Below are 230,686 nucleotides of genomic sequence, written 5' to 3'. Positions count from 1 at the left end.
AAATAAAATACACGCAAAAAGCCATCGACCTGAAAAAACTGGTGCAGGATAGCTTATGGAATGATAGCGCCTCTTTTTTTGAAGTACTTAAGCCCGATGGCCATTTTGCCAATGCCCGGGAGGAACTGGGCTTTATTCCCTGGTATTTTAGCCTGCCCGATGATAAAGCAGTTTATGCCAAACAATGGGATCAGTTAATCAATGATAAAGGTTTCAACGCGCCTTGGGGCATTACCACGGCCGAGCGCGGGCACCCGCTGTTCCGTACCCATGGTACGGGGCATAGTTGTGAATGGGATGGCGCGGTATGGCCTTTTGCTACTACGCAAACCCTGAAAGGACTGGCTAACCTGCTTACCGCTTATCAAAATAAAGGCAGCATGACGCCGGGCATTTTTTATAATGAACTGCATAAATACGCCCTTTCGCATGTCAAACGTGGCCAACCTTACCTTGGCGAATACCAGGACGAAAAGACCGGCTACTGGCTTAAAGGAGATAACCCGCGAAGTAGCTATTACAACCACTCCGGTTTTTGTGATCTGGTGATCAATGATCTTGTTGGCCTGAAACCGCGTGAAGATAATATGTTGGAAATCTTCCCGCTTATCCGTGAAAACCAGTGGAAATGGTTTGCATTGGATAACGTACTTTATCACGGGCATACCATCAGTGTGGTATGGGATAAAACCGGGACGAAGTATCACAAAGGCAAAGGTTTTATCGTTTACGCAGATGGTAAGTTAATATCCCGGAGTGCGCAATTGAAACGTATCCTGGTTAAGCTTCCGGATTAATCTTGACTTATTTTTTCTCGTTTATTGGTTTGCTGACTTTAATGATGATAATATCGTATAGTAGATAGAGAAAATATCAGATGAAATTGCAGCCTTGCACTGATATTTTTGAATACTATACAACCAATTAAGTTCAAAACCCTGGGTATCATTTAAGATACTAAAGCCTTCATTCAAATCAACGAAAGAGGCTTTGGTAAGCCTGCTTTAATACGAATGAAAATGAAGATGTCTAATCGTTACCTGCTGCTGTTATTCACGCTGATCTTTTGTTTTTATTCAACCTCAGACGCTCAAAATCAATCAAAAAAAGTCATCATTGTTACTTTACCTCAGCATCATGCAAGGATAAGTTACGGTATACAAAAGCTAACGCTGGCCCTGCAACACGCCGGGTACTCGGTAACTGAGCAATCCTATAAAGGCGTACTTCCGTCTGGTAACACTATATTTGTTGGTTTGCTTACGGATGCCCCGGTTAAGAAACTGGCTGGTGATGCAAGTAATCGTCCCGGAAAAGAGGGGTTTATTATAAGTAACATCGGCCTTAAAAATGAACTGCTGATAGCGGGCGCTGATAATTCAGGCGTGCTCTACGGCTGTCTTGAACTGGCGGATAGGATCGCCTTAAATAAAAAACTTCCGGTAAATATCAACCTGCATGATCAGCCTGAAATGGTTTTGCGGGGTACTTGTATCGGTGTACAGAAACCTGCTTTACTTCCCGGTCGCGGCACTTATGAGTACCCTTACACCCCTCAAAATTTTCCATGGTTTTACGATAAGGCTTTATGGATCCGTTACCTGGATTCATTGGCGCATAACCGCATGAACTCCCTGTATTTATGGAACGGGCATCCCTTTGCTTCGTTGGTGCGGGTAAAAGAATATCCTTACGCTGTTGAAGTTGATGATGCTACTTTTAAGAAAAATGAAGAGATCTACAGTTTTTTGGCCGATGAAGCTGATAAGCGTGGCATCTGGCTTATTCAAGGATTTTATAATATCATTGTATCCAAACCCTTCGCCGAAAAAAATAACCTGAAAACGCAGGACAGGAACCGGCACATTGTACCCATCATTGCCGATTATACCCGCAAATCCATCGCAGCCTTTGTTCAGAAATATCCGCATGTGGGTTTATTGGTTACACTGGGCGAGGCCATGGAAGGCGTTGGCCAGGATGACATTGACTGGTTTACGCAAACCATTATTCCGGGTGTCAAAGATGGGTTAAAAGCTTTGGGCCGCACTGATGAACCGCCGATTGTACTCCGGGCACATGATACAGATGCCCCTGCCGTGATGAAATATGCCAAACCGCTTTATTCAAATTTATATACCGAAGCAAAGTATAACGGCGAGGCCTTGACCACTTATGAACCGCATGGCCCATGGGCCGATCTGCACCGCACGCTCAGCAGTATAGGTACTGTACAGATAGAAAATGTGCATATCATGGCCAACCTGGAGCCTTTCCGCTATGGCTCGGCCGATTTTATCCAGAAATGTGTACAGGCCATGCATCAGGTTTATGGTGCTAATGCCCTGCACCTATACCCGCAGGCATCATACTGGGATTGGCCATACACGGCTGATAATACCGGCGGCGAGCGCTTATTGCAGTTAGACAGGGACTGGATCTGGTATAAAGCATGGTCGCGTTATGCCTGGGATAGCAAACGGGACAGGGCTGGCGAAATAAGCTATTGGGCAAAGCAACTGGCGGATAAATACGGGTGCGATGAGGCACATGGCGAAGCTATCTTAAAAGCTTATGGGCAATCCGGCAATATCTCACCCGAGTTATTGCGCCGTTTTGGTATTACCGATGGCAACCGCCAAACCATGACTTTGGGTATGCTGATGAGCCAGCTGGTTAATCCCGAAAAATACGGCTTGTTTTCGCTGCTGTATAATTCAGAGGGCCCTGTTGGTGAAATGATGAGCGAGTACGCCGAGAGAGAATGGAAGCATCAGCCGCACACCGGCGAAACACCGGTTAAAGTTATCGACAGTGTAATACTACAAGGAAAAAAAGCGGTGGAGGCCATCAATGAAGCATCTGCAAAGGTAACTAAAGATAAAGCGGAGTTTGACCGCTTAAAAAACGACATGTATTGCTATAACGCCATGGCCAATAACTATGCCTATAAGGCAAAGGCGGCTTTGTGGGTATTGCGATATAAATATTCGGATAATGTTGCAGACCTGGAAAAGGCTTTGCCCGAACTGCAAACCAGTCTGGATTATTATAAGCAGTTGGTAAAACTAACCGAAAATACTTACCTGTACGCCAACAGCATGCAAACCAAACAACGTAAAATTCCGGTTGGGGGTAATGATGCCAAAATGAAAACCTGGGCCGAGCTTTTGCCGGTTTATCAAAAAGAACTGGATAATTTTAAACGCAATATAGATTCGCTGAAATCGCCTCAAACACAGCAAAAGCAAAAAGAGGTTATGGTTTTGAAAGATGCGCCTGTGAAGTTTGAAAATAGTAGCTATCAGGTCAACGCCGGTGAGATGGTATTTGCCGATACATCAGCAGCAATCAAAAATATCGCGAAAGAACTGGTGGGCTTAAAAGGTGTAAAGTTATCTAAGGCAGATCAGCAAAAGAATGGTACAACCATCAGTTTTAAAAATGATAAGCCGGTAAAAGTATTGGTTGGCTTTTTCAACAGCAAAATGCCTCAATACCTGCCTGAACCACAACTGGAAACAGATGCCAGCGCGAACGATTATGGTCAGGCCGATATTAAGATTGCCAATGCTATTCAAATTGATGGCTTGCCACCTGTAAATATTCATACTTATACCTTTAAAGCTGGTTCAAATACACTTACCTTGGGTAAAGGTGCCGCGTTGGTTTTAGGTATTGTTGAGGCAGATGCTAATGTGCCGGTGTACGATGCCGGCTTGAGCAACGAAGGTAATATCAAAGATTTACGCTGGCTTTTTAACTGATGTTTATGAATAGCAGGAAGAGTTTTTGTATCGCGATATTGATGTTTGGAGTTGTACAGGCTTTTGCCCAGCAGCCCCTTAAGCTTTGGTATAAACAGCCCGCCCAAAAATGGACGGATGCCTTACCCATAGGCAATGGCCGCATTGGTGGCATGATTTACGGAGGCGTTACCGAAGATCAAATCCAATACAATGAACAAAGCTTGTGGACAGGCGGCCCGCGCGACTATAGCCGTAAAGGTGCCGTAAAATATTTGGAACCTATCCGTAAGCTCCTTGTCGAAGGTAAGCAAGCCGAAGCAGAGGCCATGGCCCAACAACATTTTATGGGTACGAAGAGCGATGAAGCTACTTATGCGGTTGATTCGGCAAAATGGTTTAAGATGATAGGTTCGTACCATTTGCCGCAAGACGAGCTATTTCATGATGATAATCTTAAAACTATCAATTTGCCGACAGAACAAGGATGGGAAGTCTCGCCAGGGTTTGAAGGAGTTGATGGCGCGGTTTGGTTCATCAAACATTTTAATGTTCCGGCTGATTGGAAAGGGAAGAACTTGGTGATCAGTTTAGGCAGGATACGTGATATCGACCGCACCTGGCTTAATGGGGATTACATCGGTACAACTTCGGGTAACGCCTACCGGAAATACATTATCCCGGCAAATAAAATACATATCGGTGAGAATAGGCTTGCTGTACAGGTAATCAACTTTTACGATAAAGGTGGCTTTACCAGCAATGCTAAAACTTTATCGGTGTATCCTGAGGGAAGTGAAAACGATGTTATTAGTATTGCCGGGCAATGGAGATATTTTATACAGGATGATAATCCACCCGCTTATTCCCGCTACAACGCCGATTATCAGCCCTTTGCCGATTTGTACCTGCAATTTCCGAAACAGGAGGCTACGGATTACATGCGCGACCTTGATATTACCAATGCTACCGCCCATGTGAGTTATAAAGCAGATGGTGTTACTTACAGTCGCGAGTATTTCAGCAGTGCGCCTGATCAGGTGATGGCGGTACATTTAACTGCCGATAAACCGGGCAAAATTACGCTGAAGGCGTTATTGAGTAGTTTGCACAAAAACTATGTTACCCGTAAAATTGATGATCATACGCTGGCGCTGTCTTTAAAGGTAAAAGCCGGCGTTTTGCGTGGTGTAAGCTACTTGTATGTACAGGCAGCGGGTGGCAAGGTTGTGGTAAGTCCGAAGAATATATCGATTACAGGAGCTAACGAAGCTACAGTTTACCTTACTGCGGCAACCAATTTTAAAAACTATCATAATGTTTCAGGTAATCCGGAGGCTATCTGCAAAGCTCAAATAGCGGCAATAACGCTAAAGAGTTATACAGCTATCAGAGCTGCTCATATCAAAGATTATCAAAAGTATTTCAATACGTTTTCTATCGATTTAGGTAAAGGTGAGAACGCGGAACTGCCAACAGATGAAAGGATCCAGAAATTTAGTCAGTCCGCCGATCCCTCATTTATCAGCCTGTACACACAATATGGCAGGTATTTGCTGATTTCATCATCAAGGCCTGGCGGTGGTCCTGCAAACTTGCAGGGCTTGTGGAATAACCTGCTTACACCGCCCTGGGGTAGCAAGTTTACCACCAATATCAACCTTCAAATGAATTACTGGCCTGCCGAGGTGCTTAACTTATCAGCTTGTAGTCAGCCCTTTTTTAGTATCGTTGATGACCTTTCAAAAACGGGTCATGAAACGGCGGCTGAACACTATGGCGCGCCAGGTTGGGTATTGCACCATAATACCGATTTATGGCGAGGGACGGCTCCTGTTAATGCTTCCAACCATGGTATCTGGGTTAGCGGAGCGGCATGGCTTTGCCACCAGTTATGGGAGCATTATTTATACACCGGCGATAAGGATTTTCTGAAAAAACGGGCATATCCCGAAATGAAAGGTGCTGCCGAGTTTTTTGTGCACTTTTTGGTTAAAGATCCTAAAACCGGATATCTCATCAGCACGCCATCTAACTCGCCGGAGCATGGCGGTTTGGTTGCAGGGCCAACTATGGATCATCAGATCATTCGCGAGCTGTTTAAAAACTGCATCGAAGCAGCCAAAGTACTGAATAACGATAAGGCTTTTGCTGATACACTCAAGTTAAAATACGGGCAGATAGCGCCAAACAAAATTGGCAAATCCGGACAACTGCAGGAATGGCTGGAAGATAAAGATGATACCACGGATACTCATCGCCACGTTTCGCATATGTGGGGCGTTTATCCCGGAACGGACATCACTTTTAAAACTCCTGAACTGTTGAATGCCGCCGAAAAATCTATGAAATACCGTGGCGATGAAGGTACCGGCTGGAGCATTGCCTGGAAGGTAAATATCTGGGCGCGGATGCACCAGGGTGATCATGCTTATCTCATGCTAACCAAACTACTGTCGCCTGCCGATGTAAGCTCGGGTAAAGAGAAAGGTGGCGTTTATCATAACCTGTTCGATGCACATCCACCATTTCAGATTGATGGAAATTTTGGCGGCTCCGCAGGTTTAGCCGAAATGCTCTTACAAAGTCAGGGCGATGCTATAGAATTGTTGCCAGCCTTACCAACTGCTTTGCCACAGGGCAGCATTAAAGGTATTTGTGCAAGGGGCGGCTTTGTGCTGGATTTTGAATGGCAAAACGGCCGCTTGAAAAATCTGCAGGTACTTTCAAAATTGGGCAAAACCTGTCGCTTAAATTATGCAGGAAAAACAGTTGATATCGAAACTCAAAAAGGTAAAAGCTATCGCTTCGATGCTGATCTGAAACAATTGTAAAAGATGGGCGAAGCGCAAAAATATCACAGCGGGATCGCAGGAAAAGAACAATGTGTTTTGGCACTGTGTGATTGCCCTTTTGACAGAGTAGTAGCCTATAAAGCTATAGAGGAGTTTAAAGCGCGTTGGGTTGCGCGATTCTCTCCCCTGGGAGGGTGTAGGGAGGGGTTTCGGCGAGATGTCTTGTCGTCGGAAAGGCGCATAAACCCCTTCCTGCCAACACGCAATCCCAATGCGCCCCTCCCAGGGGAGGGAATTGTCAATTCATGGGCTATTACCCGTGAAAGAAATGGGGGGATATGTTTCCCATTTTTTAAAGTGATCGCCTCATTGCTGTTTTTACTCCTTTTTTCCAGTAGTTACCTTTTTGCACAGCGTAATGATATCTCATTAAATATCAACTGGAAAAGCATCGCCGATGATAACAATCCAAAAGCTAATGCCGGTTTTGAAAAAGCCGGTTTTATTGATGCCCAATGGCAAACGGTAAACGTACCTCATAACTGGGACACTTACGGAGGCTATCGCCGGCTGAAGCATGGCAACAGGCACGGCACCGCGTGGTACCGTAAAATATTCACGCTTGAAAAAAAGCAAAATGATAAGCGTTATTTCCTCTGGTTTGAGGGCGTTGGATCGTACGCTACTATTTGGCTCAACGGAAAACAGATTGGGTACCACGCCGGCGGACGTACGTCGTTTACCATTGACGTAACAGATGCTATCAAAGCAGGTAAACAAAACCTGTTATGCGTTAGGGCCGATCATCCTTCGTTTATTAAAGACTTGCCCTGGGTTTGCGGCGCCTGTTCAGATGATCCGGGTTTTTCGGAGGGTTCGCAACCAATGGGTATTTTCAGGCCGGTACATTTGATGGTTACTAACGCCGTAAGGATTGAACCTTTTGGTGTACATATCTGGAATGATACCACTGTTCGCGAAAAATCGGCTACACTCAACCTCGAAACTGAAGTTAAAAACTACAACGGCAAGCCATCTGTAATAACCGTAATAAACAGTCTGGTTGATGCCGGTGGCAAAACTATCGCGCAAGCAAAAACAAACAAAATATTAAAAGCCGGTGAAGTTAACACGGTAAGTCAACAATTTGCAGATCTTAAAAATGTGCAGCTATGGTCGTTGGAGAAACCTTACCTGTATCATGTAACAACAGAGGTTTTGGCCGATGGAAAATTGATCGACAGGGTGCAAACACCTTATGGTATCCGGTGGATTAGCTGGCCCATTGGCAGGAATAATAACGACAATCGTTTTTATCTCAACGGAAAACCTGTTTTTATCAATGGCATTGCCGAGTATGAACACCTGATGGGAAAAAGCCATGCTTTTGAAGCCCAGGAGATCAAAGCCCGGGTAATGCAGGTAAAGGCCGCCGGTTTCAATGCTTTCAGGGATGCGCATCAGCCTCATAACCTCGCTTATCAGCAGTATTGGGATAAACTGGGCATTTTATGGTGGCCGCAGTATTCGGCGCATATCTGGTATGATTCACCGGAATTCAGGGCCAATTATAAAGCTTTACTGGTTGATTGGGTTAAGGAACGGCGTAACAGCCCCTCAGTTATATTATGGGGCTTACAAAACGAAAGTAAATTACCTGCCGATTTTGCCCGGGAATGCAGCTCCATCATTCGTAAGCTCGATCCTACGGCTTCATCGCAACGTAAAATAACAACCTGTAACGGCGGCGAGGGTACTGATTGGGATGTGCCCCAAAACTGGACGGGCACCTACGGCGGTAACCCGCTTACTTATGGCGATGACCTGAAAAAACAAATATTAGTAGGTGAGTACGGCGCATGGCGAAGCCTCGGTTTACATACCGAAGGGCGTTTTGATGCAAACGGCCCGCTAAGTGAAGACCGCATGACCCAGTTGATGGAAACTAAAGTCCGCCTGGCCGAGTCTGTAAAAGATCAGGTGGCAGGACATTTTCAATGGTTGCTGTATTCGCATGAAAACCCCGGAAGAACGCAAGGTGGCGAAGGTCAGCGTGAATTGGACAGGGTAGGCCCTGTTAATTATAAAGGCCTGTTTACGCCATGGGGCCAGCCAACCGATGCTTTTTATATGTACAGGGCCAATTATGCACCAAAAGATAAGGAGCCGATGGTTTATATTGTATCGCACACCTGGCCAAACCGCTGGCTGGCTCCGGGCAAAAAGGATAGCATAATCGTTTATTCCAACTGCGATGAGGTTGAGCTTTTTAATGATGTCAATCATGAATCTTTAGGCCGAAGAAAACGACAGGGCGTCGGCACACATTTTCAGTGGGATGGCGCGGATATTAAATATAATGTGCTGGATGCTGTGGGATATGTTAATGGTAAGCAGGTAACGCACGATGAGTTGATCCTGAATCACCTGCCACCGGCACCTCATCTACCTAAAGAGAATCCAGTTATCCTGAAGCCCGAAGCCGGTTACAACTATTTATACCGCCTCAATTGCGGCGGACCGGATTATACCGATACCTATGGCAATACCTGGATAGCCGATAAGCATCAGGATAATAAACAACAACCCGGCTCTACATCGTGGACCGATGATTACCCCGGTATGCCTGCATTTTTTGCCAGTCAGCAACGCACTTTTAACAGGATCGGCAATACCACCGATGAGGCTTTGTTCCGGACATTCAGGTATGGTTTGGCTAAACTGAAATTCAACTTCCCGGTGCCGGACGGTGATTATCGCATCGAACTATATTTTACTGAACCCTGGTACGGTACAGGTGGCGGGATAGACTGTTCAGGCTGGCGTTTGTTTGATATAGCCCTGAATAATAAAACGGTGATCCGCAATCTGGACATCTGGAAGGAAGCCGGGTATGATCAAGCGCTTAAGAAAAATATCACCGCACATGTCACCGGCGGGATGCTAACCATATCTTTTCCAAACGTAGCAGCTGGTGAAGCTATCATATCAGGCATTGCTATAAGTACTTTAAATAAAGCGGCCAAGCCAAATCAGTCGGGCAAAGGAATAATCAGCCAATTAAAAGGCAATAACAAATGGGTAATAAAAAGCTGGATGGATATCGGCCAAAAGCAATATACCGATGTCGGGGTAACTTTTAATGATCTCCCCCCCATATTTTACGGTGCCGATTGGATAAGTACAGCAAATTCGGTTCAAGGGCAAACAGGCTCGTTTACTTTAAATGCTGATGCTGACGTATATGTTGCCATGGACAAGTCAGCATCGGACAGGACAGATTGGGTTGCCGATTATGAAAATACCGGTTTATTTGTAAAAAATGATGCCGATGGGCGGCATCATTTGTCCGTTTACAGGAAGCGTTTTAAAAAGGCTGATTTAGTAACCTTGGGCGAAAATAAAGGCAGGTTCATGTTCACCGTAGTGGTACTGCCCGTTACTTCGCTGCAACCGGCTACTGATCTTCGTAAAACCGTAAGCTATAAGGCGGAGACGGCTGAAATAAAAGGAGAGGGCTTAAAAGCCGATACCCTGAACGGAAAGAAAGTAATTAAGTTTAGCAGTGTGGCAGGCGGCAGTGTGGCATTCGTGTTAACACCGGGTGTTGCCGATCTGTACGCCCTGCGCATAAAATATTATAACCTGAGCAATCAAACTTTTACGGCAAAAATGCAATTACTGGCCGCCGATGGTACGGTGATGAAGGAGGAAGAACTGAGTTTTAAACCGGTCGCCAAAAATAAATCTGGCACGGTTACAACCAATACAGGCACAAGCATCAACGCGGGTAATTATAAACTGGTAATCAAGGGCATTAATGCCGATGGTTTAGCTGTTTCGGGTATCGAAATGCAATAAAATATCAACATGAAAAAAAGTATCTGCCTGTTGTTTTTGTTACTGCCCTTCGGCGCTTTTGCTCAAAGTCTGAAAGTGTTAAACCTGCAATGCGAGTATAAAACCAATCCGCTGGGTATCGAATCGCTTAAGCCAAAGTTGAGCTGGCAAATACAAAGCGATGCCCGCAATGTAATGCAAACCAGTTACCGGGTTTTGGTTGCCGATGAAGCTGCTAAACTGGCAAACAATAATGCTGATGTATGGGATTCGGGCAAGGTGACATCCGGAGCGTCGTTACAGGTTTCGTGTAATGGAAAGCCGATGCAGGCTGCAAAAACTTATTACTGGAAGGTAATGATTTGGGATAACCATGGCAAAGCATCGGCATGGAGCAATATCGCCAGCTGGCAAATGGGGCTGCTCACAAAAGCCGACTGGCATGGTGCCGAGTGGGTAGCTTACGATAAACTGCCTGATTCATCGGCCATTGTTCCCTTTTATCATGGTAAAGGTCCCAAAAAGCTGGGTGCTGCTAATGATATTTTGCCTTTAATGCGTAAAGGATTTAATGTTGATGGTAAGCTAAAAAAAGCCACGCTTTATTTATGCGGTTTGGGGCATTTTGAGTTGAGCCTGAATGGAAAAAAAGTGGGAGATCATTTTCTTGATCCCGGTTGGACTAAGTATGACAAACAAGCCTTGTATGTGCCTTTTGATGTAACTAATCAGCTTATTTCCGGTAAAAATACCGTTGGCGTAACGCTTGGCAATGGGTTTTACTATATCCCGCGCGACAGGCGTTACCGAAAGCTCACCGGTGCTTTCGGATATCCTGAAATGATTTGCCGTTTGATATTAGAATATAACAATGGCCGGGTAGATAATGTAGTTAGTGATGGTTCATGGAAAACAGCCCCTTCGCCGGTTACTTTCAGCAGTATTTACGGTGGTGAAGATTATAATGCCAATCTTGAACAACCGGGATGGGACACCAACAACTTTGATGATTCCAAATGGCGCGGCGTGATTAAGGTAGATGGCATACCTGAGCTAAACGCGCAAACGGCCGAGCCTTTGAAAATTATGCAGGAGCTGAAACCGCAAAGTAAAAAGCAACTCGCTAATGGCGCATGGATCTATGATCTCGGTCAAAATTTTTCAGGGATTCCTGAGATCAGCGTTCAGGGCAAGAAAGGGGATACCGTACGCATTATCCCCGCCGAATTGGTGAATGAGGATGGTAGCGCCAATCAGAAGGCATCCGGCAGTCCGCATTATTATAGCTACGTATTGAAGGGTAACGGCGTTGAAACCTGGCATCCCCTGTTTACTTATTATGGTTTCAGGTATTTGCAGGTGCAGGGCGCGGTTCCTGTAAATGAGCGCAATACATCGCAGCAGCCCGTAGTTGTCGATATCAAAGGACTGCACACCCGTAACTCCGCAGCAACAGTAGGAAATTTCGCCTGCTCAAACGAGCTATTTAACAAAACTTTTAAACTGATTGACTGGGCCATGAAAAGCAATATGGCCAGCATATTTACCGATTGCCCTCACCGCGAAAAACTGGGCTGGCTGGAAGAAGCGCATCTGGTTGGCAGTTCCCTGCATTACAATTATGATATAGTTGGGTTGGCGCGTAAGTGTATCAACGATATGCGTATTTCCCAAACCGAGGATGGGCTGATCCCCGAGATCTCGCCCGAATATGTAAAGTTTGATGAGCCTTTCCGCGATTCGCCCGAGTGGGGGAGTAACGCGGTGATCCTGCCCTGGTATGTTTACCAATGGTATGGCGATAAAGAGGTGCTTACGCAAAATTATGATATGATCAAACGATACCTGGTCTATCTCGATAAAAAATCAAAAAATCATTTATTGTACCAGGGCCTTGGCGATTGGTATGATCTGGGCCCAAACCCTCCCGGTGTTTCGCAATTAACGCCGCAGGGCATTACGGCAACCTCGCTTTATTATTACGACCTGGATATAGCCGCCAAAATAGCTACCCTGCTTGGCAAAAACGATGATGCCATATCATACAAAAAGTTGGCTGCTGAAGTAAAGCAAGCCTATAATAAAACATTTTTTAACGCTGAAACAAAGCAATATGGTACCGGCAGTCAGGCGGCTAATGCTATGTCTGTTTATGCCGGTTTGGTTGAGCCACAGTATAAAAAAGCTGTGGTGAACAATATCGTAAAAGATATCCGCGACCGTGGTAACGCACTTACCGCAGGCGATATAGGTTATCGGTACTTGTTGCGTGTGTTGGATGATGAAGGCCTTTCAGATGTGATATATAATATGAACAGTCGTGCCGATGTGCCGGGTTATGGTTATCAGCTGGCTCATGGGGCTACCGCTTTGACAGAATCATGGGCGGCGCTGCCTTCAGTATCTAATAATCACTTTATGTTGGGGCACCTTATGGAATGGTTTTACAGCGGTCTTGCAGGAATCCGCCCGGCAGATGATGCCATCGCGTTTAATAAAATTGAGATCAGGCCGGAAACGGTGGGTAATGTAACGTGGGCTAAGGCCAATTACCAATCGCCCTATGGCAATATTTCAAGCACTTGGGCGAAGGGGCAGGGCCAGTTTAAACTGGAAGTGAGCATTCCTGCAAATACAACTGCAAGCATCTTTTTGCCCGTAAAAAATAACGCAACTATTATGGTAAACGGGCAAAATATCAAAACCCGCCATGATATCAAATTTATAGGTTATCACGACGGGAAGGCTGAAGTGAAGGCGGGTTCAGGCAACTATACATTCATCGCCAAATAAAATATATAAAAGCTAAAGGCCAAACGCATAAAGCTGAAACAGGGAAATCGCTTTTAAACAGGAGGCACCTACGGAGCCAATACATATCTGTTGGTTTTGCTATAAACATGTTACTCCTACGGAGTTATAATTATATACTTTTTTAAACTCCGGAGGAGTAACATGTTTGTAGAAATGAAAATCGAAGAGGATTGGCTCCGTAGGTGCCTTCTGTCTACTACAGATTTTAAAAGCGATTTCTCTGAAATCTAATGAATTGATTATCAGTTTGGGGTGATGGTTGTATGTGAAATTAATTAATAGACTTTATGTAAAACACAATATGAAACACATTTTCAAATCATCTGCATTCTTTGTTTGTGCTTTTTTAATGCAGAAGGCACAAGCCCAGGATGTACCCGAAAAGGTGATGAAAGACATTTATGAGCAGGTAAAAACGCCCTATAAATATGGCCTGGTGATAGCGCCGGAAGATAATAGTCAAAAGGCCGATTGCCCTACCGTTTTTCGCCAGGGCGATAGTTGGTACATGAGCTATATCATTTTCAATGGCAGGGGTTATGAAACCTGGCTGGCTGATAGTAAGGACCTGCTGCACTGGAAAACCCGCGGCCGCATCCTGTCGTTTTCGGACGATACCACCAAATGGGATAATAACCAAAAGGCTGGTTATGTAGGTCTGCAGGATTATAAATGGGGCGGCTCGTACAAATTGCAGCAGTACAATGGTAAGTACTGGCTATCGTATTTCGGTGGGCAAAGCAAGGGGTACGAGAAAGGTTTGTTGTCCATAAGTGTAGCTTCTACCGAGCAAGATCCGGGTACGGTACATGAGTGGCAGGGCTTAGACCATCCTGTATTATCGAGCATTGATAAAGATGTAAGCTGGTGGGATAACCATACGCAATACAAACAAACTGTGATCTGGGATAAAAAGAAGCTGACAGGTCACCCATTCATTATGTATTACAATGCCAATGGCGACAGCGTAAATAAAAAACGTGGTGCCGAGCGGATTGGCATGGCTGTATCAGACGATATGCTGCACTGGAAACGTTTTGGCAAAGACCCTGTATTGAATCATGGCGACGGTATCACGGGTGATCCATATATCCAGCAAATAGGAAATGTGTATGTAATGTTCTATTTCGGAGCTTTTTGGAAAACCGGTGACTCGGGCGTATTTAACCGCTTTGCCTGCTCGTACGACCTGGTGCACTGGACAGACTGGACAGGGGAGAAGCTCATCCAATCGTCCGAACCTTATGATAATATGTTTGCCCATAAATCATGTGTGGTGAAGTATAAAGGTGTGGTTTATCACTTTTATTGCGCCGTAAACAAAGCGGATCAGCGAGGCATAGCCGTTGCTGTGTCAAAAGATCTGGGTAAAAGCGAACTCAACTTTGTTGCACCGCCTGTTAAGAAAAGCAAATCGAAATAAATGAGGCTGCCTTATCTATATACGCTGTATTTGGTACTTTTCGCGGCCGGTTTTGCATCTGCCCAAAACGTACGCAAAACAACAAGTTTTAACGCAGGGTGGAAGTTCTTTTTGGGTAACGACTCCACTGCTAACGCGATAAAATATGATGATAGCCGCTGGCGAAAACTTGACCTTCCGCATGATTGGAGCATCGAGGGTAAATTCGATAGTAAAAATCCCACCACGCAGGCCGAAGGCGGATTACCTGCCGGTATTGGCTGGTATCGTAAAAATTTTCTCATCCCGGCATCATCAAAAGCTAAAACTATTTTGATTGATTTTGACGGTGTTTTTCATAACAGCGAAGTTTGGATCAATGGCCATTATTTAGGTAAACGACCTAACGGTTATATCTCATTCAGGTATGATTTAACGCCTTACCTCCAATTCGGCACACAACAAAATGTTATTGCGGTAAGGGTTGATAATAGTGATCAGCCTAATTCGCGCTGGTACACCGGTTCGGGTATTTACAGGAATGTATGGCTAATAACCGTTAACAAGATTCACCTGCCGCAATGGTCGTCGTTTATAACTACGCCACAGGTTAATCCTCAAAAGGCGGAGATCAATATTCGCACGGTTTTGCCGGGTTCCATTAACTCAAAGTATAAGCTTAAAGCCTCGATTTTAGATGATCAAGCTAAGGTTGTTGGATCTGTCATAATACCAATAACAGATACCGTAATTCAGCAAAATATTAGGGTAAGCAATCCTCAGCTATGGTCGGTAAAACGTCCTTACCTGTACAAGGTAAAATTGCAGTTGATAGCTGGCGATAAAGTGATTGATGATTATACCACTACCACAGGCATCAGGTATTTTAACTTTGATGCTGACAAAGGTTTCAGCTTAAATGGTGAGCCAATGAAGATTCTTGGTGTTTGTCTGCATCATGATCAGGGGGCTTTGGGCACGGCTGTTAATACACGTGCTATAGAGCGGCAATTGCAGCTCTTAAAAGAAATGGGTTGCAATGCTATCCGTACCTCACACAATCCGCCTGCACCCGAATTGCTCGACCTGTGCGATAAAATGGGCTTCCTGGTGATGGATGAATCTTTTGATATGTGGAAGAAGAAAAAGAGTAAGCATGATTATCATGAGGACTGGGATGAATGGCATGTAAAGGATTTGCAAGACCAGGTTTTGCGGGACCGTAACCACCCCTCCGTTTTTGCCTGGAGTATTGGTAATGAAATCAGGGAACAGTTTGATAGTACCGGCGTGAGCATAGGCCGCGAGCTGGTTAAAATTGTAAAGCAGTTGGATAATACCAGGCCGGTTACATCGGCCTTGAGTGATGCCGACCCTAAAAAGAATTTTATTTATCAGTCGGGCGCGCTTGATCTGGTTGGCTTAAACTACCACCAGGAAGTATATGCTGATTTTCAGAAAAACTATCCCGGGCAAAAGTTTATCGGCACCGAAAATATGTCGGCCCTGGCAACAAGGGGGCATTATGATATGCCCTCGGATAGTATCAGGCGCTGGCCAAAAGATGGTAAAACTCCTTTGAAAGATGGTAATGCGGATTTTACGGTATCATCTTACGATAATGTTTCGGCCTATTGGGGTTCAACGCACGAGGAAACCTGGAAGATCATCAAAAAACATGATTTCCTCTCCGGCTTTTTTGTGTGGACAGGTTTTGATTACATTGGCGAGCCCACCCCATACCTATGGCCTGCCCGCAGCTCATATTTTGGCATTGTTGATCTGGCTGGTTTCCCAAAAGATGTCTATTACATGTACCAAAGCGAGTGGACAACCAAGCCTGTTTTACACCTGTTACCGCATTGGAACTGGAAACCCGGACAGACGATAGATGTTTGGGCCTATTATAACAATGCCGACGAAGTAGAAGCATTTTTAAACGGCAAGTCGATAGGTGTGAGGAAGAAAACCGGCGATGACCTGCATGTGATGTGGCGCGTTAAATATGAGCCGGGAGTATTAAAAGCCGTATCGCGACGCAATGGCGAGGTGGTTATGACCACGCAGGTAGTTACAGCAGGCGAGCCCTATAAAATACAGCTTAAGGCAGACAGGGATAAGATTAACGCCGATAGTAAAGACCTGTCATATATAACAGTATCCGTTCTGGATAAAAATAATGTGCCCGTGCCCGATGCTAATCAACTGGTAAAGTTTAAAGTAACGGGGCAAGGGATTTTGAAAGGAGTGGATAATGGTTCACAAACAGATCTGGATCCGTTTGTATCTGATCAGCACCATTTGTTTAACGGCTTGGGATTGGCAATTATTCAATCTAAATCTGTCGCTGGTAAGATTACTGTTAGTGCTAATGCCGATGGGTTACAGCCGGCCAGATTAGTTATTCAAGCCAAGCGTTAAGCAGTTATTTATTCATTGCCGTTAACGAAAAAAGGGCAGGATTGTGTGATTCCCCTCTTGAGAGGGGCGGAGGGGTGTGTTTCTGCATTGATAGGTACATAGCAGAAACACACCCCTGCTACCACACGTTCCTACGCGCCCCCTCTCAAGAGGGGAATTTTTAAAACTTCCAGTCAGCCGAGGGTACTTATTTATTTCCGTTGCTGATAATATCCTACAATAGCAGGAGAAAATATTACAGTAAAGCTTAACTGTGGGTTGTTAAATTTGTTATACAATTTTAAACCACAATACTAATTTTTACCGTACTACCCGATTAACGCATGAAAGTGTTGCCCGTGTTAGATTTCGTGATTATAGGTATTTACCTTATAGCTATGGTACTGGTTGGTTTTTATTTTTCGCGTAAAAATAAAAATGCTGAGCAGTTCACCGTCGCTTCAGGTTTAATACCTGGCTGGGCTATCGGTTTATCCATTTATGCCACTTTTTTAAGCAGTAACACCTTTTTAGGCGTACCGGGCAAGGCTTACGGAGGCAACTGGAATGCTTTTGTATTTAGCTTGTCTATGCCTTTTGCAGCATGGATAGCGGTTAAGTATTTTATACCATTTTATCGTAACACCGGCAATATTTCGGCCTATACACATTTCGAAAAACGCTTTGGTCCCTGGGCAAGGGTTTACGCGGTTATATGTTTTTTGCTTACGCAGATAGCCCGCATGGGGTCGGTATTTTTTGGTATAGCATTGAGCCTGCAGGCGCTTACAGGGCTCTCCATGAAAACGATCATGGTTGTTATGGGCATCTCCATCATCTTGTATACCGTATCAGGTGGGATTAAAGCCGTGATCTGGACGGAGGTGGTACAAGCTATCATTAAAACTTTAGGGGCTTTGCTGATCATTTACCTGGTGGTAAGCAGCATTCCAGGCGGCTTTGATAAGATCGTAGAAATTGGCAAAGCCGATCATAAATTTAGTCTTGGCAGTTTTTCGCTTAACCTCACCGAGCCGACATTTTGGGTGATCCTGTTCTATGGCTTCTTCATCAATCTCAACAACTTCGGGATGGATCAAAATTATATTCAGCGTTATCATGCGGCAACATCTACCAAGCAGGCGGCCAAATCGGTTTGGCTTTGCGTTGGTATTTATGTACCTGCGTCTTTCCTGTTTTTTGTAATAGGCTCATGCTTATATGCTTACTACAGTCAGCACCCGGATCTGATCCTTAGCCTTAAACACCAGGTAGCCATTGAGCGCCTGCCTGCAACGGCTTCGGCAAATGAGGTTTCGGCATTTATGAGCAAACTTACGCCTGCTGATTATGGTGATAAGATCATGCCGCATTTTATGGTTACCAAAATCCCCGCCGGATTGGTTGGCGTTATTGTTGCCGCTATTTTATCGGCAGCTATGAGCACCATCAGTTCGGGCATGAACGCGTCAGCTACTGTTTTTACTATCGATATCTACAAAAGATATTTTAAGCCACAGCTGAATGATAAAAATACGCTGAACGCCCTGCACATAGGCACCGTGCTATTTGGGTTTGCGGGTATGGCGGCCGGGATAGCCATGATAGGGGTAAAGAGTATCCTTGATTTGTGGTGGCAGCTTTCGGGCATTTTTGCCGCGGGTATGCTGGGTTTGTTTTTACTGGGCATTATCAGCAGGCAAACCCGTAACCATGAAGCCATTATCGCCAGTGTTATTGGTGTTTTGGTAATCCTTTGGCTTACTTTTCCATCGCTCATTCCGGAACAATATGCCGCTCTTCGCAGTACGCTTAATACCAACATGATCATTGTTGCGGGCACCCTCGCTATCTTTTTAACAGGAATATTTTTGACCAAAACCAGGCAGTTAACAGTTTAATCATCATCAAATGGAACAATCAAAAAAGGGTTTTATCCCGGTAATGCTAACGCCTTTTAAAGATAACGGCGCGGTTGATTATATAGCTCTGACTCGCCTTACCGAAATGTATTTGCGCGCGGGTGCTGCCGGTGTGTTTGCCAATTGCCTCTCAAGCGAAATGTTTGAACTGAGCGGGGAAGAGCGGTTGGCCATTATCAGGCACGTGGTTGAAACTGTTGATGGCGCTGTGCCCGTAGTTGCCACTGGTACCTTTGGCGGCCCGGTTGAAAAGCAAGCCGATTTTGTGAAAAGAGTTTATGATACAGGCACTTCGGCCGTAATTGTCATTACAAGTTTACTGGCCGATGCGAATGAACCCGATGCAGTATTTAATGACCGCGTATTTGATCTGTTTGATCAAACCAAAAATATTCCTTTAGGTTTCTATGAATGCCCGGTGCCTTACAAAAGGTTATTATCGGCGGAGCAGCTTCATCATTTCGCGGCGACCGGCAGGATAATATATCATAAGGATACCTGCCTGAACCTGGATACGGTAAAACAGAAACTGGAGGCAAGCAAAATTAACCCGGCCTTTGGTTTGTATGATGCTTACATGGTTCATGCTGTTGAATCGCTGAAAGCCGGTTCGGCGGGATTGTCATGTATTCAGGGGAATTTCTTCCCGGAGCTTATTGTTTGGTTATGTGATCATTACGCCGATGCATCGCGCCGGCACGAGGTTGCCATGGTGCAGGAGTTTTTAACCGAAAACATGGATGTAATGCACAATGTTTACCCGGTTATTGCAAAATATTATCTTACCAAACGCGGTCTGAAAATATCAACTATCACCCGGCGCGATGTTGGTTATTTTTCACCCGCTATCCGCAATAAGATCGAAGATCTGCATAGCAATTATACAATGTTGCAAAGCGAGATAGGTATATATTAGTCTTAAGTTGAAAATAAGGGCTGTTTAAAAAAGATATTCATTGCCGTTGGTTTTAACCAACGGTAAAAAAATAGAAAAATCTTGGCTTTAGCCCAATTGAACAAGCGGATTTTGGCTGAAGCCCTCTTATTGCTGCTTAATTATTCCGTTGGTTAAAACCAACGGCAATGAAGTTTTTTAACCTACAAATAGCATTCCCCTCATTAACAGCTTCTTCTTACTTAATATTTCGGACTAACGGCTTAATACTTAAGTCAATCAAGCGGAAACTGCCTGCTTTTGCCCTTTGATATAACGGCGTTTATACTCAAGTGGTGTCATCCCGGTAACCCTTTTAAAATGCCGGTAAAAGTTGGAGATATTGTTGTAACCGCATTCAAAACACAAAACCTCGGTAGGTAGCTTGTCCTCAATCAAAAAGCGGCAGGCATGACTGATCCTGATCTCAGTTAAAAAATCAAAATAAGTTTTCTTGGTCATCAGCTTAAAATAACGACAGAACGAGGTAACACTAAGGTTGCCGATGGCCGCTATTTTCTCCAGGCTGATCTCCTGCTTATAATTGGCCAGTGTGTAGGAACAAACCTTATTGAGGCGGATGGTATCCGATTCGTTTGATTGGTGAAAGTCGCTGTGGGATAGTGTTATCGGTTCAAATTCTTCATTTTCGGCAAGCACTTTCAATATCGATAACAGGATAATGATCCTGTCGAGATTGGTTGCTTCAACAGCCTGGCGCATCAGTTTGGCCAGTTCGGTTTTTGCTTCGCCCTTGATTACCATACCGCTTTTAGCTTTTTCAAAAAGCTTGGGCAGCATGTATGCTTCGGGTAAATTTAACAAGTAACGGCCAAGGCAGTCGGGTAAAAAATGAATCACGATCACCTCAACATTCAATCCCGAATCGGGCAAAAAATATTCGTCCTTGCAGCGCCAGCAGTGCGGCAGGGCCTCACCAAGTAAAGTAATTTCGCCTGGCGAAAAATTGCTGATATTATCACCGATAAACCTAACCCCTTCGCCCTTTATTACGTAGTGCAATTCAAGCTCAGGATGATAATGCCAGATACCCCTGAAGGTGGGCAAAATATCATGCCTGATACTGAATGAATTTTGCGGTTTTACCGCAACCTTGAGAAAATGGGGCTTCATTTTGTAAAAATCAATAAAGGTTAGCAGATCGGCAGGCGATTAGGTATGCGCCGCTTCGGTTTATATTTTTAAAAGTAGCAATTTTTAATTAAACCCTATTTGCAGCAATGTAATTTTCTTTTGACAAAAATTTAGCTTTATAGGAAAAATGGGTTATGGTAAGATTGTATAATAAATAGATAAATACAAATAGGAAACGCACAGCCTAACACGTGATATTTGTTAAAGCAACTTGTAAATCAGGCTGCAGGATACCAGGAAATATAAACCAATAAAATTAATTATACTTTTTATCAGGCTTTTAGAACTGACAAGATTTTAATATTTAATTAATTGTGATATAAACAATTAATTGCATTGAAAAACGGCAGTATTCTATAAAATTTTGAGAGGCTTTTATAATAAGCTGTATAATAATTTAACCAATTAAAACAACCATGAAGCACTTTAAATACATAGCCATATTGTTATTATCAGCTGCATACAATGCCGCTTTTGCGCAGTCAACTGCCGATAACAACTACATTAAGGTAATAACCGAGCGCTCAAACAAAATTGTCACCGGAGCAGGCATTACAGATTCTGTAAAATTTAAGAAAGTGCGTGATATTGTGGTTGCACAATACAACGATTTAAACACAGTTTACGAAGCCCGCAAAACCAAGGTAAACGATATTAAAGCGCAAATGCCCGATGACAAAAACGGTGCTAATGCCAAAATAGCCCTTATAGATACTGATGTGGTAAAACAGGTTAAAGTTTTGCACACAGCATACATCAGTAAGCTAAATAATGTGTTAACCGCCGACGAGCTTGATAAGATAAAGGACGGCATGACCTACCGTATTTACCCAATCACCTACACTGCTTATCAGGACGAAATCCCGAACCTTACTGAAGAGCAAAAAAGTAAGATAAAAGGCTGGCTGCTGGAAGCAAGGGAAAACGCTATCGACGCCGAATCATCAGAGAAAAAACATGCCTGGTTTGGCAAGTTTAAGGGCCGCATTAATAATTACTTATCGGCACAAGGCTATGATATGAAAAAGGAGGGTGAAGAATGGCAAAAGCGTATCAAGGAGCGGCAGGCTACGAAGCAGTAATTTTTGAACTAACCTAAATATCCCCGGTATCATGATATAAGCTTTAGCCGGGCCAACCAATTATACCAATTAATTAACCTGATCATGAAAATTAAATTATCAAGTTTATGAGAAAACTTTTCCTCTTACTTTCGGTGTTGCTGTGCTTAGGCAGCGCGCTAAAAGCCCAGGATCGTAACATAACGGGTACCGTTACGGACGAGAAAGGTGCTCCGCTGCCAGGGGTTGCCGTACAGGTAAAAGGCAGCAACACAGGTACATTAACCAATGCCGATGGTAAGTATTCACTTAAGGCTACCAACCTACAGGCCATTGTTGTTGGGGTTAAATTTCTGGGCTACAACTACCAGGAAAAAGCACTGAAGATTGGCGAAATGAATGCCGACTTTAAAATGTTGCCATCACAAAACGCCCTCGAAGAGGTGGTTGTAGTTGGTTACGGTACCCAGAAAAAGGTTCACTTAACAGGCGCGGTTGCCGCGGTTGATATGAAGACCATTCAGGATATCCCTACTACTAACCTTGCGGCAGCATTGCGCGGAACCAACGCGGCGGTTAGCGTTACCGGTGGTATAGCAAGGCCGGGCCAAAGCGGTACCATCACTATCCGTAACCCGGTTTTCCTGGCCAAGAATGGTGGTAGCACAACCCCGCTTTATATTATTGACGGAGTACAACGTACCGAAAGCGATTTTAACCTGCTTGATCAGAGTGAGGTTGAAAACATTTCGATATTGAAAGATGCAGCTGCAGCTATCTACGGTATTTTGGGCGCGAATGGTGTTATCGTGGTAACTACCAAACGCGGTCAGGCAGGTGCGCCTAAAGTGAGCTTCAGTTCATCAGTAGGTGTTGCTGATGCAATTCAGTTACCTAAAATGATGTCAGGCGTTCAGATGGCTACTTATCTGAATGATATTGAGCAAACACGATATAACCACACCATTACCCCCGAAGGTTACATCAACGGCGATTTAAGCAATAAAGACTTAAAATATTATACGCCTGACGAGCTCGAGTATTTTAAAAACAATAACCAAAATTTCCTTGAGCAGGCGTTTAAGCCGGCCGTAACCACCAGGAACGCGCTTAGTATAACCGGCGGTAATGATAAGGTTACTTATTTTGCGGGTGCCAATTACGTAAATCAAAACTCAAACTTTAAAGGTGTAAATACCAACCGTTTTGGCTTTAGGGCAAGTGTTGATGCTAAAGTGGCCAAAGGTTTAAAACTATCGTTATCATTGAGTGAGGATCTTGCCAAAAGCAAAATATACTGGTACAAACTGGCAAGCACCAGCGAAAGCCCTGATAACGACTTTCTGTCGCTTAACCAGGCACCACCATGGCAAAAATATTTTATCGACGGGCATCCTGTATACTTAGGAACCAGCAATAACGATAACCTTAACTTTTTTGCTGTTCAAAATTCAAACAACTACACAGGTAACAATAATACTGTATTTAATGGTTTAGCCAATTTGAGTTACGAAATTCCGGGCATTAACGGGTTAACCGCCAATGTAAGCTATAACCGTAACATCAATAACGCTTTTAACAAGCAATATGGCTCAACATTTTATTACAACCAGTACTCTGGCGAAGGCGATAACAACCATATTCCGGGAGGAACTGTGGTAGGTGTAAAAGCCATCAAAAATGGTGATAAGGTTCGTCTTACACCATCGTTGGCCGATAATTACCAGTTTAACGCTAACCTGACATACCACAAACGTTTTGGCGCGCATGAAATTACCGCCCTCGCGTTGTATGAGCAGTATGAATCATATAGCGAAGGTGTTGCAGCGGAGGCCGACGGTGTAATTGTAGGAGGAAAAGATAATCAGACCTTCACCATCGGCGATCAGTCGTCAAACCAGGCTACCTTAGTGAAAGAGTATGGCCGTAAAGCGGTTGCAGGCAGGATAAATTATGCTTATGCTGATAAATACCTGGTTGAACTGGCCATGAGGGCCGATGCTAACACCAACTTTGCACCGGGCCACCAGTGGGGTTATTTCCCTTCGGCTTCGGCGGGTTGGGTAATCTCGAAGGAGAACTTCTTTAAATCAGTAAGCTTTGTTGATCTGTTGAAATTCAGAGGTTCGGTAGGTTTGTTAGGTTCTGATAATACGCCTTCATTCCTGTATGCGGTTAACTACCAGTTTGGTACAGGTAACAAGGGCGGTGCTGTTTTCGGCGGTAATGGCGATAGGGGACTGGGCGCGTTGTTAAACATCGCTATCCCTAACGTTAACCTAACCTGGGACCACGACTTGAAAACCAACTACGGTTTAGACGCTGCCTTCCTGAATAACCGTTTATCAGTTTCGGCCGATTATTTCTGGGAGCACCGTTATGATATGTTAGCTTCATTGAATACTTCGGTTCCGGTAACTATTGGTGCTGCGCCATCTGCCGAAAACTATGGTATCATCAATACTTTTGGTTATGAGATCTCGGTAAGCTGGAAAGATAAAATAGGATCAAACTTTAGCTACAACTTCAGTCCGTTCTTTTCATGGAGCGATAATAAATACATCAAATATGATATCGCTGCCGCGCAAGTTGGAACCATCCAGGATCTGACGGGCAAATCTGGCGACCCAGGTACATTGGGTTACAAATCCTTAGGTATCATCCGTACACAGGCCGATGCCGACGCGATCATTGCTGAAAGGGCTGCCGCTGCCGGTGGCGCGCAAAACGTAAAGATCTTCGGTTTCACTCCGACCCCCGGTATGATCAACTATGTTGATAAAAACGGCGATGGTATCATCAAGCAGAATGATATTAACGATCAGTTTTATTTAGGTCATAAAGCCAACAACCACTATAATCTTGGTTTAAACTTAGGTGGTTCATATAAAACACTAAGCCTTAATGTGGTAATGGGAATGAGCTGGGGCGGTACGCAATCAATTGAGAGCGCGGCCATTAAACAGGGTACGGCCAACCAAAACAGGCCGGTATTCTGGGCCGATCACTGGACCCCGACTAACACAAACGCAAGATATCCGGATCCATACTATTCAGATGATGTGAGTGCTACAAGTGATTTCTGGTTTGTTAGTCCGTTCACCTGGAATATTTCCAGCGCTAACTTAAGCTATACCCTGCCTGCCGGTTTAACCAAAAGGCTTGGCATGTCAAGCATAAGGGCATACGTGGTAGCAACAAACCCTATCAACTTTGTAAACCCTTTCCCTGATCATTACCGTGATATTTCATCACCATTTGGGGCATATCCTAACTTACGTACAGTATCTTTTGGTTTAAACTTAGGCTTCTAAACTTTGAAAGACATGAAATTATTTAAAACCATATTTGCAGCTTTGATCGTATCAGCCCTGTTTACAAACTGTAAAAAGGTGCTTGATAAGGAGGATCTTACCCATAGTACTCCCGGTCAGGTGTTTAATGACTCAACAGTAGCCATACTAAACATAAATTACCTTTACACTGCTAATCAGCCCGGCTGGTTTGGCGATACCGGCGGCGCCCTTGGCGGTGGCGGCGATAAATGCGACGAATTTTACAGCGATAACGCATATGTAAAAGGTACCGTTACTACCGAAACCGTTGGTGATATCGGTACATCTGTAAACATCAGCAATAACTACGGCCGTATCCGTAACATCAACCAAACCCTTCAGGACCTTGATGCCAGTACTTTACCGGCATCAACCAAAAACAGGTATAAAGCGCAGGCTTATTTCTGGAGGGCTTTCAGGTATTTTGATTTGGTAAGGTTATACGGTGGTGTTCCGCTGGTATTAAAACCGTTAGATGCTATCGGTCAGGATGCTAAAAACGCGGCCTTATTGCCTCGTAACAAAACTTCGGAATGCTTTAAACAAATTGTAAGCGACTTAGACAGCTGTATCAAATACCTGCCCGCCAAATGGAGCGGAAGCGACTACGGCAGGATCTCATCGGCTGCAGCCGCGGCTTTCAAAGGCAGGGTATTGTTAACTTATGCAAGTCCTCAGTTTAATGCCAATAATGATGCAGCCCGCTGGCAAACAGCTGCTGACGCCAATGATAAGGCCATTCAGATACTTAATGCCAATAACTATGGCTTAAACCCATCATATGATAACATGTGGTTTACCGAAAGCAGCAGCAATCCGGAGGCGGTTTTGGTTACAGGCTATAACACATCAACAACCGATCAAAATCAAAATAACAATACGTACGACAATGCAACCCGTCCGGCTTATTTGGGTACCAAAGGTGGTTCAAACCAGCCAACCTGGGATATTGTAAAATCATACCCGATGCTTGATGGTAAAGCCCCTGGCGCGTCAACCAAATATGCTTATGATGATTCAAAGTTTTTTGATAACCGCGACCCAAGGTTTAACAAAACCATTGCTTACAACGGTTGTAACTGGCCTATAAACGGTAATACCTCATATCGCCTGTGGACTTACTTTTACTACAATAAGGCGGATGGCTCGGGTGTTAAAACTACCGAACCTACATCGGCAACCGGCTCAGGTTTTTACCTGCGTAAAGCTATCGATCCCAACATCAGCGTATCTAACGCGCAATATGTGGGTACCGATTGGATGGAGATCCGTTATGCCGAAGTGCTGCTAAACCAGGCCGAATGTGCTGCCGCGTTGGGTAACGTAACTACCGGTTATACCAATATTATAGCTATCAGGAAACGTGCGGGGATTGAAGCTGGCGCCGATAGTCAATATGGCTTAGACGCGGGCATGAGTCCTGACCAGATGATCACCGCTATCATGAACGAGCGCAAGATCGAGTTCGCTTTTGAAGGTAAACGTTACTGGGACCTTCGTCGCCGTAAATTGCTTGAAAGCACCTTGAACGGTACCAAAAGAACAGGTTTGACGGTTACGTTGAACAATAACGCGAGTGCTAAGGATTACATCACCGGTACACGTGATGCTTCGGCAGCTGCATCTTTAGATGCCCTGTACAGCACATCGTTCACGGTTAAAACCAAAGCTTTAGATTCATACAACATCGCGGTTCAGGCAGGTGATTACTTTTTCGGGATCCCTTCGGCAGCATTGTTAAACAATATCAATTTACAACAAAACAACACCTGGGGTGGGCCATTTGATCCGCTTCAATAATAAAATTAACAGAACGATGGGTGCCTGCTAATCACTCAGCAAAAAGAATATTATCGATATAAATATGAAAAAACACACAGCTTTATTTTTAGTAGCAGCGGCATTGGGTTTAGCTAAACCGGCTTTTGCCCAGTACCCTGAAGTGCCGGAGAAGGTTAAAGCAGAGAGTGAAGCTTTGATGAAAGAGGCTACCCGTCGTTCAGATTCAGCATGGGCGGTTGCACTGCCCATTATAAAAGCCGATCAAAGAAAAGGCAAGGTATATGTACCATGGGCGGCGCGTCCAACTGATTTACCTCAGGCTAAGATCCCGGCTTTCCCGGGTGCCGAAGGTGGAGGTAAATTCACTTTTGGTGGTCGCGGTGGTAAGGTATATGTAGTTACAAGCCTGGAAGATAATGGCCCTGGTACCCTGCGCGAAGCCTGCGAAAAAGGAGGTGCCCGCATCGTGGTATTTAACGTTGCCGGTATCATCCGCATCAAAACGCCAATTATTGTGAGGGCGCCATATATCACCATTGAAGGACAAACGGCCCCGGGCGACGGTGTTTGTATTGCAGGCGAATCATTCTGGGTAAATACACATGATGTGGTTATCCGCTATATGCGTTTCCGTCGCGGCGAAACTAATGTTGGCCGCAGGGATGATGCTTTGGGTGGCAACCCGGTTGGTAATATCATTGCCGATCACGTATCTGCAAGCTGGGGACTTGACGAAAACTTCTCGATGTATCGTCACATGTTTGACCCTGGTGACGGCTCAAAAGAAGAGAAATTGGGTACCGTGAATATCACCATCCAAAACTGTATCTATTCAGAATCACTGGATTACTGGAACCACGCTTTCGGCTCAACAACCGGTGGCGAAAACAGCTCATTGATGCGTAACCTTTGGGCCGATAATACTGGTCGTAACCCATCTGTGGGTTGGAATGGTGTTTACAACTTTGTAAACAACGTGGTATTTAACTGGCACCACCGTTCAATGGATGGCGGCGATTATACTACCAACTACAACGTTATCAATAACTATTTTAAACCGGGTCCGGTTACACCAAAAGATGAGCCGGTAGGTCACCGCATCCTGAAACCAGAATCAGGCAGGAGCAAGTTGAAAGAAAAAGTATTCGGCAGGGTTTACGCTTCGGGCAATATCATGGAAGGCTATCCAGAAGTAACCAAGGATGCCTGGAATGGCGGTATCCAGGTTGAAGGTGCCGGTGGTAAAGAATTACCTGATGCAGGAGAGTATAAAGATTACATGAAATCGGATATTCCGTTCCCGATGCCTTCAATGACTATTTTATCGGCACAGGATGCATTCAAATTTGTTGTGGCAAATGCCGGCGCAACCCTACCAAAACGCGACCCCGTTGATGTGCGCATCACCGAGCAGGTACGTACCGGCAAGATAACTTACAAGGAAATGGAAACCGATACTGCTTACCAGTTTAAAGTGCGTAAATTACCTAAAGACTCGTACAAGCTGGGTATCATCACTGCGCCATGGCAGGTTGGCGGTTATCCAGAATATAAAGGCACGCCTTACAAAGATTCGGATCATGATGGTTTGCCAGATGATTGGGAAACCGCTCATGGCCTGAACCCTAAAGATGGTAAAGACTCGGCCCTGCCTGCAAAAAATGGCGGTGGTTATACCAATATCGAAGTATATTTAAATACAGTAGCTGCTAAAGGCGAAAAGAAATTGGCTTCGTTAAAGTAAAGAGATTAGAAAGCCTTGAAGTCATTTGCGCCGTTTATAAAAATCATTGCCGTTGGTTTTAACCAACGGAATAATAAATGGAAACAAAGGGCTTTAGCCCAAATGCCAATGCATAATTGGGCTGAAGCCTGGATTTTTTAGCTTCTATAACCGTTGGTTAAAACCAACGGCAATGAAAAAAAATACATTTTAAACAACTGCTATAATGCGGGGATTGAGGTTTACAAGGATTTATATTTGGGTTGGTTTAATGACTGGGGGGATGCTTATGCATTCCCCCTTATTTGCACAGGATAAGAAAAAAGCCCCTAAACCACAGCCGCCCGTTGCTGCCGATAAAAACGGTAAGCTAACTTACGCGGTTGCACCAAACGGCGACCGTATTCCTGATTACTCATATTGCGGGTACATGGCTTCTGAAAAGCCCATCCCTTTGGTGCCTGTAAAAGTTGTAGTACCTGTAAAAGCAGGTGACGCTTCACTGAGGATCCAGGCTGCGTTAGATTATGTTGCAGGTTTACCTGCCGATAAAGACGGATTTCGTGGGGCGGTTCTGCTCAACAAAGGCACTTACCAGGTTAATGGTAGCCTTAAAATAAATGCATCAGGCGTTGTTTTGCGTGGAAGTGGGATGGGAGCTAACGGTACCGTACTATTCGCTGCCGGAACGGATAGGGAAACTTTTATCCACGTCAGCGGTAAAAATGACCGGAAAACATCCAAAGAAATTAAAATTACTGATGCTTACGTACCGGTAAACGCCAATACGGTGCATATTGCGGATGGCGCGGATCTTAAAACCGGCGATCCGGTTTTAATTCACCGCCCAAGTACACAGGTCTGGATCAGTACCATCAAAACCGATCATTTTGGCGGCGACTTAACCGCCTTAGCCTGGAAACCCGGCGAACGTGATATTTACTGGGACCGTAAAGTAACATCAATAGATGGTAATAAAATAACCCTTGATGCGCCATTAACAACAGCTTTAGATACCAGTTACGGAGGGGGCTTAATATCAGCCTACCAATGGCCCGGCAGAATAGTGCAGGTAGGTATCGAAAACTTAAAACTACAGTCTGCATACAACACCGCTAATACTAAAGACGAAGCTCACCGCTGGATGGCTATCACTATGGAAAACGTAAGTGATGCCTGGGTGCGGCAGGTAACCTTTGAACATTTTGCAGGTTCGGCGGTATTTGTTGGTACTACCGGAAACCGCGTTACAGTTGAGGATTGTAAATCGCTCGCGCCAGTTTCAGAAATAGGCGGACAGCGACGAAACACCTTTCTGACTATGGGCGGGCAAAACCTGTTTCAGCGTTTATATTCTGAGCAGGGATTTCATGATTTTGCTACCGGGTATTGCGCGCCGGGGCCAAACGCTTTTGTGCAATGTATGTCGGTAGGTTCGTTTGGTTTCAGCGGAGGTATTGATAGCTGGGCTTCGGGCGTATTGTTTGATATAGCCAATATTGATGGGCAGCCGCTAAGCTATATGAACCGCGGACAGGACGGACAAGGTGCCGGATGGAGCGCTGCCAACAGCCTGTTCTGGAATTGTACCGCAGCCCGTGTTGATTGCTATCAGCCGCCAACTGCTCAAAACTGGGCTTTTGGTACATGGGCGCAATTTGCAGGCGATGGCTATTGGAGCACACCAAACAGCACTATAAATCCACGCAGCTTTTACTACACCCAATTGGCTAACAGGCTTAACAAAGATGTAAGCAAACAAGCCGATATCCTTTACCCGGCCACCGAGCCATCAAGCAGCCCAACCGTTGAGCAGGCGGCAGAGTTAATGGCCGCTGCACGTAAACCCGCAGTAACTATCAGCACCTGGATAGATCAATCGCCAAAAAGAAATTTGATCAGCGTATCATCTGCAAATGCTAAAACTATTGATGAAATAGGATATAAAAATGCTGCAACTGCGGCATTAGCGCCTAAAATCGCTGTTACCAATGGTTGGCTAACCCGTGGTAATGTTGTGTTAACAGGCAGGCATTTTGAAACCCCATGGTGGAGCGGCACGGTTCATCCTGACTATACCGAAAAGGAAGCCAAACCAGCTATTACCCGTTGGGTACCTGGCCAAACCGGAACCGGTTTAACGGACGATTTGAACTCAGTTACCGATTGGATGAAGAAAGATAATATCGTGGTTTTTGAGCATAATTACGGTTTATGGTATGATCGCCGTCGTGATGATCACGAGCGCATCCGCCGGATGGATGGCGATGTTTGGGCACCATTTTATGAGTTGCCTTTTGCCCGCAGCGGTAAAGAACTGGCCTACGATGGCTTAAGCAAATACGACCTTACTAAATACAATACCTGGTACTGGAACCGCCTTAAACAATTTGCCGATTTGGCCGATCAGAAAGGTTTGGTACTGGTTCATCAAAACTACTTTCAGCATAATATCATTGAGGCAGGGGCGCACTATACTGATTTTCCTTGGCGTACGGCCAATAACATCAATGGCAGTGGTTTTCCCGAACCCGTACCTTATGCAGGTGACAAGCGCCAGTTTATGGCCGAGCAGTTTTATGATGAAAACGATCCTTCGCGGCGTAAGCTTCATATCGCTTACATCAACAAATGCATGGATAACTTCGCCGGAAATACCGGTGTAATCCAACAAATAGGGGCAGAGTTTACCGGTCCGCTGCATTTTATGAAGTTTTGGGTAGAGACCATTAAACAATGGGAAATCACGCATAAAAAGAAACAGATCATCGGTCTGAGCGCTACCAAAGATGTTCAGGATGCCATTCTTGCCAACCCGGTGACGGCTTCGGTTATCAACGTGATCGATATCCGTTACTGGTATTACCAGGCCAATGGAACGGCTTACCAACCTGAAGGTGGTCAAAGCCTTGCGCCACGCCAGCAGGCCCGCATTTTGAAACCAAAGGCAACATCATTTGAGCAGGTTTACCGCGCAGTTCATGAGTATCGCACCAAATACCCTGATAAAGCGGTATTGTTTTCTGCCGATGATTATGACCGTTTCGGTTGGGCAGTATTCATAGCCGGTGGCTCATTGCCTGTGCTGCCTGCCAATACCAATAAAACTTTCCTGGCCGATGCAAGCAGTATGAAACCTGCAGAATTGCCGGGTTCGCCTAAAGATCAATGGGGATTGGCCTCATTAAAAGGGTATATCGTTTACAGTAATGGTGGTAATGCTATCCACCTTGATTTATCGGCTGGTACCACTTATAAAGCACAATGGATTGACCCAGGAACCGGTGAACTTTTACCCGGTAATGAAACTATAAAAGGTGCCGGGAATACAGAAATTAAAGCGCAGGGTAATGAGGCAGCTATTTTGTGGCTAAGCAAGAATTGAATGATTAAAAAATATAAATAAAAAACGGAGGGCTCGCGCGATTCCCCTCTCGAGAGGGGCGAAGGGGTGTGTTTAACAAAGCGATAATAAATGCGTGCGAAACACACCCCTGCCAATGCTCAACCCAACGCGCCCCCTCTCAAGAGGGGAACTTATAAATGTTACTATACTATGCTTAAAAAATCTACCATACTAATTGCCATCGCCTGTTTGCTTTTTGCTTTCAAAAGCAATGAGGAAATGCCGCGTTTAAGCATATCCACCAATCACCGCTATTTCATGGCCGGGGATAAGCCGTTTTTTTGGCTGGGTGATACAGGCTGGTTGTTATTCTCCAAACTGAAAAGAGAAGAAGCAGAACAGTATCTTGATACTCGCTCAAAACAGGGCTTTAACGTGATACAGGTGATGGTATTGCACAGCATTAAAGAAACCAATGCCTACGGGGATTCTGCGCTAAGTAATAAAAACATTGCTCAACCAAAAACAACTCCCGGCAATAACTTTGGTAAAGGAAACGAGTATGATTACTGGGATCATATCGACTGGATCATCACCAAAGCTGCAGAAAAAGGATTATACGTTGCCTTGGTTCCTGTTTGGGGATCGGTTGTGAAGGAAGGCCATATTGGTGCTGATAAAGCAAAGATCTATGCCGAATTTTTGGCCAAAAGATATCGTGACCGGCCGAATGTGATCTGGATGAATGGTGGCGATATTGCCGGTTCCGATTCATTAAAAACCTGGAATGCGATAGGTAATACGCTGCATGATCTGGATAGAACGCACCTGGTAACCTATCACCCGCGAGGCCGCACGCAATCATCAAAATGGTTTCATAACGAGAATTGGTTAGATTTCAATTGCTTCCAATCCGGCCATCGCACCTATGCGCAGGACACCTCCAAAAAAGATTTAAAATATGGCGAAGACAATTGGCGCTATGTGCAAACGGATTACAATCTATCGCCTGCAAAACCAACGCTTGATGCCGAACCATCCTACGAAAAAATTCCTTACGGATTACATGATATTAAGCTACCCCGATGGATTGCTGCCGATGTAAGGCGTTATGGCTACTGGTCGGTTTTTGCAGGAGCTTGCGGATATACTTATGGCGATAATGATGTGATGCAAATGCACAAGCCAACCGATAAAGGCACTGCGTATGGTTCAAAAGGCTACTGGTATAATTCGGTTAATGATCCGGGAGCTAAGCAGATGGTTTACCTGAAAAAACTGATGCTGTCGCACCCGTATTTTGATCGTGTGCCCGATCAATCAATAATAGCGGGTAACAATGGCGAAAAATATAACAGGCTGATCGCCACCCGTGGTAAAAATTATGCTTTTGTGTATACCTACACCGGTCGTGAGATCAATATCAATACCGATAAACTGGAGGGGGCAAAATTAAAAGCATCATGGTTTAACCCGCGCAACGGGCAAACTACGGCTATTGGCACTTTCGCGAAAGCTAAAACAATCAAATTTAAGCCGCCCGGTAAAGTATCAAACGGAAACGACTGGGTGCTTATCATAGACGCGATATAAAGTGAAAAGGATTATTAAACATATCACCTTATTGTTGGCCATTGCGTTGATGTTTTCATGCAAGGCCAGTAAAAGCGTGTACCTGTTTACGTCGTTTCATGAGCCTGCTAATGAAGGTTTACGTTTTTTATACAGTAATGATGCTTACCACTGGAACGCCATCGATCATATTTTCATTAAACCGGAAGTTGGCGATGCCAAAATCATGCGCGACCCATCCATAGCTCAGGGCCCCGATGGGGTTTATCACCTGGTATGGACAACCGGTTGGAAAAACGACAAAGGTATTGGTTATGCCAGTTCAAAAGACCTGATCCATTGGTCGGCAGAAGAGCATATTGAGGTAATGGCCAACGAGCCTACCGCAGTGAATGCCTGGGCTCCGGAGTTGTTTTATGATGAGGAGAATAAGTATTTTATTATCGTATGGGCTTCAACTGTACCGTTCCGTTTTCCGAAAGGGCAGGAGGATGAAAATAACAATCACCGACTTTACTATACCACAACCAAAGATTTTAAAACCTTCAGTCCCTCAAAGCTTTTCCTTGATCCGGGTTTTAGTGTGATTGATGCCGAGATTGTAAAGCGGGCAAAAAACGATTACGCGCTGGTGATGAAGGATAATACAAGGCCTAATCGCAATATCCTGGTGGCATTCGGCAATAATCCCCTGGGGCCATATAGCAATTACACGCCAAGGTTTACCGAGCCCTACAGCGAAGGCCCGAGCATGACCAAAGCAGGCGATAACTGGCTGATCTATTACGATTCGTACCGGTTAAAAAGATATGGCGCTATGCGCACAACCGACTTTAAAACTTTTACCGACCTGGCCGACAGCGTAAGCGTACCGGCAGGACACAAGCACGGTACCATTTTTAAAGTTACCAAAAAACAGCTTGCGCAGCTTTTACAAGCCGCCGGGCAAACCAAAGCAGCTAAACATGAATAAGTTCATCAGCATATTGTTTTTTATATCGATGGCCCGGATAGCCCATGCACAGGATACCGTGCATTATAGTGGCAATACGGTTGCCAATGTTGATTATCATCACGGGCAGTTAACCCCGGTGATAGGTGTGCACAGTAAGCAGATCTTCAGGGCCAACCGCGAACACCCGGAGCTGGCCGATGGTTTTGGTTTTACCTATAACCATGCGCCCATGCTGGCCTACTGGAACAGTACTTTTTATGTAGAGTACCTGAGCGACAAGGTAGGCGAAAGCGTGCCTCCGGGCCAAACCCTGCTCATGACCTCAAAAGATGGCGAAACCTGGTCGAAACCTACGGTGGTTTTTCCTCAATATAAAATACCTGATGGTACCACCAAAGAAGGGCATCCCGGCGTGGCTAAAGACCTGTATTCGGTAATGCACCAGCGTATGGGCTTTTACACTTCTAAGTCAAAACGCTTGCTGGTACTGGGTTTTTATGGCATTTGTTTAGATGGTCATGATGACCCTAACGATGGTTTAGGTATTGGCCGTGTGGTGCGTGAGGTTTTACCTAACGGCAAATTTGGGCCGATATATTTTATTCACTACAACCCTAAATGGAACGAAAAGAATACCTCATATCCTTTTTACAAAACCAGTAAGGACAAAGGTTTTGTACAGGCCTGTGACGAGTTGATGGCCAACCCGTTAATGATGATGCAATGGGTTGAGGAAACCGACAGGAAAGACCCCTTGATTCCGCTGCATAAGGATTATAAGGCATTTAACTTCTACCACCTGCCCGATGGCCGCGTTGTCGGTCTATGGAAATACGCGCTTACCGCCATCAGCACAGATAACGGCAAAACATGGCCTGCTAATGCTGCCCGTGCGCCACGTTTTGTAACTGCCAATGCCAAAATCTGGGGACAACGCACATCCGACGGCAAATACGCTACGGTTTACAATCCCTCGGAGTTCCGCTGGCCGCTGGCTTTGTCCGTTAGTAAGGATGGATTAGATTATACTAATCTACTACTGGTTAACGGCGAGATAACTACCATGCGTTATGGCGGTGCTTATAAATCATACGGGCCACAATATACACGTGGCATTGAAGAAGGAAACGGAACGCCGCCGGATGGTAAGCTTTGGGTGACCTACAGCATGAACAAGGAGGATATTTGGGTATCATCCATCCCGGTGCCGGTCACCGAAAAAGCGGATACGCACGCCAACGAGGTTTTTAACGAATTGCCTGCCGGTAAGGAGTTGGAGAAATGGAACACATACAGCCCACAGTGGGCGCCAGCAAGTATCGACAAGTCGCCTGATGGTAAACGCGCGTTAACCCTAAAAGACAGCGACCCATTTGATTTTGCCAAAGCAGAACGTGTTGTGCCTGTTTCTAAAAAATTAATGACCGATTTCACCATCACTGCAGGGCAAAACAATATAGGTATGCTGGATATAGAATTTCAGGATGAAAAAGGTACAGCGGCTATCAGGCTTACGCTTGATTCGGCGGGACAGTTCAGGACCAAGGCCGGGTACCGCAACAAAAACTTCATGAAATATGAAGCCGGTACGCAATATCACGTAGTCATCAGGCTCAATACGGATACCCGCTTTTACACGGTGAATGTAAACGGCAAGGATGTGCTTACCGGCCTGTTTTTCGCGCCGGTGCTAAGTGTAAACCGGGTAGTTTTCCGTACCGGGGATATCCGTAGGTTTCCGGATGCCGATACACCTACCGATCAGGATTTCGACCGGCCAAACGCCGGTGAAGCAGCGAAGCAAGCTGTTTTCTACATCAAATCATTTAAAACAAGTAATTACTAATGATGCCGCGCCTGATAAAATATTGTTGGTTAACGGTCTGCCTGCTAAGTTCCGGGGTTGCCGGGGCGGAGGTAGTTTTGCCCAAAGTATTGGGCAACAATATGGTATTGCAGCGCAATGCACCTGTACCTGTTTGGGGCACCGCGTCGCCCGGCGAAAAGGTAACGGTAAAGTTCAATAAGCAAACCAAAACAACTCCAGCTGATGCAGCGGGCAAATGGATGGTAAAGCTTGACGCGATGCCGGCATCTGCTAAACCCGCAACACTGACCATATCTGGTACAAATATCATTCAACTGCAAAATATACTGGTGGGTGAGGTGTGGCTTTGCTCCGGCCAATCAAACATGCAGTACGAAATGCGCAAGAACAGCAAGGTGAAAAAGCCGGATACCAGCACCGCAAACTCACCGGTTGACGAACTGGACCACGCGCATAACCCGCAGATCAGGATTTTCCTGGTTACCCAGAAAAATTTGTTAAAGCCCGATTCAACCCATTCTGGATGGAGCGTAGCCGAAGATTCGGCTTTGCGGGCATTTTCGGCGGCGGGGTATTTCTTCGCCAAAAACTTACAGCATGATCTGAATGTACCGGTAGGTATTATTTCATCGGCGGTAAGCGGTAGTAGGATCGAGCCCTGGGTATCGCAGGAAGGTTTTGATGCTATTCCTTATTTCAAGGCCAACAATATTAAAATTGATGGCGATCCGGGTAAGTTTTATGCCAAAATGATTGAACCTGTCGCGCCCTTTGCGCTTAAAGGTTTTTTATGGTACCAGGGCGAAAGCGCCTGCTTTTTAGGTGAAACCATCAGCTACACCTACAAGATGGAGGCGCTGATCAATAACTGGCGCAAGCTCTGGGGCGATAAAACATTGCCGTTTTACTATGTACAGATAGCACCGTATTACTATACCCAGGGAAAAGGCCCCGTAACCTATACGCCATTTACCGAGCCCGAATTTCGTGAGGCACAAACCGCTGCGCTGCAGGTTCCGCATACAGGCATGATCATCACTACCGATTTAAACGATGATCTTAAAAATATTCACCCGCCATTTAAATGGGAAATAGGCAGGAGGCTTGAACTGCAGGCCCTGGCCAATACCTACAAGCAACGGGTGATTTTTTCGGGCCCGGTATATAAAAGCATGAAGATAAGCGGCGATAAGATCATCCTTGAGTTTGATCATGTGGGCGCTGGCTTGGTAAGCCACGATGGTAAACCTCTTACTGATTTCACCATTGCCGGTGCTGACGGGAATTTTGTCGCGGCCACAGCCACTATAAAAGGAAATACGGTTGAAGTATCGGCCGCATCGGTTGCCAAACCTGTAGTCGTGCGCTTTGCCTGGTCAGAAACCGCACAGCCCAATTTTTATAACAAAGATGGTTTGCCTGCTGCGCCATTCCGCACAGATAACCCGCTGAAATTTACTTTAACTGCTAACTGAATATACTAATGAGATCTGCCTGCTTTAAAATATGGATTGCCTTACTGTTTGTTATCAACTGGTCGGTAAGCCTTGCCCAGGAAACACAAAAGGTATTCCTGTCCGGCACTGGGAGCGACCATACCGTAAACTGGCAGTTTTACTGTACCGCGGGCAACAATTCTGGCAAATGGACAACCATTCCGGTGCCATCAAACTGGGAGTTTCAGGGTTTTGGTAAGTACAATTATGGGCTTGCAAAAGATAGTTTAAAGGGCAGGGAGCAAGGGTTATATAAATACGAGTTTAGTGTGCCTGCATCATGGCAGGGTAAGACTATCAATATTGTTTTTGATGGCTCCATGACCGATACCGAAGTGAAGCTGAACGGCAAATCGGCAGGGGCGATTCACCAGGGATCATTTTATCGCTTTAAATACGAGGTAAGCGCTTTGCTCAATTACGGAAAATCAAATCTGCTGGAGGTAACAGTATCCAAGCACTCTGCCAATGCATCAGTAAACGCCGCCGAACGCAAAGGTGATTTCTGGATCTTCGGCGGAATTTTCAGACCGGTATTTTTGGAGGCGGCACCTAAATCACACATCAGCTATTATGCCGTTGATGCAAAAGCCAATGGTAATTTAAAAGCACAGCTGAAACTGGCATCTGTAAAAATCGGCACGGTAACCGGGCAGGTGTATACGTTAGCAGGGCAGAAGTTTGGCGCTCCTTTTTCTGTAAAAGTTAACGCGGGTGATACCGTTGTCAATATCAGTACGCATGTTGCTTCCCCCCAAATATGGTCGCCGGAGTTTCCTAACCTGTATAATGTGGTGTTTACGCTGAATGAAAATGGCAAGCCTGTTCACGCCGTAAAACAACGTATCGGCTTCCGTACGGTTGAGTTGAGGGAACATGATGGCATTTATGTAAATAATGTCAAGATCAAATTTAAAGGGGTAAACCGCCATTCGTTCTGGCCAACTACAGGCAGGGCCTTAAGTAAAAAAGTAAGTATCGAAGATGTTCAGCTCATGAAAGATATGAACATGAACGCGGTGCGTATGTCGCATTACCCGCCCGATGATCATTTTCTGGACGTGTGCGATTCATTAGGCCTTTTTGTATTGGATGAGCTCACCGGCTGGCACCATGCCTATGATGATGTGGTAGGATCGAAATTGACCAAAGAACTAATCGAGAAAGATATTAATCATCCCTCCATCGTGATATGGGATAACGGCAACGAAGGTGGATTTAACTTTAGCCTCGATCATTGGTTTGATGAACTGGATATTCAAAAACGCCCGCTCATCCATCCCTGGGGGATTTTTCACGGAACAAATACGCAGCATTATATCAACTATGACTACGGTACCAATACGGGCATAAACGGGCATGACGTATTTTTCCCGACCGAGTTTTTACACGGCCTATATGATGGCGGCGGCGGTGCCGGACTGGATGATTTCTGGAAACAGATGTGGCATACCCCAATTTCGGCCGGCGGTTTTATCTGGGATTTTGCCGATGAAGCCGTAGTCCGTACAGATAAAAACGGCGAGTTAGATAGCGACGGAGATCATGGTCCCGACGGTATAGTAGGCCCTTACCACGAAAAAGAAGGTAGCTATTACGCTATTAAGGAAATCTGGAGCCCTGTTTACCTCGAGCCCCGCGAAATAACTCCCGCGTTTAACGGTATGCTTCGTTTAGAGAATAGGTACGCCTATACCAACCTCAAGCAATGCAAATTCAGCTATAAGCTGGCAACGCTTAACGGTTCCGGATCAACAAGCAAAACCGGTACTATCGCATCGCCAGATGTTGCGCCCGGTCAGTATGGAAATTTGCAGTTGCAATTACCTAAAGAATGGCAAAATTATAATGTGCTGTATATATCGGCTTTTGATATAAACAAGCACGAGCTGTTTACCTGGAGTTTCCCGGTAAGCAACCATGATCAAATCACTAACCGCATCATTACCAAAACAGGTGGAAGTAAAGCTGTAATTACCGAAACGGACTCGCTGTATAAAGTAAAAACCGGCAACGGGATCGAACTGGCGTTTAACCGTAATTCGGGCATATTGGTTAGTGTAAAAAATGCTAAAGGTGATATTCCTTTTAACAACGGCCCTGTTTTGGTTGAAGGACAGGATCAAACAGGTTTTGAAAAACTCAGCTATCATTACGAAGCAGACAACCTGGTAGTTGAAGCGGTATTCCCGCCTAAAAAATCAGAGCCATTACTGAAATGGATTATCTACCCATCGGGCTGGGTGCAGCTTGATCTTAAATACTGGCCAATTGGCGAGGATGCTACGCTAATGGGTGTTAATTTCTCCTTCCCCGAAAAAGAGATCAAATGCATTACTTACATGGGCGATGGCCCTTACCGCGTATGGAAAAACCGCATGAAGGGTACTTCGCTGGGCGTATGGGATAAAACCTACAACAATACCATAACAGGGCAGGGCAAGGTTGTTTATCCTGAGTTTAAAGGCTATTACTCCAACCTGTACTGGATGAAACTGGAAACCACGGGGCAACCTGTAACTATTGTATGCAATAGTCGCGATGTTTTTATGCGTCTGTTCACGCCGGCAAACCCTGCAAAGGTTTACAATACAGCTCCGGCTTTTCCATCGGGTGATATCTCGTTTATGCATGGTATCACGCCAATAGGCACCAAATCGCAAAAGCCTGAAAAGCTAGGCCCGGGCGGACAAAAGAACCAATATTTTAATTACGACAGGAATATAGAAGACGCGCTTTCGCTGAACCTGTATTTCGACTTTTCGGGGAAATAAACGATGAAACGGTTGCTCGTACATATCAGTTTGGCTGTAGTGGTTATGTTAACCTGCCTGGGCAATTGCTATGCGGATGCTCACATCGGTTTGCAAAACTTGAAATGCGAAATGCTGAACACCCCTTTAGGCATCGGCACCAATAAACCACGGTTAAGCTGGCAGATCACCAGCGATGCGCGGAACACCAACCAGGTTGCCTATCAAATTTTGATTGCCTCTACCCCTGAAAAGCTAACAGCCGGGCAGGGCGATCTGTGGGATTCGCGTAAAATAAATTCGGCTGAATCCATCATGATCAGCTACGCGGGCAAGCCCCTCGTGAGTCGTGCAGTATGTTACTGGAAAGTAAGGGTTTGGACAAACAACGGTGCAAGCACCTGGAGCCAACCCGCTAAATGGAGCGTTGGACTTTTAAATCCTGCCGACTGGAAAGCCAGATGGATAGGCTGCGATCGTGGATTTGCCTGGGATAGTGTTTCTAAGTTTTCGCGCCTTTCGGCCCGGTATTATCGCCGCGGGTTTAGTTTAAACAAAGCTATCAAACGCGCCACGGCTTATGTTGTTGGCTTAGGGCATTACGAGCTATATGTAAACGGGCAAATCATCGGCGACCAGGTTTTGGCCGAAGCGCCTACCGACTATACCCAATCGGTTAAGTATAATACTTTTGATGTTACAGGTTATCTGAAACAGGGCGATAATGCCATAGGAACGGTATTGGGTAACGGCAGGTATTTTACCATGCGGCCAAAATACAAGCCTAAAAAGATCAAGGAATTTGGTTTCCCCAAAATGCTGTTGCAATTGGAGGTAGAATATACCGACGGAACAAAGCAAACCATCATAAGTGACAGCAGCTGGCATTTTACAGCCGATGGCCCTATCCGCACCAATAACGAATATGATGGCGAGGAATATGATGCTACCAAAGAATTTCCGGGATGGAACAATGCAGATTTTGACGACAGCCAATGGCTCAAAGCCGAACTGGTGCAGGCCCCCGGTGGAAAGCTCGACGCGCAGATGAACGAGCCGATCAGGGTGATGGATACGGTTAAACCTGTTAGCATCAATCAGCTTAAAAAAGATGTGTGGATCCTGGATATGGGACAGAACATGGCAGGCTGGTTGCAGATGCGTGTAAAAGGAAACCGCAGCAATAAAGTAACACTCCGTTATGCAGAAACCCTGCAGCCCAACAATGAACTTTACGTAGCTAACCTTCGCGATGCCAAAGTAACTGATGTTTATACGCTTAAAGGCGGGGCAGAAGAAACCTGGCACCCGGTATTTGTGTACCACGGTTTCAGGTATGTGGAAATCAGCGGCTATCCCGGTAAACCTGAATTAGCCGATTTTGAAGGGCAGGTGGTTTACGATGCCTTGCCAACCATCGGTCGTTTTGAAACCTCTAACGCCATCGTCAATAAGATCTATCATAATGCTTATTGGGGGATCCTGAGCAATTACAAAGGTATGCCTGTAGACTGCCCGCAACGTAACGAACGGATGCCATGGCTTGGCGATAGGGCGGTAGGTTCGCTTGGCGAAAGTTTTGTGTTTGCCAATGGCAATTTCTACGCCAAATGGCTGGATGATATAGCACAATCACAAACCCCTGAGGGCGCTATCCCGGATGTTGCGCCCGCTTATTGGAATTACTACAGCGATAACATGACCTGGCCCGGCACTTATATCCTGCTGGCCGATATGCTTTACCGTCAGTTTGCCGATAAAGGCCCCATTGAAAAGCATTATGCCTCCATGAAAAAATGGATGGATTATATGCGGGTGAAGTACATGAAAAATAACATCGTCACCAAAGATAAATATGGTGATTGGTGCGTACCACCCGAATCTCTGGAGCTGATTCACGCCAAAGATTCGTCATTGAATACGGATGGACAACTGATTGCTACAGCCTATTATTATCACTTGTCAGGGCTGATGGAAAAGTTCGCGACAATGCTACACAAGCCTGCTGATGTACAGTTTTTTGCTGCCATGAAGCAAGCAGTAGCTAAAGCTTTTAATGATAAATATTTTGATGAAACCACATCGAAATACAGCAACAATACGGTTACCGCCAACCTGTTACCATTGTATTTCGGGATCACGCCACCTGTCAATAAACAGGCTGTATTCAAAAATATAGTAGCTAAGATCAACGAGGCACATGATCATATCAGTACCGGCGTAATTGGTACTCAATGGCTCATGCGCGGGCTTACGGAGTTTGGCCGCCCCGATCTGGCCTGGAAAATTGCATCTAATACCACCTACCCAAGTTGGGGCTACATGACCGAAAGGGGCGCTACAACCATCTGGGAATTATGGAACGGCGATACAGCTAACCCGGCTATGAATTCGCGTAATCACATTATGCTGTTGGGCGATCTGATTACCTGGTTTTATCAGGACATAGCCGGGATAAAAACGGTTAATGCCGGCTTTAAACAACTGATTATGCAACCGGCAATTATCAAAGGACTGGATAGTGTTAACGCTTCGTACCAAACCGCCTATGGCCTTGTAAAAAGCAGTTATACCAATACTAAAAGCAGTTTTAACTGGCATGTTACCGTACCGCCAAATAGTTCGGCGTTGGTTTATGTGCCTACCAAAAATATGAACGAAGTAACCGAAAACGGGAAGAAGATATCGACCATAAAAGATATTAAACCTGTAAAAATGGAGAATGGGCGAGCGGTACTCAGCGTTGGATCTGGCGATTATGATTTTGAAGTAAAATATTAAAGCAACATTGATATGAAAAAATTAAACATGGCGGGTGCTATGCTAATAGCCTTATTAGCGCTGTCGGGTACGTTGAAAGCCCAGGAGCAGCAGGCAACCAAATCAGCTCCATCCCCCGAAGCGCAGGCCAAAGCCGATGCCGAAGTGGACAAGAAAGCTACAGATTGGGTTGCCTCGTTATCGCTTACCGATACCGCAAAGGCTACCCGCGTAAAAAATGTAATAGCAACGCATCTCAAAACAATTCGCGAGTGGAACAATACGCATTCGTATGAATCTGTTCCGGCAGGTATTGATCCGGCTACGGGTAAAACTTTGAGCACCATGGACAGGCAGATCATCATTAATTCGTCGCTGCCAAAATCGGTACATGAAAACCTGATGACCGGTTTGCATAACGACCTGACCGAAGAGCAGGTTGAAACCGTGCTTGATAAATACACCATTGGTAAAGTGGCTTTTACGCTGGCCGGTTATAAATCTATCATTCCCGATCTGACACCAGTTGAAGAGGCTGCAATCCTCGCTAACCTGAAGCAAGCCCGTGAACAGGCTGTCGATTTTAAGAATATCAAGCAGGTATCGGCCATTTTCGAGATCTACAAAACCAAAAACGAACAATACCTCAACAGCAACGGCCGTAACTGGCACATACTATACGGCGATTATACCAAAGCAATCATAGCAAAAAAGGCTGCTGATAAAGCTGCAAAGGATAAGGCCGCCACTCAAAAATAATTGTATGATGTTAAGAAAGATCTTGTTCGCCGGTGCTATAAGCTGCTTATTCATGTTCAACGCCTTTGCCCAAAATCCCTGGCGTAAGGGCATTGTGAAGGATGAATTTATATACGATAAAGCACCATATCCCGAATGCCACGCGGCAACCATAGCCGAAACCCCTTCGGGCCTTGTGGCCTCATGGTTTGGCGGCACCAAGGAGCGTAACCCCGATGTATGTATCTGGGTAAGCCGTTTTGTTGGCGGTAAATGGACTGAGAGTATCAACGTAGCCAACGGCATCCAGAATGATACTTTACGCTACGCCTGCTGGAACCCGGTATTGTACCAGGTGCCCAAAGGCGAATTACAGCTTTATTATAAAATGGGCCCAAGCCCGGCAAAGTGGAAAGGCTTTGTAAAAACATCAAAAGATGGCGGCATCACATGGTCGGAGCAAAAGGCTTTACCCGATGGAATTTTAGGCCCTATTAAAAACAAGCCGGTATTGCTTAAAAACGGTACGCTGTTGAGTCCGGTGAGTACCGAAGGTAAAGCCTGGCAGGTTCATTTTGAAGCCACCAAAGATTTTGGTAAAAACTGGACAATGATAGGCCCTATCAGTGATGGCAAAGATCTGAAAGCCATACAGCCCAGTATTTTAACTTACAAAGACGGCAGCCTGCAGGCGCTTTGCAGGAGCCAGAACCGGGCGATATTAAGCACCTGGTCTAAAGATGGCGGGCAAACATGGTCGCCTTTGGAGAAGACAAATCTGCCAAATAACAACTCCGGCACCGATGCTGTGACCTTGAAAGATGGTCGGCAACTATTGGTTTACAATCATGTTTTGCCGCCCGGCAATCTGGCAAAAGGTGCCCGAACACCGTTAAATGTGGCAGTTTCTAAAGATGGTATTACGTGGTATGCGGCACTGATCCTTGAGGATTCGCCTATCAGCCAGTATTCCTATCCATCGGTTATCCAAACTTCGGATGGAATGGTGCATGTGGTTTACACCTGGCGCCGGCAAAAGATAAAGCATGTGATTATTGATCCGGCAAAGTTGGAATTGAAGGAAATAAAGGATGGTATTTGGCCTAAGGTGGAGGGTTATACGCCGCCGGTACCGGTTGGGGAGACTAAGGATTTGTAAGGAGGAAATAGACCCTGATGGGCAAAAAAGCGTCATGCCGAACTTGTTTCGGCACCTCACAGGACAGGTAGTCGATTTGCTTAGCATAGTGACTTGGCGAGTGGGGTGCTGAAACGAGTCCAGCATGACCTTGATTTTGCAAATGTAGAGACGCATCACATGCGTCTCCTTCAGGACAAGCAACTGTTGAATAACAACCCACGGGAGACGCATGTGATGCGTCTCTACAAAAAATAAACCATGAAAAAACTGATCTATATACTGGTAACCTGCTTTACAGCAATGAGCTTTGCCGCCCATGCGCAGCAAACTACCGATGCCATGTACAGGAAAACGTTGAAGGAGGTGCTTGATGAAGTGCAGGACAAATACCATGTAAAGATCAAATACACTGCCGCCCAGGTTGATGGTAAATGGGTTAACTACGCGCAATGGCGTTTCAGGCCCAATGTGGATACCACACTGGCCAATATCCTCACCCCGCTCGATCTGAAAGTGAATAAAGAGGCTCCCGGCAGGTATAAGCTCAAAGAATATGAATACTTCCGCTGGGCGATAAGCGACGGCTGGAAAGAGCTTGACAGGATAGCCGCCCAATACCACGACCGTGATACCTGGGAACAGCGGAAGGCCATGCTGAAGCCGGAGCTTTACAAAGCTTTAGAACTATCGCCTTTGCCTGCCAAACCTGCGTCAAAACCGATCATTACCCCAAAAAGAACTTTTGATGGGTATACCGTTGAAAATATCGCCATTGAAATACTACCCGGTTTGTACATCAATGGTTCGTTGTACAAACCGCTGAAAATTAAAGGCAGGATACCTGTGATACTTAGCCCGGACGGACACTGGGAGCATCAGCGTTATCGTGCCGATTGCCAGATCCGTTGCGCGTCGCTGGCGCGGATGGGGGCGATGGCCTACAGTTATGATCTTTTTGCCTGGGGCGAATCCTTGCTGCAATTTAAAGACGAAGATCATCGCCGTAGCCTGGCACAAACCATCCAGGCACTTGGCGCTATCAGGATCCTGGATTACGTGCTTTCACTTAAAGAAACCGACCCGGAACGGGTAGGCATCAGTGGCGGCTCGGGTGGCGGAAGCCATACCGTTTTAATGACTGCCCTGGATGACCGGATCAAATTGAGCGCCCCGGTCGTGTCGGTATCATCTTATTTTTATGGGGGATGCCCTTGCGAAAGCGGTATGCCTATCCACCAATGCGGCAACGGAACAGACAACGTAGAACTGGCCGCTATGGCAGCGCCCCGGCCTCAGTTGCTGATCTCAGACGGGCAGGACTGGACAGCCAATATGCCCGAACATGATTTTCCTTACCTCCAAAAAATATACGGCTACTACGGAGTTACCGATAAAGTAGAGAATGTGCACCTGCCAAACGAAGGGCATGATTTCGGGCCATCAAAAAGGGCTGCATTGTACGCTTTCGTAGCGAAGAATTTTCGTTTAGATCTTAATAAAATTAAAGATAGCAGCGGCAATTTCGACGACAAGAAAGTCATCATTGAAAAGGAACCTGCCATGTATGTGTTTGGTGATAAGGGCGAAAAACTTCCGGCCAATGCCATAAAAGGCTTTGATCGGTTAGAGAAAGTATTTGCGCAGGCAATAAAAAAATAGGTTATGAAATACAGGTTGATATCATGTTTTTGGATAGGCTTAATGGTGTGTGTCTTCGGTTCACCATCTACCGCTCAGACTGCATCAAAGCAGCGCTATAAAGTTGCCGTGGTTGATTTGATGATCCTTAAACGGCAAAAACTGGGTGCCTTTCAGTTAGCTAAAGACATCGGTGCTGATGGGGTTGAAGTTGATATGGGCGGCCTTGGCGACCGGGAAACTTTTGATAACCAACTGGCCAATGATTCGATCAGAAAAGTGTTTTTGAGCAAGGCGAAAGAGCTGAACCTCGAAATTCCATCTATAGGCATGACCGGCTTCTTCGCCCAATCATTTGCCGAGCGGCCAACAGCTATTAAGGCTGTTACCGATGGTATCAACACCATGAAGCAAATGGGCGTTAAAGTTGGCTTTTTACCGATGGGTATCAAAGGCGACCTGGTGAAATTCCCCGAATTGCGTCCGGCTATAGTTTCCCGCCTGAAAGAGGTTGGCAAAATAGCCGAAAAGGCCGGTGTGGTAATAGGTATTGAAACCGCGTTAGATGCTAAAGGCGAGTTGCAGCTCTTGAAAGATATAGGCTCGCCGGCCATCAAAAGCTATTTCAATTTTGAAAACGCCATCAGGAACGGTCGCGATCTGGATAAGGAGTTAAAAACGTTGGGTAAAAACAATATCATTCAGATCCACTGTACTAATGATGACGGCGTTTGGCTGCAAAATGATCCTAAAATCAATATGGAGCATGTAAAAGCGACTTTAGACAAAATGGGCTGGTCGGGTTGGTTGGTGATTGAACGATCGCGCGATGCCAAAGACCCCCGTAACGTGAAGTGGAATTTCAGCGCGAACACCACCTATGTAAAATCAATTTTTCAGGCTAATTAATAAAACGTAAATGAACATCCGCCGCATAGTTGTTTTGGTATTGCTGTTAAATGTTATTTTGACAGGTAGCCTCTTTGCGGCTGAGATCTGGGTATCACCTAAAGGCTCCGATACAAATACCGGCACCCGCGAACAGCCGCTGGCTACCGTAGCCATGGCCATCAGGAAGGCACGTGAATTGAGACGCTTAAATGACGCATCGGTAAAAGGCGGCATTTATATCAGGGTAGCTGCCGGAGTTTACTATTTAAATGAGCCGTTATTTATTCGCCCGGAAGATTCCGGTACTGCCGATAGCCCCACTATTATTGAGGGCGAGGGCATTGGTAAAACTATTTTAAGCGGAGGCACTAAAGTAAATGGCTGGCGTAAAGTAAACAACAAAATCCCCGGCATGCCTGCGGAAGCCAAAGGTAAAGTTTGGGTTGCCGATGGCCCTGTAATCAGCGATGAGCCATTGCAATTCAGGCAGCTATGGGTAAATAATGAAAAGGCAATTCGCGCTCGTGATACCGAAGCCCCGTTGATGAACCGCATCCTGTCCTGGGATCATAAAACTCAGACTTGCGTAATTCCATGGCCGGCTTCGGTAGATACCTCTCATCTCAAGGGGATGGAGATGTTTATTCACCAGTGGTGGGCCATTGCTATTTTACGGGTTAAGGCTGTTAAAGCCATGGGTGATAGCGCGCGCTTATCATTTTATCAGCCCGAAAGCCGTATCCAGTCAGAGCACCCCTGGCCCGCGCCCTGGCTCTCCAAAAAAACAGGTAATTCGGCTTTTTATCTCAGCAATGCCATCAGCTTTTTAAATAAACCCGGCGAATGGTACCATAACCGCAATGCTAACAAGATCTACTACATCCCCCGAAAAGGCGAAGATTTGCAAACAGCCACCGTAATCATTCCGCAATTGGAAACCCTGCTTAAAGTACAGGGCACTGTTGATAACCCTGTTAATTATATCAGCTTTAAAAATATCAGTTTTGAGCATAGTAGCTGGCTTCGCCCTTCAAAAGAAGGCTTGGTCCCGCACCAGACGGGAATGTACATGCTGGATGCCTATAAACTGAAAATTCCGGGCACGCCGGATAAAAAAGGATTGGAAAACCAGGCGTGGGTAGGCCGGCCAAAGGCTGCCGTGGAGGTGGCTTACGCTTCGCATATCAACTTCGATGGTTGTGGTTTTGAACACATGGCCTCAACCGGGCTGGATTTTCAGCGTGGAACACATAATAATGTGGTTAAAGGCAGCCTGTTTAAGGATATTGGAGGCACCGCGATACTTGATGGTGTTTACTCTGACGAAGTACAGGAGGTTCATCTGCCTTATAACCCGACCGATAAACGGGAGATCTGCACCAACGATACCATCACCAATAATTTAATCACCGATGCTACCAACGAAGACTGGGGCTGTGTGGGCATAGGCGCGGGCTATGTAAAAGGTATCAGTGTAATGCATAACGAGGTTTGCGATATAAACTACACCGGCATCAGCATGGGCTGGGGCTGGACAAAGACTGTTAACGCCATGAGCGATAACCATATCATAGCCAATAAAATTCACCACTACGCCCGTAATATGTATGATGTGGCGGCTATCTACACGCTATCGGCACAGCCCGGTTCGGTAATCAGTGATAACTATGTGGATAGCATTTACAAAGCTCCTTACGCGCATGACCCGCAGCATTGGTTTTACCTGTATACCGACGAAGGATCGTCATACACCACCCTAAAAAACAACTGGTGCCCGGCAGATAAATTTTTGAAAAATGCCAATGGGCCCGGCAATGTCTGGGAAAATAATGGTCCGCAGGTTGATGCTGTCATAAAGAATGCCGCGGGGCTGGAAGCTCCTTACAGCTATCTGCTTAAATACAAATCGGTAAACAGGGACAATTGGCCCATTAATCATAAAACGGAATGAGGCAGTTGAGAAAATATTTGCTGTTTATGACCTTCTTTGGAGGATGCCTTACATCGATTTTAAGCGCTTGTGATCTTCCTCTTCCCAAAAAGGCCAGCCAACCAAAGGTTGCAGCTAAGGTAAAACCGCGTTTGATTGTGCGCCCGGCAATTATTGAAATTATTACACATGATAAGGCCCACTTTGACTATGACGGTTTGTTCGATATCGGCAAAAGTGTAGACGGTGATATTGACGACATTCGCCAATGGAAAAATCATTTTACCATTTACATCCATATCCCAAATCCCGAAAGTGTACTTAAGGAAATAAAGAAAGCGTATCCCCAGGATTCGATCAAATACTACGAAAAACCATTCTACTCATTTAACCGGAAAATGTGCGCGGATACTATTAGTTCAAAACAATGGGAAAATATAGTCATGACCGCTAACCTGGTTAACGATCCTAAGCTTCAGCAGGAATATTTAAACTACCATGCTACACAGTTTAAGAACTGGCCGGAGGTTGCAAAGGGCTTTTGCAATGCTAATTTTCAGCAACTGCTTGTGTTTAAAAACGGCAGGCAGTTAATGCTGGTCATCAGCATTCCCAAAGGAGAAACCCTGGACAAACTGAACCCTAAAACCACCGAAAACAACCCAAGGGTAAACGAATGGAACCGCCTGATGAAGAAATACCAGGAAGGTATTCCCGGTACAAAGCCGGGCGAAGTTTGGGTTGAATTTAAACCTGTTCATACTAACTAAAGCATCAGTAATCAGATATAAAATGAAAATAGGAATATTAGGATTAGGAGAAGGGCGCAGCACCATGTCGGCAGTATTGAAAAGCGAAAAGCTTGAATTGAAAATGGTATGCGATATGAATATTGAAATGTGTAAACACCGCGCGGAGGAGTTTAACTTTCATAACTATACCACCAGTTACCAGGACATGCTCAATGATGCCGAAATAGATATCATTGCCATTTACACGCCCGATCATTTACATGCCGAACACGTTAAACAGGCGTTACTGCATGGCAAGCACGTGGTATGTACCAAGCCATTTATTGATGATTTGAGCAAAGCTGCCGAATTGCTTGAACTGGTTGAGCAAAGCGGCAAAAAAGTATTTGTAGGTCAAAGCTCACGCTTTTTTGAGCCGATGAAAAAGCAGCGCAAAGATTACGAGGCTGGTTTGATAGGGGATTTAATAACCGTTGAAGCTTATTACCATGCCGATCACCGCTGGTTTTTAGAGAAACCGTGGTCACTTCAACAGGCTTTTAAATGGCTATACGGCGGCTTAAGTCACCCGATTGATTTTATCCGCTGGTATCTGCCGGAGATTGAAGAGGTGATGGGATACGGTATGCTAAGCGCCAATGGCGCCAAAGGCGGTTTAAAGAATCCCGACACGATGCACTTTATATTCAAAGCAAAAGATGGCCGCATTGCACGCGTGAGCGGTTGTTATACCGGGCCGGTACAACCCGTTAACCGCGACAGTGAAATGAGCTGTATTTTGCGTGGCACCGAAGGTTGCAGCCAGGGCGATTACATGGACCTGCGCTATGCCATTACCGATAACACCGGCGAAGAACGCATCATTACCTGGGAACATAAACTAAAACACTACTTCAGGTTTGAGGGCAAAAGCCATCACGCCGGCGAGTATCAAAATTACCTCGAATACTTTGCCGATAGCATTACCGAAGGTTACACCGCTTACCCGGACATTAAAGAAGGTATTGGCACTATCGCCCTGCTTCAGGCCATGGATCGGTCATTACAAACTGGCAAACCCGTAAAGGTTGATGAGATCCTGACTGAATTTAATTTAACCGTAAACGAGTTAAGCGCATGATATTGGGCATGAGCAATATCGTATCGCGCCTTACGCTGCTGGATTATTCGGTGGTTGCCGTGTACCTGATTATTTTAATGATAATCGGGTTTCGCGCCAGCTTCAGTAATAAAAACCAAACGGATGAGACGCTTTTTTTGGCCAACAAATCATTAGGCTGGGCAAGCATCGGTTTTAATATGTGGGGTACCAATGTGGGGCCGTCCATGTTGCTGGCTTTTGCAAGCATCGGTTACAGCACGGGTATCGTAGCCGTTAATTTCGATTGGTATGCCTTTGTTTTTCTGATGCTGCTGGCTTTGGTATTCGCGCCTAAATACATCGCGGCCAAAGTATCCACCATGCCCGAATTTATGGGAAACCGCTATGGCGATTCAACCCGTAATATCCTGGCCTGGTACGCGCTCATCAAAATGCTGATCTCATGGCTTTCATTAGGCCTTTTTGCAGGTGGTTTTTTAGTGAGGCAGATATTGGGTATCCCGATGTGGCAATCGGTTATTGTGCTGGTATCTTTCGCTGGCTTATTCGCGTTTACCGGCGGTTTAAAGGCTATTGCCAAAGTAAATGTTTTCCAGATGTTGCTGCTTATCGGCGTATCATTAACGCTGACTGTTTTAGGTGTAAGCAAAGCCGGAGGCTTATCAGCCGTATTTCATCACACACCCGCAAATTACTGGAACCTTATCCATCCGGCAAGTGACGTTAAATACCCATGGTATGCTATTTTATTGGGCTACCCGGTATCGGCTGTGGCTTTTTTCTGTACCGATCAAGCCATGGTGCAATCGGTATTAGGGGCAAAAAACCTGGAACAGGGGCAGCTTGGCGTTAACTTTATTGGCTGGCTTAAAATATTATCGCTGCCGCTATTTATCCTCACCGGCATTTTGTGTTTCATCCTGTTTCCCCATCTGAGCGATCCTGCATTGGCCTATATGACCATGGTCACTAATCTTTTCCCTCCGGGGATGAACGGGTTGGTTATTGTGGTGCTCATAGCGGTTTTGGTGGGCACCATCGGCTCGTCTCTCAATTCGCTGAGCACCGTATTTACCATGGATATTTATGCCGAAAAGATCAACCCCAATGCCACTAATAAAGATCTCATCAGGGTAGGGCGTTACACCGTAATTGGCGGCTGCGTATTTGCCATAGGTATGGCGCTGGCTATCGACAGCATTAAAGGCCTCAATTTGTTTGATGTATTTCAATCGGTATTGGGCTTTATCGCCCCGCCGCTGGCTGTAGTTTTTTTGCTTACCGTTTACTGGAAACGTACAACCCGTAAGGCGGTGAATATCATTCTTTCGGCAGGTTCGGCTTTTAGTTTGGGTACCGGGGTAGTTTACCTGTGGGTATTACCGCCCGATAAGTACAGCTTTTGGCCGCATTACCTGATGTTGTCGTTTTTCATATTTGTTTTTCTGGCGGTATCGGCTGTGCTGATCTCATTGCTTGATAAAACACCTGCTGTTTATGTAGCCGAACAATCTGAAACCGAAAATACTGCAAAGCCTACCCGGCGTGTAAAAATAGCCTGGTTGCTGCTTACGGTAGTCATGATCGCCTTATACCTCATTTTTAACAGACATTGATCTATGCATAAAATATCTACCCATATAAAATTAAATAAGCATTATGTATTTATAATACTGTTAAGCTTTATGCTTTTTGCTGATATGGCCAAAGCGCAAAAAGCTACCTGGATCTGGTATCCCGGCGATTACGAAGTATGGCTGAGCAACCGGATGCAAAACCGTCGTACAGAGCGGGGCGCTTTTTTTCCGCCTTTCTGGAAACTGGACAGCCACTATGTCCTGGTTGATTTTCATAAGGATTTTACGCTTACAAACCCCGAAACGGTTGAACTTGCTGTTGAGGGACAATACAACGTAAAGCTTGATGGTAAGGCTTTGGCAGGTTACCCCAAAAACATTCATGTGCCGGCTGGCAGGCACAGGCTTAGTCTCAAAGTCTATAACCAGGCAGCTGCTCCCGCCATATTTGTTAAGGGGCAGCAACTGGTGTCAGATACCTCATGGCTGGTAACTTATGAAGATAAGGAATGGATTGACGAATCGGGGAAAACTTCAGATGTCTCGGCCACAAAATATGTAAATGCCGGTAACTGGAATTTTGATTCGGCGGATAAATTACCTTCAGCATTCCGTCTACCCACAGAAGAGCACAAACCTGAAAAAGCGGAACGGAAGGAACACTCTATTTTGGTTGATTTTGGTAAGGAAACCTTTGGTTACGCCAAGCTTATCGGCTTAAAAGGCAAAGGCAATGTTAAATTCTGCTATGGCGAATCAAGGGAAGAAGCTCTGTCCTTATCTGCTTGCGAACTATTGGATAGTATTTATATCGATCAGCCTCAAAAAGCCGATTATACCATGGAGGGTTCACGTGCTTTCCGTTATATCAATATATTATTTGATGATAATGTAAGTGCCGATGACGTTTCGATGCTTTATGAATATTCGCCGGTTGAGCAGCGGGGCAGCTTTAAATGTTCGGATGAACTGATCAACAAAATCTGGGATGTTTCGGCCTATACCCTGCACCTGAACACCCGCGAGTTTTTTATTGATGGCATCAAGAGGGATAGGTGGATCTGGTCTGGCGATGCTTATCAAAGCTACCTCATGAATTATTACCTGTATTTTGATTCGCCAACGGTAACCCGCACCTTGTATGCCCTCCGCGGTAAAGACCCTGTAACAAGCCATATCAATACCATTATGGATTATACCTTTTACTGGTTCATGGGTATTTATGATTACTACCAGTACACGGGCGATAAAAGTTTCATCAAACAAATGTACCCACGCATGCAAAGCCTGATGAGCTACTGCCTGCAACGCCGCGATAAAAATGGATTGATGGAAGGCCTGCCCGGCGACTGGGTGTTTATTGACTGGGCCGATAAACTCAGCAAAAAAGGCGAGGTAAGCTTTGAGCAATTACTGCTCTGCCGCAGCCTGGAAACCATGGCCCTATGCGCCAATATCATGGATGATAAAACAGGTAACGATCAATACCAAAAACTGTCGGCAGATCTGAAATCAAAGATATTCTCCCTGTACTGGAATAGCGATAAACATGCCTTTGTACACAGCCTGGTTGATGGTAAGCCAAGCGACAATGTAACCCGCTACACCAATATGTTTTCGATATTTTTCAATTATCTCAACCCCGGTCAGCAGCAGGAAATTAAAAAATACGTGCTGCTGAATGATAATATCCAAAAGATAACTACGCCCTACATGCGCTTTTACGAGCTGGAAGCGCTTTGCGCCATGGGCGAGCAAAGTTATGTACTTAAAGAGATGAAGGATTATTGGGGCGGCATGCTCAACTTGGGTGCTACCTCTTTTTGGGAAGAGTACAACCCCGCTAAAACTGGTGCCGACCGCTACGCCATGTATGGGCGCCCATTTGGTAAAAGCCTGTGCCATGCCTGGGGCGCAAGCCCGATATACCTGCTGGGTAAATATTATCTCGGTGTAAAGCCAACAGCACCGGGGTACCAACAATATGTAATTGAGCCGCAATTGGGTGGTTTACAATGGATGGAAGCAGCGTGCCAACCGCTAGTGGGGATATCAAAGTATCGTGCAGTACTAAACAAATTAAAGTAAGCAGTAATACCGGGACTGGACTGTTACGCTTTATAAGTACATCCAAACCGGTTTGCAGAGAGGGAGAATTAACCGCAAAAGCTAACGGCACCTATGAACTTATCATCCAAAAACAAAAACAATACACCATAAACTATAGCGCAAAAAAATGATGAAACGGCTTATAAATATCCTGCTTTTAACGGCATTTTCATCAACAGGGCTTTACGCGCAGCTGGTTGATAAAACACCCGCTGCAATACCCAACGCGCCAACGGTTTATGATGCCGAACCCTGGGAAAACCCTTTGGTTGATGGTATAAACCGGGATGCGGCTCGCGCTACAGCTTATTCATACAGTAATATCAAAGATGCACTGGCGGGCGAAAGAGAAAAGTCGGGGAGGATGTTATCCCTGAATGGTTATTGGGATTTTAGTTACGCTGCAAAACCGGCCGACGCACCTAAAGATTTTTATAAAAGCCGGGTAAGCGGCTGGAAAAAAATCATTGTACCCTCAAGCATTGAAATGCAGGGCTATGATAAGCCCATTTATAAAAGCGCGGTCTATCCTTTCCGACCGGTTAACCCGCCGCATGTACCGCAAGATTATAATGGTGTTGGCAGCTATCAGCGTACATTCACTTTGCCTGCCAACTGGAAGGATATGAACATCACCCTGCATTTCGGTGGGGTAAGTTCGGGTTTTAAGGTTTGGTTGAATGGCAAGTTTTTAGGTTATGGCGAGGATAGTTTTTTGCCCTCGGAGTTTAACATTACGCCGTATCTGCAAGCAGGTGAAAATGTGGTATCAGTACAGTTGATCCGTTGGAGCGATGGTTATTTCCTGGAAGATCAGGATCAGTGGCGCATGAGCGGTATCCACCGTGAAGTAATGCTGTTAGCCGAGCCTAAATTACGCATAGCCGATTTTCAATGGCAGGCAAAACTCGATAAGCAATACAAAGACGCCGTTTTCAGTATCCGCCCGCGGATTGAAAACCTGACGGGCAAAGCTGTACCCGGTTATAAAATTGAAGCAAGGCTTTTTGACAGGAACAATAAAGAAGTATTGCAGAAACCTTTGGAGCGAAGTGTGGAAAGCATCATTAATGAGATCTATCCCCGGTTGGATAACGTCAAGTTTGGTCTGCTGGAAACCACGCTGAAAAACCCGGAGAAATGGAGCGATGAAAAGCCAAACCTGTATACGCTTACTTTATCCCTGGTTGATAGTACCGGCCAAACATTGGAGGTTAAAAGTTGCAAGGTAGGGATCCGGAGCATCGAATTTAGCAAAGAAGACAGCAAGTTGCTCATTAACGGAAAAGTAACCTACCTGTACGGCGTAAACCGGCCAGATCATGATCCGGTAAAAGGAAAGGCATTATCGCGCGAAGATATCCTGAACGATGTGCGCACCATTAAACGCTTTAATTTTAACTGCATCCGCACCAGCCATTACCCGATGGATCCGTACCTGTATGATCTGTGCGATGAGTATGGTATATTGGTTATTGACGAGGCCAACCTTGAAACCCATGGCCTGGGATCAAAGCTAAGTAATGACCCCATGTGGACCGGCGCTTATCTTGACAGGGCGACGCGCATGGTGATGCGTGATAAAAACCATCCAAGTGTGATCATCTGGAGTTTGGGTAACGAGGCCGGCAGAGGGCCAAACCACGCGGCAATGGCCGGTTGGATCCATGATTTTGATATCACCCGCCCGGTACATTATGAACCTGCCCAGGGCACACCGCAGGCCGAAGGTTACATCGATCCAACCGATTCGCGTTATCCTAAAACCAATGATCACTCGCACAGGTTGCAGAACCCTATCGATCAGCCTTATGTGGATATCGTAAGCCGGATGTATCCCGGTATTTATACCGCGCCATTACTGGCCAATCAGCAAAATGGCGATAACCGCCCGATATTTTTTGTAGAGTATTCGCACGCGATGGGCAACTCTAACGGAAACTTAAAGGAGTTTTGGGATCAATGGCGATCGACAAAGCGGGTTATTGGCGGAGCGATATGGGAGTTTAAAGATCAGGGATTACTAAAACATGATTCGACGGGCAAGGCGTATTATGCCTATGGTGGAGATTATGGCGAACGCTATTTTGATAATTTTACTATTAAAGGTATTGTTGCATCCGATGGGCGACCAAAGCCTGCCATTTATGAATGCAAGCATGTTTTTCAGCCGGCAGTCTGTGAATTGGTTGATGCCGATAAGGCAACTATCCACATCAAAAACTGGCATAGCGTGGCTTCGCTGGCCGATTATGATGTCACTCTGCAATTAAGGGAAGAGGGTAATATCATCCTCAAAAAGCAAATTCCCCGTATCAACCTTGCAGCCGGGCATGATACAACCATCAGCATTAAACAATACCTGCCCAATTTAAAACCCAATCACGAATATCTGGCCGATATTCACTTTACCCTTGCCGAAGATAAGCCATGGGCAGGTAAAGGGTACAAAATAGCAAGTGATCAGTTTCAACTAACCTATCCTAAAACATTAGCCGCAAACGCTAATGATAAGCGTTATCCTGAAACAAAATTATCTGAAGATGATAAAGCCTATCATATCAGCGGGAAAGATTTTGAGATAGGCATCCGCAAACAAAATGGTGCTTTAGCCTCGTACCTGTACAAAGGCAATCAACAGGTGTTTGCGCCGCTATTGCCGCATTTTACCCGCCCGGTTACCGATAACGATCATCGTGGCTGGAAGATGGAAAAGAAGTTGGCAGCATGGTTTAAGGCTGTGCCTGTACTGAAAACGATCTCAGGCCAAAAAGCCGGAGATGGTTCGGTAGTGGTTACAAGTGTTTATTCTATGGTTAACGATAGCGCTTCGGTACAAGTAAGTTATACTATTCGCGGTAACGGCTTGCTGAATGTTGCTTATGCTTTTGACGCTAAACCGGGCTTGCCAAACCTACCCAAAGTTGGCATGCAAATGGGGATTGCGCGGGCCGATAGTAATATCAGTTATTACGGTCGGGGCCCTTTTGAAAACTACATTGACAGGCGTACAGGCTCAGAAGTAGGTATCTATTCACAATCCATCAGGCAATTTATAGAGTCCTATGTTGTGCCCCAGGAAAACGGCAACCGTACGGATGTGCGCTGGATGCTGCTGCATCATAAAACAGGTGGTTTGCTGATCACTGCAGATAGCTTGCTAAGTATGAGTGCCTGGCCCTATACCGAAGAAAACATTCAAAAGGCAAAACATACCAATAAGCTAATGGATGCAGGATTTATTACGCTTAATATCGACTTGATACAAATGGGCGTAGGCGGTAATGATAGCTGGTCGGAAGTGGCCGAGCCTTTGGAGCAATACCGCATTCCCGCCAAAAAGTATCAATACAGTTTTTACCTGAAACCATATGAGGGTAAACCTGAGGCGGCAGGAAACGCGGCGTATCAGATAAAATTTAACAGGAAGCCATGAGGAAATACGTTTTCACAATTTGCCTTTGCTGCCTGTTTTTACCGGGGATAGCCCAGCAGCGTAAAGTATCGCAGCCAAACAATAGTTTGGAGCAGCGCTTTTTGCACCCACCCGAATCTGCAAAGCCCTGGGTTTTTTGGTACTGGATGCAGGGTGCGGTAAGCCGTGAAGGGATCACTGCCGATTTGCAGGCCATGAAGCAGGCAGGCATAGCCGGGGCATATTTAATGCCGATTAAGGGGCCTGCTAATCCGCCATTTATTACCCCATCCATCAATCAGTTAAGCCCGGAGTGGTGGGCGATGGTGAAGTTCACCATGCGGGAGGCCGACAGGATAGGCGTAAAACTGGCCATGCACGATAGTGACGGTTTTGCATTGGCAGGTGGCCCATGGATAACCCCCGAGCTTTCCATGCAAAAAGTGGTATGGTCAAAAGTTAAGCTTGAAGGCGGCAAAGTTTATCACGATACTTTGCCTGTTCCTAAGCATTATAAAAACTACTATAAGGATATCGAGGTACTGGCCTACCCATCGCTCCCGGGTGAGGGGATAAGCAGTTATGATGAACATCCGAAAGTAAGCACCAGTGTGCCAAATACCGACGTGCAGTATCTTGGAGAGAAAGGAAATACCAAAAACTTTACCAGCAACGAGCAATGTTGGCTGCAGCTTGAATTTGAAAAGCCTTTTACCTGCCGCTCGCTTATTATTCATACTTCGGCAAGTAATTACCAGTCGCAACGGTTGCTGCTCGAGGTAAGTGATGATGGTGAAAGTTTTCATTCATTAGGCAGATTGGAGCCACCACGCCACGGCTGGCAGGATGGCGATGCGGAGATCACACACGCCATAATCCCGACAACAGCAAAATATTTCAGGTTTACCTACGATAAAGAAGGCTCGGAGCCGGGAGCTGAAGATCTGGACTTTGCCAAATGGAAGCCAACTTTAAAATTATCGGGGATTGAATTGTTGACGGCTCCGCGGATCCATCAATATGAAAGTAAAACCGGTGAGGTTTGGCGTTTGAGCAAGCAAACTACAAATGCCCAATTACCGGCTAACCTTTGTGTAGATAAAAGCAAGATCATTAACCTTACCGATAAATTAGGGGCAGATGGTAAACTGGACTGGCAGGTGCCTACGGGTAATTGGACAATTATTCGTATCGGCCACACTTCTACCGGTCATACCAATGCTACCGGCGGTGGCGGTATTGGATTGGAGTGTGATAAGTTTAACCCCGAAGCCGCTAAAATACAATTTGATAATTGGTTTGGTGAGGCTGTAAAGCAGGCAGGGCCGGAGTTGGCAAAGCGTGTACTGAAAATCTTTCACATAGATAGCTGGGAATGCGGAAGTCAGAATTGGTCGCCGGTGTTTGCTGCTGAATTTCAGAAGCGCAGGGGGTATGACCTGCTGCCGTATCTGCCCTTAATGGCCGGTGTACCGATGGAAAACGCGGGAAAATCTGAAAAAGTATTGACCGATGTGAGGCAAACTATCGCCGAGTTACTGGTAGATAATTTTTACGGTACCATGGCTAAACTGGCGCATGAAAAGGGTTGCACGTTCACTGCCGAAAGCGTGGCCCCAACCATGATGAGTGATGGCATGCTGCATTACCAAAAGGCCGATATCCCGATGGGGGAGTTCTGGTTTAGGAGCCCTACGCATGATAAGCCCAATGATATGCTGGATGCCATATCGGGTGGGCACATCTACGGAAAAAATATCATCCAGGCCGAGGCTTTTACCGAGTTGCGGTTGTTATGGGACGAACATCCTGGCATGCTCAAAACCACTGCCGACCGCAATTTTGCCCTCGGCATCAACCGCTATGTGTTCCATGTAAATGTTCATAATCCATGGCTTGACCGTAAGCCGGGTATGACGCTGGACGGTATTGGCTTGTTTTTTCAGCGCGACCAAACCTGGTGGAAGCCCGGTAAAGCCTGGTTTGATTATATCAGTCGCTGCCAGGCCATGTTACAGCAGGGACACCCGGTGGCCGATATCGCTGTTTTTACCGGCGAAGAAACACCGCGTCGCGCTATTTTGCCCGACAGGTTGGTTAGCACCCTGCCAGGGATTTTTGGTGAGGAACGGGTAAAGCAGGAAACTGAGCGCTTAGCCAACAAGGGGGTGCCAATCATTAACTCAATTGAGGATGCAAGCCATTCGGCTAATATGGCGTTGCCCGAAAACTGGATAGACCCGTTGAGAGGATATACCTATGATTCTTTTAATAAAGACGCGCTACTACGTTTAGCTACGGTAAAAAACGGCAGGATCATTTTACCCGGCGGCGCGAGTTACGCCATGCTGGTAATTCCCTGTGTAAGCCAGATGTCGCCTCAGCCCTGGCAGTTATCGGTCGAGGTTATAAAAAAGCTTCAGCAACTGGTAAATGAAGGCGCTACGGTTTTATTGGGCGATGAGCGGATGAAAGCCACTGTGACAGGTAAAGTGCTCATTGGCCCTTATCAAAAAGAAACGTTTGATGAATTAGGCATAAGCCGAGATCTAACTGCGACAGATTCTGTTAATCAGCCTGCAAAGGATCTGGCATGGACACATCGCAGCTCAGCTAATCTTGATATTTATTTCATTTCTAATCAGCAGGCTTTAAATCGTATCATTAATTTATCATTAAGGGCAGCGGGCCGTGTCCCTGAGTTTTGGGATCCTTTAACTGGTGAGATCAGGCAGTTGTATAGCACAGGTAAATCAACCCGTACAAATATTAAGCTTGAGTTGGCCGCTAACGGCTCTGCCTTTATCGTTTTAAGAAATTCCTCTTCTAAGGCAAAAATCAAGGATAATAAATCTGCTCATTTTAAAACGATACAAACTTTTACAAACTGGCAGGTACAGTTTGATCCTAAATATGGAGGCCCGGCGAAGCAGGTTACATTCAATCAACCTGAAGACTGGTCGCGCAATGCCAGCGATAGTATAAAATATTATTCAGGCACGGCGGTTTATAATCACGCTTTTCAGTTTGCCGGAAAAGCAGGGGCTAAAACATATCTTGACCTGGGAAATGTTGCCAACATGGCCCAAGTGTATGTAAACGGCATCAATTGCGGTACAGCATGGACTTATCCTTACCGGGTAGACATCAGCAAAGCCATCCAGCCCGGCGAAAATAAGTTGGTAATCAAAGTAACCAACACCTGGGCTAACCGCCTCATGGGCGATCATGCCCTGTCCGAAAATAAACGTATTACATGGACAAACGCGCCTTACCGGTTGGAAGGTCGCCCGCTTTTACCGGCCGGCTTGCTGAGCCCGGCGAGATTGCTCACTTATATCCCTTAATGAAATGAAAAGGATTTTTGAATATACCAGCGTCCCCTCAGGGTCTCTCGGAGAGGACCCTGAGGGCTTCGCTTTCTTCCGAAACAGTAAAATGAAAACGTTGCATAAATATCTTATCATCACAGTTTTGGTAATTGCCGGTGACAAACTTTTTGCACAAAATAAAGCTTTGGTTAATACCAGTAAAAGCAGTTACGCCAAACTCAGCAGCCTGGATATGGGCGCGGTACAATGGACAGGCGGCTTCTGGGCCGACAGGTTTAAGGTTTGCCGCGATACCATGATCCCCAACCTGTGGCGCGTTTATACCGATCCGAAGATCAGTCACGCTTACCGCAATTTTGAAATAGCCGCGGGACTGGATACCGGATCGCATGAAGGCCCGCCATTTCATGACGGCGATTTTTATAAACTGTTTGAGGCGGTAGCCAGCATGTATGCCTCCACGCATGATCCCAAATTGGATGCGTTGATGGATAAAACCATAGCTGTTATTGCCAAAGCCCAACGCGCTGATGGCTATATCCACACGCCAACCCTTATTGAAGAACGAAAGAACAGCGGTAAGGAAAAAGCTTTTAATGATCGCCTTAATTTTGAAACGTATAACCTCGGCCACCTCATGACAGCGGCCTGTGTTCATTACCGGGTTACGGGTAAAACTACCCTGTTGAAAGTAGCTATCAAAGCAACCGATTATCTATACAAGTTTTATAAAACAGCCTCGCCCGAATTGGCACGGAATGCCATTTGCCCCTCGCATTACATGGGGGTAGTTGAAATATACCGAACCACCCGCGATCCGAAATATCTGGAACTGGCTAAAAACCTGATAGATATCCGGGGATTGATGAAGGATGGCACCGATGATAACCAGGACAGAACACCTTTCCGCCAGCAAACACAGGCTATGGGACACGCTGTCCGTGCCAACTACCTGTTCGCAGGCGCTGCCGATGTTTATGCCGAAACCGGTGACACCACACTCATGCACACCTTAAACCTGATGTGGAACGATGTAGTCAACCGTAAAATGTATATCACCGGTGGCTGCGGTGCATTGTACGACGGCGTTTCGCCCGACGGAACTTCTTACAATCCTAACGATGTACAGAAAGTACACCAGGCTTACGGGCGCGATTATCAACTGCCAAGTTTCACAGCCCACAATGAAACCTGCGCCAATATTGGCAATGTGCTCTGGAACTGGCGCATGCTGCAGGTAACCGGAGATGCCAAATATGCCGATGTGATAGAACTGGCGCTATACAACAGTGTACTTTCGGGTATCAGTCTTAATGGGCGTAATTTTTTGTATACCAACCCGTTGGCTTATTCGGATAGTTTGCCGTTTAAACAGCGCTGGTCCAAAGATAGGGTAGGCTACATTAAACTTTCCAACTGCTGTCCGCCAAATGTAGTGCGTACCATTGCCGAGGTAAGCGATTATGCTTACAGCACATCAGATAATGGCCTTTGGTTTAACCTGTATGGCAGCAACACCATAACCGCTAAACTGAAAGATGGCATGCCGGTAAAACTAACACAAACCACCAATTACCCATGGGATGGCAAAATCCGCATCCGGTTTGATGAGGTACCGGGCAATAAAGCGTTCTCGGTATTTTTAAGGATTCCGGGCTGGTGTAAGGGCGCAAGTATAAAGCTTGCTGGTCAGCCGGTGCCGCAACTGGATACCACGCCGGGAACTTATGCGCAAATTAACGCGGTTTGGCAAAGAGGAATGACTATTGATCTTGATCTGCCTATGCCGGTTACGCTGATGGAAGCCAACCCGCTGGTTGAGGAAACGCGAAACCAGGTCGCGGTAAAACGTGGTCCAGTGGTTTATTGTCTGGAATCGGCTGATTTGGTTAAGGGTCGAAAGGTTTTCGATGTAGCGCTATCTGCAGGTAATCAACTTAACCCAGAGATGATCAGGATAGATAACAGCGAGATCATGAGCCTTGTTGGTAAAGCCGACCTGCGTGATGAAAACAATTGGAGTAATCAGCTTTACAAGGAAGTATCTACGCCAAAACAAAACGCTGTTGATATCAGGCTGATTCCATACTACGCATGGGGTAACCGTGGGCATGTGGATATGGAGACGTGGATGCCGCTGGATTATTGAGGGGAGGAAGAAGGTTAAAGGTCAAAGGCAAAAGGTTGCAATAAAAAAACAAGCCGCCGCTCGGCTCCAGCCGAGTGGCAACTATTACACGGCCTCTGGCCGTCGAAGCAGAAGGGCAAAACTATTATTGATCGCGAAGTTTAACCCCGGCGGCCAGAGGCCGCCCTGATAATTACCACTCGGTTGGAGCCGAGCGGCGGCGGAGATTTTGAGGGGCATTTATTTGTCTAACATCACCTCAATATCCTTTCTTCGCTCTTCCGGAAAAACTTTTAAATCAACAACTTTTCCATCTTTCAGCGTAGCTTCAACGGTAGTATTATAAGGTGCATGAAGTTTAAAATGCACATCCCAGCCCTTTGGCCAGGCTGGGAACAGCATGATCTTTTTATCATCAACTTGCATCAGCATTTCCTGTAGACCGATCATGCCCGAACCGCCCCAGTTATGGTCGGGTGTCCAATCGAAGCCCGGGCCCCAGAAGGCCGGGAAGCGTCTGCCGGAGTTTTTGAGTTTGAAGGTGGTTAGTTTGGCGGCTTCATCGGTAAAACCTAAACGGGCCGCAAAAATATTATCCTGTTTCCAGCCTATACCGCTCCTGAATTTGGCTACAAGCGTGTCCAATTTCCAGGTATTTAAAGCGATATCCAATCCCGGTTTGCCTAAGCCAAATATGCCCCAGGGATATACCGGGTAAAACTGGGTATTTTCTTCATTGTTAACCCGTTCCCATGATTTTGCCGGTGTCAGGGTTTTATGCCCTTCAATTTCGCCAAACGTAATAGGAGGGATGCGCTTTAAAAAGCCTTCCAGTTTGCCGCGCTCTTCTTTGCTCAGGTAATTATCCGGTAAGGCCAGCATCCGTTTGGTGATGGTTTGCAGGGCGGCGATGGTCGAATTGGAGTTATAGGCCATCTTGAATGTCTCGGCAGATGAGCCGGGATAGAGTACAAGTTGCCCGTTGCCATCAAGCGCTTTGGCACTGCGCTTGCGCGAAAGGTATTGGTAATGCTCATCAAAAAAAGTAAGGCAGCTTTCAATAAACGGAATGTATTGATGAATGTCATCGCCTTTGTAGCGTTCCGTTTCCAGCATCATGAGGCAAAATTCAAAAACGGTATCCCAGGTGTATTCCAACCAGGCGTTATACTCCAGCCCCTTGTCAAAATCGGCAGGACGCTTCCAGGTATACTCGGCACTATTCGGCAGACCGAAATTCTCCACCTGTTCGGTAAAGCAGGCGCCATTATGGCCCCAATAAACCTTGCTGCGTAGTTCGGCGTTTTTGAGCGAACGGAGATAAAAGTCAAATTCCGGTTTCATCATGTCAATATCGCCGCTTTTGAGCATCGGGAAATAAACTAAACGCTGGTTTTGGGCAGTCATCAGGCCACCGCCCCAATTGCGGAAATCGGGCGTAAAAGCGTATTCGGTGTTGACAAAAACAGGATCATAGGTAAACAGCCCGCCGTTAAATTTGGTGGGCGCTTGCCCGTAAGCATTGCAGCCCAGCATATACCTGAAAAGCTGATAGTTTTTACCGGTTTGCCAGGCTGTTGTATCAATGTCAGGTTTGTCTGTATTGATGTTAATAAAACTCCTGTCCCAGTATTGTTTCCACCAGTCGGCGGTCTTTTGCCAGGCGGTTTTAGTATTGGTTTCGGCTTCCTTAATTACTTTTTCGAGGCCCTGCTGCCAATCATTTACGGATGCGGTTTGTTGGGTATTGAGATAGATCTCGATATCTTGGTTGGTCGCCGGTTTAACGCTTTCCAGTTTCCAGCCCTCAAAATCGGTGTTGAGGTATTGACCTTTGGTAGTACCGGATGCTTTCAGGTTTTTACCCGTCATGAGGCCGCCAAAGGTTAGATTTTTAAGCGGATTGTACATCTGATCCATAACCGCATCCATTCCTTGCTGCTTCACCGTAACATCAAATATGGTGGAGTCGAGGTTATGGTGGTAGAACCGGATGGCATTGCCTTGAAACGCTATGTTATCCTTCAGCGTTTTTACATCATTGCGCGGAGCGAATTTCCACGAGCCCTCATTTTTTTCGAGGCCTTTAACTTCCCTGTCACGGTAACGCCAGCTTTCAAAAATAGCTTCAGTTTTAATAGCTTTATTGCTGCTGATATTAACATGGATCACCGGGCGGTTAACATCAACCCAAAGCTTTATTTCGGCTTTTAAATCTCCTTTTTTTCCGTTGATGAGTACCGAGCCATTTTGAAGTTTGAGTTCCTGTTTAAAATCATTGCCATCAAAAGGATTGGGCGATAGTTTAACCCTTATCCGACCAAGTTTAAGCATGGCATTATTTTCATCAAAAGTGCCGCTCCGGGCTATATAAAAAAGCAGTTCTCCTTTTTCAACCCAAACGTTTAGGCCGATATCGCCACCGCCGCATGGCATCGACTGGCCTGAATTTTGGCTTTGGCTGGTCCACACTTCATTGTATTGTTCGATGCCTTTATTTTGAGCTAACGCAATATTGCAGTACAGGAAGCAGAGCAGCAGGAGTTTTTTCATAATTACCAATCGTCGGTTCTGAATGAGGAAACGGGGAGCCCGTTAGTGCCGAACAGATCGCCCACCACAAAATCTTTAAAGGCGTAACGCACGGCCACGGGCTCTTTTACCAAAGGTGAAGATACAATAATTGCGCTGCCCGATATCATGGCCTGTGCAGGGTAAAACATTTTGTCGTTACCGGCAATTTCAAAGTTTTGGATAGGCTTGTTGAAGGACGTAAGCCCGTTTTCGGCGTGCTCAAACCTGATGGTGGCCTGATTGCCATCCACAGTCATTTCTTTGTACAGCGGACTTGCATAGTCGAAACCTTTGATGCCATAAGTTTGAGCTAAGGCAAGATAAGCCAGTCGAGTGCCTACGGGTTCTTTACGTGAAGGGTGAATAAGAGCCTGTTCGCCAACATCAAGTAATACAGCCATGCCGCTGTTGGGGATGATTTTTAATGATTTACGTTGAGCATCGCGCAGATAGGCCGAATTGTATTTGCCACCGCTATTGTAAGGCGGAAGTTGTGCATAATCATATGGGGCTATCTGCACATAATAAAGTGGAAAATCGCCTTGCTGCCAAAGCCCCCGCCAGCGTTTTACCAGGGCCGGGAAAAGTTTTTCATATTGGTCGGGTCGGTCGTAGTTTGATTCGCCCTGGTACCAGATACAGCCTTTAATACCGTAGCCAATCACTGGGTTCAGCATGCCATTAAACAAGGTAGTAGGCGTGCGTGATACCGCCTTGATGGTATCTGTTTTAGCCGGGATTTTTATCTCCGGAAATTCTTTCAACCCTTCTGGGTCCAGCCAGGCTTCGGCATTTGAACCGGCATAACAATCGCTGATCAAACCGATAGGTACATGAAGCATCTCATTCAATAGCCTGCCGAAATAATAACCTGTAGCGCTAAAGTTGGCGACAAATTCAGGCGAGGCCACATGCCATTCGGATGGTTTACTGTTGGCCTGAACTTCGGTCACCGATGAATGAGGTACGGTGTAGATGTGGATATTACTGTTAGATGATTTCAGGATAGCATCAACAGAACCACTGATAGGCTGACTTTTATAGCCTTTCATCGGAATCTCCATGTTTGATTGCCCGGTGCAAAGCCAAACCTCGCCAATAAGCACGTTGTTTAGTTGTATGGTATTGCCATCACTAATTGTAACGATGTATGGCCCGCCGTATGCCGGGGTACTTACCTTTGCAAGCCATTTACCATTGGCATTCACTTTGGCCTTATAGGTTTTTTTGTTCCACGAGGTGCTGATAGTAACAGTTGATCCTGCTTTGTCCCAACCCCATATGGGTGCTTCGCTTTGCTGTTGCAGTACCATGTTATCGGTAAAAATGGATGCCAGTTTTACTTGCGCTTGTGTGGATATAAACAGGAACAAAACCAGACCTGATGCCAGTAACTTTTTCATTGTTGTAGATTATTTGGTAAGCTTTCCGGCGCGTTTTGCCTCAAGCCACCCGCTGAAAAGGAGGTTTTTATTTAATTCGGGTTTAGGGAAAAACAGGCTGGCCAGGTAGCCAACTATGATCACCACCAAATGGCTATATACCCCGAGCATGTATTTATGCTGATTGAAATTGTATTTACCCAGATCGAGCAGGATATGTTTATCATCGCCCAAACCAATTTTGGCTGATGTTAAAAAGGCGTAACCGGTAAACAGGATACAGGCAATAATACCAATGTTTACCCCTTGGCTATTTGCCCTGCTGCTGAACAGTCCCAATAAAAAGATCCCAGCTATACCACCCGAAAAAATGGCGTAGAGGGTAAACACAATGCCCAATGCGCCTTCATCACCGGCAAGCATATATAGGGTAGCTATACCCATAGCACCGAAACCGGCCAGTACTACTATCCATCTCCCGGCTTTTAGGTAATCCTTATCCGATTTATGAGGCCTGAATTTTTTATAATAATCTTCCACACCAATGGCCGAAAGGCAGTTAAGATCTGCCCCAAGGCTGGAGATAGCTGCCGAGATCAACGCTGCCAATATCAATCCTACAACGCCGGTAGGTAGTTGGCTCATGATAAAATAAGGAAAAACCGCGTCGGCTTTAATACCTGCAGGTAGTGGGTTTTGCTGATAGTAGGCAAATAATGCAGTGCCAATAAACATGAACAAAGCCCATAAAGGCACGGTAAGCGCCACTCCTAATATGGATGCGCGAATAGCTGCTTTGTCGGTTTTTGCTGTCAGATAACGTTGCACCATAGTTTGATCGGTTCCGTATTTCTGGATGGCGTAAAACACGCCGTTTATAGCCATTACTATAAACGTAAGTTTCTTAAAATTCCAGGAGTAGGGGCCGAAGTTATTTTTGTGATTAACACTGGCGATATGCCAAAGCTCGGGAAAGCCGCCTTTAATTGAACAGATGAGGATGATGAATGACGCAATGCCGCCGCCTATCAGCAAAAAGCCCTGCACAACATCGGCCCAAATTACGGCCTCAATACCGCCAATAAGTGTAATGACAATGATCACAAAGCCTATAACCCAGATAATGGCAAAGGTATTGGTATTGGTCATGTTGGAGAGTGCCAGCGCCAGCAGGAAAAATACCGTTCCCATTTTTGAAAAATGGGTGAGCACGAAACTAATAGAGCTATAAAAGCGGGCAAACAGGCCGAAGCGTTTTTCAAAGTATTCGTAAGTACTTACACCTATTACCTCGCGGTAAAGGGGGACTATGAACCAAACCATCAGCAATAAAACTACCGGAACCATTAAGCCCTGAACCAACAAGATCCAATTGGATGCAAAACCCTCGCCGGGATAGGCCAGGAAAGTTACACTGCTGATGAGTGTAGCCATTAACGACATGCCTATGGCCCAGGCCGGAATAGAGCCGCGCGATACGAAATATTTTTTGGTGGAGTTTTGTCCTTTTGAAAATTTGAGACCGATGGTTAATGAAATGGCCAGTGCCAGGGCTATGATAATATAATCTGCCAGGTGCAGGGTTTCATGTTTCATATGCAGGTATAGTTATTGGTTCCCCAAACGGGAGCAGGCCAGGGGTAGCTGCCTGGTTTTAAAGTTAAACATAATTGGTTATTGCCGGCTACGCGCATATGAATAACTCCGGGAGCTATTAGTTTTGAGGGATATAATTTTTTGATGTTTAAACGCTCAAGTATGGCCCAGGCGGTTGCACCACCCTCAATCAGCAATTCGTGAAGGGAAGTGTGGTCAATAACCTGTTTTACAATATCTGCCATTTTGTGGCTCAGTAATAAGGGATTTACTTTTATATGCTTAATAAAATCGGGGTTTATAGCAATGATGGCGTTGTTGCCCGCCACAATGCTTGATGCCACGTGACTGGCAAAAAGGGCATGAACATTATCTCCGCTGGTTTCGGCGCAGATGGTTGCCGCTGGTACATAATGTACCGGGATATTGTTGTGCCGGCCATCGCTTAGGTTTAGCTTACCCTGGTAAAATGTGCTGCCAAATACAAACAGCCGCCTGCCGGTAGTTTCGGGGGCAGTGGTTTCAACCTTTTGCGAATTGGTTAAAGATTCAAGGAGGGTGGTAAATAAATTTGCCGAGCCTGCCAAAAGGGTATCGCTATCCGTTTTATTTACCCAATATTTAAGATCATCTTCGTCATTGGCTGCTCCTATAATGATTCCTGTCGCTGGGAGCTTGTCGTCCTTTTTTACCAATTGGATCTTTTCATCGGCCCTTAATAATTCAATAATATTTGAGCTTAAAGCCGGGAAGGTTGGATCGTTAGCGAAATCACTAAGGTGGATAGGGGCGCCGTTGTAATGGAACGTTTCGCCGATAAGTTTTTTTGAATGATGAGGGTTGCCGGGTATAATCAAAGCCCTTTTTAAACCTGACGCAACAAGCTGACTTTGCAATTCCTCAATAATATGCCCCCGTAAAACCGAATCTATCTTTTTGAAAATAAACCGGGGGTTTAGTCGCTGTAACTGAACGGTAAGGTGGTGAACTATCTCCTTTGCCTTAGGTTCAGTAAGCGAACGGGTATCTGTAGCTATGATCAGCAAGTCTGCATCGCAGTATTCATCAACAGTGGTGCTCACCTCGGTTCTTAACCCGTGGTTGAGGCCTATGCCTGCCAGTTCGGCGGCTCCCGTTAAATCATCTGCAATTACAGCGATCATAGCTTATACTTTTACTCTGTTTTTGCTCAATTGCACTGCCGACTCGATAGCCAGTATCATGGCATCGCTGCTGGCAATTCCTTTTCCGGCAATTTCAAAAGCGGTACCATGGTCCACCGAAGTGCGGATGATAGGCAGCCCCATTGTGATGTTAACGCCTTTTACGCTGTCCATCTGCTGTTTTTCGGCATTCCATTTAAAGCCGGTAAGCTTAAACGGGATGTGACCCTGATCGTGGTACATAGCCACAATACCACCATAGTACCCGGTTGATGCCTTGGAAAATAAGGTATCGGCTGGTACCGGGCCATCCACATCATAACCTAACTTTAAAGCTTCCTGTACAGCCGGAAGGATCTCAAATTCATCTTCTGTACCAAACAAACCCGAGTCTCCGGCATGGGGATTAAGTCCGGCAACGCCTATTTTCAGGTTTTTCTCGCCCAATGAAATTAAACCATCCTGCAATAGTTCGATCACCTCAATGATGCGATCCTTTTTTACAAGATCGCAAGCTTGCCTTAGGGAAACATGAGTTGATACGTGGATTACCTTCATGTTATGCTCAACCAACAGCATGGCATATTTTTTTGTGCCGGTGTAATGCGCGTAGATTTCGGTATGACCGGCAAAGTGGTGCCCGGCTTCATTAATTGATTTTTTGTTGATTGGCCCGGTTACGGTTGCATCAACCTCACCGTCAAGTGCCAGTTCAATGGCTTTTTTTACTGCTTCAAACGAGGCATTGCCTGCCATGGCGGAGATTTCGCCAAAGCGCAGCTGCTCCATATCCACATTTTGCAGGTCATAAACATCTGGCTTGCCAAACTCAAAGTTGGCCTTGCGGATATCTTTTATGGAGTTGATGCGTGCCTCTAAACCTAATCGTTTTATGATATCAAAAAATACCCCGGTATCACCTATAATCAATGGGCGGCAGATCTCAAACAACCTTTCGGTAAGCAGGGCTTTAATGGCAATCTCGGGGCCAATACTGGCCGGATCGCCCATGGTTATCGCTATGATGGGTTTCTCGGCTATCATTGGTATATCGGTAAGCTAAGGTTTTCAACATTAAGCATGCTTTGCAATTTGTTTTGCAACTCGGTGGCTTCAGCCTCGCTCACTTTTAACAGCGGCGGCATCATGTACGAGCGGCATAACCCGGCACTTTGCATTAATGATTTTAGTGCCGCTAATGATTCGCCCAGCAGGCGTTTGCCTTGGTAAATATCGCCAACCAGGTTGGAGTGCCTTTGCAATAGCAATGCTGCCGCTTCATCATTATTGTCGGCCGCCACTATCATTTTGTAATAAATATCGGGGAAAAGGTTTCCAGTGCTTGGCACCAGGCCGTCGCTGCCGGTAAACAGTGCGTGGGCAGATTGCGCTCCCCATCCCAGGAAGTGACTGAAATCGGCCCTTTTGGCCCATAATTTAAGCGAATCTTTTAGCCGGTCGTGGTTACGTTCCGAATCTTTGGTTCCCACAATATTATCATGATGGCTTAATTCGTCGAGAAGGTTTAGGTTTATGGATACATTGGTTGTAGCCGGTATATTGTAAACTATCAGTGGGATAGGTACCTCGTTAGCCAGCGTTTCAAAGTATGTTTTAATTTCGTATTCAGTTAAAGTAAAATAGGCAGGCAAGTGCGCTACCGCAACGTCAATACCTTCATCGGCACAGCGTTTGGCCAGCTCAATTGAGTCGGCAAGGCAGTTTGATGAAATGCCGGCGTAAAGCAATCTGCCGGGCTGCCTTACCGATGTTGCCAGTTTAATAAAGTCAAGCTTAAGATCGTTTGGTAAGGAGGCCGATTCGCCGGTGGTGCCCAGTATAAAAGGCACGCCGCCGTAGTTGAAAATATTATCAAATATTTTTTCAACCGCTTCGTGATCAAGTTTGTAGCTATCGGTCAGTGGCGTAATTGATGGCACTACCAGGCCATTATATTTCTTTTTTAGTTTCATTTATGATGTATTAATAAGCAGCCTCGTAAATGTTTACAGCGTCATCTATTGTTATCGGTCGCGGATTGTTTTTAAGCAAGCGCGTAATTTTCATGGCGTCGGCGGCCATTTGTGGTATGGTGTTTTTGTCTATGTCTATTTCTTTCAGGCGTGCCGGAATGCCGCATTGACTAATCAATTCGCGGATTTTCTCAACTCCTGTATAGGCAGTTTCCGAATCCGTAATACTGCTATCACATCCCAATGCACGTGCAACGGCCGCATATCGTTCTGGTGCCGCCGGAATGTTATATTCCATTACAAAAGGAAGTAGCAAGGCATTAGATAAGCCGTGAGCGATATGATACATGCTGCCCAGCGGATAGGAGAGCGCGTGAACACCCGCCGTATTAACCGGGCCTAAGCAAAAACCACCCATTAAACTGCCAATGGCCAATTGTGTACGGGCATCTTCATCGCTACCATCGTTTACAGCTTTAACAAGGTTGCCTGCTATCAGCCTGATCCCTTCAAGGGCGTACATATCAATGAATGGATGCGCGTATAGATTGGTATAAGCTTCAAGGCAATGGGTTAAAGCATCAAGACCGGTAGCCGCGGTAACCTCTGGAGGGAGACTAATCATCAATTCCGGGTCAATGATCACCCCATCCGGAACAAGGTATCGGCTTATGATCCCTTTTTTCTGGTTATCCGCATCATCTATCAATATGGCGTTAGGTGAGGCTTCGCTGCCTGTACCCGCTGTTGTAGGCACGCAAATAAGTTTTTTATTACGATTTTTAAGCAGGCCGATACCAGTGATATCTGCCAATGATTGATCATTATCAATTTGCGCGGCTATCAGTTTAGCTATATCAAGCACACTGCCGCCACCAATACCTATGATCACGTCTGCCCGGGTATTTTTAACAGATGTAAGCAGATCTTCAAAATCTTTAAAAGATGGCTCCCTTACTATCGATGTATCAACATGAACGGTAACTCCGGCTTCTTTAAGCTGAACTAAAAGCGGCTCAAGTTTATCTAAAAGCGGGCTGATGGTAACTATCAAAGCTGATTTATAACCCTGGCCAACAACCTCATCGGTTAGTTTTAAAAGCGATTTTTTACCAACAATTACCTGGCCCGGAAACCTGATAGTGATGTCGCGATAAGGATGTACAGTTTGCGGCATATACTTATAAATTATAATAGCAGGCCTTAATTAATTGGTTTTGATATAAAACAAAGATGGATACTGCCGTCTCCCATTTTCATCCAACCGTTATCCAATTATTGTACGATATTATCAAAAGGAATACTGGCAGGTAAACAGTTGCGATATTATCTGCTTGTAATTGGCTTTTGAAGGCAGCAATGGTAGTGAACAGGTGCTAAGATGCCGGGAGACAGAGCATGACAGTTCGGTAACTCAAGGCCGGTAATTTAGCAAAAAGGTGATTATGAGCATATAGGGCATAGTTTGAACCTGTTGGATGAGCTTTGTTATCCCAGTTTATCACTCATCATAACACCGACTCCTGATTATAAACAACCCGGCCAAACGCCGTTATTTTTTAATATTTCTGTTAACCGATTAAATACACACCATCATGAAAAGAGTAATAACCTTAGGACAATTTATTATAGAGAAACAGGCTGATTTCCCTTTCGCCAAAGGTGAGCTATCAAGACTTTTACGCGATATCGGCATCGCTGCTAAAATTGTAAACCGCGAGATCAGTAAAGCCGGGCTCATTGATATCATCGGCGAAACCGATTCAGTAAATTCTCATGGCGAGCGGCAAAAAAAGATGGATGTTTATGCCAATGAGCAATTTATTTCGGCGTTGCGGAGTGGGGGCGAGTGCTGTGTAGTAGCTTCGGAGGAGAATGACGAGCATATCCTGATAGAATCGGAAATCTCCAAACATGCCAAATATATTGTAGCCATCGATCCGTTGGATGGTTCATCAAATATTGACGTAAATGTGAGTGTGGGAACTATATTTTCTATTTACCGCCGTAAAACTTTAGAGGGTAAAGCTACTTTGCAGGATGTACTGCAGAAAGGTACTGAGCAGGTAGCCGCCGGTTACGTGATCTACGGATCATCAACCATGCTGGTTTATACTACAGGTAAAGGGGTTAACGGGTTTACGCTTGACCCTTCTATAGGAGAGTTTTGTCTGTCGCACCCTGATATAAAAATGCCGAAGGATGGGAGCCTGTATTCTATCAATGAAGGATATTACACGCATTTCCCTTTGGGTGTAAAAAAATACATCAAATACTGCCAGGTTGAGGACGATGCCACCAGCCGCCCTTACACCTCACGCTATACCGGATCAATGATAGCCGACATTCACCGTAACCTGATTAAGGGCGGTATATTCCTTTATCCAACTACAGCCCAGTATCCAAATGGAAAATTGCGACTGGTTTATGAGTGCAACCCGATGGCCTTTATTGTGGAACAGGCCGGTGGCCTGGCATCTACAGGCTACGACCGGATCCTCGATTTGGATGTGAATGAACTTCATCAGCGTTCGTCTATTTTTATCGGCTCCGAAAACATGATTAAACGGGCAGAAGAGTTTATGCTGGCCTTTTCTCCGCAACAACCATCTATAGCTCCGCAAAAGAAAGTTATCTGATTAATAAATAGTTTCGGTTTGCAGACTTGTGTCATTTGTAGTTGCATATGTTAAAATTTCACTTTCTTTAATTTAAAAATTAGGTAAGACTAATTTTTTTTATTTGTTTTGTATATTATTTAAGATATGCTAAAACGAATGAAAATATTATCTATACTGTGCTTTTTATTAATCCCAGGTTTGGTTTTGGCGCAGCATGGCTCCCTGAAAGGGAGATTAACCACCGGTAGCGAGCCGCTTTCCTTTGCTACTGTCGCGCTTTCCGGAACCGCAATTGGCGTAACCACGAACGATAAAGGCTATTACCATTTAAAAAATGTTCCGGCGGGTACTTACACCGTTGTTTTTTCGAACATTGGGTATGTCACCGAGCGCTATAATGTGAGCGTAAAGCCGGATGAGGCTACGTTACTGAACGGAAATCTGAAAGAAAGCAGCTCTAAACTGAATGAGGTGACCGTAACCGGGGTATCACGTAAAACCGAATTAAGGAGTAACCCCATACCCATAGCGGTAATGACCCGGAAAGAGATGGATCAGAATGTGAACAACAACATTATTGATGCTATTGTAAAAGGCGTGCCGGGTGTAAACGCGGTAACCACGGGGCCCAATATCTCCAAACCGTTTATCAGGGGATTAGGTTATAACCGTGTTTTAACCTTGTATGACGGCGTACGGCAGGAAGGGCAGCAATGGGGCGATGAACATGGAATAGAGATAGATCAATATGGCATTGGTCGCGCGGAGGTGGTGAAGGGGCCGGCAAGTTTAACCTATGGTTCGGACGCGCTGGCGGGGGTGATCAATATGATCCCTTACCTGCCTGCAGGCGAAAACCGGGTTTTAAAAGGCGATTACACTGCCGACTACCATACCAATAACGGCATGATAGGTACTTCGCTTGGTTTGTCTTACAAAAAAGATGATTGGCGATATGCTTTCCGGGCAACCGCGAAAGCCGCGCATGATTATCGGAACAGTGTTGATGGCTTTGTGTATAATACTGGTTTCCGAGAGTTCAACCTGTCTGGAATGGCCAGGGTTGATAAAAAATGGGGCTACTCGCAAATAGCGGCAACCGTTTATGATAACCGGCAGGAAATACCTGACGGCAGTCGGGATTCACTTACACGGCAGTTTACCAGGCAGGTAGCCGAAAGCAGCACCGACAATATCAGGAACCGGCCGGTTGTAAGTAATGATGAGTTAAGATCATACAGCATAACCCCGCTGCATCAGCGTATACAGCATTATCGTGTATACTCGCACAATGAGTTTAAACTGGGCGAAGGCAGCAGTATCAATGTTTCGCTTGGTTTACAGCAGAGTATCCGCCGGGAATATAACCACCCTACACAGGCAAATCAGCCGGGGTTATATGTTGTGCTTAATACACTTAATTACGATTTGAAATATAATCTGCCGACTTTAGGCGGTATTGAGAGCTCGCTTGGAGTGAATGGAATGTATCAAACCAACCGGAGCAAGGCGGCAACAGATTTTCCCATCCCGGATTATAACCTTTTTGATGCGGGGACTTTCTTTTTCGCCAAAAAAACTATCGGGAAAGTTGATATTTCAGGCGGCATCAGGTATGATAACAGGCACATCAGCTGGCATGATTTTTACGTTGGGCCGAATCCTAAAAATGGGTTTGAACAGCATGTGATATTACCGGATACAGCAGGCGCTCGTTTGCAGTTCCCGGCTTTTAAGCATGTATACCAGGGCGTATCGGGCAGTTTGGGTATAACCTATAATATCAGCGAGCGCCTGCTGCTTAAGGCAAATATAGCCAGGGGATACCGTGCGCCTAACATCACCGAAATTGGCTCCAATGGACTTGACCCCGGTGCCCATATCGTTTATTTAGGCAACCGTAGCTTTAACCCCGAATTTAGTTTGCAGGAAGATGTAGGCTTTATCGCTTATCTGAAGGATATCGACCTGATTGCCGAACTGTTTAACAACCATATCAACAATTACATTTACCAGGCCAAACTCACTGATGCCAATGGCAATCCTGTAGTGATTGTTCCGGGTAACAGTACTTATCAGTACCAGCAAAGCAGCGCCCGCTTATATGGGGCAGAATTTACGCTTAATGTGCACCCGCAAAATGTGAAGTGGTTAGCTTTTAATAATAGCCTGGCTTATGTGACCGGTATCAACGGCAACAAACAACTCATTGATGAATCTAAAGGTGCTGCTAAATACCTGCCTTTTATTCCTCCGTTGCATATCCGGTCGGAGTTTAAAGTGAGTTTACAAAAGGCTTACGGTGCTTTTTCAAAGATCTACTTCAAAGCCGAAATGGATGCCTACACTACACAAAACCGCTACTATGCCCTGGATAACACCGAAACCGCCACACCAGGCTATGCGTTGTTTAATTTGGGTGCGGGATCCACCATTAAAAATAAATCGGACAAAACCGTTTGTGAGCTTTTTTTGCAGGTGGATAACCTATTTGATAAAGCCTATCAATCAAATCTTAACCGCTTAAAATATTTTGAATATTACCAATCGTCGCCAAACGGGCACCTCGGTATTTATAACATCGGGCGGAATGTTAGCTTTAAACTGGTTTTTCCGTTTTGATGTTCTTGCCGTAATAAAAACGGGTGTCATGCTGAGCCAGTCGAAGCATGGTGGGCAGGCCTCTGCGCGCGTCCTTCGACAGGCTGCCCATGAAATAATTTAAAAACAGGTGTCATGCTGAGCCTGTCGAAGCATAGCGGGGCGGGCCTTTGCGCGCGTCCTTCGACAGGCTCGGGATGACAGTCTCCCACACCTAATGTTGTTTCATCTCCCTTGATCTCAATTTTCCACTACCTCCGATGGCTGGTCACTTTCACTATCATATCTTCAAAGATTTTCAAAAAGCAGAAGACTTACGGAGTTTTTAAAACTTCGTAAATCAGGTTTTACGGCTCTCGATTCTAACTGAAAACCACACCTCCAAAATAAATGAGATAAAATCCTGCTAAAAATTAGTTAATTGTTAAAATAACACTTAATATTGGGTTTCCTTTTTAACCTTTTAATTATGATGAAGCGTGTATCTGTCTTTTTTACCTTCATGTTGTTTTGCGTGGCGGCGCTGGCTCAAAAGCAAATGATCCCGAACCCGATAACAGGAGGATACTTTGCCGACCCAACCATAGTTAAAGAGAAAGGTCATTATTTCATTTACGCTACCATTGATCCCTGGGGTGCTAAAGAGTTGGCTGTACTGGAAACAACCGACTTTGTTAAATTTACACGTCATCATATCAACTGGCCTACAAAAGAAGCTTGTACCAGTCCCACTTCGCTTGATGAAATGGTTTGGGCGCCATCAGTAGTAAAAGGGAAAAACAATAAGTTTTATATGTACGTAGCCGTAGGCGGCGAGATTTGGGGAGGCGTAGGCAATACACCGCTTGGTCCCTGGAAAAACCTGAAAAAGGATAACACCCCAATGGTGAAATCAACAGACTATCCCAACGTGCATAACATCGATCCGGATTGTTTTATTGACAGTGATGGCAGCATCTATCTTTATTGGGGATCGGGCTATAAGTGGATCAACGGGCATTGCATGGCGGTAAAGCTGAAGGATGATATGGTTTCGTTTGATGGTGCGCCCATGGATATAACTACACCTCATTTTTTTGAAGGCGCACATTTGGTGAAACGTAATAAAACCTATTACCTCATGTTTTCGGAAGGTAAAGCTATTGATGCCAGTTACCAGGTTGGGTATGCTAAAGGAAAACAGTCCGCTGGGCCCGTTTCAGGAGGATGAACACCGGGTTATACTCAGCACTTCTGCTGATAGTACTGTGATTGGCCCCGGTCACCATACAACTTTTGTTGAAAAAGGGCAGCGCTATATTTTATATCACCGCATTTTTCCTCAAAAGGAATCATTTGTATTAAGGCAGCTTTGCCTGGATAGTTTGAATTTTGATTCAAACGGAAATATCAAAAAAGTGAGTACTAAAGGTGTTCAAAAGTTTAACTAAACCAGATAGAAATTTATGCGCTACGGCTTCGTTCTCACAGCTTTGTTATTGTTTGGTTTTGCGGCTAATGCTCAAAATAAACCTAAAAAGATAAGCCCCGATCTTTTCGGGATCTTTTTTGAGGATTTAAGTTACGCTGCCGATGGCGGTCTTTATGGCGAACTCATTCAAAACCGATCATTTGAATATAGCCCTGCGGATAACCGGGATTGGAACTCACTGACCGCCTGGAAATACCAGACAGATGGTTTTGGTTATGGAACTATTTCCGTAGAAACAGCTGCTCCGATCCATCCCAACAACCCGCACTATATTTTACTCGATATTCAGGATGAAGGACAAAAAGGCGTAGGACTTGAAAATTCCGGCTTTGACGGCATACCTGTAAAAGCCGGTAAAAACTATAATTTTTCGGTTTTTTTGAACGTAATATCCGGTGAATCATTACCGGTAAAGGTTGCGCTTGTGGATAAGAATGGAAAGGAGTTGGGTTCATCGTCATTTACAGCGGCAGATAAAGGCTGGAAAAAATATGCCGAGCAGATCCATGTGAATTTTGATAATGACAGTGCCAAACTGGAACTGTTAATTAAAGCGAAGGGGAAAGTTGGGATTGATATGGTGTCCTTATTCCCCGAAGAAACTTTTAAAAACCATAAAAATGGGTTACGGGCCGATCTGGCACAGGTTATCGCCGATATAAAGCCAAAATTCATGCGTTTTCCCGGCGGCTGTCTTACTCATGGCGATGGCGTTGCCAACATCTATCGCTGGAAAAATACTATTGGTCCGGTTGAGCAGCGGGTTGAACAGCGCAACATTTGGAATTACCATCAGTCGGTAGGGTTGGGGTACTTTGAATATTTTCAGTTCTGTGAGGATATTGGCGCTAAGCCGGTGCCGGTACTTGCGGCGGGTGTGAGTTGCCAAAATTCAGGCGGTACCTGGAGAATAGGCTCGACAGGGCAAAAGGGTATCCCGATGGATGAGATGAAAGCTTATGTGCAGGATGTGCTTGACCTGATTGAATACGCCAATGGACCTGCCACATCTACCTGGGGCGCTAAACGAGCGGCGGCAGGGCATCCGGCGCCGTTCAATTTAGAATATCTTGGTATTGGTAATGAAGATAAGATCACCGGTGTATTTGAAGAACGTTTCCGGATGATCTATGACGCGGTTCACAAGGCTCATCCCGAAATTAAGATCATTGGTACAGTAGGCCCAAGCCCCAACGGCGAAGACTTTGAGAAAGGCTGGAAGCTGGCCGATCAACTGTCGGTTGGTATTGTTGACGAGCATTATTATGAAAAACCGCAGTGGTTTTTGAAAAATACTACCCGCTACGATAGCTACAACATACAAAGGTCAAAAGTTTATATTGGTGAATACGCCTCTTGGGGCAATGCGCTTTTTAATGCATTAGCCGAGGCTGTATACATGACCCATTTAGAACTCAATGGAGAGGTTGTACGAATGGCGTCATACGCGCCGCTAATAGCGAGAATTGGTCATACATCCTGGAACCCCAACCTGATATATTTTAATGGTACAAAGGTTTTCCCAACGGTAAATTACTATGTTCAACAGCAATTTGCCGCCAATGCTGGCGATGTGTATTTGCCGGGTATGATAAAGCTAAAAGGCGAAAAAGCTACGCTTGATACTACCGCCGGAACTTCAGTTGTAAAAGATAGCGCTACTGGCGATATTATCCTGAAGATAGCCAATGCGGGTACTACCCAAATTTCGGGGCAGGCTGATCTGTCGGCAATTGATAAATTACCTGAATCCGCCACGCTTACTGTTATTTCCGGTAATCCTGAAGCAAAAAACAGTGCCGATAATCCTCCGGCTGTTCTTCCTCAATCGTCAACAATAAAATTGCAAAAGAAATGGGCTTTCGCCGTACCCGCTTATTCACTCACGGTGGTCAGGATAAGTGCCGGAACAATAAGAAAGCAGAAATAATCATCTAAAAAATCCAACCAATACATACATGAAAAAAATAGTTTTACTGGGCGTTTTATTTAGCTTTTATACGGCAGTAATCGCGCAGCCGCAGCAAAAATTCAGTGCCTATCTCTTTACTTATTTTACAGGCAATAAAAGCGGCGAGGCCATTCGTTTTGCACTGAGCAATGATGGTTATCATTTTCGCGCGTTGAATAACAATCACCCTGTTTTAAACTCTGCTGATATTAGCGTTACGGGTGGCGTACGCGATCCCCACATTATGCGTGCTGCCGACGGTAAAACTTTTTACATGGTGGCTACCGATATGAACACCGAAAAATACGGTTGGGGGCCGGATTATTCGATGGTGTTATTAAAATCAACCGACCTGGTGCACTGGTCGTCAAAATCAATTGATATCACTAAAACCTATGATAAATTTGCCGGGGTAAACAGGGTATGGGCCCCGCAAACTATTTATGATCCCGAAACTAAAAAGTACATGATCTACTGGTCTATGCGTTTTGGGAACGAGGCTGATAAAATTTACTACGCTTATGCCAATAAGGATTTTACTGGTTTGGAAACCGAGCCTAAACAGCTTTTTTTCAAACCCGATGGCGGTGCCTGTATTGATGGTGATATTGTTTATAAAGACAAGAAATATTACCTGTTTTTCAAAACCGAAGGATCAGGTGCCGGTATAAAAATAGCGGTGTCGGATAAACTAACATCCGGATATGTATTGCGCGATAAATATGTACAACAAACCAAAGACCCTGTAGAAGGAGCTGGTACCTTCAAATTGAACAACGGCACTGGCTATATTTTGATGTACGATATGTACACGCAGGGCAAATACCAGTTTACCCGTACCACAGATCTGGAAAACTTTAAATTGATTGACGACGAGGTTTCCATGAATTTCCACCCTCGTCACGGTACCGTAATGCCAATTACTGCAAAAGAGGCCGCTGCCTTAACCGCTAAATGGGAAACCGCCGAAGATGTAATGCTCTCGGCTGTTAACAAGCAGATAAAAACTATCAATATCGTGGTAGATTCGGCAAATCACAAGGTTCATCTGCCAGTGCAACCGGGTACTGATCTGAAATCATTTGATCCGCAGTTTACGTTATTCCCCGGCGTTACTATTAGTCCGGCAAAGCCACAGGATTTTACTAAAGGCCCCGTTAAATATTCGGTAAGCATAGGCGGTAAAAAGGCGCAGGTTTTTGAAGTTACCGCTCAGGAGCTCCATAACACCGCCATAGCCGGTTATTATGCCGATCCGGAGATATTATATGCCGAGAAAACAGGTAAGTTTTACATCTACCCAACCAGCGATGGTTTTGATGGCTGGTCGGGAACTTATTTCAAGGCTTTCTCTTCGGATGATATGGTTAACTGGAAAGATGAAGGTAAGATCCTTGATTTGCCAAAAGATGTAAGCTGGGCAAAAAAGAATGCCTGGGCACCTTGCATCATCGAAAAAAAGATTGGCGGCGAGTATAAATATTTCTACTATTTCGCTGCCGCGCAAAAAATAGGCGTGGCGACCGCCGACAATCCAACAGGCCCATTTACCGATTCTGGCAAACCATTATTAGCTCAACTGCCCGAAGGTGTTAAAGGCGGCCAGCAAATTGATGCCGATGTGTTTTCAGATCCGCAGACCGGCAAAAATTATTTGTATTGGGGTAATGGCTATATGGCGGTGGCCGAATTAAATGACGATATGGTTTCGTTAAAACAAGGCACTACCAAAATCCTGACACCATATTCGCATTATAACGAGGGCACTTATGTGTTTTATCGTAAAGGCACTTACTACTTTATGTGGTCAGAAAATGATACCCGAAGCCCGGATTACAGCGTACATTATGGCACTGCTAAATCGCCTTATGGCCCAATCGAAATTCCCGAAAACAACATCGTGATTACTAAAGATGCAGCCAAGGGCATTTACGGTACCGGACACAATTCGGTAATACAAATACCTGGGACGGATGAATGGTATATCGTTTACCATCGCTTTAATTATCCTAAAGGGATCACCATGGGCGATGCCGCCGGATATAACCGCGAAGTATGTATCGATAAAATGGAGTTTGACGATAAAGGGATGATTAAACAGGTGATACCAACACACGAAGGTATCCAGCCTGTGCACGTGAAAAAATAAGCCGACAGATTTACTGTTGTACTAATAATTAACCGGCCCGGAGATAATCACTCCGGGCCGGTTTGGTTTTATAAAATATCAAAAAGTGCAAATAATAGTAAGTTTTGGTATAGGGCTTATTCGTATTTTTATAAAATCGCTATTGTTTTGGTCAAAACTCAAGGCTGACCAAATGAACCGCTAACCAATGTGAACCTGTACCGATGTTGAAGAATTATTTTAAATATCTTAACGTAAGTGAGCTTGAAGAGCGATGGGGGATTTATGTAACTACGGTAGGCTATTCTAAAATTGAGCCTAACGATAATTACCCCAACCAGGTTCATCCCGAAAGCCATCAGCTTACCTGGAACCGTGGCCGCATACTTAATGATTATTATATCGTATTCATTTCAAGAGGCAAAGGTGTTTATGGTTCAGCGCTAACCAAGCCGGCTGAAGTTGTTGAAGGTACTTGCTTTTTCCTATACCCGGGAGTATGGCACCGGTACAAACCCGACCCAGGTTCTGGCTGGGAAGAGTTTTGGGTGGGCTTCAATGGTTTTTATGTGGAACAGTTGATGAATAACGGCTTTTTCGATCGGAAAAATCCGCTTGTTCCTTCCTGTTTGAATAAGGATATTCTGGCGCTGTTTCATAATTTGGTTGAGAGTGTGCGTTCATCATTACCGGGCTATCCTCAGCAAATATCAGCCATGACCTTACAATTGTTAGGCTTGATCAGCAATATCATTCAGCATCATGAGTATAATGATGATCCGGTAGGTAAACTCATTTCAAAGGCGAGGTTCATCATACAGGAATCGTTTGAGGATACGCTGGATATGGAAGAACTGGCAAAGGCGTTGCCTATGGGGTATTCATCATTTCGTAAAGCTTTCCGGCGTATAACAGGTGTTTCGCCTAACCAGTATCATCTCAACATCCGGCTGGAACGGGCAAAAAGCCTGCTCTTGACCACTGTATTAAACACCAGCGAAATAGCCGACCAAACCGGTTTTGAATCGGTGTTTTATTTTTCGCGCTTGTTTAAAAAGAAGAACGGCGTTTCGCCAACGGAATTCCGAAAAAACGCTCAGGCAGTACAATAGCGTTTTCGGAGCAGATCTTTCATAAAGCAATTAACACCGAATTGATCGGCAACCGGTTTGTTACTGAATGGGATGGATGGCATGTAGGGTTGTGGGCCAAACTCGGTTGTGATGGGCAGTATTGGGGTACCTATTAGTTTATTGTGCGCTACTATCCTGTCCCACCAACCCAGGAAATGATCAAGTGCGTACTGCCATTCGGGCGCTGCCGGATCGGGTACCTGCGGCCCTTCTTCAAAACCCACTCTTGAATGAATATGACGGCTGCGTTTGATGGCCTCGTCCATTATTCCGCCAAAATTTTGCAGCATGCTTTCGGTAACGCATACCCAATGCGAAAAATCGGCAGTGATGGCAAACTCATCCTGCAAACTAAATAACTCGGCTATCATCTGTGGCGAATAGCCTGATCGGCCACGATGGGTTTCATGGGCTACCGTGATGCCTGTTTTGGCAGAAAATTCCTGTGCCGCGTTGATCAGGTCAAGGTTTTCCCTAATGGAAAAATAATCACGCCCGGTATGCGAATTAATCAGAGCAGGGCCAGGCTCAGCGCATTGGTACAGGTTTTTGATGAATGACTCCCTGAATTTTTTGAATGTACTGCCTTCGGCCTCATGCTGATGCGTTACGATAGCCATTTGGTGCTCTTGCAGGTAATCATACAATACCCGTTGATGGGTCTTGTCGGCCGGGATCCAGGTGTCAATGCCATCATAGCCCGCAATCCTGATCTTGTCCAGAAAAGTTTTCAGCGGCAGGTGCTCATGTCCCCACAGCGGACTTAAGATCTTAATTTGCATGGCTGATACTGATGTTTTCAGAAGCTGCTGAAGCAATGCGGTTAAAAGAAAGTTCTCCCTTGGTATCGCTTTTTTTCGTCGCGATGATCTTTCCAGCTATAGCCACAGTATAATTTTCGTTGGGTTTTAGTTTGCTGACGCGATAGGTGAGCGGCGCAGTTGAAGATGTGCTTTTGCTTTGTACCCATTCTATTTTGCCATCGCTCCAATTGTTAATTTTGATTGTTAGCGATTGGGTTGAGGTTACCGTCAGAGCCGCCTTGTCTTCATTTCCATTAAAATAAGATAACTGATTTGCGGTGGCGTTAAAACCAAAGCTTTTAGGACTTGTCACCTTAAACTTATGGTTTGATACGGTATAGCTATCATTGCCAAGCCCGATAGTTAAACGCTGTCCCTGGTAATTATATTTAAGCTCGGTACCGGCCAGTTCCGGTGTAATATGCGGATCAAGATAAAAGCGGTTATAAAGCGGGTTTATACCGTAAATGGCCTGGTATAAGCCCACTATGCTCAAACTATTGCCCGATAAAATATCATCTCCCCGGCCATCCTGTTTTTGTCGGCCATAACGTTGATAGGCCAGGCCATCTTTACTATACTGCTCCAATACGTTTTTTACATATTTAACTGCAAGCCTTGGATCATAGCTTGCATAAGCGGCAACAGCTACCGATCCCCAGGATAAAAACAGGTCACCATTTTCATATTCGGGGAAAGGGAACTGGTATTCTTTTCCCTCTGCGGGTTCATACGAGGTCATGGCTAAAGGCCAGAAAAATAGTTTTTCCCGTTGCATTTGCGCTTCAATATTATCCAAAATCAATTTTGTACGGTTTTTGTCATCGCAGATACCGTAAGCTATCGCCATGAAATTAACCGGGGTAACCATATTGCGGCCGTGGATGCTGTTGTCCTTATCGCGCCAGTGCACATAGCATTGTTTTTCCTCATCCCATAAGCCACCCTCGCTTGTTGGTTTATTGAAGCTGGCTTTAAGCTTGGCAGCAAAGTTTTCGTAATAACGGGCTTTTTCAGGGTTGTTGATTTGGCGTTCTACAACGGCCCATTCCACAAGCGCGTGATAAAGTTTGGCATTCACAAAAGCGTTTTCGTACGATGCCCAGATGATGTCTATCCAATCGCTGCTTTTCTTTTGATTTTGCGAATCGGTCATCATTTCAACCAAACCATTGTTATTTCCATCACGCTTCATGATCCAGGCCAGGGCTTTTTCACAGGATGCCTGATGCGTTTTAACCCATGCTTTATCTCCGGTCATGTTATAAAGCTCGGCTACGTTGGTTACAATGTCCGGGTTAGAGTCCATCAAAATTCCCCATTGGGCTTCATAAAATCCATCTTTATTAAACTGACCGGGAGCGGCATCCTCATTGGTATAAGCCCAGCGCGAATAAACCCTTCCATCGGGTTGAACGGCATGGTCGCGGTAAAAATCCAGACAGCTTTCGTAACCTTTTAGATAAGCCGGATCATTAATACCCAAGCCCAATTGCCCGATATATTGTTCATGCAGGCATATCGGCCCGTAAGGCGTAGCCCAGCTGTTGCCGCCAAAATGCAGGGAATCAATAACGCCAATGCGGGCAATTGTGCCTAAAACCGCGCTAACCTGCGCGCCATTTAATCCTGCCAGTTTACCACGGCCATACTTATCGTTATAATCAAAATAGCTGAAGGTGATACTCTGGCTGCTTTTAACTGCCGGTGCCTGAAATGGTGCCCATACATCGGTTCTTTTCCGGAGAAATAACCGGCGGTTGGTGCCGCTGTCTGATTTGGGGATCATCTGTTTATCCGAAACCGTTACCGAATAGGCTAACCTATCATCGTTAGTTCGGCTGTACTTCATGGCAACCGCTTTACCCGGCGCGTTAACAGTGATGTTTAAACCATTGCCAGTTTTGCTGTTCCAGAAATTGGTTGAGCGGGTATGAACGCCGTAAGTACATAGCTTTTCATTAAACAAATAAAACCAGGCCAGGCCGCCATAACCCTGATAAGCACCCTCCCAGGTATTGATATTATCAAAGTTTATAACAGGCATAGCCGCCTCCTCAATTTTGGCTACTTTGGAAAAAGTCCGCTCTACCTGCCAGGTAATATCGCTGCCTTTTTTTGTAAAGATCCAGTTTTCGGTAATGGTTAAATCTTTATCACCATACCTGATGCCGTTGAGCGTTGTCTTTCCTGCCGATTGCTGTAGCACCGGCTTTGCGTTTAAATGCAGACTCGAATAAACATTGCCATCTACCTTAACAGACGTAAAAACGCCATCGGCATTGCTTACCACCTTTTGCCCGTTTACACTCAGCGATGTGATTTGCGCTTTACTACCATAAGCAAGCGTTATGGCAATTTTAGGTGTGCCTATGGAAATGCTTTTATCGTCGGCAATGGTATCGGCTTTGCTGCCTATAAATGAGAAAAGCAAAAGCAGCGTCAGCAGCAATGGGGTGATGGGCTTTTTGGTGAACATAGGTTGGCTTATGAGGTAAAAACTGGATATGTGGCTTTAATTGGCTAAGTTACTTTGTACGGCTATATATCAAAGGGTTGAGCCTGTCGTTATTTAACAGGTCACCAACCTTTATGTTGGCGACATCCGCATCGCTTATAATATTTTGTATGCCGTTGTAGGTATTACCGTCGGGCATGTAGGCGCAGGTCATGGCGCGCCGGTATCCGGGTGTCATATTAGCGTGCGCGCCGTGTATGGTAAGACCGTTATGAAACGAGCAGCTGCCCGCTTTAATGGGCGCGGCTACAGATTTACTTCCTTTAAACTCCGGGTAGGTGGTGAAAATAGCGCCCATGTTTTTGCCTATGCCCGGGTTTTCAAATGTAGTTTGATGATAAGAGCCTGGAATGAAGAACAGGCAACCGTTTTCGTAAGTAGCATCATCCAAAGCTACCCAGATAGATAAAGCCCGCCGGTCGCTGAATGACCAGTAGGGGGTATCCAAATGCCACGATGTCGGGTTGGCCCATGGCTTTTTGATCAGGGCCTGATCATGCCAGATCCTGATACCATCAACATCGGCCAGTTGGGCGGCCATTTTACCAAGGCGCTCATCAAGCATGATCTGTTTTATGCCTTCGTTATCCTGCCACAGGTTTATCAGCTGATCAAATACATTATCATAATAGGCTTTATCGGCATCGTCGCCTTTGCCGTATACTTCTTTTCTGTCGGGCATTTTATTGCCGTTTCTTTTGGCAACGGCGGCGTCCAATGCCTCCCGCCAAAGGGCAAGTTCATCGGTACTTAAAAAATCTTCTATCACCAGGAAACCGTCATGGCGGTATTGCGCAACCTGTTGTTGCGAAAGCTCATTTTTCATTTAGGTCTTGTATTTTATGGTTTACGGTTTCAAAAGTATTTCAAATGAAAATTTGACAGTTAGCACAAGAGCCTCTATTTTTTGTACTTTTTGATATATCGCTTTTACTTTTCGGCCTGCCAAAAAATACCAGTAAGAAATATCAAAAAGTACAAATTAAAGTGCGGAATGTGTATTTCGATTTTTGATCTATGAAATACTTTTGATGTTACAATTATAAGCCAACCAGCCAGATACGGATTTTGATGCCGGTTCTGTAAGTGGTTGCCATCATCTTTAACCACCCTGCTCTATGAAAGTAAACATTATTGACCGGGTACAAACTGTTGCAGATAAGCGGATTTTCGTTTGTTTGGTAAAACGTTTTATACCCAAAGTCTTCACCCAATCGCAAAGTCCGTAGCGGCTTACCGGCTCCTGTTTTTATTAATCACAAAGTCCTGAAGCATTAAATAACAATTGCTTAAGGCAAAAAAAAGCTAATTCAAACTGGCCTGGCTATGCTATGCCTTATTCCATCCATCATTAACCAATTCATGTAAATTTTATGAAAAGAAAAATTCTACTTTTTGACCCATGGAAGCACATGCTGGCAGTCATCATCGGTCTGCTGATGTACCTTCCGTTCAATGCCGGTGCGCAGGTAGCAGTAACCGGTACTGTAAAAGATTCTCTCAGCTCCGAGCCGGTAGTGGGCGTTTCTGTTATGTTAAAAGGCACCTCAACCGGCGCGCAAACCGATGTTAATGGAAAATTCAGGATCAACGCCCCGGTAGGCGGCGTATTGATATTTAGGTATATCGGCTATAAAGAGCAGCAATTAACCGTTCCGGCTGGTGCTGTTTTAGATGTACGCATGGCGTCCATTTCGCAAGGACTAAAGGAAGTTGTTGTAGTGAGCTACGGTACCCAGGCCCGGCGCGAAATTACCGGCGCTGTTAGCTCGATCAATACAAAAGAGGTAAAGGATATGCCGGTAGCCAATATCGGGCAAAAGTTGCAGGGCAAACTGGCCGGTGTACAGATCAACCAAAATTCCGGAACGCCAGGCGCTGAGATGACCTTCAGGATCAGGGGGGCGGCATCTATCAATGCCGGTAACAACCCGCTTATAGTTATCGATGGTTTCCCGTCGCAAAGCGGCTTGCAAACTTTAAGCCCCGATGAGATCGAATCTATCTCCGTTTTGAAAGATGCTTCCGCTTCGTCGCTATATGGCTCACGTGCTGCTAACGGCGTTGTTTTGGTAACAACCAAGCAGGGTAAAGCCGGTATTAAAACGCTTGATTTCAGCGCTTACACCGGCGTACAATCGGTACCAGATCGTGGTAAACCTGATTTGATGAACGCGCAGGAATTCGCTCAATTCAAAAAGGAGTTTTATGAAGATAAAGCCCGCTACGAAGGTTATACCGGCGGCGTGCCATCTGTATATCAAAACCCCGAGCAATACGCGGGCAATGCAGGTACCAACTGGTTTGATGTGCTGTTGCGCAACGCGGTATCGCAAAATTATAACCTCGCTTTCAGTTCGGGCACCAAAGATTTGAAAACAGCGGTAAACTTAAACTATAACAAGCAAGAAGGTGTAATGCTCAACTCATATGATGAGCGCTTTACGGCAAGGTCAAACAATATCTACAACGCTTCGGACAGGCTTACACTCGGTGTCAATCTGGAGTTATCTTATGGTAACAACCAGGTGGTGCCTGGGTTAGATAACGGTCGTAATATCATTGAAAATGCCTTTTTAATGGATCCAACGGTTAAATATAAAAATGCCGACGGCAGCTACCCAGTATCATTTTCGCAACCGGGCATGTTCCCAAATCCTAACTATTATTTGGTGTTAACGCAAATCACCAATAAAACAAAGGCTGCAAGGGTACTGGCTAATGGTTTTGCTGAAGTTAAATTGATAGATGGCCTTAAATTCAAAACTACCATCAACGTTAATACCGATAATACGGTTAACCGCCAGTTTACACCTTCAACAGCGCAGGGCGGTTTAGGCAGCGCACCACCACAACCAGCAAGCGGTAGTTACAATACCAGCAATTTTTTAACCTGGCTTAGCGAAAATACCTTAAACTACCAGAAGGCATTTAACAAACATCATATTGATTTCCTGGCTGGTTACAGTTACCAAAAATACTCTACCGAGAACAGCTCTATTGCTGCCAGCCAGTTTCCGGATGATAACATTCAATGGATAAACGCTGCTACTACCCGTATCGGCAACGCGGATGCCAGCCAGTCGGCATTAATTTCCCTTTTTGGTCGATTGAACTATAACTTCGACAGTAAATACCTGATCTCGTTAAACTTCAGGCGTGACGGTTCATCGCGTTTTGGGGCTAACACCAAATACGGTAATTTTCCTTCGGGCTCAGTTGGCTGGGTTGCTTCTGAAGAAGATTTCTTAAAGAAGATTAAACCTATCAGCTTTCTGAAATTTAGGGTGAGCGCTGGTAAAACGGGCAACTACAACATTGGCGATTACAGCTATTTGGCCAATGTAAACAGCAACAACTATGTTTTTGGCAACAGCGTAACACCTGGCAAGGCGCTAAACGGTATAGGCAACAACAACCTCACCTGGGAAACTACTGTTAGTTACGATGCCGGTTTGGATTTGGAACTTTTTAATAGCCGTATAGCCTTTACTTATGACTATTATTGGAAGAAGACCGACGGTTTGTTGTATGGCATCGATATCCCGGTACAATCGGGTTTCTCAACCATTACATCAAACATAGGCCGGTTTGATTTCTGGGGACATGAGTTTACCATCAATTCAAAAAACCTGGTTGGCGATTTTAAATGGAATACCGGCTTCAATATCTCGTTCGACAGGAATTTGGTGAAGAAGTTAGGAACTAACGATGCGCCGATTGGCGGCTACGGCGAATACTGGGACGATAACCGGACTGCCGTTGGTCACCCGATAGGTTTGTTTTACGGCTATATCAACACTGGCGTGTACATGACACAGCAGGAGTTTGATACCCAACCGCACGATGCCACTGCTATGGTTGGTACTGCCCGTTTTAAAGATGTAAGTGGTCCGGATGGTAAGCCCGACGGGAAAATTGACAGCTACGACCGCACTTTTATCGGCAACCCGAACCCTACATTTACCTATGGTATCACCAACAGCTTTAGTTATAAAAACGTTGATCTGAGCATTGTTATGGCCGGTTCGGTTGGTAACGATATCGCGGACGATGCTTTCCAATCTACCGAAAACCTTGATGGCGTATTTAACGTGCGTAAAGGTGTGGCCAACCGTTGGAGATCGCCTGAAGACCCTGGTGATGGCATTTACCCGCGTACCAGAACAGGCACCACCGAAGACTTCCGTAATTTCACCAGTCGTCAGGTTTTTAAAGCTACTTACCTCGCTGTAAAAAATATCACCTTAGGGTATACTGTTCCGGTTAAAAAGCTCAAGTATTTCAGAAACCTGCGTGCTTACGTGAGTGCCCAAAATGCCTTTATTTTCACCAAATATCCGGGTATGAACCCCGAAGCCGGGCTTGCAGGTTTGAACGGCCTGAACCAGGGACGTGATTTTACAGGATATCCCATTCCGCGGATCCTTTCCGTGGGTTTAAACGCGGGTTTTTAATTGCAAACATTAATAAGACACACAATGAAAAAGATAACCTATATATTACTAACAGCAATGGTTTGCATGGCCTCCTGCAAAAAGGGAACGCTTGACCTTGTACCGCAAACCGCACTTAGTTCGGCTTCATTTTTTAAAAATGCCGACCAGTTTAACCAGGCACTTACCGGTGCATATACAAACCTTAGGGGCGTGGCCTTTATGGGTATTTACATGGACGAAATGCGTTCGGATAATACTTTCTTTACATTCTATTCGGCCGATAGGGGAACGTCAACCAGCGCCGAAGCTTATGCCGAGTTTATAGATAACTCTACCTCAAGCCAGGCGCCAAACTCGCCGGGTAACCGATACGGAAATGACTATGAAGGAATAGCTAAGTTAAACACGATTTTGACCAGGCTCGATAAATCATCTCTTGCACAAACTGATAAAGACCAGATTGGAGGGGAAGCCCTGTTTTTACGCGCCTTTTATTACTATGACCTGGTTCAGCATTTTGGCGGAGTTCCGCTACAGGTAGAAGAAGTAACCGATGTGAACGGAGCCTTTTTACCACGTAATTCGGTGGATGAGGTTTATACCCAAATCTTAGCCGACTTGAACAAAGCCATACCGCTTTTACCTGTTGTTAAAACATTCCCACAATCGGGTAGGGCTACTCAGGGTGCGGCTAAAATGCTATTAGGGTATGCGTACATGTCAAAACCAAGTCCTGATTATGCCAAGGCCGAAGCCGCGTTACTGGATATCACCAAAATGAGTTACTCGCTTTTGCCTAACTATGCCAATGTGTTCGACCCCACCAACAAAAACAATTCCGAATCAATTTTTGAAGTACAGTACAAGGCTGGGAATGATGGGCAGCAAAGTGATTTTATCTGGCGATTTATTCCTAAAACTACCAACACCGAAGCCATACTTGGTTTGCATGGCACCAACGCGCGTGGTAGCCTTGCCAGTGGCGGATGGAATGTGCCAACACAGGAAATGGTTGATTCATACGAGAAAGGTGATTTGAGGTTACCTGCCTCAATTGCTGTGGCCGAAGGCACGGTAAATAACGAGGTGTTGACCACAACCGCCGTTAAAAGTCCTGTTGATTATAAACCAACTGCTGGTCTTGGTTATTACTATTTCATCAAAAAGTACCTGCACCCGCCATACCAGGTTGAATACAATACTGATGATAACTGGCCTATATACCGTTATTCGGGCGCATTATTGCTTTTGGCAGAGTGTTTAGTTGCCGAGAATAAAAATGGTGAGGCTTTACCATATTTAAACCAGGTAAGGTTAAGGGCCGGTTTACCTGCCCTTGCTCAGGCCACCAAGCTTAACGTGTCTAATGAAATGCGCCATGAGCTGGCATTTGAAAATCACCGGTGGACAGATCTGATCCGAAATGGTCAGGCTATTGATGCTATCACAGCCAAGGGTGTGCGTTTGAAAGCATTGTACGGATTTTTATTGCCATCTACTTTCCTGATTGATCAGAACAGGTTGATTTACGCTATTCCTTTCCGGGAGATCCAGATCAACAGCAAACTGACTCAAAATCCGGGTTATTGATTTATCCCCATCTAAATGCTATCATAAATCAGCCGTGCGATCATTGTAGATCACGCGGCTTTTTTATGACTTTAAGCTTAAGAATGTTCCGTTTTTTACAATTCGGATGATTGGCCTGTATCTTATATTTGTGATAATGGTTTTTAAAGAGATTCTTCCGGGCCAAAGGCTGCAGCCGTATATCAAATGCTTCTACTTTTACGAATCGGATTCGGACAGGAGCTATGATGATATCGTGTTTCCGAGCGGCACCATGGAGGTGATCTTTAATCTCGGTGCCGGAAACTGGAAATCAAAAAAAGACGATACATTTTACACCACGCCTCCCGTTGAACTTTGGGGGCAGATCACCAAGCCGCTGGCCATACAATCGGTAGGGCGAAATATCATGTTGGGCTTCCGTTTCTACCCACATTCGGCCGCTTATTTTTTTGAAGAAAGCGTATCCGAATTCAATAATGAAATTGTAGATGCCAGGCATGTATTCGGCCCCAAATTGCAAACGCTTTATTCAAGGTTACTGGAGACTGCCGATCTGAACGCCAAGGTGGCCATGATTGAGGATTACCTTTGGAGCCGTTTATCTGTAATTGAAAAAAAGCACTCGAAGATCAAATTCATAGGTGACATCATAGGCAATCTTAAAAAGAGCTACAGCGATGATAATATCCTGTCTATTTCCAACCGGCATAATATTTCTTCACGGCATTTAAATACCCTTTTTTCGCAGTATACTGGCATACCTCCCAAACTATTTTATAAAATAAACCGCTTTCAGCATAGCCTTAACCTCGTAAACTCCGCCGAAGAAAAGCTGACTAACGTAGCATACAGCGCCGGCTATTTTGACCAGGCCCATTTTATCAAGGAGTTTAAGCTTTTTACGGGGCTTACACCAAATGCCTTTGCCGCGCAGGCATCGCCAATAAACCAGGTATTGGCAGGTAGTTAATACACTTCCGTTTTATACAATTTTGGGCTGTTTACGCCGCATAGTTTTGCTGATAATAAAAACACAACACAATGAAAACAGCAAAAACACCACAGGAAGTACACGCGGTATTAGCCGCAGCTTTCAACACCAAAAATTTAGATGTAATTATGAATGTGTATGATGCTAACGGCATCATTTTCCCTGAACCCGGAAAAGAAGTATCAGGGCAGTCCCAGTTTGTAGAAGCAGTAAAAAGCATTTGCGCTGTTCCGGGAGTAATGGAAATTAAAACCGTTTACTGTCTACAATCGGGCGATGTAGCCGTAGGCCGATCGGAGTGGAGTATTACAGACAACGGTAAAACCCAGGTTGCCGCAAAAGGCATAGAACTTATGAAGCAACAGCCCGATGGAAGCTGGAAAATCATCATTGATCACGCTTTCGGAGCCGAAGCTAACCTTGTAGCCTGATCTAAATTCAGAAACAACAATGGCCGGGTTTACCCAGCCATTGTTGTTTCACCTTTCACCTTTCGCCTTTCACCTTTCACCTTTCACCTTTCACCTTTCACCTTTCACCTCATTTTGTTCCGTTTTATACAATTTTCAGAAAAGCAAGCGGGCTAATTTTGAGCATCAATAAAAAATAAGAAAATGAAAAACAGATTTAAAGAATTTTTAGCCCTGCATTATAATACAGAACTTTTGCAAATTGGTAACGTATGGAATGTGCAAAGCGCGCAGGTTTATGATAAACTGAATTTTAAAGCCATAGGCACGTCAAGCGCGGCCGTTGCAGCTACATTAGGTTTTGCCGATGGCGAAGAAATGAGTTTTGACGATTATCTTTTTGTGATCAAATGGATAGCTACATCGGCAACAGCCATATTATCGGTTGATCTTGAAGCTGGCTATGGTAACACGCCCGAGGAAATTAGTGATAATATCATCCGCTTGCATAGTCTTGGTGTGGCAGGTATTAATATCGAAGATTCGATAGTAATCAACGGTCAGCGCAGCATTGTTGATGCGAATGAATTTGCCGCAAAACTTAAACAGGTTACCAGGTTGCTGGCCAAAGCAGGCGTGGAGGTGTTTATAAACTTACGTTCAGATTCATTTTTGCTTGGTTTGCCCAACGCGCTTGAAGATGCCCTTACACGTACTAAACTTTACCAGGATACAGGCGTACATGGTTTGTTTTTTCCTTGCATTACGCAAATAGTTGATATTGAAAAAATAACAGCCTTATCCAGCCTTCCGGTAAGTGTAATGTGTATGCCTAATCTACCTGATTTTAAAGCGCTGCAGAGTGCCGGAGTAAAACGGATCAGTTCAGGTAATTTTTTGAATAGCATTATTTACCAGGAGCTGGAAAACAAAGTTGAAAAGATAATTTCCGAAAACAGTTTCGCGAGCCTGTTTAATTGAGGCATCCAGATTCCAATCATACGTTGTAAGGAGTTAACAAACTTTTTGCAAAGCTTAGGGTTATTGTGGATGTAGATTTAATCTACAAATAAGTTTAGGTTAAAAGTCCCGGCGGCGAGCGTTAGGGACTTTTTATTTATAAAGAATTGATCAATCAATATAAAAAATGCGTTTCCATAAAATGGAGGCGCTTTTGCTTTAAAGATGGTATTATCGAAGCATATTGGCGCTGCAATTTTTACCCGGTTTAATTCATTTTATTGCAATAATTATATAAAGTCTATGGTTTTAGTAGAATATGTATATATTTGCACCATCAAATCGGTTCTTTGAGAATTTTATTATCAAGAAAGACTGAGGGAAAGGCCCTGTGATGTCTTAGCAACCTGTAAGCCCACTGTTATAAAGGTGCTAATTCCTGTCTGCCCAAATAGGGGTGGAAAAGATAATGTAATAAGCTATTGCCTTGTATTTTCAGGCTATAAGCGCCATTCTTTTCTCTCTTCGGTTTTCTTGCTAAAAATATTACTGAGTTGATATCACAATTTAAAGTGTTTAGCAATGAAGATTAAACTTTTACTTATTACCTGCCTGCTTTCCATAACAGCGCTATTTGCCTCAGCGCAAACAAACGCGGCTGTTGATCCGAACACTGATCGTGGTTACATCGTGAAAACAGGCGATATCGCCCCGGCTGATTTTGAGCTTGTGCTTACCGATGGCACTAAAACATCATTAAAGCAATCGCGTGGTAAAGTAGTTATCCTGCAATTTACAGCAAGCTGGTGCAGTGTATGCCGTGAAGAAATGCCTCATCTTGAAAAAGAGATCTGGCAGGCTTACAAAGATAAAGGCCTGGTTTTAATTGGGGTTGACCGCGACGAACCGCTTGAAAAAGTGAAAGGCTTTCATCAAACCATGAACATCAGCTATCCGCTGGCCCTTGATCCCGGTGCGGAGATCTTCGGACGGTTCGCCAACAAAAAAAGTGGCGTCACGCGTAATGTAGTTATCGACCGCGACGGAAAAATAGTTTACCTCACCCGCTTGTACGACAAACAGGAATTTGCATCCATGCTAAAAGCTGTCGACGCTTTGGTGAACAACAAAACAGCATCCATCAACTAAATGAATGATGGCCGCCCTGCCGGTCATAAAAAAGAGAATCTATCCGTACTTATTTAATACCCGTTTTTATGAAAACAAAAACTACCCCCTTACACAAAAACACCTTCGTCCCGGTAAGTCAATCGGCCTGCAAATCCATCTATCCATATATGCAAAGCATGCGTTGTTGCTGCTAATTCTTTACAGCATGCATGGTATTTAAATGCGGACTTGCTGCAGCTTGCCGTAGCTTATAATAGCCATCCCCTAATCAATTCTTTACTGTTATAACAGGTTATGAGTTGGGCAATTTATGCCTGCTAACGCGATAGCCATGCTTTTTGTATCCGGTAAAGACATCAAAAAATTAATTCTCAATTATTAATTATCATGTTAAAAATTTACAAGCTATTTCTGGCAATTTTATTGCCTTTCATTCTCGTCCAGACGGTTGCGGGGCAATCCGTTAAAATAAGCGGTGTGGTAACCGCCAAGTCAGATGGGCTGCCGCTGCCCGGTGTCAGCATATCAGTTAAAGGCACTACAACCGGAGCGCAAACCAATGTTGACGGTAAGTTTACCATCAACGCCAAAGTAAACGATGTACTGCGGGTTAGCTACATAGGCTTTACCAGCCAGGACGTTACGGTTACAGGTTCATCAACTTTAAATATAGTTTTGGTTGAAGCGCCAAACTCGCTCAATGAGGTAGTTATAACGGCCCTCAATATCTCAAAAGATAAAAAATCATTGGGTTATGCAGTGCAGGGTTTAAAATCGAAAGATATCTCTGAGGCTAAGGAAACTAACTTTGTGAACGCGCTGGCGGGTAAAATTGCCGGTGTGCAGGTTACCAACAGCCAGGGCGATATGGGTTCGTCGCGTATTGTTATCCGTGGAGAAACTTCTATCTCGGGTAATAACCAGCCCTTATTTGTGGTTGACGGTGTTATAGTTGATAACAGCCAGTTTTTAGGAAATAATGGCTCAAGGGATTTTGCCAATGCTATTTCTGATCTTAACTCTGAAGATATCGAATCGGTAAGCGTGCTGAAAGGCCCTAACGCGGCGGCGCTTTACGGTTCACGCGCGGCAGCAGGCGTTATCCTCATCAGGACTAAAACCGGTAAGGGCGCAAAAGGCTTAGGTGTTACCATAAACTCGAACACCAGTTTTTCAAACGTACAGATCCTGCCCGATTATCAGAACCAATACGGGCAGGGTTCAAATGGCAAATTCAGCTATGTAGATGGTAAAGGCGGCGGCGTTAACGATGGTGTTGACGAAAGCTGGGGGCCTGCATTAGATGGCTCGCTGATTCCGCAGTTTTACTCAAATGGGCAGGCTGTGCCTTTTGTTGCCCATCCTGATAACGTAAAAGACTTTTTTAAAACAGGTGTTACTTTGAATAATGGCATCGCGATAGCAAGCAGCAGCGATAAAAGCGATTTCAGGTTATCATACAATAACCTGCATCAAACTGGTATTGTTCCTAATACTTCACAAGGCCGCAACTCGTTCGCTTTGAACTCAAGCTACCGTATCAACCCTAAATTAACCGTAAATACTATTGTTGATTATAGCAAAGATGATGCGGATAACCTCCCCGGCACATACGGAAAACGTGCAACCAGTACCATGCTGCAGTTTACGTGGTTTGGCCGCCAGGTTGATATCAACAGGCTTAAAAACTATAAAGATGCCAATGGTAATACCTTTAACTGGAACAACAGTTATTATAGCAACCCCTACTGGCTGGCTTATGAAAACACAGTTGGTCAGCATAAAAACCACCTGATAGGCAGTATCGAATTGAATTATAAGATCATTGACGGCCTGTCTGCAAACTTCCGTACCGGAACAGATTATTATAATGACCGCCGTAAGATCAAAGTGGCTTACGGTACCAACGGTACTCCATTTGGATCATATGAGGAAGATGCTTACAGTGTGAACGAAAATAATACTGAAGCCAGGTTACAATACACCAAAAAGCTGAATAATGATTTTACGCTTGATGTGTTTGGCGGTGGTAACATTGCTGTAAGAACAACCGAGAATAATGATCAGTTGGCTCCGAAACTTGCAGTTGCAGGCCTGTACACGCTAAGCAATTCCCGCGACCCATTGGTTTCGACAAACTATTATGGGAAGCTTAAAACCTATAGCTATTTTGGCTCGGCCCAGCTTGGTTTCAGGAATTATGCATTCTTAAACTTTACAACCCGTAACGATTGGTCGTCAAGCTTACCGGCAGATGCCCTGTCTTATTTCTATCCATCGGTAAACGGTAGCTTAATATTATCCGAAGCATTGGGAATCAAAAGCGATGTACTTAGTTATGCTAAATTAAGAGGTGGTTGGTCTAAAGTAGGTAAGGCGACAGATCCTTTTCAATTAATTAATGTTTATACGTCTTCAAACCTTTTTGGTTCAAATCCACAACAGAGTATATCTAATATTGATTTGAATGATCATCTTAAGCCTGAAACCACCACATCGGCAGAGGCCGGTTTTGAATTGGGCTTTTTTCATGATAGGGTGCATTTAGACGTAAGTGCTTACAACACCAACAGTACTAACCAGATCCTTACTGTACAGGTAAGTTCATCAACCGGTTTTGGCCAAAAGGTAATAAATGGTGGCCGTCTTAATAACAAAGGTATCGAAGTTCAGTTGGGTATTACGCCAATTAAATCAAATGGCTTTACCTGGGATATAACTACCAATTACTCGCTAAACCGCAGTAAGGTAGCTTCACTTGATGCTGATGGCCGTTTGCAAAGCGTAGTGTTGGGTACAGATCGTACAGTACAGGTTTTAGCAGCCCTGGGTCAGCCTTATGGTGCGCTTTACGGCACTGCTTATACGCGTGACGCCGCTGGCAATATCGTAATTGATGCTAACGGTACCCCGGTATTTAACACAACCAAACGTTACCTGGGTAAGTTTACCCCCAATTGGTTAGGAAGCATCAATAACAGTTTTAGTTACAAAGGCATTAACCTGAGCGTTTTGGTTGATGCGCGTTTCGGCGGATCTATTTACTCAAACACAAACCGTACAGGAACTTATACCGGCGTGCTGGCTTCAACTTTGCCGGGCCGTGGCGCTGCTAACGGTGGTTTAAGCTACTACTATCCGGGTAATAATACTTCGGCAGCAGCGGTACAAGTTACCGGCGCAGCTCCGGCGGGAGTTACTGTATATAACGATGGTATGATATTTAAAGGTGTAAAAGCTGATGGTTCGCCAAATACCACTATCATCCCTGCACAGTCTTACTACAAAGGCTTTACCAATATTGATGAAGCATTTGTTTACGATGCCTCATACATCAAGCTTCGCGAAGTAAAGCTGGGTTATTCGTTACCGGCTAAATGGGTTAATAAAATAGGTTTCCAGGGCGCTACATTTTCGGTAGTTGGGCGTAACCTGTGGATCATCCATAAAAACGCGCCGAATATCGATCCGGAAACTGCCTTTAACGCGGGCAACGGCCAGGGATTGGAAGATCTTACCCTGCCTACAGTGCGTAACATCGGTTTTAACGTAAACCTTAAATTCTAAAACATCATGAAACTTAAATATATCAGCATATTATCCGCCGCGGTTTTATTATCGGTAACATCGTGCAAAAAGGATCTGTTAAAGATCAACCAAAACTCTAACGGCTCGCAAACAGCGCAGCCTGATTACTTATTGACCGCCGCTACCAAAGCAACGGCCGATACCTATTGGGGCGTAGCCAACAACATGGATGCCAGCTTGCTTTTTGTGCAGTACTGGTCTAAAATTCAATATACTGATCCCGACAGGTATATTTATGCCAGCAGCGCGTTTGAAGAACTCTGGAGTACAGGTTATGCTAAAAGTATTGTAAACCTTAACCAGATCATCAAACTTGCCGATGCCCAGGGTAATACCAACTATAAAGGTGTTGCCTTGATATTACGCTCGTGGACATTCAGTTTATTAACCGAGGCTTACGGCAATATTCCTTATAAACAGGCAGCCAATATCGATCAGTATCTTACCCCCGCTTATGATGCTCAGAAAGATGTTTATTTTGCTTTGCTGGATGACCTGAAAGCTGCTCAGGCTGCACTTGATCCTTCAGGCAAAGCCATAGCAGGCGATGTGATCTACAGCAATAATATTGCATCATGGAAAAAGTTCGCCAACTCTTTAAGGCTTCGTATTGCTTTACGCATTGCCGATAGGGAACCTGCCAAAGCTAAACAGGTACTGGATGATATTAAAGCCGAAGGTGGCTCTTACATCAGCTCGAACGCTGAAACCGCGCAGTTGGTTTACCTGGATTCGCCTAACCAAAACCCGGTGAGCAACCTGTTTGATACCCGCGATGACTACCGTATCAGCAAAACAATAGTTGATAAGCTGTTTGCACTCAAAGATCCGCGCTTAGCTATTTATGCTGCACCAACGCAGGATGCTACACCGCAAACGTATGTTGGTTTGCCAAATGGTTTATTAGTTGGGGATGCCAGTAACTATGGCTTTACCAAAACTTCAAAACCGGGCACTTATTTCCGCGCTCCGCATGCCCCGGCTGTTATTTTAAGTTATGCCGAAAGTTTGTTTGACAGGGCAGAGGCAGCCGCCCGTGGTTTTACTACCGAAGATGCTGCTTCTTTATATAATCAGGCTGTTACAGCAGCATTGGCGCAATACAGTATTGCCTCTGCGGATATTGCCACTTATGTAGCACAAGCTGCTGTTAAATACGATGCATCTAACTATAAAAAATCAATTGGCGAGCAAAAATGGATAGCCCTGTTTGGCCAGGGACTGGAAGGCTGGACCGAATGGCGCAGGCTTGATTACCCGCAATTGCAACCGGCAGTGGCAGGCACACTGAATGGCAAAATACCGGTAAGGTTTATCTATCCGGGAACCGAGCAATCACTGAACAAAACCAGTTACCAGTCGGCAGTTGCGGCGCAGGGAGCGGATGCACTTACCACCAAGCTTTGGTTTGACGTGAACTAAACAAAACATAGTTTTATTAAATAAACTGAAAAACGGGTTTCCTCAACAGGAAATCCGTTTTTTTATGGAAAATAAAGCTGAAATTTGCAGCATGATTATCAGGAAGAAAGAGCATTGGTTCAGGATGCTGTTTATCTGGCATGGTTCTGTACTACCCCGATTGTTGCCCCGCCTGGGTTTGTTGTTAGTATTATCGGTAATTATTGTATATCTGCACGGTTCCCTGTTTTCGTTCAAGGTACCTTTAAATCCCGCGCCGTTTACCTTATTTGGTTTAGCACTTGCCCTATTTTTAGGTTTCCGAAACAACGCCAGTTATGACAGGTTTTGGGAAGGCCGAAAATTATGGGGCGCTTTGTTAAATGATACTCGTTCGCTTGCAAGACAGGCTTTTTCAACCACTGGTTATCAGACTGCCGACCGTGAACCGCAGGCCTTTGTTAAATTGCTCATCGCTTTAACATACAGCCTTAAACATCAGTTACGCGGTACGGATGCCAAAGCTGATCTTGAACGAATGTTACCTGCCGAATTGGCTTTGCGGATAGGCCAAACTAAATATAAACCTATTATGGTATTGAGTGAAATGGCTAACTGGGTGCGTACAGTTAAAGCAGAAGAGAAAATCGACTCCATTATACAGGTTTCATTTGAGGAAAGTTTCAATAAGCTGTCAGACATTGTTGGCGGTTGCGAACGGATAGCTTCAACGCCTATTCCGTACAGTTACAGGGTATTGCTGCACCGTACGGTTTACTTGTACTGTTTTATGCTACCCTTTGGTCTGGTTGATAGCCTGGGCTGGCTTACACCGCTGATAGTGGTGTTTATAGCTTATACCTTTGTGGCGTTTGAAGCCATTGCCGATGAAATTGAAGAACCTTTCGGAACGGAGGCTAACGACCTTGCCTTAAATGCCATGTGCCGGATGATAGAAACCACATTGCTTGAAATAGCCGGGCAACCACTACCGGATAATAAGGAAGTTGAACAAAGAATCATCGACTAAAGCCATCTAACAAAAATAAAATAACAAAAAGCCGGAGATAAACGTTTCTCGTAAGTAAAGCAACATCAAATAATAGCGAGTGAAAATAGAAGAAACTGTGATTTTGGTTGATCGCGATGATCAGGAAACAGGTACTATGGAGAAAATGGAGGCGCATATTCAGGGCAGGCTGCACCGTGCGTTTTCTGTTTTTATATTCAATAAAAAAGGCGAGCTGTTAATACAAAAGCGTGCCGATGGTAAATATCACTCGGGCGGCAAATGGACAAATACATGCTGCAGTCACCCAAAACCCGGCGAAACTAATATTGCGGCGGCACACAGAAGGTTGCAGGAAGAGATGGGGATGACCAGTGAACTAAGCTTTGTTTTCTCGTTTGTATACTGCACCACCATTCAGGATGATATTATTGAAAACGAGTATGATCATGTTTTCTTCGGGGTTACTGATGAATTGCCGATGCCCAACCCCGACGAGGTATCTTCATTTAAATACATAACCATGGCCCGGCTGGCAACCGAACTCAAAAATAACCCCGGCGATTATACCCGGTGGCTGGCAATCTGTTTTGATGAGGTTATGGCACATTATAAGCAGCTAACGGTGTCCAACGCACAATAATCCGGATTGTAAGCTACCATATACATACCTTTTGAAGATATGCGCCGCAGTCGCTACCTGTTTGTAGATAAAGGTATATCACGCAAAATAATCCTGCCTGTAAACGAACACGCATCTTTTGAAGATATGCGCCGTAGGCGCTACCTGTTTGTAGAAAAAGCATAGCCGCGGCTTTTTTGCGCCGTAGGTACTACCCTGGACAGTGGGCATTGGCCAACACCCAAATCTTCTTAAAACCAAGATAAACTAATCTTTTTTTGTAACGGGTATTTTACATGTTGGTAATATTGTTGTATTTTCAACAATTAATTAAGTAGCTTTAAACTGCCAATTATTTGTGTAATTACAGCCTGCAACGCGTTCATGAAAAAGGGATCCTTATTCTGTACTGTTCTTTTTTTGATCATTTCTTCGGCTTTTGCCCAGTCACCTATCAAAAACAAGATCCTCAACTATTCTTTAAAAAATGGTCTTTCTTTTGGCATTGTAAACAGTATTACGCAGGATGATAAGGGTTTTATGTGGTTTGCCACCAACGATGGGCTTAACCGTTTTGATGGTACAACCTTTAAGGTTTTTAAATCACGCGCAGGCGATTCAACCGCCCTGGCCAGTAATTATGTACAAAAAGTTTTGTGCGATGTGCATGGTAATATCTGGGCTTCATCACGTAACGGCTTAAGCAAACTGGATACCCGCACCGAAAAGTTTGTGCACTATAAATTGAAGCTTAGCAGAGCGGTAAAGAGTGATATCGGTAATATCACCCAAAGTCATGACGGTAACCTGTGGATCACGTCGTACAACCTGGGCTTTTCTTACTTTGATATCAAAACCGCCAGCTTCATTAATTATACTCAGATCAACTTGCCCCGCTTAGCAAGTAATCGTGTAATTTGTTTGTTTGAAGATTCGAAAGGTTTGTTATGGGCAGGAACACAGGAGGGTAATATTAACATATTCAGGCATAAAGGCGGAGTGATCAGCAAAAGTGATGGCTTAACACCTCAAATTGCTAACCTCCCCACTACACGGATCAATGATATTTTTGAAGACCATTTTCATAACATCTGGATAGCTACTGGTAGTGGCCTTATTTATTATAACCGCGAGGCCAACAAGTTTACCTTGTTGCAGGCCAATCAGGCCGGTGTTAAAAGTAAAAGGTATATATCAGTTAATGAAGATAATGATAACCAGTTGCTTGTTGGCCTGCAGGATGGGGGGCTTTTTAAACTCAATATAGGCTCAAATCCAAATTTTAACACAGCCAATTACTTTTTACAACCTGTAACCGGCGATGATGGTTTTTATCTTACCCAGCGCTCGGTGCAAACACTGTTTATTGATAAGGATAAAAACGTTTGGGTAGGTACCTATGGCGATGGTATTTACATGATCAGTAGTATTAAAGAAAAATTTTCGCTGATCACCAAAAAGAAATACGAAGCTAGCGGCGAAAGCCCGATAAGGTTTTATGGGATGTGCCAGGACCGCGATGGCTTTTTATGGCTCGGAACCGACGGAGAAGGCCTTTTTAAAACGAGCAGAAACGGCACGCTTATCAAACAATACAAAGCCGATGGACGGGCAGGCAGCATTACAGATAATGCCATTTTATATGGTTATACCGATAGCAACGGAAATGTTTGGTTTGGCACTTATGCTAAAGGCTTACTGCTTTACAACAAAAATACAGACTCGTTTACCTCATACACCCATAACGCAAGCGACAGCAAAAGCCTTGGGGGTAACGATGTAAGGGTTATTTATCAGGATAGCCGTAAAAATATCTGGATTGGCACAAACGGCGGTGGTTTAAGCTTGTTTGATCCGGTTAGTAAAACCTTCAGCAATTTTACCCCGGCAAACAGCGGTTTGACAGCCTATGATGTGCGGGCCATTACCGAAGATGAACAAGGCAACCTATGGATTGGTACTTACGGCGGGGGCCTGGATTTTTATGACATCAGGCAAAAAAAATTCAGCAGGTATTTTAAGCCAGCCGATGAAAAGAATAACCTGCCGGGACAAGTGATATTTTCGCTTTACGTAGATAAACAGCATCGCTTGTGGATAGCTACCGAGGGCGATGGGCTGATAGCTTACGATCTGAAAAAAAAGGTGTTTAAAAAGTTTAACGAAACAAACGGCCTCGCAAATAATACAGTTTCTGCCTTTAAAGAAGTGGCCGACGGTACTTTGTGGATGAGCACCAACAAAGGCTTGTCAAATTTAAACCCGGCAACCGGGAAAATCCTAAATTACGACCAGTCCGATGGTTTACAGGCCGGGCAGTTTAACGCTGGCTCTGTTTTGTTTGATGCCGATAACAGCCTCGTATATTTCGGCGGAACGGAAGGGCTAAATTTCTTTGATCCCGGAAAGGTGAACAAAAGCAATTATCAGCCTAAAGTTATTATAACCGGGCTCCAGATATTTGGCAAGCAGGTTGAGGTTGGTGAGCAGGATAAAAACCGCACCGTGTTAACCCAGGCCATTAACGAAACCCAGCAGATTACCCTGGGGCCTGATCAATCGGTATTTTCCATTCAATATGCTTCATTGAATTATACTTACCCGGATAAGGGCGGTTTTGCCTATAAACTGGACGGTTTGGATAAAACCTGGAACTACGTTGGTGATCAGCGCCTGGCTACCTACCGTTATCTTGAGCCCGGCGTTTACACGTTCAGGGTAAAAGCATCCAACCAGGACGGCTTATGGTTTGATAATTATGCTACGTTGCAGGTTAAAATTCTGCCGCCGTGGTATAAAACCTGGTGGGCTTATTTAATTTACATTGCCGCTGCCGGATTTGTTACCTATTACTACATCTTATACAAAAGCCGTCAAACCAGGCTTAAATACGAAGTTAAGGTGGCCCAGCTTTCGGCCGAGAAGGATAAGGAACTTAATGAGCGTAAGCTTTCGTTTTTTACCAATATATCGCATGAGTTCCGCACGCCTTTAACGCTTATCATTAACCCGGTAAAGGACATGCTGTTTGGTAAAAGCGAAGCTACTGATGATGCAGGTAACCTGCACATCATTTACAAAAATGCGCGCCGCTTGCTAAGCCTTGTTGATCAGTTACTGCTGTTCAGAAAGGCCGAAAGCGATACCGATAAGCTGAAAATTGTACGGCTTAACATAGTATCGCTGTGCCACGAGGTGTTTTTGTGTTTCAACCACCAGGCGCGTACCAAGCATATCCAGTTTGATTTTATAAGCGAAAAGGATACGATAGAGATTTATGCCGACAGGGAAAAGATGGAGATCGCGTTGTTTAACCTGATCTCGAACGCGCTGAAATTTACGCCGGATTTTGGCTTGGTAACTTGCACCATAAATGATACCGGCAATGGTATTACTATCGATATTAAAGACAGCGGCTGTGGTATTGCCGAAGGGACAGGCGATGAGCTGTTCGGTAAGTTTTATCAGCTTCAAAACTCGGCGCCTTTGGCCGGTGGTTTTGGTATTGGGCTTTACCTGGTTAAGGCGTTTATTGAACATCATAAAGGATCCATTACTTATACCAGCAAACAAGACCAGGGCACAACATTCCACGTGTCCTTATTAAAAGGGAAGGAGCACTTTGGTCAGCAGTTTATTTTTGAGGACATTGCCGAAACTTCGGTGTTCCTGGATGAGCTGATGGAAAACAAAGGGGAACTGGTTACGGTTGAGACAGAAAATACGGTAGTAGCAGCAAAAAACTCCGAGGCTTTAAGTTCCGATACTAAAACTATGCTGCTTATTGATGATAACCAGCAGATCAGGACTTATCTTAAACAGATTTTTAGCGGCGAATTTGAGATTTTTGAGGCAGATAACGGTACAGATGGTCTGGAATTGGTTTACCACCTGGTGCCTGATATTGTGATAAGCGATGTAATGATGCAGGGATTAAGCGGTATTGAGGTGTGCAGCCGCATTAAGGAAGATGCTGTTTTGAACCATATCCCGGTTATATTGCTTACCGCCAGTTCATCGCCCGAAATAAAGCTTAAAGGTATAGAAGGCGGTGCCGATGATTACATCAGCAAGCCGTTTGAAAAGGAGATACTGGTAGCGAGGGTGAATGGTATCCTGAAAAGCCGGAACAACCTGCAGAAGTATTTTTATAATGAGATAACGCTTAATAAGTCCAACGACCTGAAGATTTCGCAGGAGTATAAGGAGTTTCTGGAAAAATGCTTGCAGATAGTTGAGCAGCACTTAACCGATCCTGATTTCAGCATCAAAACTCTGGCTGCCGAAATAGGCATGAGCCACTCCAATTTATACAAACGCATCAAATCAATCTCGGGGCAATCAGCAAACAGCTTCATCCGTTTTATCCGCTTACGTAAGGCAGCGGAGATTTTGCTTACCACCGATAGTACGGTTTACGAAACTGCGTATAAGGTTGGTCTAAATGATTTGAAATATTTCAGGGAGCAATTCAATAAACTATTCGGCATAAACCCATCCGACTATATCAAGAAATATCGTAAACCCTTTCATAACAACTACAACGTAAACCGTGACGTGATCAGGGAAAATTGACCAGGCATTATATAATTGTTTACTCCTCCCGGTCTTCACTTCGCTGCATGACCGGCGTTCGGCTTTGCCATGATCGTGCAAAAAGGTCAATAAGCTTTTTCTTAAAAATACTTTCTTTCCGCCAAGTGGAGGGAAGGGTGACAAATAAAACGAAGACAGGGGGGAAATAAGGTGTTGTATTTTTGTCCCCCTTGTTGTATTGATTTACCCCCTGTCCAAAAAGCCTCAAAATCACTCGTTTTTGAGGCTTTTTGATGAAATACCCCCTGTCTTAATCAGAATTTACCCCTCACTCTTTTTGGCTTTAAAACGCAATTTAGCCCTACCAATAACCAAGGTTTAAACCAAACTTTTGCACTGTGCATGAAAGTTACCAGGGAAAAGGAGGCGGTAGTTAATCGATACCCAATCTGCTTTCCGGTTTTATGCGCTTCGCTTAGCAAGGTTTTCACCTATTAAAAAACCAATTTTTTAAAACCATATGAAACCAAATTTACTCGAAAAGGATTCTCCTCATTGGAAAAGATCACCCCGCTTTTTCGTCGTTGCGGCCAGCATGGCTGTTGCTTGTTTGGCCACGGTGCAAATGCCTGCGATGGCTTTTGCAGGTACCGTTAATGAGCAGCGATTACCTGATGCCAGGATTACCGGTAAAGTTACCGATGAAAAAGGCGAAACACTACCTGGTGTAAGCGTGGCGCTTAAAGGTACATCAACAGGCGTAGTTACCGACATTAACGGTAAATTCAGCCTTAATGTGCCAAATGCTTCATCGGGCACGCTGGTGTTTAGCTACATTGGCTACACAGCTCAGGAAGTAGTTCTTAACGGACAAACCACTATCAATGTGCAATTAGTTGCCGATTCAAAATCATTGAACGAGGTAGTAGTTGTAGGTTACGGCACCCAGAAAAAGGCAACCTTAACAGGTTCAATATCGCAGGTAAAAGGTGCCGAGCTGGTAAAAAGCCCTCAGCCCAACTTGTCTAACTCTATCGCCGGTCGTTTTTCGGGTGTTATTGTTAACAACCGCAGCGGTGAGCCGGGTTATGATGGCTCAAACATCACCGTGCGTGGTTTGGCCACAACCGGAAGCAACAACGTACTTATAGTAGTTGATGGTATCCCCGGCCAAATAGGTGGTTTGGAAAGGCTCGATCCTAATGATATCGAAAGCATGTCGGTATTGAAGGATGCGTCGGCGGCTATTTATGGTAACCGTGCGGCAAATGGTGTTATCCTCATTACTACCAAACGCGGTAAAACCGGCAAGCCAACTATCAATTACAGCTTTAACCAGGGTTTTGCTTCACCAACCCGTTTGCCAAAAATGGCCGATGCGGCAACTTACGCCCAGATCATGAACGAGATCAATCTTGACTCGAATCCGAACGGCGGCCCGAACCAGGCTTACACTGCCGATCAGATTCAGAAATTTAAAGACGGATCGGATCCGCTGAATTACCCAAATACTGATTGGGAAAAACAAACTCTTAAAGGTACTGCGCTGCAAAATCAGCATAGCTTATCAGTAAATGGCGGTTCAGAAGATGTTAAATATTTTGTGTCATTAGGTACGTTATACCAGGATGGTATTTACAAAAGCGGTGTTACCAAATATCATCAGTATAACTTCCGCTCAAACATTGATGCAAATGTTACTAAACGCTTAAAAATAGGCTTATCGTTGTCTGGCCGTCAGGAAGACAGGCAGTTTCCGGTAACAGGTGCAGGCGATCTTTTCCGTTCTGTTTACAGGGCGAAGCCTATCGTAGCTGCATATTATCCTAACGGATTGCCAACAACGGGTATCGAAAACAATAACCCTGCTGTACAGGTAACCGATCTGGGTGGTACCAACAATAATCCAACACAAGTTTTCAACGGTATTTTGAGAGGCAGTTACTCCATTCCGGGTATTGAAGGCCTTTCATTAGATGGTTTCTTCTCGGTAGATAAGTCTAATGCTTTTGATAAAAACTTCAGCAAGCCATATAACCTTTACAGTTACAGCGCCGTTACGCAGATTTATTCACCTGTAATTGTTGGCGGTAACAATAACAAGGCAACGCTGTTCGAATCGCAGAATAATCAATCGCTTATTACCTCTAACATTAAGTTGAATTTTGTACGCAAGTTTGGTTTGCATGATATTAACGCGTTTGTTGGTTATGAGCAAAGCAAAAACCATCTGGAGTATTTTGACGCAACACGCTTTAACTACCTGTCGTCTCAATTGCCTGAACTTTCACAGGGTGGCGGTGCTGCTACTGATTACCTTAACTCAGGCTACAGCTCAAACTATAACCGCCGAAGCGTGATCAGCCGTGTGGCATATGCTTATGATGAGAAATATTTATTTGAAGGCCAATTCCGTGCAGATGGTAGCTCAATTTTCCCTCCGGGCAAGCAATGGGGTTACTTCCCATCTGCATCAGTGGGCTGGAGAATCTCGAAAGAAGACTGGTTTAAAAACAGCGTTAACTTTTTTGATGACCTAAAAATCAGGGCTTCTTATGGTTCGTTAGGTAACGATAATGTGAGTGGCTTCCAGTATTTTGATAATTACGTTTTGGTTAATAATGGTTTGGTGGCAACTGACCCGGGAAGCGGTTCAAATACTGCTCAGCCCAACGTTAATCTTGTAAAACTTGCCAATCCTAACATCACCTGGGAAGTTGCTAAAAAACTGGATATTGGTATCAATGCCACTTTCCTGCACAACTTCACTATTGAGGCTATTTATTTCCAGCAAAAAAGATCTGACATTCTCACAAACAGAAGTGCTTCATTGCCGGGATCTTCAGGCATCGTGAACCCTTACAATGATGGTTCTTCAACTTATACTCCTTTAGTGCCGTCAGAAAATATTGGTAAAGTAAACAGTAAGGGTTTTGAAGCAACTTTAGGTTATAATCATACCGGCCGTGAGTTTAGCTGGGGCGTAAGCGGTAACATCACCTATGCAAAAAGCAAGATCATCTTTATTGACGAAGCCAGTGGTACTTTAAGCTATCAGCGCCAAACGGGCTTGCCATTAGGTACATCACTGCTTTATGATGCTATCGGTATTTTCCGTACCCAGGCCGAACTTGATGCTTATCCACATGTAACCGGGGCTAAAGTAGGCGATCTGAAATATCTTGATTACAATAACGACGGACAAATAACTGCCGATGATCAAACCCGCACCAAATACGGTAACATACCACAAATCACTTATGGCTTTAGCGTTAACGCTGCATACAAAGGATTTGATCTGTCTGTTCTGTTTGCGGGCCAGGCTCAGGTTAGCCAATATGTATTACCAGAAGCAGGTAGTGTAGGTAACTTTTACAGCAGCTGGGCCGATAACCGGTTTAGCGCTTCAAATACCAACGGTACCTATCCACGTGTAACCGACCGTGCTTCAAACGCTATTAGCGGCGGTTTATATAACAACACTTTCTGGCTTAACGACGCATCATTCCTGAGGTTAAAGAATGTGCAGTTAGGTTACAATTTCAACGCACCATTCCTTTCAAAAATTAAGCTTGGCGGCTTAAGGGTTTATGCAAGCGCGTTTAACCTGTTCACCATTACCAAGGTGAAAGATTATGATCCGGAAGGAACCAGTGGCAGCGGTCAGTTTTATCCGCAGCAGAGAATTATTAACCTGGGCGTTAACGTGAAATTTTAATTAGAAAACAACAATGAAACTACAATATAAAACCCCATTATATGTGATGATATGCGGCGCTATGCTAAGTATCACAGCATGTAAAAAAGATCTGTTGAATGTGCAGGCCACCGACAGGATCTCTACAGTTGCAGTAGAAACAGATACGGCTGTATTTGAGGCTTTCGTAGCCAACCGTTACATAGGTGCAAGATTACAGGACAAAGAAGGTGATGGATCAAACCCTGGTTTTGGCCGCGGTTTTGAATACAGCATGTGGAGCTCTTTAACCGACGAATCGATATACAATAATGACGATGCTACCTGGCTTATTCAAAGAGGGCAGTTAGCTCCAGAAAACTTAGGCGGCGCCGGTGTGCTTTGGGCACGTAGTTACCGTAGCATAAGGGAGTGTAATTATGCTTTGGGTATTTTGCCAAAAATAACAATGAGTGCCCCCCGCAAAACACGTTTGGAAGGCGAGCTTAAATTTATCAGGGCTTTCCGTTACCAGGATTTGATCCGTAACTATGGCGGTGTTGTTTTAGTAGGCGATAAGGTATCAGAGCTTACTGATAATTTACAGGACCCATCGTTGTTTAAACGTGCCTCAATAAAAGAGAGTATTGACTACGTCGTTGCTCAGCTTGATGATGCCGCTTCAAAATTGCCGGTAAATAATGATGGCGGCTGGCTTTTAGGTCGTGCCACCAAAGGTGCTGCATTGGCTTTAAAATCGAGGCTGACGCTTTATGCGGCAAGTCCGCTGTATGCCGCCGGTACCTGGGCTGATGCTGTTACCGCTGCGCAGGCTGTTATCAGTTTAAACAAATATGGTATCTATACAGGAGGCTACGGTAACCTGTTTTTGACCAACGAAACCAATGAAGCCATTTTTGAACGTTTATATACTAAAAACGCTAACCACACCCATCTTGAAATAGCCAACGGACCAAACGGCTACGGTGGCTGGGCTGGTAATTCGCCGCTTCAAAACCTGGTTGATGATTACGAAATGGACAATGGTAAAGCCATTACCGATCCAGCATCAGGCTATGATCCAACACATCCGTATGACCATCGCGATCCAAGGTTTGCTGCTACCGTGTTATACAATGGTGCCCTTTATCGCGGGCAAACCGTTGATTCATATATCCCGGGTGGTAAGGACAGTAAAGACGGACCTGATAACTGGAACACTACCAAAACAGGTTATTATCTTAAAAAATTCATGAACGATGCTTACCCGCTGCAAAACCCATGGGGCAACGCCGGTTTCCAGCCGTGGATCTATTTCCGTTATGCTGAAATCCTGCTGAACTTTGCTGAGGCAGCTAACGAAGCTTACGGACCGGATGTGATCCCTTCAGGCTCAAGCTTATCTGCACGCACGGCTATTAATCTAATAAGATCCCGTCCAAGCGTTAACATGCCGGATTTGGCTGTAGGTATGTCACAATCACAAATGCGTGATGCCGTACGTTACGAACGCCGTGTGGAACTTGCTTTTGAAGAGCACCGCTTTTATGATGTACGCCGCTGGAAAATTGCCGATGTCACCGAAAATAAACCGGCGGGTGGCGTAATCATTACCAAAAACGCTAACGGTAGCTTTGTTTACACACCTAAAGTGGCTTTGGATGGTCGCATGTTTGCGACTAAGCACTATTGGTTACCTATACCAAGGGCCGAAATTCAGGCATCGGGTAATCAATTACAACAAAATCCAGGTTACTAACAACCAATATTTCCGGGGGAAGATCTTCTTTCTTCCCCCTTTTTTCTCCCCAATTATAACCTCTATAGCAAATTATGAAGAACGCAGGTATTTTATTATTAGCGATGTGTTGTTTGGTGGCCGGGTGTAAAAAGGATATCGTAGCTGTAAAGCAATCATCAACTCCGGATGAAGTAAAAACAGGAGATAAAATTGTCACAACAGACTCGACCCCGGCAAGCGCGCTCAAAGGCGTTAACTGGGCAGCTGATGGCGATAATTTTAGCGATGGGATACTGGTATTAAGCGGTTTAACATCTGCAGACAGTTATGCTACGGTGTCGGCCAAAGCCGATGCTGTTTTATCGGGCATACAAACTAATACAGGAGCCAATACGGTAAGGCTGCCTGTAAATTATTCAACCGTATCACAAACCTGGTGGAATTCATACACCGGTGTTATTGATAAAGCCCTGAGCAAAGGCATGAACGTGATACTGGGTTACTGGGAAGCCAAATCATCTGAAGACGGGAAGATTGATAACACCACCGAGTTTTGGTCAATGTGGCAAACCATAGTTACCAAATACGGCAGCAATGCCCATGTGTACTTTGAAATTTTTAATGAACCCCACGGTTATTCATTAACAGACTGGACAACCATCTGCGCCCAGTGGTTAAGTAACTATCCTTCAGTTCCGCAAGGAAGGATCCTGATCAGCGGTACCTCTTATTCGCAGGATATTACGGGTGTGGGAGCCGATAGCCGTTTCTCGGGCTGTCTTTTATCCATACATGATTATACCTTTTTCAGCAATGGCACACTTACAACGGCGCTGCAATGGGAAAATCGCCTGAAAGGCAATATAGGCGCTTACAGCAGCCGCGCGGTTCTTACCGAGTTTGGTATCCCGATGACGGGCGGTAAAAACTATACCGGAGCTATTGGCGGCGACCAGGAAATAGCCTACCTGCAAGGTTTAACAAATCAGGCACGTGCTTACGGAATGGGGGCGGTTTACTGGCCGGGCGTGCGTACCGGCGATAGCTATGCTATTCAGCAATTAAACGGTACAGGAACCAGTCTTACCGTTTCAACAACAAACACGTCTGGCTTAAGTCGTATTAAATATGCCTGGGGCGTAGGAGCCGGCGGTACAGATACATTTTATACCGGTGCTTATTACAGGTTCTTAAATGTTAACAGCGGCCAGGCGCTTGATGTTAACGGCGCCTCAACAACCAATGGTGCCGGTATTATTCAATGGCCTCAAAACGGGGGCAATAATCAGCAATGGGTTATTGCAAACAACGGTGGTGGCTACTACAAGGTAACCAACCGTAACAGCGGCCAGTCGCTTGATGTTAACATGAGTTCGACAGCCAATGGTGCGGGCATTATTCAATGGCCATGGAACGGAGGCAACAACCAGCAATGGCAGCTTACCGCTACCAGCGATGGCATTTATAAAGTAATTAACCGTAACAGCAGTCTTGGGCTTGATGTTAACGGAGCCTCAACCACAAATGGTGCAGGGATTATACAATGGCCCTATAGCGGCGCTGCTAACCAGCAATGGCAAATAGTGCAACAATAATATTGCAATAAAACAGTACGGTTTAGTGCTGTTTTATTTGTTGATTTAAATGAGATGATAATAAAAACTACCATAAAAAAAGTATTACTGGCAGCTTCTGTTTTAGGGCTTAATATCCCTTTGGCAAGCAGCCAGACAAAAGAGGTTACCATTGATATCAACCTTTCAAAAACGTATCAAACCATTAGCAATTTTGGCGCTTCTGATGCCTGGTCATGCCAGTTTGTGGGCAACTGGCCCGATGATAAGCGTAATAAAATAGCCGACCTGCTTTTCAGCAGGGAGAACAATGCCGATGGTTCGCCGAAAGGAATTGGTTTATCACTGTGGAGGTTTAATATTGGAGCAGGGAGTACCCAGCAGGGAGATGATAGCGGTATCAAGGACGAGTGGCGTCGCGCTGAATCATTTTTAAATAACGACGGCAGTTACAACTGGCAAAACCAGGCCGCGCAGGTGTGGTTCCTAAAGGCCGCCAAACAACGCGGGGTTAAACAGTTTTTAGGTTTTAATAATAGCCCGCCTGTTCAGTTTACTATCAACGGTAAATCATATGCCAATGGCGGTAAGGTGAATATAGCTCCCGATAAGTATGATGCGTATGCAACCTTCCTGACTAAAGTGGTTAAAGGTGTTGAGCAGGCAAGCAAAGTGAAGTTTGATTATATAAGCCCGATCAATGAGCCGCAGTGGGATTGGAGCGATGGAGGGCAAGAAGGGGCACCATATAATAACACCGAGATAGCGGGTGTGATAAAAGCTATCGATAAAGAATTTGTTAAAAATAACATTAGTTCAAAGATTTTGGTTGGCGAAGCAGGAAGCATCCACTACCTATTTACCAAAGGCGATAAGCCAGGGAAGGGCAACCAGATCTCCGATTTTTTTAAACCGGGATCGGCTAATTATATAGGCGATCTGCCATCAGTGGCTAAAACTATTTCGGCACATAGCTATTTTACTACATCGCCAATGGTATCATCGGTAAAAGCCCGTACTGCACTTGCAGATAGCGTGGCTGCTGTTAACGGACTTAATTTCTGGCAATCGGAATATTGTATTTTGGGCGATAATGCCGGCGAAATTGATGGCAACAAGCGCGATCTGGGTATTGACGCGGCCTTGTATTTAGCATCGGTGATCCATACCGATCTTGCTGTAGCCAACGCGTCGGCCTGGCAATGGTGGACGTCTATTTCCGCCTATGATTATAAGGATGGCCTCATCTACATTGATAAAAATAAAACCGACGGTAATTTCTATACCAGCAAAATGCTTTGGGCCATGGGTAATTACAGCAGGTTTGTTAATCCCGGCGCTGTGCGGGTTGATGCTGCTGTTTCAACATCTGCAGAGGACAAATCATTATTGGTATCGGCATTTAAGAGTGGGAAAAACATAACTGTGGTTGTGATCAATCCTGGCACTACTGATGTAACTGCTGCAATTAACACCAATAGTGGCAAAGTTCAGTTTACGACGTCGTATCTGACATCACAGGCAGATGAGCTTAAACCGGGTAAAATAACCGGTAATAAAAATGTGATACAAGCCCGTTCCGTTGTCACGCTTACAGGTGTCATCAAGTAGCATCTTATTCCTATCATAAAATGAAAAATAAAAATTATCTGCTTCTTCTTTTAATCGGCATGTTATTGCTTCCCGGCCTGGTAAAGGCGCAGGGTAATGGCAGACCGGCTTTGTTTAATTCGGCCTGGAGTTTCCATAAAGGCGATATCGGTACGGGTATCAGCGGCATCGCTACCGAAACGGAATGGAAAACCGTAGACTTGCCACATGACTGGAGTATTGAAGGCCCTTTCAGCGATGAATGGGCAAGTGCTACCGGCTATTTGCCCGGTGGAATTGGCTGGTATAAGAAAACCTTCAACGGTAATGCCAACTGGAAAGGAAAGCAGGTGTATATTTATTTTGATGGGGTGTACAAAAATAGCGAGGTATGGATCAACGGGCATTCATTAGGCAAGCGGCCGAATGGATTTATCTCGTTCCAATATGAGCTAAGTAAATATTTAAATTTAAGTGGAAAGAATACGATAGCTGTAAGGGTTGATCACAGTGAATTTGCCGATTCTCGCTGGTATACAGGTTCGGGAATTTACCGTAATGTATATCTCATAGTTAAAGATCCGGTACACATTGCTCCCTGGGATGTGACTTTTACTACGCCCGATGTTTCGGCAGATAAAGCTACCGTAAAAGTTAAGGTGAGTGTAACCAATAGCAATACTACAGATGCCGCTGTGCTGGTAAAGGTAAACCTGCTTGATGGGAAAGGAAAACCGGCTGTAGCCCTGCAAAAACAGGTAAAAGTAAAACCGGGTATTCATGATGTTGTGTTTGAGCAGCAGCTTTCATCGCCCCAATTATGGGATACCGAAAAAACTAACCTTTATAAACTTCAAGTGTCGCTTAGCCGCAATGGCAAATCATTTGACGAAGTAACGCAGTCCGTAGGGATTCGCAGCATCCGTTTTGATAAGGATAAAGGCTTCTTTTTAAATGAAAAAAGCACCAAACTTAAAGGCGTTTGTATCCACGATGATGCCGGGGCGCTGGGCGTAGCCGTTCCTGAAGAGGTTTGGGTACGCAGGCTTAAAATATTGAAAGATGCCGGGGTAAACTCGCTCAGGTTAAGCCATAATCCCCATGCCGATTATCTGTATGATTTATGCGATAAGATGGGTTTTTTGGTAATGGATGAAGCCTTTGACGAATGGGAAGTTGGTAAAAATAAATGGGTTGCAGGATGGAATGTAGGTACGCCGTCAAAAAACGGTTACCATGAATATTTCAAGGAATGGGCAGATCGTGACGTTGCCGATATGGTATTGCGTTCGCGCAACCATCCTTCAATCATTATGTGGAGTATTGGTAATGAGATTGATTATCCTAATGATCCTTATACTCATGAGGTGTTGAATACCGGCCGCAATCCGCAGATCTATGGTAAAGGTTACCTGCCCGATCATCCACCGGCAAGCCAACTAACACCTATAGCCAAACAATTGGCCAAAGCCGTGAAAGCTATTGATACTTCCCGCCCGGTAACAGCAGCGCTGGCCGGTGTAGTAATGTCTAACGAGGTTGGTTACTCGGAAGCGCTTGACGTTGTGGGTTATAATTACCAGGAATACCGCTATCCCGAAGATCACAAAAAATACCCTGATCGTATTATTTACGGCAGCGAAAACGGCATGGCTCAACAAGCCTGGAACGCTGTTGACAGTAATGAATATATCTCGGCCCAATACCTGTGGACTGGTATCGACTATCTGGGCGAGGCCGGTAAGTGGCCGCAGCGCAGTAATGGTGCCGGTTTGGTTGATTTGGCGGGCTTTAAAAAGCCGGAGTATTTCTTCAGGCAAAGTTTATGGTCGGCCAAGCCAATGGTTTATATAGGTGCGCGTGCCATAACCAGCACCGAGGATAAAGGCATCTGGAGCCATCGTACTGCCGAACCGGTTTGGAACTGGCAGCCGGGCGGCAAAATAAAGGTTGATTGCTTTACTAATTGTCAGGAAGCCGAGTTGTTCCTGAATGGTAAATCGCTTGGGAAACAATCCCGTAGCGCTGCAAAGGGACAGGTACCATCATGGCAGGTTGATTATGAACGCGGCGAATTGGTTGTGAAAGGTTACAACAACGGTATTGAAGTATCAACCAACAACATCAAAACAGCCGGTGACGCCTGGCAGCTTAAAACTGTAGCCGACAATACCTCATTTAAGGCTAACACAAAAGGCTTGAGCCAAATTGAGGTTTACATTACCGATAAAGATGGCAACCCTGTGTTTAATGCCACTGATGAGGTAACCGTATCCGTAACCGGACCAGCTAAGTTGCTTGGGTTAGAAAGCGGCAGCACCAGCAGTCATGAAAATTATCAGTCTAACCAACGTAAAGCATTACACGGTCGCTTATTAGCCTATGTGCAAACTACTGGCAAACCAGGTAAGGTACAGGTACAAATCAGCTCGGGTAACCTTGAGTCATCAACTGTAACATTAACCATAAAGTAATCACCCAAAATCATCGATAAGAATTAGAAATCCTGCATTTTTCAATTTATGAAGCTTATAAAATTATTCTTCCTCTTTGTTATTCTGTTTGCATCCTCAAGGTTGCAGGCGCAAACTACTAAACACACTTTCGCCCTTGGCGATACCACATTTTTGTTGGATGGTAAGCCTTTGCAGATCATCTCGGGCGAAATGCATTATACCCGCGTTCCGCGCGAGGCCTGGCGCCAGCGTATGAAAATGGCTAAGGCTATGGGTTTAAATACCATTGGTACCTACGTTTTCTGGAATGTGCACGAACCGCAAAAAGGGCACTATGATTTTACGGGCAACCATGATATAGCCGAGTTTGTGAAGATAGCCAAAGAGGAAGGTCTTTGGGTGATATTACGCCCTAGCCCTTATGTATGTGCCGAATGGGAGTTTGGTGGCTACCCTTACTGGCTTGAGAAAGAGCAAGGCTTGGTAGTACGCAGCAAGGAACCTAAGTACCTGGAAGCTTACAAAAAATATCTTACAGAGGTTGGCAAGCAATTATCTCCGTTATTGGTGAACCATGGCGGCAATATTTTGATGGTACAGATAGAAAATGAATACGGCTCGTACGGTAGTGATAAAGATTATCTGGCCCTTAACCGCAAAATGTTCATCGATGCCGGATTTGATTGCCAGCTTTATACCTGCGATCCGGAGCCTGCTATTAAAGATGGGCATTTACCGGGCTTGCTGCCTGCCATCAATGGCGTTGATGATGTGGCAAAAGTTAAAAAGCTGATTGGTGAGAATTATAATGGCAAAGGCCCATACTTTATCGCCGAGTGGTATCCTGCCTGGTTTGATTGGTGGGGCACCGCGCACCACACCATCCCGGCAGATAAATATGTTCCGAAACTTGATTCGGTATTGGCAGCCGGTATTTCTATCAACATGTATATGTTTCATGGCGGTACTACACGCGCTTTCATGAATGGCGCAAACTACAACGATCAAAACCCGTACGAACCCCAGATCAGCAGCTATGACTATGACGCGCCGCTTGACGAGGCAGGTAATGCTACCGATAAATTCATGAAATTCCGGGCTGTGATCAGTAAACACCTGCCTGCGGGTGTAACCCTGCCCGAAGTTCCGGCAGCTAAACCGGCCATGAGCCTTCCTGCAATTAATTTCACTAAATCAACCAGTTTGTTTGATGTGCTGCCGACTTCAAAGATCAACAGCACGCCGCTTACTTTCGAAGACCTGAACCAGGCTTACGGTTTTGTACTGTACCGTACAACCATTAATGGCGGCAAATCGGGCTTGCTTAAACTTAAAGATCTGCGCGACTATGGTATAGTTTATGTAAACGGCAAACGTGTAGGGATTGTTGACAGGCGCAAATATCAGGACAGCCTGATGATTACCCTTCCTAAAGGAAAAGTAACGCTGGATATTTTGGTTGAAAACCTTGGTCGTATCAACTTTGGTCCATACCTGCTTAAAAACAAAAAAGGTATTACCGAGAAAGTGCTTTTTGCAGGAGCAGAGGTTAAAGACTGGAAAATGTATTCATTGCCTTTTGATGATATTAACAAAGTGAAGGCAAATCCGGCAGTTAAAAAGGTTACAGCCAATAGCGCGCCTCAGTTAAAGAAAGCCATTTTCAAGATTGATAAATTAGCGGATACTTATCTTGATATGAGCAAATGGGGTAAAGGCATTGTTTGGATAAATGGTCATAACTTGGGCCGCTACTGGTATTACGGCCCGCAGCAAACTGTTTATGTGCCTGTTGAATGGTTAAAGAAAGGCGATAATGAAATTACTGTACTTGAATTGATCAAATCATCACAAAATACGTTAAATGCTATTGATCATCCTATTTTAGATGTTTTAGCGAAATAGCTTTTAGATATTCATAAATCCGATAAAAACGGATGTTGCTTTAAAAGCGACATCCGTTTTTTGTTCTTAAGTTGTTTTTATTTTCTTTAATAGGTGAACCCCAATCAAATAAGGCATGATGAAAGAAATAGCCGGTATAGCAACAAGATAACCAACGGTGCCGAATGGCTCTGGCCAGTTGGGTGGTAATACAACCAGCACCATGCCGGCTAAACCGAAAAAAATATAATACCGGCACGTCACCGGGTTAAAAAGCCCGGTAATTTTGAGCGAAACAGCAAAAAATACTGTACCGAGGTACATCAATAATACTTCCGCTATACTGATAACGTAAAATAAGCTTTTTATAGGCCCATATAAATCGGGGCGTTTTGAAACATTTAATTGTACAAAAACCCGGAATGCGTCTGTTAGGAAATACCCCCAAAAAGCCATGTTGATGATAAAGAGCGGCACTGCAAGGTTGATAGCTGCCGAGGCCATTACCGAATACAGGTTTTCGCCCGCGGCCTGTAATTTTACTTTTAACAAAGCAGAGCCAAGCACCAATGATATACCGCCAACAATTAATATAGTAAACCGTATCTGCTGCTCGGCAGCAGTATTAACCCAGCCCTGCAATGTAGCCGGCGGCGGCCCCATACCCGCGAAAATGGAAAACAGCAGCCATGGTATAAACAATAATAAAGCCGCGGCGGCCTGTTGTTTTATGCTCCGGTTACTGCTTTTAAATTGGTGACCGCCAAGGCTCCAAGCTGCTGTTACCATTAAACAGGCGTTAAAAATCCAAACCGGCAAATAAATTTTATAGCTCACGTGGCCTACACCAAAACCTATAACAACAACAATTAAAGGTACAAGGCACAGGTAAACTAGTCCGAGCTTTTGTTTAAAAGCGAGTGGATTTGTATCTTCTAAAGGTTTTGTTGTTAGCATTGGCTATAAATAATTTGATTTAGTGAAAGTTTCTTTGTGGCAAGTTTAGCTTGATCAAAATTTTTTAAAATAATCAAGTGGAGGGCCAACCCGTTCAAAGCCGTGCTGCTTCCTGAATTCATCAAGTTCGGTTTCTGTTTTACCCTTCATCTGCCCGTCGCTGAGCGCCTGGAAGCAAGCCTCCATTTTACCGGCAGGTTGAAACGTGATCAGCATTTTTGCGGGGCCATAGTCGCCTATTTTGGTAAATGTATGCGGCACACCCCGGGGGCCAAATACACTATCGCCAGGTTTGGCGTGAAAGAGTTGGTCGCCTACTTTAATTTGAAATTCACCCTCCAAAATATACCACCATTCATCCTGCTCATAATGCACGTGCAGGTTTGGGCCGCCTTTTTTAACCCTGGTTGATTCATAAACATACAAGTCGCCATCAGTATCTGCAGTTGATATCTTGGTGTAAAAAGTATCTCCTTCAAACAGGTGCATCGGTTTTTGAACCCGGTCGGCACCCGAATCAGTTTTGTAGCCTTTCTTTTCCCTGATTTTAGATAGGCCTTTGGCAATTCCTTCAAAGGGCATAGCCAAAAGTGCTGTTGCACCTATTAAAGTGTGTACAAAAGAACCTCGTTTCATATGAGATAGTCTATATTTATTATTTCCTGGTAAAATTCAGTATAGTATTAAACAGCTCATTTCTGCCAGCGCTTTCATGCCACTCAAGCTCATAATGATCGCTATCAATAAATTTCAGAAGCGCATGAAATTTTCGCATTGTTCCTGCTGACATGTTAGGTTGAGGCGACGATTGTGTTTCTCCGTCATAGGTGATCACCTTTTTTGCGTCGTCATAAGTTCCCTCTAAGGCAATGATTCCTGTTTCAAACTCATTGTTGATATAGGAGGCTACAAACATCTTTTTAACGTTATCATAGCCCAGTAGCATCGTTTCATGCAGGGTAACAAGCTTTCCATCCGACCATGGCATGGGGATATCCTGTCCGGTTACTTCGGTTGTGAAATACCTGCCGTCCCATATATCTTTTCCAATCATGGTTCCCGCAAATTCTATGGGCTTGTGTTTACCTCCTGCAAAAGTGTGTTTTCCGGTGAATGCCCATTCGCCTGTAACCTGTGCCAATATTTGATGGTTGGCATTGGTTTTTGAAAGCTCGGCCATGTCATTTTTGGCCTGCGCAAAAGATGTGGTGCCCAGAAACGTTATCAATAATACTAAGCAGATATTGAATAAATATTTCATGATGTTTTGAGTTGGCTATATATGGATTTTTATGCATAAAGCAATGTAGATCAATATTTTATGTTATTTGTTCTTTGTCGGAACTGTTACTTGTAAGTATAGTTGTAGGTTCGGATGTAATGTGTTGTAGTGGCTTCAAAATAAGTCATGCTTACAGCAATTTGTGTAGGATAACCTTTGTCATTGTATTGATAGGTAAAATCGTCCTGCTCATCAATTACAAAGGCGTTTTTAGTTGCATCATAACGTTCGCCTACAATTTGTATCGGGTTCTTTTTGCAAAACGCCTGTGCGTAGTCAATAAAATATGATTGCGGGTATGAAATGGTGCCAAAGCCCTTCACTGATGAAAATGGTGACGATTTATCATCAAGCGATTTAATTGTAAACCGGTAATACTCGGCACCTGCTCGTGGGCCGGTAAGGGATACAAATGACATGCCCGACAGGTTACCGTCTTTATCATAGAAATAGTTAAAATTTCTTCCTCCTCCATCGGATGAAAGGGCTTTAATTATATGGGTGCCATTGTTTTCAAACTGCCACAAGCCGGCTGCACTGCTGCGCGTAGTGCCAAATTTCAGGTCTTTGTAAAAGAAATCTATAGATACCTGCGTAGGCAGTCCGGTATAGATATCCACTGCTCCCGGTGTTTGGTTCAGGTTAACCAACCCGTACGAATACGTGTTGCCGGATATGGTGTTTGGATAATCAAAAACGGTTTCGCCAACCTGGTGCGCGTTAATTTCCCAGGTTACAAGACTATCTTTTCCGTATTTAATAAGGTGATTGTCTTTGTCATATGTATAGGTGTAAACCCGTGGATAAGCGGATTGACCACCATCGTAAAAAGATACCTTAGCAGGGTACATCGCATTCACGATATTGGGATCTACAGTAGGGGTTTTTATATCTTTTGGTTTACGGCAATTACTGAAGATGAATACGGCGCAAGCCGCGAGGAAATACATTCCTGGTTTGATTTGTTTCATATAGGCTATCGGTTTGTTGTTTATTTATGATTATCCCGGTCATATAAAGATGATCGGATATCGATGTACCAGGGGGAAATACACTTCGCAAATAAACGCCCGACGGCCGGTAATCACTTTTGAGTTTGTTGCAAATGCTTTCGAGTTTGTTGCATTTTTTTAAACTGTACATCAAAACTTAAGAGTGAGCGCTATATAATTTCAATTTTTAATTAAAACTATATAGCCGGGACGGTTTTGGGAGCAAAACCAAAATGACGGGAAAAGCTTGCCGAAAAGCTTGCGGGGCTACCGAAACCAACCATATAGGCGACTTCGGCTATGGTAGCAACACGTCGCTGGAGCAGGTCATGGGCATATTGCAGCCTTACAATACGAATCAACTCGCCGGGCGACTGGTTGATGAGGCCTTTTAATTTACGATGCAGTTGCGTGCGGCTTAATCCCATATCGCGGGCAAGCTGATCGGCGCTGTAGCCTTCTTCGTTTAAATGGCTTTCGACAGCGCTGCGCACACGGGTTATAAAATCCCGTTCTATCGATGGCATAGAAAGCGCGTTGCTGAACCACAGATCCTGCTTGCTGTAGTGTTCCCGTAATTGGTTTCGCACAGTGATCAGGTTTTCCATTAGAGCAAACAGTTCCCTTTTTTCAAAGGGTTTGGCCAGGTATGCATCCGCACCTGTTTCAATCCCCTGGATCCTGCTATCCGTATCGGCCTTTGCCGTTAGGATGATAATAGGAATATGACTGGTTTTTACATCCTTTTTGAGTGTTGAGCTAACCTCGTAACCATCTACATGCGGCATCATCAGGTCGGTAATGATGAGGTTGGGGATATGCTCCATGGCAAAAGCTATCCCTTCCTTACCGTCCGTGGCGGTTAATATCCGGTAATTATCTTTTAAGGATTGTTGGATAAAATCCCTGAGTTCCTGGTGGTCTTCTATGAGCAATACCAATGGTTTATCTTCGCCGACATCGGTTGCCTGTTCATGAACGGTAACAGATGGGCTAACTCCGGCAGGCAGGATCTCCAGTATATGTTCTGATGCGGCATTTGCAACCTGGTAAGGCATGGTGATAAGCACTTCAGTAAATAAATCTGCTTCGCTTTCTATCCGGATCTGTCCGCGCATCAACTCCACCAGTTCTTTTGTAACCGCCAGGCCTATACCTGTTCCTTCGGCAGAGCGGGTATCAGAAGGATCGACCTGATAAAAGCGGTCGAAAACATAAGGTAGTTTTCCTGACGGTATGCCTTGTCCTGTATCCTTTATGGTAAAGGAGAAGTTCTCTCCCGGTAGTTCATCGTCCTGTTGCAAAACAATTTCTACCTTACCTTTATCCGTAAACTTTAATGCATTTGATATTAGGTTGATCACAATAGCGTCAAGCTTATCCCGGTCGCCAAGTATCCAAAGCTTGTCCCAGTATGATGTAAAGTGTAGGGAGATCTCCTTTTGTTTTATTAGCGACTCGTACGAAAGGATATGCATCCTGATGAGCGCTACCAGGTCAAGAGGAGCACGGTTCACTTCCATCGATCCATTTTCAAGCCGGCTCAAATCCAGTAATTGGTTAATGAGTTGCAACAGGCGCGATGCGTTGTTAAGGATAAGGCGGCTATATCGTTGAACGTTTTCGTCTACAGTTTCGGCTATTAGCTCTTTTGCCGGGTTGATGATGAGCGTTAAAGGCGTTTTAAACTCATGAGTTATGTTGGTGAAAAAGCGCGATTTTACCAGGTCCATCGTGCGCAGTTTATCGGCTTGCTCCCTGAGCTCGGCGGTACGTTGCCGAACAAGCTCCTCAAGGCGTTTAGCTTCGCCGGCTATTAATTCCCTTTTTTCGGTTTCCTGGGCAAGTGCCAGGGCCGATAGCGTTTCTACCTCAAATAGTTTTGCAGTTAGGCTTTCGTTAGTCCGGGCAAAGTTGAGTGCCAGGTAAAGCGATAAACAAAGGGGTAACATCAATTCGCCAACAGCCATTACTAATAGGCGCATGGAGTTAAGTTGGTACGGCCACAGGTGAAACACATCATCCCAGGCAAAATAATACAGTAATATAATTACTACTACCCCCGCGCTTATTAACCATGCGCCCTTTTGCTTTTTTTTGATGAGATGAAATACCGACCAAAAACCATCCATCATACAAATAAGAAAAACCAGGGCGAAGTAATCGACCCAGTATTCAATATGATTTAAAAATTTATAGATATAGGCTATGAAATATAGCGCGCATACGGTAGTTAAGGCTATTCTTCGCCAAAGAGGAGGCTTACGGTAATCAAGTATATAAAGCAGCATTACAGCAGCCCACATCATGACAACTTTGCCTTCATCAATTAATGATTGTGAAAAATATTGTACTACAGGTGTATTTGTACGGTAAAACAAGTATATCCCAATGCCGTTAATGCCAACGAGCAATACAAAAAGCGCATAATACAAATTAAGTTTTTGCCTGGGGTAAAAGAGGAATAACAAGAGGTGCAAAAGCCCTAAAATAAGTTGTGCCGCGGCGCACATCAGCATATAATTAAAACGCTGATTGGCGGTTTGTATCTTAGGCGCAAGCTGGTTGTAGTCGCCTATCCAGGTTTGAAAGCCATAAAAATTAGCGTAAACCTCAAAGAAATTAGAATAATGGATAGTGATCAGGTGCGGGCGTGTGTCGGGAAGCCAAATCGGGATCAGTTCCCGTCTGGCGCTCATGGCTACCATTTCCTTTGCCGAATTGCCAACCTTTCCGTAGCCGCCAACAGGTCTGCCATCTAAAAAGATCTCCGAAGCACCATCATGATTGATACGGAGCGATAGTTTTTTATTGACCAGATCGGTATCAACCCTGATCCATGAGCCGAACCAGCCAACACCCCGCCAGCCGCGCGGCGCATTTTCTTTTCCAAATGCTGTGTAATGCAGGGTATCCCAGCCCGTTGTACTGGCTTCACTTTGTTGAGCCCTGGTTAAATCGCCTGCATGAAAATACCAAAGCGAATCGTTAAAGTATATTTCGTTTTGTATCCCAAAATTGCGGGAGCGTATCACGGAGGTATCCTGGGCGTAGGTACTTTTGACAGCGCACGAAAGCGCTATGCACCATAAAAGCGCATACCAACGGATGGATATATTAAAAAAGATATTTCCGCGATACATGAATTAACAACTCAATCTGTGATAGTCAAAAGTAATGTTTTGACTTATGGTTACCAATCATGAACACTATTAAGTACTTATGGTTTTGATAATTAGTATAACTATTGAGAAAAAATTAAACGGGGAAGAGGAGGCGATACGCTGATGTCGACGGGACTTTTTAAAACAGAAAAAGCGGGTACATGGAAAACCAGACCCGCTTTATTCAAAAGATTTTTAACTGTTATTTTTCAGTGTTTTTAAGTTCAGTAACTTCTTTACGGATATCCGTAGCTAATACTTTTAATTGTTGCATAGCATTACGCAACCTTGTACCAGCTGCTTTGTTACCTTTTTCATAAAAGCTTGCCGCGTCAGCTTCTGCCGCTGCGATAACTTCTTTCACTTTTTCAAAATTTACCATTTTTTTATTTTTTAAGGCCGCAAATGTATAGAATATAACTGTATAGGCAATAGTGTAATACGGTCTCTTCTACAAATTGAGGTTAGTGTTTAGTCCAAAGTTATAAGTTCTAAGCAGAGAAAAAAGAAAAAACGGCTTCTGATTTCCAACTTATCAACAGCTTATTTAACCGCCCATTCATGGATCCCGCTCGAATTATCAACCGGTAATTGGATTTCCATGCGCAGGGCTGTAGTAGCCACCGGTTCAAAGGTAACCACGTTAAAGCCGTCCTTACTTACGGTGTAAGGCGTAGTGTTTTTAACCGGAACCCATTGACCATCTTTCTTATACAGGATTTTGTACGATGCAGGGATACGGCAACCGCCCCACGGGCCATCATCATACCAGTACACTTTTGATTCGCTTACGGTATGCTCGGCATCAAAATCATACTGCACAAATTCGCTGGTGTTTTTAGCAGGCCACCAGTGCAGGTATGGGTAATTGGTGTCTTTTGAGTCGGCAGGTTCATATTGGTCTTTTATGGCCGCAAACATTCTCGTATTTTTTAATGAAGCGCTTACCTTACTTGTACTTGCGATGGTTGGAGCCGGTTTTGGCCGCACTGCCGAAGACTCGTAAGGGATCCAAACAGTCATTTCGCTTGGTCCGCGGTTAGCCCAGGCATAGTAGGGGATAGCTTTCACCATCTGATCGGTTTGTAAAATGCTGTCGGTTTTTAGCTGGCGTTTAGCGCTTTTTCCTTCTGTTGAGATCACATCAACACCGTTTAACAGGTCGGCCTGGTAGTTGGCGTTAGCGATAGCGTTTTTATTGATCAATATATTTTGAACCAGGCTGTCTTTATTGTCCGGACCTTCAAGGCAATAAACAATAGGGCCGCGCTCAAAGGCGAATCTGCCCCTGTCATCCTTAACTTGGTTATTAGCCAATACCTTTTCGGTTTCCATCGGTAATAAAAGCGAAACCTTATCGCCTTTCTTCCAGGTGCGTTTTAACACGGCGTAACCTTTTTCTGTTTCAAATGATTTTGCCTGCCCGTTAATCATCAGCGTAAGCGGGAAGGATTTTTTATCCATAAAGGTATACAGATCACCCGGTACAGGTTGTTGTTTTGCCCAGCCTGGTATGCGCACCCTTAAAGTGAACTCGCCGGCTTTGTCGGGGTTAACGGTAATATCAACCCGGCCTTTCCATGGGTAATCTGTTTGCTGCACAATATTTACGTTGCCCTCAGTAAGCTTGATATTGCTTGAATTGCTCATGAACAGGTTAACGTACAGGTCGTTTTTGTTTTTGGCGTAAACATAGCCCGGTAATGATGGTAAAAAACGGGTCATGTTGCTGATACAGCAGGCACAGCTGATCCAGGCGCTGCGCTGGTGCTGGAACATAGAAGCAAGCGGGTTAGGATAGAAGAACCTGTTGCCACTTAGAGATACGCCCGATAGCAGGCCGTTATACAGCGTACGTTCAAGTACATCGATGTATTTTGAATCGCCATGCAGCAGGAACATCCTGTTATTCCAGTAAACGTTACCAATAGCAGCGCAAGTTTCAGCATAGGCCGACATGTTTGGCAATTGGTATGCATCGCCAAAAGCCTCGCCAGCCCCGGTTGCGCCGATGCCGCCTGTTATATAAAGCTTTTTGGTTACTACATCGCTCCAGATATCATCTATGGCTGTCAAATAGCTTGTATTGCCTGTTAAAGCCGCGATATCGGCCATACCGGTGTACATGTAAGCTGCCCTCACCGCGTGACCTTCGGCCTCGTGCTGATCAACTACCTTTTTATCGGCCTGGTTGTAAGCATCGCCTTTAGGGCCGCGAACATCTAAGAAAAACTTAGCCAGGTCAAGATATTGCTTGTTGCCGGTAACCCGGTACATTTTTGACAAGCCGATCTCTACGATCTGGTGACCCGGGTATTCTTCAATTTTGCCCGGTCCAAAGGTTTTTACCAACAAATCGGCATTTTTTATGGCGATATTGAGCAGCGTGCGCTTGCCTGTAGCCTGGTAATGTGCAACAGCGGCCTCGTAAAGGTGGCCTGCGTTGTACAGCTCATGGCTCAATATTTCTTCATTCACCCAGCGTTTGTCGCCAATCCATTCGTGCGGTTTTTTAGCGTTAACCGTTCTGAAGGTGTACAGGTACCCATCCGGCTCCTGGGCTGCGCCAATGATAGAGATAAGGCTATCAATTGATTTATCAAGCTCCGGGTTTCTTTTATTCTGCATGGAATAAGAAGCACCCTCTATGGCTTTGTATACATCAGTATCATCAAACGGGAATTCACTTAGCTTATCGCCGTCCAGTTTTTTTGCGGCGCGTAAAAAATTGTCTACGCGGCCATTGGCTTTACATTGAGCCAATACATACGGGATAGTAACCTTAGCGTTTACCTCCATTTTTGGCTGCCAAAAGTTGTCATTGACATGCACGCTGGTAAAGGCGACCGGCTGGATAGGATAATCCTTTTGCTGCGCCAACAACGGACTTACAAGTGCCGTTAAAGACACAGCAAGTACACCGGCGACTTTTTGTTTATTGATCATGATATTCAAGTTCGTTTAATTAAAAATTAGTTTTTAACCATGCGGGTGCCATAAACAGGCCCCGCGCTGTTTTCTTTTTGTGGCAGCAGTTTTACAGTTACCTTTTGTTTGCCTTTGGTTAGCTCGATAGGCAGGGTATAGCTGATATCGTAAAAACGGCTTTCCTTGTATTGGTTCAGATCTTCAGAAGCCAGTTTAACGCCGTCAATCAAAATATCAAATCGGCGACCGCGGTTATCCATACCCCAATACGTATTGATGAGGGTGTTTTGCGCGTTGGCATCTACCTTCATTTCATATTGCAGGTAACCGCCATTTTCTGTCGACCGCCATTTCTTTTGATGATCTTCGCCGGTAGTGGCGTTTTCGCTGGTGAAGTTGTGGTCGCGCTCGGGCTGCATTTCGCCTAAGCGTACAATATCCATGGTGCGGGCTTCCAGTTCCTGTTGCTTTTTGCGTTGCTCCTCGTAAGCCTTTTGCTGTACAGCCCAGGTTTGTGGCGTAAACACATCCCAATAAACCGAATAGTATTCATTTTGGGTTTGATTGAATGGGATTAATGTAACTTCCTCAGGCTTTGAAATATTTACCGTGCGGAAGCTCAGTTGTTTTTTATCAACCATTTGCAGCCATTGGTTAGGATCTGTTTCGCTGGTTACAAAAACCGGTACGCCTTTCAGCGGATCAGGTTCGGTATTACCCAAATTACCTGCAAGTAACACCGGGCCATAAAATACAGCGCGCCTGTTGGCATTATCCGGCATGGCTTCGGTGTAAAGCTTTTCAGGAGTAATAAACTCAATTTTATCGTTGTTGCTCCATTTGCGGTTTAAAACAATATATCCCTGGTCATCAGTAGTAGCGGTTTGTGTTTTTCCGTTAATGCTGATGGTAGCATTGCTGGTCCATTTTGGTTTACGGATGCGGATAGTCATTGTAAGCGGCTTTTTGGTGTTCACCGTAAATGAGATATGATCATCATTAGGGAAAGTGCTTTCCTGCTTTACCGATAAACCTTTTGATGCCCAGTTTAGCACCGATGGGATGAACAGGTTTACATATAAGCTGCCGTCGGCCCCTCTAAAGTAAATGCTTTCGTTGTACTTTACGTGATTTTCCATGCCTGAGCCAACGCAGCAGGTAAAGTCATCAAAAGGGGTGCTGTAATGTTTGGTACCACCCATACGCAATGGTACAAAATAGCACATCATACCATCCGAATGGTTTTGCGAGGCAAGGATGTGGTTGTACAATGCCTTTTCATAATAATCCATCAACATGGCCGAAGGCTCAACCGCGAACAAATGCCGGGTTAGCTTCAGCATATTATAAGTGTTGCAGGTTTCGGTTGTGTTTTCTGTAAGCTTATCGTTCAGTTTATCCGCATCACTCAGGTATTCATAATTGCTGTTACCGCCCGTAGCGTATGAGTGGTGGTTAACAATAGTTGTCCAGAAGAAATCGGCAATGGCTTTATCCTTTTTATCGCCGGTGATCTCGTACCTGCGTGCGCTGGCTATGATCTTAGGAATCTGGGTGTTGGAGTGTTTACCCGGCAATATATCCTGTTGCTGTGCTAGGGGATCAAGGATCTTTTTATCATAAAACTTATATGATAGCTCGAGGTATTTTTTATCACCGTTGATAGCGTACAAGTTAGCAAGCGTTTCGGCCATGCCGCCGTATTCGCATAGGAGCATTTTTTGCAGTTTTTCGTCATCCAGGTTTTTGATGGTTTCGCCTGTCCAGTCGGCCATGCCTTTGCATACTTTCAGGGCCTCGGCGTTATTGCAATATAAATAGGCATCAAGCAAACCGCCCATGATCTTGTGTACCGTATACCATGGCGACCAGCCGCCGTTCAGGTCGAAACCGCGTGAACGGATATCGCCTTTCGCAACCTCGGCCCAAATTGTATCTTCTTTAGGGATAGCGCCCACATAGCCGGTTTTACGGGCTACCTGGCATTCGTCAAGCTCTTTAACTATGTAGTTTACGCGTTTTAAAAACTCAGGGTCGCGGGTTGATGCATAATGCATAGATATGGCCGATAGGTAGTGGCCAAGTGTATGCCCTGCCAAACCTGATGATTCCCAGCCTTCGTACATTTTTCCTTTAGGTTTAAGGCCTGAGTGCGCGCGGAAGGCCGAGAGCAGCCTGTCGGGCTCTATGGATAGCAAATATTTAACATCAGCATCCATCGCTTTTTTAAAAGGGCTCTCTAATAATTGGACATCCTTTAAATTAAATGAATAGGCTTTAACCGGAACCACCGGTTTTACTTTTACCCGGGTATCGTTCCATTCGGGCACGTAGGATTGCGCATGTATTGTTTGTGCCCCCGCTAAGCAGGCAGCGAGGCATAAGTTCAATTTAAACCACTTTTTTATAAGCATGATCCGTTTTTGTAATTGTAATAATAATTATCCTCTAAATTATTGTGCTTTTAACAATTATTTCATTTGATATTTTGCAGTTGATAGCAGGATTTTACCCGTTTTTTCAACCCTATGGCTGTTTATAGTAAGTTTCTTAATGGCGGTAATAGCCGAATGGCAAAATATTAACGTATTTAAAAGTTTTATATAAAAATAATAACAATTTAATGCTATTGTAACAGGAATGTTAAGATATGGGTAGTATTGGCAAATTTCATGACAAAATTTGGGCCAGTGCGCGGATAGTTTTACGTGTCTGAAATACAGCGTGTAATACATAGTCATTAACCCCAAATTTTAATTTATGAAGTTTAAACAATTACTAAAGAGGTTCATTTTGCCTTTACTAAGTGTGTTTGTGTTTTGTTACAGCACGTACGCGCAAACAGTAACACTAAAAGGAAAGGTAACCGACGAGAAGGGCGAGCCCATAGCCGGCGCTTCCGTTAAAATAAAAGGCACAAACGCTGGCTCTGTTACCAATGGCAGCGGCCTGTTTAGCCTTAATTATAATGGACAGGGTACATTAATTGTAACCGCCATTGGTTTTACCGCGCACGAAGTTAAGTTAACCGGCCAGGCGCAGGTTAACGTGACCTTGGCCGAAGATAACAAAGTACTTAATGAGGTAGTAGTTACCGCGCTGGGTATAAAACGCGATAAAAGGATCCTGACGTACAGTTCGCAGGAAATAAAAGGAGAGTCGCTGACACAATCAAAGGAGCCTAACCTTGTAAACGCGATAGCCGGTAAAGTAGCCGGTGTACAGGTAACAAGTTCATCAGGTACCCCGGGCAGTTCGGCCAGGATAGTAATCAGGGGAGGATCTTCATTTTTTGGTACTAATGAGCCTTTAATGGTTATTGATGGTGTGCCGGTTGACAACTCAGAAACAGGTAACCTTAACACCGGACCCGGTACAAACAGGATAGCCGATATCGATCCATCAATTATTGCAAGTATGAACGTGCTGAAGGGTGCGGCAGCTACAGCCTTATACGGTTCAAAAGGCGCTAACGGCGTTGTTATTATTACTACCAAAAACGGTGCTTTAAATAAAAAGCCGCTCATTACCTTTTCTTCCGATTTTTCTGCTGAAAAGCCTTTGCTGCCGCAAATTCAAAATAAATACTCATTAGGTACTAACGGAATTTATTATGATGGCGTAACCAATAAAACAAGTACATCATGGGGTGCCCGTATGGATACCCTTAAAATAAACGGACAACCTGCAAAAGTTTATAACCAGTCCGATCTGTTTTTTAAAACCGGCCATACTTACAACAACACCGTAAATATTGGCGGTGGCGGTAACAATTCTACTTACCTGGTTTCTTATTCTAATTTTAATCAGCAGGGTACGGTGCCTACCACTAAATTTTTGCGCAATACTTTTTTTGCGAAATATAGCGCGCAAGTGCTTAAAAACCTGAATACTACTTTTCAGTTAAATTATTCAAACTCACAAAACGACAGGTTACCTGAGGGGTATGCGCTTGAAAGCCCGGTTTGGACAGTTTTTACAGCGCCGGTTTCGTATAATCTGCAGCCTTATTTAAATGCCGACGGTACCCAGCGTTTATATCGTTTTTCGCGCAATAATCCGTATTGGGTATTGGATAATATCAAAAACCACTCAAGTGTTAACAGGTTTTTACCAACTTTTACTGCCGATTATAAGCCCCTGTCATGGTTAACAATTACTGAAAGGTTTGGCGCCGATGTTTATACCGAAATGGACAGGTATCATGAATCAACCCAATCGGTATCAAATCCTAATGGCCGTTTGGTTGATAACAATACTACCTTTCGCCAATATAATAATGATTTATTGCTGAGTGCCACTAAGCAGTTTGGCGACTTTAATATTGACGTTATATTAGGTAATAACCTTATCTCCACATACGGTGAAAATACTTACGCCAATGGCGTTGGTTTAACTGTACCCGGTTTGTATAATATGGCTTCTGCTTCAACGGTTAACTACAGCGAGAGTTCAACATTGCAACGAAAAATTGGTTTCTACCTGCAATCAAATATCGAATATAAGCGCTTCCTGTTATTATCATTAACCGGTAGGTACGATGGTAACTCGGTATTATCAACCGACCACAATTTTTATCCTTATGGTTCTGCCGCGGGTAGTTTTATATTTTCAGAGTTTTTTAGCCCCGAGCTTTCAAAAGTTATGAACCTGGGCAAGATTAGGGTTTCATACGGTACAGTAGGTAATGACGGTAGCATCGGCGCATACAGTTTATTAACGCCTTACAATAAAGCAACTATCCGTAACCTTGCTTTCCCTTATAACCAGCAGGCCGGTTTTTTAATCAGCGATGTACTGGGTAATCCTAATCTTAAAAACGAGCGTATCAACGAGTTTGAAGCGGGCTTTGAAGCGGGGTTCTTTAATAACCGTATCAGTCTTGAAGCATCTTTCTACAGTAAAAAAACAATTGATGGTATTATACCAAATGTGGCTATCGCGGCATCAACAGGTTACGCATCAACAGGTGTAAACTCAGCGGTAATGCGTAATAGGGGGATTGAAATATTGCTTAACGCCACACCAATTAAGAGCCGCGATTTTAACTGGGACCTTACTTTAAACTTTACCCGTAACAGGAATAAGGTATTGTCTATTTACGGCGATCAGCAGGTATTGGGTAATGGTTTTACCAATATAGTGGTTGGGCAGCCTTACGGAGTAATATATGGTACCCGCTATGCACGTAACGCGGCAGGTAAGTTACTAATCGATGATACCGGCCTTCCATATGCCGATGATACACAAGGTATAGTAGGTAATATCAACCCTAACTGGCTTGGTGGCATCAATAACAACTTCAGGTACAAACAATTCAATTTCAGTTTCTTCTTTGATATCAAACGTGGTGGCGATATCCAAAACAACGTTGATGGTTATGGTTATTTTTATGGTACTCCAAAAGTTACCGAAAACCGTGGCCCACGGGTAGTTGATGGCGTAAATGCCACTACCGGTCAGCCAAATACCATTGCGGTTAATGGTCAGGCTTATTATCAGCGCGCAAACAGTGTGCTTGAGTCTGTAATTCAGGATGGCAGCTATGTTAAACTGCGCAATGTTAGTTTAGGCTATACTTTAAAACCATCATGGTTAAGCAAAAGCCCTTTCAAATCGGCAACGTTTAGTGTAACCGGCCGTAACCTTTGGATCCACGCGCCGCACTTTACCGGCGGCGATCCGGAAGTTAGCTCATTTGGCTCATCAAACGGTTCACAGGGTATTTATTCATTCTCAACCCCAACTTCAAAATCGGTTGACTTTAGTTTGAAAGTTACCCTATAATTTAAAATCATTAATAAGAGAAATTGTCATGAAAAATAAATATATCACGTTAGTAACATGCGCGTTAGTAAGTTTTACGGGCTGTAAAAAATACATTGATGTAAACCACGACCCCAACAGGCCTATAGATGTTAAAGAATCACTGATCCTGGCCCCGGTTGAAGCGGCTATATCACAGAATATTACCGCCTCGGGTGGTAGTAATCTTGCGATAGTACTACAACAATACCTTCAGGTAATAGCTTTGAACCAGGTGCCGCCAAACTTTGGTACCTATCTCATGTATCATCAGGATATGGATAGCGATTGGTACAACTTTTATGTGCAGGTAATGAATAACCTTGTTTTGCTTGATAAAAAAGCAGAAGCCGATGGCAATGCTAACTACGCGGGAATATCAAAGATCTTGCTTGCCTATACGCTTGGTTCTGCTACTGATGCCTGGGGCGATGTGCCGTATTCAAAAAGTTTTCAGGGTACAGGTAACCTTACCCCAACTTATGATAGCCAGGAAGCAATTTATACGCAGATACAAACCCTGCTTGATAACGCTATCGCTGATATCGCTAAAAATACCACTACAGTACCTACAGGCGATGATTTTTACTATGGCGGCGATATGAGCAAATGGAAAAAGGCAGCTTATACGTTAAAAGCACGTTATTATATGCACCTGACTAAAGCTCCGGGGCATACAGCTGCCGCGCAGGCACAACTGGCCCTTACCGCCCTTGAAAACGCTATGGCGAGCAATGATGATGATATGAAGATGCCGTTCACCGGCGGAGCCGGTGCCGAAAACCCATGGCAGCAAAACTTTTTACCAGGCTCAACGCTGGTATTGGCTTCAACTTTTGTTGATGGTTTTAAGACCCGGAAAGATCCCCGTTTATCAAAAATGGTTGCCCCCGCAGCGCAAACAGGTTTGTATACCGGTCGTCAGATAGGGTTGGAAGATATAGGTAGTTTGGAATCATACTCCTTGGGCGGCTCTTTTTATGCGAGCACAAGCTCAAATAACTACATTGTTACTTACTCGGAAGCATTATTCTTAAAGGCCGAAGCTACATTTGTACTGTCGGGTGCAACAGCGGCGCAACCGGTTTATTTGCTGGCGGTTAAATCGCACATGTCAAAACTGGGTATTGCCGATGCTGATGTGAATACATATTTAGCCTCAAGGGGTACCTTAACCAGCGCTAATGCCATGCAGCTGATCATTGAGGAAAAGGTTGTGGCCAACTTCCTGTCAATGGAGAACTATACTGATTGGAGGCGTACAGGCTATCCGGCCTTAACTAAGGTTAAAAATGCCTTGTCGGATATTCCGCGCAGGGTATTATACCCGCAGTCGGAAATGACCGCAAATCCGCAGCCGCAACAAAACGCTAAGCTTACCGACAGGCTTTGGTGGGATGCGCAATAGGCATTATTTAGCAGGCAATTTGTCTGTATATGGCATTGTATGTTAAAATACGGTCAATGTCTGCTAAATTGTTAAATATTCGTAATAAGTACTATTTTAATTTTGTGAAAAATAATATACAATGATAACTTTTGATTGGAAAGGCGTACTCCCTGCAGTAACTACTAAATTTACAGATAATGACGAACTTGATTTTGAAGCTTTTGATATAAACCTGAATGCACAGCTTGAGGCTGGTGTTGATGGTTTTATATTAGGCGGCTCATTGGGCGAAGCAAGCGTTTTAAGCGATGATGAAAAATTCGCGCTGCTTGCTCACACTGTTGAGTTTGTACAAGGTAAAGTACCTGTTATATTAAATATAGCCGAACAAACTACCAAAGCGGCTGTTGCTTATGCTCAAAAAGCATTTGATAAAGGTGCTGATGGCTTAATGCTGTTGCCACCTATGCGTTACAACAGCGAAGCCCGTGAAACCATTGCTTATTTAACTTCTATCGCTAAAAGTACCGAATTGCCAATCATGATCTACAATAACCCTGTTGATTATAAGATTGAGGTTACTTTAGATATGTTTGCAGAACTTGCAGCTTATGATAATATCCAGGCGGTAAAAGAGTCAACCCGTGATGTATCAAACGTAACCCGTATGATTAACAAGTTTGGCGACAGGTTCAAGATCTTTACCGGTGTTGATCCGTTGGCAATGGAAAGCCTTGTAATGGGTGCCGATGGCTGGGTTGCTGGTTTGGTTGACGCGTTCCCTAAAGAAACTGTTGCCATTTACCGTTTGGTAAAAGCAAAAAGGTATGATGAGGCTTTGGCCATTTACCGTTGGTTTTTACCGGTGCTTGAACTGGATATTCACCCTAAACTGGTACAATACATTAAACTGGCCGAGGTTGCAACCGGCATAGGTACCGAAAATGTACGTGCGCCACGTTTGCCATTAATTGGTGCCGAGCGTGAAAAAGTTCAGAAAATCATCAACGACGCGCTTGCTGTAAGGCCTGAGCTGCCTATTGGAAGCTGGGGTAAATTAACCGAGGTAGCTTTATAATAGCATATGGCAAGTAAAACTTTCTTTTGTGTTGATGCCCATACCTGCGGTAATCCCGTAAGGTTGGTGGCCGGTGGTGGTCCCACGCTAAAAGGCGACAACATGAGCCAGAAACGTCAGCACTTTTTAAAGGAGTACGACTGGATCAGGACGGGCCTGATGTTTGAACCCCGTGGCCATGATATGATGTCGGGCAGTATCCTGTACCCGCCTCATGACCCAGAAAACGACGTAGCGGTTTTGTTCATCGAAACCAGCGGTTGTTTACCGATGTGCGGTCACGGAACTATAGGCACCATCACCATAGCCATTGAGGAAGGGTTAATCCAGCCTAAAACTCCGGGTATTGTACGTATGGAAGCGCCTGCCGGCCTTGTATTAATTGAGTACAAGCAGGAGGGTAAAAAGGTAACTTCGGTAAAACTCAGAAACGTGGCTGCATATCTTGCAGCGACTGATTTAGAAGTGGAATGCCCTGATCTTGGTACGCTTACTATCGATGTTTCGTATGGCGGTAACTATTATGCCATTGTTGATCCTCAGCCTAACTTTAAGGGCATTGAGAATTACACAGCCGGACAGCTGATAGCCTGGAGCCAGGTGCTGCGTAAGCGCATCAACGAAAAATACCAGTTTGTGCACCCGCAGGATCCAACCATAAATACCTGTACCCATATCCTTTGGGCAGGTGCCACTTTATCGGCGGATGCCACTGCACGTAACGCGGTATTTTATGGCGATAAAGCCATCGACCGTTCTCCTTGCGGAACCGGTACTTCGGCCCGTATGGCGCAATGGTTTGCCAAAGGTAAATTGAAAGTGGGTGAGTCTTTTGTTCACGAAAGTATCATCGGCAGTAAATTTATTGGTAAGGTTGAGGACGTGGTTAAGATCAATGATATCGACGCCATTATTCCAAGCGTTGAAGGCTGGGCCAAAGTTTATGGCTACAATACCATCAAAATAGATGATGATGATCCTTATGCTCACGGTTTCCAGGTGATATAATTGATAATAAACAAAGAGCTTTCAAAAATCCCCTCTTGAGAGGGGGCGCGGAGGAAAAAGTGTTGGCAGGGGTGTGTTTATGCGATTGACTTGTCAAAGCAGAAACACACCCCTCCACCCCTCTCAAGAGGGGAATCGCGCAATCCCCCGTTTTAGACTTCTAATTAATAATTTTCTAAATAAAAGCTTTCGGCTCTCCGCCTTAAGCTTTAAGCTTTAAAACAAGAATGGCAAAAGTGCTGATAATAGGAGGTGGGATAGTAGGACTTAGTTCGGCTTATTATTTACAAAAGGCCGGGCATGAGGTTACTGTGCTGGATAAGGGTGATATGACCGACAGTTGCTCATACGGAAACGCGGGCATGATAGTGCCAAGCCATTTTATCCCATTGGCAACGCCGGGAATGGTATCGCAGGGTATTAAATGGATGTTTAACAGCAAAAGCCCGTTCTACGTAAAGCCATCGCTGAATCCCGAACTGATTTCATGGGGATTGAAGTTTTTAAAGAAAGCCAATGCCGAACACGTTGAAAGATCGGCCACGCCTTTAACCGAACTTTCATTACTCAGCAAAAAACTTTACGAAGATTTGAGCAAAGAGCCCAGCTTTGATTTTGATTTGGTTGAAAAGGGCATCCTGATGTTTTATAAAACCGAAAAGGCCGGCGAAGAAGAAGCGCACATGGCCGAAAAAGGCAGGGAATTAGGTTTGGATATGGCCGTGCTTAGTGTCGACGATTGTAAAAAACTGCAACCCAAGCTTGAGCTTGATGTATTAGGCGCTGTACATTATCGCTGTGATGCGCACCTATCGCCCAATAAACTGATGGCTGCTTTGATCAAACACCTGAAAACTGCCGGTGTAAAATTGGTGGCTAATAAAGAGGTTACTAAAATTGAAAACAATGGCGGCAAGGTAAGCAGGGTATTATCAGGTAATGAAGAGTTTACTGCCGATGAGTATATTATCGCGGGAGGCTCATGGTCGCCGGCTATTGGAAAGCTGCTGGGCTTAAAGATCTTGCTGATGCCGGGCAAAGGCTATTCATTTAATGTGAAGGATGACAGCGAAACTATGCACATCCCTGCGTTACTGGCCGAAGCAAGGGTTGCCATAACACCAATGAACGGCGGCTTACGTTATGGTGGTACTATGGAACTTGATAAAATCAACGACCGCATTAACATGAACCGTGTAAAAGGTATCGTTGAATCGGTGCCGAAGTATTTCCCTGGTTTAAAACCTGCTGTTCCTGATCAAAAAGATATCTGGTTTGGTTTCCGCCCTTCATCTGCCGATGGATTGCCTTATATCGGTAAGAGTAAACAATACAGCAACCTTACAGTAGCAACAGGGCATGGTATGATGGGCTTGAGCCTTGGTGCGGCAACCGGTTTACTGGCCAGCGAAATTATTTCGGGCAAACCAACCTCTATCGATATTAAAGAATTTGCTCCTGAAAGATCTTAATTTAAACAATTGATTACCCTTCCGGCTTGCCGGAAAACGGAACCGTTCATCCACCCCTGATGAGCGGTTTTTTGCTTTAACAGGAGTACGTTTTATTACCTGAATCATAAAAAACAGGTTAAAAAACGGTTTTTCTGCCTAAAAAAGATGGTTAGTGTAAAATGTACATTAGTTGTATTCTGTACAATTAAAAATATTTTATTCGGTTAAATTATGGCTGTAGTGGCTATAATTTCGATTTTAATTGTTTATATAACATTTAATTTAATTTTTATCTGTTGGATAAAAATGGGTTTTTAGGCCAATTTTGGTGGTGCTATCAACCATAAATTACCAGATATTGCCCGTATTTTATCCTTTTAACTTCATTTATTAGCAAATTAAGTTAAGTAATTGTAAATTCAACAAGTATAATCAAAGTAGCAGATGAAAGTTTTACAATTTACTATCCCGGTTCCGCACGATAAAAGTGTGATAGCAGAAAAGGTCTGTTTGCCCTACCATTATCCATACCTGCACCGTCATAAGGAAATTCAGCTCACCTGGATCCAGCAGGGCGAGGGGACTTTGATTGCAGGAAATAACATGCATGATTACTCGGCCGGCGACCTGTTTTTAATTGGTGCCAACCTGCCGCACGTGTTTAAAAGCAATCCTGAATACTTTGTGCCAAACTCCAATAAACAGATTGAGGCGCTTACCATATTTTTTAACCCGGAAGGTGCACTGGCTCCGTTGTTTTCACTGCCTGAGCTTAAGCCGAGCCTGATATTTATGCAACAGCATCAACAGGGCTTTAAAGTGCCGCATTCTGTGGTTGATAAGGTATCGCAGATCATGATTGCCCTGCAAAAGGCATCCGGCCCCGATCAGCTCATTCAGTTTTTCCATTTGTTGAAAGGGCTTACTAATATCAAAACTAAGCTCGATCCTTTATCAACGTATGGCAACCTGCCGGGCATAACCGAAAACGAGGGGATCAGAATAGGTAATATCTACAACTACATTATGCAGCATTACAGCGAGCCTATCACGCTTGAGGATGTTGCTAAGGTAGCTTACATGACCCCCGAGTCGTTTTGCAGATATTTCAAAAAGCATACAGGTCATACGTTTATTTCATTTCTGAACGAGATCCGGATCAATGAGGCTTGTAAAAAACTCATCGCCCATAAATTTGAAAGTATTAATACGGTAGCTTACAAATGTGGCTTCAAAAGCATTACCAACTTTAACCGCGTATTTAAATGTGTAATTGGCAACTCGCCGCGCGGCTATCTCGACTCATACAACAACAATCTTATCAGCCTTAACAGGGCTGCCAGCTAATACGGCTTTTTTCTTTTTACCTCAAACCACTAATTTATCGTGCTAATAAATACTAAAACAGCCATAAAAGGTTTAGCCCTTTATGCCCTTACCCTTGGTGTGCTTACTGTAAAGGCGCAAACAACACCAACCGGTAATTTATACGAGCAAACCAGCGAAATTGCCGGCACCATTATCAGGTACGGGCAAGATATGAACGCCATTCGCGATTTTTACTCGCCCTATAATGTTAATGACCGTGCCGAAGACCAATACAAACAGGATGTGCTTAATTCGCCTGAACAGCGTAAAAGGTTAATTGAGGTTGATAACGATTATCTGAAGCAATTGGAGCAAACCGACTTTAACATCCTGAGTATATACGGCAAGGTTGATTATATCCTGCTGAAAAAACGTATCAACTTTGATCTGAAAGACCTGAAGAAAGAAGAAGGCCTGTACAGCCAGGCTGCAAAATACATTTCATTTGCCGATGAGATTTACGCTCTTGAGCAAAAACGCCGTCGCGGAACATTCGTGGATGGCGAAAAAGTTGCAGGCGATTTGAACAAGATCCTGAAAGAACTCAAAGCTGATACTACAGCGTATCGTAAACTTCCATCGGTGGATATGCCGGTGGCTAAGGTAACCAAAGCTGCTTTATTAGGATTGAAAGGTCGTTTAAAGGACTTTTTTGGTTTCTATAATAAATACGATCCATCGTTTACCTGGTGGGTGCCTGAGCCTTATAAAGCTGTTGATAATGCGCTTGGAAGATACAGCGAGTTAGCTATTAGCAAAGGAAAGCTGAACACCAGCCAAAAAAGCGATAGCAGCGGTATCAAAGGCGTGCCGATTGGCAGGGAAGAGTTGATTAGCCAGTTACAGGCCGAGATGATCCCTTATACGCCCGAAGAGCTAATCAAGCTTGCTAACAAGGAGTTTGCCTGGTGCGATAAGGAGATGCTGAAAGCATCGCAGGAAATGGGTTTTGGCAGCGATTGGAAAAAAGCGCTTGAGAAAGTAAAAAACAGTTATGTACCGGTAGGTCATCAGCCCGAACTAATTGTTAAGCTCTACAATGATGCCATCAGCTTTATCAAAGAGCGGGACCTGATCACGATACCGCCACTGGCCGAAGAAACCTGGGGTATGGTGATGATGTCGCCGCAGAGGCAATTGGTTAACCCATTTTTTACCGGTGGCAAAGAGATCAGCATCTCGTACCCAACCAATACTATGCAATATGATGACAGGTTGATGAGTATGCGTGGAAATAACCCTTATTTTTCAAGGGGAACGGTGCAGCATGAACTGATTCCCGGCCATAACCTGCAATATTTTATGAATAGCCGTTACAAAGCCTACCGACAGGATTTTGGGACGCCGTTCGCGGTTGAGGGCTGGGCCTTATACTGGGAATTGTTGTTGTACGATAAGGGTTTTGCCAAAACACCTGAAGAGCGTGTAGGCATGCTGTTCTGGCGCATGCACCGTTGCGCGAGGATCATCTTTTCGCTCAACTATCATTTAGGCAATTGGACACCGCAGCAATGCATCGACTTTTTGGTTGACCGCGTAGGTCATGAACGTGCCAATGCCGAAGGTGAAGTAAGGCGCTCATTTGAAGGTGGCTATAGTCCGCTTTACCAGGTGGCTTATTTGTTGGGCGGTTTGCAATTGACCGAGTTGAGGAAAGAATTGGTTGATAGTGGCAAGATGACTTTTAAACAATTCCATGATGCGGCCATCAAGGAAAACCTGATCCCGGTTGAGATGCTTCGTGCTACGTTAACCAACCAGGCTTTAAGCAAAGATTTTACAACAAGCTGGAAATTTTACGATTTCGGAGGTAAATAATTAATTAAATAGCATCGATGGTAAAGCTTTAAGCTTTATGCATTCAGCTTTTAGCTTTCAAAAAACATTTTTATGGAGAACAGTACTTCTTTTAAGCCTTCATTGCGGTTGATGGATGCCACCATGCTGGTGGCAGGCAGTATGATTGGCTCCGGCATTTTTATTGTGAGCGCGGATATTACCCGCAATGTGGGCAGTGCCGGTTGGCTGCTATTTGTATGGCTTATCACTGGTTTTATGACCCTCACCGCGGCCCTGAGCTACGGCGAGCTGAGTGCCATGTTCCCCAGGGCGGGTGGCCAGTACGTTTACCTGAAAGAGGCATATCGCCCCTTGGTTGGTTTTTTATACGGATGGAGTTTTTTTACCGTGATCCAAACAGCTACTATTGCCGCGGTAGGGGTTGCTTTCGCCAAATTTACGGCCTACCTGATCCCGCAGTTAAGTGAAGACCTTGTGGCTGTCGATCTTGGTTTTATCACCATATCGCCGGCACAACTGCTCTCCATCCTGGTGATTGTATTTTTAACCTATATCAATACCCGCGGCGTAAACAGCGGTAAAATTGTGCAAACCATTTTCACTATGGCCAAGCTGCTGAGCTTGTTGGGGTTAATTGTGTTTGGCCTGTTTTCCTTAAAAGCTTCGGTATGGAGCGATAACTGGAAAAATGCATGGGATATGCATCATCTTAATGGTGATGGTTCTATTGCTTCATATACTACCATTGCTGCTTTAGGGGCTATTGCTTCGGCTATGGTGGGCTCTATATTCAGCAGCGATTCATGGAACAACGTGACTTTTATAGCCGGGGAGATCAAAAACCCGAAAAGGAATATCGGTTTGAGTCTGGCGCTGGGTACCCTGATCGTGACGGTGATCTACATTTTAACCAACATCATGTATACAGGTGTACTTTCATTGCATGATATTGCCGTTGCTGATAAAGATAGGGTAGGTGTGGTTGCTTCACAGCATATTTTTGGCAGCTCGGGTACGGTGATCATCGCTTTGCTCATCATGGTATCAACTTTTGGCTGTAATAACGGGCTTATCATGTCGGGTGCCAGGGTTTATTACTCGATGGCTAAGGATGGGCTTTTCTTTAAAAAAGTGGGTACGCTGAATAAAAACTCGGTGCCGGGTTTTGGTTTATGGTTGCAGTGCGTGTTTGCCTGCCTTTGGAGCCTGAGCGGTAAATACGGCGATCTGCTGGACATGATCTCGTTTGTGGTGGTAGTTTTTTATGTGCTTACCATCATCGGGATTTTTATCCTACGCAAAAAAATGCCCAATGCAGAGCGGCCTTACAAGGCTTTTGGTTACCCGGTATTGCCAATAATTTATATTATTATGGGTATTGCTTTTTGCCTGTTGCTGATCAAATACAAACCAGCTTATACTTATCCGGGCTTGATTATTACCCTGACGGGCATCCCGGTTTATTACTTGATAGGTGGCAGCAAAAAACGTAAAACCGCTGAACTCCCGGTCGAAAGTTTATAGACTACCATTCATGAAAAAGATCTTATCGCTGCTATGGCTTTTAACTATTGCCATAGCAGTTTCCGCACAAAACGGGAATTTTATTAATCTAAGCACTGCGAAGTTTTCCACCGGAAATAATGCAGCCTGGCAAAATGCCGACTTTAACGATTCGCAATGGAAAAATATCAAAGTTGGCGATGTTTGGCAGGAGCAGGGTTACCCGGATTATCACGGTTTTGCATGGTACCGGATTCATGTGGTTATTCCATCGTCATTAAAAAAGCAGGCGGTTTGGGGTGATAGTTTGAGGGTATTCCTTGCGCATGTTAATGATGTTGATGAAACTTATTTTAACGGCAAACTGATTGGTAAAACCGGTGCATTTCCTGAAGATAAGGGAGGCTATATAAGCAAGTGGCCTGCTGTACGTAATTACTGCATCGCCGCAAATGATCCGGCAATTAAATGGGACGCGGAAAATATCATCGCCATAAAAGTGTATGATGGCGGTGGCTCGGGTGGGATTTTTATGGGAAGCCCTTATATTGATATGCTGGAAAAATTTGACGGCATCGTCTTCACCCAAACCGATATCAGCTTTTTACCCAACGCGCAATCTGCACGCAAATTAACCATCAGCAATAGCTTTAAAACCATTATCATGGGCAAGTTTCACTACCGGATCATAGACCAGGTTACTGAAAAAACAATTGCCGAGAAAACGGTAAATGCTAATCTCCAGCCCCTGGGTAAGGAGACTTACACGCTCAATTTCCCCCATCGCGAAGGCATTAAATTGTTTTATGAGTTTACCGAAGCGGCATCAGGCAAGACCAAGACCTTTGCCGAGATAGCACCTTATTTGCTTACTCCCAAAGCATCGTTAAAACCGATGATTAATGGTGCTGCGGTTTTAGGCATACATCCCGGCTCACCGGTACTTTACAAAATAGCGGCAAGCGGGCAAAAGCCTCTAAGCTATTCGGTTAAAAATTTGCCGCAAGGCTTAATGCTTGATAATAAAACCGGAATTATAACAGGGGTAGCCCCTAAAGCAGGAGATTACAAAGTATCTGTTTCGGTAAGCAACAATTTAGGAAGAAGCGAACGCGCATTTACCATCAAATCGGGGCATTTATTAGCACTTACCCCTCCCATGGGCTGGAACAGCTGGAATTGCTGGGGACTGAATGTGAGCGACGAAAAGGTTCGGCTATCAGCTAAAGCCATGCTTGATAAAGGCCTCACCGATTACGGCTGGAACTCCATTAACGTAGATGATGGCTGGCAGGCACCTGCAAGGCAACAGGATGGAGCAATAGCCGCGAATGAGAAATTCCCGGATATGAAAGCTCTTGGAACACACCTGCATCAACAGGGATTAAAGTTTGGCATTTACTCGTCGCCGGGAGCAAAAACCTGTGGCGGTTACCTGGGTTCGTTAGGCCATGAGGGTCAGGATGCTGGCACATATTTTAACTGGGGTGTTGATTATTTGAAATACGACCTATGCAGCTATTCTGACCAAACGGCCGGTGATACAACACTATTCGCGCAGCAGAAACCATACATGGTAATGCGCGATGAACTGGCAAAACAGCCCCGGGGTATTATCTACAGCATTTGCCAGTATGGCATAAAAGATGTTTGGAAATGGGGCACGCAGATGAACGGCAATCTGTGGCGCACTACCGAGGATATTACTGATACCTGGGAAAGTTTGTACGGGATAGGTTTTAGTCAGACCAATAACGCGGCCTACGCCGGGCCGGGAGGCTGGAACGATCCCGATATGCTCATTTTAGGCAGAGTTGGCTGGGGCGAGAATCTACACCAAACCAATTTGACGCCTTATGAGCAGTATACACATATGAGCTTGTGGAGCCTTTTATCGGCACCGCTGCTTATTGGCTGTGATATGGATAAGCTTGATGAATTTACTCTTAATTTGTTAAAAAATCGGGAGGTTATAGCTATTGATCAGGACGTAGCAGGCAAACAAGCCGAAAGGGTGATTAATAGTAAACAGATCCAGGTTTGGGTTAAACAACTGGCAGATGGCAGCAAGGCAATAGGTATTTTTAATCTTAGTGAAAAGTATACAAAGTATACGCTTGATTTTAACAGCATCCATATGGGCAGGGTTAAAGTTGTGAGGGATATCTGGCAGCAAAAAGATATCGCTAAAAATGTTGCTGCTGTGTCCTGTAATATCCCGCCGCATGGGGTAAGGTTTTATAAATTGATGTAAACAAGACGCTTGTCTGCCTGTTGGATATTCTATTGCTTGCCCGTTTTTTAATCTGTTTTGAAATTGTGTTGCGGAAATAAGATAAAATCCTGCTATAACTGGTTAGGAATCTTCAGTGCGCATCATAAAAGGTTAAATATATTTGCTCACGCATATTAATGGCGTAAGCCCTTCGTTTTTTACTAAAATATATGCCATGGCTAACAACTTTAAAGAAGAAAGCATCGAAGAAATAAATATCATTATGCAGCAATCGCAAAGCGCGTTTGAGGCTTATCAAAAAACAAGCGCCGAGCAAAAGGCCCTGTTTTTGGAGGCTATTGCTAATGAAATAGAAGCAATAGGCGATGCCTTGCTGCAAAAAGCATCTGAAGAAACTAACCTTCCGTTACCCCGTTTAACCGGCGAGCGCGCCCGTACCACCGGTCAGCTACGCATGTTTGCAGGAATGCTGCGCGAAGGCAGCTGGGTTGAAGCCAGTATAGATACCGCCTTACCTGATAGAAAACCGTTGCCACGTCCGGACCTACGCAAAATGCTTGTTCCGCTTGGCCCTGTAGTTGTTTTTGGCGCAAGTAACTTCCCATTCGCCTATTCAACCGCAGGTGGTGATACTGCAAGCGCGTTGGGTGCAGGCTGTTCGGTAGTAGTAAAAGCACATCCTGCTCATGCCGAAACTTCTGAAATGGTTTACCAGGCTATCAAAAAAGCGATAGCGAGCAGCAATATGCCAGAGCATGTTTTTCAGCATGTACATGGTACCTCGTTTGAAAGTGGTAAAGCATTGGTTAAAGCAGATGATACCGCTGCTGTTGGCTTTACAGGTTCAACTGTTGGTGGTTTAGCCTTGCTTCAGTATTCTTCAGAACGCAAAAAGCCTATTCCTGTATTTTCAGAAATGGGCAGCATAAACCCGGTAATATTTTTGCCGGATACTTTGAACAAAAACGCCGCTGATCTGGCTGCGCAATATGCAGGTTCCATTACTTTAGGTGTTGGTCAGTTTTGTACCAATCCCGGTTTAATGTTGGCTGTTGAAGGTGAAGGTCTGGATAATTTCTATAAGCTGTTAGGTAACGGTATTGAAGATATCAAACCAGCCAAAATGCTGCATGCGGGCATCCATTCTGCTTATGAGAAAAAGAGCCATGCTGCTTTGGAGCAGAGCGGTGTAACCGGCGTTGTTAAGTCGGCTACAGAAGCTGTCGATATCGAAGCTCAGCCAACCATCGCCCTCGTAAGTGCCGAAACTTTTCTTGAAAATCATTTATTGCACGAAGAGGTATTTGGCCCGTACTCGTTAATGGTATCTTGCAAAAACGAGCAGGAACTGATCAAAGTGTTAAAATCGGTATCAGGTCAGCTCACTACTACCGTTATGGGTACAGATGATGATTTTGCAGGTCATTCAAGCCTGTTACAGCTACTGCCGTCGATAGCAGGCAGGGTATTGTTTAATGGCGTACCAACCGGTGTTGAGGTTTGTGCCAGTATGGTGCATGGCGGCCCGTTTCCGGCCACTACCGATAGCCGTTTTACCGCGGTAGGTATCAATGCGGCTAAGCGTTGGGTACGCCCGGTTTGCTACCAAAACTGCCCGGACGCGCTGTTGCCATTGCCATTGCAACAAGCCAATCCAACAAACATATGGCGTTTGTTTGATGGTGAATGGAAGAAATAGTAAGATGTTAAACATCATCAGATAATCAAATTTAAATTATACTTGCACATGCCGGTTCCTCAACAGAGCCGGCATGTTTAATTTTGTATTATGAAACTTCAACTTTTTGATAAGCAGGTTTATGAGCAACGCCGTAATGTTTTAAAGCAAAGCATGGGCGCTAATGGAATCATCGTTTTGTTAGGAAACGAGGACAGCAGCATGAACTATAAAGACAATACCTACCTGTTTAGGCAGGATAGCAGCTTTTTATACTACTTCGGGCTTGATGTAGCGGGTTTAGCGGCTATTATTGATACCGATACAGGCGAGGAAGTGATCTTCGGTAATGATCTTACTATCGATGACATTATCTGGACAGGCACCTTGCCGTCCGTTAGCGAAATGGCCACCCTTGTTGGTGTTTCGCAAACCAGGCCTTATGCCGATGTAAAGCATTATATTCATAAGGCGGTTACCGGCAGTCGCCCGGTTCATATCCTGCCGCCATATCGTCCCGAAAACAAGATTAAGCTGGCCGATTGGTTAAATACCAGTCTGGGAGATGTGGCCGGCCGCGTTTCATTGCAATTAGTAAAGGCGGTAATAGCCCAAAGGGTGATCAAAACCCCGCTGGAGGTTGCTGAAATAGAGAAGGCTGTATCTATCAGCGTTGATATGGAACTGGCGGTAATGAAATATGCCCGCCCAGGTATCAGGGAGTACGAACTGGTGGCCAAAGCGCATGAGGTAGCTATCGCCAACGATTCCCGTTTAGGTTATCCTGCTATCATCACCAAACATGGTCAAACACTGCACACGCATTATTACGGCAATATCCTGGAAGAAGGTGACATGGTACTAAGCGATATTGGTGCAGAGAACGCCATGCACTATGGCGGCGATCTTACCCGTACCTTCCCGGTAGGTAAGCAATTCAGTACCCGTCAGCGGGAACTGTATGATGTGGTTTTAAATTCGATGGATCATGCTATCAGCATGTTAAAACCCGGAGTACGCTACAAGGACGTGCACATACAGGCCTGCCAGAAACTGGCTGAAGGCCTCAAAGCGGTAAACCTGATGAAAGGTGACCCAGCCGAAGCTGTTGCCGCCGGTGCACATGCCATGTTTTTTCAATGCGGCTTAGGCCACATGTTGGGCATGGATACGCATGACATGGAAGATTTGGGCGAGCAATACGTTGGTTACACCGATACCTTGAAAAAAGAAACCGTATTCGGCTTAAAATCATTAAGATTGGGCCGCGAACTGGAAGCGGGCTATGTGCTTACTGTTGAGCCTGGTATTTATATCATTCCGGAACTGATAGATCGCTGGCAGGCTGAGAAAAAATTCGCTGAATTTATTAACTACGACGTGCTGAATACCTATCGGGATTTCGGCGGTATCCGTATTGAGGATAACTTTTTAATAACCGATACCGGCAGCCAGTTATTAGGTAAATACCTGCCTAAAACAAGGGAGGAAATTGAGGCTTTGAGAGGATAAACACTGTATTCAATATTTTTCGTACTTGAAGGTTATTCATTGCCGTTGGTTTTAACCAACGGTAAATAGTATGAGATGTTCTGGCTTTAGCCAAAACTCACCAGTTGGATTTTGGCTAAAGCCTTTTATTTAAATGGGATTATTCCGTTGGTTAAAACCAACGGCAATGAAACAATAAATAAGCGCCCGCATCAAAAAGATGCGGGCGCTTTTGTTAAATGCCTGCTATGATGTGTTAATTTATGTAAATATAAGCTTGTGGTGTTAGGTAACTTTACGCAACACTATAACTTATGGCAAGGTACCACCAATATTTACTGTTAACCGTTTTTTTAGCCGCTGCAGGCCAATCAGCCAAAGCTCAAACTAAAGCTACTCCATATTATCCCACGCACGCAGAAATGCTGCAAAGCTATAAAGCAGCCGACGCGCTCGATTCTGCTTTAAAAAAGATCCCCTATGTTACCAACGTTAAACCCAACTGGCAGGCGAATGGCAACCAGTTCTGGTACAGTAAAAGGATAGCGGGCAATCAAACAGCTTATGTTTTGGTTGATCCTGAAAAAGGGACTAAGAAAACCATTTTTGAAAGCAGTCAGTTAAGTCCGGAAGTAGGCAAACTAACAGGCAAAACCATAAAAGACGGCAGCTTTAAAATTGATGACATGTTTTTTAGCGCCGATAAAAAGCAGGCCACTTTTAAAACAAATAATACCTGGCTTAAGTGTGATCTGGGTACACTGCAATGCAGCAAAACTGCCGATACCGTACACCAAAGCTATGACAACGATAAGTCATTACAAGAACGCCATTACCGTTGGGAAAATGCTACTACCGATTCTGTATCGCCCGATAAACAATGGGCGGCCTTTGTAAAGGGTGGAAACATCATTGTTAAATCATTAAAAAACGCGACCGAAATCAAATTAACTACCGATGGCAATTTAGACAAGCCTTATGGCGAACTTAGCTGGTCGCCAGATAGTAAGCATATAATTGGCTATCGCATCGATCCTAAAAAAACAAAAGAAGTTTTTTATCTCCTGAGCTCGGTACCGGGTACTACGCGCGCGGTGCTGAAATCGCATGAATATGATCAGCCCGGCGATGAATTTACATCGTATCAGCAGTATATATTCAATATCACTGACAAAAGCGCAATAAAAACTGATGCCGAAAAGATAGACTTTTTTGGCGCGCCGCGCTTGCACTGGCGTGATGCTAACAGCCGCTATTTTACCTACGAAAAGGCAGATCGTGGTCACCAGCGTTTCAGGGTTATTGAGGTAGATGTTACCAATGGTAAAACCCGCGATATCATTGATGAAAAAACGAATACCTTTATTTACGAACAACGAATTTATACTTACTACGCCGCCAAAACACACGAGATAGTTTGGATCACGGAGAAAGACGGATGGCGCCATATTTACCTGGTTGATGAGCTGAGCGGTAAAGAAAAACTGGTAACTAAAGGTGACTGGGTAGTGCGTGATATTGACAGTGTTGATGTTAAGAAAAGGCAGATCTGGTTTAAGGGAAGCGGTAAAAATGCAGGCGAAGACCCTTACTTTATGCACTATTATCGCATAGGTTTTGATGGTAAAAACCTTGTTGACCTTACACCTGAGAAAGGCAATCACAACGTAATGTTTTCGGCTGATAGAAAATACTATATCGATACCTATTCGGAAGTTAATATCGCTCCGCGAATTGTTATTAAAAATACTGCCGACCTAAAAACAGTAATGGAACTGGAGCATGCCGATCTGAACGCGCTTTTGGCCACCGGCCTTAAACTTCCTGAAGTGTTTGTTGCTAAAGCAAGGGACGGCAAAACCGATATCTGGGGCGTGGTTTATCGCCCGGCCAATATGGATCCTAACAAGAGCTATCCGGTGATTGAAAATATTTACGCCGGTCCGCAGGACTCGTTTGTGCCTAAAAGTTTTTCGGCTGTTAACGAAATGCAGAGTATAGCGCAGTTAGGTTTTATTGTGGTACAGATGGATGGGATGGGGACTGCCAACCGTTCAAAAGCCTTTCATGACGTATGCTGGCATAACCTTGCCGATGCAGGTTTTGCCGACCGGATACTGTGGATGCAGGCGCTTGCAGCCAAGTATCCGCAGGTTGATATCAGCCGGGTAGGCGTTTACGGAACATCAGCGGGCGGGCAAAATTCGGCAGGTGCTTTATTGTTTCATCCCGAGTTTTATAAAGCCGCGGTTTCTGCCTGTGGCTGCCATGATAACCGCATTGATAAGCAATGGTGGAACGAGCAGTGGATGGGCTACCCTGTTGGTCCGCATTATGAGCAACAGTCAAATATTACCAATGCCGGTAAATTACAGGGCGATCTGATGCTGATAGTAGGAGAGGCTGACAACAATGTTCCGCCCGAATCAACCTTCCGTTTTGCGGATGCGCTGATCAAGAGCAATAAAATGTTTGACTTGCTGGTGGTGCCGGGTATGGGCCATAGCGATGGCGGCCCTTATGGTCGTAAAAAGAAACGCGACTTTTTTGTAAAGCACCTGCTTAATGCAGAGCCGCCAGCAAGAAACACCGATGAGTTAGCGCATAATTAATTTTGCTGGATAGGTAACACAATGCGAAAAGTTCAGTTAATAGTTTTCCTTTCCTTGTGTCTGGCTGTTTTAAACAGTTCCGCACAGCAACAATCAGCAACAGTACCGGGTAATGGTAACCCCATTATTCCCGGTTACTTTGCCGACCCAACCGTACGCAAGTTTGGCGATACCTACTACGTTTATGCTACCACTGATGGTAATGGTGGCGGGCATGGCCCGTCACAGGTGTGGACATCCAAAGATTTTGTGAACTGGACCATGCACGATATGAACTGGCCAACTTCTAATTACTATTGGGCTCCCGACGTAATTGACGGAAACGATGGCAAGTATTACATGTACTATTGTCAGCCGGTTGATATTTATGGTGCATCGTCAACAAGCCCTACCGGACCGTGGACACCTTTGCTGCCCGATGGCAAATCAATGATCCCTAATTATTTTATCCCAGGGGTGATTACGCTTGATGGACAAACTTTTAAAGATGACGACGGCAAGATCTATATGTTCTGGGGTACCTGGGGGATTTATCCCGATCATGGTTGTGGTGTAGGTTTGTTGAACCCGGATATGCACACATTTGCCAAAACGGCAAAGATTCCCAATACTATAGCTAAAGATTTTTTTGAGGCCCCTTTTATGTTTAAACGGAAGGGTATTTATTATTTTACTTACTCATCCGGTTTCTGTGAAGATTCTACTTACCGGGTGCAATACGCTATCAGTAAAACCGGGCCAATGGGGCCGTTTGAATTCGGCAAAAATAATCCGGTGCTAAGTACCAATAGCGATGGCACCATCCACGGCCCGGGCCATGAGTCGGTAGTGCAGGTAGGAGATGATTTTTATATGGTGTATCACCGGCATAACAACCCGCATTCCAACGGGGGCTATCACCGGCAGGTTTGTGCGGATAAAATTGTGTTCGATGCGGATGGTAATATTGAAAAGATTGTTCCCACACACCTTGGCGTTGGGTTATTAGGAAAAAGTGCCGTTAATGCTCCCGATGGGGCTTATCAGAAAAAGGTAACCGCTTCATCTTACTATAACGAAAATTATAAGCCCTCTTTCGCGGTTGATAATAATAATGGCAGCTTATGGAAACCGGCTGATAACGGTCGCGCCCCGGCCTGGATCACTATTGACCTGGGGGCGGAAAAAACAGTACAACAGGTATTAACTCAGTTTGAATATGCAACCTGGTACTATCAATACCTGATAGAATCATCTGTAGATGGAAAAAACTGGAAGCTGTTTGCTGATAGGAGAACGAATAAGCAACATGGCTCGCCAATGGTAGATTCAGGAGATGCAAAGGCCCGCTTCATTCGCTTAACTATCACCGGGACAGAATATCCGGGTTTATACAAAGCCATATGGAATGTAAAAGTTTACGGCGAAAAGGTAGTAAGTAGTGATGCTTTTGCTGATAAAAAAGACATAGCAAAAACAGCATCTCCAAAAGAAAAAGAGGGCTTATTGGTAAACCTTGATGCCGCTAATTTTGAGGCAGGTGAAGCCATAACTCAATGGGCTAATAAGGGCATATTAGGCGGCAGTTTTATGGCGTCAGGTAAACCACCTGTTATTGATATTATTGCCGGTAAAAAAGCTTTAGTATTTAATGGCACGCAGGCGCTTGAATCAACGGTTGCGGTACCGCAATCGCTTGCCGGTAATAACAGCTATACTGTATCGTACGAGGTTTATACCGACCAGATCAGGGATGAAAACCCGGTACTAAGCTGGACAAATGCCGAATCGGATCACAGGGGGGCTACTTTTGGCTTCGGAAGCAATAAAACGGTCGGTGCGGTACAGCATTTTGGCGTTTCCGACTTTCAATACAAAACCATGCCCACCGCCGGGAAATGGCACCAGGTTGTAGTTACTTTTGATGGCTCATTTGAAAAACTATTTGTTGATGGCGAGCTGAACAATACAGAAAACAAGATGCTGTTTTTGCAGCTTGCTGATAAGTTCATCGTCGGTACTAAAACAAACCGCTCTGCCTATTTTTCGGGTGCTATATCATCGCTTAAAGTTTACAACAAGCCCACGGCCGATAGCGTCATTAAGCAATGGGCTTTACATCCCGCAAAGTCCGATATCGCTGTTTACCTTGACGCCTCTAAACTAAATTACGGCTTGCTTCAAAAATGGGTGAACAACGGCGAGGTAGGTGGAGCATTTCAACCGGGAGATGGAAGCAGGGCTGAAGTGGCCGATGTTGCGGGGAAGATCGCAGTTAATTTTAATGGCAAAAGCCCCGTTGTACTTAAGAATGATCTTTCGGTCAATAACAAAGATGGTTACAGCATAGGCTTAAGTGTTTATCAAAGTACATCTGCCCAAAGCGGCTCAATACTGAAATCAAGGTCTTCCGCAGAACCTTTAATCAATGCCGGAAAATATTTAAGCGGAGGAAACTGGCACTATATCATTAAAACGGTAAGTGGAAATATAAGTAAGCTATACGTTGATGGGGCGTTGGTTTCAAGCACTTCAAATGCTAATGATCTAACCGGCGAATTATTACTTGGGAATGATTTTAAGGGTGCTGTCAATAGTTTGGCGGTTTATAAGCATAGCTTATCATCAGTAGAAATAAAGCAATTAAGCAACAGCTGGAAGCAGAACTATCACCCCCCAGTAACTGGGCAGGCGGCGTTTAAAGTTGCTCCCAAAGCCATAACGCCGGGTATGGTTGAAATGCAGGCCCCAGAGTACACTTCGGTAAAGTTAAATCTCGAGTATGACTTTATTAACGAGGCAGATAGCAGCAAATCAAGTGGCTGGCAGGCTAATCCCTATTATATCAGTTATGGGCTTACCTCCGATAAAAACTATAGCTATTCATTTAAAGTAAAAGATAATTATGGCAATGTAAGTACAAAAACAGCGTCTTTGCCGGTAAGCACATCTTCGGCATTGTTTAATGTAGTTACGGATGGTTTTACAGTTAAAAAGGATTTTATTGCCGATGTCCCAACCGGTACCATATGGAATGGTTTAACCGGTGCCGAAGATAAACAGGAGCGCAATGTAATAAGCGGTGATAGTGTACTTACCCTGGAATCAAAAGGCTCAAACTGGGACGGTAACCTGCCTTATGGCCCCTTTCTATATCGCAATGTATCGGGCGATTTTGTGGCCGAAGTGGAAGTAGCCGACGTAAGTGGTTTCAAAGAAAAAAAGGTAGCGGGCAACAGTGATATGGGCTTAATGGTTCGGAAAGCTAAACAGCCCGGCTCGGAAGGTAGCGAAAACCTCATCCAGAATAGTATTTTCCCGGCCTGGAACTGTGGCAACATGTTTACCAATTTTAAAGGTGGCGACCGCATGCAAGCCAATACCCAAACCGGCTGGAAGTACAACCACTATTTACAGATCCAGAAATCAGGGGATGTTTTTTATATCAGGAGCAGCGCTGACGCTATACACTGGACAGACCTGCCCGAAAGCCCGGTATCAAGGCCCGACCTGAACAGCAGCGATTTACAGATCGGGCTTTACCACAGTACCTACGGCCCGCATCGATCGTATGTGAAATTCTCTGATTTTAAACTTATCAGCAGGAAATAAAGCATACAAAATGACTGTTCATCGATAACATTAAATACTTTATCGACACATAAAACTTCTTAACAGCACCTTCATTCATATTTGATTATTGTTTAACCACACAATCAATAAGCACATATGAAATCATTCTGACTTAACTAATCTTTAATTAATTGTCGAATGAGATCGTCTGTTCCAATAACAGGATTGCTGCTGCTGATGCTCAGCGCCTGCCAGCCAAGTATTTATAATACGCCCAAAACACGCGCTGTTTCTGTAAAACGGCTTATTCCGCCGCAGGGGATGGTTTACATTCCGTCGGGAACGTTCATGTACAAAATGCTGAACGATGATAAAGCCGAACAGCGAAAGGTAAGCGTTAGCGCCTTTTTTATCGACAAAACCGAAGTAACCAACAAGCAGTACCAGGCTTTTGTAAACTGGGTTGCCGATTCTGTAGCCATTACCGACTATCTCCACGACGACTCCTTTTTTATGCCCGCAACCGGCGCAACCGTTGGCAGCACAGGTAAGGAACAAAGGCTGATAGACTGGAGCAAGGTTAACAAGATTTCCCCCCTCTGGAAAAAGGCCCCGCCCGAAGTTAAAGAGAAGCTGGCTCCGATGATGACGATGATTAACGGCGTGCGGGTGCCCAATCCGGAGCTTGTTGTTTACCGGTTTTACTACATCAGGATGGATGGCGTAAAAAACAACGAGTACATGATGGATACGGTAAGTGTGTATCCGCATGAATCGGTATGGTCGGCAGATTTTCCTAATGCGCAGATGACTGTGATGGACGCCAATTACTTCACCAACAAAATTTACGAGTACAACCCGGTTGTTGGTGTAACCTGGAAACAGGCCCGGGCTTATGCCGATTGGCGCGGCACACAACTCAGGCTCATGATCAGGAACAATCCTAACCTGCGCAACTTTAAACTTAGCTTTAGTTTACCTACCGAGGCGCAATGGCAATTTGCGGCCGAAGCAAAGCTTAGCCCCAATGATACTACCGATCATACGGTAAAAACCACGGTTGATAAGGCCACCGGTAAAGAGCAGCTTTCGCTTAACTTTAAACAGGGCGAGGGCAGTTATGCCAGTGATGGATCTACCTTCACGCTTCCTGTAACCTCATACACCCCCAACGCCTTCGGAATTTATAACATGGCCGGCAACGTATCTGAATGGACGCTTGACGCTTACAGCCCTTCCTCATCTCAGCTGGTGAATGACTTAAACCCGGCTTTGCTGTACGATGCTACAGGTAAGGATGCCATGCTGATGCGGCGTAAGGTAGTGCGCGGGGGCTCGTGGAAAGATAACGGTGAAATGTTGAACACCGATACCCGCAGTTTTGATGACCAGGAAGCCGCACATTCCTATATCGGTTTCCGCTGTGTGATGGCCGCCTTTGAACTCACCGGCGAACAGGTTAAAACCAGGAAATACACTAAAAAGTAACAATCATGAACATGCTGAAAAAAGTAACTGCAGTAATCCTACTGCTTATGGGGACCTACATTCATAAAAATTTCGCGCAGTCGGCGCCGGATAGTACGGTAACCGATACGCTGCCATCCTTTGATAGCTACCTGCAAAAGGCCGATCTGAGCCAGGCCAGGCCATTTCCTTATCCTAAAACCAATCCGGCAAATATCAGGATGTATGCCAGGATATGGCGGGTTATTGATCTGGCCGATAGTTCGAACGCTATACTGGCCATCCCTGGTCATTCATTAATGGAAGCCATTATGAAGGGCTTAACCACCGGAAAGCTTACGCCCTATGAAAAAGATGATTTTAAAAAGAAGCTGACCGCCAAACAGGGTTCCATGCGCTTTACCGACTCGGTGCTGGTGCCAAAGTTTGATAAGGATGGCAACCAGATCTCATCAAAAATGGTACTCAATGATTTTAATCCCGACAGGATAACCCGGTTCAGGATTGAGGAAGATGTTTATTTCGACAGGCAGCGGGGTAAGGTGGATACCCGCATTATCGGCCTCGCGCCCATGATGAACATCACCGGCACGGCCGATCTGCCGGCAAATATGGCATCGGCTCCTGCATTCTGGCTCTACTTCCCGCAGTTGCGTTTCGCGTTGGTGCAGGAGGACGTGAGCGAGCCTGATAAGGGGATCTTCGACGTAACGCTTGATGATGTTTTCATGCAGCAAAAGTTTTCGGCATATCTCATCAGGCAATTCTCGCCCGGCAATGCCGAAAGCGGGCAGCTGGACCCGGGTAGCCCCGAGGCGCTTAAGCTGCAACAGAAGATAGCCGATTTGAAGAAGAATATCTGGAAAAATCCACGGGGAATTAATGATAAAAACCTGGTTAATCAAACTCAAAATAATAAGGAGGAAAAGCCATGATAACGCAAATCAGATTATTGAAAGACTTTATGTGGTGGATGCTTTTTGTGGGCTTCCTGGGCTATTGTGGCAGGGCGAGCGCGCAGGTATTACCCGAATACAGTGCCTTCCCAAAAAACTCGATAGGCCTGCAATTGGGCACACAGGGTGTTGGCCTGCAGGGATCATCCGCCTTTGGCAGGGTGTTTAACGCCCGTGTTGGGTTTAATATTGTGCCGGATATTACGGTGCAGTATAATGGCCGCGACCTTGGCCTTAACCGCACATCGGTTTATGGTATTGTTGACTGGCAACCGCTGTATGGTAATGCCGATTGGCTTTCGCGCAAATGGTATGTATCGGCCGGTATCAGCTATTATTTTAACAATACGCTGTACCGGGAGGGGATAGGCACAGTACCCAATTACTACATCTACATGTCGAAACTGCGGCCGTACATAGGCACAGGGTTGGGCAATATGCGGCTGAGCCACAGTATAGGGCTCCGTACAGATTTCGGTTTTTTTATTCCTACAAGCTCACCTACATCAACCTATGATGATAGAGCCGAAAAAGTAAGCAGCGGTTTGCGTGGGTTATTACCGGGGATGAACGCAGGGCTTACACTCTACTACCGATTTTAATTGATTAACCTTTAAATATTAAGAAAATGAAAAAGAGCAAAATTAACTGGCTTCACGTAGCCATATCATGGGGTGCCAGTATCGTAATTCTTGGTGCTATGTTTAAAATTAACCACTGGGGTGGTCAGGCGGGTACTTACATGATAGGCCTGGGACTTACGGTAGAGGCCATGCTGTTTTTTACCCTCGGATTTTTCCCACCGGCGCAGGAACCTGAATGGGAAAGGGTATACCCCGAACTGGCTGTTGATTACGATGGCGGGCCGGTAAATAAATCACGAATGATGCCTGTGGCGGGTGGTCAAACAGCCGCGCTTGATAAGCTTTTAACCGATGCTGATTTGAACGAGCTAAGCATCAGCAGGCTTGGCGAAGGCCTGAAAGTGTTTGCCGAAAAAGTTGACCGCATCAATACCATTGCTGATGTGTCCTTAGGTACCGATGAGTTTTCGGTAAAGCTGAAGCAGGCCGCGTCCAAATTTGATTTGTTTGGGATTGCTTTTGAGCGGGCCACATCTGGCCTTTCGGCCATTGCCGATAGTCGCGCTGATACCAATGCTTATCAGCACCAGGTAGCAAAGCTTACAGGCAACCTGGTACAACTTAATGCCCTGTATGAGTCGGAACTGAAGGGTGCCGATGAAAACCTGAAACAGGTAAATAACTTTTACCGCGGATTAAGCAAAACCCTGCAAAACCTCAATGAATCGGCAGATGACAGCAGGCAGTTTAAGGACGAGGTTAACAAGCTTGCCAAAAATATATCAGCATTAAATGTTTTTTATGCCAATATGCTTTCGGCTATGAACCAACCCCGCGTGTAATTGTGGACTGGCAATAATGGTTTAGTTTAAACTTTAATCAGATAAAGAAATGGCTATTGCAGGAAAGGAAACCACCAGGCAAAAGATGATCAATATCATGTACCTGGTGCTGTTGGCAATGCTGGCGCTAAATGTGTCTTCCTCTATTTTAGATGCTTTTAAAACCATCAACGATAGCTTAACCGCTTCGGCGGCTAACGTTGGTAATTCGGTGCAGCAATTGTTTACTGCTTTTGAACAAACCCGGCTTAAAGAATCGCCCGAAAGGGCGGCACCTATCTATCAAAAGGCAAAAGCGGCCCAAAGGGTAAGCGCCGGGTTAAATGATCTCATTACCCAGATCAAGAACGAGCTGGTTAAGCAAAGTTCCGGCTATGATGAACTTACCGGCGACTTAAAGGAGCGGGATAACCTGGATATAGGTTATAACGTGATGATTAACAAAAAAAGGGCAAAAGCACTCAAAGAAAAGATCAACGATACCCTTGAAAAACTTAAGCTGCTGCTGGGCAAGGAAGATAGCAGCGCGGTATCGTTTACGCTGAGCGCCAATGATCCTGTTAAGCACAACGGAAATGCCAAAACCTGGGAGGAACTGAATTTTGGCGAGGGCGTACCCCTGACAGCAGATTTTACTATACTTTCAAAAATACAGGCCGATAATAAAAACGCCGAGTCGGAAGTGGTGAAAAAGATCCTGGGTAAGATGGACAGGGCTATTGTTAACCTGGATAAGTTTGAGGCAGTGGCTGTAGCGCCAACTTCATATCTTATCCAGGGACAGCCATACAAGGCCCAGGTTTTTTTAACTGCCTATGATTCCCGGTCGACCCCGCAAATGGAGGTTGGCGGCAGCCCGATCAGTGTTACCGACGGCCGGGGCGTATACAATGCTTCAACCAGTAGGGAGGGCGTTTTTAGCTGGAAAGGTACCATCAAGGTAAAACAGACCGATGGCAGCATGAAAACCTATACCACGCCCGAGCAGCAGTATATGGTTGCCCGGCCGTCGGCAGTGGTATCGCCCGATAAGATGAACGTTTTTTATATCGGTGTAGATAATCCCGTGTCGGTATCTGTACCGGGTATCCCCTCAAAAAATATCAGGATTGGTATGTCGGCAGGGATATTAAGTGGTACTTCGGGTAAATATATGGCCAGGGTAAACACTCCGGGGATGGTAACCGTAACAGTATCGGCAGAGATTTTTCCCGGTAAAACGGAAGTGTTGAGCCGCACACAGTTCCGGGCCAAAAGAATCCCGGACCCTATCGCTAAATTTTCGGGCAGATCGGGAGGTGGGGTTCCAACGGTAGCGCTAAAAGCGCAGGACGCCATTTATGCCACACTGGATAATTTTGATTTTGACGCGCGGTTTAAGATCACCCGTTTCAGTTTGATCATAGCAAATCCGCGCGAAAGCGCATCGGTACAGGTTACTTCAGGAAATGCCCTGAGCAATGAAATGCAGGCTTCGCTCAGTAGCATCAAACCGGGCTCGCACGTGATTTTTGATAACATTATAGCGGTTGGCCCGGATGGAGCCCCAAGGCAACTGGCCCCGGTGGCTTTAACAGCTAATTAGTTTTAAGGTTAAAGGCGAAAGGTCAAAGGCAAAAGGTTGAATCGCCAAACGCTGTGCCACTAAATTTGTGATTGTTGTGTGCGAATTTATGGAGGTTAGATGATCGGTTGGCGTTTAGCTTTTAGCTCCTGAATAAAAGCAAGTAAGCCATGTTTAGTTAAAAACATGGCTTACCAACAGCGCTATGATCTTTTGTTTAGTGGATAGGCAGGGCTTCAACAAATGTACCCGAAGCGTTAAAAATTATCGCGTACCTGGTACTGTTTGATGTAATGAACACAACGTAACCTTGTAAGGTACCGTTGGATGTTTCAGAAAATGCTTTGTCAAATACATAACCGGGATAGGTAGTGGTTAGGTATGTAGCAATAGCTGCCGGAAGGTTTGCTTCGGTAACAGCGGCATGTCTTAAATCGTGTTTTTCAATTTGAACACGTTTAACCAGTTTGCCTGCGGCAGTTACAGCGGTTGAATAAAGTACGCCGTTTTTGCTGATCAAGATATAAACATTGTCGGGGGCTACAGAAGCATGCAGCAAGGTATCTGTTGGATAGGTTGCCGAAAAGTAACTGCTCACGGTAACAGGCAATGCCGAAATGGCAACAGTATCACGGTGTCTGCCGTCGCGGTTGTCAAAAGGGCCACCCATGTGCCAGCCTTGTCCTTTAAGGTCCAAGCCCTCACGTTGTTCAAGGATGTTTACAAAGGTGCCGGCAGCGGTAAATTTAAGGCCAACCAGGGCACTGTTGTATTTGATTACTACAACGTAGTTAACAACGATGCTTGCGCTGTCAATAGCATAAGCCTTTTTAAAAGTGTAGCCGCTGTAATTAGCTGTAAAATAGGTGCCTATAGCGGTAGGTAAGGCACTTGAAGCAACGGTATCTATTTGATTATGCCTGCCATAGCAGCCAACCATATAAACACTATCGGTACTTCCGGCTGCAAGGCTGATAGCAATAGCACCCGTTGAGCTGATGGCTGATGAAGAAACGCCGGTTGAACCTGATTTTGAGGCGTTCTCCTTTTTGCATGATGCCAGGCAGATAACTGTACCCAACACCATTAGTGTAGCGTAAAAGGATTTCATTTTCTTGATTTAATTTAAATTGATAATTAGCGCTGCCTTTTTGTGGACAGGTTTAATTAAAATTAAATTGGAAAATTGGCTCGTCGGGAGATGTATCGATGAATGCGGGATTTAAATCGATGTATGAAGAGGTGGGTTAAGAGCGATATAGAAGGAATACCTGTAATATTTAATTACTTTTTCATATTCATTGCCGTTGACTTTAGTCAACGGAATAATGATAGTAAGTAAGTGGCTTTAGCCCAATATAGCTTGATTAGTTTGGCTAAAGCCTTGTTATAAGTTCTGACAACCGTTGACTAAAGTCAACGGCAATGAAATAATCAGAATTTATTGACTAATTGCATCTGGCTAAACCATCGGTACTTGAAGCATCGGCAGGTTTAATGATCAGGGCTTTTTCAAAAAAAGGCTTTGCTTCGGCTTTTTTGCCGGCCATAAGCATAGACCAGCCCAGCATGTGGTTACCGTCATAATCGAAAGGATAAAGCGTTACCACTGTTCTGAAAAGTTTAATGGCAGGTTCGTATTGTTTGCGGTTATAATAAATTACGCCGCCCCAATAATTGGCCTGGGTATTTTGCGGATCTATTTTCAATATGGCAAGATATTGCTCCAGTACCTTATCCCAGCTTTGCAAAAAGGAGAGGGGTTTTACATAGCCAAATTTAGCTTCAACCGAGTTGGGTTTCAGGGTTATGGCCTTTTGGTAATAGCTTTGTGAAGCCGTGTAGTTTTTACTAAGGTAGTTGAGCCAGCCCAGCCTGATGGTTATTTCATAGTTATTTTCCGAATAGTATGGATAGATATCGGCAATGGCGGCTACGTAGTTCTTGTTTAATTCGTTAGCATAACTATTGTGGAAAGCCTTTTGCAGCACCGCGTTTGTTTGCGCCTGCAGTTGTGCTGCAAAAGCAAGTAAAAGTATGGCTGTAAACGTTTTCTTTAAAATTTCCATGTTATGCCTAACGTGACAGAGTTTTGGTTGTACTTAACAGCGCGGTAAATGTCTGTTTTCTTTTCGTAAAAGTAATTTAAATTCAGTAAGGCATGGTTACCTATCTGGTAAAAAACGCTTTCCCCGCATTTAAATTTTGTAGGGTCGATAGAATTATAAACATACAAACCGTCGGCGTCAAGGTAATCATCCTGGTTACCAAAGGTAGCAGCCGATTCCAGCCAGGTTTTATCCAATACCTTAAACCCAACCGACTGGCTATAAATAAAAGTATGAACCCCGCTTAAATTCAGTATAGATGCCCTGCTCATAGTGTATAAATTGAGGTTTCCTAATGGATAAAAATCCACTTTGGCATCATATTGCTTTAAAGTTTTGTCAATCAGCTTTCCCCAGTTAATATCGCCCTGTAAATCAATATAGCGGGTATCATATTTTACACCGAATAAACCAAGATTGCTTTGATTGATATTGCTACGATAGCTGGTATGCAGGTAATGATATGCGCCAATCAGGCTGATGTTTTTCGCCAGTGAATACTTCGCCCTAACATAATATTCGGTTTGTTTGTCAGTTCGGCCAACCTGGTTCTTATAATCAATAAACCCCGACCGGAAAATATTCTGCTTAAAAAATATGAACGACTGATCAAGCTGTAAACGCCAGAACAGCCTCGCCCCAATACCCGCACGCTCAAAAAAACCATTATCCCGCTCGTTATTGGCGGGGAGTTTTATACCGCTTTCCAGGGTTGCGTCAGTTAAGCCGTAAGGAGATAGTTTAATGCCTCGTAAGGTTTCCTGGTCTAAACGCGAGGCGCTGTAGAATGCCGCGCTGTTATTGTTGATATAAGTATTGCAATAATAGTTGTACAGGCGGGCAGTTGTGTTTTGCGGTTCCTTAACTAAAACCCGGTTAAATTGGCTGATGGCCGCTTTGTAATTGCCGGTAAGCATGTAAGCATATCCAACCTTAAAATGCAAAGCCGGCGAGTCGGTGCTATCTGTAACTGTTTTGTTTACAAAGTTGATGAGTTGTTTCCAGTTACCGGCGTTGTAGAGCCGATCGACGGTGCTATCGGGCACAACTACGCCAAGGTCTTGGGCGTGAGCTACAAGAACAGCGAATAGCAGAACAAAAATGATGGTTAATTTTCTGTACTCCATTGTGCTTCAATATGCCGGTTGCTTATGTTTATAATGAAAGCTTGCAGGTTGCCATGTTCAACAAAAATGGTTGCCTCGCTAAGCAGTTTGGTTTTGCCAGCAATTTCCTGGTATTGTCTGGATACAACGTTTAATCCTGTTTTTTTTAACTGGATGCCACTTTTATATTTTATGCTGATAAACCTGTAAAAGGGTGCAGCAAAATCCTGCAGCCAAAGCAGTATTTTATTATTGGTGAGTGGCACCGGCAGTTCGTCGCTGGCCTGGATATACCCCGCATCGTTAAAAATTACTTTATAGGCGGCCAGATAAAAATAATAAAGCAATGATGTTTTATCGCCATAAAAACTGGTGAAGTAAAACATAGTGCCGTTATTAATAAAATAGGCTGCTGCGCCTGTGGTTTTGCTGTAGATATATGATTGGTTTGCCGCGTCTTTAAAAACTTCCCAATCTTCGGTAGTACCGGTTTCGGTACTTAGTTTAGCTACAAAACCCGGTTGCAGGTCGAATGCTTTTTTGAGCGATGCATTGACTTCAAAGTTGCAGAGCACGTCATTTTCATTAGGGATAGCATAGCTTTCAAGACTGTTTTGATGACCCTTTTTGTTGAAATAGTATGCAAACGGGTAGGACAATGTTTTGGAACCGATATATGGGGTCGCCTGCAACTGGAAATGTAAATGCGGTTCCGGCGACCGGCCCGAATTGCCACAAAAACCCAGCAGATCGCCTTGTTTTACGCTATCACCGGGTTTAACTTTTATGGAGTTTTTTTTTAGGTGCGATAATTTGGAGTAAAGGCCTGGAGCATGGTTAATTACTACCGTATTTCCCCAGTTTTCCTTGAGGTTTTCCTCGCCTATGTCATTGTCTTCAATGTGGTTTACCACTTGTTCCACAACGCCATCGGCACAAGCTAATACTGGTTTGTTAAAACAATAAAAATGTTCGGGCAGTGTACCCGGGAATTGATACGTTTTCTGCTCATCATCGGTGATCACAAAATCAAGCGCCTGGCCCCATTCGCCTTTGTGGGTAATAGCACCATTATAGCCTTGGGATACCGTCCAGTAACCCATAAATGGCAGGCTGAGTTTGATATATTTCAGATCGTTCAGCCTGTTTTGCAGGTTTAAAACATGGTAAAGATTTCTCTCCGGAGAGTAATGCTGCACCTTGGTTAATAACAATGTTGAACGATGACCAATCAGCGTTAAGAAATAAAGCAGGCTGATATTGATTACGCAAAACGGCAAGGAGAAAATAGGCAGCACATGGACGGCCATGAGTGTAGTAAGCGCGTTGATGACCACAAATCCAAAAGGAATGCAAAGTACAGCCAGCAGGTAAGAGCGTAGCGAGGGGATAGTAAAAAAACTCCCGATAGCCATTGATGCCATCATTAAGTTAGCACCCAAATGATAATAGCTGATGCCTTCAGGGTAGGTATGGGTGATGCTGTTAAAGCCACAGGCTGCTAAGAAACTAATTACCAGTAAACTAAAAGCAATGCGCGAATGAACCAGTATCCCAATGGCGATAAGCATCCCGGCTATGATATGGTGCTGAAACAGCACCGCGCTCAATGAGCGGAAGAAGAGGCTCAACAACCTGGGCAATGCTGCTGCAAGGTACCCTTCGGCCCCGGCAAGGTTACCCGGACCAGTATAAATTTCCTGGAGTAAAGAACTGCTCTTTTGCAACAGGCCGGTATTAAAAATACTGTTGGATGTGAGTAATACCAGCCAGAATACCAGGATAAAAGGTAAAGAAAGCATCGGCAAGTTCTGTTTACTCAAGCGTTGCGATATGATGAAGGATGCAATAACCACCATGCAGCAGGCAACAACAGTCCAGATTATAAACATCAGGTTAACCTGGAAAAATGCCCCGAATGCAATACCCAGCAACAAACTATTAAAGCTGTAGATTCCCGTGCGGTGATCTTCGCCTGTGAGTTTTAATAGTTTTGTGATTAGTAAGGAAAGCAAAACACAGCCCAGCCCGGCGAAACCGGATACCGGGTTAAAGAAAGAAACCAGCAGTAAAATGATCCCCAATACCCGGTTCTGCGAAAAAAACAGTACCGAATAGGAATTGAGGACCGGTTTTATAAATGCTGAAATTTGCTTCACTTGCTATTGTTTAAATGAGCGGGCACTAATTCCGGTTCGGCAGTATATTCAAGTGTTTCGTTTTTGCGGATGAGATGGGTGCGCAGTTTTTCATCTATTAACACAACCGCGGGTCGTAAAGTGATAAACTGCATCCATTGGGTCATGTTGTAAGCGCCTACTTTATGAACTACCAGCTGGTCGCCGGGATTGAGCGCAGGGAGATTGATACTTTCCCTGATAACGTCGATATTCATACAAAGCGGACCGTAAATCACCATGTTTTCGTTATGCGCCACAAAATCCTGAGCAGGGCTTACCTGGTGTTCATACCAGAAGGAGGTAAACAGGATATTCACCCCAAAATCAACAATTGTAGCGGCCTTGCCGTTAGCCAAACGTTTGTTGGCTATAACTGTGCCCAGCAGGTAACCGGCATCATCTATTAAAACACGGCCGCTTTCCAGTATCAGCAGGGGCAGATCATCATTGGCAAAACCAAAATTGAGCAGGGCAGAGGTAATTACTTCTGCAAAATCATCAACCGTTGGTACGGTATCATTTCCCGGAAGATATGCACCTTTCAGGGTATTGGTTGATGGAAAACCACCACCCAGGTCAAGATATTCTATTTTATGATTTAACTGTGTTTGACAACTTACCGCAAGTTGGGCCAGTTTATTGGCGGCAATTCCGTAAGCATCAGTGGAGAGCATGTAAGTGCCTATATGGCAATGTAATCCTACCAATTGTAAGCTTCCGGAAGTAATGATCTTGTTAATTGCCGACCAGGCCTCTCCGTTTTCGTAATTAAAGCCAAAGCGGTCCCAAAGCGGGTAAACGCCGGTATCCATATTTACGCGGATGGCTACACGTGGTTTATTGCTGAGGTTTTTGCTGAGGCCAAGCAATAGGGTAAGCTCGTCAAAATGATCAATATGGATCATGGAATCGTGCTCAATAGCCAATTGCAAATTATCTGACGATTTGCCGGGGCCGTTAAAGATGATCTTGTTACCGGGTACGCCGTTATCCAAAGCTTTACGGTATTCAAAGCCCGAAACTACCTCGGCCCAGCTGCCTTCCTGGTGAAAAATCTGGCAAACAGCATTGAGGTAATTGGTTTTATAGCTCCATGCAAATTGTACCTTAGGGTAGCGCGTGCTGAAAGCGCGGTAAGCTGCACGGTAATTTCTGCGGATCTGTTTTTCGGATAGTACAAACACCGGCGAGCCATAGTTTTCAATTAAACTTTTAACCGAAACGCCCTCGATGCTTTTAACGGGCTGCACACCGGTGCGGGTACCAAATTTGTTCATGGCACCGGCATGTAGTTTTTTTATATATGGTTTTTGGTATGGCAGCTTTTCCATTGTTATAAATTATAATTCGCCAAATGCCGAGATCTGTTGAAAATCGGCGATATCGGCAATATGGTCCCACGAGTACCGGACAAATAGCTTGCCGGCCTGGTAATCGGTATAAGGCTCAATAGCCTCGCCCAAAGCCATTTTGGCAAGAGCAGCAGGCTGATTTTGCCCGGCAGCAGCCGTTAAATAAACCCATGCCGGAAACCGCGGGTTAATTTCCAGTATATATAAATGCCCCTCGGCGGTGTTCATGATCTCCATTTCGTAACCGCCTTTCCAGTTAGTGGCAAGGGCAAAACTGTTGGCCAGTTGGGTTAGGTTATCATCTTTAATGGTAACGCCCGCCCAGGCCTTTCCTTTATCAGTGATATAGAGCTTACGCATGGCAACAATGCTCACGTTGTTCCCCTGTCCATCGCCCAGCGCTGCGATATTGATCTCGTTCCCCCTGATGTGCTGTTGCGCTATCACCGGTGTGCCCCAGGTGGCATTAAGCTGATGAAAGGCTTTCAAAGCCTGGTCCATGGTGTAAACTATATAAGCCTCGTAAAACTTCCCTTTTATTACCATGGGAAAACTAAACTCAGCAGCGGCTTTCTGCAGATCATCGGCAGTGTACAGCTTATGATCGGCAGGTACATAAAAGCTGTGCTTTGTACCAAAGTCTTTCAAGTGTACCTTATCCCTCAATGCCAGCTGTTGCTGCGTAGGAAGATAGCTTGCTATGCCCATTTGCTTTAACTGTGGCGCTATTTTTATAAAATTGAACAGCTCCGAATCAAAGTTGGGGATCACGAGATCAAGGTTCTCCTGCTGGTTGATATAGGTTAGCCGTTCAATGAGGGCAGCCGTACCTTCGGTTGGATAGGGGATCTGGTAGGTTTTATTTACCAGTTCCTTCAAATAAATCCCCGGTTCCAGCGATTCATATGACAAGCCTATTATGCGCAAATCATCCCCGAAACATTCTTTTAAAGAACGAATAACCGCCATCCCCGGACCCGGATTATCATTGGCATTAAGCCCGGTAACGGCAATACATAAATTAGTGTACTTGTTTGCCATCGTCCTTAAATTTCCAGCAGGTTTGCTTCTTTTAGCTGCAGCATCCAATCGTCCCAATCCCTGTCCAGCTGGTTTTCGCTCACATCGTACCTGTTAAGGATATCCTGTTTGATCTCAGCGTTGGTTTTGCCATTTTTCATGGCCGCAAGCAATTGAGCCGCCATTCCGTTTCCGGAAAACGAATCGCCGGTGGCCGGGTTAAAAATAAACCCATTCTCGCTGGTGGCAATATTGCTTTTGAGTTTCATTTACAGTTGCAGGTTGGTTAAGTAATAAAGGCTAAACTTAGCAGGTTTATATGAGTTTTACAAAAGGGGCCTTATGATGCCATCAGGTATTCTATCCTTGAGGCAAGTACTTCCATATCCAGCGGCTTTACAAATAAGGCATCGCATTTATAGGAATCGGCCTGTGCTTTTTTTGTTTTAAAGGCGGTAACAATGATGATAGGCACATTACACAGTTTTTCGTCATCTTTAAAATCCTGGCACACCAGCTCGCAGTCGGTATCCAGCAGCAAATAATCCAGGATGATCAGGTCGGGGTTAATCACCTTAGCCTTGTCATATATAGCGTTAGGATCATAAGTTAAGTGCACATTAAAATCACCATAATACATAATGTCATCAATTACCGATAACATCCTGCTGTTTTTATCAAGTACTAAAATGGTTTTTTTGTTGCCTGCCGTTTTCATGACTATAAGGATTAGTGTCAATTAATTAATATAAAGGTGAGGCTATTTATGAGGCTTTTAAATAATGTGTCGTTCAATGCCTTCAATGTGCCGATGAATTGATTATTTGTGCCAGTCCTTAATAAAATCGGTATAGTTTGTACCCACAGGCAGCTCAACCTCAGTTAGTTTAACCTTGCGGTTATGGATTGATCTGATCTGGTCGCGTGCTACTACAAAGCTGCGGTGAATACGGATAAACTTTGCCGCAGGCAGCTTTTCAATAGCGCTTTTCAATGGCATAAGGGTAAGTATTGGTTTGGATGCGCCCAACGTATGGATCTTGATATAGTCCTGCATGCTTTCAATGTATTCAATGTCTTTAACATTGATTTTGATGAGCCTGTATTCTGAATGTACATACAGGAAATCACCTTCGCTGGAGGTATCGGTATGCTTGTACTGGTAATAGCCAATAGCTTTTTGCACAGCGGCGCCAAAGCGCAGGTTATTGATTGGCTTCAGCAGGTAATCAACTGCTTCCAGTTCATAACCCTCGTACGCATAGTTTTTATAAGCTGTGGTGAAAATGATCATAGGCTTATCTTCCAGTGATTTTACCAGATCGATACCGGTAATATCGGGCATGTTGATGTCTATGAACAGCACATCCACCTTGTTGCGCTTTAGGTACTCGCCGCCCGATATGGCATCTTCAAAAGTATTAACCAGTGTTAACGCCGGGTATTCGGCTACATATTTTTCAATGATCTGAAGGGCCAATGGCTCGTCATCAATAGCTACACATTTCAGTTGCATAATAAATAGTTTTAACCGTTAATCTCCAGTTCGACAATGAAATTGCCATCTACCGAGTTAATGTCGAGCCGGTGTTTGTTAGGATAGATATGCTGCAGTCGCTGGCGGTTATTGGCAATGCCTATGCCCTTGCGCTCAGTGTCGGGACGTTTTTCAAAAATGGTGTTCTTGCAGATAAACAGCATTTGATTGCCGCTTACCCTCAGGCAAATATTGATAACCGATGGCTGATGCTTGCTAACGCCGTACTTGAACACATTTTCAATAAAGGTCATCAAAACAAGAGGCGGGATTTTTTGATACGTGATCTCGCCTGACACATCAAAATCTAAAGTTGTTTTTTTACCGAGGCGCAGGCGTTGCAGATCGATATAGTCGTTAATGCAATCAATTTCATTTTGCAACAACACAAAATCTTCCGTTACCTCATCGGTTACATAACGCATAATATTCGAGAGCTTCATGATACTTTCGGATGTATGCTCGCTATTGGTGACCGATAGGGCGTAAATGTTATTCAATGTATTGAACAGGAAGTGCGGATTGATCTGCGCTTTTAGAAAAGAAAGCTCGGCATGGGCTTTTTCGGCTTCGGCACGCGTAACCATTTGTTCGGTAAGCTGCCACTTTTGCACTGTAGCTATGGCCACGCTCAAGCCCATTACAATAATGAAAATAAACAGCCCGACCATATCAATATTGCCCGACTGATGGATGAAAATAACCTTGTTAGTGGGTTTAAGGCTCGGGTCCTGCATCCGCAGGTCCTCATGCGGCAATGGGCCGAATGGCATATTTTGCTGATCGGGCGCCGAGGTATCGATACCTGTAGGCGTAATTTGCGGACCTATAGGTTGCGGGTTAGGAACGGCTGCAGTTGCGGGTTTGTTGCTTTTAATAAGGTTGTGCAGCAGCAGGTTATCAAAAGGCTGCAAAAAGTAAACGCAGCCCGAAAGCACCAATACGATAAAACCATACCAGATATATTTTTTGCTGAATACAAACTTTGGCACCAGGTACCAGGCATTCAGGTAAAACATGAAGATATAGGTGAGACAAAACAGCCAGTAATATGGCGAAAACAGTACCGTAAAAGAACCTGCGCTGCTTTGCTGCGTGCGGTTCATGAACAAGAGCGGAAACCCTAAAAATACGAGCCAGCCTGCAGCATGAATAAAAAAAGTAGTTGCTTTTGAGCGGATCATTTGATTTTAGATTCTTTTACTTGTCTACGCCGGTTTAGCATGACCGGTTCGCATTAATAGCATGGATTTAAAATAAAAAAGCACCTGTACTACTGCACAGGTGCTTCATCTTTATGAAAAAAACCTATAATTCAGTGTCCCTGCTCCTGAATTATAAATCAAAGGTGCAGATGGGACATTGTTTTGACAATCATGTGTCGGTGAACCGGGAAATTGTATAGATGAACCGGGCGAGGGGCTATTTTACCAGGAATAACAGGCACGGGTGTAAATAAAAAAAGCTTCCTTGCACTCGCTGCTTGGAAGCTCTAACCTAAACCTTATCACTGATCAAATTATTATTTGATGTTGTAAAGGTAGTCGCGAGGCCGTGACATGAAATTTTGTACCGACGAATAAAGGGATTGAATGGACGGAGTAAGTTTAGCGGGTGTTTTTGTATAGAGCAAAAGATAATGAAATGTAAAACCGCATTAGCCGGAGATAGCGTGCTGGTGTATTCAAGAGGAGGTGGATGAAGTTTTTACGATTTTAGATGTTTACGTTGTTGTGTATTGATTGTAAGGATTTTATGATTGACTTGACGTTTTTTCTGTCTTCGTACAGGGTAATGGGTTGATTGGGCCTACTGTTGATTAAAAGGTAGTTGTCGTCAATAATTATCGTTATCTCTTCGCCCCAGGAAAACCATGACACGCCAGAGGTACATTTGAAATAGCCGCGCTCATAATATCTCACATTATGAAAATGAAGTGATTTTAGTACTTTTTTAAGATTGTTTAATACCTCATCCGTCACCTGATATTTTTCAAACACCTGGTTTTGATACAAACGTTTTATAACAAAAATAAAAAACAGAATGAAAATAGATAACCCGATGGTTCCTGGCATTTTCAATTCATTGTTATGGAATTCAAAGGCGTTATAAAGCATTGTAATAGCCACAAATATGCATCCTAACGGAATAGTTGCAAAAAAATAATGGCGGCAAAAGTCAGAAAACTTTACTGGCCATCTGCCTGATGCCTTGATATTGGCAAGTTCGTTATTGGTCATGGTTAATGCGTTGGGTAAATATAATTCGCAATTTTAAATTTAGCTTTGCTATTAATTAAGCCTAAAATAGTTCCGCCAGGACATTAATAAAATACCAAAAGATAATGAAGCTTCTCTTAACATCCGCGGGAATCAGTAACGCAAGTATCCGAAATGCTTTGATTGAGTTGCTGGGCAAACCAGTTGCTGAAGCAAGCGCCCTTTTTGTACCAACCGCCATATATGGCATCCCGAATGGTGGCGATATTGTACGGAGGGTGATCAATGGCACATTAGGTGACCCTTTTTGCGAATTAGGTTGGAAATCGCTGGGCTTACTGGAACTTACCGCTTTGCCCAGTATCAAGAGAAAGTTATGGGTTGATATGCTTCAGGAGACCGATGCTTTACTTGTAGGTGGCGGCGATTGCCAATACCTAACCTATTGGATGCAGCAATCTGGCCTGACGGAGTTATTACCATCGTTATTGCACAAAATGGTATACGCAGGTCTAAGTGCCGGCAGCATGATCATGACCCGCTATGGAACAACCTACGGACACCATACGTTACCGGCGGACTACAATAAATCGCTGGGATTTGTTGACTTTGCGATTCATCCGCATTTAGATCACGAATGGTTTCCGGAAAATTCTCTGGCCAGTATCGAAAAACTGGCGGCTACCATACCGGTACCTTCGTATGCTATTGATGATCAAACCGCGATTAAAGTTACTGACGTGGGCATTGAGGTAATTACTGAAGGGCATTGGAAGTTATTTAACCCGTGATATCGGTTTTAATACCACCTGCAACTATACACTCATTTGCGGTATATACCCTGCTTTAAACATATTAACAAACGACCGTGGAGTTAATACCTGTAGTTTGTTTGCATCAGGCAGTGCTATCCCTTTTTCATATCCGGCGGGGCTCCATAAGTATAGGTGATCGTCTTTTAACAAATAGGATTGATCGTTATAAATCACAAAAGTACCGTTAGGAAGTGCTTTTATATTTTCCTCGTAGGTGACCTTCGATTTATCGGAGGTAATCCGCTCGGTTTGTAAGATTTCATCTATTTTAGATACCGGCGTTTTCATATCAAATCCATATTGTGGGTTTCCTTTCAGCCAAAACTCTTTAAACCTTTGATGATCCTGATACCGGCATTGAAAGCAGGGGCGGTGACCGGCCGAAAACGCGGTAGCTTCATCCAAAAAGAAAAGTTCTGTCCATCGGTCAGGCTGCATAATTTCACGATGACGGCCCCTAAACTCCAGAACACAGGTTATCCATGCCTTAATTTTAAAGGCACGCACAATTTCCTGATGCTCATTATGTATTACCCCCCGGTTGCCAAGCCACGCACCGCGTTCGGGTGTTTTAATGAGTTGTCCAAATGGGTTTACGCGGTTTTGCAGCATTGTTTTAATCTCTGATGATAACGCTTAAAGCTACATGATTATGTTTAAGAAAGCGCATCGTGAAATATAATGCCCAGGCTATGACGCTTACCGCTATGAACCGGACTTACGCCATGCTTCATGTTCACCCGGTAGTAGCCCTTGCTTCCTTTTACCGGTCGGAAGTTGGTGGTAAATAAAACCATATCGCCCATATCGGGAGTAAGCACATTGGCTTTTGATTGCGCCCGCGGAATCTGTTCTGTGAGCACGAACTCGCCGCCTGTGTAATCGCTGTTATGCTGATCGAGCATAAACACCATCTGGATCGGGAAGTAAACTTCGCCATATAGGTCCTGGTGCAGGGTATTGAAGCCGCCGGTTGCATATTGTAATATTAAAGCCGTTGGTTTGGTTTGCCCCGCTTCATGGCTTAATTGCTTCATTTCTTCGTGTGTTTCCGGAAATTGCTTATCTATCCCAAGTTCTCGCATCCATGCATTTGCAACAGGAACAATGTGAGGGTAAACGCTTTCCCGCAAATCGGTTATCACGGCTGGCAAGGGGTATTTATAATATTTGTATTCGCCGTAGCCAAACCTATAACGTTCCATGTTAACGGTTTTACGGTAAGCATCAGCCTCATAATCACCAATTAATATATCGCAGCTTTTTTCATCCAATACCTGTTTAACAATTACAAAGCCTTTATTATGTAACGTATGATTGATTTGATCCCAATCAAGATTTTTGATCCGATCTTTAAGTGTCTGTTCCAATTTCATTTTTGTTATTTTGAATAATGCCAAAGCTATCGTGAGGGCATTGCGCGGGCAATCCGATTCTTGCGGTGTTTTGCTTTCAATCAATCGATTATAAGTGTTCGGAAGAAATGAAAAAAGTGCGGGATTGTGCGATTCCCTCCCCTGGGAGGGTGTAGGGAGGGGTTTCATCAGTATCCAAATTTTTAAATACGTAGAAACCCCTCCCTGCTATTGCACATCCCGGCGCACCCCTCCCGGGGGAGGGAATGAAAGAATCTTCCAAATGCTTATTTTATTAATTATAAATTATAAGGAGTTTATACCATGGATATTAAAGTAAAACGGGTTTATGAACCTTACGATAAAACTGATGGGGTAAGGATTTTGGTAGACCGCCTCTGGCCGCGCGGAATAAAAAAGGAAGATGCACATATCGACGAGTGGTTTAAAGAGATTGCGCCATCAAACGAGTTAAGGAAATGGTATAATCACGAACCTGAAAAATTTGATGCTTTCAATAAAAAGTATCAAGCCGAAATAAATAGTACAAAGGCATTGGATGAATTGGTTGATTATATTAAAGCGCATAAAACGGTGACACTGGTGTTTTCGTCAAAAGAGCTGAAATTGAATAACGCGGTAGTATTGAAAAGTATAATTGATGATCGTATAGCCTGAAAACTCAGCAAGAATCGGATTGCCCAGGGTTGTCGGGGGCGGTAATTTTGTGTTATAAAAATAAGAGCTCGATTAAATTTATTTAATAATAAGACATTATGAAAACCCAGCAAGAAATAGATTATACTCGCATAGCCGACGCGATAGGCTTTTTTAAAGAGAACTTTAAGGCTCAACCCAAATTGGATGAAGTGGCAGATCACGTTAATTTAAGTCCTTTCCATTTCCAGCGTATGTTTAAGGATTGGGCGGGGGTAACCCCTAAACAGTTTCTGCAATATTTAAGTGTGGAACATGCCAAGGAAATATTGAAACAAGAGGATGCCAATATATTCAATACTGCATTGGAAACCGGCCTTTCGGGGGGCGGCCGCTTGCACGACTTGTTTATTAAAGTAGAAGGTATGACACCCGGCGAATACCGCAACGGAGGTGCCATGCTACAGATCAATTATTCGTTTGCCGATACGCCTTTTGGAAAGGTGATCGTGGCGTCAACTCCTAAAGGCATTTGCCACATGGCTTTTGTTGATGAGGGCGAAGAAAAAGCGTTGGAGCAATTGAAAAAAAGTTTCCCGAACGCCGCATACAAACAGTTAGTCGACAGGATCCAGCAGAACGCCCTGTTTATTTTTACGCAAGATTGGAGCCGACTGGATGCGATCAAGCTGCATTTAAAAGGTACCGATTTCCAGATCAAGGTTTGGGAAACACTATTGAAAGTTCCGGCCGGTGGATTAACCACCTACGCCTCGCTCGCCAAAAAAGCAGGAAGTGAAAATGCTTATCGTGCTGTCGGAACAGCGGTAGGCAGCAACCCGGTAGCCTTCCTGATTCCATGTCATCGTGTAATTAAATCAACCGGCGAAATTGGTCAATACCACTGGGGGAGTAGCCGCAAAAATGCTATTATCGGATGGGAAGCGGCATTAAAGGAAAGGGTTGAGTAAGAGGGGAAATTAACAACTATGTCATTGCGAGCGCAGCGTGGCAATCTTGTAGCCAATGCATGTCCAATCTGCATAGCTACGAGATTGCTTCGTCGTTCCTCCTCGCAATGACACGGGTGTTTTATGATCTTTTTTGAGTTGAGCGAAGCTATTCAATGCCCCACACTCACCACCCGCTTCACCTTCCACTGCCCATCCTGGTATTGCCAAACGTGTACAAACTTCATTACACCCACAATTTGCTTTCCATTTTCGGTATGGGTGAATTTGTGTGTACCCATTTCAATTGCGCCAAAGCCGGGCATAGGATAAACTTCAAGCGTTTCCTTAAGCAGATCACGACGTAAGTCTGCCGCCTGTTTGTTTTCAAAGATACCTTTGAAGCCTGCCATGGTTGCATCGTAGCCTGTTACTCCCTTGCCATCATTATAAAACTCAACATCGGGGGTAAACAGCGTTTTCATCACATCAAGGTTGCGGTTATTAAACGCGTTAAACATTACGCTGTCCATGTGTGCTATAGTATTAAATAATTGCTGATCTTTTGGTTTAAAAGCTGTGGTTTGTGCATTGGTATTGGCTGCAAACAGCATCATAACAATGCCTGTAGCAAATAGGATAAAGGTTGATTTTTTCATCATATTCATTGTATTCAAATATACTGTTATGACGTGCCATGTTAACGTATTGTGACAGTATTATCGCCGGTTTTTATAGCTAAAATTGACACGAGGCACCGCTGCAATTCATAATTAAGTCAAAAATCTCCCGATTAACATATTTTAACGGTTTATGCTTAGCACTGGTGTAATATTTGGACGTCATTTTACGTAACTTTACTTATTAAATAAAGCGCGATGAAAAAGAATATCTTCATTATAGCCATGATGCTTTTAGGCGGTTTGTTTAGTGGCACCGTAAAAGCCCAGCAAACTGCATCGTTAATAGCCGATCAAAACCCGCGTTATATGGAAAGTCAGGCAAAATATATCAGGGTTGCAGATACCCTGAACAGTTTGCACGGCACAACCATACAGAATACCTATAAAGCGTACGACTGGTACGAAGCCAAAATGGAACGCCGTCGTCAAAACCGCGAATGGAGGCATGAGGAACGCATGAACGGATACTATGATTATTCGCCTTCATGGGGTTTATATGGTGGCTACTCTTACTCTCCGTTTCTAAACTATGGCTGGGGTAACCGTTGGGGTGGAAATTACGGTGGCCGTTGGGGCGGTCGTACAAGCATTGGTATCGGCTTTGGCTGGTAACAATTTGGTCAGCATTCAATCTAACATATCATAATTTATAATATATACTACAGATGAAATTCAACAGGATCTTAACAGTTGCTGCAATAGCAGTTTCAGGAATTTTTATAGCTTCATGTTCAAGGCAGGTTACACTCGTTAGCACCGACCAAACTATTGATGTTAGCGGCAACTGGAATAACAGTGATGCACGTATGGCTGCCGATGAGCTTACCGGCAAAATTTTAGGTGCTAACTGGATTGATACTCACGTTAGCGAGCACCAGGGTAAACGCCCGGTAGTTATAGTTGGCTTTGTACAAAACAAAAGCCATGAGCATATTGATGCCGAAACATTCTTAACTGATATCGAAAGCTCATTTATTCAATCGCAAAAAGTGCGGTTGGTACAAGGCGGTAAAAAACGTGAAGAGCTGCGCGCCGAAAAAGCAGATCAGCAAACGAATGCATCTGTATCAACCATGAAAAAATTTGGTTTGGAAAATGGTGCCGATTACATACTGCAAGGTTCAATCAACTCCATTGTTGATGCGCACAAACGCCAGAAAGTTGTTTACTACCAGGTAAACCTGGAGCTTACCAATATCCAGACCAATGAAGTAGTTTGGATAGGCGAAAAGAAAATTGCCAAATACGTTAAAAACTAAAGCCCGTATACATTATTGCCCTGAACATGGTACGCCCGTGTTCGGGGCAGTTTGCATTTAATAATGGTCAACTTACGTACGCATATTCTCCGGGTATTTTCTTTTATCGGGCTGATGCTTTTTTTATCGGCGTGTTCAACCTATAATCAAAGCGTTGCGCCTTATTATAAAAACGTTTCGGCCGGCAACTATCCCCAGGCCGAGAAAGAGCTTGATAAAAACAGCCTGATCCAGGCGCCCCGAAATAAACTCCTGTACCTGATGGAGAAGGGGAGGATTTGCCATTTAAAAGGCGAGTACGAAAACAGCAACAACTACTTTAATCAGGCCGATCAACTGCTTGACGAAGGTTTAACCAGTGCCTCAGACGCTGCGGTTGGTGTTTTGCTAAACTCGGCATCGCAAAAATATAAGGGCGAGGATTTTGAGAAGTTCATGATCCATTACTATAAAGCGCTTAATTATTTATACCTCAATAAAACAGAAGACGCTATAGTTGAGGCCCGCCGCATCACTTTGCAGGCCCAGGAACAAGGTGATAAGTATAACAACAAAGACAGTCGTTATTCAAACGATGCCTTTGCGCTTACGCTGCAGGGTATGTTGTATGAAAGCAACAACGATGTAAACAACGCTTTCATATCGTACAGGAACGCGGCCGAAATTTATCTGAAAAGTCCTGATAAAACTTATTACGGCACTACAATGCCTGTTGAGTTGGAGGAGGACGTGATCCGCACGGCAAAGCTGAATGGTTTTACAACTGAGGCGGATCAGTTTGAAACAACCTTTGGTATCAAATATGAACCCGTAAAGCCATCAGATGGTGGGGAGTTGATCTTTTTTTGGGAAAACGGCCTTGCGCCGGTAAAAACGCAGGTTGATTTATTTTTCAGCCTCATCCGGAATAGTAATGGTGATCTGTTTTTTACCGATGCTGCCGGAGGTATAGTAGTTCCCTTTAATTATGATGGCGACCGGAACAGGGTAAATACCAAATCGGTTGAAAGCCTTCGTGTCGCATTTCCTAAATACGTTGCCCAAACGCCTTATTATTCAAGCGCGAGCATCTCTGTTAACAATCAGGATGCAACCTTGGTTAAAGCCGAGGATATCAATGAGCTGGCATTTAAAACATTGCAACAGCGTGCTTTAAAAGAAATGAGCGGCATCCTGTCGCGGTTGGCGGTGAAAAAAATAGCCGAATATTCATTACGTGCTGCTGCCAAAAGCGATGGCAAAACCAATGGGCTGCTTGAAGGGCTTGGCTATGGCATTCAGCTATACAGCTTACTATCCGAAAAGGCCGACACTCGCAACTGGCAAAGCCTACCTGCTTATATTTCCTACACCCGTGTTCCCTTACAAAAAGGGGATAACCAGGTGCGCATTACCCTCAAAAATGCTCAGGGTGCTACAGAAACTAAAACCATTAATGTGCAAGGTACAGGCAGGTTGCAGTTTTATAATTATGCTACATTGAGATAATCAAAAGTTTCTTCCTTCATTGCCGTTGACTTTAGTCAACGGCTAAAAAAGGGGAGAGGCCATGCTTTAACCCAAAATGTGCTGTATTTCGGCTAAAGCCTTCTCTCATCGCAATTATTCCGTTGACTACAGTCGACGGTAATGAGTTGTTCATTTAATTTCAATGTTTGAAAATAAAAAAGCCACTTGCTTTTAAACAGATGGCTGATTTATGTGATAGGGTTTAGGTTATATATTTACCCTTAAAAACTTCTTTGTGATTCTGTTATAAAAATAGGTTTAAAATTCCCGTCCCAAAATACCCCTTTGTAGGTATATTTTGTCGTTGTAATCCTGTTTATTTCTTACAGCTTGCTAATAAACGGCTAATAATTAAAACAGAGTTTTGTTAGTGATATAGCTTTTTCCACTATATAATGTTGAACGAGGTAATACTAAGAGATGCCCACAAGGGCGATGTTGAAATTATAGCCGATCTCATGACCGATCTTAGCTACCCAACCACGGTAGCTGAGATGCAGGTGCGCATGGAATCTATCTTTGTCCATCCAGATTATAAAACAATCCTGGCAGTTTATAACGATGAGATAGTTGGCATGGCCGGTTTGGTAAAAGGGAATTATTACGAAAAGAATGGCAAATACCTCCGTGTGCTGGCTTTTGTAGTGAAGCAAACCGCACGTAACCTCGGTATCGGTAAAATATTAATTAAAGCCTGTGAAGATTATGCCGTTGAAAACGGCCTGAACACCGTGATCATCAACAGCGGTAACCGTGATGACCGGAAGGTTGCCCATGCCTTTTATCAAAAAATGGGTTATGCTATCCGGTCTTCGGGGTTTGTAAAGCAGGTTTAAGCCAGTTGCTTTTCTGTTACTGATATCAGGTTTACCAGTACGTTTCCGGCAATTTCAACAGCCCCATTATTTTGTATCTCGATGCAGTTTTCAAGATTGGTATTGAGTTCAGCAGTCCGGGCAATACGTTTTGCTATTTCCTCAGCATCTTCACGGCCCCGCACAGCCAAACGGCTTGCAATAATTTCAGGACTGGCCGTTATCAATACTACTTTTAAATCAGGATAAAGGCGTTGCGCAACCGGCAGGTATTCGCGTGAACCATTAACAACCACGTTAAAACCTTTATTAAGCCAGCTGTTTATTTCCTGCCCAATACCATAGTACTTGTCATGGCTGCCCCAGTTTAAAGCAAACATGCCGGCTTTGCTCCTTAACGCAAATTCCTCATTAGTTAAACTAACATGGTTCTCGTTGCCCGAAAACGGCGGTCGGGTAATATACCTGTGCGCAAACACAACATTTTCAGATCCGTTGATCTGTTTGCGGGCGTAATTCATCAAGGTGTCTTTGCCTGCTCCGGATGCGCCAATAACATAAAATAACTTGCTCATGGTTGGGGATATAATGGTTTTATGGTTGAAAGTACCAGGTCGTGTGAATTGCTGTTGATGGAGTTTTTGATCAGCTGGTACGTTTGATCAGCAGCTGCTTTCAGCGCCTCATCTAAGTTTACGGCATTATAAAAATGGTTCAATATAAATGTTGCTAAAAATGCGTCGCCTGTACCACCGTAGTTTTTGGGCAATACATTGTGCCAATAATTATAACATTCATCACCCTTATAATATTGTATGCCTGTTTTATCATCACCGGTTTTAATGCTGGTAATAACCAATTGCGCATTAGGATATTGTTTCCGGAATGCTTCGATATAAAATGTATTGGGTTGGTTGCCATCGGGCTCATGACCAGTAAGGATCTTGATTTCGGTGAGGTTGGGGAAAACCAGGTCGGCAATATTGATAAGTACATGCCAGCGGGCTATTACATCAGCAGGCACATAGGCGCGCCCATGATCGCCACAAACCGGGTCAACAATAATGGTTTTAATGATGCCCCGATAGGTGTTTATCATTTCTGTAATAACATCTACCTGTTCGGCTTTGCCCAGATAGCCTATATAGAGGATCAACTCGAGCTCACGGTTTACGGCCAGTTCAAATGAACTCTGAAGCAATTCTTTAAATGGCACATCAAGCTTTTTAACAAGCGCCATATTGGTAAGGCCGTTTAACATCAGGCTTGGCACCGGTAAAATTCGTTCACCTAAAATAGTAGTGAATGTTTTTAAGCTGGCCGTGCCATGCACCGCGAAACTACTGATAGCTAATACATGCGGTGTTTTCACAATCAGGGTATTACAAGTGTGGTAGTGATGCCAAAATGATCGCTCGGGTACAGGCCGCTTTCTTCATCGGGTACATTTAACACAACTGCCGAGTCGATAAACTGTGGATATTTTTCAGTTCCGGGCAGCGGCAGGGTAAAGATCAAATCTACACACACCTTTTTGTTAGCTTTATAGTAGGCATCAGTAAGGCTATATCTTGGTTCAGCGCCATTACCTTCTGTGTAACAGTCGGCAGCGCTTGATAATGCTCTGAAAGCCATAACCGCCTCAGAATCGGGTGTAGCATTAAAATCGCCGCAGATAATATGATACGGATGGGCTGCGTTGGCATTGACAAAACCGGCAAGCGCTTCGGCCTGGGCTTTTCTTAAACCTTTATTGTTGCCTAAATGCGTAAGATGGGTTGTGGTAATGGTAACGTTTTTTCCAGATGGCAGATTTGCAGTTACCTGGAAAGCCTTGCGGTCGTTATCTTCGGGTACTACAGGCAAATCAAAACCGCCGGTTTCGGCAAGTGGATAAACGGATAATATACCAAGCCCGGACGTGCTGTTAACCATCCTGCCCTCAAACAGGCGTTTTTTTGATCGGCCAGGTAAAAAACTGTAGTTCATATTTAATTCGTTAGCCAGAAACTTCAGTGTATCAGCATTAGCTTCTTCGCTGTAAAAGCATTCCTGGCAGGCTATAACATGGGGTTTTAATTGTTTAAGTTGTTTGGCAAGTATGCCCATGCGCACCCGGTATTCACCATCACATTTCCACGTATTTATGGTGATAATTTTAACATTTTCCACATCAGCAATATCAGCAATCTAAATTGTACAATCAACATTCGTTAATTATTAGCTGATGATTAGTTTTTAATTAAAGTTGGTGTTTGGCCTCAACTAAAACAATGGGCTTGCTGAAAATATGCCGACTGATCTTTAAAGTATTAGTGAATGGTTAGCTAATGGTTTGATTTGTGTTTTATGTGGTTTAATTTAACAGAAAATTCACGTTTTATTATTAGGATTTAACAATGCGCTAATCTTTTCTTCACCTGTGTTGAGTAATATCGTATGGTAAAACGGCGGTATGAAGAAACACAGGCTGGTAATTATTGACGATCATTATGATATCCTCGAAATCCTGAAATATAATATGATGCAGGAAGGGTACGAGGTGAAAATGTTCTTCAACGCGGTTGATGCCCTTAAATATATTAATGCCGATAATACCGACCTGTTGGTTACCGACTGGATGCTGCCCGAAATGGACGGCCTGGAGCTTTGCCGTAACCTTAAAATGAGCCCCGCCACCCGTGATATTCCGTTAGTAATGCTCACCGGTAAAAACGATGAAATAGACGCCGTTACCGCCCTTGAAGTAGGTGCCGAAGATTACGTAACCAAACCCATCCGTATGCGCGAGCTGATGAGCCGTGTAAAAAAGATTCTCCGCCGAAAGAATACCGATGATACCAACAATGCCCGCAAGGAAGTAAAAGAAACCATCGAATGCGGTGTACTACGGATGAACCTGGTGAGTTACAAGGTTTATATTAGCAATGAATTGTTGGAACTCACCATAGGCGAATTTAAATTGCTCGAGCTACTGGCCAAGCAGCCCGGTAAGGTTTTTTCCCGCAACCAGATCATCGAGCGTATTAACGGTTCACAATACTTCGCTACCGAACGCTCTATTGATGTGCAGATAGCGGGCTTACGGAAAAAATTGGGAGAATATAAAGATGCTGTGGAAACGGTAAGGTCGGTAGGATACAGGTTTAACGAGCGGTTTGTGTGAACCTGAACATTGATTTTTAGGATTTGAAGATTACCATGAACTCCCCCGGCGGCCGTGTCCTCACGGTCGCATGCTCGCATTTGTCTGAACTCGAATTAAACGAATTATTGGAATTTAAAGAATTGACTTAGCATTCTGTCAATTCTTTAATTCAATAAATTCCGGTTCAGACAAATATTCAGATAAGTGCGTTAGGGATAGAAGCGGATACCGGCCCGTGTTTATAAGTACCCCTTTTTCATTCGTATGCTCGCATTTCTCTGAACCCGAATTAAACGAATTAAGGAATTAACAGGATGCCAGGTAAATTCGACAAATTCAAATGATTCGTTTAATTCGAGTTCAGACGTTCAAACTCGCCCTTTAGGGGGCCGGGGGCTAACAATCCCCTAACAAAACAATATCCCTTCCCTAATTATTCGCAAATAATTGCGGCCTAATTTTGATTCAAATCATTAAGCCCGATGGAAGAACAGGATTTTATATTATGCGAGTGCGAACTTGAACCACTCAGGGATTTCGTAGCCTCCCTTGAAGGTAATTTTGAAGTTGTAATTGCCAAAGCCCCCTCAACCTGCATGACCATGATCCAGGCCGAAGATTCGGTCGAGTTCCAGGATTTTTATTTGGGCGAGGCCCTGACTACCGAATGCGAGTTGGTTGTGAATGGCCAACGCGGGTATGGCATTTGCCTTGGCGACGAGCCTGTACGTGGTTATTGCATAGCATTTATTGATGCCTTAACTCAGCTACCGGGTGCCGACCTGAAAGATATTGAGGCTTTTTTAACTCAACAATATCAACTGATCAAACAGGCAGAGCAACTGGAATATAACCAGATCATGCGTACCCGGGTTGATTTTAAACTGATGGAACAGGAATAATATGCAAACAGAACTACATTACGATACCGTTTTTGACGAGCAGCAGCATTTCAGGCTGTTGCTTGATAGTATGGCCCGTCCGGGTAAGATCAATACTTTTCCCGCTATGGAAATTATGCCGCCGGTTGGTTTAAACCAGGCATCGGCGCTTACTGGTTTTGCTTTGCTTAACGCCGATACTTCCTATCACATAGCCGGTTATAATGGTGCCGATATAGCACAATATTTACTGGTAAACACAGCCTCGCAGCAGGCAAGTATCGATACTGCCGAATACATCTTTCTGCCCGAAAACCACGACGGCAGGGGTTTGGAAAAAGCCCGTGTAGGTACGCCGGTTTATCCTGAAGATAGCGCTACACTAATTGCTGAAGCAGAGCTGATCAGCGAACAGGTTGTTGAAAATAGTTTGGGCATTACACTGAAAGGTCCTGGTGTTAACGGTGAGGCACGGGTTTTTGTAAGCGGTATAAACCCGGCATTGCTTGAATATTTGAAAGAGCAGAATGTTGAATATCCTTTAGGTATCGACCTGATTGTTACCGACAAGCAAAATAACCTGTTCTGCATTCCCCGCAGCAATGCTTTCACTTATATTAAAACAAACTAAACCATGGGATACGTAGCAGTAAAGGGGGGCACCGAAGCCATCCACAACGCAAGTGAGCTGGCCGAGTTTTACCGTGTTAAAGGAGATACAACCCCTATTGATATAAAACAGATCCGGGCGCAAATGCGCCTGGCTATTGACAAAGTGATGGGCGAGGGCGGCATTTACGCTCCTGAATATGCAGCCATAGCTTTAAAACAGGCCGAAGGTGATGTATACGAAGCCGCTTTTATATTGAGGGCTTTCCGTACTACTTTGCAGCGTAACTATTATTCGCAGGTGATCAACACCCGCGAGATGTTTGTAAAACGCAAGATCTCGGCATCGTTCCGTGAAATTCCGGGCGGACAGATATTGGGGCCTACGAGGGACTATACCCAGCGCACGCTTGATACTGCCAAGGCTACTGAAACGGTTATCGATATCAAAACATTTTTAGATGGCTTTGATGCTAAGATTGATCCTGAAAAACTGGAAGGCATCAGCACTTTTGGTAAAGTGATTGACCTGTTACAGCAGGAAGGCCTGCTGGCCCCGGTTGACCCAACTGAAGACCGCAGCCTTGTTGACATTACCCGCGAAGCTATCAAATTTCCGGCCCCACGGTCGGCCAGGTTGCAGATGATGGCCCGTGCCGAGACCGGTGGTTTAATGGCTTTGGGTTACAGCAGTCAGCGCGGTTTTGGCGCGGTACACCCCACAGTCGGCGAGCTTCGTTATGGCACCGTGCCTGTACGTGTAAAAGACGCTGGTGGCCGCAACCGCTACATCGGCAAAATTGAGGTTACCGAAAATGAGATGATCACGGGCAGCAAACCTGCAAAAAAAGGAACGCCGCCATATTTTACCATTGGTTATGGATTATGCTTCGGCCATAACGAAACCAAAGTGATTTGCATGAGCACGCTGGATACGGCTATGCGCCGCCCCGAAATGGGTGCCCCGGCAAATGACCAGGAGTTTGTTTTATACCATACTGAAGGTGTTGAAGCCATGGGCTTTACCAACCACCTCAAGCTGCCGCATTATGTTACCTTCCAGTCAAGCCTGAGCAATACCCGTGCTGCGGTGGAGCGTAACAACAAAACTAATAAAGAGGTTGAACAGCAAATGATCCAGATGCAATCGGTTTAAAAGCTTTACGTCATGATTGAAAATACCAAGTATACCAACAAATACAATTTTGCCTTTATTGACGAGGCTACCAAAAAGGAGATCCGCCGTAAGCTATTGAAAGCTGTGGCAATCCCTGGACACCAGGTGCCGTATTCGTCGCCCGAAATGCCTATTTCGCGCGGATGGGGTACGGGAGGCTTGCACATTACCCTGGCTGTTATCGGCAAGGAAGATGTGTTCAAGATCATTGACCAGGGTAGCGATGCCAGCGTTAACGCCTGTAACCTGCGCGAGTTTGTAAACGGGATGACAGGTTGCAAAACAACCTTTGATACAGCCGAGGCAACCCTGATTCAAACCCGCCATCGCATCACCGAAGAAGAACTTACCGATAAACAGATCATCGTTTTCCAGGTGCCCTTGCCCGAGCCTTTGCGCATGGTTGAACGTTACGAGTATAAGACCTTACAAATGCATGCCGAGGCCGATTATGCCAAAATGTATGTATCACTTTATGAATCATATGTACGCCATGGGGCTATCATGCAGGGTGCGGGTTATCCGGTTATGGTTAATGGCAGATATATCATGTCGCCATCGCCGATACCACGCTGGGATACACCCAATCTGAACCAGGCTCAAACGCTGTTTTTGTTTGGTGCCGGTCGGGAAAAACGCCTTTACGCTGTACCTCCTTTCACTGATGTTGAGCCGTTGGAGTTTGAGGATGTGAATTTTGAAATTGAAGATTTCAGCAAAAGCGAGTGCTACAAAACCGGTTATAAAAAGGCTTTCCTTGATGAGATCTACTCGGACGAGGGCGAGCGCAAATTTGTGATCAGCGACAGCAACTTCCTGGATAAAAAGAGCGAAAAGCAGGAAACCCATCAATACAGCAATAAATACATAGACCAACTGCAAGAATATGGCCTTTAACGAGGATAACTGGTTGCTGCGTGTGCGCAATCTTACCAAAATATACGGTGAGCCAAACGACCGTACACTGGATTTAACCGGTCCGGAGTTTGGCTCCAACATCTGCCCTGAAACAGAAAGTATTGTAGCATGTGCCGATATCAGCTTTGACCTTTATCCCGGCGAAGTGTTGGGCATTGTAGGCGAAAGCGGATCGGGTAAGAGTACGGTTGTTAAAATGCTGTATTTTGATTTGGAAAAAACTTATGGCTCTGCCTGGTTGAAACCATATAATGATGGCCTGCTGGATATCCTGGAAGAATCAAACCAGCGCAAACGCTATATCCGCAATACCCTGATGGGCATGGTATACCAGAACCCGCGCGATGGGTTAAACTTTGGCTTTTCGTCAGGCGGTAATATCGCCGAAAAGCTGATCATGGCCGGGCAGATGAATGTTGCCAGTATTCGTGAAAGGGCTTCAGATCTGCTTAATAAAACCGAGGTGCCTGTTCAGCGTATGGATAACCGCCCGGGTACATTTAGCGGGGGGATGCAGCAAAGGGTGCAGATCTCTAAAGCCATCGCCAATAACCCGCCATTATTGTTTTTGGATGAGGTGACTACCGGTTTAGACGTATCTGTACAAGCCAAGGTGCTCGATCTGATCCGCGAGTTACAAACCGATTTGGGCATAGCCATGATCGTGGTATCGCATGACCTTTCGGTTATCCGGATGCTTACCGATAGGGTAATGGTAATGAAAAACGGTCGGATTGTAGAAAGCGGCTTAACCGACCAGATCTTGCAGGACCCGCAACATGAATATTCGCAGCTGCTGGTTAGCTCGCTGTTGTAAATGAAATTTTCAAATCATCTGTTTAATTAGTGATGAATATATTAGAAGTTAATGACCTGAGCAAGGTGTTCAACCTGCACATCCTCAATAATAAAAAAATTGAGGCCCTTAGCGATATCAATTTTACGATGCAGGAGGGGGAGATCATCGGGCTTACCGGTAAATCGGGTTCGGGTAAATCAAGTTTGATGAAATGCATTTACCGCACCTACCTGGCATCATCAGGACAAATCATTTATACTTCAAAAGATGGCAGTCTTGACCTGGTTAAGGCCGATGACCATCGCGTTATCGAGTTACGCAAAACCGAGATCAACTATTGCTCGCAGTTTTTGAGCGTGATACCCCGTGTAACCGCCGTTGACGTGGTTTGCGAAAACCTTTTCCGGATTGAAAAAGATAAAGACGTAGCGCGTACCAAAGCCAAGGAAATGCTGGAAGAACTGGCCCTGCCGGCCGAACTGTTTGATGCATTCCCGGTAACCTTCAGCGGTGGCGAGCAGCAACGTATCAATGTAGCCCGCGCTATTATCGCTTCACCAAGGTTTTTGCTGATTGATGAACCTACGGCTTCGCTTGATGCCCGCACCAAAGATGTGGTAATTGATATGATATTGGGTTTAAAGCAAAATGGCACCTCGGTGCTCTGCATCTCACATGATGAGTATACGCTGGAAAGACTTTGCGACAGGCGGATTGATCTGCAGTTTGGCAGGATCAATGAGGTAGAAGTTGTGGAGTGAGTGGTTGATTAGGTGAATGGTATTGAAAGAAATAAAACCGCGGGAATGTGCGATTTTCTCCCCTGGGAGAGTGTAGGGAAGGGTTTCATCGATATGCGTATCAATGAAGCAGGCGTATAAACCCCTCCCTGCCATCACGCAACCCAACACACCCCTCCCAAGGGAGGGAATTAAAAAAGAAAAAGACACGTTAAAATGAGATCATTCATTATCAGTAACGCCACGGTGGTAACACCATCCGAAGTGCTTCAAAATACCTCGGTATTGGTTGAGCATGGCATTATTACGCATATTGCTCCTGAAATTGATGAACAGATTGCTGGTTTCAGTATTGATGCCGATGGCGCCATCCTGATGCCTGGCATTATCGATATCCATACCGATGCTATGGATGCCGAGATCGTTCCTCGTTCGGGTGCCGATATTCCTATCAATGTGGCTTTCCGTGAGCTGGAACGCAAAATGAGTGGTTGCGGCTTTACTACCGTTTACCATTCTATGCACCTCGGCTATGATATGGCCGAATTGCATTCGCGCAGTAAATACACCCGCGATGAGGTTTTTGAAACCGTTCACCGTGCGTCAAAGGGCAGCACGCTTTTAAATAACAAAATCCACTTGCGATTTGAGCTATCGGGTGTAAAAGCTTACGAAAGCTGCTTTGAGCTGATGGATAAAGGCTATGTGCAGCTGTTATCGGTAATGGACCACACGCCGGGCCAGGGGCAGATCAGCAAGGAATATTTTATAGCCTTCGCCATGAAAATGGGTAAATCGGCCGAGGAGGCTGAGCAGGCTTTTATTGAAAAATTGGTGATGCCGGTCATCGCCGGAAAAGAGCTGGAAGCCATGATCAAGCATGCACAGCAGTTACACATTCCTGTAGCGTCACATGATGACGACAGCCTGGAAAAAGTTGATTATATGCGTGGTTTAGGCATAGATATCTGCGAATTTCCTATCACTATGGAAACCGCCCAACATGCGGCCAAATTAGGCATGCATGTGGTTGGTGGCGCTTCAAACATATTGAGAGGCGGCTCGCTTTCCGGTAACCTGAACATGAAGGACGCGGTATTACAAGGCGCGGTTGATTCGTTATGTTCAGACTACTACCCGCCGGCTATTATTCATGCTATATTTAAGTTATATAATGAAGAGGGGATGCCGTTGCCCGAAGCGGTGAAAATGGCTACCCTGAACCCGGCCAAAGCGGTAGGTATTAGCAATCACACCGGTAGTATCGAAACCGGCAAAGATGCCGATCTGGTCATCGTGAAGCTACTTGACAGCATCCCTATGGTTACACATACCATTGTAAGGGGGCACATTGTGGCGCAGGCCAGCAATAAAATAAATTATAATAAGGACTATCAACCGGATAATAATTTATCATTAACCAATGAGCTATAAGCAGGCAACAGCAAGCACTATGGACCTGGCATTTGATGATTACAACAAAAGGCAGGTCTACGAAATTTCGGCAGAACGAAACAAAGAACGGGCATTGGATGCCCGGCCCGCGGGTAATTTTATTTACAAAAACGATGGCTGGCAACCGCTGGAGTACGAAGGTTTCGCCATAGTATCCATGCTGGATGAAAACCCCGGCAACGAACCGCTTACCGCCCGGCTAACCGCCATTCAAAAGGAGCTTAGCTTAAACCTTTCGCCCCGGACCGCTTTTTATCAGCTCCCTTCCCAAAGCTTTCATCAAACTGTAGCCAATACCTTATCTGCCGACAGGTTTAAACAACATATCCTGTATGCCGGGCTTGAACAAACTTACCCTTCCATAGTAGGCAAAACCTTAAATGCCATACCATCTACTGAAGGTGAAGCGATTATCCGCATGAAAATGGCCGGACTGAGCATTTTTGGTACCGCCATAGGTATTTTGGGCGTTTTTGAGGATGAAGAAGGCTATAATCAGATCGTAAACTTCCGGTCGGCTTTTTATGCCGATGAACAGCTGGCAAAGTTGGATGTTAAAATGACCCGCCCTTTCATCGGTCATATTACGTTAACCTACATCGAACAAAACCTCAACAAAAATCAAAAAGAACATTTGGCCGGTGTGATCAGCGAGATTAACGAAAGCCTGGCTGTTGAGGATAATTACTTCAATATCGCGATTACCGGGCTCAGGAGGTACCATCACCTGGCCAATTTTATGAAGAAGGATAATTACCCCGTTCATCAATTTTAATCAAATTTTTTGGTGATGAAATATTTTGAAAACTACCCGCCGGTTACCGAACAAAAGCAGGGACACCAGTTGGGGGAGGAGCCCTATATCCATTCCAGTTGTATTGTGAAAGACAGCAGCCTTGGCCCCTGGACAGCCCTTGGTGCAGGTACCTGGCTGGTTGAATCAACCTTTGGCGATTATAGTTACACCGCCGGTAACGTACAGATCATTTATTCCGAAATAGGCAAATACTGCTCCATAGCCAACAGCGTGCGTATCAACCCCGGTAATCATCCGCAATGGAGGGTTACACAACACCATATGACCTATCGCCGTGCCCATTATGGCTTGGGCGAGGATGACCAGGAGTTTTTTCAATGGCGCCGGGACCATAAATGTACTATTGGCCATGATGTTTGGATAGGCCATGGCGCGGTAATTATGCCGGGCGTAAATATTGGTACCGGAGCCATAATAGGATCGGGAGCCATAGTGACTAAAGATGTTGGCCCTTATGAAATAGCCGTTGGCGTGGCCGCAAAAGTGATCAAAAAGCGATTTGACGATGCCACTATCGAAAAGCTGCTGGCCAGCGAATGGTGGAACTGGGACCGCGAAACATTGGAACAAAACTTTAACGATCTGCTCAATTTAGAAGTATTCATTGATAAGTACTGTTAATCATCTCCTATGAAAAAACTGATCATTGCTGCCCTTATTGCTTTAACGGCATTTTCGGCATGTAAAAATAAAACCGCGCTGGATAGCAACGGCGTGCCCCAAACACTTACCATAGCCGTTGTACAATCGGAAGGGGTAGAAGGGATAAAACAGGTGCGCGAACAAATGCGTGATTATCTGGCTAAGAAATTAAATATGCCGGTTGAGCTGATTTACAGTAATGATTATACCGGAGTGATAGAGGCGTTACGTGCCAATAAGGCCCATATAGCCGATATGCAGCCTTTTGCCTATGTAATAGCCACCCGTACTTTAAAACTAACCCCTTTAGTTACCTTAGGTAATAACGGCAAGCCAACAACGTACAAAAGCGTGATTATAGCCAACGCCCATGGCAATATTAAAACCATGGATGATGTAAAGGCTCATTCAAAAAACCTTGTTCTTGGTTTTGTTGAGCCTGCTTCGGCTTCGGGGCATTTGATCCCGAGAGCATATTTAAATTCTATCGGCCTTAATCCTGATACCGCCTTTAAGCAAACCATTTTCGCGGGTAACCACCTTACTTCGGTATTATCAGTAAAATCGGGTAAAACGGATATTGGCTGTACAACTAATCTCATTTTTATGTTGATGACCAAAGCCAAAATGATCAATGATGGCGATATCAGGGTACTTTGGACATCAGACCCTATTGTCAGCGATCCAATTGTAGTTAAAAGTGATATCAATAAAGACCTTCAAAAACGGATTCAGCAAGCCTACCTGGATATGAATAAAGAGCGCCCGGAGATATTGAAAGCCTATGTAAAGATCTTTATAAAAGATACCACAAGGCGTAGCTATATGGTGGCTAATGACACACTGTATAACGGGTTAAGGAAAATAGCAGGCAGCATTAAAAGCTTAAAGGCAAACTAAACATGAAAGCGTTTAATGTTTTTTTGCTGGTTGTGGCCATGTTAACCGCCGTAAGCGGTTGCAAAAATAAGGCCGATCTGGACGCCAATGGCGTTCCCGGTAAGCTGCTTATAGGCTCATATGGGGGTGATAACCCAGCTCAATACCGTGAGGCACTCGATCCTTTTGCGGCCTATCTCTCCAAAAAATTAGGTATGGAAGTAGAGTTTTTTTACACTACCGATTATCCTGCACTGATAGAGGCCATGCGATCAAAAAAGATCCACATGGCGCATTTAACGCCTTACGCCTATATATTGGCTACGCAAAAGCCGGGCTTGGCACCTATTGTTACACTTGGTATTAAGGGCAAGCCTACGGTATATCATAGCATTATTTTCACCAATAAAAAAACAGGCCTTAAAACCATGGCTGATGTTAAAGCCCGCGCCAAAAATCTTACCCTTTGCTTTGCCGACCCGGCCTCAACTTCGGGCCATCTTATTCCGCGTGGCTACCTCGACTCCATTGGCCTCGATCCGGATAAAGCATTCAAAGCAACCATATTTGCCGGTAGCCACGCCGCCGCTATTTTGAGTGTGAAGTCGGAGAAAGTAGACGTGGGCTGCTCTACCAGCGAACTGGCTTTGGAAAAGCTGATCCGTGAGCATATTATTAATCGCGAGGATATCGTGATCCTGTGGACATCACCGCCGATTGTAAACGATGCTATCGCTATCAGAACCGATCTGAATAAAGATTTTATTAATAAAGTACAGCAAGCTTACCTGAACGCCAATCGCGACGATTTTGAAGCCTTTAAAAAATATGTTTTGCTGTACTGGCCCAACCCGCATGAAATGTCTTACGTGCCTATTCAGGATTCGGCATATAACCAGTTGCGCAAAATTGCAGGAAGTATAAAGGATTTGAAGCAAAAATAAAACGCTGTAACGATGAAAAATCTGATTGGAAGCCTGATGTTATTATGTATGTTGCTGGTATCCGGCGGTTGCCGCGATAGTGCCGATCTGGATGCTAATGGTATTCCTCATAAGCTGATTGTCACGCTTTATGGCAGTGATGACCCAGGGGCATTGAAGGGAGCGATAAAACCCTTTCAGCAGTATCTTGAAAAAAAGCTCGGTATGCCGATAGAGTTTATTTACACTACCGATTATACATCGGTAATTGAAGCGTTACGGGCAAAGAAAACACATATAGCTTACCTGAGTCCTTTTTCGTATGTGCTGGCCTCGCAAAAACATGATATTACCCCTATTATAACTACGGGCGAAGATGGGAAACAGTCTATGTATCACAGTACCATTTTTACCAATATCCACACTGGCATTAACAGTATAGCCGAATTAAAAAAACGCTCCAAAAACATCACACTTTGTTTTGCAGATCCGGCCTCAACTTCAGGGCATTTAATACCCCGGGCATATCTTACCACTATTGGTTTAAACCCGGATCAAAGCGTTTTTAAGGAAACCATTTTTGCGGGTAACCATGTGGCATCGGTGCTTGCAGCGGCGTCTGGCAAGGTAGATGTTGGCTGCGCTGCTACCGAATATGGTTTGGAGATTGCGGAAAGAAAAGGCTTGGTAAAGGCAGATCAGATCAAAGTTTTATGGCAGTCTAAACCTATTGTAGGCAGCCCGATTGTAGCACGTAACGATTTGAATAAGGAGCTGGTTAAAAAGATCCAAAACCTATATGTAAACCTGGCCAAAGATGAGCCGGGTATTTTTTTGCCTTATATGAAGCTGCTGCACGCACAACCCGAACGCTACTCATATATGACCGTTCAGGATTCGATGTATAACGGCATCAGGGCAATAGCCTCAGGAATTAAAGACTTAAACGTAGTTAAGTAATTAGTTCATAGAGTGGGTTCATAGTTGATGGTTCATGGATCATAGTAAAAAAGAGTTCATGGTTGATAGTTCATGGATCATGGCAAAAAGTAAGTTCATAGATTATAGCAAAGAGTTTGATAGTGTATTTTGACTCTTATTCATGTACCTATGAACCATTAACCATGATCTATGAACTATCAACCATGAACAAGAAAGCATACTAAAGCATAAGCGCGATGATTGAAGTAAAAGGTTTAACCAAAACACTGCCCAACGGGCGTAAGTTGTTAAACGGTATCGATTTTACCGTTAAAAAAGGAGAGTTTGTAGGGATTTTGGGGCCAAGTGGGGCGGGGAAAACGCTTACGCTTCGGTGCCTGAATGGTTTGCTGAAGCCCGATGAAGGTTCGGTATTGGTAGAGGATGAGCACGGTGAAAAGCATGACATCTGCCAGAGCAGCAAAAAGCAACTGCGTCATGTGCGCGAACGGATAGGCGTTATTTTCCAGGGATATCATTTGGTGAAGCGTCTATCAGTACTGGAGAATGTAATGATTGGCCGGTTAGGGCAGATTAGTACCATCCGGAGCCTGGTTTATGGTTTTACTGACAAGGAAGCCGAAGAAGCATTGCTGGCCCTGGAAAAAGTAAAAATGGCTCACCTGGCACAGAACCGTACGGGCAGTTTAAGCGGTGGCGAAATGCAGCGTGTAGCGATTGCGAGGGCTATTTTTCAGTCGCCTACCTTGTTACTGGCCGATGAGCCCATCTCCAACCTCGACCCAAGCAATGCCAAGGTGATCATGAAGCTGATCCGCCCGTTATCAGAAAATATCCCGGTTGTAGGCGTGTTTCATCAACCCGAAATGACTGCCAAATACTGCACCCGCGTTATAGCGATAAAGGACGGACAGGTTGTTTATGATGGCGATCCAAAACTCTCCAACAAAACACTTGAAGATATTTATGGCGAAGAACTGGCGCAAATGGAGCAGTATGAGCACGCCATACCTACACCCGAAATTGTAAGGATATGACAGGTCAGGCTACATACAGTTTTAAGCGGTACCGCAAATTTGTGCTCCCGCTCATTTTACTCATAGCGGTTACCGAAGGCGCCGCGATAGTTTGCGGGGCTACTTTTGATAAACTGGAAACAGGCATTGTTAAAGGATTATCTTTTCTGCAGTTTATGTTTCCGCCAGATTGGGCCGCGTTTAAAGATATGCTGGAGCCTGCGTTTCAGTCCATTACCATCGCTGCATTAGGTACCATATTCGGCACTATACTTTCGGTGGTATTTGCTGTGTTGGCAGCTTCCAATATCTCCCATAGCTGGGTGCGTAATACGGCCCGTTTCCTGATAGGGTTGGAGCGGTCGGTGCCCGAAATAGTGATCCTGCTGTTGCTGATCGCAGCCTTTGGATTAGGTTCGATGCCGGGTATCGTATCGCTAACCTTGGGCTGCATAGGGATGTTAGGCAAACTGTTGGCCGATATTATTGAGGAGATAGACCCGGTGATGATCGAGTCGATGGAGTCATTAGGGGCCAACAAACTACAGATCATCTGGTTTGGCGTAATGCCGCAGATTATACCCAATCTTGTTTCTTACGCGCTGTTCAGGTTTGAGATCAATATCCGCCTATCGGTAATATTAGGGGCGATTGGAGCTGGTGGCATTGGTTATGAACTTGATTATTCGTTTAGTATGCTACAGTACCACCGCGCGTTTACTGCCATGATTGTGGTTATGGTCATGATCTTCGGTACCGAGCGCTTATCATACATGTTAAGGAAAAAGTTTAAAGTAGAGGGGGCATTGCAATGAGTACGGTTGATATTATCATGCCTTCAAAAAGGTATAAGCAAAAGGCAACCATTTTTATGGTATCGGCCATTGTAATTTTGATAGCCTGCATTTATCTGAACTTTAACCCTATAATGATCTTTACCGAGTTTCATTACGTGCGCGATTTGCTTGGCGAAATGTTTATGCCCAATTACCAGATCCTGTATGAAAATACATCTACAGGTATATCTATATTGCAAACCTTGTCCATGGCGTTTTTGGGTACTTTGTATGGCGGCCTCATAGCCTTTGTACTTGCTTTTCTGGCTGCAACTAACACTATGCCTTACAAAGCTGTGCGGATCATAACACAGGTATTTGTATCCATGCTGCGGGTGATACCGGCGTTGGTTGTGGTATTGGTATTTGTAATAGCCGTTGGCCCGGGTTCGTTTTCTGGTGTGCTTACGCTGGTTATTGTTACCATAGGATCGTTTGCCAAGCTCTTTACCGAAATTATTGAGAATGTAGAGAGCGGTCCGGGAGAGGCTATCTTTTCGGTTGGGGCAAGTCGTTTGCAGATGATCCGGTATTCCATTATACCTCAAATCATGCCATCATTTATAGCCAATTTGCTGTATGCCTTTGATGTAAACATGCGTGCCGCGATTGGTCTGGGTATTTTTGGTGGCGGCGGTATTGGCTTCCAATTGCAGATGGCCAAAAGCGTGCTGCACTATAAAGACGTTACCGCGCTTATCACCATCATTATTATACTGGTTATTTTGGTTGAAAAACTATCCGATTATTTAAGGAAGAGGATTTTGGGTGAAGGGAAGCTGGGGTAGGTTTGGTGAATCAGAATTTTCAGAATAAAGAATGGATATCACCACCGCTCGACCCTAACCGCCGCCGCTCGGCTCCAGCCGAGTGGCAAATATCAAGCGGCCTCTGGCCGCCGTAAATAAGTATGGCGTACACAGGCCAGAGGCCTGGGAATAACTGCCACTCGGCTGGAGCCGAGCGGCGGCAGGAAGNAAAGAATGGATATCACCACCGCTCGACCCTAACCGCCGCCGCTCGGCTCCAGCCGAGTGGCAAATATCAAGCGGCCTCTGGCCGCCGTAAATAAGTATGGCGTACACAGGCCAGAGGCCTGGGAATAACTGCCACTCGGCTGGAGCCGAGCGGCGGCAGGAAGCCATGTCATTGCGAGGCACGAAGCAATCGCACGGAAGCAAAGCCGCTCTGTATAGCATGCGATTGCTTCGTGCCTCGCAATGACATGGTTGGCTCCAATCAACTACTCACCCCATCCTAATATCACGCTAATAATTGGAGTATAATTTTACCAGTGATAAAATATATCTGATAATAAAATGAACACGCACCTGCTCACCAATGCGCGCATCGTTACACCAACTGAAGATTTCATCGGTTCGGTTATCATTGAAAACGGTATTATATCCGAAATAATAAAGGATAAATATTTTACCGAAGGTATTGATCTTAAAGGTCAGTGGCTTATTCCCGGCTGCATAGATATCCATACCGATTATTTGGAGAAGGAGCTTTACCCGCGTTCGGGTGCAGGATTTCCTTTACCGTTCGCGCTTCATTTTATGGATGCCCGCGCGGCGGCCTGTGGTATTACTACCGTGTTTAGCGCGGTGAGCTTTTCTGATAACGAAGAGAAAAACCGGAGCCTGAGCGAGGCTATGGAACTTTCGCGGCAGATTGACGCAACACGCCATTCGTTGCTGGTACGTCACTTTCTGCATGCCCGTATCGACCCAAACTCTGAAGGGTTGTTGAATTACCTGGAGCCTATGCGTCAACTGGAAAGTTTGTACATGGTGGTTTATAACGATCATATTCCGGGCCAAAGGCAATATACCATACAACAGCAGATTGAGCTGCGCACCAAAGCATTCGGCATAACGCCGGAAGAGGCTATGGCACGTTTGCAAAAACAGATAGATAAAACAAGCAGGATCAATAACCGGGCGCAGATCTATGAAACGTTTAAGGATAAATACATTCTTGGTAGTCATGATGATACTACTATCGAGCACGTTGAGGAAGGCAAATACTATGGTGCCACCTTATCAGAAATGCCTACTACCTTAATCGCGGCCCGTAAAGCTAAAGAACTGGGCTTGTGGATTTGCCTGGGCGCACCAAATTACTACCGGGGCGGCTCGCATTGCGGTAATCTTTCAAGTATCGATGCCATCGCCGAAGACCTTTGCGATATCCTTTGCAGCGATTATCATTTCCCGACCATGTTAGGCAGTGTGGTGAAAATGATTGGTAACGGCATCAGTCCGAGTAAGGCGGTTAATATGGTGTCATTAAACCCGGCACGCCTCTTAAACTTTGACTCAGAAACCGGCAGCATTGAAATTGGTAAAAAGGCCGATCTGGTAGCATTCAGCAGTGAAAAGTCTTTTGCATCAGTATCGCATGCTTTTGTAGATGGTATTATAAAATACCGTGCCGATTACAGCCTTGCTATACAGCCCTTAGCCGCCGAACAACCAGAACTAAACGCGCTGAACACCGGCGTGTAAATTATAAACAGGAAGGGAATAGCTTTTAGCTTTCAGCCTTCCGCTTTCAGCTCAAAAATGAAAATAGGGATTTTAGGCGATATCCATGAAGATATTGTAGCCTTACGCAAGGCTTTTGATGCATTGGAAAAAGCCGGTTGTACCGAGGTGGTTTGCCTTGGCGATATTGTAGGGTACAAGGTAAATACGTACTACTATCTGGATACCCGCAGTGCTCATGAGTGTATAGCCATGATCCGTGCCAATTGCAGTACGGTAGTTATCGGCAATAATGATTTATACCAGGTAAAAAAGCTGCCCAAATATGATGGCGGTCTGGGTTTCCCTGCAAACTGGTATGAGCTTGACTTTTTTGAGCGCAAGAAATGGAGCGATGGTCGTGTGCTGCTTTTTGAAGAGGTGCAGCTTAACGCCCTTATGACAAGGGAAGATAAGGCCTGGTTGGAAACAGTTCCTGATTTTGCCGCACGCGATTTTAACGGGCATAAAGTTTTCTTCTCGCATTTTGCTTACCCGGATCTGCATGGGGTGAAAGCCTGTTTCCCGCAAGAAGCGGATGCCTACCATGAGCACCTGAACTTTATTGAGGAAAACGGTTGCCGCACCGGCTTTAGCGGGCACATGCATTTTGAAGGGGTTAGTATCTGCAATGACGATCATATAGAGCGTAACCCTTTTGGTAAATACAAGCTATCCGATCAAATACAATGGCTTTATGGCCCTTGTGTGGCGCGCTCGATGTTCAATAACGGCGTAATGGTGCTTGACCCCGAACAGTTTACTATCGAAGCTATCCCGCTGCTTTTTGTTTAAAATAGTTTATACATCAACATGAAATATATTTGCCTTTCCTCGTTTTTATTAGCCTTTTCCATAGCTGCTTTCGCGCAAAAAGCCGACCTGGTTTTAACCAACGGTAATATAGTTACCCTGAAACAAAAAGGAGATCGTGCCCAGGCTATGGCCATAGCCGGTGATAAGATCATTGCCGAAGGTTCGGTTCAGGAAATCAGCAAGTACATCGGTAAAAGCACAAAGGTTATAGACCTGAAAGGTAAAACCGTACTGCCCGGTTTTAACGATGTGCATCAGCACCCGGCGCCGCTTTATACTTTTGATAAGCCCTATGCTACGCTTGAACTGGACACGGTAACGTCCATGAAAAATTTGATCGCTTTGCTTAAACGTAAAGCTGCTATTACCCCTAAAGGGATGCTGATCAGGGGCGTAGGGTATAATGAAACCAAACTGGGCGGGCAGCCTATCCGCGATAGCCTGGATAAAGCATCTGCAGATCATCCTATCATTATTTCGCATGTGAGCGGGCACCTTTCGGCAGCCAACTCTATGCTAATGGAAATGAACGGCATTGACGAAAATACCGCCGATCCTGCAGGTGGCGCTTTTGAGCGTTACCCAAACAGTAAACGCCCCGATGGCATCTGTAAAGAAGTAGCAGCTTCTTATCTGCATAAATCAAAGCAAATCAAATATCCGTCTAAACCTACTACCGATGAGGAGATGGAAGGTTATCGTAAATACTTTAACAACGTATTGGCCAGTGGTGTAACCAGTATAGGCGATGCCTGGACGACGCCCGAAAAGGTAGTTATTTACCGTAAACTGGTTGCCGAAGGTTTCCCGATGCGGTTTAATGTACTTATGGGTACGCCCTATGCTGCTGATCTGATCAGCGGTAAAATACAACGCAGCAATACCGATCATTTGCGTATTCAGGGTGTAAAGGTAATACACGGTAACTCTTTAAGCGGCAAAACCTGCTGGTTGTATGAACCTTATGATATGATTAATCCGGTTACTGGGAAAAAAGATTACTATGGTATTCCGCCCGCGCGGAGCCAGGCATCGCTCGACAGCCTTTTTCTGGCTATTCACAAGGCAGGGTTACAAATTGCCTGTCACTCCAATGGCGACCGCGAGATTGATATGGTGATCTCGGCTATCGAAAAAGCCCAAAAGGCCGTCCCTCGTGGCGATGCCCGTCACCGCATTGAGCATTGTAGCATTACCAACCAGGAGATCCTGGATAAGATCAAGGCTGACGGAATTGTGCCTGTGTTTCATTGCTATATGTATGAACTGGGCGAAAAAATGCAGGTATATGGCGAAAAACGGATGGCTATGCTGCATCCAACTAAAACAGCAATGGATATGGGTATTGTTTATGCGCTGCATTCCGATGCGCCCATCTCACCTTACCCGGCAATGATCAGGCTGGGCAGTGCTGTTAACCGTAAAACAAAAGATGGCGGTATTGTTATTGGCGCAAACCAACGTATTGATGCCGAGGACGCCATTAAAGCTTACACCTATGGCGGTGCCTATACCACGTTTGAGGAAGGTAAAAAAGGCAGGTTGATAGCCGGTCAGCTTGCAGATTTAATGGTGCTTGATCAGGATCCTACTACCATCGACTCTGATAAAATTTACGATATTAAAGTAATGATGACGGTAGCAGGCGGGAGAGTGGTTTTTGGTAAATAGTATTTAATTTTATCATAAACAAAATAACATTATGGATACTTCACTTTTTGAATCGGTTGATCAGTATATAGGTAACTTATTGGGCGATGAGGACGAGGTGCTGAAAGGTACGCTAAAATCAATGAAAGATGCCGGTATCCCGGGTATCAATGTATCGGCTAATCAGGGCAAGTTTTTACAGGTTCTGGCTAAGTTATGTAATGCTAAAAAGATTTTGGAGATAGGTACACTTGGCGGTTACAGTACCATCTGGCTTGCACGTGCGTTGCCTGCTGATGGTCAACTTATCACCCTTGAACTGGAGCAGGCTTATGCCGATGTTGCCCGTCAGAATATCATCAAAGCAGGTTTAGATCCGGTTGTTGATATTAAAGTAGGCAAGGCAATGGACAGCCTCGCCCTGCTTGACGCCGAAGATTCAGGTCCGTTTGATATGATCTTTATTGATGCAGATAAACCACCCTACACCGAGTATTTTGAATGGGCGCTTAAATTTTCAAGACCAGGTACGCTCATTGTTGCTGATAATGTGATCCGCGAAGGAAAAGTACTTGACGATAATTGCGATGATGAGCGGGTTAAGGGAGTGCAACGTTTTAATAAAGTCCTTGCCGATAATAAGCAAGTGACGGCCACCATTATCCAAACGGTAGGTACCAAAGAGCATGATGGTATGGCGATAGTGGTTGTGAAATAGTGAAAATTTATGAGTAGCCCTTGTTCAAAAAAAACGAATTGTCATTTCGAACGAACCAGGGCAGGGATATGAGAAGGAGTGAGGAGAAATCTTATACACCTTGCATCTAAACTATATATGACGGCTTTGCGTAGTGTATAAGATTTCTCTTTCGCCCCGGCGCCCAGCCCATCCATGCTCTATCGAAATGACATTTTATACTTTTCCCACTTAGTAAAAGTCGGGACGCATATTGAATTTAATTGCGTGTCTATCAATGTAATAATACGTACTTATGCCCTGTAGTACTTATTTTTCTTATGTTTACTATCCGGTATATAAATTGGATTGTTAATTTTAAGATCATAAGCAAGGGGACGAAATGAATTTTGGCGGAGTTACTATAAAGGATATTGCTAAAGAACTGGGGATCTCGCCTTCGGCGGTTTCCAAGGCACTTAAAGACAGTCATGAAATTGGCGAAAAAACAAAAGCACTTGTATTAGAGTGTGCCAAAAGACTTAACTATCAGCCCAACCTTAACGCGCAAAGCCTGAAGCGGGGCAACAGCAAATCCCTCGGCATTGTAGTTTCAACAATTGATAACCAGTTTTTTTCGCAGGTAATTAATGGTATCGAATCGGTTGCGCACAGCAAGGGGTACAATGTGTTCATTACGCAAACCCATGAATCATACGACCTGGAATTGCAAAACGTGCGCCACTTAACTTTTCGCTCCATCGATGGTTTGCTGATCTCGCTTTCAACCGAAACCAATAATATCGATCACCTTAAAGAACTTCATGAAAAAGGCTTACCCATAGTTTTCTTCGATAGGGTGAGTGATGAAATTGACACGCACAAGGTAGTTGCCGATAATTTTGCAGGTGCTTATGATGCCACAACGCAGTTAATTAATGCAGGTTATCGCAAAATAGCCCATATCACCAGTTCTGTAAATGTATCCATTACCGCAGAGCGTCTAAGGGGCTACCGGCAGGCGCTTGAACAACATGGTATAACGCCTGATGAAAAGCTGATCAAATACTGCCCGCATGGCGGTAAAGACCTTGCCGAGATAGAAAATGCGCTAAGCGAGCTGTTTTCTGATAGTAAGCCCGACGCTATATTTACCGCCTCTGACAGGATCACTACTACCACTTTGTCGCTCCTGCATAAATTAGGCTACCGTATTCCTGCCGATATCGCTTTGCTTGGCTTCACCAACACCCAATTGGCCGAAGTGTTGAATCCTCCGTTAAGTGCTGTTTATCAGCCCGGCTTTGAAATGGGGAAAAAGGCGACAGAGATGCTTATCAACATCATCGAAAGCAAACGGCCTGTTACCGAGTTTGAAACCACGGTGTTGCCTACCCAGGTCTTTATCCGTAGCTCATCCCAACCGGTAAAAGCATAGGTACTGATCTGGCTGATTGTATAATAAATGTATTATTAACATTTGTTGTTTTTGTAAAATCTTTTGCAGACTTTTAGCGCGTTATAAACCAAGCTAAAACCTTTCAGCCTCATGAAAAAGATTTTCCATACCTGTTTGCTGCTACTTATGTTTTGCGGTGCTGCTGTTGCACAAAACACTGCCGATAAAACTTTTACCAATCCGCTATTGCCATCAGGTGCCGACCCATGGGTAATTTATAAAGATGGATTTTACTACTATACTAACTCAACCGGTGGCAATATCGTTATCTGGAAAACCAAGGATGTTACCAAACTAAGTACTGCACCTAAAAAGGCTGTTTGGTCGCCACCCGCAGGAACAGACCATTCAAAGGAGCTTTGGGCACCCGAGCTACATTTTATTAAAGGCAAATGGTATGTTTATTTTGCCGCCGATAATGGCGATAACAACAACCACCGCATTTACGTACTGGAAAACAAGTCTGCCGATCCAACTGAAGGTACATGGGAGTTTAAAGGGAAAATAGCCGACAGTACTGATAAATGGGCTATTGATGCATCTGTGTTTGAAAACAACGGCAGCTGGTACATGATCTGGTCGGGTTGGGAAGGTGACCATAACGGTCAGCAGAATATCTATATCGCTAAAATGAAGGATGCACTGACCATTGGCAGCGAGCGCGTAAAAATATCAAGCCCTGCTTATCAATGGGAAACCAATGGTGATCTGAATGATGCAGGCAATCCAGCACATGTAAGCGTGAATGAAGGACCGGAGATATTAAAGCATGGCAACAGACTATTCCTGATCTACTCGGCCAGCGGCTGCTGGACTGATTTTTATGCTTTAGGTATGCTTACGGCTTCTAAAAATAGTGATCTGTTAAATCCCGCGTCATGGATAAAAACAGAGGAACCGGTATTTAAGCAATCACCTGAAAACAGCGTTTACGCACCAGGCCATAACTCATTCTTTAAGTCGCCGGATGGAAGGGAGGATTGGATCTTGTATCATGCCAATTCAAATCCTAATGAAGGCTGTGGTAATAAACGCTCACCACGTGCCCAGAAATTTACCTGGAATAAAGATGGCTCACCCAATTTTGGTGTGCCGCTAAAAGATGGGCAACCGCTGGCCGTACCGTCGGGAACTAAGTAGGAAGGAGTATTAGAAAATACGGCTGTTGTCATTTCGATAGAGCCGGGGAGGGGATGAGCGTCGGGGCGAAAGAGAAATCTTATACGCCATGCTTGCAATAGTCTGTAAGCAGGAAGTATAAGATTTCTCACTCGTTCCTCGTTTCGAAATGACATCAAGCTAAACTCCATCCCCATTTTCTTGACAAATATCAATTTCGTTCTTATCAAACATCAATGTGCAGGTTATAGCGCTGCGGTAAATTTGTATTAACAAAAGAACGATACAAAATGTCAAAAACAATTTTTATAACCGGAACAAGTACAGGATTTGGTAAGTTAACCACAATAACCCTTGCAAATGCAGGCCATACCGTAATAGCAGGTATGCGCGGAATAAATGGCAAAAACGAAGCTGTAGCCAAAGAATTATCGGCTCTGCCAAACGTTGAAGTAGTTGAAGTAGATATCACCGATGACGCTTCAGTTAAAACAGCTTTTGAATACACCTTAACCAAATATGGCCATATTGATGTGTTGGTAAATAATGCCGCGGTTTCTGGCTTCGGCTTGTTGGAAGGCTATTCTATAGATCAGATCAAACAGATGTTTGAAGTGAACTTTTACGGAACCCTGCGCACCATCTTTGCAGTATTACCGGGCATGCGCGCCGCTAAGAACGGGTTGATCATCAACATTACATCAGGTGCAAGCGGCCACACCCTGCCGTTTATGATCCCTTACCTTGCTTCAAAATTTGGGGTAGAAAGTATTACCGAAGGTTTACAGGATGAGCTTGCCGCTTATAATATCGAAAACGTAAGCATCCAGCCGGGGGTTTATCCAACCGAAATGAATAATGGGAGTAAAGCGGGCATCCATGCCGATAAACCGGAAGTTATTGCCGAATATGGTGAGGGTTCTGTGCAGCAGTTCAACGCTATGGGTACCGCACTTTTCAGCAAAATGGCCGAATTTAATATGGATCCGCAAACCATTGCCGATGGCATATTGCACCTGGTTGAAATGGAAAAAGGCAGTCGCCCGTTGCGTTACCCGCTTGACGCCGTTGCCCAGGGTACCGACCAGGAATTTATTGATGCCCGTGCCGCTATCAAGACGAAATGGTTAAGCAAATACACAGCATAAGCTGCTGATAAAAATATGACCTGGACTAAAGCAAATATCCCCGGATAAAGGGGATATTTGCTTTTATATGTTTGAGCTATTTAAAGAATACATCAGCCAGAAAACAACCCTCGCCGAAGCTGAATATGCCAAAATCGAGGCCGTTTGCATTTATAAAAAACTTCGTAAAAGGCAATACCTGCTACAGGAAGGTGATGTGTGGAAGTATAACGCTTTTATAACTAAAGGCCTGGTGCGCTTTTACAGTGTTGATGAAAGCGGCCGCGAAAACATAGTAAGCTTTGCTAAGGAAAACTGGTGGACGGGCGACCGGGCCAGTCTGCTTACCGGCGAGCCGTCAAAAAATAACATTGATGCCATTGAAGATACAGAACTGATATTGATCACCAAAACAAACTTCGACAGGCTTTGCCAGGAGATCCCGGCTTTAAACGATATGGTAAATGCTATTATTAATAAAAGCTTTATCACCAGTCAAAACCGTATTCATGCAGCTATATCCTTTACTGCCGAACAAAAATATCTCGACTTTGTGCAGAAATACCCCGATCTGTCGGTACGGATACCACAAGCAATGATAGCATCGTATCTGGGGATTACTCCGGAAACCTTAAGCCGTGTACGAAAAGAAACCGTAAAAAGGCATTAAACCTGCTTCTTCAAAAAATCAATATTGCTATCTTTTTCGAATTGCAATACTGTTTTACCATAATCAGTAAAGTATTGATGGTGTTGCAAAACCCTAAGGTTTAAACTGCGCCATTCTTCATCACTGAAATGCTTATCTAAATGCATTTCCCATTCCTGTTTTAGATTTTGGGCACATTTTAAATAATCGGGTGAAGCAAAGTGCCGCATATCTGCATCGCAAATAATTTGCTGCATCAGATTTTTAGGTGCCTGCGGAATTTTTGTAGCCTCAATACAATCCCATACCTGTTGTATAAAATCGTTATTGTAATGGTGCTGCATTAAAAATGTACCCGCAATGATCATGCTGGTATCTTCGTGGCCCTTGTAATGGTAAAGATAGCCGGTATCGTGAAACCAGGCGGCTATAGTAAGGATAGGTAGCTCCGGTTTTTTTAGTTTGCTGTGCCCGGCAATTTCAATTGCTGCATCCACAACTCTTTGCGTATGTCCCAAATTATGGAAATACATATTTGCCGGAAGGTTTTCTTCCATCAATGAGGTAACGTAGGCAGCGGCCCTTTTAACTATACTTATCGCAGGCATGTGAATGGTGCGATACTACCCTCATATTCTGTAGAAAATCTGGATAAATGTTCAAAATTCCCGCTCTCAACAAAAAGATGACACTTTTATCTTATTTGTGTAAACATGGATTTTGCGTTTTTAAGCGGGGTTTTAAACCTGTATTTTAGTTGCATAAATATTCATCGATGAAAAATACCCTGCAAATAGCACAACTTTATCTCCGCTTTGCTTTGGCTATAGGTTTCTTACTACCTGTGGCCGACCGTTTAGGTTTTTTAGGCCCGGCGGGACAAAATCAGGTAAACTGGGGTAGTTGGGATAATTTTGTGGTTTATACCAATACGCTGATGCCATATCTGAGCCGGTCGATGGCTGGCGTCATGGGATTTTTAGCAACCGTCGCCGAAGTTTCTATTGCCATTATGTTTATTGTAGGTTTTAAGATCCGTACTGCAGCTTACGCGAGTTTTGCCCTTACGCTTACCTTTGCCCTTTGTATGGCCATATTTTCGGGAATTAAGGCACCTTTTACTTATTCGGTTTGGGCTGATAGCGCTGGCAGTTTATTGCTGGCCAGTATAGCCACTTATCGCTGGAGTATTGATTTTATATATGATGAAGCCTAACGCCGGTTAGTCTTTTGGGGCTATCAGCCGCCTTTGAAGGTATCAAAATAACCGCTTATTAAGGCCGGGCTAATTTCATCACTAAGCAGAGCTATGTAATTATCAGGTCTTACTAAAAGATACAAACCTGTTTTTACGCCAAGCTTTTGCCAGTCTTCATTAATGGGCAAATTAACTATTTTGATATAGGGTAATAAGTGATCTGGTATCTGGCTGTTATCCAGTTTTGTGCCAATACACAACAGGTGAAACTTTGCTTCGGTGAGTAAATGATAAATACTTTGCGGTTTGCCATCAATCTCCGTTATAACATAGGGACATCTGTCGCCGGCGCTAAACTTCAGATTTTGCTTGATAAATTGCCGTGACAGCGGGCTGTTTTTGTACGAATACCAAATTTGCGAAAGTACCCTGAACATGCGCCTTGTTATCCATTTTTTTGATAACACCATTCGTAAAACGAGGGGCATAAGGTAGGTACGCACCATGTATATAAGCCAATTACGCCCTGTCATAAACGCAAAGATGTTATCCGTAAACTTCAGGAGCCATTGGGCAAAAGGATACCGCTCGGTATGGTAGGTATCGGTTAACTTTTCGCCGGCAGCTCCTTGTATTACCAGGGCCAGTTTCCAGGCCAGATTATGGGCGTCTTGTAAGCCTGTGTTCATACCCTGGCCACCTGCCGGACTATGAATGTGCGCAGCATCACCCAATAAAAAGCAACGGTTTACCCTGAATTTGTCTACACAACGATGGTGTAGCTTGTATACCGAAAACCAGTTTAACTTGTTGATATTAAGCGATAGTTTGATATTCTCGGCAATCACGTTTTTTAAATCATCAAAGCTAACATCATCAACACCCGCAAAGCTGTCGGGCAAGGTGCCCAATATGCGGTAATTGTTATCGCCGTACATCGGGAAAAAAGCACAGAAATTGGAGCGCGACAGGGATGCGATGAGCTTGTTTAATGGTTGCTGCCAGTTGAGCTGTACATCGGCAACAAAAAATTTGTTTTGATACGTGCCGCCTATAAAATCCAGTCCAAGGTGCTGTCTTACTATGCTGGAAGCACCGTCGCAAGCCAAAAGGTATGAGGCTTTGACCACTATTTTCCTGAAAGGATCGCTTTTATCGTAAATATTAGCGAAAACCAGATCTTCGTTTTGTTCAAAACTTACCAGGCTGGTCCGCCATAAAACATCGTGGCCTGTTGCTTTAAGCTGCTCATAAAGCAGCTCTTCGTTCTTAAACTGTTCAAAGGCCTGTACGTTTGGGAAATCGGTAAGTCCGTAACCTGCTTCGGAGGTTTGGAGGGCTGCTTTTTCCCTGCCTTTCATGTAAATGGCAAATTTGCTGATCACATTTCCCTGCTCCAAAACCCTATCAACAATTCCCATTTGCTGGTAAATTTCCATGCTGCGGGCCGTAACCAGCATAGCCCGCGACTCGTGCGTAGGCGCGGGTTTGATATCAATAATAATAAAATCAATATTGAAGCGCGCCAGTTGGCAGGCAGCCATTAAGCCGGTTGGTCCGGCGCCGATAATAATTACCTGTGTATGCACAATTTGTTACCAGGCTTAAAAATAGATATTCTCAATTTGCAGCAGAAAGATATTGTACTTTTATCTCCAATAATTGTTAGCTGCCGCTATCGTAGCAAATTCGGTTGCCACGGTTTGGCCTACAGCTATAAGCATGGCGGCATCTTCGGCGTATACACCACGGAGCCTTCCACGAATTTCATCATCTGGCTGGGTTATTTTGATAATAAGCCGGGCCATTTTAATGGCAAGCTCGCGTCCTTCCTGTGGTGTTGCAGTAATTAACGAGTTACCTGGGATTAGTTGTATTGAATCCGACATGATGTTAATTGTTTATCAGGTTGATTAAATAATTTTATTGCTAAAAAACGGGTTGCAACACTGTTCCTCTTTTTTTGAAATCAGAAAAGCTGACCCCGGTGGCGTTTTTGAAAAATTTGCTAAAGTGCGCCATGTCGCAAAAACCAAGGTCGTAAGCTATTTTTTTCATACAGTTATCCGGATGTATGGCCTGACGTTTGGCCTCGACAGCTATACGTTGCCTGATATGATAACCCGCCGGCTGGCCTGTTAATTTTTTTACTACTTCGTTAAGGTAATTAGGGGTTACCGATAGTTTTTCAGCATAATCGGCAACCATTTTATATTCTCTGAAGTTTTTATCAAGCAGTGCCATGAAATTTTGCAGAATAGCGGTATTTCGTGATTGCTTTGGTGCCTGCGCTATCGATTCCAACTGACGGGAAAGGTAGATCAGGAAGATCTTGAAATAACGTTTTAATATTTCAGAACGGTAAAGATTATGCCTGCTGTACTCTTTCATCATTATTTCGGTGATATCACGCATGTCATCGGCCAGCTCATTGTCTATAGCAATGTTATTGGACTGGTTAAACATTTGGTAGATAGGACTGTAAACGGGTTCGCGGCTATAATCCTCCATGTCCAGAAACGAATCGGTGAAAGATATAACATAACCCTGCAAGCCATCGCCGAATTTAAGGTCATGCACCTGACCGGGTTTTATCAGCAGCAGCTGGTTGGTGTGCACTGTTTCTTTTTGTAAGTTAAGCCTGTAGTAACCGGTACCGGCTACTACCCATATCAACATGAAATAATCATTTGGAAGATCGATGCCATTCTCTTTAATCCATTCAATGGTATGGATTTTAAAAGGGAGACAACTGGATGTTTTCTCAAAATGGCGCGGCGCAAAATCGTTTAACTGTTTCATGGTGGCTTAGTTTAAAGCTTGTAAGGCATGTAATGCAACTCTAAATTCGTGCCGTTATTTGTATTTATTTGATAATCAGTTCTTTGTTATTGTACTAATGTGGCGTTTGTAACGAAATATCATGATATTCCTGATTGGGGAGCGAAATATCGTATCTTTATAATGGTATTTTCAACCCTACCAAGCCCCGTAAGTATCCTATGTTAGCCGAAAGCGAGTTGTTAAAAGGTATTATGAAAAAGCAGGAAAATAATATTGCTTTTTTGTTGTCTGTAAGCGGCGATATGGCGAAGGTAAGGGGGCGCACCGATCTGTTAAATGTTATTAATTCGCGTTTAAAAATCTTGTTTACCTGCACGCATTGCGGTATTGGTATTGTTAATACAGTAACGGGCGAAACAAGTCCGTTTTTGATCGACCCTGATTCCAAAGCATCATATGATACCGGTTATGCGGGACTATTCGATGATTTTGATATCCGTGCTGATAATATCATTAATCAGGTAACCGCCGCGGATGTACCCCTGGTTTTTAATCTTGAGGCCGAAGAGAAAACAGGTCGCTTACCTGCCATATTCAAGAAAAACCTGCAGTTGGGGATAAAGGAAGTACTCATGGTAGCTTTTAATATCAACGCCCACCTTACCGGGGTTTTATCACTTTTTTCGGATGTTGCATATAGTTTTCCGGATCAATATTTTGATATTTTAAAAGGTATCAGTAACCAGCTTTCAATAGCTACAGCTAATATCATTGCTAATGAGCAGATTCTGGAAAGCGAGAAGGAAAAAACTTTCCTGTTATCGGTAAGCCATGATTTTGTGGCCTGCCGCAATAAGAATGAGTTTTTAGATGTTGTGCATGAAAAAATGGGCGCTCTTTTTCCTTATAGGGAGATGGTGATATCGTTGCTGAACGAAGATGGCAATACGCATAGCGCTTACCTGTATAACTTAACAGAAGAATCCAGAAACCACCAGGATTATCAAGAAAGGGCTGCCGAAAAGTATATGCTGGAAGACGGCATTTATGATATCCTGTTAAATTCGGAAGTGCCGCTTGTTTATGATCTTGAAGCGTTGCTACTCCGCGATTTTGTACCTCCTTATATTAACTTTTTTTATGAAAACGGCTCGCGCGAATTAGTGACTGTGCCTTTGCGTGAAAATGACAGATGCATTGGCGGCGTGTTTATATGGATGGGGCAGAAAAATACCTTTACACCATCACAGCTTAATTTGCTCACGGCGTTTTGCTCTCAGATATCAATAGCCGTTGCCAATATACGGGCCTATGAAAAAATTGAAAGTCAGCTAAAGCAAATAGATCAATTTAAAGCCCAGCTTGAAGAAGAAAAGCTTTACCTGCAGCAGCAGATAGATACTGCCTACAATCATGGTGAAATTATTGGCCAGAATGGTGGGTTAAAGGATGTTTTTAACCTGATATCGCGCGTAGCCGTAACGGATAGTACCGTAATGATATTGGGCGAATCGGGTACAGGGAAAGAGTTAATTGCAAGGGCTATTCATAACGCATCGCCACGTAAGGATAAAATGCTGGTAAAGGTAAACTGTGCCGCCCTGCCTGCAAGTTTAATTGAAAGTGAACTGTTTGGTCATGAAAAGGGAAGCTTTACCGGTGCCAACGAGCGTAGGATAGGTAAATTTGAACTGGCTCATAATGGCACTATTTTTTTAGATGAGATAGGAGAACTGCCTCCCGACCTGCAGGTTAAACTGTTAAGGGTGATACAGGAAAAGGAGATAGAACGGGTTGGCGGGCATCAAACCATTAAAACGGATGTACGCATTATAACGGCCACAAACCGCAATTTACTTACCGAGGTTGATAGCGGTGGCTTCCGTATCGATTTGTTTTACCGCCTTAATGTTTTCCCGATAAACCTGCCGCCTTTGAGGGAACGTGCGGAGGATATTCCGCTGCTTATTACGCATTACATCAATAAGTTTGCACAAAAATTTGGTAAACGGATAGATAAAATTGCTGATAGTGTTTTAAAACAAATGACGGCCTATTCATGGCCGGGCAATGTACGCGAACTGGAACACCTGATTGAACGCAGTGTACTCATGGCATCAGGAAATACCTTAAAAGAAGTGTTTTTACCCAAAGCAATTACCGTATCGCCGCCTGTTGATAAAGTACCCGCAACTGAGGTAACATTGCTTGATGAATGCGAGCGCCAACACATTATTCATGTACTTAAGCATACCGCCGGCAGGGTTAAAGGCCCGGGTGGAGCTGCCGAAATCCTGGGCTTGCCTTCAACCACTTTACACTCGCGAATGAAAAAGCTTAAAATCGAAAAAGCTGATATCTGATATTCTGATTTTTAATGATATAAATTAATACGCTGTTTAGTTGTACAGATGGCGGAACAATATGTAATTTATACATCAAAATCCCTGATTAATACATCGCCGGGCTTTAGTTTGCATATTATTTTTATAAGTTGAATTTAAGTGCAGGTTTATGTGTGAATATGCACGCTTTTCAAGCAGGATCTGTTTGGTTTAGGCTGGTCATAAAAATAATATCAAGTGAATATCAATATAAGCTCGCCCCGGTTTTATTGTAAGCTGATACTTACAAGTTTGTTGCTTTTGATATCCACAAACTCTCCGGCGCAGTATTCCGGACACCTCAACGCGCTATGGGTAAACAGTGCCCCGCACGTTATTAAGTGGGATATTACCACTATAAGCACTGTTGCCATGATTATCATTTTGATCATTGCTTATATGTGGTACAGGCAAAGGCAATTCAGCAACAATCAGTTGCAGCTGAAACAGAATGAAATTAATGTACAAAATCAGGCATTACAACATTTAATTGCTGATAACGACCGGTTGCTGGACGAAAAGGACTGGTTATTACAGGAAGTGCATCACCGGGTTAAAAATAACCTGCAAATAGTGATGAGCCTGCTCAATACACAATCGGCATTTTTGAAGAATAACGCGGCGCTTGCTGCCATCCGCGAAAGCCAGAATCGGGTACAGGCTATAGCGCTCATCCATCAAAAGCTATACAGTAGTTCAAATGTAGCGTATATCGATGTAGCGGTTTATATCAACGAACTGGTTAATTATCTTGCAGATAGTTATAACGCACATGATCGCGGTATCAGGTTTGAGCAGCAGATAGAACCCGTAAAAATGGACGTTACCCAGGCTATACCCATTGGCCTTATGCTCAATGAAGCTATTACTAATTCCGTCAAGTATGCTTTTCCAAACAGGCGCGGGTTTATAAACATCTCTCTCGGTACAATTGATGATAATAACATGATGCTTAATATAGCCGACGATGGGATAGGCCTGCCGGAGGATTTTGATATTAAAGAGGCTTCATCTTTAGGAATGGAAATGATGAAAGCCCTGAGTAAGCAGCTTGACGGCAATTTAAAAATAGAAGATAACAATGGCGTAGTGATCACTTTTGTTTTTCCGGGCGAAAAGAAATTCGGAAACATGGAAAATTAAAATTATCGTGTGTGATATCAACACTTAATTGCCTTAGGCTATATGTAATTTATACTACTGAAACCATAATTAATACATTGATTTAGGACAACTCCAGTACGAACTTTACATTGTTAAATCAACAGTTAATAATTAATCATTGGTTAAACTGTTTTTGATAACCTGTAATGTTCGCCTATGAAAAAGTTTATTTGCTTCGTGGTAACCTTCCTTGTAAGTGTACTCATGTTTATGGTAACGGGTTTGTTTATTAAACTTAGTACAGGTATAATGGAACCTTTAGTTCCTACCGAACTTTTCATCGTGGCATTGTACGCTATCTGCGCCTTAAAATTCGCTTTACTAATCATTATGCTTGTACCCGATAAGCCTGTGCTTAAGCAAATGAGTATCGGTTTTATTTTGGCCGATGTGGCATTACTACTGTTTAACAACAATGCCAACGTAACAACAGGTATTCCTGTATCGCTTGTTGTGGCGCAGGCGTCGCTTCTACTGTTCTATATGACTTTACAAGGCCGTTTATGGCTTTACAAAAGCAGTACAATATATAATACCGTCGAAAATGAACTGATAGCTTCACCTATTTAATTGATGATATGCGCTACGAGGATGAACAATTGGTAAATCTCATTATTGATCTGCAGGAGCGGGGCTTTAATCACGATTTTATTATCGAAAATGAGCACATCAGGTGCCTGCAATATAATGAACTGATCTCGCCCGATGATTTTGAGATACTGGAAACCTATCATCGCAGGGCATCTAACGCAAATGACAACTGCAGTTTGGTGTATGCTATCAGGTTAACTAACTACGATATGAAAGGGATATTGATGAGCGATTACCGCTCGTACATTAAAGGAATGTCTTTACGGTTGTGGTCAAAATTTAATAATGTAATCAGGTTAAGTCTATCAGTAATAAAATAAAAGATAAGAAAAACATATCCACATGAACAGGGAAATCAAAAATATGGAAAACCGGACGGGTGTAATACCTGACCAAACCATAGGAGGGGCTTACGTTGGCAACTGGAAAATTCAACTCAAATCAAACAAGGTATCCTTTTGCCCGCGGATGCGCAAAATCCTTGAACTATCAAAAGGATATGACGAACATATTGATGAGCTTTTTGAATTGATAAAACCCGGGCAATTGAGCGGGCTGATCCATGAGTTTAAGGTAGCCTGCTTTAACGGAACAAAGTTTGAAAAGCAGATACAAATTATAACTCCATACGGTACCGAAAAATGGGTACAGCTTTCGGGGGTATTATACTCACGCAGGTGGGGCACCGCCGAACAAATGATTGGCACCATTGAAGATGTAACTCAAAAAGTTAATGAAGAGTGCCTGAGCATGGCCATTGTAAACCACGAATTGCGTGCACCTTTAACTATTATTAAACTCAATACTCAGTTTCTGATCAATCACCTTGCACACAATATCAATAAACAACCCGTAAAGCTGCTGAACATGGTTGATCAGCATATTAATGGGATGACAAAACTGATTGACGAGTACCTGTCGCCCTCAACCAGTGATGATCGGTCGGCACAGCTCAATTTTAGTTTGTTTGATATTAATGATCTGGTTGATACCGTACTTGGTGAAATGAAGATACTGTATCCCGGTCATCGTTTTTGTAAATACCCAACAGCCGACAGCATTTTTATCAGGGGGGATAAATACAAGATTACCCAGGTACTCATCAATTATTTAACAAACGCGGCTAAATTTTCGCCGCCATGTTCGCACATCAACGTCAATATCGATCGTAATGAGAACGATGTTGAAGTATCCATTCACGATCAGGGTGTAGGTATTAATGAAGAGAATGGCCAGGTACTGTTCCAGAAATTTTATCAGTGCAATCAAAAATCGGTAAGGCAAAAAAACAGTAAAGGCCTGGGTTTATATATTGTGAAAAACATTATTCAAAAACACGGCGGTACGGTAAAGGCCGAGAACGGAAAAAACGGAGGTGCTGTGTTCTCTTTTAGCCTGCCGCTTAGTCAGCAAAGTAAATTTAATACTACCGGGCAGGAGGCCGTGAAATTGATGGCTTAAACAGTCATGTTTAAGTAAGGAAATAATAAAAGATAAAAATGTCTTTTATTATTGATTGAAATAACTACTTTTGCTTTATAAAGCAATGGGAATATTTTCAAAAACATGTGAGTATGCGGTAAGGGCGGTATTTTTTATAGCCCAGCAAACCGCCGATGGCAGTAGGGTGGGTATAAAGGAAATAGCTGTAAATATTGATTCTCCCGAACATTTCCTGGCCAAGATTCTTCAGGATCTGAGCAAAAGAGGCATCATTCAATCGGTAAAAGGGCCTAACGGCGGTTTTTATCTTGATGCGCAAAATCTGTCCCGCCCGCTATCAGATGTTATAGAAGCGGTTGATGGCGGGGGCATATTCAGAGATTGCGGTTTAGGATTAAAGGAGTGTTCATCAAAAAATCCCTGCCCTTTGCACCATGATTTTTTAGACGTAAGGAACCGTTTACAAAACATGCTTGAATCTATCACCATAGGCCAGTTCAACGAAGATCTGAACCTGGGAATAGTAGTATTAAAAAAATAACCTAACTCGCCCAAAAGGTTACAGGCGAGGTCAAAATCATTTAAATTTTTTTAACAAATAAAATTATAGATGTATTAAAACGATCAATTTAAAAGATAAAAAGGTATTAATATATTTTATATGAAACTCAAAATCTACTTAACCATTATCCTGATAGGTATGCTGCTGTTGATCCCCGGCGCGGCCACCTATGCAGCCGATGTATTGAAGCCCGATCCCGCCTTTAATACCGGTGCCTGCATCCTTATTGGAATTACCATTTTCTTTTTGTTATTACTGCTACTCTGGCTTATCCGCCTGGCACGTGGTCTGAGAGAAGATGAAGCCATCTATGAAAAATACGGAGACAAATGGGTATTCAGCCAGATAAACAGACTGGATAGCCGTCAGCTTGATCAGCTGATAAGCCGCCGCAACAGCCGTAAAAAGGCTATCAGCAAAGCCAAAAGCGGTAACAACGGTTTTACGGCTGTTATGGTGCTGCTGCTTGTGCTTTCATCATTAGCTGTACATGCGCAGGCACCAGGCGAAAATAAAAACATATTAACCAGCCCCGGTATGATCATTATGCTTACGCTGATCTTTATTCCGCTGGTGGTAACCGTTTTCCTGGTGGCTTTGAAAATTCGTAACCTGGCGGCTAAAACCCGCTATCGCCGTGTAAAAAAAGAAACCCGCCAGCTGGCCGATGCCGTTGATCATGACGATGCTATTTATGATGAAATTATCAAACGTAAACACGCGCTTGACTACCGTTTAACCAATAATGAGCTTGCCGGAACAATAGCGCCCGAAGATTCAAAAGGTATCCTGCTCAATATTGATGAAGTTCATGGTCCGCGGTTTTTTGCTTCCAAGCGTAAAGCGGCGCATAAGCACCAAACAGATCCCAAATTGGTAAAACTGATTATGTGGTACCTGGGCAGCGCCGCGCTGTGGCTGGTGCTGGGTACAACAATTGGCGAGTACTTAGGTATCAAGTTCGTATCGCCGGATGCCGATCATATCAGTTGGTTGAGCTTTGGCCGCCTAAGACCGGTACATACCAATATGGTTTTCTGGGGATGGTCGTCAATGGCTATGCTGGGGTTGGGTTACTATGTGGTGAGCACGGTAAGTAATACAGCGGTTTACAGCATAAAACGGGGATATTACTCGCTCATACTCATGAATGCGGCCATTATTTTAGGCAGCGGCATGCTCATGGCGGGCGTCAACAATGGTGGCGGCGAATACCGTGAATATATATGGCCGGTGATGGCGCTTTTTGCTGCAGGTATTGTGGTAAGCCTCGCCAATTATATCCAAACCATAGCGCAGCGTAAAACCAAAGAAATTTATATCTCTAATTGGTACATCGTTTCGGCCATGATGTTTTTAACAGTGATAGTAACGGTTGGCTATCTGCCCTTTTACCAGAACGGCCTTGGTGAAACCATTATTCAAGGCTATTATATGCACCAGGCCGTGGGCATGTGGTTTATGTTCTTTAACCTTGGATTAGTTTATTACTTTTTACCGCAGCAACTGAATACGCCAATTTACTCCTATAGCCTGGGGATTTTGGCCTTTTGGTCGCAGATCTTGTTTTATACCCTGATAGGTACACATCACTTCATTTTCAGCTCCATACCCTGGTGGCTGCAAACGGTTGCTATAGTAGGCAGTATGGGAATGCTGATCCCGGTATTTTCGGGTACTACCAATTTTATCATGACTTTCAGAGGCAATTTCAATAAGATAGGCCGGAGCTATACCCTGCCGTTTTACATTGTCGGAATTCTGTTTTACTTCACCGGCTCAACACAGGGCACGGCCGAAGCATTCCGGGAAACTAACCTCATCTGGCACTTTACAGATTTTACTACGGCTCACTCGCACCTTACCATGTACGGTATCATTGCCTTTTTCCTTTGGGCCAGCATCTACACCATAGTACCAAGGCTTACGGGTAACGAGCCCAAACAAGGCCTGGTAGGCGCGCATTTCTGGATGGCTTTTATAGGCTTGTTGTTCTACACCATTCCGCTTATGGTAGGTGGCACGCTGAAAGGCATGTCCTGGCGCGAGGGAAAACCATTTATTGACAGCGTGGTGCTCATGGCCCCTTACTGGCTGTGGCGCGCCATTGGTGGCTCGCTGATGTGGGCATCGCACCTGGTGTTTGCCTGGAACATTTATGTGATGTTTTCGGGGCATAAAAGTGACCCCGATATCAGGAAAGAAGTTTTTGATGAATTAAAGAACGTACCCGTTAACGCCGAAATCTGATAGCCATGGAAATTTATAACAACCATAAAAAACTTTTTACTGCCGCGTTATGCTTTTTTGTGCTGCTCACATTTTTTGTGGCGATAGGGCCTGCATTCACCAGTCAGAACAATAATGCCCCGTTGCCGGGTAGTAAGCCGCTAAACGCGCTTGAAACCGAAGGCAAAGCTGTTTTTATTGCCGAAGGATGTGTGGCCTGCCATACCCAGCAGGTGCGTAATGTGGATATGGACAAAGTTTGGGGCAAACGCCCGAACATAGCTGCCGATTATGCCAACATAACCCGTACGGATGTATGGCGAAATACAGCCACCCTGATGGGCTCCGAACGTACCGGGCCCGATTTAACCAACGTAGGCGTGCGCCAGCCAAGTAACGATTGGCATTACCTGCATTTGTTTAACCCAAGGTCGGTAGTGGCAGAATCGGTTATGCCATCATACGAGTGGCTGTTTGATATCAAGGATTATGCCTGGCCAAATGACGTGGTAGTGAATGTACCGGATGATTTTAAAAAAGGCATAACAGGCAAAATAGTGGCTACGCATAAAGCCGTGGCGCTGGTAGCATACCTGCGGTCGTTAAAAGAAATTACCCTGCCCGATGGTAAGCCTGTACCGATATTTCTGTATGGCAAGAGTGATGCTGAAAAGGCTGCCGCAGCCGCTCCGGGTAAAGGCGTTGCCGCTAAACCGGAGTTTGATGGCGCGGCACTTTATGCAAGCAATTGCCAGTCATGCCACCAGGAAAACGGCGAGGGATTGGTGGGTGCCTTTCCATCGCTGAAAGGCAGCAAGGTAGTGTTGGATGATAATCCTGAAGTGCAGGTAACCATTATCATGAAAGGCTATAATGGCCGTGTTAGTGAAGGTTATGGCGTAATGCCTGCCGTGGGCACCAATAACAATCTTAAGCCCGAAGAAGTGGCTGCCATTGTAAATCATGAACGCAGCAACTGGGGTAACAATTCTAAACAAGTGACGGTTGATGATGTGAAAAAGATCATCGCCTCGTTTGGTAAACTCGAAACAATAGCTGCTAAAAAGTAAACTAATCAGAACCTCAACATGAAAAGATATATCATACTGCTGCTTATGCTCATCCTTAAACTGGATGTTATGGCCTGCGATGCCTGTAAGAAACAACAACCCGCCGGTTTCGGAGGGATAACCCATGGCGCCGGTCCGGATAGTAACTGGGATTACCTTATTGTACTTGTCATGGTAATAATCACACTATACGTGCTGGTGGCAACCATCAAATGTTTTATAAAGCCCGGCGAAAAGAACGAAGAACACATTAAACGGATGATTTTAAACGACCTGAAGCCATGAGAGATCAAAGTTTTGTAACCCTGTTTATTGATGAAGACCTGAAGCCGATAGGAGAGTTCCCGGCACCGGTAACCTTTGATCTGGACACCCGCAAACTGACCGACGGCAACCATGTACTCAAAGTAGTAAGTAAAGACCATCAGGGTAAAGAAGGTATAAAGCTGATCCCTTTTGTAGTACGTAACGGTCCGGCGATAGCTATTGAAGGTTTAAAGAAAGATGAGATCGTAGAAGGGGTATTGCCCTTGATGATCAATGCCTATGGCAAAGGCGATCAGAAAACCTTTATGTTGCAAGGTAGTGAAACCCCGCAAAGTATCCCCTGGTGGCTAATTGTAGGCATTGTGCTATTTGTGGCATGGACGGGTTATTTCATTATCACATCGCTGGCCGTGAAGTTGTAGGGTTTGGAGATTAGTGATTAGGCGGATAGGTTTTAGCAGTAAACTAATCTCTGATCACTCCCCCACGTTAGGGATAGCAGCGGATACCGGCCATGAGCGTAATGCCTGCAGGCGTATGAGCGGATAGCCCGGGCCGGAGGTAACGCACTGGGAAAGGTTAGTGAAAAATGTGATTTAGATAGAGCGTGGTGGGAATGAGCATAGGCGGCGAAAGAGAAATCTTATACGATTTGCAAAGCCAATTTGCACAGTTGCTAAGCAGGACGTATAAGATTTCTCACTATCGTTCGAAATGACAATCCTTTTTAATAATGAAATAACAAAAACGAATGAACGACATAGAAGACATAACATCAATCAAGTTAATGGTTGATGAATTTTATAGCAGGGTGCGGCTTGACGGGTTATTGGGGCCCGTTTTTGCCGAAGTGATTAAAGACGATTGGCAGCCGCACCTTGATAAAATGTACGCTTTCTGGAATGCCGCTTTATTTGGTGTTCCGGGGTTTAAAGGTAATCCCTTTGCCAGGCATGCGCCGCTGCCTATAGGTAATGCTCATTTTGACCGCTGGCTGGAATTGTTTATCGAAACCATCGACGCGTACTTCGCAGGCCCCATGGCCGATGACGCTAAAAACAGGGCTGGCATAATGGCGGTGATGTTCATGAGTAAGCTGGCCAATATGAAAGGCGGGCCCGGCCGTGTGATCATGTAGCCAATCTTTGGGATATTAAAAATCAAATTATGAAACAGCTTCAAACAAATGAACACTTCCAGGTGGTTAAAATTGAGCTAACCGCCGGCGCAAACATGAAAAGGCATATAGCTACATCTGATGCTTATTTGATTGTGGAAGACGGAAATGCCCTGCTCATTTACGCGGGCGAAACCTATGAGCTCAGCAAAGGCGAAACCTTCCTGATACCGGCCAATGAGCAGCACATGCTTAAAATAATAGATGATTTTAAGGCCTGGATTGTACTGGCCAACGGCGCGCAGATCAGATACTTCGAGCCTGATACTACTAACATTAACTAACATGATAATTGAACAAGTGCGGGAGCAGATGCCATTAGCCAAAGGGCCTGTGGCTAAAATATTAAAGCAAAGCGGTAACTATAAAATGATGGTCATCGGCCTGAAAAAAGGTTCTGTTTTGAAGGAACACAAAACCGCAGTACCGGCCAGGCTCATAATTACAGAAGGTCATGTAACCTACAACGAGCATGAACGCACCGTTGATTTGAAACGCGACGCTGATTTTGAAATACCTGTAAACGTGCCGCACAGCCTGCTGGCCCTTGAGGATAGTATTTGCCTTTTAATACAAGGCTAACAGGCGCGGCAATTAATGATAAATATATACTGTTAAAACGATGATTACTAAAGAACAAAAAGAGTTGGTTAAGGCCACAGTGCCTGTATTGAAGGAGCATGGCGTATTGTTAACTACGCATTTTTACAACCGGATGTTTACCCATAATCCCGAGCTTAAAAATGTATTTAACATGGGTAACCAACAAAACAGCAAACAACAAACTGCCCTTGCCATGGCCGTATTGGCCTACGCCGAGCATATCGAAAATCCGGGTGTATTAATGCCTGTGCTTGATGGTATTGGTCAAAAACATACCAGTCTTGATATCAGGCCCGAGCACTATGCTATTGTTGGTGGTCATCTGATTGCGTCTATTAGCGAAGTATTGGGTGATGCGGCCACTCCGGAACTATTGGAGGCATGGACTGTCGCCTATAATCAGCTGGCGGCCATTATGTCGGGACATGAGCAAAACCTTTATAGCAAACAAGTAGCAAAAAAAGGCGGTTGGACCGGCTGGAGGCCATTTGTGGTAAAGCAAAAAATAAAAGAGTCGGCCGAGATCACTTCTTTTTATCTGTATCCTACTCACGGTGGCGCGGTTCCGGATTTTACTCCTGGTCAGTTTTTAAGTGTGCGTTTGTTTTTGCCCGAGCTTAATTTGTTGCAACCACGCCAGTACAGTATTTCGAGTGCACCCAACGGCGAATATTACCGCATTTCGGTAAAACGTGAGGCCGGCACCGAACTGCTTGCCGATGGCATGATCAGTAACCGTTTGCATAATTTTGTTAATGAGGGCGATATCATAGAGGTATCGGCACCGGCAGGCGGCTTTGTGCTAAATGGCGATGGCGATCATCCGATAGTTTTTATAAGTGGCGGCGTTGGCCAAACCCCATTGATGAGCATGCTGGAAAGCCTGATCAAAAGTGGCAGTAAACGGCCAAAAACCTGGATCCATGGTTGCCGCGATAAAAATGTGCATGCCTTTAAAGAAGTTATTGAGCATTGGGAAGGCAAAAACGAGGAAGTTAAAAAACACATTTTCTACAGCGAAGTTGAAGAAGGAGTTGCTGATGACTTATACTCCGGATGGGTGGATCTTAATCAATTAAGCGACGAGATATTTGAACCCAACACCGAATATTACATTTGCGGCCCGGCCGGGTTTATTGAACTGCATTACCGCGAACTTGTTAAAAAAGGCATCGATAAACAACTGATCCATTTTGAAGAGTTCGGCCCGCAAACTTTGCAGCTGAATTAAAAACAATATTATTTCATGTTGAAGCAGGCCGTTTTACAGAAACCTGCTTCAACATAAAATAATTTCTAATATAATTATCCCTTCTTCAGCGTAACCACACCTGCATTGGGTTGAGCCTGATACAGTACATAGGTGCCTTGTTCATCTTTGGCTGTACTGATTTTTTTACTTTTTGAGCCTTGAGTAACGGTCGCGTTTGTCCATTTGGATGACACATAAGTTTTAAGTGTTATCGGCAGATAGTACATTTTGTCGTCCAGATCATGGCTCACCTTAACCCGAATACTGTTACCCACCGTCGAAGCTACTGCTTTACCGTGTTCGCGCTCGCGGATGTATCTGGTTACATCGCCGAAAGTTGCTATCCAAAGCTTATCGTTTTTGCTTTTGATGTATTGAAAATATTCATCAAGCAAGGTGCTTGGCAGGGCTTCGTAACCCATGCCGTCAATGCCGTGAAATACCAGTACCAGCCAGGTATTGCTATGGTTAAGTGTGGTATCAACCCAAAGCTTCATCATGGGCAGTGGCGTTTTGGTGGTAGCGCCACGCTGCCATTGAATATAATCTTTATCGGTTGAGCCGGGTGATTGTTTACTGGCGCGGTCTATTTCCTTTAGCCATGGCTCGGGCATGCGGTTACGTAGGGCAGGGTAAATTTTGAGCGCGTAGCTCATCACCCGGTCGTTTTCAAAACCGTAGGGGCACTCTGCCGAAAAGGTATGTTTAGGGCCAAGCTGTGCCAGGATATCGGCCTTGCTTTTTTCCAGCTCCCAAAGCAGGTTGGGCTCGTCAAGACCGGGCATGCTGGGGTGGGTGATGGAGTGACTGGCAAACTCATAGCCTTCGGCAGCGTCTTTCCTGAAATCGTCCCAGGTTGAACCGATGGATTGTTTGAACTCATCGTTAGGTTCATAACCTGGTTTCAATTCGCCGTTGCGGGCTTTGGCATAAATATCATCCAATACCTTAAAAGCTTTTTCCTTTTTACCGCTATCGTATAAACTTCCGGCCTGTGTATGTGAGGCGATGGTACCCATGTAACCCAGATATCCGGCAGCAGAGCATCGCTCAAAAAAGTTCTGGTCATTGGTAGGCACCGTTGCCGATTCTTTAATGATATCCTTTACCGGTCGGCCTATAAATTTCCCATGGTATTTGGATCCGGGAATGGAGCCTGTGATAATGAAAAATGTGGCAGGCATTTTAAGGCGTTCCATTACCGGCAGGGCTTTTCTGAACTGGTTCATGGAGCCGTCATCATAAGTAAGGGAAACAGCTCCGGTTTTGCCGTATTGCCATTTGGTTATTTCGGTTGTGCCCGGTTTGGTTTGGGCATTGCTTTGCAAGCCTTGCAAGGCAATAAGTGCTGTGAGCAGCAGGGTTTTAACTGGTTTATAATTGGTGGTAAGCATAACTAAAATTAACTTTTTAAATTAATTTACAAAGTAATATTACTGTTTCAATTGGCTGGGTATGAGTGGTAAAAATGTATTTATGGAAAAAGGTTTGTGATTGCATCTTAAGGTGGAGTGATTGATCAACCGTTAAAAAACGTTAAAATTTTACCTATGGATATTTTATATCTTGGTTCGTCGTTTAAACATCAACCAAAGCCATTATCCCGCATGTTACCACAACTTGCCAAAACCCTCGCCTGTCTGCTTGTTTTAAGCTTAATTATTTCAGTTAATCCGGTATCAGCACAAAATAAATATGACGCGCTTAGCTTTAGGATTGATTCGCTGGCAGCCATTGGTTTACCTAAATCGGCCCTGAAAGAAGTTGATAAGCTTGATAAACTGGCTTATGATGAAAAAAACGCCCCGCAGCAGGTACATGCGGTAATTTACCGGATGAAGTTTCAGTCATACATTGAAGAGGATGCATTGGTTGCCATTATTGGCAGGTTAAAAACTGATATTGATAAAGCAAGATATCCGGTAAAGCCTGTATTACAATCAATGCTGGCAGAAATGTACTGGAATTATTACCAGGACAATCGTTATAGTTATAGTCAGCGGAGCCGGTTGGAAAAGCATACTGATGATTATACGCAGTGGGATCTTCAAACCATCATTTCTGAAACGGCGAGGCAATATCAGCTTTCGCTTGCCTATGCCAAAGAACTGCAGACAACCCCAATTGGCGTGCTCGATGGAGTTTTAAAAGGCGATAAAAGCATCCGTTATCTGCGGCCTACGCTTTATGATCTGTTGGCACAACGCGCGTTTGAGTTTTTTTTAGTTGATGAACCGGAAGTCATCAAACCTAAAATGGCTTTCTCTTTAAATAACCCTGCTTTTTTTGGCGATGCAGGCTCATTTGTAAAGCTGAATATCAAAACCGTGGATACCGCTTCGACATGGTACCAGGGTATTAAGTTGCTTCAACAGGCAACAGCCTTTCATTTGCGCAAGAATAATGAGGAAGCGTTGGTTGATCTTGAACTGCAGCGTCTGAAGTTTTTACATGATAAATCAACCATAAGCAATGCGGACTCATTATATCTGTCGGGGGTAAAAAAGATAGCAAGTTATTATGTAGCTAAGCCAATAAGTGCCAACGCTTTGGTGCTTATTGGGAATTACTACTCCGAAACCGGTGATTTGGTAACGGCGCACCGCTATTATGAAAAAGCTAAAGAACTGTTCCCTGACAGTATGAGCGGTAAAAACGCCGTTGTGTACATTCATGAATTAGAACGACCGGCCTTATCGGCCCAGGTTGAGGAAGTGTACGCGCCCGGGAAACCGCTGCTGGCCAGTTTACAATATACTAATGTTAAACAGGCAAAGTTTGCAATATACGGTATTACCAACGCGCAAATAGATCAGCTGAAAAAAGGCAATAAGCAGAACGATAATGAAGATCTATCAATGACCAAAAAGGTATCCGATTTTGTAAGCAAGTTAAATCCTGTTGAAACAGGCAACCTTTCTCTACCTGATGTTCACGATTATAAAAGTCACCGGGCTGAATTTAAAATAGCTCCGCTGCAGCCCGGCAATTATATTATTGAAATTGATGATCCTTCATCAAATAAATCGTTGCTTACAGGATTTGCCATGTTTAAGGTAAGCGGTTTAGCCTATGTGACCAGGGTACGGCCAGACGGGCTAAAGGAGATCAGGGTGCTTGACCGGGATAATGGAAAACCATTAAAAGGGGTTAAAATTAACGTGTACAATACCTATGATGACAAAGGAAAAACGGTACGGAACCCTATTAGTAATGGTGTTTCGGATGCCGATGGGGTATTCACTTTCTCTTGCCGGGGTGATCATTTTAATGCAGACCTATCAACAACAGGAGATAATCTTACCCTAAAGCAAAATTATCTTAGTGGTGCAATTGAGACCTCAGAACCTGCTGTCAAGCCTATTGAGCACACCATTTTATTTACCGACAGGCAAATCTATCGCCCCGGGCAAACGATTTATTTTAAAGGCCTGCAGATAAGTACTTTGAATAACAAAAGCAGCATAGTGGCCAACGAACAGATTATTGTTAACTTGTTTGATGCCAACAGGCAAAAGCAAGGCAGCCTTAATCTTAAAACCAACGAATATGGCACCGTAGCAGGCTCATTTATTATACCTCAGCAAACATTAGGCGGAATGATGTTCGTGTCTACAGATCATGGATCGGCCTTGATCCGCATTGAGGAATATAAGCGCCCTACCTTCCAGGTAACGTTTTCGCCGGTTAAGGAAACATATCGGTTTAATGATTCTGTTCACATTTCCGGAAAAGTTACCGCGTTTTCTGGTTATGGCCTTTCGGGGGCAAGTGTAGCTTATCACGTTAAGCGCACAGTGGCCTTTCGTCCCTATTACTTAAGAATGACTAAATATCCAGGCATTATTAATGGAGCGGAGGCCGAAATAGCCTCAGACACTATAAAAACAAATGCCAATGGTGAATTCCAGCTTGCTTTTAAAGCTTTACCGGGTAATGGAAAATTACCGGATATGTATAATTACAACGTAACTGCCGATGTAACCGACGGTAGTGGCGAAACACAATCGGCAACTGCAGCTATCAAGGTAAGCAATAATGTACTTGATCTGGATCTATCGGTGCCTGAACAGCTATCGGCTAAAGATAAAACCACTATACCTGTAAAGTTTAGCAACATAAATGGGCAACCGCAAAATGGCGTGCTAAATGTAAAGGTTTATTCGCTAAACCAACCGGACGGCGTATTTAAAAAACGGCTATGGGAAGCACCAGACCAATACCTGATGGACGCCAATGAATTTAAAAGGCTGTTTACAGGTTATGCGTATAAAAATGAAGACCAAAAAAATACCTGGCAGGTAGATAAAACAGTTATTGAAACTGATGTAAAAGTTACCGATACTACAAACGGTCAGTTTGATCTGGCAGCGTTAAAACAACAACCAACCGGGGTTTATAAACTAATTATCAATGCCCGTAACAGTAAAGGTGATACCACATCGCAAGCTTATTACATAAAAGTTCACACTGATGCAGGTAAAGCGCCCGATATGGATAGCTGGGCAACTACCATTAATGATGAAGTAAAAAAAGCTGGTGAAACAGCTGAATTTTGGCTTGGCGTAAGTAGGGAAAGTCACATCCTTGTTGAGAAATACGAAGGGGCTAAAATGCTTTCGGCCCAATGGCTTACTGTTGATGGCGATCATCAGCGGAGTATAAAAATAGTGGTGCCCGCAACTGCTAAAAATAACTTTGCGGTGCAGTTTTTAATGCTGAGCGATAATCGTTTATATAGCAGTTATAAGCGGATCAAAGTACAAGATACCACTTCGGCATTAAAGATCCGTTTGCTTACTTTCAGAAATAAGCTGCAGCCCGGCGAAAAAGAACAATGGAAAATACAGGTTTCTGCCCCCGGTAAAGAAAAAGAACAGGCCGAATTACTGGCCGGCATGTATGATGCCTCGCTTGATGATGTAGCTTTACCTCAAACCTGGGATAAACAATTGCCAACCTATGGCGGCAATGATCCTTATTATTTCAGCTGGCAAAATTATACTCAGTT

General features: G+C 44.4%; 163 protein-coding genes and 1 riboswitch (2 of these 164 only partly in view). Of the genes, 122 read left to right on the top strand and 41 right to left on the bottom strand.

Translation table 11 applies throughout. From position 1 onward, the window contains the following. The 9 genes from DUL71_RS14875 to DUL71_RS14835 form a co-directional block, all read left to right on the top strand. On the top strand, window positions 1–797 hold the 3' portion of the coding sequence (locus DUL71_RS14875; RefSeq protein WP_208645567.1) for an MGH1-like glycoside hydrolase domain-containing protein. Its footprint begins 751 nt before the window's first position; 797 of the gene's 1,548 nt are visible here — the last part of the coding sequence; its start codon lies beyond the left edge, outside the window; it ends in the stop codon at window positions 795–797. A 222-nt stretch (window positions 798–1,019) separates the two neighbouring features. Next, the gene (locus tag DUL71_RS14870) at window positions 1,020–3,767 is read left to right on the top strand and encodes an alpha-d-galacturonidase (protein ID WP_244228766.1); all 2,748 of its coding nucleotides are present in this window, start codon (window positions 1,020–1,022) and stop codon (window positions 3,765–3,767) included. Between the two features lie 5 nt (window positions 3,768–3,772). Next, window positions 3,773–6,580: a glycoside hydrolase family 95 protein gene (locus DUL71_RS14865; RefSeq protein WP_244228765.1), complete on the top strand. Its 2,808-nt coding sequence runs from the start codon at window positions 3,773–3,775 to the stop codon at window positions 6,578–6,580. 318 nt (window positions 6,581–6,898) lie between these two features. After that, window positions 6,899–10,402: a malectin domain-containing carbohydrate-binding protein gene (locus DUL71_RS14860; RefSeq protein ID WP_244228764.1), complete on the top strand. Its 3,504-nt coding sequence runs from the start codon at window positions 6,899–6,901 to the stop codon at window positions 10,400–10,402. A 9-nt stretch (window positions 10,403–10,411) separates the two neighbouring features. After that, window positions 10,412–13,174, top strand: a complete 2,763-nt coding sequence (locus tag DUL71_RS14855; RefSeq protein WP_114938850.1) for a family 78 glycoside hydrolase catalytic domain — start codon at window positions 10,412–10,414, stop codon at window positions 13,172–13,174. A gap of 322 nt (window positions 13,175–13,496) precedes the next feature. After that, window positions 13,497–14,618 carry a glycoside hydrolase family protein gene (locus tag DUL71_RS14850; protein ID WP_114938849.1) on the top strand — a complete coding sequence of 374 codons (1,122 nt, stop codon included), beginning with the start codon at window positions 13,497–13,499 and terminating at the stop codon, window positions 14,616–14,618. Continuing rightward, window positions 14,619–17,018, top strand: coding sequence for a beta-galactosidase GalB (galB, locus tag DUL71_RS14845; RefSeq protein ID WP_114938848.1), 2,400 nt, complete (start codon window positions 14,619–14,621; stop codon window positions 17,016–17,018). Window positions 17,019–17,341: 323 nt separating this feature from the next. After that, window positions 17,342–18,898, top strand: a complete 1,557-nt coding sequence (locus DUL71_RS14840; protein ID WP_114938847.1) for a sodium:solute symporter family protein — start codon at window positions 17,342–17,344, stop codon at window positions 18,896–18,898. 10 nt (window positions 18,899–18,908) lie between these two features. Continuing rightward, window positions 18,909–19,835: a dihydrodipicolinate synthase family protein gene (locus DUL71_RS14835; protein WP_114938846.1), complete on the top strand. Its 927-nt coding sequence runs from the start codon at window positions 18,909–18,911 to the stop codon at window positions 19,833–19,835. 258 nt (window positions 19,836–20,093) lie between these two features. Here DUL71_RS14835 and DUL71_RS14830 read toward each other — a convergent pair whose 3' ends face one another. Continuing rightward, complete coding sequence (locus DUL71_RS14830) at window positions 20,094–20,987, bottom strand: AraC family transcriptional regulator (RefSeq protein WP_112569292.1); 894 nt, start codon at window positions 20,985–20,987, stop codon at window positions 20,094–20,096. Between the two features lie 437 nt (window positions 20,988–21,424). Here DUL71_RS14830 and DUL71_RS14825 point away from each other — a divergent pair, with 437 nt between their 5' ends. The 23 genes from DUL71_RS14825 to DUL71_RS14715 all read left to right on the top strand — a co-directional run bounded on the left by DUL71_RS14825 (window position 21,425) and on the right by DUL71_RS14715 (window position 64,393). Continuing rightward, complete coding sequence (locus tag DUL71_RS14825; protein WP_114938845.1) at window positions 21,425–22,090, top strand: DUF3826 domain-containing protein; 666 nt, start codon at window positions 21,425–21,427, stop codon at window positions 22,088–22,090. A 107-nt stretch (window positions 22,091–22,197) separates the two neighbouring features. Next, window positions 22,198–25,383: a SusC/RagA family TonB-linked outer membrane protein gene (locus DUL71_RS14820; RefSeq protein ID WP_114938844.1), complete on the top strand. Its 3,186-nt coding sequence runs from the start codon at window positions 22,198–22,200 to the stop codon at window positions 25,381–25,383. Window positions 25,384–25,395: 12 nt separating this feature from the next. After that, window positions 25,396–27,204, top strand: a complete 1,809-nt coding sequence (locus DUL71_RS14815) for a RagB/SusD family nutrient uptake outer membrane protein (RefSeq protein WP_114938843.1) — start codon at window positions 25,396–25,398, stop codon at window positions 27,202–27,204. Window positions 27,205–27,268: 64 nt separating this feature from the next. Beyond that, window positions 27,269–28,930, top strand: a complete 1,662-nt coding sequence (locus DUL71_RS14810; RefSeq protein WP_114938842.1) for a pectate lyase family protein — start codon at window positions 27,269–27,271, stop codon at window positions 28,928–28,930. A gap of 262 nt (window positions 28,931–29,192) precedes the next feature. Beyond that, window positions 29,193–32,294 carry a DUF6298 domain-containing protein gene (locus DUL71_RS14805; protein ID WP_114938841.1) on the top strand — a complete coding sequence of 1,034 codons (3,102 nt, stop codon included), beginning with the start codon at window positions 29,193–29,195 and terminating at the stop codon, window positions 32,292–32,294. Window positions 32,295–32,465: 171 nt separating this feature from the next. After that, window positions 32,466–33,848 carry a glycoside hydrolase family 140 protein gene (locus DUL71_RS14800; RefSeq protein WP_114938840.1) on the top strand — a complete coding sequence of 461 codons (1,383 nt, stop codon included), beginning with the start codon at window positions 32,466–32,468 and terminating at the stop codon, window positions 33,846–33,848. A gap of 1 nt (window position 33,849) precedes the next feature. Next, a complete protein-coding gene (locus DUL71_RS14795) occupies window positions 33,850–34,800 on the top strand; it encodes a glycoside hydrolase family 43 protein (RefSeq protein WP_244228763.1) in 951 nt (316 codons plus the stop codon). Further along, entirely contained in the window at window positions 34,793–36,628 is a 1,836-nt protein-coding gene (locus DUL71_RS14790; RefSeq protein ID WP_114938839.1) for a sialidase/neuraminidase family protein, read from the top strand. The genes DUL71_RS14795 and DUL71_RS14790 overlap by 8 nt, the downstream gene beginning before the upstream one ends. Further along, window positions 36,628–38,085, top strand: a complete 1,458-nt coding sequence (locus DUL71_RS14785; RefSeq protein WP_244228762.1) for a sialate O-acetylesterase — start codon at window positions 36,628–36,630, stop codon at window positions 38,083–38,085. Before DUL71_RS14790 ends, DUL71_RS14785 begins: the two co-directional genes overlap by 1 nt. A gap of 8 nt (window positions 38,086–38,093) precedes the next feature. Next, window positions 38,094–40,880: a glycoside hydrolase family 2 protein gene (locus tag DUL71_RS14780; RefSeq protein WP_114938838.1), complete on the top strand. Its 2,787-nt coding sequence runs from the start codon at window positions 38,094–38,096 to the stop codon at window positions 40,878–40,880. Between the two features lie 3 nt (window positions 40,881–40,883). Next, window positions 40,884–43,640, top strand: coding sequence for an alpha-L-rhamnosidase (locus DUL71_RS14775; RefSeq protein WP_114938837.1), 2,757 nt, complete (start codon window positions 40,884–40,886; stop codon window positions 43,638–43,640). 12 nt (window positions 43,641–43,652) lie between these two features. Continuing rightward, window positions 43,653–44,378 carry a DUF3826 domain-containing protein gene (locus DUL71_RS14770; RefSeq protein ID WP_244228761.1) on the top strand — a complete coding sequence of 242 codons (726 nt, stop codon included), beginning with the start codon at window positions 43,653–43,655 and terminating at the stop codon, window positions 44,376–44,378. Window positions 44,379–44,382: 4 nt separating this feature from the next. After that, window positions 44,383–45,516, top strand: a complete 1,134-nt coding sequence (locus tag DUL71_RS14765; RefSeq protein WP_114938836.1) for a sialidase family protein — start codon at window positions 44,383–44,385, stop codon at window positions 45,514–45,516. 240 nt (window positions 45,517–45,756) lie between these two features. Beyond that, a complete protein-coding gene (locus DUL71_RS14760; protein ID WP_114938835.1) occupies window positions 45,757–47,157 on the top strand; it encodes an acetylxylan esterase in 1,401 nt (466 codons plus the stop codon). Window positions 47,158–47,160: 3 nt separating this feature from the next. Next, window positions 47,161–48,045 (top strand): sugar phosphate isomerase/epimerase family protein, encoded by an 885-nt coding sequence (locus DUL71_RS14755; RefSeq protein WP_114938834.1) that lies wholly within the window; start codon window positions 47,161–47,163, stop codon window positions 48,043–48,045. A gap of 10 nt (window positions 48,046–48,055) precedes the next feature. Beyond that, window positions 48,056–49,978, top strand: coding sequence for a right-handed parallel beta-helix repeat-containing protein (locus DUL71_RS14750; RefSeq protein ID WP_114938833.1), 1,923 nt, complete (start codon window positions 48,056–48,058; stop codon window positions 49,976–49,978). Next, window positions 49,975–50,727: an L-rhamnose mutarotase gene (locus DUL71_RS14745; RefSeq protein ID WP_244228760.1), complete on the top strand. Its 753-nt coding sequence runs from the start codon at window positions 49,975–49,977 to the stop codon at window positions 50,725–50,727. Before DUL71_RS14750 ends, DUL71_RS14745 begins: the two co-directional genes overlap by 4 nt. Window positions 50,728–50,749: 22 nt before the next feature. Further along, window positions 50,750–51,829, top strand: coding sequence for a Gfo/Idh/MocA family protein (locus tag DUL71_RS14740; protein WP_114939194.1), 1,080 nt, complete (start codon window positions 50,750–50,752; stop codon window positions 51,827–51,829). A gap of 8 nt (window positions 51,830–51,837) precedes the next feature. After that, the gene (locus tag DUL71_RS14735) at window positions 51,838–53,427 is read left to right on the top strand and encodes a sodium:solute symporter family transporter (protein WP_114939193.1); all 1,590 of its coding nucleotides are present in this window, start codon (window positions 51,838–51,840) and stop codon (window positions 53,425–53,427) included. A gap of 69 nt (window positions 53,428–53,496) precedes the next feature. Next, a complete protein-coding gene (locus tag DUL71_RS14730) occupies window positions 53,497–55,476 on the top strand; it encodes an alpha-L-rhamnosidase-related protein (protein ID WP_244228759.1) in 1,980 nt (659 codons plus the stop codon). A gap of 148 nt (window positions 55,477–55,624) precedes the next feature. After that, complete coding sequence (locus tag DUL71_RS14725; RefSeq protein WP_208645566.1) at window positions 55,625–58,933, top strand: glycoside hydrolase family 2 TIM barrel-domain containing protein; 3,309 nt, start codon at window positions 55,625–55,627, stop codon at window positions 58,931–58,933. Further along, on the top strand, window positions 58,930–62,259 hold the full coding sequence (locus DUL71_RS14720; RefSeq protein ID WP_114938830.1) for a glycosyl hydrolase: 3,330 nt from the start codon (window positions 58,930–58,932) through the stop codon (window positions 62,257–62,259). The genes DUL71_RS14725 and DUL71_RS14720 overlap by 4 nt, the downstream gene beginning before the upstream one ends. A 4-nt stretch (window positions 62,260–62,263) precedes the next feature. Beyond that, the gene (locus DUL71_RS14715; protein ID WP_244228758.1) at window positions 62,264–64,393 is read left to right on the top strand and encodes an aceric acid hydrolase; all 2,130 of its coding nucleotides are present in this window, start codon (window positions 62,264–62,266) and stop codon (window positions 64,391–64,393) included. Between the two features lie 219 nt (window positions 64,394–64,612). Here DUL71_RS14715 and DUL71_RS14710 read toward each other — a convergent pair whose 3' ends face one another. Genes DUL71_RS14710 through DUL71_RS14680 form a run of 7 tightly spaced genes read right to left on the bottom strand, consistent with a single transcriptional unit; the run spans window position 64,613 to window position 74,237 of the window. Then, entirely contained in the window at window positions 64,613–66,925 is a 2,313-nt protein-coding gene (locus DUL71_RS14710) for a DUF5703 domain-containing protein (RefSeq protein ID WP_114938828.1), read from the bottom strand. Between the two features lie 2 nt (window positions 66,926–66,927). Next, window positions 66,928–68,349 carry a sialate O-acetylesterase gene (locus tag DUL71_RS14705; protein WP_114938827.1) on the bottom strand — a complete coding sequence of 474 codons (1,422 nt, stop codon included), beginning with the start codon at window positions 68,347–68,349 and terminating at the stop codon, window positions 66,928–66,930. Window positions 68,350–68,358: 9 nt separating this feature from the next. Next, window positions 68,359–69,924 carry a sodium:solute symporter family protein gene (locus DUL71_RS14700; protein WP_114938826.1) on the bottom strand — a complete coding sequence of 522 codons (1,566 nt, stop codon included), beginning with the start codon at window positions 69,922–69,924 and terminating at the stop codon, window positions 68,359–68,361. Further along, window positions 69,921–71,087 carry a four-carbon acid sugar kinase family protein gene (locus DUL71_RS14695; RefSeq protein WP_114938825.1) on the bottom strand — a complete coding sequence of 389 codons (1,167 nt, stop codon included), beginning with the start codon at window positions 71,085–71,087 and terminating at the stop codon, window positions 69,921–69,923. The genes DUL71_RS14700 and DUL71_RS14695 overlap by 4 nt, the downstream gene beginning before the upstream one ends. A gap of 3 nt (window positions 71,088–71,090) precedes the next feature. Further along, window positions 71,091–72,131, bottom strand: coding sequence for a 4-hydroxythreonine-4-phosphate dehydrogenase PdxA (pdxA, locus tag DUL71_RS14690; RefSeq protein ID WP_114938824.1), 1,041 nt, complete (start codon window positions 72,129–72,131; stop codon window positions 71,091–71,093). Further along, a complete protein-coding gene (locus tag DUL71_RS14685; protein WP_114938823.1) occupies window positions 72,128–73,060 on the bottom strand; it encodes a dihydrodipicolinate synthase family protein in 933 nt (310 codons plus the stop codon). The genes pdxA and DUL71_RS14685 overlap by 4 nt, the downstream gene beginning before the upstream one ends. Window positions 73,061–73,070: 10 nt before the next feature. Next, complete coding sequence (locus DUL71_RS14680; RefSeq protein ID WP_114938822.1) at window positions 73,071–74,237, bottom strand: iron-containing alcohol dehydrogenase; 1,167 nt, start codon at window positions 74,235–74,237, stop codon at window positions 73,071–73,073. 418 nt (window positions 74,238–74,655) lie between these two features. On the opposite strand from DUL71_RS14680, the gene fbp reads away from it, so the two are divergent. From fbp to DUL71_RS14650, 7 genes are all read left to right on the top strand, one after another. Beyond that, window positions 74,656–75,699 carry a class 1 fructose-bisphosphatase gene (gene fbp / locus DUL71_RS14675; protein ID WP_114938821.1) on the top strand — a complete coding sequence of 348 codons (1,044 nt, stop codon included), beginning with the start codon at window positions 74,656–74,658 and terminating at the stop codon, window positions 75,697–75,699. Between the two features lie 138 nt (window positions 75,700–75,837). Then, complete coding sequence (locus DUL71_RS14670) at window positions 75,838–78,303, top strand: TonB-dependent receptor (protein WP_114938820.1); 2,466 nt, start codon at window positions 75,838–75,840, stop codon at window positions 78,301–78,303. Between the two features lie 448 nt (window positions 78,304–78,751). Then, window positions 78,752–79,492 (top strand): family 43 glycosylhydrolase, encoded by a 741-nt coding sequence (locus DUL71_RS14665; protein ID WP_208645565.1) that lies wholly within the window; start codon window positions 78,752–78,754, stop codon window positions 79,490–79,492. Then, window positions 79,449–79,712, top strand: coding sequence for a family 43 glycosylhydrolase (locus tag DUL71_RS32400; protein ID WP_208645564.1), 264 nt, complete (start codon window positions 79,449–79,451; stop codon window positions 79,710–79,712). Before DUL71_RS14665 ends, DUL71_RS32400 begins: the two co-directional genes overlap by 44 nt. Before the next feature lie 15 nt (window positions 79,713–79,727). Continuing rightward, window positions 79,728–81,683 carry an alpha-L-arabinofuranosidase C-terminal domain-containing protein gene (locus DUL71_RS14660; RefSeq protein ID WP_114938819.1) on the top strand — a complete coding sequence of 652 codons (1,956 nt, stop codon included), beginning with the start codon at window positions 79,728–79,730 and terminating at the stop codon, window positions 81,681–81,683. A 28-nt stretch (window positions 81,684–81,711) separates the two neighbouring features. Continuing rightward, the gene (locus DUL71_RS14655; protein ID WP_114938818.1) at window positions 81,712–83,853 is read left to right on the top strand and encodes a glycoside hydrolase family 43 protein; all 2,142 of its coding nucleotides are present in this window, start codon (window positions 81,712–81,714) and stop codon (window positions 83,851–83,853) included. A gap of 203 nt (window positions 83,854–84,056) precedes the next feature. Then, window positions 84,057–84,944: a helix-turn-helix domain-containing protein gene (locus tag DUL71_RS14650; RefSeq protein WP_114938817.1), complete on the top strand. Its 888-nt coding sequence runs from the start codon at window positions 84,057–84,059 to the stop codon at window positions 84,942–84,944. Here DUL71_RS14650 and DUL71_RS14645 read toward each other — a convergent pair. From DUL71_RS14645 to DUL71_RS14635, 3 genes are read right to left on the bottom strand one after another with little or no spacing between them, the layout of a single operon-like run. Continuing rightward, window positions 84,929–85,747 carry a sugar phosphate isomerase/epimerase family protein gene (locus tag DUL71_RS14645; RefSeq protein ID WP_114938816.1) on the bottom strand — a complete coding sequence of 273 codons (819 nt, stop codon included), beginning with the start codon at window positions 85,745–85,747 and terminating at the stop codon, window positions 84,929–84,931. The two genes, DUL71_RS14650 and DUL71_RS14645, sit on opposite strands and share 16 nt — an antisense overlap. Beyond that, the gene (locus DUL71_RS14640; protein ID WP_114938815.1) at window positions 85,737–88,247 is read right to left on the bottom strand and encodes an alpha-L-rhamnosidase-related protein; all 2,511 of its coding nucleotides are present in this window, start codon (window positions 88,245–88,247) and stop codon (window positions 85,737–85,739) included. Before DUL71_RS14640 ends, DUL71_RS14645 begins: the two co-directional genes overlap by 11 nt. A 49-nt stretch (window positions 88,248–88,296) precedes the next feature. After that, entirely contained in the window at window positions 88,297–89,112 is an 816-nt protein-coding gene (locus DUL71_RS14635) for a phytanoyl-CoA dioxygenase family protein (RefSeq protein ID WP_114938814.1), read from the bottom strand. A 547-nt stretch (window positions 89,113–89,659) separates the two neighbouring features. Between DUL71_RS14635 and DUL71_RS14630 the strand changes: the two genes are divergently transcribed. The 18 genes from DUL71_RS14630 to DUL71_RS14545 all read left to right on the top strand — a co-directional run bounded on the left by DUL71_RS14630 (window position 89,660) and on the right by DUL71_RS14545 (window position 121,887). Beyond that, window positions 89,660–92,743 carry a SusC/RagA family TonB-linked outer membrane protein gene (locus DUL71_RS14630; RefSeq protein WP_208645563.1) on the top strand — a complete coding sequence of 1,028 codons (3,084 nt, stop codon included), beginning with the start codon at window positions 89,660–89,662 and terminating at the stop codon, window positions 92,741–92,743. 24 nt (window positions 92,744–92,767) lie between these two features. Next, a complete protein-coding gene (locus DUL71_RS14625; RefSeq protein WP_114938812.1) occupies window positions 92,768–94,315 on the top strand; it encodes a RagB/SusD family nutrient uptake outer membrane protein in 1,548 nt (515 codons plus the stop codon). Between the two features lie 136 nt (window positions 94,316–94,451). Further along, window positions 94,452–95,267 (top strand): helix-turn-helix domain-containing protein, encoded by an 816-nt coding sequence (locus DUL71_RS14620; RefSeq protein WP_161964443.1) that lies wholly within the window; start codon window positions 94,452–94,454, stop codon window positions 95,265–95,267. Window positions 95,268–95,338: 71 nt separating this feature from the next. Next, the gene (locus tag DUL71_RS14615) at window positions 95,339–95,719 is read left to right on the top strand and encodes a YybH family protein (RefSeq protein WP_114938810.1); all 381 of its coding nucleotides are present in this window, start codon (window positions 95,339–95,341) and stop codon (window positions 95,717–95,719) included. A gap of 183 nt (window positions 95,720–95,902) precedes the next feature. After that, window positions 95,903–96,679: an isocitrate lyase/PEP mutase family protein gene (locus DUL71_RS14610; protein ID WP_114938809.1), complete on the top strand. Its 777-nt coding sequence runs from the start codon at window positions 95,903–95,905 to the stop codon at window positions 96,677–96,679. A 338-nt stretch (window positions 96,680–97,017) separates the two neighbouring features. Continuing rightward, window positions 97,018–97,131, top strand: a riboswitch (SAM riboswitch). Window positions 97,132–97,240: 109 nt separating this feature from the next. Then, on the top strand, window positions 97,241–97,807 hold the full coding sequence (locus DUL71_RS14605) for a TlpA disulfide reductase family protein (protein ID WP_114938808.1): 567 nt from the start codon (window positions 97,241–97,243) through the stop codon (window positions 97,805–97,807). Window positions 97,808–98,176: 369 nt separating this feature from the next. Further along, window positions 98,177–101,356: a SusC/RagA family TonB-linked outer membrane protein gene (locus DUL71_RS14595; RefSeq protein WP_114938806.1), complete on the top strand. Its 3,180-nt coding sequence runs from the start codon at window positions 98,177–98,179 to the stop codon at window positions 101,354–101,356. A gap of 6 nt (window positions 101,357–101,362) precedes the next feature. Beyond that, window positions 101,363–102,799, top strand: a complete 1,437-nt coding sequence (locus tag DUL71_RS14590; protein ID WP_114938805.1) for a SusD/RagB family nutrient-binding outer membrane lipoprotein — start codon at window positions 101,363–101,365, stop codon at window positions 102,797–102,799. A 64-nt stretch (window positions 102,800–102,863) separates the two neighbouring features. Further along, complete coding sequence (locus tag DUL71_RS14585; protein WP_208645562.1) at window positions 102,864–103,808, top strand: bestrophin family protein; 945 nt, start codon at window positions 102,864–102,866, stop codon at window positions 103,806–103,808. 79 nt (window positions 103,809–103,887) lie between these two features. After that, window positions 103,888–104,430, top strand: a complete 543-nt coding sequence (idi, locus tag DUL71_RS14580; protein WP_244228757.1) for an isopentenyl-diphosphate Delta-isomerase — start codon at window positions 103,888–103,890, stop codon at window positions 104,428–104,430. Between the two features lie 39 nt (window positions 104,431–104,469). Then, window positions 104,470–104,595 (top strand): hypothetical protein, encoded by a 126-nt coding sequence (locus DUL71_RS32680; RefSeq protein ID WP_279629792.1) that lies wholly within the window; start codon window positions 104,470–104,472, stop codon window positions 104,593–104,595. 198 nt (window positions 104,596–104,793) lie between these two features. Continuing rightward, window positions 104,794–108,984: a hybrid sensor histidine kinase/response regulator transcription factor gene (locus DUL71_RS14575; RefSeq protein WP_114938803.1), complete on the top strand. Its 4,191-nt coding sequence runs from the start codon at window positions 104,794–104,796 to the stop codon at window positions 108,982–108,984. Window positions 108,985–109,465: 481 nt separating this feature from the next. After that, a complete protein-coding gene (locus DUL71_RS14570) occupies window positions 109,466–112,663 on the top strand; it encodes a SusC/RagA family TonB-linked outer membrane protein (protein WP_208645561.1) in 3,198 nt (1,065 codons plus the stop codon). A gap of 13 nt (window positions 112,664–112,676) precedes the next feature. Beyond that, the gene (locus DUL71_RS14565; RefSeq protein ID WP_114938802.1) at window positions 112,677–114,380 is read left to right on the top strand and encodes a RagB/SusD family nutrient uptake outer membrane protein; all 1,704 of its coding nucleotides are present in this window, start codon (window positions 112,677–112,679) and stop codon (window positions 114,378–114,380) included. A 74-nt stretch (window positions 114,381–114,454) separates the two neighbouring features. Next, window positions 114,455–115,957: an RICIN domain-containing protein gene (locus DUL71_RS14560; protein ID WP_114938801.1), complete on the top strand. Its 1,503-nt coding sequence runs from the start codon at window positions 114,455–114,457 to the stop codon at window positions 115,955–115,957. Between the two features lie 54 nt (window positions 115,958–116,011). Further along, the gene (locus tag DUL71_RS14555; protein ID WP_114938800.1) at window positions 116,012–117,547 is read left to right on the top strand and encodes a glycoside hydrolase; all 1,536 of its coding nucleotides are present in this window, start codon (window positions 116,012–116,014) and stop codon (window positions 117,545–117,547) included. A 20-nt stretch (window positions 117,548–117,567) separates the two neighbouring features. Continuing rightward, on the top strand, window positions 117,568–120,000 hold the full coding sequence (locus DUL71_RS14550) for a glycoside hydrolase family 2 TIM barrel-domain containing protein (protein WP_114938799.1): 2,433 nt from the start codon (window positions 117,568–117,570) through the stop codon (window positions 119,998–120,000). A 48-nt stretch (window positions 120,001–120,048) separates the two neighbouring features. Continuing rightward, the gene (locus DUL71_RS14545; RefSeq protein ID WP_114938798.1) at window positions 120,049–121,887 is read left to right on the top strand and encodes a glycoside hydrolase family 35 protein; all 1,839 of its coding nucleotides are present in this window, start codon (window positions 120,049–120,051) and stop codon (window positions 121,885–121,887) included. 66 nt (window positions 121,888–121,953) lie between these two features. Here DUL71_RS14545 and DUL71_RS14540 read toward each other — a convergent pair whose 3' ends face one another. From DUL71_RS14540 to DUL71_RS14505, 8 genes are all read right to left on the bottom strand, one after another. Continuing rightward, window positions 121,954–122,655, bottom strand: a complete 702-nt coding sequence (locus DUL71_RS14540; protein ID WP_161964442.1) for a hypothetical protein — start codon at window positions 122,653–122,655, stop codon at window positions 121,954–121,956. A gap of 222 nt (window positions 122,656–122,877) precedes the next feature. Beyond that, entirely contained in the window at window positions 122,878–123,459 is a 582-nt protein-coding gene (locus tag DUL71_RS14535) for a cupin domain-containing protein (RefSeq protein WP_114938796.1), read from the bottom strand. 19 nt (window positions 123,460–123,478) lie between these two features. Next, entirely contained in the window at window positions 123,479–124,084 is a 606-nt protein-coding gene (locus DUL71_RS14530; RefSeq protein ID WP_114938795.1) for a DUF1579 family protein, read from the bottom strand. Window positions 124,085–124,170: 86 nt separating this feature from the next. Continuing rightward, on the bottom strand, window positions 124,171–125,076 hold the full coding sequence (locus tag DUL71_RS14525) for a hypothetical protein (protein WP_114938794.1): 906 nt from the start codon (window positions 125,074–125,076) through the stop codon (window positions 124,171–124,173). Between the two features lie 218 nt (window positions 125,077–125,294). Next, window positions 125,295–128,240 carry a response regulator gene (locus tag DUL71_RS14520; RefSeq protein WP_114938793.1) on the bottom strand — a complete coding sequence of 982 codons (2,946 nt, stop codon included), beginning with the start codon at window positions 128,238–128,240 and terminating at the stop codon, window positions 125,295–125,297. Window positions 128,241–128,463: 223 nt separating this feature from the next. Next, window positions 128,464–128,643, bottom strand: a complete 180-nt coding sequence (locus DUL71_RS14515) for a histone H1 (RefSeq protein ID WP_112569396.1) — start codon at window positions 128,641–128,643, stop codon at window positions 128,464–128,466. Window positions 128,644–128,804: 161 nt separating this feature from the next. Continuing rightward, window positions 128,805–131,207, bottom strand: coding sequence for a glycoside hydrolase family 127 protein (locus tag DUL71_RS14510; RefSeq protein WP_167443301.1), 2,403 nt, complete (start codon window positions 131,205–131,207; stop codon window positions 128,805–128,807). A 26-nt stretch (window positions 131,208–131,233) separates the two neighbouring features. Continuing rightward, window positions 131,234–133,603, bottom strand: coding sequence for a glycoside hydrolase family 127 protein (locus DUL71_RS14505; RefSeq protein ID WP_167443300.1), 2,370 nt, complete (start codon window positions 133,601–133,603; stop codon window positions 131,234–131,236). Between the two features lie 346 nt (window positions 133,604–133,949). On the opposite strand from DUL71_RS14505, the gene DUL71_RS14500 reads away from it, so the two are divergent. The 18 genes from DUL71_RS14500 to porM all read left to right on the top strand — a co-directional run bounded on the left by DUL71_RS14500 (window position 133,950) and on the right by porM (window position 163,598). Then, on the top strand, window positions 133,950–136,976 hold the full coding sequence (locus tag DUL71_RS14500; RefSeq protein ID WP_114938792.1) for a SusC/RagA family TonB-linked outer membrane protein: 3,027 nt from the start codon (window positions 133,950–133,952) through the stop codon (window positions 136,974–136,976). 28 nt (window positions 136,977–137,004) lie between these two features. Further along, complete coding sequence (locus tag DUL71_RS14495) at window positions 137,005–138,402, top strand: SusD/RagB family nutrient-binding outer membrane lipoprotein (RefSeq protein ID WP_114938791.1); 1,398 nt, start codon at window positions 137,005–137,007, stop codon at window positions 138,400–138,402. A gap of 121 nt (window positions 138,403–138,523) precedes the next feature. Continuing rightward, window positions 138,524–139,462 (top strand): dihydrodipicolinate synthase family protein, encoded by a 939-nt coding sequence (locus DUL71_RS14490; protein ID WP_114938790.1) that lies wholly within the window; start codon window positions 138,524–138,526, stop codon window positions 139,460–139,462. Window positions 139,463–139,468: 6 nt separating this feature from the next. Continuing rightward, window positions 139,469–140,470, top strand: a complete 1,002-nt coding sequence (locus tag DUL71_RS14485) for a 4-hydroxyproline epimerase (RefSeq protein WP_114938789.1) — start codon at window positions 139,469–139,471, stop codon at window positions 140,468–140,470. Window positions 140,471–140,697: 227 nt separating this feature from the next. Then, complete coding sequence (locus DUL71_RS14480; protein WP_114938788.1) at window positions 140,698–141,942, top strand: NAD(P)/FAD-dependent oxidoreductase; 1,245 nt, start codon at window positions 140,698–140,700, stop codon at window positions 141,940–141,942. Between the two features lie 426 nt (window positions 141,943–142,368). Continuing rightward, window positions 142,369–143,271, top strand: a complete 903-nt coding sequence (locus tag DUL71_RS14475; protein WP_112569410.1) for an AraC family transcriptional regulator — start codon at window positions 142,369–142,371, stop codon at window positions 143,269–143,271. Window positions 143,272–143,310: 39 nt separating this feature from the next. Further along, window positions 143,311–145,110 carry a DUF885 family protein gene (locus DUL71_RS14470; RefSeq protein ID WP_244228756.1) on the top strand — a complete coding sequence of 600 codons (1,800 nt, stop codon included), beginning with the start codon at window positions 143,311–143,313 and terminating at the stop codon, window positions 145,108–145,110. Window positions 145,111–145,182: 72 nt separating this feature from the next. After that, window positions 145,183–146,616 carry an APC family permease gene (locus tag DUL71_RS14465; protein ID WP_114938787.1) on the top strand — a complete coding sequence of 478 codons (1,434 nt, stop codon included), beginning with the start codon at window positions 145,183–145,185 and terminating at the stop codon, window positions 146,614–146,616. Between the two features lie 10 nt (window positions 146,617–146,626). Continuing rightward, window positions 146,627–148,849, top strand: a complete 2,223-nt coding sequence (locus DUL71_RS14460) for a putative Ig domain-containing protein (RefSeq protein WP_114938786.1) — start codon at window positions 146,627–146,629, stop codon at window positions 148,847–148,849. Window positions 148,850–149,045: 196 nt separating this feature from the next. Continuing rightward, the gene (locus DUL71_RS14455; protein WP_114938785.1) at window positions 149,046–150,530 is read left to right on the top strand and encodes an aldehyde dehydrogenase (NADP(+)); all 1,485 of its coding nucleotides are present in this window, start codon (window positions 149,046–149,048) and stop codon (window positions 150,528–150,530) included. Window positions 150,531–150,620: 90 nt separating this feature from the next. After that, complete coding sequence (locus tag DUL71_RS14450; protein ID WP_114938784.1) at window positions 150,621–152,021, top strand: aminopeptidase P family protein; 1,401 nt, start codon at window positions 150,621–150,623, stop codon at window positions 152,019–152,021. A 293-nt stretch (window positions 152,022–152,314) separates the two neighbouring features. After that, window positions 152,315–154,612 (top strand): S9 family peptidase, encoded by a 2,298-nt coding sequence (locus tag DUL71_RS14445; RefSeq protein ID WP_114938783.1) that lies wholly within the window; start codon window positions 152,315–152,317, stop codon window positions 154,610–154,612. Window positions 154,613–154,633: 21 nt separating this feature from the next. Then, a complete protein-coding gene (locus DUL71_RS14440) occupies window positions 154,634–158,203 on the top strand; it encodes a family 43 glycosylhydrolase (protein ID WP_114938782.1) in 3,570 nt (1,189 codons plus the stop codon). 159 nt (window positions 158,204–158,362) lie between these two features. Beyond that, on the top strand, window positions 158,363–159,652 hold the full coding sequence (gene porK, locus DUL71_RS14435; RefSeq protein WP_114938781.1) for a T9SS ring complex lipoprotein PorK/GldK: 1,290 nt from the start codon (window positions 158,363–158,365) through the stop codon (window positions 159,650–159,652). Window positions 159,653–159,657: 5 nt separating this feature from the next. After that, a complete protein-coding gene (locus DUL71_RS14430; protein ID WP_114938780.1) occupies window positions 159,658–160,566 on the top strand; it encodes a hypothetical protein in 909 nt (302 codons plus the stop codon). Further along, complete coding sequence (locus DUL71_RS14425) at window positions 160,563–161,189, top strand: hypothetical protein (protein WP_154402404.1); 627 nt, start codon at window positions 160,563–160,565, stop codon at window positions 161,187–161,189. The genes DUL71_RS14430 and DUL71_RS14425 overlap by 4 nt, the downstream gene beginning before the upstream one ends. Before the next feature lie 26 nt (window positions 161,190–161,215). Further along, complete coding sequence (porL, locus tag DUL71_RS14420) at window positions 161,216–162,013, top strand: type IX secretion system motor protein PorL/GldL (RefSeq protein WP_114938778.1); 798 nt, start codon at window positions 161,216–161,218, stop codon at window positions 162,011–162,013. A gap of 49 nt (window positions 162,014–162,062) precedes the next feature. Beyond that, on the top strand, window positions 162,063–163,598 hold the full coding sequence (gene porM, locus DUL71_RS14415) for a type IX secretion system motor protein PorM/GldM (RefSeq protein ID WP_208645560.1): 1,536 nt from the start codon (window positions 162,063–162,065) through the stop codon (window positions 163,596–163,598). Between the two features lie 196 nt (window positions 163,599–163,794). Here the strand turns inward: porM and DUL71_RS14410 are convergent, their stop codons facing one another. The 11 genes from DUL71_RS14410 to DUL71_RS14360 all read right to left on the bottom strand — a co-directional run bounded on the left by DUL71_RS14410 (window position 163,795) and on the right by DUL71_RS14360 (window position 175,120). Next, window positions 163,795–164,688, bottom strand: a complete 894-nt coding sequence (locus DUL71_RS14410) for a PepSY-like domain-containing protein (RefSeq protein WP_114938777.1) — start codon at window positions 164,686–164,688, stop codon at window positions 163,795–163,797. Window positions 164,689–165,025: 337 nt separating this feature from the next. Beyond that, window positions 165,026–165,646, bottom strand: a complete 621-nt coding sequence (locus tag DUL71_RS14405; RefSeq protein WP_114938776.1) for a tetratricopeptide repeat protein — start codon at window positions 165,644–165,646, stop codon at window positions 165,026–165,028. Beyond that, a complete protein-coding gene (locus DUL71_RS14400) occupies window positions 165,634–166,812 on the bottom strand; it encodes a tetratricopeptide repeat protein (protein WP_114938775.1) in 1,179 nt (392 codons plus the stop codon). The genes DUL71_RS14405 and DUL71_RS14400 overlap by 13 nt, the downstream gene beginning before the upstream one ends. Beyond that, entirely contained in the window at window positions 166,794–168,950 is a 2,157-nt protein-coding gene (locus DUL71_RS14395) for an urea transporter (RefSeq protein ID WP_114938774.1), read from the bottom strand. The genes DUL71_RS14400 and DUL71_RS14395 overlap by 19 nt, the downstream gene beginning before the upstream one ends. After that, window positions 168,947–170,302 (bottom strand): type III PLP-dependent enzyme domain-containing protein, encoded by a 1,356-nt coding sequence (locus DUL71_RS14390; RefSeq protein ID WP_114938773.1) that lies wholly within the window; start codon window positions 170,300–170,302, stop codon window positions 168,947–168,949. The genes DUL71_RS14395 and DUL71_RS14390 overlap by 4 nt, the downstream gene beginning before the upstream one ends. 9 nt (window positions 170,303–170,311) lie before the next feature. Next, on the bottom strand, window positions 170,312–171,364 hold the full coding sequence (locus tag DUL71_RS14385; protein ID WP_114938772.1) for an ATP-grasp domain-containing protein: 1,053 nt from the start codon (window positions 171,362–171,364) through the stop codon (window positions 170,312–170,314). Window positions 171,365–171,369: 5 nt separating this feature from the next. Continuing rightward, the gene (locus tag DUL71_RS14380; RefSeq protein WP_112569447.1) at window positions 171,370–171,612 is read right to left on the bottom strand and encodes a PqqD family protein; all 243 of its coding nucleotides are present in this window, start codon (window positions 171,610–171,612) and stop codon (window positions 171,370–171,372) included. A gap of 71 nt (window positions 171,613–171,683) precedes the next feature. Further along, window positions 171,684–172,061, bottom strand: a complete 378-nt coding sequence (locus DUL71_RS14375) for a response regulator (protein ID WP_112569450.1) — start codon at window positions 172,059–172,061, stop codon at window positions 171,684–171,686. A 102-nt stretch (window positions 172,062–172,163) separates the two neighbouring features. Next, window positions 172,164–172,859, bottom strand: coding sequence for a LytR/AlgR family response regulator transcription factor (locus tag DUL71_RS14370; RefSeq protein ID WP_114938771.1), 696 nt, complete (start codon window positions 172,857–172,859; stop codon window positions 172,164–172,166). Between the two features lie 11 nt (window positions 172,860–172,870). Beyond that, the gene (locus tag DUL71_RS14365; RefSeq protein ID WP_114938770.1) at window positions 172,871–174,064 is read right to left on the bottom strand and encodes a sensor histidine kinase; all 1,194 of its coding nucleotides are present in this window, start codon (window positions 174,062–174,064) and stop codon (window positions 172,871–172,873) included. A gap of 531 nt (window positions 174,065–174,595) precedes the next feature. After that, entirely contained in the window at window positions 174,596–175,120 is a 525-nt protein-coding gene (locus DUL71_RS14360; protein WP_114938769.1) for a hypothetical protein, read from the bottom strand. Window positions 175,121–175,224: 104 nt separating this feature from the next. Between DUL71_RS14360 and DUL71_RS14355 the strand changes: the two genes are divergently transcribed. After that, entirely contained in the window at window positions 175,225–175,890 is a 666-nt protein-coding gene (locus DUL71_RS14355) for a Type 1 glutamine amidotransferase-like domain-containing protein (RefSeq protein ID WP_114938768.1), read from the top strand. Window positions 175,891–175,914: 24 nt separating this feature from the next. Here the strand turns inward: DUL71_RS14355 and DUL71_RS14350 are convergent, their stop codons facing one another. Both DUL71_RS14350 and DUL71_RS14345 read right to left on the bottom strand, forming a co-directional pair. Further along, on the bottom strand, window positions 175,915–176,526 hold the full coding sequence (locus DUL71_RS14350) for a hypothetical protein (RefSeq protein ID WP_114938767.1): 612 nt from the start codon (window positions 176,524–176,526) through the stop codon (window positions 175,915–175,917). A gap of 44 nt (window positions 176,527–176,570) precedes the next feature. After that, window positions 176,571–177,290, bottom strand: coding sequence for a 2OG-Fe(II) oxygenase (locus DUL71_RS14345; protein WP_114939186.1), 720 nt, complete (start codon window positions 177,288–177,290; stop codon window positions 176,571–176,573). 303 nt (window positions 177,291–177,593) lie between these two features. Here DUL71_RS14345 and DUL71_RS14340 point away from each other — a divergent pair, with 303 nt between their 5' ends. Both DUL71_RS14340 and DUL71_RS14335 read left to right on the top strand, forming a co-directional pair. Further along, entirely contained in the window at window positions 177,594–177,947 is a 354-nt protein-coding gene (locus tag DUL71_RS14340) for a DUF488 domain-containing protein (protein WP_208645559.1), read from the top strand. 98 nt (window positions 177,948–178,045) lie between these two features. Further along, a complete protein-coding gene (locus DUL71_RS14335) occupies window positions 178,046–178,897 on the top strand; it encodes a methylated-DNA--[protein]-cysteine S-methyltransferase (RefSeq protein WP_114938766.1) in 852 nt (283 codons plus the stop codon). Between the two features lie 152 nt (window positions 178,898–179,049). Here DUL71_RS14335 and DUL71_RS14330 read toward each other — a convergent pair whose 3' ends face one another. Beyond that, window positions 179,050–179,538, bottom strand: a complete 489-nt coding sequence (locus DUL71_RS14330) for a nuclear transport factor 2 family protein (protein ID WP_161964441.1) — start codon at window positions 179,536–179,538, stop codon at window positions 179,050–179,052. A 216-nt stretch (window positions 179,539–179,754) separates the two neighbouring features. Here DUL71_RS14330 and DUL71_RS14325 point away from each other — a divergent pair, with 216 nt between their 5' ends. The 4 genes from DUL71_RS14325 to DUL71_RS14310 all read left to right on the top strand — a co-directional run bounded on the left by DUL71_RS14325 (window position 179,755) and on the right by DUL71_RS14310 (window position 183,163). Beyond that, window positions 179,755–180,171 (top strand): hypothetical protein, encoded by a 417-nt coding sequence (locus DUL71_RS14325; RefSeq protein ID WP_114938764.1) that lies wholly within the window; start codon window positions 179,755–179,757, stop codon window positions 180,169–180,171. A gap of 53 nt (window positions 180,172–180,224) precedes the next feature. Continuing rightward, window positions 180,225–180,818 (top strand): penicillin-binding protein activator LpoB, encoded by a 594-nt coding sequence (locus tag DUL71_RS14320; RefSeq protein ID WP_114938763.1) that lies wholly within the window; start codon window positions 180,225–180,227, stop codon window positions 180,816–180,818. Between the two features lie 114 nt (window positions 180,819–180,932). Further along, window positions 180,933–182,306: a COG3014 family protein gene (locus tag DUL71_RS14315; protein WP_244228755.1), complete on the top strand. Its 1,374-nt coding sequence runs from the start codon at window positions 180,933–180,935 to the stop codon at window positions 182,304–182,306. 416 nt (window positions 182,307–182,722) lie between these two features. Continuing rightward, window positions 182,723–183,163: a GNAT family N-acetyltransferase gene (locus DUL71_RS14310; protein WP_114938761.1), complete on the top strand. Its 441-nt coding sequence runs from the start codon at window positions 182,723–182,725 to the stop codon at window positions 183,161–183,163. On the opposite strand, the gene phnN is transcribed toward DUL71_RS14310, so the two are convergent. The 3 genes from phnN to DUL71_RS14295 are packed head-to-tail and all read right to left on the bottom strand — an operon-like array spanning window position 183,160 to window position 185,314. Beyond that, window positions 183,160–183,717, bottom strand: a complete 558-nt coding sequence (gene phnN / locus DUL71_RS14305) for a phosphonate metabolism protein/1,5-bisphosphokinase (PRPP-forming) PhnN (protein WP_114938760.1) — start codon at window positions 183,715–183,717, stop codon at window positions 183,160–183,162. The two genes, DUL71_RS14310 and phnN, sit on opposite strands and share 4 nt — an antisense overlap. Further along, window positions 183,714–184,514 (bottom strand): bifunctional hydroxymethylpyrimidine kinase/phosphomethylpyrimidine kinase, encoded by an 801-nt coding sequence (locus tag DUL71_RS14300; RefSeq protein WP_114938759.1) that lies wholly within the window; start codon window positions 184,512–184,514, stop codon window positions 183,714–183,716. Before DUL71_RS14300 ends, phnN begins: the two co-directional genes overlap by 4 nt. 2 nt (window positions 184,515–184,516) lie before the next feature. After that, complete coding sequence (locus DUL71_RS14295; RefSeq protein WP_114938758.1) at window positions 184,517–185,314, bottom strand: endonuclease/exonuclease/phosphatase family protein; 798 nt, start codon at window positions 185,312–185,314, stop codon at window positions 184,517–184,519. 283 nt (window positions 185,315–185,597) lie between these two features. Here DUL71_RS14295 and DUL71_RS14290 point away from each other — a divergent pair, with 283 nt between their 5' ends. From DUL71_RS14290 to DUL71_RS14170, 24 genes are all read left to right on the top strand, one after another. After that, a complete protein-coding gene (locus tag DUL71_RS14290) occupies window positions 185,598–186,308 on the top strand; it encodes a response regulator (protein ID WP_114938757.1) in 711 nt (236 codons plus the stop codon). A gap of 464 nt (window positions 186,309–186,772) precedes the next feature. After that, the gene (locus tag DUL71_RS14285) at window positions 186,773–187,192 is read left to right on the top strand and encodes a phosphonate C-P lyase system protein PhnG (RefSeq protein ID WP_114938756.1); all 420 of its coding nucleotides are present in this window, start codon (window positions 186,773–186,775) and stop codon (window positions 187,190–187,192) included. A gap of 1 nt (window position 187,193) precedes the next feature. Continuing rightward, on the top strand, window positions 187,194–187,802 hold the full coding sequence (phnH, locus tag DUL71_RS14280) for a phosphonate C-P lyase system protein PhnH (RefSeq protein ID WP_114938755.1): 609 nt from the start codon (window positions 187,194–187,196) through the stop codon (window positions 187,800–187,802). A gap of 3 nt (window positions 187,803–187,805) precedes the next feature. Beyond that, the gene (locus DUL71_RS14275) at window positions 187,806–188,936 is read left to right on the top strand and encodes a carbon-phosphorus lyase complex subunit PhnI (protein ID WP_114938754.1); all 1,131 of its coding nucleotides are present in this window, start codon (window positions 187,806–187,808) and stop codon (window positions 188,934–188,936) included. 12 nt (window positions 188,937–188,948) lie between these two features. Next, complete coding sequence (locus tag DUL71_RS14270; RefSeq protein WP_114938753.1) at window positions 188,949–189,854, top strand: alpha-D-ribose 1-methylphosphonate 5-phosphate C-P-lyase PhnJ; 906 nt, start codon at window positions 188,949–188,951, stop codon at window positions 189,852–189,854. Next, entirely contained in the window at window positions 189,844–190,692 is an 849-nt protein-coding gene (locus tag DUL71_RS14265; protein ID WP_114938752.1) for an ATP-binding cassette domain-containing protein, read from the top strand. The genes DUL71_RS14270 and DUL71_RS14265 overlap by 11 nt, the downstream gene beginning before the upstream one ends. A gap of 32 nt (window positions 190,693–190,724) precedes the next feature. Beyond that, window positions 190,725–191,435: a phosphonate C-P lyase system protein PhnL gene (locus tag DUL71_RS14260; protein WP_208645558.1), complete on the top strand. Its 711-nt coding sequence runs from the start codon at window positions 190,725–190,727 to the stop codon at window positions 191,433–191,435. Window positions 191,436–191,630: 195 nt separating this feature from the next. Next, window positions 191,631–192,848 (top strand): alpha-D-ribose 1-methylphosphonate 5-triphosphate diphosphatase, encoded by a 1,218-nt coding sequence (locus DUL71_RS14255; RefSeq protein ID WP_114938750.1) that lies wholly within the window; start codon window positions 191,631–191,633, stop codon window positions 192,846–192,848. Continuing rightward, the gene (locus DUL71_RS14250) at window positions 192,838–193,644 is read left to right on the top strand and encodes a hypothetical protein (RefSeq protein WP_114938749.1); all 807 of its coding nucleotides are present in this window, start codon (window positions 192,838–192,840) and stop codon (window positions 193,642–193,644) included. The genes DUL71_RS14255 and DUL71_RS14250 overlap by 11 nt, the downstream gene beginning before the upstream one ends. A 15-nt stretch (window positions 193,645–193,659) precedes the next feature. Continuing rightward, a complete protein-coding gene (locus tag DUL71_RS14245) occupies window positions 193,660–194,307 on the top strand; it encodes an LbetaH domain-containing protein (protein ID WP_114938748.1) in 648 nt (215 codons plus the stop codon). A 9-nt stretch (window positions 194,308–194,316) separates the two neighbouring features. Next, window positions 194,317–195,228, top strand: coding sequence for a phosphate/phosphite/phosphonate ABC transporter substrate-binding protein (locus DUL71_RS14240; RefSeq protein ID WP_114938747.1), 912 nt, complete (start codon window positions 194,317–194,319; stop codon window positions 195,226–195,228). A 2-nt stretch (window positions 195,229–195,230) separates the two neighbouring features. Next, complete coding sequence (locus DUL71_RS14235) at window positions 195,231–196,151, top strand: phosphate/phosphite/phosphonate ABC transporter substrate-binding protein (protein ID WP_114938746.1); 921 nt, start codon at window positions 195,231–195,233, stop codon at window positions 196,149–196,151. A 12-nt stretch (window positions 196,152–196,163) separates the two neighbouring features. Then, complete coding sequence (locus tag DUL71_RS14230; RefSeq protein ID WP_114938745.1) at window positions 196,164–197,090, top strand: phosphate/phosphite/phosphonate ABC transporter substrate-binding protein; 927 nt, start codon at window positions 196,164–196,166, stop codon at window positions 197,088–197,090. Window positions 197,091–197,308: 218 nt separating this feature from the next. Then, a complete protein-coding gene (locus DUL71_RS14225) occupies window positions 197,309–198,109 on the top strand; it encodes a phosphonate ABC transporter ATP-binding protein (protein WP_114938744.1) in 801 nt (266 codons plus the stop codon). Between the two features lie 41 nt (window positions 198,110–198,150). Further along, the gene (gene phnE / locus DUL71_RS14220; protein WP_161964440.1) at window positions 198,151–198,903 is read left to right on the top strand and encodes a phosphonate ABC transporter, permease protein PhnE; all 753 of its coding nucleotides are present in this window, start codon (window positions 198,151–198,153) and stop codon (window positions 198,901–198,903) included. A 17-nt stretch (window positions 198,904–198,920) separates the two neighbouring features. Beyond that, entirely contained in the window at window positions 198,921–199,712 is a 792-nt protein-coding gene (gene phnE, locus DUL71_RS14215) for a phosphonate ABC transporter, permease protein PhnE (protein ID WP_161964439.1), read from the top strand. 531 nt (window positions 199,713–200,243) lie between these two features. Next, window positions 200,244–201,437 (top strand): alpha-D-ribose 1-methylphosphonate 5-triphosphate diphosphatase, encoded by a 1,194-nt coding sequence (locus DUL71_RS14205; protein ID WP_114938740.1) that lies wholly within the window; start codon window positions 200,244–200,246, stop codon window positions 201,435–201,437. Window positions 201,438–201,494: 57 nt separating this feature from the next. Next, on the top strand, window positions 201,495–202,250 hold the full coding sequence (locus DUL71_RS14200; RefSeq protein ID WP_114938739.1) for a metallophosphoesterase: 756 nt from the start codon (window positions 201,495–201,497) through the stop codon (window positions 202,248–202,250). A gap of 18 nt (window positions 202,251–202,268) precedes the next feature. Beyond that, window positions 202,269–203,942, top strand: coding sequence for an amidohydrolase (locus tag DUL71_RS14195; RefSeq protein WP_114938738.1), 1,674 nt, complete (start codon window positions 202,269–202,271; stop codon window positions 203,940–203,942). 31 nt (window positions 203,943–203,973) lie between these two features. Then, window positions 203,974–204,639 carry an O-methyltransferase gene (locus DUL71_RS14190; RefSeq protein ID WP_114938737.1) on the top strand — a complete coding sequence of 222 codons (666 nt, stop codon included), beginning with the start codon at window positions 203,974–203,976 and terminating at the stop codon, window positions 204,637–204,639. A gap of 361 nt (window positions 204,640–205,000) precedes the next feature. Beyond that, entirely contained in the window at window positions 205,001–206,035 is a 1,035-nt protein-coding gene (locus DUL71_RS14185; RefSeq protein WP_114938736.1) for a LacI family DNA-binding transcriptional regulator, read from the top strand. Between the two features lie 111 nt (window positions 206,036–206,146). Beyond that, window positions 206,147–207,196 carry a glycoside hydrolase family 43 protein gene (locus DUL71_RS14180; RefSeq protein ID WP_114938735.1) on the top strand — a complete coding sequence of 350 codons (1,050 nt, stop codon included), beginning with the start codon at window positions 206,147–206,149 and terminating at the stop codon, window positions 207,194–207,196. A gap of 269 nt (window positions 207,197–207,465) precedes the next feature. After that, window positions 207,466–208,323 (top strand): SDR family oxidoreductase, encoded by an 858-nt coding sequence (locus DUL71_RS14175; protein ID WP_114938734.1) that lies wholly within the window; start codon window positions 207,466–207,468, stop codon window positions 208,321–208,323. 67 nt (window positions 208,324–208,390) lie between these two features. Further along, window positions 208,391–208,972 carry a Crp/Fnr family transcriptional regulator gene (locus DUL71_RS14170; RefSeq protein WP_114938733.1) on the top strand — a complete coding sequence of 194 codons (582 nt, stop codon included), beginning with the start codon at window positions 208,391–208,393 and terminating at the stop codon, window positions 208,970–208,972. On the opposite strand, the gene DUL71_RS14165 is transcribed toward DUL71_RS14170, so the two are convergent. Further along, on the bottom strand, window positions 208,969–209,559 hold the full coding sequence (locus DUL71_RS14165; protein WP_114938732.1) for an HD domain-containing protein: 591 nt from the start codon (window positions 209,557–209,559) through the stop codon (window positions 208,969–208,971). The genes DUL71_RS14170 and DUL71_RS14165 overlap by 4 nt on opposite strands. Window positions 209,560–209,726: 167 nt before the next feature. Here DUL71_RS14165 and DUL71_RS14160 point away from each other — a divergent pair, with 167 nt between their 5' ends. Next, window positions 209,727–210,167 carry a DoxX family protein gene (locus DUL71_RS14160; RefSeq protein ID WP_114938731.1) on the top strand — a complete coding sequence of 147 codons (441 nt, stop codon included), beginning with the start codon at window positions 209,727–209,729 and terminating at the stop codon, window positions 210,165–210,167. A 23-nt stretch (window positions 210,168–210,190) separates the two neighbouring features. Here DUL71_RS14160 and DUL71_RS14155 read toward each other — a convergent pair whose 3' ends face one another. From DUL71_RS14155 to DUL71_RS14145, 3 genes are read right to left on the bottom strand one after another with little or no spacing between them, the layout of a single operon-like run. Further along, complete coding sequence (locus DUL71_RS14155; protein WP_114938730.1) at window positions 210,191–211,738, bottom strand: FAD-dependent monooxygenase; 1,548 nt, start codon at window positions 211,736–211,738, stop codon at window positions 210,191–210,193. A gap of 60 nt (window positions 211,739–211,798) precedes the next feature. After that, window positions 211,799–212,038: a hexameric tyrosine-coordinated heme protein gene (locus DUL71_RS14150; RefSeq protein ID WP_208645557.1), complete on the bottom strand. Its 240-nt coding sequence runs from the start codon at window positions 212,036–212,038 to the stop codon at window positions 211,799–211,801. 40 nt (window positions 212,039–212,078) lie between these two features. Next, window positions 212,079–212,951, bottom strand: coding sequence for an AraC family transcriptional regulator (locus DUL71_RS14145; protein ID WP_114938729.1), 873 nt, complete (start codon window positions 212,949–212,951; stop codon window positions 212,079–212,081). A gap of 233 nt (window positions 212,952–213,184) precedes the next feature. Between DUL71_RS14145 and DUL71_RS14140 the strand changes: the two genes are divergently transcribed. From DUL71_RS14140 to hmpA, 14 genes are all read left to right on the top strand, one after another. Next, a complete protein-coding gene (locus DUL71_RS14140; protein WP_161964438.1) occupies window positions 213,185–215,296 on the top strand; it encodes a sigma 54-interacting transcriptional regulator in 2,112 nt (703 codons plus the stop codon). Window positions 215,297–215,515: 219 nt separating this feature from the next. Further along, window positions 215,516–216,460: a sensor histidine kinase gene (locus DUL71_RS14135; RefSeq protein WP_154402402.1), complete on the top strand. Its 945-nt coding sequence runs from the start codon at window positions 215,516–215,518 to the stop codon at window positions 216,458–216,460. 177 nt (window positions 216,461–216,637) lie between these two features. After that, window positions 216,638–217,051, top strand: coding sequence for a hypothetical protein (locus DUL71_RS14130; protein WP_114938726.1), 414 nt, complete (start codon window positions 216,638–216,640; stop codon window positions 217,049–217,051). An 8-nt stretch (window positions 217,052–217,059) separates the two neighbouring features. Continuing rightward, a complete protein-coding gene (locus tag DUL71_RS14125; protein ID WP_114938725.1) occupies window positions 217,060–217,392 on the top strand; it encodes a hypothetical protein in 333 nt (110 codons plus the stop codon). 22 nt (window positions 217,393–217,414) lie between these two features. Then, complete coding sequence (locus tag DUL71_RS14120) at window positions 217,415–218,533, top strand: PAS domain-containing sensor histidine kinase (RefSeq protein WP_114938724.1); 1,119 nt, start codon at window positions 217,415–217,417, stop codon at window positions 218,531–218,533. A gap of 85 nt (window positions 218,534–218,618) precedes the next feature. Next, entirely contained in the window at window positions 218,619–219,056 is a 438-nt protein-coding gene (locus DUL71_RS14115; RefSeq protein WP_190295304.1) for an RrF2 family transcriptional regulator, read from the top strand. Window positions 219,057–219,176: 120 nt separating this feature from the next. Continuing rightward, window positions 219,177–221,327 carry a cbb3-type cytochrome c oxidase subunit I gene (locus DUL71_RS14110; protein ID WP_244228754.1) on the top strand — a complete coding sequence of 717 codons (2,151 nt, stop codon included), beginning with the start codon at window positions 219,177–219,179 and terminating at the stop codon, window positions 221,325–221,327. Between the two features lie 5 nt (window positions 221,328–221,332). Further along, window positions 221,333–222,376 carry a cbb3-type cytochrome c oxidase subunit II gene (locus DUL71_RS14105; protein WP_114938723.1) on the top strand — a complete coding sequence of 348 codons (1,044 nt, stop codon included), beginning with the start codon at window positions 221,333–221,335 and terminating at the stop codon, window positions 222,374–222,376. 18 nt (window positions 222,377–222,394) lie between these two features. Continuing rightward, window positions 222,395–222,661: a hypothetical protein gene (locus DUL71_RS14100; protein ID WP_114938722.1), complete on the top strand. Its 267-nt coding sequence runs from the start codon at window positions 222,395–222,397 to the stop codon at window positions 222,659–222,661. Continuing rightward, complete coding sequence (locus tag DUL71_RS14095) at window positions 222,658–223,065, top strand: cytochrome C (RefSeq protein WP_114938721.1); 408 nt, start codon at window positions 222,658–222,660, stop codon at window positions 223,063–223,065. Before DUL71_RS14100 ends, DUL71_RS14095 begins: the two co-directional genes overlap by 4 nt. Before the next feature lie 329 nt (window positions 223,066–223,394). After that, entirely contained in the window at window positions 223,395–223,781 is a 387-nt protein-coding gene (locus DUL71_RS14090; protein ID WP_114938720.1) for a group III truncated hemoglobin, read from the top strand. A gap of 29 nt (window positions 223,782–223,810) precedes the next feature. Further along, window positions 223,811–224,104, top strand: coding sequence for a cupin domain-containing protein (locus DUL71_RS14085; protein ID WP_114938719.1), 294 nt, complete (start codon window positions 223,811–223,813; stop codon window positions 224,102–224,104). Window position 224,105: 1 nt separating this feature from the next. Then, complete coding sequence (locus tag DUL71_RS14080) at window positions 224,106–224,402, top strand: cupin domain-containing protein (protein WP_114938718.1); 297 nt, start codon at window positions 224,106–224,108, stop codon at window positions 224,400–224,402. A 40-nt stretch (window positions 224,403–224,442) separates the two neighbouring features. After that, window positions 224,443–225,654, top strand: a complete 1,212-nt coding sequence (hmpA, locus tag DUL71_RS14075; protein WP_244228753.1) for an NO-inducible flavohemoprotein — start codon at window positions 224,443–224,445, stop codon at window positions 225,652–225,654. Between the two features lie 74 nt (window positions 225,655–225,728). Here hmpA and DUL71_RS14070 read toward each other — a convergent pair whose 3' ends face one another. Beyond that, complete coding sequence (locus DUL71_RS14070; RefSeq protein WP_114938717.1) at window positions 225,729–227,069, bottom strand: polysaccharide deacetylase family protein; 1,341 nt, start codon at window positions 227,067–227,069, stop codon at window positions 225,729–225,731. Between the two features lie 156 nt (window positions 227,070–227,225). Here DUL71_RS14070 and DUL71_RS14065 point away from each other — a divergent pair, with 156 nt between their 5' ends. Further along, on the top strand, window positions 227,226–230,686 hold the 5' portion of the coding sequence (locus DUL71_RS14065) for an alpha-2-macroglobulin family protein (protein WP_154402401.1). The gene runs 3,091 nt beyond the window's last position; 3,461 of the gene's 6,552 nt are visible here — the first part of the coding sequence; it begins with the start codon at window positions 227,226–227,228; its stop codon lies beyond the right edge, outside the window.

Source organism: Mucilaginibacter endophyticus (assembly GCF_003351025.1).
Lineage (GTDB): Bacteria > Bacteroidota > Bacteroidia > Sphingobacteriales > Sphingobacteriaceae > Mucilaginibacter > Mucilaginibacter endophyticus.
This window is presented reverse-complemented; position numbering and strand designations above follow the sequence as displayed.

Coding starts and splice junctions, on each gene's coding strand:
- DUL71_RS14870 (WP_244228766.1), top strand. CDS start 1,020: ATGAAGATGTCTAATCGTTACCTGCTGCTGTTATTCACGCTGATCTTT.
- DUL71_RS14865 (WP_244228765.1), top strand. CDS start 3,773: ATGAATAGCAGGAAGAGTTTTTGTATCGCGATATTGATGTTTGGAGTT.
- DUL71_RS14855 (WP_114938850.1), top strand. CDS start 10,412: ATGAAAAAAAGTATCTGCCTGTTGTTTTTGTTACTGCCCTTCGGCGCT.
- DUL71_RS14850 (WP_114938849.1), top strand. CDS start 13,497: ATGAAACACATTTTCAAATCATCTGCATTCTTTGTTTGTGCTTTTTTA.
- galB (WP_114938848.1), top strand. CDS start 14,619: ATGAGGCTGCCTTATCTATATACGCTGTATTTGGTACTTTTCGCGGCC.
- DUL71_RS14840 (WP_114938847.1), top strand. CDS start 17,342: ATGAAAGTGTTGCCCGTGTTAGATTTCGTGATTATAGGTATTTACCTT.
- DUL71_RS14835 (WP_114938846.1), top strand. CDS start 18,909: ATGGAACAATCAAAAAAGGGTTTTATCCCGGTAATGCTAACGCCTTTT.
- DUL71_RS14830 (WP_112569292.1), bottom strand. CDS start 20,987: ATGAAGCCCCATTTTCTCAAGGTTGCGGTAAAACCGCAAAATTCATTC.
- DUL71_RS14825 (WP_114938845.1), top strand. CDS start 21,425: ATGAAGCACTTTAAATACATAGCCATATTGTTATTATCAGCTGCATAC.
- DUL71_RS14820 (WP_114938844.1), top strand. CDS start 22,198: ATGAGAAAACTTTTCCTCTTACTTTCGGTGTTGCTGTGCTTAGGCAGC.
- DUL71_RS14815 (WP_114938843.1), top strand. CDS start 25,396: ATGAAATTATTTAAAACCATATTTGCAGCTTTGATCGTATCAGCCCTG.
- DUL71_RS14810 (WP_114938842.1), top strand. CDS start 27,269: ATGAAAAAACACACAGCTTTATTTTTAGTAGCAGCGGCATTGGGTTTA.
- DUL71_RS14805 (WP_114938841.1), top strand. CDS start 29,193: ATGCTTATGCATTCCCCCTTATTTGCACAGGATAAGAAAAAAGCCCCT.
- DUL71_RS14800 (WP_114938840.1), top strand. CDS start 32,466: ATGCTTAAAAAATCTACCATACTAATTGCCATCGCCTGTTTGCTTTTT.
- DUL71_RS14790 (WP_114938839.1), top strand. CDS start 34,793: ATGAATAAGTTCATCAGCATATTGTTTTTTATATCGATGGCCCGGATA.
- DUL71_RS14785 (WP_244228762.1), top strand. CDS start 36,628: ATGATGCCGCGCCTGATAAAATATTGTTGGTTAACGGTCTGCCTGCTA.
- DUL71_RS14780 (WP_114938838.1), top strand. CDS start 38,094: ATGAGATCTGCCTGCTTTAAAATATGGATTGCCTTACTGTTTGTTATC.
- DUL71_RS14775 (WP_114938837.1), top strand. CDS start 40,884: ATGAAACGGTTGCTCGTACATATCAGTTTGGCTGTAGTGGTTATGTTA.
- DUL71_RS14770 (WP_244228761.1), top strand. CDS start 43,653: ATGAAAAAATTAAACATGGCGGGTGCTATGCTAATAGCCTTATTAGCG.
- DUL71_RS14765 (WP_114938836.1), top strand. CDS start 44,383: ATGATGTTAAGAAAGATCTTGTTCGCCGGTGCTATAAGCTGCTTATTC.
- DUL71_RS14760 (WP_114938835.1), top strand. CDS start 45,757: ATGAAAAAACTGATCTATATACTGGTAACCTGCTTTACAGCAATGAGC.
- DUL71_RS14755 (WP_114938834.1), top strand. CDS start 47,161: ATGAAATACAGGTTGATATCATGTTTTTGGATAGGCTTAATGGTGTGT.
- DUL71_RS14750 (WP_114938833.1), top strand. CDS start 48,056: ATGAACATCCGCCGCATAGTTGTTTTGGTATTGCTGTTAAATGTTATT.
- DUL71_RS14745 (WP_244228760.1), top strand. CDS start 49,975: ATGAGGCAGTTGAGAAAATATTTGCTGTTTATGACCTTCTTTGGAGGA.
- DUL71_RS14740 (WP_114939194.1), top strand. CDS start 50,750: ATGAAAATAGGAATATTAGGATTAGGAGAAGGGCGCAGCACCATGTCG.
- DUL71_RS14735 (WP_114939193.1), top strand. CDS start 51,838: ATGAGCAATATCGTATCGCGCCTTACGCTGCTGGATTATTCGGTGGTT.
- DUL71_RS14730 (WP_244228759.1), top strand. CDS start 53,497: ATGCTTTTTGCTGATATGGCCAAAGCGCAAAAAGCTACCTGGATCTGG.
- DUL71_RS14725 (WP_208645566.1), top strand. CDS start 55,625: ATGATGAAACGGCTTATAAATATCCTGCTTTTAACGGCATTTTCATCA.
- DUL71_RS14720 (WP_114938830.1), top strand. CDS start 58,930: ATGAGGAAATACGTTTTCACAATTTGCCTTTGCTGCCTGTTTTTACCG.
- DUL71_RS14715 (WP_244228758.1), top strand. CDS start 62,264: ATGAAAAGGATTTTTGAATATACCAGCGTCCCCTCAGGGTCTCTCGGA.
- DUL71_RS14710 (WP_114938828.1), bottom strand. CDS start 66,925: ATGAAAAAACTCCTGCTGCTCTGCTTCCTGTACTGCAATATTGCGTTA.
- DUL71_RS14705 (WP_114938827.1), bottom strand. CDS start 68,349: ATGAAAAAGTTACTGGCATCAGGTCTGGTTTTGTTCCTGTTTATATCC.
- DUL71_RS14700 (WP_114938826.1), bottom strand. CDS start 69,924: ATGAAACATGAAACCCTGCACCTGGCAGATTATATTATCATAGCCCTG.
- DUL71_RS14695 (WP_114938825.1), bottom strand. CDS start 71,087: ATGATCGCTGTAATTGCAGATGATTTAACGGGAGCCGCCGAACTGGCA.
- pdxA (WP_114938824.1), bottom strand. CDS start 72,131: ATGATAGCCGAGAAACCCATCATAGCGATAACCATGGGCGATCCGGCC.
- DUL71_RS14685 (WP_114938823.1), bottom strand. CDS start 73,060: ATGAAACTAAAAAAGAAATATAATGGCCTGGTAGTGCCATCAATTACG.
- DUL71_RS14680 (WP_114938822.1), bottom strand. CDS start 74,237: ATGCCGCAAACTGTACATCCTTATCGCGACATCACTATCAGGTTTCCG.
- fbp (WP_114938821.1), top strand. CDS start 74,656: ATGAAAAGAGTAATAACCTTAGGACAATTTATTATAGAGAAACAGGCT.
- DUL71_RS14670 (WP_114938820.1), top strand. CDS start 75,838: ATGAAAATATTATCTATACTGTGCTTTTTATTAATCCCAGGTTTGGTT.
- DUL71_RS14665 (WP_208645565.1), top strand. CDS start 78,752: ATGATGAAGCGTGTATCTGTCTTTTTTACCTTCATGTTGTTTTGCGTG.
- DUL71_RS32400 (WP_208645564.1), top strand. CDS start 79,449: ATGCTAAAGGAAAACAGTCCGCTGGGCCCGTTTCAGGAGGATGAACAC.
- DUL71_RS14660 (WP_114938819.1), top strand. CDS start 79,728: ATGCGCTACGGCTTCGTTCTCACAGCTTTGTTATTGTTTGGTTTTGCG.
- DUL71_RS14655 (WP_114938818.1), top strand. CDS start 81,712: ATGAAAAAAATAGTTTTACTGGGCGTTTTATTTAGCTTTTATACGGCA.
- DUL71_RS14650 (WP_114938817.1), top strand. CDS start 84,057: ATGTTGAAGAATTATTTTAAATATCTTAACGTAAGTGAGCTTGAAGAG.
- DUL71_RS14645 (WP_114938816.1), bottom strand. CDS start 85,747: ATGCAAATTAAGATCTTAAGTCCGCTGTGGGGACATGAGCACCTGCCG.
- DUL71_RS14640 (WP_114938815.1), bottom strand. CDS start 88,247: ATGTTCACCAAAAAGCCCATCACCCCATTGCTGCTGACGCTGCTTTTG.
- DUL71_RS14635 (WP_114938814.1), bottom strand. CDS start 89,112: ATGAAAAATGAGCTTTCGCAACAACAGGTTGCGCAATACCGCCATGAC.
- DUL71_RS14630 (WP_208645563.1), top strand. CDS start 89,660: ATGAAAAGAAAAATTCTACTTTTTGACCCATGGAAGCACATGCTGGCA.
- DUL71_RS14625 (WP_114938812.1), top strand. CDS start 92,768: ATGAAAAAGATAACCTATATATTACTAACAGCAATGGTTTGCATGGCC.
- DUL71_RS14620 (WP_161964443.1), top strand. CDS start 94,452: ATGGTTTTTAAAGAGATTCTTCCGGGCCAAAGGCTGCAGCCGTATATC.
- DUL71_RS14615 (WP_114938810.1), top strand. CDS start 95,339: ATGAAAACAGCAAAAACACCACAGGAAGTACACGCGGTATTAGCCGCA.
- DUL71_RS14610 (WP_114938809.1), top strand. CDS start 95,903: ATGAAAAACAGATTTAAAGAATTTTTAGCCCTGCATTATAATACAGAA.
- DUL71_RS14605 (WP_114938808.1), top strand. CDS start 97,241: ATGAAGATTAAACTTTTACTTATTACCTGCCTGCTTTCCATAACAGCG.
- DUL71_RS14595 (WP_114938806.1), top strand. CDS start 98,177: ATGTTAAAAATTTACAAGCTATTTCTGGCAATTTTATTGCCTTTCATT.
- DUL71_RS14590 (WP_114938805.1), top strand. CDS start 101,363: ATGAAACTTAAATATATCAGCATATTATCCGCCGCGGTTTTATTATCG.
- DUL71_RS14585 (WP_208645562.1), top strand. CDS start 102,864: ATGGAAAATAAAGCTGAAATTTGCAGCATGATTATCAGGAAGAAAGAG.
- DUL71_RS32680 (WP_279629792.1), top strand. CDS start 104,470: ATGCGCCGCAGTCGCTACCTGTTTGTAGATAAAGGTATATCACGCAAA.
- DUL71_RS14575 (WP_114938803.1), top strand. CDS start 104,794: ATGAAAAAGGGATCCTTATTCTGTACTGTTCTTTTTTTGATCATTTCT.
- DUL71_RS14570 (WP_208645561.1), top strand. CDS start 109,466: ATGAAACCAAATTTACTCGAAAAGGATTCTCCTCATTGGAAAAGATCA.
- DUL71_RS14565 (WP_114938802.1), top strand. CDS start 112,677: ATGAAACTACAATATAAAACCCCATTATATGTGATGATATGCGGCGCT.
- DUL71_RS14560 (WP_114938801.1), top strand. CDS start 114,455: ATGAAGAACGCAGGTATTTTATTATTAGCGATGTGTTGTTTGGTGGCC.
- DUL71_RS14555 (WP_114938800.1), top strand. CDS start 116,012: ATGATAATAAAAACTACCATAAAAAAAGTATTACTGGCAGCTTCTGTT.
- DUL71_RS14550 (WP_114938799.1), top strand. CDS start 117,568: ATGAAAAATAAAAATTATCTGCTTCTTCTTTTAATCGGCATGTTATTG.
- DUL71_RS14545 (WP_114938798.1), top strand. CDS start 120,049: ATGAAGCTTATAAAATTATTCTTCCTCTTTGTTATTCTGTTTGCATCC.
- DUL71_RS14540 (WP_161964442.1), bottom strand. CDS start 122,655: ATGGTAACAGCAGCTTGGAGCCTTGGCGGTCACCAATTTAAAAGCAGT.
- DUL71_RS14535 (WP_114938796.1), bottom strand. CDS start 123,459: ATGAAACGAGGTTCTTTTGTACACACTTTAATAGGTGCAACAGCACTT.
- DUL71_RS14530 (WP_114938795.1), bottom strand. CDS start 124,084: ATGAAATATTTATTCAATATCTGCTTAGTATTATTGATAACGTTTCTG.
- DUL71_RS14525 (WP_114938794.1), bottom strand. CDS start 125,076: ATGAAACAAATCAAACCAGGAATGTATTTCCTCGCGGCTTGCGCCGTA.
- DUL71_RS14520 (WP_114938793.1), bottom strand. CDS start 128,240: ATGTATCGCGGAAATATCTTTTTTAATATATCCATCCGTTGGTATGCG.
- DUL71_RS14515 (WP_112569396.1), bottom strand. CDS start 128,643: ATGGTAAATTTTGAAAAAGTGAAAGAAGTTATCGCAGCGGCAGAAGCT.
- DUL71_RS14510 (WP_167443301.1), bottom strand. CDS start 131,207: ATGATCAATAAACAAAAAGTCGCCGGTGTACTTGCTGTGTCTTTAACG.
- DUL71_RS14505 (WP_167443300.1), bottom strand. CDS start 133,603: ATGCTTATAAAAAAGTGGTTTAAATTGAACTTATGCCTCGCTGCCTGC.
- DUL71_RS14500 (WP_114938792.1), top strand. CDS start 133,950: ATGAAGTTTAAACAATTACTAAAGAGGTTCATTTTGCCTTTACTAAGT.
- DUL71_RS14495 (WP_114938791.1), top strand. CDS start 137,005: ATGAAAAATAAATATATCACGTTAGTAACATGCGCGTTAGTAAGTTTT.
- DUL71_RS14490 (WP_114938790.1), top strand. CDS start 138,524: ATGATAACTTTTGATTGGAAAGGCGTACTCCCTGCAGTAACTACTAAA.
- DUL71_RS14485 (WP_114938789.1), top strand. CDS start 139,469: ATGGCAAGTAAAACTTTCTTTTGTGTTGATGCCCATACCTGCGGTAAT.
- DUL71_RS14480 (WP_114938788.1), top strand. CDS start 140,698: ATGGCAAAAGTGCTGATAATAGGAGGTGGGATAGTAGGACTTAGTTCG.
- DUL71_RS14475 (WP_112569410.1), top strand. CDS start 142,369: ATGAAAGTTTTACAATTTACTATCCCGGTTCCGCACGATAAAAGTGTG.
- DUL71_RS14465 (WP_114938787.1), top strand. CDS start 145,183: ATGGAGAACAGTACTTCTTTTAAGCCTTCATTGCGGTTGATGGATGCC.
- DUL71_RS14460 (WP_114938786.1), top strand. CDS start 146,627: ATGAAAAAGATCTTATCGCTGCTATGGCTTTTAACTATTGCCATAGCA.
- DUL71_RS14455 (WP_114938785.1), top strand. CDS start 149,046: ATGGCTAACAACTTTAAAGAAGAAAGCATCGAAGAAATAAATATCATT.
- DUL71_RS14450 (WP_114938784.1), top strand. CDS start 150,621: ATGAAACTTCAACTTTTTGATAAGCAGGTTTATGAGCAACGCCGTAAT.
- DUL71_RS14445 (WP_114938783.1), top strand. CDS start 152,315: ATGGCAAGGTACCACCAATATTTACTGTTAACCGTTTTTTTAGCCGCT.
- DUL71_RS14440 (WP_114938782.1), top strand. CDS start 154,634: ATGCGAAAAGTTCAGTTAATAGTTTTCCTTTCCTTGTGTCTGGCTGTT.
- porK (WP_114938781.1), top strand. CDS start 158,363: ATGAGATCGTCTGTTCCAATAACAGGATTGCTGCTGCTGATGCTCAGC.
- DUL71_RS14430 (WP_114938780.1), top strand. CDS start 159,658: ATGAACATGCTGAAAAAAGTAACTGCAGTAATCCTACTGCTTATGGGG.
- DUL71_RS14425 (WP_154402404.1), top strand. CDS start 160,563: ATGATAACGCAAATCAGATTATTGAAAGACTTTATGTGGTGGATGCTT.
- porL (WP_114938778.1), top strand. CDS start 161,216: ATGAAAAAGAGCAAAATTAACTGGCTTCACGTAGCCATATCATGGGGT.
- porM (WP_208645560.1), top strand. CDS start 162,063: ATGGCTATTGCAGGAAAGGAAACCACCAGGCAAAAGATGATCAATATC.
- DUL71_RS14410 (WP_114938777.1), bottom strand. CDS start 164,688: ATGAAATCCTTTTACGCTACACTAATGGTGTTGGGTACAGTTATCTGC.
- DUL71_RS14405 (WP_114938776.1), bottom strand. CDS start 165,646: ATGGAAATTTTAAAGAAAACGTTTACAGCCATACTTTTACTTGCTTTT.
- DUL71_RS14400 (WP_114938775.1), bottom strand. CDS start 166,812: ATGGAGTACAGAAAATTAACCATCATTTTTGTTCTGCTATTCGCTGTT.
- DUL71_RS14390 (WP_114938773.1), bottom strand. CDS start 170,302: ATGGAAAAGCTGCCATACCAAAAACCATATATAAAAAAACTACATGCC.
- DUL71_RS14385 (WP_114938772.1), bottom strand. CDS start 171,364: ATGGCAAACAAGTACACTAATTTATGTATTGCCGTTACCGGGCTTAAT.
- DUL71_RS14380 (WP_112569447.1), bottom strand. CDS start 171,612: ATGAAACTCAAAAGCAATATTGCCACCAGCGAGAATGGGTTTATTTTT.
- DUL71_RS14375 (WP_112569450.1), bottom strand. CDS start 172,061: ATGAAAACGGCAGGCAACAAAAAAACCATTTTAGTACTTGATAAAAAC.
- DUL71_RS14370 (WP_114938771.1), bottom strand. CDS start 172,859: ATGCAACTGAAATGTGTAGCTATTGATGACGAGCCATTGGCCCTTCAG.
- DUL71_RS14365 (WP_114938770.1), bottom strand. CDS start 174,064: ATGATCCGCTCAAAAGCAACTACTTTTTTTATTCATGCTGCAGGCTGG.
- DUL71_RS14360 (WP_114938769.1), bottom strand. CDS start 175,120: ATGACCAATAACGAACTTGCCAATATCAAGGCATCAGGCAGATGGCCA.
- DUL71_RS14355 (WP_114938768.1), top strand. CDS start 175,225: ATGAAGCTTCTCTTAACATCCGCGGGAATCAGTAACGCAAGTATCCGA.
- DUL71_RS14350 (WP_114938767.1), bottom strand. CDS start 176,526: ATGCTGCAAAACCGCGTAAACCCATTTGGACAACTCATTAAAACACCC.
- DUL71_RS14345 (WP_114939186.1), bottom strand. CDS start 177,290: ATGAAATTGGAACAGACACTTAAAGATCGGATCAAAAATCTTGATTGG.
- DUL71_RS14340 (WP_208645559.1), top strand. CDS start 177,594: ATGGATATTAAAGTAAAACGGGTTTATGAACCTTACGATAAAACTGAT.
- DUL71_RS14335 (WP_114938766.1), top strand. CDS start 178,046: ATGAAAACCCAGCAAGAAATAGATTATACTCGCATAGCCGACGCGATA.
- DUL71_RS14330 (WP_161964441.1), bottom strand. CDS start 179,538: ATGATGAAAAAATCAACCTTTATCCTATTTGCTACAGGCATTGTTATG.
- DUL71_RS14325 (WP_114938764.1), top strand. CDS start 179,755: ATGAAAAAGAATATCTTCATTATAGCCATGATGCTTTTAGGCGGTTTG.
- DUL71_RS14320 (WP_114938763.1), top strand. CDS start 180,225: ATGAAATTCAACAGGATCTTAACAGTTGCTGCAATAGCAGTTTCAGGA.
- DUL71_RS14315 (WP_244228755.1), top strand. CDS start 180,933: ATGCTTTTTTTATCGGCGTGTTCAACCTATAATCAAAGCGTTGCGCCT.
- DUL71_RS14310 (WP_114938761.1), top strand. CDS start 182,723: ATGTTGAACGAGGTAATACTAAGAGATGCCCACAAGGGCGATGTTGAA.
- phnN (WP_114938760.1), bottom strand. CDS start 183,717: ATGAGCAAGTTATTTTATGTTATTGGCGCATCCGGAGCAGGCAAAGAC.
- DUL71_RS14290 (WP_114938757.1), top strand. CDS start 185,598: ATGAAGAAACACAGGCTGGTAATTATTGACGATCATTATGATATCCTC.
- DUL71_RS14285 (WP_114938756.1), top strand. CDS start 186,773: ATGGAAGAACAGGATTTTATATTATGCGAGTGCGAACTTGAACCACTC.
- phnH (WP_114938755.1), top strand. CDS start 187,194: ATGCAAACAGAACTACATTACGATACCGTTTTTGACGAGCAGCAGCAT.
- DUL71_RS14275 (WP_114938754.1), top strand. CDS start 187,806: ATGGGATACGTAGCAGTAAAGGGGGGCACCGAAGCCATCCACAACGCA.
- DUL71_RS14270 (WP_114938753.1), top strand. CDS start 188,949: ATGATTGAAAATACCAAGTATACCAACAAATACAATTTTGCCTTTATT.
- DUL71_RS14265 (WP_114938752.1), top strand. CDS start 189,844: ATGGCCTTTAACGAGGATAACTGGTTGCTGCGTGTGCGCAATCTTACC.
- DUL71_RS14260 (WP_208645558.1), top strand. CDS start 190,725: ATGAATATATTAGAAGTTAATGACCTGAGCAAGGTGTTCAACCTGCAC.
- DUL71_RS14255 (WP_114938750.1), top strand. CDS start 191,631: ATGAGATCATTCATTATCAGTAACGCCACGGTGGTAACACCATCCGAA.
- DUL71_RS14250 (WP_114938749.1), top strand. CDS start 192,838: ATGAGCTATAAGCAGGCAACAGCAAGCACTATGGACCTGGCATTTGAT.
- DUL71_RS14245 (WP_114938748.1), top strand. CDS start 193,660: ATGAAATATTTTGAAAACTACCCGCCGGTTACCGAACAAAAGCAGGGA.
- DUL71_RS14240 (WP_114938747.1), top strand. CDS start 194,317: ATGAAAAAACTGATCATTGCTGCCCTTATTGCTTTAACGGCATTTTCG.
- DUL71_RS14235 (WP_114938746.1), top strand. CDS start 195,231: ATGAAAGCGTTTAATGTTTTTTTGCTGGTTGTGGCCATGTTAACCGCC.
- DUL71_RS14230 (WP_114938745.1), top strand. CDS start 196,164: ATGAAAAATCTGATTGGAAGCCTGATGTTATTATGTATGTTGCTGGTA.
- DUL71_RS14225 (WP_114938744.1), top strand. CDS start 197,309: ATGATTGAAGTAAAAGGTTTAACCAAAACACTGCCCAACGGGCGTAAG.
- phnE (WP_161964439.1), top strand. CDS start 198,921: ATGCCTTCAAAAAGGTATAAGCAAAAGGCAACCATTTTTATGGTATCG.
- DUL71_RS14205 (WP_114938740.1), top strand. CDS start 200,244: ATGAACACGCACCTGCTCACCAATGCGCGCATCGTTACACCAACTGAA.
- DUL71_RS14200 (WP_114938739.1), top strand. CDS start 201,495: ATGAAAATAGGGATTTTAGGCGATATCCATGAAGATATTGTAGCCTTA.
- DUL71_RS14195 (WP_114938738.1), top strand. CDS start 202,269: ATGAAATATATTTGCCTTTCCTCGTTTTTATTAGCCTTTTCCATAGCT.
- DUL71_RS14190 (WP_114938737.1), top strand. CDS start 203,974: ATGGATACTTCACTTTTTGAATCGGTTGATCAGTATATAGGTAACTTA.
- DUL71_RS14185 (WP_114938736.1), top strand. CDS start 205,001: ATGAATTTTGGCGGAGTTACTATAAAGGATATTGCTAAAGAACTGGGG.
- DUL71_RS14180 (WP_114938735.1), top strand. CDS start 206,147: ATGAAAAAGATTTTCCATACCTGTTTGCTGCTACTTATGTTTTGCGGT.
- DUL71_RS14175 (WP_114938734.1), top strand. CDS start 207,466: ATGTCAAAAACAATTTTTATAACCGGAACAAGTACAGGATTTGGTAAG.
- DUL71_RS14170 (WP_114938733.1), top strand. CDS start 208,391: ATGTTTGAGCTATTTAAAGAATACATCAGCCAGAAAACAACCCTCGCC.
- DUL71_RS14165 (WP_114938732.1), bottom strand. CDS start 209,559: ATGCCTGCGATAAGTATAGTTAAAAGGGCCGCTGCCTACGTTACCTCA.
- DUL71_RS14160 (WP_114938731.1), top strand. CDS start 209,727: ATGAAAAATACCCTGCAAATAGCACAACTTTATCTCCGCTTTGCTTTG.
- DUL71_RS14150 (WP_208645557.1), bottom strand. CDS start 212,038: ATGTCGGATTCAATACAACTAATCCCAGGTAACTCGTTAATTACTGCA.
- DUL71_RS14145 (WP_114938729.1), bottom strand. CDS start 212,951: ATGAAACAGTTAAACGATTTTGCGCCGCGCCATTTTGAGAAAACATCC.
- DUL71_RS14140 (WP_161964438.1), top strand. CDS start 213,185: ATGAAAAAGCAGGAAAATAATATTGCTTTTTTGTTGTCTGTAAGCGGC.
- DUL71_RS14130 (WP_114938726.1), top strand. CDS start 216,638: ATGAAAAAGTTTATTTGCTTCGTGGTAACCTTCCTTGTAAGTGTACTC.
- DUL71_RS14125 (WP_114938725.1), top strand. CDS start 217,060: ATGCGCTACGAGGATGAACAATTGGTAAATCTCATTATTGATCTGCAG.
- DUL71_RS14120 (WP_114938724.1), top strand. CDS start 217,415: ATGAACAGGGAAATCAAAAATATGGAAAACCGGACGGGTGTAATACCT.
- DUL71_RS14115 (WP_190295304.1), top strand. CDS start 218,619: ATGGGAATATTTTCAAAAACATGTGAGTATGCGGTAAGGGCGGTATTT.
- DUL71_RS14110 (WP_244228754.1), top strand. CDS start 219,177: ATGAAACTCAAAATCTACTTAACCATTATCCTGATAGGTATGCTGCTG.
- DUL71_RS14105 (WP_114938723.1), top strand. CDS start 221,333: ATGGAAATTTATAACAACCATAAAAAACTTTTTACTGCCGCGTTATGC.
- DUL71_RS14100 (WP_114938722.1), top strand. CDS start 222,395: ATGAAAAGATATATCATACTGCTGCTTATGCTCATCCTTAAACTGGAT.
- DUL71_RS14095 (WP_114938721.1), top strand. CDS start 222,658: ATGAGAGATCAAAGTTTTGTAACCCTGTTTATTGATGAAGACCTGAAG.
- DUL71_RS14090 (WP_114938720.1), top strand. CDS start 223,395: ATGAACGACATAGAAGACATAACATCAATCAAGTTAATGGTTGATGAA.
- DUL71_RS14085 (WP_114938719.1), top strand. CDS start 223,811: ATGAAACAGCTTCAAACAAATGAACACTTCCAGGTGGTTAAAATTGAG.
- DUL71_RS14080 (WP_114938718.1), top strand. CDS start 224,106: ATGATAATTGAACAAGTGCGGGAGCAGATGCCATTAGCCAAAGGGCCT.
- hmpA (WP_244228753.1), top strand. CDS start 224,443: ATGATTACTAAAGAACAAAAAGAGTTGGTTAAGGCCACAGTGCCTGTA.
- DUL71_RS14070 (WP_114938717.1), bottom strand. CDS start 227,069: ATGCTTACCACCAATTATAAACCAGTTAAAACCCTGCTGCTCACAGCA.